The 227,739-nt window shown below is 63.0% G+C and carries 203 protein-coding genes and 8 tRNA genes (2 of these 211 cut by a window edge); 126 read left to right on the forward strand and 85 right to left on the reverse strand.

Annotated elements, in window-relative coordinates; all coding sequences use genetic code 11:
* A protein-coding gene (locus tag BMZ70_RS01535; protein ID WP_092269001.1) for a hypothetical protein crosses the window boundary here: on the forward strand, window positions 1–797 show its 3' portion. The gene continues 466 nt to the left of window position 1, outside the view; only the last 797 of its 1,263 coding nucleotides appear in the window; its start codon lies beyond the left edge, outside the window; its stop codon occupies window positions 795–797.
* An 11-nt stretch (window positions 798–808) separates the two neighbouring features.
* Window positions 809–1,411, forward strand: a complete 603-nt coding sequence (locus BMZ70_RS01540; RefSeq protein ID WP_092269003.1) for a YdeI/OmpD-associated family protein — start codon at window positions 809–811, stop codon at window positions 1,409–1,411.
* Between the two features lie 106 nt (window positions 1,412–1,517).
* Here BMZ70_RS01540 and BMZ70_RS01545 read toward each other — a convergent pair whose 3' ends face one another.
* The 6 genes from BMZ70_RS01545 to BMZ70_RS01570 form a co-directional block, all read right to left on the reverse strand.
* On the reverse strand, window positions 1,518–1,805 hold the full coding sequence (locus BMZ70_RS01545; protein ID WP_008447145.1) for a hypothetical protein: 288 nt from the start codon (window positions 1,803–1,805) through the stop codon (window positions 1,518–1,520).
* Between the two features lie 185 nt (window positions 1,806–1,990).
* Complete coding sequence (locus BMZ70_RS01550; RefSeq protein WP_092269005.1) at window positions 1,991–2,671, reverse strand: ABC transporter ATP-binding protein; 681 nt, start codon at window positions 2,669–2,671, stop codon at window positions 1,991–1,993.
* A 2-nt stretch (window positions 2,672–2,673) separates the two neighbouring features.
* The gene (gene phnE / locus BMZ70_RS01555; RefSeq protein ID WP_092269007.1) at window positions 2,674–3,465 is read right to left on the reverse strand and encodes a phosphonate ABC transporter, permease protein PhnE; all 792 of its coding nucleotides are present in this window, start codon (window positions 3,463–3,465) and stop codon (window positions 2,674–2,676) included.
* Window positions 3,462–4,331 (reverse strand): PhnE/PtxC family ABC transporter permease, encoded by an 870-nt coding sequence (locus tag BMZ70_RS01560; RefSeq protein ID WP_092269009.1) that lies wholly within the window; start codon window positions 4,329–4,331, stop codon window positions 3,462–3,464. Before BMZ70_RS01560 ends, phnE begins: the two co-directional genes overlap by 4 nt.
* A complete protein-coding gene (locus BMZ70_RS01565) occupies window positions 4,331–5,152 on the reverse strand; it encodes a phosphonate ABC transporter ATP-binding protein (RefSeq protein WP_092269011.1) in 822 nt (273 codons plus the stop codon). The genes BMZ70_RS01560 and BMZ70_RS01565 overlap by 1 nt, the downstream gene beginning before the upstream one ends.
* 18 nt (window positions 5,153–5,170) lie before the next feature.
* Complete coding sequence (locus BMZ70_RS01570; protein ID WP_092269013.1) at window positions 5,171–6,031, reverse strand: putative selenate ABC transporter substrate-binding protein; 861 nt, start codon at window positions 6,029–6,031, stop codon at window positions 5,171–5,173.
* 84 nt (window positions 6,032–6,115) lie between these two features.
* Here BMZ70_RS01570 and egtD point away from each other — a divergent pair, with 84 nt between their 5' ends.
* Together egtD and egtB are read left to right on the forward strand one after the other, a co-directional pair.
* A complete protein-coding gene (gene egtD, locus BMZ70_RS01575; protein ID WP_092269015.1) occupies window positions 6,116–7,057 on the forward strand; it encodes an L-histidine N(alpha)-methyltransferase in 942 nt (313 codons plus the stop codon).
* Window positions 7,057–8,241, forward strand: a complete 1,185-nt coding sequence (gene egtB, locus BMZ70_RS01580) for an ergothioneine biosynthesis protein EgtB (protein ID WP_092269017.1) — start codon at window positions 7,057–7,059, stop codon at window positions 8,239–8,241. The genes egtD and egtB overlap by 1 nt, the downstream gene beginning before the upstream one ends.
* A 6-nt stretch (window positions 8,242–8,247) precedes the next feature.
* On the opposite strand, the gene BMZ70_RS01585 is transcribed toward egtB, so the two are convergent.
* The 3 genes from BMZ70_RS01585 to selD form a co-directional block, all read right to left on the reverse strand.
* Window positions 8,248–9,795, reverse strand: coding sequence for a methyl-accepting chemotaxis protein (locus BMZ70_RS01585; RefSeq protein ID WP_092269019.1), 1,548 nt, complete (start codon window positions 9,793–9,795; stop codon window positions 8,248–8,250).
* A gap of 132 nt (window positions 9,796–9,927) precedes the next feature.
* Window positions 9,928–11,622 carry a 2-isopropylmalate synthase gene (gene leuA / locus BMZ70_RS01590; protein WP_092269021.1) on the reverse strand — a complete coding sequence of 565 codons (1,695 nt, stop codon included), beginning with the start codon at window positions 11,620–11,622 and terminating at the stop codon, window positions 9,928–9,930.
* A gap of 346 nt (window positions 11,623–11,968) precedes the next feature.
* On the reverse strand, window positions 11,969–13,015 hold the full coding sequence (gene selD / locus BMZ70_RS01595) for a selenide, water dikinase SelD (RefSeq protein ID WP_092269023.1): 1,047 nt from the start codon (window positions 13,013–13,015) through the stop codon (window positions 11,969–11,971).
* Window positions 13,016–13,046: 31 nt separating this feature from the next.
* On the opposite strand from selD, the gene senA reads away from it, so the two are divergent.
* From senA to BMZ70_RS01645, 10 genes are all read left to right on the forward strand, one after another.
* On the forward strand, window positions 13,047–14,249 hold the full coding sequence (senA, locus tag BMZ70_RS01600) for a selenoneine synthase SenA (protein WP_229205248.1): 1,203 nt from the start codon (window positions 13,047–13,049) through the stop codon (window positions 14,247–14,249).
* 62 nt (window positions 14,250–14,311) lie between these two features.
* Window positions 14,312–15,598: a Xaa-Pro dipeptidase gene (locus tag BMZ70_RS01605; protein ID WP_092269025.1), complete on the forward strand. Its 1,287-nt coding sequence runs from the start codon at window positions 14,312–14,314 to the stop codon at window positions 15,596–15,598.
* A gap of 208 nt (window positions 15,599–15,806) precedes the next feature.
* Window positions 15,807–16,955: a hypothetical protein gene (locus BMZ70_RS01610; RefSeq protein WP_229205249.1), complete on the forward strand. Its 1,149-nt coding sequence runs from the start codon at window positions 15,807–15,809 to the stop codon at window positions 16,953–16,955.
* 69 nt (window positions 16,956–17,024) lie between these two features.
* The gene (locus BMZ70_RS01615; protein WP_092269029.1) at window positions 17,025–18,845 is read left to right on the forward strand and encodes a DUF885 domain-containing protein; all 1,821 of its coding nucleotides are present in this window, start codon (window positions 17,025–17,027) and stop codon (window positions 18,843–18,845) included.
* Window positions 18,842–20,128 carry a glycosyltransferase gene (locus BMZ70_RS01620; RefSeq protein ID WP_130300944.1) on the forward strand — a complete coding sequence of 429 codons (1,287 nt, stop codon included), beginning with the start codon at window positions 18,842–18,844 and terminating at the stop codon, window positions 20,126–20,128. Before BMZ70_RS01615 ends, BMZ70_RS01620 begins: the two co-directional genes overlap by 4 nt.
* 1 nt (window position 20,129) lies before the next feature.
* Window positions 20,130–20,483 carry a tetratricopeptide repeat protein gene (locus BMZ70_RS01625; RefSeq protein ID WP_229205250.1) on the forward strand — a complete coding sequence of 118 codons (354 nt, stop codon included), beginning with the start codon at window positions 20,130–20,132 and terminating at the stop codon, window positions 20,481–20,483.
* 48 nt (window positions 20,484–20,531) lie between these two features.
* The gene (locus tag BMZ70_RS01630; protein ID WP_092269033.1) at window positions 20,532–21,347 is read left to right on the forward strand and encodes a DUF6624 domain-containing protein; all 816 of its coding nucleotides are present in this window, start codon (window positions 20,532–20,534) and stop codon (window positions 21,345–21,347) included.
* 49 nt (window positions 21,348–21,396) lie between these two features.
* Window positions 21,397–21,729: a YnfA family protein gene (locus BMZ70_RS01635; RefSeq protein WP_092269035.1), complete on the forward strand. Its 333-nt coding sequence runs from the start codon at window positions 21,397–21,399 to the stop codon at window positions 21,727–21,729.
* Window positions 21,730–21,751: 22 nt separating this feature from the next.
* Window positions 21,752–22,705, forward strand: a complete 954-nt coding sequence (locus tag BMZ70_RS01640) for an SRPBCC family protein (RefSeq protein ID WP_130300942.1) — start codon at window positions 21,752–21,754, stop codon at window positions 22,703–22,705.
* An 80-nt stretch (window positions 22,706–22,785) separates the two neighbouring features.
* Window positions 22,786–23,724 carry a nucleoside hydrolase gene (locus BMZ70_RS01645; protein WP_092269039.1) on the forward strand — a complete coding sequence of 313 codons (939 nt, stop codon included), beginning with the start codon at window positions 22,786–22,788 and terminating at the stop codon, window positions 23,722–23,724.
* On the opposite strand, the gene BMZ70_RS01650 is transcribed toward BMZ70_RS01645, so the two are convergent.
* The 5 genes from BMZ70_RS01650 to BMZ70_RS01670 all read right to left on the reverse strand — a co-directional run bounded on the left by BMZ70_RS01650 (window position 23,725) and on the right by BMZ70_RS01670 (window position 29,206).
* The gene (locus BMZ70_RS01650; protein WP_092269041.1) at window positions 23,725–24,957 is read right to left on the reverse strand and encodes a malic enzyme-like NAD(P)-binding protein; all 1,233 of its coding nucleotides are present in this window, start codon (window positions 24,955–24,957) and stop codon (window positions 23,725–23,727) included.
* A 76-nt stretch (window positions 24,958–25,033) separates the two neighbouring features.
* Window positions 25,034–26,329, reverse strand: coding sequence for a Glu/Leu/Phe/Val family dehydrogenase (locus BMZ70_RS01655; RefSeq protein ID WP_092269043.1), 1,296 nt, complete (start codon window positions 26,327–26,329; stop codon window positions 25,034–25,036).
* Between the two features lie 130 nt (window positions 26,330–26,459).
* Window positions 26,460–27,422: a LysR substrate-binding domain-containing protein gene (locus tag BMZ70_RS01660; RefSeq protein WP_092269045.1), complete on the reverse strand. Its 963-nt coding sequence runs from the start codon at window positions 27,420–27,422 to the stop codon at window positions 26,460–26,462.
* 12 nt (window positions 27,423–27,434) lie between these two features.
* Complete coding sequence (locus BMZ70_RS01665; RefSeq protein WP_092269047.1) at window positions 27,435–28,754, reverse strand: MFS transporter; 1,320 nt, start codon at window positions 28,752–28,754, stop codon at window positions 27,435–27,437.
* Entirely contained in the window at window positions 28,751–29,206 is a 456-nt protein-coding gene (locus tag BMZ70_RS01670; RefSeq protein ID WP_175500748.1) for a MarR family winged helix-turn-helix transcriptional regulator, read from the reverse strand. The genes BMZ70_RS01665 and BMZ70_RS01670 overlap by 4 nt, the downstream gene beginning before the upstream one ends.
* Before the next feature lie 161 nt (window positions 29,207–29,367).
* Between BMZ70_RS01670 and BMZ70_RS01675 the strand changes: the two genes are divergently transcribed.
* Together BMZ70_RS01675 and BMZ70_RS01680 are read left to right on the forward strand one after the other, a co-directional pair.
* On the forward strand, window positions 29,368–30,573 hold the full coding sequence (locus tag BMZ70_RS01675; protein WP_092269049.1) for a cation:proton antiporter: 1,206 nt from the start codon (window positions 29,368–29,370) through the stop codon (window positions 30,571–30,573).
* 21 nt (window positions 30,574–30,594) lie between these two features.
* A complete protein-coding gene (locus tag BMZ70_RS01680; protein WP_092269051.1) occupies window positions 30,595–30,843 on the forward strand; it encodes a DUF3297 family protein in 249 nt (82 codons plus the stop codon).
* A gap of 48 nt (window positions 30,844–30,891) precedes the next feature.
* Here BMZ70_RS01680 and BMZ70_RS27845 read toward each other — a convergent pair whose 3' ends face one another.
* The 4 genes from BMZ70_RS27845 to BMZ70_RS01695 all read right to left on the reverse strand — a co-directional run bounded on the left by BMZ70_RS27845 (window position 30,892) and on the right by BMZ70_RS01695 (window position 33,373).
* Entirely contained in the window at window positions 30,892–31,083 is a 192-nt protein-coding gene (locus BMZ70_RS27845) for a hypothetical protein (protein WP_130300940.1), read from the reverse strand.
* A 129-nt stretch (window positions 31,084–31,212) separates the two neighbouring features.
* A complete protein-coding gene (locus BMZ70_RS01685) occupies window positions 31,213–32,454 on the reverse strand; it encodes an MFS transporter (protein ID WP_092269053.1) in 1,242 nt (413 codons plus the stop codon).
* 3 nt (window positions 32,455–32,457) lie between these two features.
* Window positions 32,458–32,796, reverse strand: a complete 339-nt coding sequence (locus BMZ70_RS01690; protein WP_373922454.1) for a hypothetical protein — start codon at window positions 32,794–32,796, stop codon at window positions 32,458–32,460.
* 16 nt (window positions 32,797–32,812) lie between these two features.
* Window positions 32,813–33,373 carry an RNA polymerase sigma factor gene (locus BMZ70_RS01695; protein WP_092269059.1) on the reverse strand — a complete coding sequence of 187 codons (561 nt, stop codon included), beginning with the start codon at window positions 33,371–33,373 and terminating at the stop codon, window positions 32,813–32,815.
* 186 nt (window positions 33,374–33,559) lie between these two features.
* Here BMZ70_RS01695 and BMZ70_RS01700 point away from each other — a divergent pair, with 186 nt between their 5' ends.
* A complete protein-coding gene (locus BMZ70_RS01700) occupies window positions 33,560–34,603 on the forward strand; it encodes a DUF5694 domain-containing protein (RefSeq protein WP_092269062.1) in 1,044 nt (347 codons plus the stop codon).
* Window positions 34,604–34,747: 144 nt separating this feature from the next.
* Complete coding sequence (locus BMZ70_RS01705; RefSeq protein ID WP_229205251.1) at window positions 34,748–35,161, forward strand: hypothetical protein; 414 nt, start codon at window positions 34,748–34,750, stop codon at window positions 35,159–35,161.
* A gap of 47 nt (window positions 35,162–35,208) precedes the next feature.
* Here the strand turns inward: BMZ70_RS01705 and aqpZ are convergent, their stop codons facing one another.
* Window positions 35,209–35,904 carry an aquaporin Z gene (gene aqpZ, locus BMZ70_RS01710; RefSeq protein WP_373922455.1) on the reverse strand — a complete coding sequence of 232 codons (696 nt, stop codon included), beginning with the start codon at window positions 35,902–35,904 and terminating at the stop codon, window positions 35,209–35,211.
* 102 nt (window positions 35,905–36,006) lie between these two features.
* Here aqpZ and BMZ70_RS01715 point away from each other — a divergent pair, with 102 nt between their 5' ends.
* Window positions 36,007–36,816 carry a DUF4019 domain-containing protein gene (locus tag BMZ70_RS01715; protein ID WP_092269070.1) on the forward strand — a complete coding sequence of 270 codons (810 nt, stop codon included), beginning with the start codon at window positions 36,007–36,009 and terminating at the stop codon, window positions 36,814–36,816.
* Between the two features lie 142 nt (window positions 36,817–36,958).
* On the opposite strand, the gene BMZ70_RS01720 is transcribed toward BMZ70_RS01715, so the two are convergent.
* The 5 genes from BMZ70_RS01720 to BMZ70_RS01740 form a co-directional block, all read right to left on the reverse strand.
* On the reverse strand, window positions 36,959–38,380 hold the full coding sequence (locus tag BMZ70_RS01720) for a DEAD/DEAH box helicase (RefSeq protein WP_092269073.1): 1,422 nt from the start codon (window positions 38,378–38,380) through the stop codon (window positions 36,959–36,961).
* Window positions 38,381–38,701: 321 nt separating this feature from the next.
* A complete protein-coding gene (locus BMZ70_RS01725; protein WP_165403541.1) occupies window positions 38,702–39,223 on the reverse strand; it encodes a cyclic nucleotide-binding domain-containing protein in 522 nt (173 codons plus the stop codon).
* Window positions 39,224–39,349: 126 nt separating this feature from the next.
* Window positions 39,350–40,414 carry a hypothetical protein gene (locus tag BMZ70_RS01730; RefSeq protein ID WP_092269079.1) on the reverse strand — a complete coding sequence of 355 codons (1,065 nt, stop codon included), beginning with the start codon at window positions 40,412–40,414 and terminating at the stop codon, window positions 39,350–39,352.
* An 88-nt stretch (window positions 40,415–40,502) separates the two neighbouring features.
* The gene (fabI, locus tag BMZ70_RS01735) at window positions 40,503–41,294 is read right to left on the reverse strand and encodes an enoyl-ACP reductase FabI (RefSeq protein ID WP_092269082.1); all 792 of its coding nucleotides are present in this window, start codon (window positions 41,292–41,294) and stop codon (window positions 40,503–40,505) included.
* Window positions 41,295–41,416: 122 nt separating this feature from the next.
* Window positions 41,417–42,781 carry a transglycosylase SLT domain-containing protein gene (locus tag BMZ70_RS01740; RefSeq protein ID WP_092269086.1) on the reverse strand — a complete coding sequence of 455 codons (1,365 nt, stop codon included), beginning with the start codon at window positions 42,779–42,781 and terminating at the stop codon, window positions 41,417–41,419.
* A gap of 200 nt (window positions 42,782–42,981) precedes the next feature.
* On the opposite strand from BMZ70_RS01740, the gene BMZ70_RS01745 reads away from it, so the two are divergent.
* Window positions 42,982–43,536: a DUF1415 domain-containing protein gene (locus BMZ70_RS01745; protein ID WP_092269089.1), complete on the forward strand. Its 555-nt coding sequence runs from the start codon at window positions 42,982–42,984 to the stop codon at window positions 43,534–43,536.
* Window positions 43,533–43,721: a DUF1289 domain-containing protein gene (locus BMZ70_RS01750; RefSeq protein WP_092269092.1), complete on the forward strand. Its 189-nt coding sequence runs from the start codon at window positions 43,533–43,535 to the stop codon at window positions 43,719–43,721. The genes BMZ70_RS01745 and BMZ70_RS01750 overlap by 4 nt, the downstream gene beginning before the upstream one ends.
* 76 nt (window positions 43,722–43,797) lie before the next feature.
* On the opposite strand, the gene BMZ70_RS01755 is transcribed toward BMZ70_RS01750, so the two are convergent.
* A complete protein-coding gene (locus BMZ70_RS01755; RefSeq protein ID WP_092269095.1) occupies window positions 43,798–44,307 on the reverse strand; it encodes a DUF1993 domain-containing protein in 510 nt (169 codons plus the stop codon).
* A 156-nt stretch (window positions 44,308–44,463) separates the two neighbouring features.
* Between BMZ70_RS01755 and BMZ70_RS01760 the strand changes: the two genes are divergently transcribed.
* The 3 genes from BMZ70_RS01760 to BMZ70_RS01770 are packed head-to-tail and all read left to right on the forward strand — an operon-like array spanning window position 44,464 to window position 50,729.
* Complete coding sequence (locus tag BMZ70_RS01760; protein WP_092269098.1) at window positions 44,464–47,589, forward strand: bifunctional diguanylate cyclase/phosphodiesterase; 3,126 nt, start codon at window positions 44,464–44,466, stop codon at window positions 47,587–47,589.
* 23 nt (window positions 47,590–47,612) lie between these two features.
* A complete protein-coding gene (locus BMZ70_RS01765) occupies window positions 47,613–49,886 on the forward strand; it encodes a xanthine dehydrogenase family protein molybdopterin-binding subunit (RefSeq protein WP_092269100.1) in 2,274 nt (757 codons plus the stop codon).
* A gap of 9 nt (window positions 49,887–49,895) precedes the next feature.
* The gene (locus BMZ70_RS01770; RefSeq protein ID WP_092269103.1) at window positions 49,896–50,729 is read left to right on the forward strand and encodes a substrate-binding periplasmic protein; all 834 of its coding nucleotides are present in this window, start codon (window positions 49,896–49,898) and stop codon (window positions 50,727–50,729) included.
* A 6-nt stretch (window positions 50,730–50,735) separates the two neighbouring features.
* Here the strand turns inward: BMZ70_RS01770 and BMZ70_RS01775 are convergent, their stop codons facing one another.
* Entirely contained in the window at window positions 50,736–51,161 is a 426-nt protein-coding gene (locus BMZ70_RS01775; RefSeq protein ID WP_092269106.1) for a thioredoxin family protein, read from the reverse strand.
* A gap of 82 nt (window positions 51,162–51,243) precedes the next feature.
* Here BMZ70_RS01775 and tsaB point away from each other — a divergent pair, with 82 nt between their 5' ends.
* The 4 genes from tsaB to BMZ70_RS01795 are packed head-to-tail and all read left to right on the forward strand — an operon-like array spanning window position 51,244 to window position 54,281.
* Window positions 51,244–51,936, forward strand: coding sequence for a tRNA (adenosine(37)-N6)-threonylcarbamoyltransferase complex dimerization subunit type 1 TsaB (gene tsaB, locus BMZ70_RS01780; protein ID WP_092269109.1), 693 nt, complete (start codon window positions 51,244–51,246; stop codon window positions 51,934–51,936).
* Window positions 51,936–52,406 carry a ribosomal protein S18-alanine N-acetyltransferase gene (gene rimI / locus BMZ70_RS01785; protein WP_092277417.1) on the forward strand — a complete coding sequence of 157 codons (471 nt, stop codon included), beginning with the start codon at window positions 51,936–51,938 and terminating at the stop codon, window positions 52,404–52,406. The genes tsaB and rimI overlap by 1 nt, the downstream gene beginning before the upstream one ends.
* 47 nt (window positions 52,407–52,453) lie before the next feature.
* Complete coding sequence (locus BMZ70_RS01790; RefSeq protein WP_229205252.1) at window positions 52,454–53,353, forward strand: uracil-DNA glycosylase; 900 nt, start codon at window positions 52,454–52,456, stop codon at window positions 53,351–53,353.
* The gene (locus BMZ70_RS01795; protein WP_092269114.1) at window positions 53,346–54,281 is read left to right on the forward strand and encodes a DUF1853 family protein; all 936 of its coding nucleotides are present in this window, start codon (window positions 53,346–53,348) and stop codon (window positions 54,279–54,281) included. The genes BMZ70_RS01790 and BMZ70_RS01795 overlap by 8 nt, the downstream gene beginning before the upstream one ends.
* On the opposite strand, the gene lplT is transcribed toward BMZ70_RS01795, so the two are convergent.
* Window positions 54,278–55,540, reverse strand: a complete 1,263-nt coding sequence (lplT, locus tag BMZ70_RS01800; protein WP_092269117.1) for a lysophospholipid transporter LplT — start codon at window positions 55,538–55,540, stop codon at window positions 54,278–54,280. The genes BMZ70_RS01795 and lplT overlap by 4 nt on opposite strands.
* A gap of 131 nt (window positions 55,541–55,671) precedes the next feature.
* Between lplT and alr the strand changes: the two genes are divergently transcribed.
* From alr to BMZ70_RS01815, 3 genes are all read left to right on the forward strand, one after another.
* A complete protein-coding gene (gene alr / locus BMZ70_RS01805; RefSeq protein ID WP_092269121.1) occupies window positions 55,672–56,766 on the forward strand; it encodes an alanine racemase in 1,095 nt (364 codons plus the stop codon).
* Between the two features lie 4 nt (window positions 56,767–56,770).
* On the forward strand, window positions 56,771–58,147 hold the full coding sequence (radA, locus tag BMZ70_RS01810; protein ID WP_092269124.1) for a DNA repair protein RadA: 1,377 nt from the start codon (window positions 56,771–56,773) through the stop codon (window positions 58,145–58,147).
* Between the two features lie 63 nt (window positions 58,148–58,210).
* Window positions 58,211–58,531 (forward strand): PilZ domain-containing protein, encoded by a 321-nt coding sequence (locus tag BMZ70_RS01815; RefSeq protein ID WP_229205253.1) that lies wholly within the window; start codon window positions 58,211–58,213, stop codon window positions 58,529–58,531.
* Here BMZ70_RS01815 and BMZ70_RS01820 read toward each other — a convergent pair.
* Window positions 58,512–59,675: a citrate synthase family protein gene (locus tag BMZ70_RS01820; protein ID WP_092269130.1), complete on the reverse strand. Its 1,164-nt coding sequence runs from the start codon at window positions 59,673–59,675 to the stop codon at window positions 58,512–58,514. The genes BMZ70_RS01815 and BMZ70_RS01820 overlap by 20 nt on opposite strands.
* A gap of 93 nt (window positions 59,676–59,768) precedes the next feature.
* On the opposite strand from BMZ70_RS01820, the gene BMZ70_RS01825 reads away from it, so the two are divergent.
* The 4 genes from BMZ70_RS01825 (at window position 59,769) to BMZ70_RS01840 (ending at window position 64,322) form a co-directional block, all read left to right on the forward strand.
* Entirely contained in the window at window positions 59,769–61,163 is a 1,395-nt protein-coding gene (locus BMZ70_RS01825) for a CoA transferase (protein WP_092269132.1), read from the forward strand.
* Between the two features lie 18 nt (window positions 61,164–61,181).
* Window positions 61,182–61,670, forward strand: coding sequence for a hypothetical protein (locus BMZ70_RS01830; protein WP_092269135.1), 489 nt, complete (start codon window positions 61,182–61,184; stop codon window positions 61,668–61,670).
* Between the two features lie 83 nt (window positions 61,671–61,753).
* A complete protein-coding gene (fliD, locus tag BMZ70_RS01835) occupies window positions 61,754–63,133 on the forward strand; it encodes a flagellar filament capping protein FliD (protein WP_092269138.1) in 1,380 nt (459 codons plus the stop codon).
* 82 nt (window positions 63,134–63,215) lie between these two features.
* Window positions 63,216–64,322, forward strand: a complete 1,107-nt coding sequence (locus BMZ70_RS01840; protein WP_092269141.1) for a polyamine ABC transporter substrate-binding protein — start codon at window positions 63,216–63,218, stop codon at window positions 64,320–64,322.
* Window positions 64,323–64,576: 254 nt separating this feature from the next.
* On the opposite strand, the gene sixA is transcribed toward BMZ70_RS01840, so the two are convergent.
* Window positions 64,577–65,044: a phosphohistidine phosphatase SixA gene (sixA, locus tag BMZ70_RS01845; RefSeq protein ID WP_092269144.1), complete on the reverse strand. Its 468-nt coding sequence runs from the start codon at window positions 65,042–65,044 to the stop codon at window positions 64,577–64,579.
* Window positions 65,045–65,046: 2 nt separating this feature from the next.
* Complete coding sequence (gene ppk1, locus BMZ70_RS01850; RefSeq protein ID WP_092269146.1) at window positions 65,047–67,143, reverse strand: polyphosphate kinase 1; 2,097 nt, start codon at window positions 67,141–67,143, stop codon at window positions 65,047–65,049.
* Between the two features lie 238 nt (window positions 67,144–67,381).
* On the opposite strand from ppk1, the gene pstS reads away from it, so the two are divergent.
* The 7 genes from pstS to phoR all read left to right on the forward strand — a co-directional run bounded on the left by pstS (window position 67,382) and on the right by phoR (window position 74,049).
* A complete protein-coding gene (gene pstS / locus BMZ70_RS01855; RefSeq protein ID WP_092269149.1) occupies window positions 67,382–68,428 on the forward strand; it encodes a phosphate ABC transporter substrate-binding protein PstS in 1,047 nt (348 codons plus the stop codon).
* 194 nt (window positions 68,429–68,622) lie between these two features.
* Window positions 68,623–69,576 (forward strand): phosphate ABC transporter permease subunit PstC, encoded by a 954-nt coding sequence (gene pstC / locus BMZ70_RS01860; protein WP_373922509.1) that lies wholly within the window; start codon window positions 68,623–68,625, stop codon window positions 69,574–69,576.
* Complete coding sequence (gene pstA / locus BMZ70_RS01865; protein ID WP_092269155.1) at window positions 69,576–70,448, forward strand: phosphate ABC transporter permease PstA; 873 nt, start codon at window positions 69,576–69,578, stop codon at window positions 70,446–70,448. Before pstC ends, pstA begins: the two co-directional genes overlap by 1 nt.
* 22 nt (window positions 70,449–70,470) lie before the next feature.
* Window positions 70,471–71,274 (forward strand): phosphate ABC transporter ATP-binding protein PstB, encoded by an 804-nt coding sequence (gene pstB / locus BMZ70_RS01870; RefSeq protein WP_229205254.1) that lies wholly within the window; start codon window positions 70,471–70,473, stop codon window positions 71,272–71,274.
* A gap of 36 nt (window positions 71,275–71,310) precedes the next feature.
* Complete coding sequence (gene phoU, locus BMZ70_RS01875) at window positions 71,311–72,024, forward strand: phosphate signaling complex protein PhoU (RefSeq protein ID WP_092269158.1); 714 nt, start codon at window positions 71,311–71,313, stop codon at window positions 72,022–72,024.
* A gap of 11 nt (window positions 72,025–72,035) precedes the next feature.
* The gene (gene phoB, locus BMZ70_RS01880; RefSeq protein WP_092269161.1) at window positions 72,036–72,728 is read left to right on the forward strand and encodes a phosphate regulon transcriptional regulator PhoB; all 693 of its coding nucleotides are present in this window, start codon (window positions 72,036–72,038) and stop codon (window positions 72,726–72,728) included.
* Window positions 72,729–72,735: 7 nt separating this feature from the next.
* Window positions 72,736–74,049: a phosphate regulon sensor histidine kinase PhoR gene (phoR, locus tag BMZ70_RS01885; protein ID WP_092269164.1), complete on the forward strand. Its 1,314-nt coding sequence runs from the start codon at window positions 72,736–72,738 to the stop codon at window positions 74,047–74,049.
* Here phoR and BMZ70_RS01890 read toward each other — a convergent pair.
* From BMZ70_RS01890 to BMZ70_RS01915, 6 genes are all read right to left on the reverse strand, one after another.
* Window positions 74,046–74,711 (reverse strand): flagellar brake protein, encoded by a 666-nt coding sequence (locus tag BMZ70_RS01890; protein ID WP_229205255.1) that lies wholly within the window; start codon window positions 74,709–74,711, stop codon window positions 74,046–74,048. The genes phoR and BMZ70_RS01890 overlap by 4 nt on opposite strands.
* Window positions 74,712–75,002: 291 nt before the next feature.
* Window positions 75,003–75,275: an acylphosphatase gene (locus BMZ70_RS01895; protein WP_092277423.1), complete on the reverse strand. Its 273-nt coding sequence runs from the start codon at window positions 75,273–75,275 to the stop codon at window positions 75,003–75,005.
* Between the two features lie 307 nt (window positions 75,276–75,582).
* Window positions 75,583–76,782, reverse strand: a complete 1,200-nt coding sequence (gene aroQ / locus BMZ70_RS29070; protein ID WP_092269169.1) for a gamma subclass chorismate mutase AroQ — start codon at window positions 76,780–76,782, stop codon at window positions 75,583–75,585.
* Entirely contained in the window at window positions 76,779–78,668 is a 1,890-nt protein-coding gene (locus tag BMZ70_RS01905) for an AI-2E family transporter (RefSeq protein ID WP_229205256.1), read from the reverse strand. Before BMZ70_RS01905 ends, aroQ begins: the two co-directional genes overlap by 4 nt.
* Window positions 78,661–79,539 carry a CPBP family intramembrane glutamic endopeptidase gene (locus tag BMZ70_RS01910; protein WP_092269175.1) on the reverse strand — a complete coding sequence of 293 codons (879 nt, stop codon included), beginning with the start codon at window positions 79,537–79,539 and terminating at the stop codon, window positions 78,661–78,663. The genes BMZ70_RS01905 and BMZ70_RS01910 overlap by 8 nt, the downstream gene beginning before the upstream one ends.
* Window positions 79,540–79,581: 42 nt before the next feature.
* On the reverse strand, window positions 79,582–80,367 hold the full coding sequence (locus BMZ70_RS01915) for a MipA/OmpV family protein (RefSeq protein ID WP_092269178.1): 786 nt from the start codon (window positions 80,365–80,367) through the stop codon (window positions 79,582–79,584).
* Window positions 80,368–80,488: 121 nt separating this feature from the next.
* Here BMZ70_RS01915 and BMZ70_RS01920 point away from each other — a divergent pair, with 121 nt between their 5' ends.
* On the forward strand, window positions 80,489–81,151 hold the full coding sequence (locus BMZ70_RS01920; RefSeq protein ID WP_092269181.1) for a glutathione S-transferase family protein: 663 nt from the start codon (window positions 80,489–80,491) through the stop codon (window positions 81,149–81,151).
* Here BMZ70_RS01920 and BMZ70_RS01925 read toward each other — a convergent pair.
* Together BMZ70_RS01925 and BMZ70_RS01930 are read right to left on the reverse strand one after the other, a co-directional pair.
* Window positions 81,148–81,639 (reverse strand): phasin family protein, encoded by a 492-nt coding sequence (locus tag BMZ70_RS01925; protein ID WP_092269184.1) that lies wholly within the window; start codon window positions 81,637–81,639, stop codon window positions 81,148–81,150. The genes BMZ70_RS01920 and BMZ70_RS01925 overlap by 4 nt on opposite strands.
* A gap of 135 nt (window positions 81,640–81,774) precedes the next feature.
* Entirely contained in the window at window positions 81,775–83,085 is a 1,311-nt protein-coding gene (locus BMZ70_RS01930; RefSeq protein ID WP_092269187.1) for a M24 family metallopeptidase, read from the reverse strand.
* A 78-nt stretch (window positions 83,086–83,163) separates the two neighbouring features.
* Here BMZ70_RS01930 and BMZ70_RS01935 point away from each other — a divergent pair, with 78 nt between their 5' ends.
* From BMZ70_RS01935 to infA, 5 genes are all read left to right on the forward strand, one after another.
* Window positions 83,164–83,952, forward strand: a complete 789-nt coding sequence (locus BMZ70_RS01935) for an alpha/beta fold hydrolase (protein ID WP_130300938.1) — start codon at window positions 83,164–83,166, stop codon at window positions 83,950–83,952.
* 14 nt (window positions 83,953–83,966) lie between these two features.
* Window positions 83,967–84,437, forward strand: a complete 471-nt coding sequence (locus BMZ70_RS01940; RefSeq protein WP_130300936.1) for a hypothetical protein — start codon at window positions 83,967–83,969, stop codon at window positions 84,435–84,437.
* 91 nt (window positions 84,438–84,528) lie between these two features.
* Complete coding sequence (locus tag BMZ70_RS01945) at window positions 84,529–85,602, forward strand: serine hydrolase domain-containing protein (RefSeq protein ID WP_092269193.1); 1,074 nt, start codon at window positions 84,529–84,531, stop codon at window positions 85,600–85,602.
* Between the two features lie 195 nt (window positions 85,603–85,797).
* On the forward strand, window positions 85,798–86,016 hold the full coding sequence (locus BMZ70_RS01950) for a cold-shock protein (protein WP_092269196.1): 219 nt from the start codon (window positions 85,798–85,800) through the stop codon (window positions 86,014–86,016).
* A 2-nt stretch (window positions 86,017–86,018) separates the two neighbouring features.
* On the forward strand, window positions 86,019–86,282 hold the full coding sequence (infA, locus tag BMZ70_RS01955; RefSeq protein WP_092269199.1) for a translation initiation factor IF-1: 264 nt from the start codon (window positions 86,019–86,021) through the stop codon (window positions 86,280–86,282).
* Between the two features lie 25 nt (window positions 86,283–86,307).
* Here the strand turns inward: infA and BMZ70_RS01960 are convergent, their stop codons facing one another.
* The 6 genes from BMZ70_RS01960 to BMZ70_RS01985 are packed head-to-tail and all read right to left on the reverse strand — an operon-like array spanning window position 86,308 to window position 93,406.
* On the reverse strand, window positions 86,308–88,080 hold the full coding sequence (locus tag BMZ70_RS01960) for an MFS transporter (protein WP_229205257.1): 1,773 nt from the start codon (window positions 88,078–88,080) through the stop codon (window positions 86,308–86,310).
* Window positions 88,081–88,091: 11 nt separating this feature from the next.
* Window positions 88,092–89,189, reverse strand: a complete 1,098-nt coding sequence (nagA, locus tag BMZ70_RS01965; RefSeq protein ID WP_092269202.1) for an N-acetylglucosamine-6-phosphate deacetylase — start codon at window positions 89,187–89,189, stop codon at window positions 88,092–88,094.
* A gap of 4 nt (window positions 89,190–89,193) precedes the next feature.
* Window positions 89,194–89,961: a DeoR family transcriptional regulator gene (locus tag BMZ70_RS01970; RefSeq protein ID WP_092269205.1), complete on the reverse strand. Its 768-nt coding sequence runs from the start codon at window positions 89,959–89,961 to the stop codon at window positions 89,194–89,196.
* A gap of 34 nt (window positions 89,962–89,995) precedes the next feature.
* On the reverse strand, window positions 89,996–91,339 hold the full coding sequence (locus BMZ70_RS01975; RefSeq protein WP_207231531.1) for a D-tagatose-bisphosphate aldolase, class II, non-catalytic subunit: 1,344 nt from the start codon (window positions 91,337–91,339) through the stop codon (window positions 89,996–89,998).
* A 2-nt stretch (window positions 91,340–91,341) separates the two neighbouring features.
* On the reverse strand, window positions 91,342–92,283 hold the full coding sequence (locus BMZ70_RS01980) for an ROK family protein (RefSeq protein ID WP_092269208.1): 942 nt from the start codon (window positions 92,281–92,283) through the stop codon (window positions 91,342–91,344).
* Entirely contained in the window at window positions 92,270–93,406 is a 1,137-nt protein-coding gene (locus tag BMZ70_RS01985) for an SIS domain-containing protein (protein ID WP_092269211.1), read from the reverse strand. The genes BMZ70_RS01980 and BMZ70_RS01985 overlap by 14 nt, the downstream gene beginning before the upstream one ends.
* A 274-nt stretch (window positions 93,407–93,680) precedes the next feature.
* Between BMZ70_RS01985 and BMZ70_RS01990 the strand changes: the two genes are divergently transcribed.
* The 11 genes from BMZ70_RS01990 to BMZ70_RS02035 all read left to right on the forward strand — a co-directional run bounded on the left by BMZ70_RS01990 (window position 93,681) and on the right by BMZ70_RS02035 (window position 109,269).
* Complete coding sequence (locus tag BMZ70_RS01990) at window positions 93,681–96,977, forward strand: TIM-barrel domain-containing protein (RefSeq protein WP_092269214.1); 3,297 nt, start codon at window positions 93,681–93,683, stop codon at window positions 96,975–96,977.
* A 103-nt stretch (window positions 96,978–97,080) separates the two neighbouring features.
* Entirely contained in the window at window positions 97,081–100,026 is a 2,946-nt protein-coding gene (locus tag BMZ70_RS01995; protein ID WP_229205258.1) for a TonB-dependent receptor plug domain-containing protein, read from the forward strand.
* A 14-nt stretch (window positions 100,027–100,040) separates the two neighbouring features.
* On the forward strand, window positions 100,041–101,402 hold the full coding sequence (locus tag BMZ70_RS02000) for a Gfo/Idh/MocA family protein (protein WP_092269220.1): 1,362 nt from the start codon (window positions 100,041–100,043) through the stop codon (window positions 101,400–101,402).
* A gap of 67 nt (window positions 101,403–101,469) precedes the next feature.
* A complete protein-coding gene (locus BMZ70_RS02005; protein WP_092269223.1) occupies window positions 101,470–102,390 on the forward strand; it encodes a patatin-like phospholipase family protein in 921 nt (306 codons plus the stop codon).
* Between the two features lie 10 nt (window positions 102,391–102,400).
* Window positions 102,401–102,811 (forward strand): GlcG/HbpS family heme-binding protein, encoded by a 411-nt coding sequence (locus BMZ70_RS02010; protein WP_092269226.1) that lies wholly within the window; start codon window positions 102,401–102,403, stop codon window positions 102,809–102,811.
* Between the two features lie 128 nt (window positions 102,812–102,939).
* The gene (locus BMZ70_RS27850) at window positions 102,940–103,245 is read left to right on the forward strand and encodes a hypothetical protein (RefSeq protein ID WP_130300934.1); all 306 of its coding nucleotides are present in this window, start codon (window positions 102,940–102,942) and stop codon (window positions 103,243–103,245) included.
* The gene (locus BMZ70_RS02015) at window positions 103,229–103,636 is read left to right on the forward strand and encodes a toxin-antitoxin system HicB family antitoxin (protein ID WP_092269229.1); all 408 of its coding nucleotides are present in this window, start codon (window positions 103,229–103,231) and stop codon (window positions 103,634–103,636) included. The genes BMZ70_RS27850 and BMZ70_RS02015 overlap by 17 nt, the downstream gene beginning before the upstream one ends.
* A 193-nt stretch (window positions 103,637–103,829) precedes the next feature.
* Window positions 103,830–104,993, forward strand: coding sequence for a glutamine-hydrolyzing carbamoyl-phosphate synthase small subunit (gene carA, locus BMZ70_RS02020; protein ID WP_092269231.1), 1,164 nt, complete (start codon window positions 103,830–103,832; stop codon window positions 104,991–104,993).
* Window positions 104,994–108,212: a carbamoyl-phosphate synthase large subunit gene (gene carB, locus BMZ70_RS02025; RefSeq protein ID WP_092269235.1), complete on the forward strand. Its 3,219-nt coding sequence runs from the start codon at window positions 104,994–104,996 to the stop codon at window positions 108,210–108,212.
* 101 nt (window positions 108,213–108,313) lie between these two features.
* Window positions 108,314–108,790 (forward strand): transcription elongation factor GreA, encoded by a 477-nt coding sequence (gene greA, locus BMZ70_RS02030; RefSeq protein WP_092269238.1) that lies wholly within the window; start codon window positions 108,314–108,316, stop codon window positions 108,788–108,790.
* Window positions 108,790–109,269 carry a DUF4149 domain-containing protein gene (locus BMZ70_RS02035; RefSeq protein WP_092269240.1) on the forward strand — a complete coding sequence of 160 codons (480 nt, stop codon included), beginning with the start codon at window positions 108,790–108,792 and terminating at the stop codon, window positions 109,267–109,269. The genes greA and BMZ70_RS02035 overlap by 1 nt, the downstream gene beginning before the upstream one ends.
* Window positions 109,270–109,332: 63 nt before the next feature.
* On the opposite strand, the gene BMZ70_RS02040 is transcribed toward BMZ70_RS02035, so the two are convergent.
* On the reverse strand, window positions 109,333–109,797 hold the full coding sequence (locus BMZ70_RS02040; protein ID WP_092269244.1) for a YhbY family RNA-binding protein: 465 nt from the start codon (window positions 109,795–109,797) through the stop codon (window positions 109,333–109,335).
* A 44-nt stretch (window positions 109,798–109,841) separates the two neighbouring features.
* Between BMZ70_RS02040 and BMZ70_RS02045 the strand changes: the two genes are divergently transcribed.
* The 9 genes from BMZ70_RS02045 (at window position 109,842) to BMZ70_RS02085 (ending at window position 118,260) form a co-directional block, all read left to right on the forward strand.
* Complete coding sequence (locus BMZ70_RS02045) at window positions 109,842–110,537, forward strand: RlmE family RNA methyltransferase (RefSeq protein ID WP_092269247.1); 696 nt, start codon at window positions 109,842–109,844, stop codon at window positions 110,535–110,537.
* 196 nt (window positions 110,538–110,733) lie between these two features.
* Window positions 110,734–112,617 (forward strand): ATP-dependent zinc metalloprotease FtsH, encoded by a 1,884-nt coding sequence (ftsH, locus tag BMZ70_RS02050; protein WP_092269250.1) that lies wholly within the window; start codon window positions 110,734–110,736, stop codon window positions 112,615–112,617.
* A gap of 66 nt (window positions 112,618–112,683) precedes the next feature.
* Entirely contained in the window at window positions 112,684–113,523 is an 840-nt protein-coding gene (gene folP, locus BMZ70_RS02055) for a dihydropteroate synthase (protein WP_092269253.1), read from the forward strand.
* A gap of 23 nt (window positions 113,524–113,546) precedes the next feature.
* Complete coding sequence (gene glmM, locus BMZ70_RS02060) at window positions 113,547–114,896, forward strand: phosphoglucosamine mutase (RefSeq protein WP_092269256.1); 1,350 nt, start codon at window positions 113,547–113,549, stop codon at window positions 114,894–114,896.
* 73 nt (window positions 114,897–114,969) lie between these two features.
* Window positions 114,970–115,046, forward strand: a tRNA-Pro gene (locus BMZ70_RS02065).
* Between the two features lie 71 nt (window positions 115,047–115,117).
* Window positions 115,118–115,194, forward strand: a tRNA-Arg gene (locus BMZ70_RS02070).
* Window positions 115,195–115,282: 88 nt separating this feature from the next.
* Window positions 115,283–117,358, forward strand: a complete 2,076-nt coding sequence (locus tag BMZ70_RS02075) for a putative bifunctional diguanylate cyclase/phosphodiesterase (protein WP_092269260.1) — start codon at window positions 115,283–115,285, stop codon at window positions 117,356–117,358.
* A gap of 63 nt (window positions 117,359–117,421) precedes the next feature.
* Window positions 117,422–117,847, forward strand: coding sequence for a YeeE/YedE family protein (locus BMZ70_RS02080; protein ID WP_092269263.1), 426 nt, complete (start codon window positions 117,422–117,424; stop codon window positions 117,845–117,847).
* On the forward strand, window positions 117,844–118,260 hold the full coding sequence (locus BMZ70_RS02085) for a DUF6691 family protein (protein WP_092269266.1): 417 nt from the start codon (window positions 117,844–117,846) through the stop codon (window positions 118,258–118,260). The genes BMZ70_RS02080 and BMZ70_RS02085 overlap by 4 nt, the downstream gene beginning before the upstream one ends.
* A gap of 101 nt (window positions 118,261–118,361) precedes the next feature.
* Here BMZ70_RS02085 and BMZ70_RS02090 read toward each other — a convergent pair whose 3' ends face one another.
* Window positions 118,362–119,261, reverse strand: coding sequence for a LysR family transcriptional regulator (locus BMZ70_RS02090; RefSeq protein WP_092269268.1), 900 nt, complete (start codon window positions 119,259–119,261; stop codon window positions 118,362–118,364).
* 98 nt (window positions 119,262–119,359) lie between these two features.
* Here BMZ70_RS02090 and BMZ70_RS02095 point away from each other — a divergent pair, with 98 nt between their 5' ends.
* Both BMZ70_RS02095 and BMZ70_RS02100 read left to right on the forward strand, forming a co-directional pair.
* Window positions 119,360–120,199, forward strand: a complete 840-nt coding sequence (locus tag BMZ70_RS02095; protein WP_092269271.1) for a type 1 glutamine amidotransferase domain-containing protein — start codon at window positions 119,360–119,362, stop codon at window positions 120,197–120,199.
* Between the two features lie 56 nt (window positions 120,200–120,255).
* Complete coding sequence (locus tag BMZ70_RS02100; protein WP_092269274.1) at window positions 120,256–120,879, forward strand: flavin reductase family protein; 624 nt, start codon at window positions 120,256–120,258, stop codon at window positions 120,877–120,879.
* A 3-nt stretch (window positions 120,880–120,882) separates the two neighbouring features.
* On the opposite strand, the gene BMZ70_RS02105 is transcribed toward BMZ70_RS02100, so the two are convergent.
* Complete coding sequence (locus BMZ70_RS02105) at window positions 120,883–121,959, reverse strand: type II asparaginase (RefSeq protein WP_092269277.1); 1,077 nt, start codon at window positions 121,957–121,959, stop codon at window positions 120,883–120,885.
* 114 nt (window positions 121,960–122,073) lie between these two features.
* Here BMZ70_RS02105 and BMZ70_RS02110 point away from each other — a divergent pair, with 114 nt between their 5' ends.
* Together BMZ70_RS02110 and BMZ70_RS29160 are read left to right on the forward strand one after the other, a co-directional pair.
* On the forward strand, window positions 122,074–122,403 hold the full coding sequence (locus BMZ70_RS02110) for a hypothetical protein (RefSeq protein ID WP_092269280.1): 330 nt from the start codon (window positions 122,074–122,076) through the stop codon (window positions 122,401–122,403).
* A 46-nt stretch (window positions 122,404–122,449) separates the two neighbouring features.
* Window positions 122,450–124,144: an FAD-dependent oxidoreductase gene (locus BMZ70_RS29160; RefSeq protein ID WP_092269282.1), complete on the forward strand. Its 1,695-nt coding sequence runs from the start codon at window positions 122,450–122,452 to the stop codon at window positions 124,142–124,144.
* Here BMZ70_RS29160 and BMZ70_RS02120 read toward each other — a convergent pair.
* From BMZ70_RS02120 to BMZ70_RS02135, 4 genes are read right to left on the reverse strand one after another with little or no spacing between them, the layout of a single operon-like run.
* A complete protein-coding gene (locus BMZ70_RS02120; RefSeq protein ID WP_229205259.1) occupies window positions 124,141–125,247 on the reverse strand; it encodes a patatin-like phospholipase family protein in 1,107 nt (368 codons plus the stop codon). The two genes, BMZ70_RS29160 and BMZ70_RS02120, sit on opposite strands and share 4 nt — an antisense overlap.
* A gap of 19 nt (window positions 125,248–125,266) precedes the next feature.
* A complete protein-coding gene (locus BMZ70_RS02125; RefSeq protein ID WP_092269285.1) occupies window positions 125,267–127,375 on the reverse strand; it encodes a TonB-dependent receptor plug domain-containing protein in 2,109 nt (702 codons plus the stop codon).
* 2 nt (window positions 127,376–127,377) lie between these two features.
* Entirely contained in the window at window positions 127,378–129,033 is a 1,656-nt protein-coding gene (locus BMZ70_RS02130; protein ID WP_092269288.1) for a M23/M56 family metallopeptidase, read from the reverse strand.
* Complete coding sequence (locus BMZ70_RS02135; RefSeq protein WP_092269291.1) at window positions 129,030–129,407, reverse strand: BlaI/MecI/CopY family transcriptional regulator; 378 nt, start codon at window positions 129,405–129,407, stop codon at window positions 129,030–129,032. The genes BMZ70_RS02130 and BMZ70_RS02135 overlap by 4 nt, the downstream gene beginning before the upstream one ends.
* 239 nt (window positions 129,408–129,646) lie before the next feature.
* On the opposite strand from BMZ70_RS02135, the gene BMZ70_RS02140 reads away from it, so the two are divergent.
* The 8 genes from BMZ70_RS02140 (at window position 129,647) to BMZ70_RS02175 (ending at window position 136,209) form a co-directional block, all read left to right on the forward strand.
* Window positions 129,647–130,264 (forward strand): PAQR family membrane homeostasis protein TrhA, encoded by a 618-nt coding sequence (locus tag BMZ70_RS02140; RefSeq protein ID WP_092269293.1) that lies wholly within the window; start codon window positions 129,647–129,649, stop codon window positions 130,262–130,264.
* A gap of 13 nt (window positions 130,265–130,277) precedes the next feature.
* On the forward strand, window positions 130,278–131,159 hold the full coding sequence (locus BMZ70_RS02145) for a LysR family transcriptional regulator (RefSeq protein WP_092269295.1): 882 nt from the start codon (window positions 130,278–130,280) through the stop codon (window positions 131,157–131,159).
* A gap of 129 nt (window positions 131,160–131,288) precedes the next feature.
* A complete protein-coding gene (locus BMZ70_RS02150; protein ID WP_092269298.1) occupies window positions 131,289–131,666 on the forward strand; it encodes a LiaF transmembrane domain-containing protein in 378 nt (125 codons plus the stop codon).
* Window positions 131,663–132,379, forward strand: coding sequence for a LiaI-LiaF-like domain-containing protein (locus BMZ70_RS02155; protein WP_165403540.1), 717 nt, complete (start codon window positions 131,663–131,665; stop codon window positions 132,377–132,379). The genes BMZ70_RS02150 and BMZ70_RS02155 overlap by 4 nt, the downstream gene beginning before the upstream one ends.
* Window positions 132,379–133,458, forward strand: a complete 1,080-nt coding sequence (locus tag BMZ70_RS02160; RefSeq protein WP_092269303.1) for a sensor histidine kinase — start codon at window positions 132,379–132,381, stop codon at window positions 133,456–133,458. The genes BMZ70_RS02155 and BMZ70_RS02160 overlap by 1 nt, the downstream gene beginning before the upstream one ends.
* A gap of 3 nt (window positions 133,459–133,461) precedes the next feature.
* Entirely contained in the window at window positions 133,462–134,193 is a 732-nt protein-coding gene (locus tag BMZ70_RS02165) for a LytR/AlgR family response regulator transcription factor (protein ID WP_092269305.1), read from the forward strand.
* A complete protein-coding gene (locus BMZ70_RS02170; protein WP_092269308.1) occupies window positions 134,193–134,993 on the forward strand; it encodes a helix-turn-helix domain-containing protein in 801 nt (266 codons plus the stop codon). The genes BMZ70_RS02165 and BMZ70_RS02170 overlap by 1 nt, the downstream gene beginning before the upstream one ends.
* A gap of 10 nt (window positions 134,994–135,003) precedes the next feature.
* Window positions 135,004–136,209 (forward strand): FAD-dependent monooxygenase, encoded by a 1,206-nt coding sequence (locus BMZ70_RS02175; RefSeq protein ID WP_092269310.1) that lies wholly within the window; start codon window positions 135,004–135,006, stop codon window positions 136,207–136,209.
* On the opposite strand, the gene BMZ70_RS02180 is transcribed toward BMZ70_RS02175, so the two are convergent.
* The 7 genes from BMZ70_RS02180 to BMZ70_RS02210 all read right to left on the reverse strand — a co-directional run bounded on the left by BMZ70_RS02180 (window position 136,206) and on the right by BMZ70_RS02210 (window position 144,988).
* Window positions 136,206–138,497, reverse strand: coding sequence for an ATP-dependent DNA helicase (locus tag BMZ70_RS02180; protein ID WP_092277435.1), 2,292 nt, complete (start codon window positions 138,495–138,497; stop codon window positions 136,206–136,208). The two genes, BMZ70_RS02175 and BMZ70_RS02180, sit on opposite strands and share 4 nt — an antisense overlap.
* Complete coding sequence (locus tag BMZ70_RS02185; RefSeq protein WP_092269313.1) at window positions 138,494–140,134, reverse strand: VRR-NUC domain-containing protein; 1,641 nt, start codon at window positions 140,132–140,134, stop codon at window positions 138,494–138,496. The genes BMZ70_RS02180 and BMZ70_RS02185 overlap by 4 nt, the downstream gene beginning before the upstream one ends.
* Before the next feature lie 69 nt (window positions 140,135–140,203).
* Complete coding sequence (locus tag BMZ70_RS02190; RefSeq protein WP_092269316.1) at window positions 140,204–140,767, reverse strand: phasin family protein; 564 nt, start codon at window positions 140,765–140,767, stop codon at window positions 140,204–140,206.
* A 70-nt stretch (window positions 140,768–140,837) separates the two neighbouring features.
* Window positions 140,838–141,047, reverse strand: coding sequence for a hypothetical protein (locus tag BMZ70_RS02195; RefSeq protein WP_207231530.1), 210 nt, complete (start codon window positions 141,045–141,047; stop codon window positions 140,838–140,840).
* Window positions 141,048–141,050: 3 nt separating this feature from the next.
* Window positions 141,051–142,208, reverse strand: coding sequence for a GGDEF domain-containing protein (locus tag BMZ70_RS02200; protein ID WP_165403539.1), 1,158 nt, complete (start codon window positions 142,206–142,208; stop codon window positions 141,051–141,053).
* A gap of 95 nt (window positions 142,209–142,303) precedes the next feature.
* The gene (locus tag BMZ70_RS02205; protein WP_092269319.1) at window positions 142,304–144,508 is read right to left on the reverse strand and encodes an ATP-binding protein; all 2,205 of its coding nucleotides are present in this window, start codon (window positions 144,506–144,508) and stop codon (window positions 142,304–142,306) included.
* A gap of 69 nt (window positions 144,509–144,577) precedes the next feature.
* Window positions 144,578–144,988 carry a winged helix-turn-helix transcriptional regulator gene (locus tag BMZ70_RS02210; protein WP_092269322.1) on the reverse strand — a complete coding sequence of 137 codons (411 nt, stop codon included), beginning with the start codon at window positions 144,986–144,988 and terminating at the stop codon, window positions 144,578–144,580.
* A gap of 94 nt (window positions 144,989–145,082) precedes the next feature.
* On the opposite strand from BMZ70_RS02210, the gene BMZ70_RS02215 reads away from it, so the two are divergent.
* On the forward strand, window positions 145,083–145,931 hold the full coding sequence (locus BMZ70_RS02215; protein WP_092269325.1) for an NmrA family NAD(P)-binding protein: 849 nt from the start codon (window positions 145,083–145,085) through the stop codon (window positions 145,929–145,931).
* Window positions 145,932–145,986: 55 nt separating this feature from the next.
* Here the strand turns inward: BMZ70_RS02215 and BMZ70_RS02220 are convergent.
* From BMZ70_RS02220 to BMZ70_RS02240, 5 genes are all read right to left on the reverse strand, one after another.
* Window positions 145,987–146,071 (reverse strand) — tRNA-Leu (locus BMZ70_RS02220).
* A 28-nt stretch (window positions 146,072–146,099) separates the two neighbouring features.
* Window positions 146,100–146,184: transfer RNA gene (locus tag BMZ70_RS02225), tRNA-Leu, on the reverse strand.
* Window positions 146,185–147,230: 1,046 nt separating this feature from the next.
* Window positions 147,231–147,554, reverse strand: a complete 324-nt coding sequence (locus tag BMZ70_RS02235) for a hypothetical protein (RefSeq protein ID WP_092269329.1) — start codon at window positions 147,552–147,554, stop codon at window positions 147,231–147,233.
* 155 nt (window positions 147,555–147,709) lie between these two features.
* Window positions 147,710–147,907, reverse strand: a complete 198-nt coding sequence (locus tag BMZ70_RS27855; RefSeq protein ID WP_130300932.1) for a hypothetical protein — start codon at window positions 147,905–147,907, stop codon at window positions 147,710–147,712.
* 275 nt (window positions 147,908–148,182) lie between these two features.
* Window positions 148,183–148,267: transfer RNA gene (locus tag BMZ70_RS02240), tRNA-Leu, on the reverse strand.
* A gap of 148 nt (window positions 148,268–148,415) precedes the next feature.
* On the opposite strand from BMZ70_RS02240, the gene BMZ70_RS02245 reads away from it, so the two are divergent.
* Window positions 148,416–150,011, forward strand: coding sequence for an ATP-binding protein (locus BMZ70_RS02245; protein WP_092269332.1), 1,596 nt, complete (start codon window positions 148,416–148,418; stop codon window positions 150,009–150,011).
* 45 nt (window positions 150,012–150,056) lie between these two features.
* On the opposite strand, the gene BMZ70_RS02250 is transcribed toward BMZ70_RS02245, so the two are convergent.
* Window positions 150,057–150,141, reverse strand: a tRNA-Leu gene (locus BMZ70_RS02250).
* A gap of 288 nt (window positions 150,142–150,429) precedes the next feature.
* On the opposite strand from BMZ70_RS02250, the gene rnr reads away from it, so the two are divergent.
* The 4 genes from rnr to BMZ70_RS02270 all read left to right on the forward strand — a co-directional run bounded on the left by rnr (window position 150,430) and on the right by BMZ70_RS02270 (window position 155,190).
* Window positions 150,430–152,901, forward strand: a complete 2,472-nt coding sequence (gene rnr, locus BMZ70_RS02255; protein WP_092269335.1) for a ribonuclease R — start codon at window positions 150,430–150,432, stop codon at window positions 152,899–152,901.
* On the forward strand, window positions 152,902–153,648 hold the full coding sequence (rlmB, locus tag BMZ70_RS02260; protein WP_092269338.1) for a 23S rRNA (guanosine(2251)-2'-O)-methyltransferase RlmB: 747 nt from the start codon (window positions 152,902–152,904) through the stop codon (window positions 153,646–153,648).
* Window positions 153,649–153,775: 127 nt separating this feature from the next.
* Entirely contained in the window at window positions 153,776–154,510 is a 735-nt protein-coding gene (gene cysE, locus BMZ70_RS02265; protein WP_092269341.1) for a serine O-acetyltransferase, read from the forward strand.
* Window positions 154,511–154,521: 11 nt separating this feature from the next.
* Window positions 154,522–155,190 carry a YceH family protein gene (locus tag BMZ70_RS02270; protein ID WP_092269344.1) on the forward strand — a complete coding sequence of 223 codons (669 nt, stop codon included), beginning with the start codon at window positions 154,522–154,524 and terminating at the stop codon, window positions 155,188–155,190.
* On the opposite strand, the gene BMZ70_RS02275 is transcribed toward BMZ70_RS02270, so the two are convergent.
* The 4 genes from BMZ70_RS02275 to BMZ70_RS02290 form a co-directional block, all read right to left on the reverse strand.
* A complete protein-coding gene (locus BMZ70_RS02275) occupies window positions 155,191–156,138 on the reverse strand; it encodes a hypothetical protein (protein WP_092269347.1) in 948 nt (315 codons plus the stop codon).
* Window positions 156,135–156,992 carry an ABC transporter ATP-binding protein gene (locus tag BMZ70_RS02280; protein WP_092269349.1) on the reverse strand — a complete coding sequence of 286 codons (858 nt, stop codon included), beginning with the start codon at window positions 156,990–156,992 and terminating at the stop codon, window positions 156,135–156,137. Before BMZ70_RS02280 ends, BMZ70_RS02275 begins: the two co-directional genes overlap by 4 nt.
* Complete coding sequence (locus BMZ70_RS02285) at window positions 156,989–157,345, reverse strand: GntR family transcriptional regulator (protein ID WP_092269352.1); 357 nt, start codon at window positions 157,343–157,345, stop codon at window positions 156,989–156,991. The genes BMZ70_RS02280 and BMZ70_RS02285 overlap by 4 nt, the downstream gene beginning before the upstream one ends.
* Window positions 157,346–157,423: 78 nt before the next feature.
* Complete coding sequence (locus tag BMZ70_RS02290; protein WP_092269355.1) at window positions 157,424–158,137, reverse strand: DUF72 domain-containing protein; 714 nt, start codon at window positions 158,135–158,137, stop codon at window positions 157,424–157,426.
* A gap of 37 nt (window positions 158,138–158,174) precedes the next feature.
* On the opposite strand from BMZ70_RS02290, the gene BMZ70_RS02295 reads away from it, so the two are divergent.
* The 3 genes from BMZ70_RS02295 (at window position 158,175) to BMZ70_RS02305 (ending at window position 160,249) form a co-directional block, all read left to right on the forward strand.
* Window positions 158,175–158,720 carry a DUF1439 domain-containing protein gene (locus BMZ70_RS02295; RefSeq protein ID WP_092269357.1) on the forward strand — a complete coding sequence of 182 codons (546 nt, stop codon included), beginning with the start codon at window positions 158,175–158,177 and terminating at the stop codon, window positions 158,718–158,720.
* Between the two features lie 213 nt (window positions 158,721–158,933).
* Complete coding sequence (locus tag BMZ70_RS02300) at window positions 158,934–159,443, forward strand: DUF6622 family protein (protein WP_165403538.1); 510 nt, start codon at window positions 158,934–158,936, stop codon at window positions 159,441–159,443.
* Between the two features lie 53 nt (window positions 159,444–159,496).
* Entirely contained in the window at window positions 159,497–160,249 is a 753-nt protein-coding gene (locus tag BMZ70_RS02305; RefSeq protein ID WP_092269360.1) for a tetratricopeptide repeat protein, read from the forward strand.
* Between the two features lie 2 nt (window positions 160,250–160,251).
* Here BMZ70_RS02305 and BMZ70_RS02310 read toward each other — a convergent pair whose 3' ends face one another.
* Genes BMZ70_RS02310 through BMZ70_RS02325 form a run of 4 tightly spaced genes read right to left on the reverse strand, consistent with a single transcriptional unit; the run spans window position 160,252 to window position 162,900 of the window.
* A complete protein-coding gene (locus BMZ70_RS02310; RefSeq protein ID WP_229205260.1) occupies window positions 160,252–161,019 on the reverse strand; it encodes a transporter substrate-binding domain-containing protein in 768 nt (255 codons plus the stop codon).
* Entirely contained in the window at window positions 161,016–161,771 is a 756-nt protein-coding gene (locus BMZ70_RS02315) for a UDP-2,3-diacylglucosamine diphosphatase (RefSeq protein ID WP_092269363.1), read from the reverse strand. Before BMZ70_RS02315 ends, BMZ70_RS02310 begins: the two co-directional genes overlap by 4 nt.
* A 3-nt stretch (window positions 161,772–161,774) precedes the next feature.
* Entirely contained in the window at window positions 161,775–162,269 is a 495-nt protein-coding gene (locus BMZ70_RS02320; RefSeq protein WP_092269366.1) for a peptidylprolyl isomerase, read from the reverse strand.
* 43 nt (window positions 162,270–162,312) lie between these two features.
* The gene (locus tag BMZ70_RS02325) at window positions 162,313–162,900 is read right to left on the reverse strand and encodes a peptidylprolyl isomerase (RefSeq protein WP_092269368.1); all 588 of its coding nucleotides are present in this window, start codon (window positions 162,898–162,900) and stop codon (window positions 162,313–162,315) included.
* Between the two features lie 213 nt (window positions 162,901–163,113).
* On the opposite strand from BMZ70_RS02325, the gene cysS reads away from it, so the two are divergent.
* From cysS to BMZ70_RS02375, 10 genes are all read left to right on the forward strand, one after another.
* Window positions 163,114–164,502: a cysteine--tRNA ligase gene (gene cysS, locus BMZ70_RS02330; protein WP_092269371.1), complete on the forward strand. Its 1,389-nt coding sequence runs from the start codon at window positions 163,114–163,116 to the stop codon at window positions 164,500–164,502.
* 1 nt (window position 164,503) lies between these two features.
* Window positions 164,504–165,151 carry a DNA-3-methyladenine glycosylase family protein gene (locus BMZ70_RS02335; RefSeq protein ID WP_092269374.1) on the forward strand — a complete coding sequence of 216 codons (648 nt, stop codon included), beginning with the start codon at window positions 164,504–164,506 and terminating at the stop codon, window positions 165,149–165,151.
* Between the two features lie 93 nt (window positions 165,152–165,244).
* Entirely contained in the window at window positions 165,245–166,219 is a 975-nt protein-coding gene (locus BMZ70_RS02340; protein ID WP_092269377.1) for an acetyl-CoA carboxylase carboxyltransferase subunit alpha, read from the forward strand.
* A gap of 129 nt (window positions 166,220–166,348) precedes the next feature.
* On the forward strand, window positions 166,349–167,734 hold the full coding sequence (tilS, locus tag BMZ70_RS02345) for a tRNA lysidine(34) synthetase TilS (protein ID WP_092269380.1): 1,386 nt from the start codon (window positions 166,349–166,351) through the stop codon (window positions 167,732–167,734).
* 143 nt (window positions 167,735–167,877) lie between these two features.
* Entirely contained in the window at window positions 167,878–169,125 is a 1,248-nt protein-coding gene (locus BMZ70_RS02350) for an aspartate kinase (RefSeq protein WP_092269383.1), read from the forward strand.
* A gap of 102 nt (window positions 169,126–169,227) precedes the next feature.
* Window positions 169,228–169,320, forward strand: a tRNA-Ser gene (locus BMZ70_RS02355).
* A 150-nt stretch (window positions 169,321–169,470) separates the two neighbouring features.
* A tRNA-Ser gene (locus tag BMZ70_RS02360) sits at window positions 169,471–169,563 on the forward strand.
* 97 nt (window positions 169,564–169,660) lie between these two features.
* Window positions 169,661–171,052: a branched-chain amino acid transporter BcaP gene (locus BMZ70_RS02365; protein WP_092269386.1), complete on the forward strand. Its 1,392-nt coding sequence runs from the start codon at window positions 169,661–169,663 to the stop codon at window positions 171,050–171,052.
* 20 nt (window positions 171,053–171,072) lie between these two features.
* Window positions 171,073–172,545 carry a carboxylesterase/lipase family protein gene (locus tag BMZ70_RS02370; RefSeq protein ID WP_092269389.1) on the forward strand — a complete coding sequence of 491 codons (1,473 nt, stop codon included), beginning with the start codon at window positions 171,073–171,075 and terminating at the stop codon, window positions 172,543–172,545.
* An 84-nt stretch (window positions 172,546–172,629) separates the two neighbouring features.
* Complete coding sequence (locus tag BMZ70_RS02375; RefSeq protein WP_130300930.1) at window positions 172,630–173,862, forward strand: TetR/AcrR family transcriptional regulator; 1,233 nt, start codon at window positions 172,630–172,632, stop codon at window positions 173,860–173,862.
* Here the strand turns inward: BMZ70_RS02375 and BMZ70_RS02380 are convergent.
* The 3 genes from BMZ70_RS02380 to BMZ70_RS02390 form a co-directional block, all read right to left on the reverse strand.
* Window positions 173,850–174,485, reverse strand: coding sequence for a hypothetical protein (locus BMZ70_RS02380; protein ID WP_092269395.1), 636 nt, complete (start codon window positions 174,483–174,485; stop codon window positions 173,850–173,852). The genes BMZ70_RS02375 and BMZ70_RS02380 overlap by 13 nt on opposite strands.
* Window positions 174,486–174,493: 8 nt before the next feature.
* Window positions 174,494–175,441: a 5'/3'-nucleotidase SurE gene (locus tag BMZ70_RS02385; protein WP_092269398.1), complete on the reverse strand. Its 948-nt coding sequence runs from the start codon at window positions 175,439–175,441 to the stop codon at window positions 174,494–174,496.
* A gap of 120 nt (window positions 175,442–175,561) precedes the next feature.
* On the reverse strand, window positions 175,562–176,530 hold the full coding sequence (locus BMZ70_RS02390; RefSeq protein ID WP_092269401.1) for a glycoside hydrolase family 43 protein: 969 nt from the start codon (window positions 176,528–176,530) through the stop codon (window positions 175,562–175,564).
* A 172-nt stretch (window positions 176,531–176,702) separates the two neighbouring features.
* Between BMZ70_RS02390 and BMZ70_RS02395 the strand changes: the two genes are divergently transcribed.
* From BMZ70_RS02395 to BMZ70_RS02415, 5 genes are all read left to right on the forward strand, one after another.
* Window positions 176,703–178,064, forward strand: coding sequence for an MBL fold metallo-hydrolase RNA specificity domain-containing protein (locus BMZ70_RS02395; protein WP_092269405.1), 1,362 nt, complete (start codon window positions 176,703–176,705; stop codon window positions 178,062–178,064).
* Complete coding sequence (locus BMZ70_RS02400; protein ID WP_092269408.1) at window positions 178,064–179,575, forward strand: thymidine phosphorylase family protein; 1,512 nt, start codon at window positions 178,064–178,066, stop codon at window positions 179,573–179,575. The genes BMZ70_RS02395 and BMZ70_RS02400 overlap by 1 nt, the downstream gene beginning before the upstream one ends.
* Window positions 179,572–180,453 (forward strand): ribose-phosphate diphosphokinase, encoded by an 882-nt coding sequence (locus BMZ70_RS02405; protein WP_092269410.1) that lies wholly within the window; start codon window positions 179,572–179,574, stop codon window positions 180,451–180,453. Before BMZ70_RS02400 ends, BMZ70_RS02405 begins: the two co-directional genes overlap by 4 nt.
* A 3-nt stretch (window positions 180,454–180,456) precedes the next feature.
* Window positions 180,457–182,895, forward strand: coding sequence for a cation-translocating P-type ATPase (locus BMZ70_RS02410; protein WP_092269413.1), 2,439 nt, complete (start codon window positions 180,457–180,459; stop codon window positions 182,893–182,895).
* Between the two features lie 145 nt (window positions 182,896–183,040).
* Window positions 183,041–183,697 (forward strand): SagB/ThcOx family dehydrogenase, encoded by a 657-nt coding sequence (locus BMZ70_RS02415; protein ID WP_092269416.1) that lies wholly within the window; start codon window positions 183,041–183,043, stop codon window positions 183,695–183,697.
* Between the two features lie 6 nt (window positions 183,698–183,703).
* Here the strand turns inward: BMZ70_RS02415 and BMZ70_RS02420 are convergent, their stop codons facing one another.
* Entirely contained in the window at window positions 183,704–184,546 is an 843-nt protein-coding gene (locus BMZ70_RS02420) for a universal stress protein (protein ID WP_092269419.1), read from the reverse strand.
* A gap of 178 nt (window positions 184,547–184,724) precedes the next feature.
* On the opposite strand from BMZ70_RS02420, the gene BMZ70_RS02425 reads away from it, so the two are divergent.
* Complete coding sequence (locus BMZ70_RS02425) at window positions 184,725–185,561, forward strand: universal stress protein (protein ID WP_092269422.1); 837 nt, start codon at window positions 184,725–184,727, stop codon at window positions 185,559–185,561.
* Here BMZ70_RS02425 and BMZ70_RS02430 read toward each other — a convergent pair.
* Together BMZ70_RS02430 and BMZ70_RS02435 are read right to left on the reverse strand one after the other, a co-directional pair.
* On the reverse strand, window positions 185,558–186,859 hold the full coding sequence (locus tag BMZ70_RS02430; RefSeq protein ID WP_092269425.1) for a sugar MFS transporter: 1,302 nt from the start codon (window positions 186,857–186,859) through the stop codon (window positions 185,558–185,560). The genes BMZ70_RS02425 and BMZ70_RS02430 overlap by 4 nt on opposite strands.
* Before the next feature lie 99 nt (window positions 186,860–186,958).
* Window positions 186,959–187,861, reverse strand: a complete 903-nt coding sequence (locus BMZ70_RS02435) for a LysR family transcriptional regulator (protein ID WP_092269428.1) — start codon at window positions 187,859–187,861, stop codon at window positions 186,959–186,961.
* A 113-nt stretch (window positions 187,862–187,974) separates the two neighbouring features.
* Here BMZ70_RS02435 and BMZ70_RS02440 point away from each other — a divergent pair, with 113 nt between their 5' ends.
* The 4 genes from BMZ70_RS02440 to BMZ70_RS02455 all read left to right on the forward strand — a co-directional run bounded on the left by BMZ70_RS02440 (window position 187,975) and on the right by BMZ70_RS02455 (window position 190,823).
* Window positions 187,975–188,709, forward strand: coding sequence for an SDR family NAD(P)-dependent oxidoreductase (locus tag BMZ70_RS02440; protein WP_092269431.1), 735 nt, complete (start codon window positions 187,975–187,977; stop codon window positions 188,707–188,709).
* Between the two features lie 23 nt (window positions 188,710–188,732).
* Window positions 188,733–188,945, forward strand: a complete 213-nt coding sequence (locus tag BMZ70_RS02445) for a 2-hydroxymuconate tautomerase family protein (protein ID WP_092269434.1) — start codon at window positions 188,733–188,735, stop codon at window positions 188,943–188,945.
* The gene (locus BMZ70_RS02450; protein WP_092269437.1) at window positions 188,942–189,577 is read left to right on the forward strand and encodes a DsbA family protein; all 636 of its coding nucleotides are present in this window, start codon (window positions 188,942–188,944) and stop codon (window positions 189,575–189,577) included. The genes BMZ70_RS02445 and BMZ70_RS02450 overlap by 4 nt, the downstream gene beginning before the upstream one ends.
* A 115-nt stretch (window positions 189,578–189,692) precedes the next feature.
* Entirely contained in the window at window positions 189,693–190,823 is a 1,131-nt protein-coding gene (locus BMZ70_RS02455; RefSeq protein ID WP_165403537.1) for a sensor histidine kinase, read from the forward strand.
* On the opposite strand, the gene BMZ70_RS02460 is transcribed toward BMZ70_RS02455, so the two are convergent.
* Both BMZ70_RS02460 and BMZ70_RS02465 read right to left on the reverse strand, forming a co-directional pair.
* On the reverse strand, window positions 190,820–191,041 hold the full coding sequence (locus BMZ70_RS02460; RefSeq protein WP_092269443.1) for a 2-hydroxymuconate tautomerase family protein: 222 nt from the start codon (window positions 191,039–191,041) through the stop codon (window positions 190,820–190,822). The genes BMZ70_RS02455 and BMZ70_RS02460 overlap by 4 nt on opposite strands.
* Complete coding sequence (locus BMZ70_RS02465; protein WP_092269446.1) at window positions 191,029–192,414, reverse strand: MFS transporter; 1,386 nt, start codon at window positions 192,412–192,414, stop codon at window positions 191,029–191,031. The genes BMZ70_RS02460 and BMZ70_RS02465 overlap by 13 nt, the downstream gene beginning before the upstream one ends.
* Window positions 192,415–192,513: 99 nt before the next feature.
* On the opposite strand from BMZ70_RS02465, the gene BMZ70_RS02470 reads away from it, so the two are divergent.
* Complete coding sequence (locus BMZ70_RS02470) at window positions 192,514–193,386, forward strand: LysR family transcriptional regulator (RefSeq protein ID WP_092269449.1); 873 nt, start codon at window positions 192,514–192,516, stop codon at window positions 193,384–193,386.
* A 145-nt stretch (window positions 193,387–193,531) separates the two neighbouring features.
* Here the strand turns inward: BMZ70_RS02470 and BMZ70_RS28255 are convergent, their stop codons facing one another.
* Window positions 193,532–193,768, reverse strand: coding sequence for a hypothetical protein (locus BMZ70_RS28255; protein ID WP_092269452.1), 237 nt, complete (start codon window positions 193,766–193,768; stop codon window positions 193,532–193,534).
* Between the two features lie 151 nt (window positions 193,769–193,919).
* Here BMZ70_RS28255 and BMZ70_RS02480 point away from each other — a divergent pair, with 151 nt between their 5' ends.
* Complete coding sequence (locus BMZ70_RS02480) at window positions 193,920–194,900, forward strand: ribonuclease T2 family protein (protein WP_092269454.1); 981 nt, start codon at window positions 193,920–193,922, stop codon at window positions 194,898–194,900.
* Window positions 194,901–194,903: 3 nt separating this feature from the next.
* On the opposite strand, the gene BMZ70_RS02485 is transcribed toward BMZ70_RS02480, so the two are convergent.
* Window positions 194,904–195,647, reverse strand: coding sequence for an SDR family oxidoreductase (locus BMZ70_RS02485; RefSeq protein ID WP_092269457.1), 744 nt, complete (start codon window positions 195,645–195,647; stop codon window positions 194,904–194,906).
* Window positions 195,648–195,756: 109 nt separating this feature from the next.
* Between BMZ70_RS02485 and BMZ70_RS02490 the strand changes: the two genes are divergently transcribed.
* From BMZ70_RS02490 to BMZ70_RS02520, 7 genes are all read left to right on the forward strand, one after another.
* A complete protein-coding gene (locus BMZ70_RS02490; protein ID WP_092269460.1) occupies window positions 195,757–196,686 on the forward strand; it encodes a LysR family transcriptional regulator in 930 nt (309 codons plus the stop codon).
* Between the two features lie 85 nt (window positions 196,687–196,771).
* Window positions 196,772–197,776, forward strand: coding sequence for an SGNH/GDSL hydrolase family protein (locus tag BMZ70_RS02495; protein ID WP_229205261.1), 1,005 nt, complete (start codon window positions 196,772–196,774; stop codon window positions 197,774–197,776).
* 98 nt (window positions 197,777–197,874) lie between these two features.
* Window positions 197,875–200,247, forward strand: coding sequence for a glycoside hydrolase family 127 protein (locus BMZ70_RS02500; RefSeq protein ID WP_165403536.1), 2,373 nt, complete (start codon window positions 197,875–197,877; stop codon window positions 200,245–200,247).
* 129 nt (window positions 200,248–200,376) lie between these two features.
* Window positions 200,377–201,648, forward strand: coding sequence for a dicarboxylate/amino acid:cation symporter (locus BMZ70_RS02505; RefSeq protein ID WP_092269466.1), 1,272 nt, complete (start codon window positions 200,377–200,379; stop codon window positions 201,646–201,648).
* 17 nt (window positions 201,649–201,665) lie between these two features.
* Window positions 201,666–202,661, forward strand: coding sequence for a porin (locus BMZ70_RS02510; RefSeq protein ID WP_092269468.1), 996 nt, complete (start codon window positions 201,666–201,668; stop codon window positions 202,659–202,661).
* 34 nt (window positions 202,662–202,695) lie between these two features.
* Entirely contained in the window at window positions 202,696–204,507 is a 1,812-nt protein-coding gene (locus tag BMZ70_RS02515) for a sensor histidine kinase (protein WP_092269471.1), read from the forward strand.
* Window positions 204,504–205,838, forward strand: a complete 1,335-nt coding sequence (locus tag BMZ70_RS02520) for a sigma-54-dependent transcriptional regulator (RefSeq protein WP_092269474.1) — start codon at window positions 204,504–204,506, stop codon at window positions 205,836–205,838. The genes BMZ70_RS02515 and BMZ70_RS02520 overlap by 4 nt, the downstream gene beginning before the upstream one ends.
* On the opposite strand, the gene BMZ70_RS02525 is transcribed toward BMZ70_RS02520, so the two are convergent.
* Together BMZ70_RS02525 and BMZ70_RS02530 are read right to left on the reverse strand one after the other, a co-directional pair.
* Window positions 205,835–207,811, reverse strand: a complete 1,977-nt coding sequence (locus BMZ70_RS02525) for an AsmA family protein (protein ID WP_092269477.1) — start codon at window positions 207,809–207,811, stop codon at window positions 205,835–205,837. The genes BMZ70_RS02520 and BMZ70_RS02525 overlap by 4 nt on opposite strands.
* Before the next feature lie 57 nt (window positions 207,812–207,868).
* Entirely contained in the window at window positions 207,869–212,356 is a 4,488-nt protein-coding gene (locus BMZ70_RS02530; protein ID WP_092269479.1) for a DEAD/DEAH box helicase, read from the reverse strand.
* A gap of 83 nt (window positions 212,357–212,439) precedes the next feature.
* Here BMZ70_RS02530 and BMZ70_RS02535 point away from each other — a divergent pair, with 83 nt between their 5' ends.
* From BMZ70_RS02535 to BMZ70_RS02550, 4 genes are all read left to right on the forward strand, one after another.
* Window positions 212,440–215,784: an ATP-binding protein gene (locus BMZ70_RS02535; protein WP_092269482.1), complete on the forward strand. Its 3,345-nt coding sequence runs from the start codon at window positions 212,440–212,442 to the stop codon at window positions 215,782–215,784.
* A 94-nt stretch (window positions 215,785–215,878) separates the two neighbouring features.
* Window positions 215,879–218,617: a bifunctional diguanylate cyclase/phosphodiesterase gene (locus BMZ70_RS02540; RefSeq protein ID WP_092269485.1), complete on the forward strand. Its 2,739-nt coding sequence runs from the start codon at window positions 215,879–215,881 to the stop codon at window positions 218,615–218,617.
* Window positions 218,618–218,628: 11 nt separating this feature from the next.
* A complete protein-coding gene (locus BMZ70_RS02545) occupies window positions 218,629–220,920 on the forward strand; it encodes an FdhF/YdeP family oxidoreductase (RefSeq protein WP_092269487.1) in 2,292 nt (763 codons plus the stop codon).
* Window positions 220,917–221,837, forward strand: coding sequence for a bestrophin family protein (locus BMZ70_RS02550; protein ID WP_092269489.1), 921 nt, complete (start codon window positions 220,917–220,919; stop codon window positions 221,835–221,837). Before BMZ70_RS02545 ends, BMZ70_RS02550 begins: the two co-directional genes overlap by 4 nt.
* On the opposite strand, the gene BMZ70_RS02555 is transcribed toward BMZ70_RS02550, so the two are convergent.
* A complete protein-coding gene (locus tag BMZ70_RS02555; RefSeq protein WP_092269492.1) occupies window positions 221,832–223,256 on the reverse strand; it encodes an aminotransferase-like domain-containing protein in 1,425 nt (474 codons plus the stop codon). The genes BMZ70_RS02550 and BMZ70_RS02555 overlap by 6 nt on opposite strands.
* 156 nt (window positions 223,257–223,412) lie before the next feature.
* Between BMZ70_RS02555 and BMZ70_RS02560 the strand changes: the two genes are divergently transcribed.
* From BMZ70_RS02560 to BMZ70_RS02575, 4 genes are all read left to right on the forward strand, one after another.
* Window positions 223,413–224,822, forward strand: coding sequence for a sensor histidine kinase (locus tag BMZ70_RS02560; RefSeq protein WP_207231529.1), 1,410 nt, complete (start codon window positions 223,413–223,415; stop codon window positions 224,820–224,822).
* Entirely contained in the window at window positions 224,809–225,432 is a 624-nt protein-coding gene (locus BMZ70_RS02565) for a response regulator transcription factor (protein WP_092269498.1), read from the forward strand. The genes BMZ70_RS02560 and BMZ70_RS02565 overlap by 14 nt, the downstream gene beginning before the upstream one ends.
* 98 nt (window positions 225,433–225,530) lie before the next feature.
* On the forward strand, window positions 225,531–225,932 hold the full coding sequence (locus BMZ70_RS02570) for a response regulator transcription factor (RefSeq protein WP_092269501.1): 402 nt from the start codon (window positions 225,531–225,533) through the stop codon (window positions 225,930–225,932).
* A 4-nt stretch (window positions 225,933–225,936) separates the two neighbouring features.
* A protein-coding gene (locus BMZ70_RS02575; protein WP_092269504.1) for a putative bifunctional diguanylate cyclase/phosphodiesterase crosses the window boundary here: on the forward strand, window positions 225,937–227,739 show its 5' portion. Its footprint extends 126 nt past the window's final position; 1,803 of the gene's 1,929 nt are visible here — the first part of the coding sequence; it begins with the start codon at window positions 225,937–225,939; the stop codon falls past the right edge of the window.

The following is a 227,739-nucleotide window of genomic DNA, read 5'->3' on the forward strand; positions in this document are numbered from 1 at the left end:
CGGACGATGCCGCGCAGTTCGCGCGCTTCATGCGCTATGCGCAGGGCGGACACCCGCAACTGCTGGACAAGCTGGCCAAGGGCGGCGTGATTCCCGGTCATCTGAGTTTCGTCCTCAGCGGCGACCGCACTTTGCGGCTCGATATCAGCGCCGTGCGTACGGTGGAACCGCAAGCCTATGACCTGAAGGATTACAAGCGCGAGATGAGCGGCAGCGGGCTTGACGCCCTGTTTGACCGCATCGCCGCCATGACGCCGGCGCAGCTGACGGCCTTCCGTGCGCAGTATCCGTGCGATAGCGGCTCCGATTTCAGCGAGCCGCACGCGCTGGATACCATGCTGGGCAAGATGGAATGCACGCTCGTCACCGGCAAGCCTATGTCGCTGACGGAGGAGCAGAAGGAGGCGGTGAAGGCCTCGCCAACGGTGGGGCTGCTGTTCGCCGCCATCAATCCCAAAAATAGCAGCGACGCTGAAAACGCCGTAAAAACGCTGGTGGCGCTGCGCACGCAGGCGCCGCGCAAGGCTTATATGCTCGAGGTGTTCGAGGCCAATCACCGCGCTCGCCTGAAGCAGGTGAAGGTGGCCAGGGATCTGTTCACGGATGTGCTGCAAGCGAATCCAGTGTTGGCTGGAGCCTACAAGGATCTGGGCGACTTGCTGCTGATGCAGTACGATAGCCCGCGTGCCTGGCGTAGCTGGGACACGGGCCGCCGCCTGACGCCTGGACTTCCGAACTTTGAAGCCGTCAACAAGTTCGAGGCGAGCATGGTGGCACAGCATCCAGAATACTTCTAACGAGACGAGACATGCCCACCATCGATCCGCGCGTCGACGCCTACATCGCCAAGTCTGCCGATTTCGCGCAGCCTGTTCTCGAACATTTGCGCGCGGTGGTGCATGCCGCTTGTCCCGAAGTCGAAGAGACCATGAAGTGGAGCTTCCCGCATTTTATGTACAAGGGCATGATGTGCAGCATGGCTTCGTTCAAGGCCCACTGTGCGCTCAATTTCTGGAAGGCGGAGTTGCTGATGGCCGTCGATGAGGTCAATCGCGAGGCGATGGGGCACTTCGGCCGCATCGCCAGTGTCAAGGACCTGCCCACGAAAAAGGTGCTGACGGCTTATATCAAGCAAGCCATGAAGCTCAACGAGGACGGCGTTTCCGCGCCGGCGCGCGCCAAACCGGCCACGCCACGGCCGCTGGATATTCCCGATGATCTGAACGCCGCACTGGATGCCGCGCCGGCCGCGCGTAAGCACTTTAATTCCTTCACGCCGAGCAAACAGCGCGACTACGCCGATTGGCTGAACGAAGCCAAAACCGAAGCCACGCGCACGCGCAGGCGCGAGCAAGCCGTCGAATGGATCGCTGAGGGGAAGTCGAGGAATTGGAAATACGAGAAATGCTAGAAACGTATTAGCGGGATCAGCGGGGTTTGGGCTGGTCGCTAATTGACGCTAAAGGGCGCCGGATACCGCATGCCGGCGCCTGGCATGGCACGATAAGCTAAGCCGATCAATGCATAGACGCGGTGGACAGATCTTTCAGCTCGCGAATGCTGATATCTGATTTTTCATGCATACGCAGCAGGATCGTGGCACCGACAGCGAGCTTCCGGTGACGGATCTTGCTAATGATCGGAGGTTGAACTTCCAACACCCGACACAACTCTGCATCGTTCTTCAAGTTCATCTTTTCGATCAAAGTATCAAGAAGCTTGTTTGGGACAAAACTGGATGGCTCCAGTGCCCGCGCACGATTCATGGCTTCGATCAGCTCCAGCTTCTTTTGCCGTACGTTCATGGTTTGCTCCTCCTTTGCTCTAAACGTTTTAAAAAAAAGTACGTTTCCCGGCAAGGCTAGCGCCCACAGTTCTTTCTGGTCTGAATGTGGTACGCGACTCAACATTCTTGATAACCATGCAAGTTAATTTCAATAATACTACGGCTAAAAAAAAAGTGCAGGGTTTAACAAATAAATTATGTTGGTTATTGCGCAAACGGGTTGACGATTGTTGTTTCTTTTAGCCCGTCTTTGGATAAATGTAGGATTTTGTCTGTCTTTTTAGCAGCAAGTTGCGAATGTGTCACCATGATCGCGCACGCGCCGGTGGCTTTGATCTCACGTTGCAACAGGGTCAGGATGGCGTCGGCGGTGTCCGGGTCGAGGTTGCCCGTTGGTTCATCGGCGAGCACCAGGGCCGGGCGGTGCACCAGCGCGCGGGCGATGGCCACGCGCTGCAGTTGTCCGCCGGAGAGTTGGTGGGGGAAGTCGTGCTGGCGCCCGCCCAGGCCGACCGCGTCCAGCATTTCCGCCGCGCGCGCGATGGGCAGGCCGTTCAGCAGCAGCGGCAGGGCGACGTTTTGCAGCAGGGTCAGATGCGGCAGCACGTGGAAGGCCTGAAAAATAAAGCCCATGCGTGCGCGCCGCAGCCGGGTGGCGGCATCGTCGTCGAGGCCGGACATGGGGATGCCGTCGACGATGATGGGCGCGTCGCCCGGCACGGCGTCCGGCGTATCGAGGCCGGCGATGAGGTTGAGCAGCGTCGATTTGCCGACGCCCGAATCGCCCATGATGGCGACGAATTCGCCGGCCTTGAAGTTCCATGTGAGGCGGTCCAGTACCGGACGGCCGTTGTAGGATTTGGAGAGCTGGCGAAGTTCGAGCATGGTTATCGGGTGAGGACGCGGCGCAGGGTAAAGCTGACACCATCCACCAGCGCCACCAGCAACAGCATGGCGAGGATGACGGTGGCGGCCAGCGGCATCTGGAACAGTGACAGGTGGTACTTGAGCATTTGTCCAAGGCCGCCCGCGCCGACCACGCCGAGGATGGTGGCGGCGCGGATGTTGTTCTCCCAGCGGTACAGGGTGTAGGACATCATCTGCGGCAGCGTTTGCGGCAGGGTGGCGTAGAAGAAGGCGGCGGTGGCGCTGGCGCCGTTGGTGCGCAGGCTTTGCTCGGGCAGCGGCGCGGCGTTTTCCAGCGAGTCGGCGAACAGGCGTCCCAGCACGCCAGCGGTGTGCGCGGCCAGTGCCAGCGTGCCGCCCAGCGGGCCAAGGCCGGCCGCGATCAGCATCACGGAAGCCCACACCAGTTCCGGGATCGAGCGCAGCACGTTGAGCACCGCGCGCATGGCGGCACGCGGCGCGGCGCCGAAGCGGCCCGACGCCGGCAGCGAGAAGGCGAGGCCGAAGACCACCGCCAGCAGGGTGCCGAGGCCGGACATGGCCAGTGTTTCCAGCGTGGCCCAGAAGGTTTTGGTGAGGAAGGGCAGGCTGGTTTCCGGCGGCGCAAAGCCGGACAGCAGTTCCAGCGTGCTGCGCACCGCATCGGCGGTAAAGAATTCGCGCCACTTGAGCGGCAATGTGGCGAAGCTGGCGATGACCAGCACGGCCAGCAGCGCCATCAGCACGATGATGGTCCAGTCGCGGCGCGGCGGCGTGGGCATGGAGTGATTCATCCCAGCCTCCGGCGCAGCACTTTGGAGAACTGGTCGGCCAGCGCCACCAGTGCCACGAACACCAGCAGCATGGCGGCGACTTCCGCGCCGTTGAGGCCTTTCAGCGATTCATCCATGCGCTGGCCAAGGCCGCCCGCGCCGACAAAGCCCATCACCACCGAGCCGCGTATCGCGCATTCCCAGCGGTAGACGGTGTAGGACATCAGCTCCGATGCGGCTTCCGGCAGGGTGCCGTACAACAGCGCCTGCAAGCGCCCGGCGCCGTTGGCCAGCAGCGTGTCGCTGGCGTGGGCGTTGGCGGATTCAAGGATTTCGGCGTAGACCTTGCCCAGCATGCCGCAGTAGGTGAGGGCGATGGCCAGCACGCCGGCGGTCGGACCGAGGCCGATGATGCGCACGAACAGCAGCGCCCACACCAGTTCCGGCACGGAGCGCAGCAGCACCAGCAGCCAGCGCACCACTTGCCGCACGAGACGCGCGGCAAGGCGCATGCGGCCGGTGCCCAGCATGGAGATCGACAGCTGTTCGTTGATGATCAGCGTAGCGGGAATGGCGCCCAGCAGCGCGAGCGCCAGGCCGGAGGTGGCGATGGCGACGGTGTTCCAGGTTTCGCGCACCAGCATGTCGAGGAACTCGGCGCTGTGCGCGGGCACCAGGAAGTCGGCCAGGAAGCGGCCGGTGGCGGACAGGCTTTGCTCATCGAGCAGGATCCACGGCTTGAATTCGGTGATGACCAGCGTAGGCCACAGCACCACCAGCGCTGCCAGGATGGCGAGCAGGCGACCACGCAGGGCGGGATCGCGGAAGTCCGCGCCGCCGGCTGCATCGGCAGCGCGTGCGCTTCGGCTTTCGGGAGAGGCGGCCATTACAGGCAGGCGCCTACGCCTGGCTTGACAGCCATCGCGTCGTCGGGCTGTGGCGGCGTTTCGTCGGCCGGGCGTTCGCCTTGATACAGCGCGGCGATCATCTGCGGCGTGACCTGCTCGCGCGGCAGGTCGAATGCGATGCGCCCATCACGCAGGGCGACGATGCGCGGGAAGTGGCTCAGGGCCAGCTCCACCTGGTGCAGGCTGCAAATCAGGGTAGCGTTGCGCGCCTTGGCTTCTTCGCGCAGCGTAGTCAAAGTGAGTTCGGACAGTACCGGATCGAGCGCGGACAAGGGCTCGTCCACCAGCAGCGCCTTGGCCGGCGACAGCAGCAAACGCGCCAGGCCGCAGCGCTGGCGTTCACCGCCGGACAGGCGGTCGACGCGCGAATATAATTTGTCGCCGAGATTGAAGCGCGACAGCGCCTGCCACGCCGCTTCCGGATCGTCAGGCTTGAACAGCGAGGCCAGCGCGCGCCACGCGCTCCATTGCGGCAGGCGCGCGGCCAGCACCGCCGTCACCACGCGCTGGCGCGGCGGCAGCGGCGGCGTTTGCGGCGCCAGGAACAACTGCGCGCGCAAGCGGTGACGCGCCGCTTCGCCCAGCGCCCACGGATCCGCGCCGAAGGCGAGGAAGCTGCCTTCGGACGGCTGGTGGGATAGGGACAGCGTCGCCAGCAAGGTGGTCTTGCCGGCGCCGGAAGGGCCGATCAGGGCAATTTGCTCGCCCGGTTCGATGGTCAGGTTAATCGCTTGCAGCGCGGACGACGACCGCGCGCCGAGGTGGCGCACGGTGAGGTTTTGCAGTTGGTAAGTCGGCATTACGGTAGTGTGACAGCGTTACTTCAGCAGGCCGGCGTTCTTGGCTGCCGCTTCGATGTTCTTGTAGTTGTCAGCCTTGGTCGGGATGAACTTGACGGTGCGCTGCAGGTCCATGATGGCCTTGTCTTCCGGCTTGTTGATGTCCAGCGCGAGGAAGGCGTCGGTCAGCTTTTTCTTCAGGTCCGCATTCATGTCGGTGCGCACCGACCAGTTGTAGTCGTAGTAGCCTGGGGTGGTGTAGAACACGCGCACCACGGCCGGATCGACCTTCTTGGCTTCCACCAGTTTTTCCCACACCGAGATATTCAGCGCGCCGGCATCGACCTTGCCGCCTGCAACGGCGGCCACGGTGGCGTCATGCGCGCCGGAGAAGGCGACGCGTTTCAGATCGGTGTCCGGATTGATTTTCGATTGCAGCAGGAAGAAGCGCGGCATCAGGTGGCCCGAGGTCGAGCTCTCCGAGCCGAAGCTCAGGGTACGGCCCTTGAGGTCATTCAGGCTGTTGATGTCCTTGTGTGTGGTAACGAACACCGAGCGGAATTTTTCATCTTCGGTACGTTGCACCAGTGGTGTAATCTGGCCTTTGCTGCGGTCGTTGGCTTGCACGAAGGTGAAGCCGCCGAACCAGACCATGTCGACTTTCTTGTTGATCAATGCTTCGACCGAGGCGGCGTAGTCGGTCACCGGGGTGAACTCGACTTTCATGCCGATCTTCTTCTCAAGGTACTCGCCCAGCGGCTTGAACTTGCGTTGCAGTTCGGTCGGCGCTTCGTCCGGAATGGCTGAGACACGGAATACGCGATCGGCCGATTGTGCGTGGGACCAGGAAGCGGCCAGCAGCAGGCCGGCGGCGAAGATGGACTTGAGGGAGATTTTCATTAGGATCGTCCTTATGTGGGGCGCTGCGAAAAAGGATATTCGGCTATGATAACAAAAATACCCCCGATAAAGGCAGCGCATCCCATGCATATGTCCCACGGCAGTACGGCGGTCATCGCCGAAATCAGCGCTGGCCTGCTGGCTCCTGCCGCGCACATTTCGCCTAAATTCCTCTACGATGGCCTGGGTTCCAAGCTGTTCGAGGCCATCTGCGAACTCCCCGAGTATTATCCGACCCGTACCGAGGCGGCGATTTTCGCCGCGCACGGCGCCGAGATCGCGCGCGTGGTGGGCGACGGCGCGACGCTGATCGATCTTGGCGCGGGCAATTGCGCCAAGGCCGGTTCGCTGTTCCCGTTGCTGCATCCGGCGCAGTATGTGCCGGTCGATATCTCGCGCGAATTCCTGCTGGGCGCCGTGGCGCAGTTGCAGCAGCGCTTCCCGCACATCGAGATGACGGCGCTGGGGCTGGATTTTTCCAGCGGCTTCACGCTGCCCGATAGCGTGCGCAAGGCGCACCGGGTGTTCTTCTATCCGGGCTCCTCGATCGGCAATTTCACGCCGGAGCAGGCGGTGAGCTTCCTGCGCGGCCTGCGCGCCAATCGCGGCAGCGACGGCGGCCTGCTGATCGGCGTGGACCTGGTCAAGGATCATGAAGTGCTGGATGCTGCCTACGACGATCCGCTCGGCGTAACGGCGGCATTCAATCTGAACCTGCTGCGCCATGTGAACCATCTGGCCGGCGCTGATTTCGACGTGGCGCAGTGGAAGCACATTGCGTATTTCGACTTTGAGCGCAGCCGCATCGAGATGCACGTGGAGGCGCGTTGCGCGCTCACGGTGCACTGGAATGGCGGCGAGCGCCGTTTCGAACGCGGCGAGCGTATTCACACGGAAAACAGCTACAAGTACACGCGCCAGTCCTTTGCCACCTTGCTGGAACGGGCCGGCTTTGCCACCACGCGCACATGGACCGATGACGACCAGTGGTTCGCCGTCATCCATGCCCGCGCCATTCCGGATTGATGATGAATCAACTGCACGCCTGCTACACGGCGGTGCGAAAGCACACGCTGGCGCTGACCGAGCCACTGTCCGACGAAGACTGCGGCGCGCAGTCGATGCCGGACGCCAGCCCGATTAAATGGCATCTTGCGCATACCACTTGGTTCTTCGAGACCTTCATCCTCGAACGTATGGAGCATGGCTTCAAGCCATTCCATCCGGCGTTCCGCATCCTGTTCAACTCCTATTACAACGGCATCGGCGAAAAGCATCCGCGTGCGCAGCGCGGCTTGCTGACGCGGCCTGCGATGGTCGAGGTGCGTGCTTACCGCGCCGACGTTGATGCACGCATCGGGCGCCTGCTGGCGAGCGAGCTGCCTGCCGCGCAGCGCAACGAGCTGGCGACGCTGCTCACGCTGGGCATGCAGCACGAACAGCAGCATCAGGAGTTGATGCTGACCGACGTGAAGCACCTGCTGGCGCAAAGCCTGTTGCGGCCTGCGTATCTGGAGGCGCCGTTGCCGCCCGCCGCCGCTGCTGCGCCGCTGGAATGGCTGCGCTGCGAAGGCGGTGTGATTGAGATCGGCCACGACGGCGAGGGCTTCTGCTTCGATAACGAACTGCCGCGCCACAAGCAATACGTGGCGCCGTTTGCACTGGCCTCGCGGCTGGTGACGAATGGCGAATACCTGGCCTTCATCGAGGCCGGCGGCTACGCCAATGCGGCCCTGTGGCTGGCCGAGGGCTGGGACTGGATACGCACGAACGGCTTGCAAGCGCCGATCTACTGGTTCCGGGACGAGCAGGGCGCGTGGCAGGAATTCACGCTGCATGGCGCGCAGCCGTTGGACCTGAACCGGCCGCTGACGCACATCTCGCTGTATGAGGCGGATGCTTATGCCCATTGGGCCGGCGCCCGTTTGCCGACCGAGGCGGAGTGGGAGTGTGCGGCGACTTCGTCATCGTCATCGGCGCAAATGTTCGGCCACTGCTGGCAGTGGACCAGCAGCAGCTATTCGCCGTATCCCGGCTTCGCGGCGGCCGAGGGCGCGCTGGGCGAGTACAACGGCAAGTTCATGCTCAACCAGTACGTGCTGCGCGGCTCCTCGAGCGCCACGCCGGAAGGCCACGCGCGCGCCAGCTACCGCAACTTCTTCCCGGCCGGCGCGCGCTGGCAGTTCACCGGCATCCGCCTGGCGCGATAGCTTTCGTCAGGCCGAAAGGCGGAACTGGCTCACCACCTGGTTCAGTTCCCCAGCCTGGTCCTGCATCGCGGCAGCAGCGGCGGCGGCTTGCTCCACCAGCGCCGCATTCTGCTGCGTCACGTGATCCATCTGGCTGATGGCGATATTGATTTGCTCGATCCCGCTGGTCTGCTCGTGATTGGCCTGCGTGATCTCGCCGACAATCTCGGTCACGCGGCGCACGCTCTCCTGCACCTCGTTCATGGTGCTGCCGGCCAGGTCGACCAGCTGCGCGCCGGCGGCCACCTTGCCGACCGAATCATCGATCAGCGCCTTGATCTCTTTGGCGGCGCTGGCCGAACGCTGCGCCAGCGTACGCACTTCCGTCGCCACCACCGCAAAGCCGCGCCCCTGTTCCCCGGCGCGCGCCGCTTCCACCGCCGCATTCAGCGCCAGGATATTGGTCTGGAACGCGATGCCGTCAATGACGGTGATGATGTCGACAATCTTGCGCGACGAATCGTTGATCGCATTCATGGTATCCACCACCTGCGCCACCACCGCGCCGCCGCGCTGCGCCACTGCCGTTGCGGACTGCGCCAGCTCGTTGGCCTGATGCGCATTGGCCGCGTTCTGCTTGACGGTGCTGGTCAATTCCTCCATCGACGCCGCCGTCTCTTCCAGCGAACTGGCTTGCTGCTCGGTGCGCGACGACAAATCCATATTCCCGCTGGCGATTTCGGCCGACGCCGTATTGATCGCGCCAGTGCCGCTGCGCACCCGGCCGACGATGTGGGCCAGGCTGGCGTTCATCTGTCCCAGCGCCTCCAGCAGCTGTCCCATCTCGTCGCGCTGTTTGCTGCTGACATTGCGCGTCAGGTCGCCGGCAGCGACGGCGCGCGCCATTTGCAGCGCGGTCCCGATAGGATCGGTGATCGAACGCGTAACGCGCCATGCAAACGCCAGCCCGATGGCCAGCGCCACCACGCCCAGCCACGCCATCATCTGCCGCGCCATCGCGATATCGTGCTTGACCAGTTCCCCGTTCTGCGTGACGGCGGCCTTCTGCATTTCGTTCAGTTCACGCACGCTGTCCTGCAGGCGCGTGAGCTTGGGCAGCATGTCGCTGCGCAGCTGGGAGAGGGCGGCATCGCGCTGACCGTCCGCCAGCATCTTGCCGACTTGCGTGAACGAACCCACGTAGGCCTTGCGCTGGTCGCGGATGCGGGCCAGCAGGGCCTTGCCGTTATCGTTGACCAGCAGCTTGTCCAGCGTTTCGAGCGCGGTAGTGATGGTCTTCTTGTTGACCTCCATCTCGGCGCGGATTTGCTGCGTGCGTTCCGGCGTGTCGGCGACGAACAGTTCCAGCGTCAGCGCCGAATTCGCGCGCGTGGTGGTGCTGACCGTGGCTGCTGCTTCGGCCTTGATCCAGTCTTCATCGATGATGGTGCGATTCAGGGCGCTGATGCTGCCCAGCCGCTGCAAGCCGGTCCCGATCAGGACCGCCATCAGCAACAGCACGGCGCCGAAGGCGAGGCCCAGGCGGGCGCCGATTTTGAGGTTGGAGAAGTTCATGCACCGGCTCCTCGTTGGCTAACGAAAAACCAGTATAGGTTGAATGGTGCAGTGCGGAAAAGAAGAATGTAGACGGTGTTGCGCGGACGGGACGCGCGGCGTGCGCGTCCCGTCCGTACTGGTGCGCGGCTATTAAGCTGCTACTTTGCCTTCAGCTTGCGCTGCTTCCTGGCGGGCCAGCTGGCGGTTGACGGCGCTCAGCACGGCCTTGAAGGAGGCGGTCAGGATGTTGCTGTCGGTGGCCGCGCCGAACAGGGTCGGGCCGTTGGCCAGGCGCAGTTCAACGTAGCACGCCGCCTTGGCGTTGGCGCCCGAGCCGATCGAGTGCTCGTGGTAGTCCATCAGTTTGATGTCCAGGCCCAGCGCGTCGACGAAGGCGTCGATCGGGCCATTGCCGCCGCCTTGCAGCGCCAATGGCGTACCGCGATGAATCATGGCGATATCGATCTGCACCGGCTCGTCGCTGCTGGTGTCTTCCACCATCTTGTGCGACTGGTAGGCGTACGGCGCGTTCTGCTCGAAGTATTCTTTGCTGAAGATCTCGTAGATGCCTTCTGCGGTGACTTCGAGGCCGGTCTGGTCGGCCACTTGCTGCACCGCGCGGCTGAACTCAATCTGCAGGCGGCGCGGCAGCACCAGGCCGTAGTCCTGTTCGAGCAGGTAGGCCATGCCGCCTTTGCCGGACTGGCTGTTCACGCGGATCACGGCGTCGTAGCTGCGGCCCAGATCCTGCGGGTCGATCGGCAGGTAAGGGATTTCCCAGATCGCGCCAGGCTGCTGCTTGGCGAAGCCTTTCTTGATCGCGTCCTGGTGCGAACCGGAGAAGGCGGTGAATACCAGATCACCCACGTACGGGTGGCGCGGGTGCACTGGCAGCTGGTTGCATTCCTCAACCACCTTGCGCACTTCGTCGATGTCCGAGAAGTCCAGGCCTGGGTGCACGCCCTGGGTGTACAGGTTCAGTGCCAGCGTTACCAGGTCGACGTTGCCGGTGCGTTCGCCGTTGCCGAACAAGCAGCCTTCAACGCGGTCGGCGCCGGCCATCACGGCCAGTTCGGCCGAAGCGACGGCGGTGCCGCGATCGTTGTGCGGGTGGACCGAGATAATCAGCGAATCGCGGCGGGTCAGCTTGCGCGACATCCATTCGATCTGGTCGGCGTAGACGTTAGGCGTGCTGCATTCCACGGTGGACGGCAGGTTGATGATCATCTTCTTGGACGGAGTCGGCTCGAAGATGGCGATCACGGCGTCGCAGATATGCTTGGAGAAGTCCAGCTCCGTGGTGGAGAAGGATTCCGGGGTGTACTCGTAGCCCCAGTCGGTGTCCGGGTGCTGCTTGGTCAATTCCTTCACCAGTTTGGCACCGGTGGTGGCGATGTTGGTGATCTCTTCGCGCGACATGCCGAACACCACTTTGCGGAATACCGGCGCCACCGAGTTATACAGGTGGACGATGGCGCGCTTGGCGCCAACGCACGATTCCACGGTGCGGCGGATCAGTTCTTCGCGCGACTGGGTCAGCACGATGATGGTGACGTCGTCCGGGATGCGGTTTTCTTCCACCAGCTTGCGCACGAAATCGAAGTCGGTCTGCGAAGCCGAAGGGAAGCCCACTTCGATCTCCTTCAGGCCGATCTTGATCAGCAGGTCGAACATGCGCAGTTTTTTCTCGATGCTCATCGGCTCGATCAGCGCCTGGTTACCGTCGCGCAGGTCTGTGCTCATCCAGATAGGCGGCTTGGCGATGACGGCGTTCGGCCAGGTACGGTCGGTGAGTTGGACGGCTGGGAAGGCGCGGTATTTGCTCGCTGGGTTCTGCAACATCATGGTAGTGCTCCTGAATTCTGTATATGGGGTGTGCTAAACGATGTGGCGAAAGGCTGCGGCGCGGCCACGGGACACTAGGCGCGGCAACCGATCGGTAGTTTTAGCAGGTGCGAAAAAGCTGGGAGCATCGGTACAACTTTCCTGATTTTTTGGGGCAGGTGCGGCTTATGGCCGGCACGAGGGGTACAACAGAGGCGCGGATTAAACGCGCGCTAGTAGACGCGCTGCTAGCGATAGGGCGCTGGCAGGCGATAGCAGGAAAGCGGATAGGTGCAGATGCGAGATCATTCCTAGAATGTAAGCGATCCCCGCCGCAGCCGTCAAGCGAAATTGGCGGGGTTGTCGTTTAGGCTACATTGACGCGCGCCGCGCCGGCGGCCACGCGGCCGATGACGGCGGCTTCGCCGAAGCCCTGGCTGCGGAACAGGGCGAGCACTTCTTCCACCGCGCCGGCGTCGCAGGAGACCAGCAGGCCGCCCGAGGTTTGCGGGTCGGTCAGCAGCGAGTGCTGGGCCGGCGTGATGGATGCCGCCAACTGCACGTCTTTGCCGTAGGCTTCCCAGTTGCGACCCGAGGCGCCGGTGAAATAGCCGTCGTGCGCCAGCTGTTCCACGCCGGGCAGCAGCGGGATCTGCTTCATGTCCAGATGCGCTTCCAGCTTGGCGCCGCGCGCCAGTTCCAGCAGGTGGCCCAGCAGGCCGAAGCCGGTGACGTCGGTCAGCGCGTGTACGCCGGCCAGCTCGGACAGCGCCTTGCCCGGCTTATTCAGCTTGGTGGTGTTGGCGATCATGGCGGCGTAGCCGGCGTCATCGAGTGCGCCTTTTTTCAGCGCCGCCGACAGCACGCCCACGCCCAGCGGCTTACCGAGTACCAGCACGTCGCCGGCTTTCGCATCGGCGTTGCGCTTTACCTTCGATGGATGGATCAAGCCCATCACCACCAGCCCGTAGATCGGCTCCACCGAATCGATGGTGTGGCCGCCCGCAATCGGAATGCCCGCTTCGGCGCAAATCGATTCGCCGCCCTTGATGATCTGGCCGATGGTTTCAATCGGCAGTTTGTTGATCGGCATGCCGACCAGTGCCAGCGCCATGATCGGCGTGCCGCCCATCGCGTACACGTCGGAGATGGCGTTGGTGGCGGCGATGCGGCCGAAGTCGTACGGATCGTCGACGATGGGCATGAAGAAATCGGTGGTGGCGATCAGCGCCTGCTCGTCATTGAGCTTGTACACGGCGGCATCGTCCGAGGTCTCGATCCCGACCAGCAGTTCCTTCGGCACCGGGAAGCCGCTGGAGTTTTTCAGGATTTCGGACAGCACGCCGGGCGCGATTTTGCAGCCGCAGCCGCCGCCGTGGGAGAAAGAGGTCAGTTTGATAGCTTCAGTGCTCATGATGGGATTCCTGTTGTATTACAATCGGCGCATGACTTCCAGCTCTTCTTCCTTCAGGAACGCCACGTCGCAGCAGCTGGCCGAAGCCCTGCAGCATGCACGGGATTATACGCTGTCGCTGTTCGACTGTTTTGCCGCCGCCGGCATGGACGCGGCGGCGCGGGTACCGCAACTGCGCACCATCAATCCGCCGTTGTGGGAGCTGGGTCGCATTGCCTGGTTCGCCGAGTGGTACATCCTGCGCGAGGCCGCATCCAGCCATCCCGCCGACGCCAACGGCAACTGCCTGCTGACCAAGGGCGACGACTGGTTCGACGCCGAGCGCGTGCCGCATCGTGCGCGCTGGACGCTGGACCTGCCCAGCCCCGGCGGCGTCAAGACCTACTGCCACGAAGTGCTGGACCGCGTGCTGGACAAGCTCTCGCGCGAAGCCAACACCGACGAGGCCTTGTATCCATACCGGTTGGCGCTGGCGCATGAGGACATGCTGGGCGAAGCGCTGCTGCACACCTTGCAGGTGCTGGGATTGCCCGCGCCGGTGCCGGAGGAGAGCGAAGGGCGGCTGCTGTTCGCGCCATCCGAAATCGGCTTCCCCGGCGGCACGCTGCAACTGGGCTGCAAGACCGGCGCCGGCTTCACCTTCGATAACGAGCGCGCCGCGCACAGCTTCCATGTGGCGCCGTTCCGCATGGATAGCACACTGGTTAGCAACGCCCAGTATGCAGATTTCGTCACCGATGGCGGCTACGACAACCGCCAGTTCTGGAGCCAGGCCGGCGCTGATTGGCTGATGCGCCAGGAGCGCTCGGCGCCGCGCTACTGGCAGCGCGACGGCGGGCAGTGGCGCACCATGCGCTTCGGAAGACTGTCGACGCTGTCCGGTGCCCAGCCGGTGCGGCACGTGAACCTTTACGAGGCGCAGGCTTATTGCGCCTGGGCCGGCCGCCGCCTGCCGACTGAGAGCGAGTGGGAGTATGCCGCGCTTTCGGGCCATCCCGCATTCCGCTGGGGCCAGCTATGGGAATGGACCGCGTCTTCCTTCGAGCCATACCCGGAGTTTGAGGCGGACCGCTACCGCGAATATTCGGCGCCGTGGTTCCATGCGCACCAGGTGCTGCGCGGTGCTTCATTCGCTACGCCGTCGCGTTTTGGCTCTGCCAAATTCCGCCATCTTCAACTACCTGAACGCGACGACCTCTTTGCAGGTTTCCGCACTTGCGCCTGGCCCGGATAGTTTCGCTTTTGGCGGGTGCTCTGCTATGCTTTTTGTTTTCGATGAAAACAAGGGCGCCCTCCATGAAATTGAAGCACCTCCTGATGTCCGCCGCGATCCTGGGCGCGGTTGCGCAGACCAACGCCGCCGATCAAGTCACCGTGATCCGCGCTGGCAAGCTGGTTGATGTTGTTGCCGGCACCGTGTTGAAAGACCAGTCCATCGTTATCACCGGCGAGCGCATTAGCGCCGTCGGTCCGAGTGCTTCGACCGCCGTGCCGGCCGGCGCCAAAGTGATCGACCTGTCGACGCAAACCGTGCTGCCAGGCCTGATCGACATGCACACGCACCTGACCGCCGACGCCTACCTGGGCGGCTACAACGCGCTGGGCGTGTCCGACGTGCGCGCCGCACTTTACGGTGTACTCGCTGCACGCAAGACGCTGGAAGCCGGCTTCACCACCGTGCGCGACGTCGGGTCCAGCGGTACTGGCTTTGGCGACGTCGCGCTGCGCGACGCCATCAACGACGGCGATTTCATCGGTCCGCGCATGCGCTCGGCCGGCCATCTGATCGGCATGAAGGGCGGCCACTGCGACGACAACCTGCTGCCGCCTGACGCCAACTATGTCGCTCGCGGCGTGGCGGACGGTCCGTGGGCCGCCCGCGCCAAGGTGCGCGAGATGGCCAAGTATGGCGCCGACGTGATCAAGATCTGCGCCTCGGGCGGCGTGCTGTCCAAGGGCGATGCGGCAGGCGCACAAGAGTACACGCTGGAAGAGATGCAGGCCATCATCGGCGAAGCGCATAAGCTGGGCCGCAAGGTCGCGGCGCACGCGCACGGCGCCAGCGCAATCAGGGATGCCATCCTGGCCGGCGTCGACTCCATCGAGCACGCGAGCCTGATTGACGATGAAGGTATCAAGCTGGCCAAGGAGCGCGGCACCTATCTGGTGATGGACATCTACGATGATGACTTCATCCTGCAGGAAGGCGCGAAGGCCGGCATCCTGCCGGAATCGCTGGAGAAGGAGCGCGAAGTCGGCCAGCTGCAACGCGATAACTTCCGCAAGGCGTTCGGCAAGGGCGTGAAGATGGCCTACGGCACCGACGCCGGCGTTTATCCACACGGCGACAATGCCAAGCAGTTCTACTATATGGTCAAATACGGCATGACCTCGATGCAGGCCATTCAGTCCGCGACCATCCATGCTGCCGACCTGCTGGGCTGGAAAGACCGAGTGGGTTCGATCAGCATCGGCAAGTTCGCCGACATCATTGCCGTCCAGGGCAACCCGGCCGATGACGCCACCCAGTTGACCAACGTCTCGTTCGTGATGAAGGGCGGCGCGGTCATTCGCCAGCAGTAATGGTCTGAGCGGTCATCACGCTGGCTCGTGAGGCCATGCGGGCAGGGTAGGGAGAAGTTGTTTTTCTTTTTATACTGTTTGGATGCGTGCTTTACTTCTCTCTGTCTTTTTGGTGCTGAGCGCTTGCGGTGGTGGTTCCGGTTCCTCCTCCTCCGGGAATACCACCGCAGGTAGTTCATCCAGCGGCTCCACCGCTCCCACCACCGCCATGACTATTAGCGATCCCCTTACCGTCGGTTCGCTGGCGGGGATGACCGGCGCGCTGGTGGTCGGCGATCATATCGTGGTCCGCTCGCGCTCCGATTCGTTCGTTACCGTCAACAGCCGGCCTAAATATGCGGGCACGCGACTGAGCGTGCTGGATAAGCAGGGCAAGCTGGTTTCCACCACCGACTATGGCTTCACGCTGGCCGAAGGCTATACCGGCGAATGGCTGATGCTGCCGTCGCCCGATGGTTTCGTCATGGTGCAAGCCAGTACCGGCACCAGATTGCTGCACTTTGATGCGCAGGCCAGGCTGCTGGGCAGCTCCACCGATCTCTATCCCCCCGTCGCGGCGACTTCCACCACCGAATACGCGGCTGCCGAAAACGGCGGCGCGGTCGATGGCAACGGCTTCTGGCTGGCCACTACGTTCTCGCTGCTGCCGGTCACGGACAAGACGCAGTATGTGCTCAAGCTGTGCAAGTTCGATTTCAACGGCAGGCAGTTGACGCCACCCTTCACGATTTCCACCTCGGCCCTGCATCCGCGCGTGGCGGCGTCTAACGGCACGGTGCTCGCCGGCTGGATGGAAGGCGGCGGCGCCACGCTGGCCATGTGGGCCAAGGGTGCTGGCGCGCCAACCATCCGCTCGATCAATACCGGCGGTTCGCAGCCATATCCGGTGGCGCTGAACAGCAGCGGCAAGATGGCGGTGCTATGGAACGGCAAAGCCACAACCACCAGCAGCGGCGGCGTGATGGGCGTAGCGGTCGACAGCAACGGCGCGGCCGTGCTGGCCACCGGCCGCACCGACCTGACGCAAGAAAGCTTGTCTTCCAACTGGAACGGCAATCCGCGCGCCACCGAGATCGACGCGCATGTGTTCAGCGGCGGCCTGACCATCGCCGGCAGCGTGGTTGGCGCATTCCGTGCCGGTGACCCGGTGGGCGATGTGCTGGTGCTGGCCGATTACGGTGTCAGTTCGGGGCCGCTGTCGTCGCAGGCCCAAAGCGTGGACCGTTTCACCTTGCCTGGCCGCGCCTTGCTGGGCACCTCGCCGGTGTTTCGTCAGATGCTGTTTGCCGACCATGCGGTGCTGCTGGTCGGCGACGACGAGCGCCTGCGCGCCTTCAACATCACCCGTACTCCTTAAACTGCTTGCATCCAGCACGTTACTCATTTCATAATTGAAAAATAATTATGATGATGGGGAAGGTGCCGTATGAAGCGTGTGTTCAAATGGCTGGCGATTGCGCTGGCTTCCGTGGTGCTGGTGATTGCGGCCCTGGTCGTGCATACCATTTATTTCAAGCCGCTGAACCTGAACTGGTTCTACACGCGTGTGTTTGCGGCCTTCGCCATCGACAGTCCCGAGATGTTGTCGTCGATGCGCATCCTGCCCGGCTGGGCGGACTTCTACAGCGCCAAGCTGGATGACGCCTCGCCGGCACACGAGAAGAAGGCGCTTGATCTGGTGAAGAACAGCCTCGCCACGCTCAAGCAGTACGACCGCGAAAAGCTCGACCGCGAAGGCCAGCTGTCTTACGACGCATTGGCGTACTTCCTGCAGATACAGGCGGATGGCGAGCCGTATCAGCATCACGACTTCCCGGTGAACCAGATGCAGGGCGTGCAAAGCGCGCTGCCGGACTTCATGGTGCAGGTGCATCAGGTGACGAACAAGGGCGAGGCTGAGAACTACATCGCGCGTCTGAAACTATTCCCGGTGAAGTTTACGCAGCTGACGGAGGCCTTGGGGCAGCGTGAGTTGCACGGCGTCGTTCCGCCGCGCTTCACGGTGGAGAAGGTGCTCAAGCAGATGAATGGCATGATCTCCGGCGCTCCGGAGCAGCACCCGCTGTACGTCACCTTCAAGGAAAAGCTGGATAAGGTTCCGGCTGCGGAGATGGATGCGGAAACCCGTACACGCCTGCTGGCCGGAGTTGCGGCAGCGGTGAAGGATCAGGTGTATCCGGCCTATCGCGGCTTGATCAGCTACTTCACGGCGCTGGCGCCGAAGGCCAAGGAGAACAACGGCGCCTGGAGCCTGCCGAACGGCGATGCCTACTATGCTTGGGCGGTGCGCATGCACACCACTTCCAACATGACGCCGCAGGAGGTGCATGAACTGGGACTGGCCGAAGTGGCGCGCGTCAGCGCGGAAATGGAGATCATCCTCAAATCGCAAGGCCTCAGCGATGGCAGCATCGGTGTGCGCGTGCAGCAGTTGGCGCGTTCGCCGGAGCAGCAGTATGCGAACACGCCGGAAGGCAAGAAGGCTATGCTGGCGCAGTATCAGGCCATCCTCGATGAGGTGAATCAGGGGCTGGGCAGCGCGTTCGACCTGCGTCCCAAGCTGGGTGTGAAAGTGGAGCAGGTGCCGCCGTCGTCGGAGGCAACCGCGCCGGGCGCCTACTACATGATGGGCGCGTTCGACGGTTCGCGCCCGGGCGTGTTCTACGCGAACATGCGCAATCCGGGCGACACGCCGAAATTCGCCATGCGCACGCTGGCTTATCACGAGGGCATACCGGGCCACCACTTCCAGATCGCGATTGCGCAGGAAATGCAGGACGTGCCATTCTTCCGCCGCGTGCTGCCGTTTACCGCCTATCAGGAAGGCTGGGCGCTGTATGCGGAGCGGCTGGCGTTCGAGATGGGATTCCAGAAGACGCCTCTCGATAATCTGGGCCGCCTGCGCGACGAGATGATGCGCGCCACACGGCTGGTGGTCGATTCCGGCATCCACTACAAGCACTGGACGCGCGAGCAGTCCATCAGCTACATGATGGACAACACTGGCATGTCGGAAGGCGATGTGACGGCAGAGGTGGAGCGCTACTTCGTCAATCCGGGACAGGCCCTGGCGTACAAGGTTGGCATGCTGAAGATACTGGCTTTGCGCGAGCATGCGAAGCAGGAGCTGGGCGACAAGTTCGACTTGAAGCAGTTCCATAACGAAGTGCTGTCGCATGGCGCCTTGCCACTGTCCGTATTGGAGCGCGTGATTAACGACTGGATCGCGCAGCGCAAGCAGGCATGAAAATAGGGCTGCAAACGTGGGGAAGTCATGGCGATATCCGGCCGTTTCTGGCGCTGGCGGAAGGCTTGCAACTGGCCGGACATGAGGTCACGCTGCTGATTACCTGCGTCGACAGCGATGCGTATGCCGGCGTGACGTCTGCCGCCGGCGTGCGGATTCGCGTGCTGGTTTCGCCCGTGATAACGCCGGGGCAGGGCGCGGAGATCGGCTGGGCCATCGTCAATGCACGCGATCCTTTGAAGCAGATGAAGTTGATCCTGCAGCGCTGCTTTGGGCCGGTGGAGGATGCGATGTTTGCAGCGGCGCGCGAGTTGGCGGCGCAGTCGGATCTGCTGGTGGGGCACTACTTCATGCATCCATTGCAGATCGCGGCGGAGCATGCGAGCAAGCCGTATGTGAGCGTGTTGCTGTCGCATGCGGCGATACCGAGTGCGTACAGTCATCCATTGGGCTGGCCGCGCATGTTCAATGGTTTTCTTTGGTGGCTGACGCGTACCCTGCTGCATCGGGTGCTCAGTCCCTACGTCAACCGCTTGCGAACGCAGTTGGGCATGTCACCAGCGAAAGACGTAGTGAGCGAATTGTGGCTGTCGTCCTATCTGACGCTGGTGGCAGTGAGCCCGCAGATATGCGAGCGCCAGCCGGATTGGCCGGAAGCCTTGCAGGTATGCGGCTTCCTCGACATGCCTAACATGCCGCTGGAGGGTGAAATGAGCGGCGCCCTGTCATCCTTCCTCGCGGCAGGCGAGGCGCCTGTCTACATGACGTTGGGGAGCTGGATGCCGCCCGACGTCGCCGATCAAACCGAAACGTTGCGCATGCTGACAGAAGCGGCGCGGCAAGCAGGCTGCCGCGCAGTGATACAGGCGTCGCGCTGGGAGGAGTGCGGATTCCGCTCCGATGAGCAGATCATTTACGTATCCGCCTCGCCGCATCACTTGATCTTCCCACGCTGCGCAGCGGTCGTGCATCATGGCGGCGCGGGCACCACGCAATCGGCGACGCTGGCGGGCAAGCCCTCCATCGTTATCGCCCACATCAGCGAGCAGGAACACTGGGCCAACGAACTGCGCCGCATTGGCGTCGCCGGCAAACTGACCACGCGCCGCAACGTCACCGCCAAACAGCTGGCCGCGAGCGTCAAGGCGCTGCGGCCCGAGATGCAGTTAAAAGCCGCTAGCGTCGCTCGCGCGATGGCGGTGGAGAATGGTGTCGCCCATGCCGTCGCATTAATCAACGCCCGCGCTGCTCGCGATCCCAATTATTCTTATCAGGATGTATGACATGACGTTTAAGTCTATTGCACGTAATTCTTTGGTGACCTCTATTCTGGCCCTGTGCACGCCAGTGTTTGCCGCTGAGCCCACTATCCACGAGGTGTATGTTGCTGCGGAGGCTGGCAGATACGACGAAGCGCAGTCCATGATGGATCAAGTGTTGTTGGCGCATCCGAATAGCGCCACTGCTCACTTTGTAGAAGCTGAACTTCTGGCCAAGCAAGGAAAATTCGCTGCGGCTCGGCTGTCGCTTGCTACGGCCGAGCAACTCTCGCCGGGACTGCCCAAAGTCAAGCCTGACGCAGTCCGCAAATTGAAGTCCCTTTTGGCTTCGGGCACCGCTGTTGAATCTGGGCGCTAACTGGCTTTGATAAGGCGGCCGGGAGCTGCATTTTATGTGAGGACGCATATGATTTTTCGACGGCAGTTTTTTCTTTTAGCCGCACTGGCTTGCAGTGTTCAACGGGCCTATGCAGATGATGGGCTTACGCAAACTACCATCTCTTTTTATGCGAATGGCAAGGCTGTCGGTGGAATCATTTTTGCGATCGGTGCAAAAACTGAGGCGGCGGCAAAAGCCAATCAGATTGATCAGGATGCTCAAGGTATTCATCTGGTAGGTAACGTCCAGGCCAGTTTGACGCCTCAAAGTCTGCAGTCGTTCATCCTGTTAGGTGACGATGTGCGGGTCATCAAGACACCCATTACTCCCGATCGTGCCAAGGCAGTGCGTGACCTTGAGGCAATGAGCGGTCCTGACCAGTTGTATCGCGGACGTGCCGCCAGCGCAAATGTCACGTCGGATGAGTGGGCGCAGCAGTCCGCAATCGACACGGCGAACATGAAACGATTAGCCGAGATCATTGATGCCTACGGATGGCCGGGCTTGCATTTTGCTGGCATGGCCTCTCAAACTGCGTTTTTGGTTTTGCAACATGCGGACAAGGATAGTCAGTTGAAATACCTCCCCTTGCTACGTGATGCGGTGAAGCGTGCCGATGCACTTGGTTCAGATCTCGCGTTACTTGAGGATCGAGTCCGTATCAGCGACGGCCGAGCCCAACTCTATGGCACGCAACTCATTGGCGAGCCGCTACGATTTGCGCCAATCGAAGATGAGCAGCATGTCGATGAGCGCCGTCGGAGTATAGGATTGCCGCCGCTGGCCGAATATGCGAAGTTGTTTGGAGTGACGTACCGTGCGACGGAGAGCAATCCCAACTGAGCATTGAAAGGCTACGATGTCCGGTCGGGAAAATACTCGCCTGAAAATAATGACGAACTTCTTCAAGATTGCTGTGCTGTTCTTTGTGACGGCGTTGGCAGAAATAGTTGGCTGCTATCTGCCTTGGCTGGTGCTTAGGCAGGGCAAGTCAGCTTGGCTGTTGCTGCCTGCGGCGTTGTCCTTGGCCTTGTTTGCCTGGCTCCTGACTTTACATCCAACCGCCGCCGGTCGCACCTATGCGGCGTACGGCGGCGCTTACATCTGCGTTGCGTTGCTCTGGCTTCGCTTTGTCGACGGCGTTTCACTGACTCGCTTCGACATCATCGGTGCCTTGCTGGCGCTGGTAGGCATGGCGGTTATCGCTCTACAACCGGTGAAATAAGGCGCCAGGAGTGCATCATCAGATGTTTAAGTTCTCATCCAAAGTAGTTGCAGGTGTGCTGGTTGGTGCGGTGTATGGATTGGCCATTCGCCTTGGATTCGCCAGCAAGGATGTTCATCCTTTTATCAGCACGATTTCTTCTGCCTTCCTGTTTGTCTGTCCTTTTAGCGTCGGTGCGATTGCGGTGCTATGGGGCGCGGAGAGGAATGTGCGGGTCAGTGTTGGCCGTCAGGTCGGCTTGGCAACTTCCGCGATGGGGTTGTTCTTGCTCGCGATGTTCGTCACCTTTCTGGAAGGCCTGATTTGCATCGTGCTGGTGGTGCCGGTCTTTATGTGCGCCTCGATTTCGGGCGGCTTGATTGGCGGCTTGATTCATAATAATGACCGGGTTGACCGCTCAACCTTGCCAGCTTTGGCCTTGCTGCCGTTATTGTTTGGGCCGATTGAGAGCCTGCTGCCAGAACAGCGCAGCACTCAGACCGTGCAAAATACGATTCATATCGATGCGGCGCCCGAAGTCGTGTTTGATAATTTGGCGGAAGTGCGCAATATTCGTCCGAATGAACTGGGATTCTCTTTTGTTCATTTGATCGGTTTGCCGAAGCCAGTCGAGGCGCAGATGAACGGCAACGTGCGTACCAGCCGCTGGGAGAAAAATGTCTGGTTCCAGGAGGTGATCACGGAGTCGGACAAACCGCACGCCTTGCGCTATCGGTTTGTCGTTCCCAAGGGCGCTATTCCCCGCGAAGCGCTTGATGAACATGTCGAGATCAATGGCGAATACTTCGAGCTGATCGACGGCGGCTACACGCTGGAACGGAGCAAGGATGGCGGCACGGACCTGAGCCTGACGACAAGCTTCATCAACAAGTCGCGCTTGCAGGCATATGGAAACGTGTGGGGGAAACTGGTGCTGAAGGATTTCCATCGTTCGATTCTCGGGCTGATGAAGTCACGTTCAGAACGTAAAGCCTGATAGCAGGTATCGCGAAATAGGTGAATTTGGCGGTGGGGCAGGTCGATACAATGGGGCGATTATGGTGACCCGGAGTAGAGATGAAACGACGTGCCTTCCTGACGGCTGCCGCTGCGGTTCCCACTGCTGCTTTTGCCGGGCCGCTGGCCGCGATTGCGCAGCGGCCTTCGGTGCGGGTGATTATCGATAACGATTTTGCCGGCGATCCGGATGGGTTGGTCGCGCTCGCGCATCAGCTGCTGTCACCCAAGGCGCGTACGGTGCTGGTTACCGGTTCGGCGCTGGATGCGAATCTCGCTCGGATGGCCGGTGTTGATACGGCGCGGACGGCGGCCGCCGGATGCCGTCTGACGCAGGATTTGATTGGGCGTCTGGAGGTGGCGAATCCGCCGCCGGTCATTGCTGGCGCCGAGGGCTTTGCAGGCGGGGAGTCGGCTGCGGCGCGCGCTATCGTCGCCGAAGCGCTGCGCGATGATGCTTTGCCTTTGATCGTGACTTGCGGCGGGCCGCTGACAAATATCGCTGCGGCGCTGCGTCTCAATCCACTGATCGCTGACAAAATCAAGTTGGTGTGGATAGGTGGCGGGGATGGTGGCCATGAATACAACCTGTCTACCGATCTCGCTGCGGCGCGCCATGTGCTGGAAGAGTCCAGGGTGCCAGTGTGGCAGATTCCGGAATCCGAATACAAGCGCTTCCAGATTTCGGTTGCGTCGCTGACCAGTGAGTTCCGCACGATTTCACCAGTGGCGCAATGGCTGTACGAGCAGTATCAGCATCTTCCGCCATTCGTGCAGCTGGGCGGCTCGCTGACATTTGGCGATAGCCCGATGGTGTCGCTGACCGCGTTCGGCATGGAGCTATGCCCCACAACGAAGCGTCGTGTGCGGCGCATCCTTGATGATTCACGCTACGGCGACGAGATCGCCGCGCGTGAAATTCATGTGTGCCACTCGATGGATGTGGCACTCAACTTTGCCGATTTCTTTGCGCTGCTGCGCCTTCATCGGCAAGGTTGATTACAGCAGCGATTCGGCCAGATCCTTCAGGTCGTCGGCGTATTCCAGTTCCGCCAGCTGCTTGCGGGCGACACCGCTGCGCCATGCTGCCGCTGCGATCTTCGGCGTGACGCCGCTCAGCAGGCGAGGGTCGAGCAGGCCCGGAACGATGTAGTCCTTGCTGAAGCGGGCATCGCTACGCGCCATGTCGGCCAGGGCGACTACGCAAGCACGCTTCATCTCTTGATTGATCGTGGTCGCACCCGAGTCCAGCGCGGCGCGGAACAGGTAAGGGAAGCACAGGGCATTGTTGATCTGGTTCGGATAGTCCGAACGGCCGGTGGCGATGATCGCGTCCGGCGCCACTTCGCGCACCAGTTCCGGACGCAGTTCCGGTTCCGGATTCGCCAGCGTGAACACGATAGGTTGCGCCTTCATGCGCTGCACGTCCAGCGGCGACAGTACGCCCGGACCCGATACGCCGAGGAACACGTCCGCACCTTCCATCACATCCGACAGCGTTACGGCGCTGGTGTCCTGCGCCCACGCAGCTTTTTCGCCATCGAGCTGGCGCGCGGTGGTCAGCACGCCTTTGCTGTCGCAGACGAAGATGTTTTTGCGTTGTGCGCCCAGATCCACCAGCAGTTCGAGGCAGGCGATGGCCGCAGCGCCGGCGCCGGAGCAGACGATTTTTACAGTGGCGATATCGCGGCCGGTCATTTCAATCGCGTTCAGCATGCCCGCGCCGACCACAATAGCGGTGCCGTGCTGGTCGTCGTGGAACACCGGAATCGACAAGCGTTCGCGCAGCTTGCGCTCGATGTAGAAACACTCCGGCGCCTTGATGTCTTCGAGGTTGATACCGCCGAAGGTCGGATGCAGGGCGGCGATGATGTCCACCAGTTTATCCGGATCGCTCTCGTCGATTTCGATGTCAAACGCGTCGATGCCGGCGAATTTTTTGAACAGCACGACTTTACCTTCCATCACCGGCTTGCCTGCCAGCGCGCCGATGTTGCCCAGTCCGAGCACTGCGCTGCCATTGGTGATGACGCCCACCAGGTTGCCCTTGGCGGTGTATTCGTAGGCCTTGGCGGGATCGCGCTTGATCTCTACGCACGGCGCCGCGACGCCTGGCGAATAGGCCAGCGCCAGGTCTTCCTGCGTGCTCACGCTCTTGGTGATTTCGATGGCGATCTTGCCCGCGCTGCCTGCGCGGTGATAAGCCAGTGCTTTTTGTTCGATAGTGCTCATGTGATGTTCCTTACAATGCGAAAAACGCCCGCACGGCGTAAACCGTGCAGGCGCAAACTGCTGGGGATTCAGTGAATCATGGGTACAGGCCGCGCACTTCGCGCGCTTGCAGCACACGGGTGCAAGCGAGGATGAAGGTGGCGGTACGCAGGGTGACTTTCTTATCCTGCGCAACAACCCATACTGCATTGAACGCATCTTGCATGATGCGAGTTAAGCGAGCATTAATTTCGTCTTCGCTCCAGAAGAAGCTGGAGAAATCCTGTACCCATTCGAAGTACGACACGGTGACGCCGCCGGCGTTGGCCAGTACGTCCGGCACGATCAGCACATCCTTGTCGGTCAGGATGTCGTCCGCTTCCGGCGTGGTCGGACCGTTGGCGCCTTCCAGGATGATCTTGGTGCGGATGCGCGGTGCGTTGGCTGCGGTGATCTGCTGTTCCAATGCGGCCGGGATCAGGATGTCCGATTCCACGTCCCAGAATGCATCGCGGTCGAGGATCGCTTCGGCGCCAGGGAAGCCTGCAACACCGCCGGTTTCCGCTACGTGCTGGTGCAGACGGGCGATATCCAGGCCGCCCTGATGCACCACGGTTGCGGTGTGATCCTGCACGGCGATGACTTTCGAACCCGCTTCAGCGAACATGGTTGCGGCCACGCCGCCCACGTTGCCAAAGCCCTGCACGGCGACACGTGCACCGGTAATCGCGACACCGCGCTTGGCGGCGGCTTCGCGGCCTACCACGAACACGCCACGGCCGGTCGCTTCGCGGCGGCCCAGCGAGCCGCCCAGCGAGATTGGCTTGCCGGTCACCACGCCGGTCGACAGGTTACCTTCGATCATGGCGTAGGAGTCCATCATCCATGCCATCACTTGTTCGTTGGTGTTGACGTCCGGTGCCGGGATGTCTTTGTTAGGGCCGATAATCAGGCTGATTTCGCTGGTGTAGCGGCGGGTCAGGCGCTGCAGTTCACCACGCGACAGGGTCTTTGGATCGACACGGATGCCGCCTTTGGCGCCGCCGTATGGCACGTTGACTGCTGCGTTTTTCACGGTCATCCATGCCGACAGTGCCATCACTTCGGACAGGGTCACGTCCTGGTGGAAGCGCACGCCGCCTTTGCCTGGACCACGCGACATATTGTGCTGCACGCGATAGCCTTCGTAGTGGGCGATGCTGCCGTCATCGCGCTCGATCGGCACGTCAACGGTCAGGATGCGCTTCGGGCGCTTGAGGGTTTCGACCCAGCGCGACAGGCTGCCGAGGTGCGGGGTAACGCGGTCGATCTGCTGCAGGTAGACGCCCCAAGGACCGAGGTCGTCGGCGTTGAGGTAGGAAGGCAGTGCGTGTTGTGCTGGTACAGTGGTCATGCTCAAGGCTCCCGTGAATTCGTTGAATGAACGCTGCTCATGGCAGCGATCAAGTGGAACGAATCATAGGCTTGGAGCGTTTAGAGCGGCCAATGCTGTATGCGCATTCGGCTATGCAAAAAATGCATAGTTATCTCTCCGATACCGGAATGCGGCGTTTTTTCGCGCCGTGATTTTGCTGCGTTTCGAGGAATTCCCACAGGCGTTCGACGATGGGTTTTCCGCGCCGGTGCGTCGATGGACGCTCGCGGTACAAGCGGATTTCCATCTCGATTTCCCAGTCCGAGGTATCGCCGTCAGCGCGTGCCAGCTGCTTTTGTTTCAGCTCGCGCGTGACGGCGGATTCGGGCAGGAAGGCGATGCCGCGTCCTTCCAGCGCCATCATCTTCAGGCCTTCGGCCATGTCGGTTTCGTAATGCGGCTCGAGATGCAATGGCGTTTTCGCATCGTTCAGAAGCAGCTCCACCATGCGCCCGAGATAGGCGTTGTTGGTGTAGGAGAGGAAGGGCAGCGGTGCGCGTTTGGTGCCGGGCAGTTTAAATTCCGGCACCTTGTTTTTATCGCAGCGTGCATATGCGCGCAGCGATTCGTGGCCCAGCACCAGCATGTCGTAGCGGCCCGGATCCAGCTGCACCGGCTGGCGCGGATGGTGATAGCACAGCAGCAGGTCGCAACCGCCTTCGACCAGTTGCAGCACGGCGTCGTGGACATTGAGCGCCATCAGGCGGCTGCGGATCGGCGCGAAATCTTCTTCGAGTTTGGTGAGCCACTTCGGCACGAAGGTGAGCGACAACGTATGCGGCACCGCGAGGTCGATGCTGGTCTGCGCGGCGGCGCGCTTGGAGCGCAGCATTTCGCGCGCGCCGTTGATCTTCGATAGCATCTCCAGTGCCTGCTCGTAGAACACAATGCCCGCCGGCGTTAGCCGCGTTGGATACGAGGTGCGGTCGATCAAGTCCGTACCGAGCCAGTTTTCCAGCGACTGGATGCGGCGCGAAAAGGCAGGCTGCGTCACGTGGCGCAGCGCCGCCGAACGGCTGAAGTTATTGGTCTCCACCAGCGAGATAAAGTCTTCCAGCCATTTGGTTTCCATGCGATGTCCTTGCTATGCGTTGATGGTGATGCGGCGGATTGGCGTCAGCACATACGCCGCCGCAGCAAACAGCACCAGTATGATGCCACCACCGACAAACATTTGCGACAGCGAGATGTACGTCAGTATCCATCCCGCGCCTGCTGCCGACAACGGCGCCAGTCCCATGAAGATGAACATGAAGATGCTCATGGCGCGGCCCATCATCTGCGGCGGGATGCGGCGCTGGATCCACGTGAACACGTTGATCTGCATGTAGCCACCCAACAGGCCGAGCGCCAGCATCAGCAGGCATGCTTGCCACGCCGTGTGCACAAAGCCCAGCGGCGCCACCAGCACGCCGGCGATGGCGTCGATCAGCAGCAGCATGGCGCCGAATTCGGCGAAGCGCAAACGTGTTCCGAACTTGGCCGCCACGCCCATGCCGAGCAGCGTGCCGGCGCCGTGTGCGCCCATCAAGATGCCGAGCGTGGAGGCGCCGTGCAGGTCGCGCGCCAGCACCGGAATCGCCACTTGCATGGCGCCGCCGATGACCAGCGATACGATGCCCCAGTAGATGAAGCACAGGCGCATCGGCACGTCATGCCACACCATGCGCAAGCCTTCGCCGACGGCGCGCAGCACCGACTGGCCATCGGCCGCAGCCGGCGCGTTCAGCGGCCGCACTTTGGTCAGCGTCCACGCGGAGAACAGGTAGCTGAAGCAGTCGAAGCCGAAGGCGATAGCGAGACCGTGTGCCTCGGCCACCACGCCATCGCCATTACCGCTGCCGGCGCTGCCGCTCATCGCCAGCAGACCTGCGGCCATCAGCGGCCCGAGTAGCATGGACAGCTGGCGGATGCCCATCAACACGCCATTCGCCGCCTGCAGGTGTTCGGCCGGAATGGCGAGCGGCATGATGGAGGTCGCCGACGGCATGCCGAAAGCTTGCGCCAGGCCGAGGCCGAGGGCCAGCGCGTAGATCAGTTGCAGCGCCAGTTGCGGCGTCAGCGCCACCGTCAGCGACAGCGAATCACCCAGCGCCACCGTCGGCGTTGCGTTCAGGTTTAGCACCAGCAGCGCGAGCAGGCCAAGCAGCGCGGCATTGGCGTACTTGCTGAGCATGAGCACGCACTTGGGCGAGTAGCGGTCCACCAGCGCGCCGCCGATCAGGATGAACACTGCGCGCGGCACGCTCATCAGCGCAATCACCAGGCCCAGCGCCAGCGTGTCGCCGGTCAGCTTAAGCACCAGCCAGGGCAGGGCGACCATCGTCAGCTGGTCGCCAAGCGCGGAGACGATGCCGCCGCGCGTGAGCCATTTAAAGTTGGCGTCTTGCTTGAGCTCGTTCATGAGTTGGCGGCGTGCATGCCGGCGATCAGGCCGAGTGCGTTGCTCAAATCGTCGAGCAGCGCGGGCGGGCAGCTGCGCAGCAAGTCCTTGCTGATCTGCTCGGCGACAGTGATGGCGTTGCCGACCATCTCGCGGCCAGCGTCGGTGAGGGCGGCATAGGCCACGCGGGCGTCGCGCGGATCTTGCTGGCGTTCGACCAGGCCGATTTTTTCCAGCGGCAGCAGGCTGCGAGTGACGCCGGATGCGGTCAGGGCCAGCCGTTCAGCCAGATCGACGCGGCGCAGGCGGCCGCCCGGCGCGCGGTTCAGGTAGTGCAGCAGCATGAAGTCGTTGAAGCTGATGCCGTGGTAGCCGCCCAGGACCTGGTCCAGGCGGCGCACCAGCGTCGCTTGCGCGCGCGCCAGGCGCAGCGTGAATTCCAGGCTGGCGCTGATGGGAGTCTCTTGGTCCATGATTTTCCTTCGTTGATAAGTGCTTGAATAGTACTTGAGTAATCAACTAATTGGAATGGAATTTTCTTATTGTTAGTTTTTTGCCACATCGCTCACAGCGGCTGTCAGGTGTGATATCGTTTCCATCTTAATATTACATAATTACATAACAGGGGATAAAAATGCATATGGGGACCACCGAGATCTTCCTGATCGCGATGACCATTATTTTCAGCGTGCCTTACCTGATCTGGCGGCTGGGCGGCACCGATTACTACGCGCCGCTGGTGGTGGTACAGATTATCGCCGGCATCCTGCTGGGGCCGGGCATCATGGGCCGCGCTTATCCTGAGTACTATTCCTTCGTGTTCAATCCGCAAGTGGTGCAATCGCTGAACGGCATCGCCTGGTGGGCGGTGATGATTTTCGTGATGATCGCCGGCGTTGAGCTGGACTTGAAAAAAGCCTGGACCCACCGTCGCGAGAGCAGTATCACGGCCGGCCTGGCGCTCGGTACGCCGTTGGTGTTCGGCTGCATCGCCGCCATCGGCCTGGTCGGCTACGCCGGCTGGATGGGCCCGAAGGCGCATGACTGGCAATTCGTGCTCGGCGTGGGCATGTCGTGCGCCGTGACCGCGTTGCCGATCCTGATCCTGCTAATGGAGAAACTGGAAATCCTGCGCCAGCCGATCGGCCAGCGCATCCTGCGCTACGCCAGCCTGGACGATATCGCCATCTGGGGCGTGTTGGCGGTGATCCTGCTGGACTGGGACCGCGTCGGCCGCCAGGCCGGCTTCCTGGTGGTGTTTGCCATCGTCACCAAGCTGTTCCGCATGATGATGGTGCGGATTGAAGAGCGCGACCGCTGGTACGTCTCCTTCATCTGGCTGGCGGTGTGCGCGCTGGCGGCCGACTGGGCCGGCCTGCACTTCATGGTCGGCGCCTTCCTGGCCGGCGCGGTGATGGATGCCGAGTGGTTCAACCAGGAGAAAATGGACTTCCTGCGCGCCAACATCCTGATGGCGGTGATGCCGGTCTTCTTCCTCAGCACCGGCCTGCGCACCAACTGGGCGATGGGCGGTTCGGCGGTGTTCCTGGTGGCCGGCGTGCTGCTGGTGGCGTCGGTGGCGGGCAAGCTGGCCGGCATCCATGTGGCCGGCAAGATCCTCAAGTGGGAGCAGGGCGAGGCGTCGATCATCGGCTGGCTGTTGCAGACCAAGGCGCTGATCATGATCATTTTCGCCAATATCCTGCTCGACAAGCAGATCATCACCAGCGAGACCTTCACCGCGCTGCTGCTGATGGCCATCGGCAGCACCATGCTGACCGTGCCGATGGTGGCGCCGAAGTTGCAACGGGTGGCGCAGCTGATCTTCAAAACCAGCTGAGCGAACTGATATAATGGCGGGATGAACGATACTACTCAACTCCCACCACTGCCGGATCGTCTGTCGATCGATCCGCGCAGCAAATTCCACGTTGCCGCCGTGTTCGAACACGATGTAGGCATCAAGTTCAACGGCAAAGAGCGCAGCGATGTGGATGAATACTGCATCAGCGAAGGCTGGATCAAGGTCCCGGCCGGCAAGGCACTGGATCGCTTCGGCAATCCGATGCTGATCAAGCTGAAAGGCACGGTAGAAGCCTTCTACCGCTAATCGTTAGTTTGCGCTCAAGTAGAAAAGCCACCTTCAAGGTGGCTTTTTTTATTGCTTGCCGGCGTCGCCGCGCAGCTTATCCAGCATTTGCAGCGTGGACGGGTTCAGGTTCATGATCCCGTGGTAGGCACAGTATTCACAAAACGCTTCTTCCGGCGACATGGCTGCGATACTGCTGTCGGAATGACCCCGGCGGCGCAGGGCGCGCAGACAGGCGGCATCCATATTTCTGGAGTTCATGCACTTTCTCCCTTTTGAATCGAATAAGGTTGGTGGTGGAGTACGGCTTGCATGAACATTATAGTTCGAAAATAATTCCGTGTGGCAACTAAATTGGCTTTTCTTAATTAGTGGAAACAATTTGATACGTCATGCCGGACGTGGCGCGGCGGCGGCCACCGGCAGGCCACGATGCAGGCGCCACAGCAGGAAGGCCGCCGTCAGCGAAGTGCCCACCACCACGTAGCCGACCTGATCGAAATGCTGCAGGTGGCCGTTGGCATCCTGCGTGACGATGTGGCCGGCCGCCAGCGACGCCAGGCCGCCAGCCATCTGCTGGATCGAGGCGCTGATGGCGTTGTAGGAGCCGCGCTGGTTCAGGCTCGGCACCGTCGAGGAAATCGCCTGGAACGGAATCATGCGCGAGAAGATGCCGACGAACATCACCGAATTCACCACCACCAGCAGCCACAGCGGGATAGGGCCGAGGTGGGTGTAAATCAGCACCATCGCGATCGACAGCGCGGTGCCGAACAGGAACACCGGGAACTTGCCGACGGCATCGGCCGCGCGGCCGATCAGCGGGCCGATGAAGATGGTGCACAAGCCGGTGACCAGGTAGACGGTCGGCAGGTGCTGCAAATCGATGCCCATGTTGTTGACGATGTAGGCGCTGCTGAACGGCATCAGCATGAAGCCGCCGGTGGTCAGCAGGGCAGTCACGCAGAAGGCCAGCAGGTAGCGCTTTTCCGTCACCGTGTGGTACAGGTGCATGAAAGCGCTGTGCTCTTGCGGCTGCTTGAGGTGGGCGTCGACCGGCTGCAGCTTCCACGCCACCAGCAGGCCGCCGGCCAGGCCGAAGGCGGCCATCGCCAGGAACGGCACGTGCCAGTTCCACTGGTTCGACAGGTAGATGCCGGCCGGGATGCCCAGCACCTGGCTGGCGGCAAACGCGGTCTGGATCAGGCCCATGACGCGGCCGCGCATTTGCGGCGGGAACAGGTCGCTTGAAATGGCCAGCACGATGGAGCCGATCACGCCGCCGAACAGGCCGGTGAACACGCGCGCGGCCAGCAGGCTTTCAAAGCTCTGCGCCAGGCCGCACCAGACGGTGCCGACAATGAAGCCGGTGTAGAAAAACAGCAGCAGCTTCTTGCGGTCGTAGCGGTCGGCAAAGCCGGCGGTCAGCAGGCCGGAGGCGCCGGCGCTGAAGGCGTAGGCCGACACCACCAGGCCGAACTGGGCCGTTGTAATCTTCAGGTCCGGCATGATCAGCGCGCCCAGCGGCGACATGATCATGAAGTCGAGGATGACGGCGAACTGCAGGAAGGCCAGCATGGCCACCACGGTTTTCTGATAGCCGCTGAACGGCGGCGCGGGCGTTTTTTGCATGCCTTATTCTTTCGTTTCGGTTGGTGCGGGGCGGCAGAAATTGGCGCGGTTCTTGAAGAACGCCTGGCGCTCTTCGGGCGTCATGGCTTGCCAGCGCTGCCAGTGCTCGCGCTTTTCGTGCCAGTCGCGGTGATGGCCGCGGAAGCCGCCAAACAGGATGCGGCAGAGTAGCAGCAAACCGAGGGCTTGCCAATAATTCACGGCATGGGCGCCGGGAAAGATTTCCGGGATCAAGCAGTTCCACAGAGCCATGACGATGGCGCCGAGCACGCCGGCGCAGGCGAGGATGAAGATGCCCTTCATCAGCTTGAATTTCTTGTAGCTCATATCGTGGTGACGCATTTTTCAGGTACTCCTTTCATTCGTCGTACAGGGCTTGCAGGCGCTGGCGCAGGAACAACACGGCGTAGCGCTTGCGGCCCAATAAAGTATTGATCGAGACGCCGGTTTGTTCGGCCATCTCCTTGAAACTGACGCCGTCCAGCTCGTGGGCGATGAAGACTTCGCGCTGGTTGGCGGGGAGGTCTTCCAGCGCGCGCTGGAGTTCTTCCAGCAGCATGGCGCGGGTGTAGGCGGCCTCGGGGCCGGCGTCGGGCGAGGGCAGCATCAGGTCGAGACGGTAGTCGTCGTCCTCGTCGTTGTTTGGGGCGAGGTCTTCCAGTGCCACTTCCTTCTTCTTGCGGAAGCGGTCGATGATGCGGTTGCGGGCGACACGGAACAGCCAGGCGCTGGCCTGCTCGATGGGATCGGGCAGGCGGTAAGCCTGGGTGAACTCGTAGAACACGTCCTGCAGGATATCGTCGGCGTCGGTCTGGTCGGCCACCCGGCGCCGGATGAAATTCCACAAGCGCGACCGCTCCCGCAGCACCGTCGCGGTGATGTCCTGATCTTGCTCAGATGTTGTTATTGGTGCAGTCATAGACTGGAAGACGATGCTCGGCCGGGAATATTGTGCTGTCCTGATAAAGGAGTAATTATGCCAATGCCAAACTGTTAAACCTACGGTTTTTACGTTCTGAGGCGTTGAATTGGCAGTCTGTCTAAAACTGGCTTGGGACTGCGATTGGCTTTCTTACACTGGAGACTTTCAGTGTAAGGAGGCGAGATGGGTAAATGGGGGCTGGTTCTCGGTTTGGTGCTGCCGCTGGCGGCACAGGCGCAGGGGAGTCTGGCGGGGCTGGACCGGGACATGGCGGGAGCCCGGTCGCAGGTGCTGGTGCTTGGCACGGTGCACTTGAGCCAGCTGCCGAAGTCGTTTAATCCTGCTGCGCTGGATGGCGTGCTCACGCGACTGGAGGCGTTCAGGCCGGATGTTATCACCATCGAGTCGCTGCCGGGCGAAGAGTGCGATCTCGCTGCGCGCCAGCCGGCGAAGTATGGTGCGGATTACTGCGAGCCGACCGATGAGGCCAAGGCGGCCACCGGATTGGATCTCACCGCTGCCATCGCGGAAGTGCACAAAACGCTCAAGGCCTGGCCGGCGCAGCCATCACCAGCACAGCGGCGCCATCTGGCTGCGCTGTTCCTGGCTGCGAATGAGCGGGCTTCGGCTTATGTGCAGTGGTTGCAGTTGCCGGAGTCCGAGCGCCGCGCCAGCGATGGGCTGAACAGCGCTTTGGTAAACAAGCTCAATCAGCTCGCCAGCAATAACAACGAGGATTACCAGATTGCCGCTCGCCTCGCAGCGCGCCTCGGTTTGCAGCGCGTGCATGCCGTCGATAATCACACCGGCGACAACCTGGAGCTGGCTGACGTGAAGGCGTTTGGCGCATCGATCGAGGCGGCATGGAAGGCGGGCGGCGCCGCACTGCAAGCGCAAGACAAACGCTACGACGAGATGGCGCTGGCGGCCGACCTGCTGCCGCTGTACCGTCAAATGAACCAGCCGGCCGACCTGCTGGTCCGCGCCGACGGCAACGTGCGCGCTGCCCTGCGTGGCAAATCGGCCGAAGGCTATCCGCAAATGTGGGTGGCCGGCTGGGAAATCCGCAATCTGCGCATGGTCGCCAACATCCGCGAAACCTTCCGCGAGCGCCCCGGTGCCCGCGTGCTGTCGATTGTTGGCGTCACCCATAAACCGTGGTTCGACGCCTGGCTCGGCCAGTTGCAAGGTGTGGAGATCGTGGACGTTGCGGCGGTGCTGAAGTAAGTCTGCTTGTGCTAGCTGCTTAACAGAGTGAAGCTGCGATAGCTCGTAAAGTGAAGTCTTCAGGTTCACTCACCGGAGACGACGATGACCGCTCGCAGCTTGCTTTCTTCCGCTCTGATTGGCGCTGTGGCAAGCGCGCGATCAATGACCCCGATGGCCACGCTCGCGATGGCGCGCATGGCCGACCGTGAGACCAGCGGGAAGCTGGTCCTGTTGGACAAGCCGCTATTTAAAGCTGGCGCGTTGGCAATGGGCGCCGGCGAACTGGTCGGCGATAAGATGAAGACCGCGCCTGACCGCACCGTCTTCCTTGGCCTGCTGGCGCGGGTGATGAGTGCGGGCATTGCCGGCGCCGCGCTGGCGCCACAGGGCAGAGAACCGGCCGGCGCGGCAGTCGCGGTGGCTACCGCCGTGCCGCTGGCCTACCTCACGCTGGCTGGCCGCAAGCGCGCGATGGCCAGCATCGGCCAGACCCGCAGTGGCCTGATCGAAGACGCACTGATCGTCGCCGCCGGCGCCGCTATCGTGGCACTGTCAACGCGGGCCGGGCGCGATTAATGCCTTTCAGGCAGGCGCCATCGATTTCACGAATGTTCTTGTACGCCTCAGTCGTCCGCCAGCAGGGCGTTGTAGATCAGCGCGCCGAGGATGGCGCCGGCGATCGGTGCTACCCAGAACAGCCACAGGTCACCCAGTGCGCCGGTTTGGGCGAACAGGGCAGGGCCGGTGCTGCGGGCTGGATTGACGGAGGTGTTGGAGACAGGGATGGAAACCAGGTGGATCAAGGTCAGGCACAGGCCGATCGACAAGCCGCCGAAGCCGCCTGCCGCGCGCTTGGCGGTCGAGCCCAGGATCACCAGCAGGAAGACCGCCGTCAGGACTACCTCGCACACCAGCACCGAAAGCAGGCTGTAGCCGCCCGGCGAGTTGGCGCCATAGCCGTTCGACGCAAATCCGCCGACGCCGCTGAAGCCAGCCTTGCCGGAAACGATCAGGTACAGCACGCCGGCAGCGGCAATCGCGCCCAGCACCTGCGCAATGATGTAGCCGGGCAGCTCGCTGGCGCTGAAGCGCTTGCCGATTACCAGCCCGACCGACACGGCGGGATTGAAGTGGCCGCCGGAAACCGGACCGAAAGCATAAGCCCCGGTCACCACGGTCAAACCGAACGCGAGAGACACACCCAACAGTCCGATGCCCAAGCCGGGAAACGCCGCCGCCAGCACCGCGCTGCCGCAGCCGCCCAGGGTCAGCCAGAACGTACCGAGAAACTCCGCCGACCATTTTTTCGTATTGCTCATCACTGCCGCCTTCTAAAAGTTTATTGAGGCATTCAGGATAGCATTAAATGTTGGCAAAAAGAGCATGCTGAAGTAAAGTCAAAACTTATCAAGTTGATAGGGATGATGATGCGGACTTTGTTTCTGGCAGTCCTGGTGTTCCCCGCTGCGGTACTTGCGCAGGATGAACGAGATGTTGGCTATCCCACGGTTGCTGCTGCGCTGGAGGCGCTCAAGTCGCGCAGCGACGTCTCTATTTCCGTGCGGGGCGGCTGGACCATTGTTGATGACCGGGGCGCCTCGACGCTGTGGTCATTCACCCCGCCTGATCACGCCGCATACCCCGCAGTGGTGCGACGGCAATTGGTGGAGGATAAAGGCAGCATCAGCATGAAGATGACCGCGCTCTGCCAAGCCGGTAAAACGGCCTGCGACAAGTTAATGGAGGATTTTCAAGCGTTGAACGCGCGCATGGCACAGAGCATCGCGCCTAAATGGCAGCCTGGTGGCGACCAAAAGGAACGTGTCGAGGCACAGAGCCGCAAGTACTTTTCTTTGAAGCAGGGCGGGCAATATCAGGAGGCGTATGCGATGCTGACCCCGGCTCAGCAACAGCAGATACCGTTTGCGCGCTGGAGTTTCCTGGCGCAGGACTTTAATGCGCGAGCGGGACAGCTAGTCAGCCTCGACATCAAACAAATCACTTGGTATCACAACCCACCGCAGGCCGCTCCCGGTACGTATGCGGCAGTCGACTTCTCCGGTGCTTATGCCAATACCAGTCTTTATTGCGGCTACATCGTACTGAATGAGCAGGCTGATGGCGCATTTCTCATCGTGCGCGAAGAGCAAAACGTGATCGACAATGAAACCGCCAGTAAGCTCAAGCCCGGCGAGCTGGACGCATTGCGGACGCAGTTCAAATGCAAGTGAATCTGGCCAAGCCGGCATCGCGGCAGCGAGGATCGAGCAGGCTAAAACAGGTAGTTACGCCCCATCGTTGTGCACCCAATCGGTGAAAAAAAAGCCACCAGATTGCGCTGGTGGCTTTTGATGTACAAGCTAACGGGCCGGATTAACGGTCGCCGTAGCTGCGACGTGGACGGTCGCTGTTGTACGGGTTGTTGGCTTTGAAGCCAGGGCCTTTGTAGCCTTCGCTCGAGCCGGTCACGCCGTCACGGCGTGGCGCGCCGCTTGGCTTGCTGAACGAACGCTGGCCTGGCTTGGCGCCGCCACGGTTGTCGCCCGGCTTCCAGCCGCCTGGACGCGAGGTGCGTGGCGCGGAACCGGTTTTCTTCGGCTCGTAGCCCTCAACCACATTCACCGGAATCAGCTGCTTGGTGAAGCGCTCGATGCGTTTCACGTGCATGCCTTCAGCGTGGTTCACCAGCGAGATTGCCTGACCGTTGCGGCCAGCGCGGCCGGTACGGCCGATGCGGTGCACGTAGTCTTCCGGGAACTTCGGCAGGTCGTAGTTGAACACGTGGGTGATGGTCGGCACGTCGATACCGCGGGCGGCAACGTCGGTGGCGATCAGGATCTTGACCTGGCCGCGGCGCAGGCTGTCCAGGGTGCGGTTACGCGCGCCCTGGTGCATGTCGCCGTGCAGCGCGGCAGCCGAGAAACCGGCGATGTTCAGGCGGTCGGCGATGGTGTCGGCGTCACGCTTGGTGGCGGTGAACACCACAGCCTGGTCCAGCGACTCGTCGCGCAGCAGGTGGTCCAGCAGGCGGTTCTTGTGCGACAGGTCGTCGACGAAGTGCACGCGCTGGGTGATGTTTTCATGCTTGTTGGCCGCGCTCATGATCTGGATGATCTGTGGCTCTTTGGTGATGCGGCGCGCCATGTTGCCGACCACGCCATCCAGCGTGGCCGAGAACAGCATGGTTTGACGGGTCGACGGGGTCGCTTCGACGATTTTCTCGATGTCGTCGATGAAGCCCATGTCCAGCATGCGGTCGGCTTCGTCCAGCACCAGGATTTCCAGTTGCGAGAAGTCGATCTTGCCCGATTCCATGTGGTCGATCAGGCGGCCAGGGGTGGCCACCAGGATTTCAGGATTCTTGGCCAGCAGTTGCATCTGTTTTGGATATGGCATACCGCCCAGGATCGACACGGCCTTGATGCGGCGCAGGTTGACGCTGTATTTGTCGGTATTGGTGGTGACTTGCAGCGCCAGTTCGCGGGTCGGGGTCAGCACCAGCATTTTCGGCTGGGCGGCTTTGAAACGCGGACGCTCGTTGCGGGCACGGGCGGCTTGCGCTTCCTGGTTAGGGGTTTTGCCGGCAGGGGCCGGCTCGATAGCGGCCAGACGGTGCAGCGACGGCAGCATGAAGGCTGCAGTCTTGCCGGAACCGGTCTGGGAGGATACCAACAAGTCCTTGCCTGCGATCGCCGCAGGGACTGCCTGCTGCTGAACTGGGGTCGGCGCGGTGTAGCCGGCGTCGGTCAGGGCTTTAATAATGGACGTGTTGAGACCTAGTGCTTCAAATGTCATGCTTTTCTTTCGTAAAAATCAGCGTATCCGCTACAAACGGAACGCGAAATAGCAACGCCTACCAAAAACGAAATGACTCAATCAAAATCGAAAGAAATTTCGGCACAAAAGCTTTGCGCCGGGACGGTGTCTCAAGTGACGACACCAGGGGCGGGAGGGCTTTATCAGGGCATCCAGATGATGCGCTGTGAGGCTTGCGTAGCTGCGTATATCTAACTGGCTGAATAATTGATGGCTTCTTGCTACCAATTAATATGCGGAATTCAGCACAAGGCAAGCATTATGCCCTAGTTTCGCCATCTTGTATAGGCCGCATGAGTGTTAGCTGGCCAGGCGCTTCAGCAGGCGCTCGAAGCGCATGCTGGCGAGATGGGCTTTTTCCAGCTGCGCCTCGCTGATGTCCTCGGCGTGCGGCGCGGCAGCTTGGTCGCCTTGGCCGAACAGGCTGGTGGTGTGGCGGATGCGGGCCGACATGAACACCGCCAGCGCGCGGTAGAAGCGGGCGGCGAACGGGGCGTCGGCCTGGAGCTTGTCGCGCAGGCGGGCGTGCGAGACCCGCAGCGCCGAAGCGCCCGCGTTGGCCTGCACCGAGGCGGTGGTGCGGGCTGGGTCGACCAGCGACATTTCACCGATGACTTCGCCGCTGTGGAGTTCCGCGACCAGGTCGCCATTGCGGGCCAGTACGGCAAACGTTCCGTCCAGCACGAAGTAGATGCTGTCCACCGTGCCGCCGCACGGGATCAGCTCGGCGCCGACCGGGTAGCGCAGGCGGTCGCCCGAATTGGCGAGCCATTCCACATCCTCGTCCAGCAATTCGCTGAGGATGAACAATACCTTCCGCATGCGCGCCGGAGCGGGCGAAATCATTCTATTCACTTGCAACCCTAGTATGAAAATTGTTCTAATATCAAAAATTATAATATTTTTTAACAATCTTGGACAACAAAATTCCGGCCAGGATGGTTGTGGCTATTTCGAGAGCAGCTCGTTGATGCGCTGGGTGCCCAGCTCAGACAGGAAGGGTCGCATTTTCTGATACGGCACCACGGCCGGTGCAATGCATCGGTGGAATTCGGTGGCTGCCAGCGGCGTGAAGGCCATGCCTTGCGGCGTCGGCGCGATGTGGTCGTCGAGCAGGGTAAAGGTCACGTTGGCGGCGCACGATGGATCCTTGTGCCGATAGGCTTGCCACAACAGCTGCGACAGGGTGCCGCGATACGTGGCAGGCTCGGTCTTCACCTCGTCCTGGCTGGCTATGACGATTTCAGGATCTGCCAGCCAGGTGGTGACCAACTCCTGCTCGCCCGTATTCAGGTTAAACATCGTGGCCGGCTTTTGCACGTTTGCGCGAAAATCATCGTCGCACGCCGCTTGCCAGTGACGCGACAGCGCGGCGATACTCTTGCCCAGGAATAGGAGCTCGTCCTCGTATCGGCCTGTCGCCTGCGGCTGGGCTTCTTGCCTGAACCAGGCTTGGCTGGCGCAGTCCTGCGCGCCCATGACGCTGGAGACCAGGTCATCGCGCAGCCTGCGGTTGATGTCGTTGATAATCTCCGTCTGCCCGCCAAGGCGGACGCTGCGCCGGTTGGGCATGCCTTTTATGCTGATGCGCTCATAGCGCTGGCGGCCTTGCGCGCCGCTGCCGTCGACCTGGATGGCGTATTCCCGGTCACCCGCATAGTAATAGCCTTTTCCGCTGGGCTCGGCATCCAGTTGTGCGACTTTGCCGTCGTTACTTTCCCACATGCCGCGCAAATAGCCTTCGGTACCGCACCAGAAGGTGACGTGGCCGAGTGTTTTGTTTGCCGCGCTTACTGCCTGCCAGCGGTTGCTGTCGCCCGGATCGGGCACGATGTAGTTGTCTTCCTGGCTGCGCCCGAGGTGGTAGCGGCCTGCGAGCTGCGCCGACGCCCCCAGCCAATTACCGAACTCCAGGGTGATCGCCGCGCCGCCGACCTCGCCGTGCCAGACGGTTGGCAGGCAATCAGCTTGTGCCTGGGCGGCGGGCGCCAGTGCGGCGAGGCAGCAGCTCAATAACAAGCAGGGCGGGCGAATCGGCATGGTTTACTCCAAAAAAAACGCCCTGTAAGAAGGGCGTTTGGTGCGGGGGGGGGAGGCAGGATTACGTGTAGTCTTCCGCGTTCAGGCCCATCACGTGCGAGAAGCCGCCGTCGACGTAGGTGATTTCACCGGTGATGCCCGACGCCAGGTCGGACAGCAGGAAGGCGGCGGTGTTGCCGACTTCTTCGATGGTGACGTTGCGGCGCAGCGGCGCGTGCGACGAGGCGAAGCCCAGCAGTTTGCCGAAGTCCTTGATGCCCGAAGCGGCCAGGGTTTTGATCGGGCCGGCCGAGATGCCGTTGGAACGGATGCCCAGCTTACCCAGGTTTTCCGCCAGGTAGCGTACCGACGCTTCCAGCGAGGCTTTCGCCAGGCCCATCGTGTTGTAGTAAGGGATGGCACGGACGGCACCCAGATAGGACAGGGTCAGCACCGACGAACCTTCTTTCAGCAGCGGCAGCGCGGCCTTGGCCATTGCCGGGAAGCTGTAGGCCGAGATGTCGTGGGCAATGCGGAAGTTCTCGCGGGTCAGGCCGTCCAGGAATTCGCCGGCGATGGCTTCGCGCGGCGCAAAGCCGATCGCGTGCACCAGACCGTCCAGGCGGTCCCAGCTCTTGCCGAGGTCGGCGAACAGGGCGTTGATTTGTTCGTCGCTGCTGACGTCGCAGTCGAACACCAGGTTGCTGCCGAATTCAGTGGCGAATTCAGTGATGCGGTCCTTGAAGCGTTCGCCAACGTAGGTGAAGGCCAGTTCGGCGCCTTCGCGTTTGCACGCCTGGGCAATGCCGTAGGCGATGGAACGGTTCGACAGCAAACCAGTGATGAGGATTTTTTTACCTTGCAAGAACGCCATAGGGACTCCGATTGCAACTGCGCGCCCCAGCCGGCTCAGGGGAGCAGGCTGGCGACGTCAGCGGGGTTGTGTTTTTTTAAGACCGAGATTGTAGGGCGAGACCGCCGCAACTGCAACCTTTGTCAGTGATTGGTCTTGCGATGTGACTTGGATCTGGCCGCCTCGCGCGGCACGCGCGCTTTGACCAGCGAGACCTTGGCTTGCTTGTAGCCTTTGGCCGTGGCCTTGCCGCTGTTGCTGCGCTCGGCTTCATATTCCACGGTGGCGGTGTTGGCCACATCTGCGGTGATGTCGCGGCTGACCGAGGTGGAAATCTTCGGCACCAGGATGGTGGAACCGGCTTTCAGCACCGACTTCTGCGGAATGTTGTTGGCTTGGCGAATCACTTCAGGCGAAGTGTGGAAGCGCGAGGCCAGCGAGCCGATGCTTTCACGCGCGCTGGTGATCTTGTGCGTGGTCCAGCTCGACAGCTCCTTGGTCCATTGCGCCAGGTTCAGGTGGTACTTCTCGGCGTTTTCCTTCGGCAGCAGGATCTTGGTCTGGTCGTCGCCAGTGATGACCGGGCGCTTGAACTGCGGGTTCAGGGCCTTGAATTCATCCACCGACAGCTCGGCCAGGTGGGCCGCCACGGTCAGGTCGATGTCGCTGGTCTTGTCGATGGCGGTGAAGTAAGGCTTGTTGTCGATGACCGGCAGGTTCAGGCCGAACTGCTGCGGGTTGGCGACGATGTTTTTCACCGCTTGCAGCTTGGGCACGTAATTGCGGGTTTCGGCCGGCATGATGTCGGCCAGGCTTTCAAAGTCGGTCGGCTTGCCGGCGGCCTGGTTGCGCTTGATGGCTTTCTGCACCGAGCCTTCGCCCCAGTTGTAGGCGGCCAGGGCCAGTTGCCAGTCGCCGAACATATCGTACAGGCGCTGCAGATAGGTCAGGGCGGCGTCGGTCGAGGCCAGTACGCCACGGCGCTCGTCCTTGAAGGCATCTTGCTTCAGGTTGAAGTCGCGGCCGGTGCCCGGCACGAACTGCCACATGCCGGCGGCATTGGCGCTCGACACGGCGGTCGGGTTGAAGGCCGATTCGATGAACGGCAGCAGCGCCAGTTCGGTCGGCATGCCGCGCTTTTCCAGTTCCGACACCACGTGGAACAGATACAGCGAAGCGCGCGCGGTGGTGCGGGCGATGTAGTCCGGACGGGTGGCGTACCAATTGACGTGCTTGGCGACCAGTTCGTTGTTCACATCGGGAATGGCGTAGCCGCTGCGGATGCGGCCCCAGACGTCTTTTTCACGGAAAGCCTCTTCGTCGACCGCTTTGGCCGGCTTGATGGTTTTCAGGGAGGTGACATCAGGGATGGGGGATTTCGGCAGGGGGGACAGCGCGGTGGTGACCGTCGGCAGGCCCGGCGCCTCATCGTGCGCCTGGGCCAGCACCGGCGCGAGTAGCGCTACCAGTGCCGCCATGAGTGCAGATTTTGGAATTCGTGCTTGCATAGTTTTCCATTGTTGGCGACGAGAAACATCGCGTGGACTATGAATTAAACGTGGAGTGTACGAAGGTCATCCGGTCGAGTCAAGAAATATGTCACCCTTATGACTAATTCTTATAAGCAAGAATTCACTGTAAATAAGGCCGAGATCGCAGCAAATTTGCGTACAATCCTGTTTTTGAGTGGTTACCGAGGAAGAGCAATATGAGTAGTCCCATCGATCGCGACGTGGTCATCGCCGACACCGTTCACTGGATGGAAAAGGCCGTCATAGGCCTGAACCTGTGCCCGTTCGCCAAGGCGGTGCACGTGAAGCAGCAGGTGCGTTACGTGGTCAGCGAGGCGGAAACGCCGGAGGAATTGCTGGAAAAGCTGATGGAAGAGCTGCAGCATCTGGCCGACGCCGATCCGGAAAAAATCGACACCACGCTGCTGATCCACCCGAACGTGCTGACCGATTTCTTCGATTACAACGAATTCCTCGATGTGGCCGACGCTGCTTTGGAAGACCTGGGCTTGGACGGTTTCCTGCAAGTGGCCAGTTTCCACCCGCAGTACCAGTTCGCCGATACCGATGCCAACGACATCGGCAACTACACCAACCGCTCGCCGTACCCGACCCTGCACCTGCTGCGCGAAGACAGCATCGACCGCGCGGTCGAGGCTTTCCCGGATGCGTCTGATATTTTCGATAAGAATATTGAGAAGCTGGAGCAGCTGGGCCACGCAGGTTGGGACAAGCTCATGGAGAAGCCATGAGCGACGCGCCTATCCGTCCCGACACGCCGTGCGTGGCGGTATGCTCGACCACTTTTGATGAAATCTGCCGCGGCTGCGGCCGCACGGTGGTCGAGGTGGCGCACTGGGTTGCCATGACGACCGAACAAAAGGAAGTCGTCTGGCAGCGCATCCTGGCGCAGGGCTACCCGCGCCGAAATACCTAGCGTCGCCCCGGCGCAGGCCGGGGCCCAAGCTGAGCATGCGTTCTATTGGGTCCCGGCCTACGCCGGGACGACATGCTTAGTACGAACCGATAAAGTCCTTCTTGCCGATTTCCAGGCCGTTGTGGCGCAGGATGTCGTAGGCGGTGGTGGCGTGGAAGTAGAAGTGCGGCAGCGCGTAGTGGAACAGATAAGTCTGGCCCACGAAGTGCTTGGTCTTCTCGCCGCTGCCGGTGGTGATGGCGCGGCCTTCGCTGCCTTCGATCTGCGCCTGCGGCACGCTGTTGATGTAGTCCAGCGTCTTGACGATGCGCGCCTTCAGATCGGCAAACGTGATTTCCTTGTCTTCATACGATGGCACTTCCTGGCCGCCCAGGCGTGCGGCCGCGCCTTTGGCGAAGTCGCAGGCGATCTGGATCTGGCGGGTGAACGGCAGCATGTCCGGGAACAGGCGGTAGTTCAGCAGGGCAGCCGGGTCGATTTTCTTGTCGGCGGCGTGGGCTTCGGCCTTGTCCAGGATGGCGTGCAGACTGTTCAGGATCTGCTTGAACACAGGAATGGAGGCGGAGTACATGGAGAAGGTGGTCATGGCGAATTCCTATGTGTAAAAATGAGTCGCGATCATAGCGCGCCTTCGGGATTTTTGCTGGTAATGTCACTTTTTGCCTATGTTTCCGTGCATAATTCCTACCAAGTAACAATTCCGGTCCCATGATGCCAATTTATTACGCCGCTGCGCCGCTGCATGACTAGCACTTTATATAAGCGAATGCGCGCCCGCCTGAGCGCCTTGTACGGACTTTCCATTTATGGCGCGCTGCTGGTAGTGGTGTTTGGCGGCCTGGTGATCCCGGCCATCATCGGCAGCTATCTGCTGATCGGCGTGCACGAACAGAAATCGGCCCGCTATGCGCTCGACGAAGCGCTGGCCCGCAACGCCGACATCCTGGCGCTGGGCATGCAGGAATCCCTGTGGAATATGAATGCCGAATCGGCCCACTCGCTGGTCGAATCGGTGATGCGCGACCGCTCGGTGCTGCAGGTGCAGGTGGTCGGCCAGGCCGACACGCAGTTCATGCACGTGCGCTCGCCGCGCGTCACCACGGGTAACGTTTATCGTGCCGAGCGCGAAATCCTGGTGCGTGGTGAACGCATCGGCCGCATCATGGTCGAAATGGACGATGCGCGCAGCCAGCAGGAGCTGCGTGAAAAGCAGCTGTCGTATGTGTTCGTGCTGGCGGCGCAGCTGACGGTGTCGCTGCTGCTGATCGTGCTGTTCCTGAATTCGCGCCTGATTAAACCGCTGCGCAAGCTGATGCGCTTCTCCGACCGCCTGTCGCACGGCGATTTTGAAACCCGCCTCGATGTCACCGGCTCCGATGAACTGGGCCGCCTGGCGCAGCAGCTGGAACAGATGCGGGTGGCGATCAAGCGCCTGTTCGAGGATATCGGCCAGCGCGAGGAGCGCTTCCGCACCATCGTCACGCAGGTGCCGGGCGCGGTGTTCCGCTTCCGCCCGGACGGCAAGATCGACTTCGTATCGGACGCCATTGAGGATATCTCGGGCTATTCGGCCTCGCAGTTCATGCGCAGCACCACCCACTCGTGGACCAATCTGATTGCGCCGGAAGACCGCAAGCGGCAGCGCCGCGTGATCGCCCAGGCGATTCAGGATGGCCAGTCGTACGAAGTCGAATACCGCATCGTCGACGCCAAGGGTGTCGAGCACTGGGTGCAGGAGAACGGCCAGCCGCAGCCGCCGGAGCCCGATGGCGACCGCGAAGCGCCGTGGGTGGACGGCATCATCACCGACATCAGCCAGCGCAAGCACAATGAGATGCGCATCGAAGCGCTGCTGGCCGAGCAAAGCGCGATCCTCGACAACGTGATGTTCGGCGTGATGTTCGTGCGCCATCGGACCATCGTGTCGGTCAATCGCCGCTGCGAGGAACTGTTCGGCTACGAGCCGGGCGCCATGAGCGGCGCCTCGACTTCGATGATGTTCCTGAACGCCTTCGACTATGAATCGTCGGGCGCGCGCCAGTATCCGTCGCTGTCGCAGGGAGACTACTTCAGCGAAGAGCGCCAGTACCGCCGCAAGGACGGCAGCCTGTTCTGGTGCATGGTCAGCGGCTATGCGCTGGATCACAACCGCGCCAACGAAGGCAGCATCTGGGTATTCGCCGATATCACCGCGCGCAAGGAAGCGGAAGAAAAACTGCGCCTGTCGGCTACCGTCATCGAGCACATTGCCGACGGCGTGGTGGTGCTGGACGCGCAAGGCATTATCGTTGCCGTCAATCCGGCCTTCACCCTGATCACCGGCTACACCGAGGCGGAAGCCATCGGCAAGGACCGCACGCTGACCCGCTCCGGCCGTCATGACGCGGCCTTCTACGACGAGATGTGGCAGGAGCAGTTGAGCAAAGGCTTCTGGCGCGGCGAGCTGTGGAACTTGCGCAAGAACGGCGAACTGTATCTGGAATTCCTGACCGTGAGCGCGGTGCGTGATCCGCAGGGCGTGGCCACGCATTACGTCGGTGTGTTCAGCGACATCACCAAGGCCAAGGAGTCGCAGGAAAAGCTGGACCACCTGGCGCACCACGACCCGCTGACGCAGCTGCCGAACCGTCTGCTGTTCCACGACCGCCTGCAGCACGCCTTGCAGCGCGCCTCGCGCGTGGGCGAGCAATTGGCGCTGCTGTTCATCGACCTTGACCGCTTCAAGAACGTCAACGACACGCTGGGCCACCACATCGGCGACGAATTGCTCAAGCAAGTGGCCAAGGCCTTGCAGGATCGCCTGCGCGAAGGCGACACGCTGGCGCGCCTGGGCGGCGACGAATTCATCGTCCTGCTGGAAAATATCGAGAACCAGTACGGCGCCAGCCAGGTCGCGGAAAAACTGGTGCAGATGTTTGAGGAGCCGTTCATGGTGGCCGGCCACGAATTGTTCGTGACCTGCAGCGTTGGCATCAGCCTGTTCCCGGATGACGCCGCCGATCTGAATATGCTGATCCGGAATGCCGACGTGGCCATGTACCAGGCCAAGGCGCGCGGCCGCAATGGCTTCAGCTTCTACGCGCCGTCGATGACCGGCGAGGGCGTCGAGCGCCTGCGCCTCGAGACCTTCCTGCGCCGCTCGATCGAGAAGGAAGAGATCTTCCTCAACTATCAGCCGCAGGTCGAAATCGACACCGGCCGCCTGATCGGCGTGGAAGCGCTGGTGCGCTGGAATCATCCGGAGCTGGGTCTGATTCCGCCGATCCGCTTCATCCCGCTGGCCGAGGACACGGGTTTCATCAACCAGCTGGGCAAGTGGGTGCTGCACGAAGCCTGCCGCCAGATGGTGCGCTGGCAGGAAGCTGGCCTGAATGTGCCGAAGATCGCGGTCAACCTCTCGGCCAAACAATTTGAGCGCGGCTCGATCGTCAACATGGTGGCGGACATCCTGCGCGAAACCGGGCTGGAGCCGCAACGCCTGCAATTGGAAGTGACCGAGTCTGTGATTATGAACACTGGCGATGCGATGGTGTTCATCAACGACCTGCACTCGATCGGCGTGGCGCTGGCGATCGACGATTTCGGCACCGGCTACTCGTCGCTGGCCTACCTGAAGCAGTTGCCGGTGCAGACGCTGAAGATCGACCGCTCCTTCATCAAGGACATCTCGACCGACGTCAATGATGAAGCGATCGCGATTGCGATTATCCAGCTGGGCAAGAGCATGAATTTGTCGGTGATTGCGGAAGGCGTGGAGACCGAGGAACAGGCCGCGTTCCTGCTGCGCCACGGTTGCAACCTGGCGCAGGGCTACTTCTATAGCCGTCCGCTGGCCGCTGATGATATGCTGACACGCTGGCAAAAATAACAATCTATAAGCAGGAGACGTGCATGCAGGGAGCGAAAAAACCATCGCGCCGCCGCTTCATTCTGGGCGGCCTCGCAGTGACGGGTGCATTGGTGGTCGGCTGGGGCGTCACCCCGCCGCGCCAGCGCCTGAACGGATCACATCCATTGCCATTGAGCGGCGACGGCGTCGCGCTGAACGGCTGGGTGGGCATCAACCCGGACGGCACTGTCAGCGTGGCCGTGCCGCGCAGCGAGATGGGGCAGGGCGTGCACACCGCCTTGCCGATGCTGGTGGCGGAAGAGATGGACGTGCCGTTGTCGGCCGTGCGCGTGGTGCAGGCGCCCATCGATAAAATCTTCGGCAATATCGCCATGCTCAAGGACGGCCTGCCGTTCCATCCGGACGATACCGGCCGCTTGAAATCCACGGTCAGCTGGGTGGTGGGCAAGGTTGCGCGTGAACTGGGATTGATCATCACCGGCGGCTCGTCCAGCGTGAAGGATGCGTGGGAGCCGATGCGCGAAGCCGGCGCCACCGCGCGCGCCATGCTGGTCGCCGCAGCGGCAGCGGAGTGGAATGCCAGCACCGGCGTTTTGCGCACCGAGGACGGCCACGTGCTCCATCCCGATGGCCGCAAGCTGGCCTACGCCGCGCTGGCGCAAAAGGCCGTCAACGCCAAGCCGGGCGAGGTGTACCTCAAGCCGCCGCAGGCATTCAAATTGATCGGCCGTCCGCAGCCGCGCCGCGACACGCCGTCCAAGGTCAATGGCACGGCCATCTTCGGCATCGACGCGCGTCCGCCGGGCATGCTGTACGCGGCGGTGCGCATGTCGCCGGTCATCGGCGGCAAGGTTGCCAGCGTCGACAGCGCCACCGCCCTGAAAATGCCGGGCGTGCTGAAAGTGGTCGATTACGCAGGCGCCCTGCCGGAGAAAACCGGCGCCGGCGCGGGTGTGGCGGTGATCGCCAAAAGCTACTGGCAGGCCAAGCAGGCCGCGCTGGCGCTGGACATCAAATGGAACGACGGCCCGCTGGCCGGCCTGTCCAGCGCCGCCATCTACGCTGAATTCGCGGCCAGGCTGGATAAGGAAGACGGCTACGCCTACTACAAGGCGGGCGACATGGATGCGGTGGAAGGCAAGGCCGCCGGCGTCGCCAAAACCGTGACGGCCGAATATCGCGCGCCGTATCTCGCGCATGCGGCGATGGAGCCGGTCAATTGCACGGCGCAGGTCAAGGACGGCCAGGTGCACCTGTGGGCGCCGACCCAGTCGCCGGGCTTCGCGGTGGAGGTGGCGGCCAAGGTGGCTGGTGTATCGGCCGACAAGGTGGTGCTGACAGTGACCATGCTGGGCGGCGGCTTTGGCCGCAGGCTGGATGTGGACATGGTCGCGCAGGCGGTGGCCATCGCCAAGCAGGCCGACGGCTATCCGGTACAACTGATCTGGAGCCGCGAAGACGACACCACGCACGACGTGTATCGCCCGGCATCGCTGGCGCGCTTCAGCGCCACGCTGGATGCCAAGGGCAATGTGCTGGGCTACGATAACAAGTCGGCCAGCGGCGCGATCTCGCACCAGTTCTTCCAGCGGAATCTCGGCCTGCCGCCGGGCGGCCCGGACAAGACCACGGCCGAAGGCGAGTTCGATATGCAGTACCACTTCGCCAACCAGCGCATCCGCCACGTGATCGTCGACAGCCCGGTGCCGCTCGGTTACTGGCGTTCGGTGGGCCACTCGCACAATGCGTTCTTCAAGGAGAGCTTCATCGACGAGCTGGCGCATGCGGCGGGCAAGGACAGCGTGGCGTTCCGGCGCGAGCTGCTGGCGCAGCATCCGCGCCATCTGGCGGTGCTGGATGCGGCGGTGGCCAAGGCGGGCGCCGCGCCGGCCGGCCGCGCGCATGGGGTGGCACTGCACCAGTCGTTCGGCACCATCGTGGCGCAGGTGGCGGAGGTGTCGGTGGAGGGCACGGAGATCCGCGTGCACCGCGTGGTGTGCGCGGTCGATTGCGGGCTGGCGGTCAATCCCAACACGATCGCGCAGCAGGCCGAGTCGGGCGTGGTGTTTGGCTTGTCGGCGGCGCTGTTTGGCGCGGTCACCATCAAGGACGGCAAGGTTGAACAATCCAATTTCCATGACTATCCCGTGGTGCGTCTGAACCAGGCCCCCGAGGTGGAGACCATCATCCTGCCGAGTGCCGCGCATCCGGAAGGGATGGGCGAACCGGCCACGCCGCCGATCGCGCCGGCCGTGGCCAATGCGGTCTTCAAGCTGACCGGCAAGCGCCTGCGCAGCCTTCCGCTAACCCTGTGAGGATGTGATATGAACGCCGCCCGCCGCTGGTCGATCGCATGTTTGCTGGCGCTGGGCTGCTGCGCGGCGTCGGCGGCGCCACTGGCGCCGGGGCAGGAGATCAAAGTGTGCGGGCAGATGGCGGAGTGGCCGCCGTACCTGTATTTCAAGCGCGAGAACGGCCAGCGCAGCGAGGAACTGGTCGGCTATACCATCGACTATCTGCAACGCAGCCTGGCGCAGCACGGGTTGCGCTACAAGTTCGACCCGCTTCCCTGGAAGCGCTGCGTGGAGCTGGTCAATCGCGGCCTGTACGACATGCTGACCGATGCATCCTACAATCCGGCGCGCGAGCGCTCGTACCTGATCACCAAGCCTTACTATGCGCTGCAGCTGGTGTATTTCTACGACAAGGCGCGGCCGAAGCCCGACATCCGCACCTCGGCGGATTTGAAGAAGTACCGCATGTGCACCATCAACGGCTACAACTACGCGCCGTTCGGGCTGCGGCAGGAGGAAATCTACGCCAGCTCGCAGAACATCGAGCAATCCTTCCAGAAGCTCAAGCATGACCGCTGCGACGCGGTGCCGGAACGGCTGGAGGCCATCCTGGGCTACAAGGCGCTGGGTGTGGTGGATTACGAGCAGCTGGGCTTGGGCGTGGAGCATTTGCCGGATTTGCCGCCGGCGACCTTCCACATGATGGTCAGCCGCAAAGTAGCGTACGGACCGGAACTGCTGGCGGTGCTCAACGAGGGCATCGACAAGATCAATCACAGCCCGGCCGCCGCCGAAATCGCGGTCAAGCACGGCATGCCGGGCGTGAACCTGCTGCCGACGCAGATCCGCCGCAAGCCGCGTTAAATCGCGTCAGATGGCATCCCTCAGCAGGGCGCGCAGGTTGCAGTCGCGCTGCCACTGGGCGCGCTCTTCGTTGTTGATGATCAGTTCCTGCAGGTCTTCGTCGCTTTGCGCGGCGGTCGATTGCACCAGCCGGTGGGCGATGCCGGCATCCGGCAGCATGGTGCCGAAGAAGGCCACCAGCTCGTGGTGCTGGATCAGCAGGGTGGGGAAGTTTTCCACGTCCAGGTCGCCGACGATGTCGGCGTGGTCTTCGATGTCGATCCAGACGAAGAATTTGTCCGGATGGCGCTCGGCCACTTCGTCGAAGGCGGCGCGGTAGCTGGCGCAGGTGCCGCACCACGCCGCGCACAGGCAGGCGACGATCCAGCGCTCGCCGGCGATGGCGGCGGCGACTTCTTCGCGGTTTTCGGAGTTGAGGGTCAGGCTAGCCATAACGGGGTCAGCAAACACTAAAGGCGTATTCTACCTCCCCGCGCGGGGTCGCGCCTGCCGGCGGGTCGGGGTAAAATACGGGATGCCTAACATTATTGCCATTGAAACTTCGTCCGAAACCGCCTCCTGCGCTCTGCTGCGGGGCGATGCCGTCATCAGCCGCGTCTCGAACGGCGTGCGTACCCATTCCCAGTCGATTTTGCCGATGATCCAGGAATTGCTGGCCGAAGCCGGCATCAGCCTGCAGGAGTGCGACGCCATCGCCTACGGCTCCGGCCCTGGCTCCTTCACCGGCGTGCGCACCGCATGCGGCGTGGCGCAGGGGCTGGCGTTCGGCGGCAAGCTGCCGGCGGTGCCGGTGGTGACCTTGGACGCGATGGCGCTGGCCTGTCACCAGCAGCACGGCGCCGCCGACGTACTGGTGGTGCTGGATGCGCGCATGGGCGAGGTCTATTGGGCGCAATATCGGTTTGAAAACGGCCAGCCGGTGGCGGTGCTGCCGCCGGTGCTGTCGGCGCCGGGCGAGGTGCAGCCGCAAGGTACGCCGGTCGCTTGCGGCAATGGCTTGTCGGCCTATGCCGAGGCTTTCCCGGCCGGCGGTTACGCCGAGGTGATGCCGCATGCGGAGCAGATCGCGCAACTGGCGGCGGTGGCGTTTGCGGCTGGCCGCACGGTGGCGGCGGCCGATGCCCAGCCGCTGTACCTGCGCAACAAGGTCGCCTACACGCAGGCCGAGCGCCGCGAGATGGCCGCCAGCAAGGAAGCCGGCGCATGATGGCGGCGGTGTGGGATCTGGCGCGGCTCAATTACGAGCCGATGCAAAAAACGGATCTGGACGATGTGTATGCGCTGGAGCAGAGCGTGTATCCGCATCCGTGGAGCATGGCCAATTTCGAAGATTCGCTGAACAGCAATTACGAGGCCTGGGTGCTGCGTGATCGCGATGGCGATTTGCTCGGCTACTTCCTGTTGATGGCGGTGGTGGACGAGGCGCATTTGCTGAATGTGGCGGTGTCGGCGGAGAAGCAGGGGCAGGGCTTGGGCAGGTTCCTGCTGAATCAAGCCGTGGCCTGTTCGCGCGGGCTGGGCATGGAGTCGGTGCTGCTGGAAGTGCGGCCATCGAATACGCGGGCGCTGGCAATTTATGAGCGCTATGGATTTAAACAGATCGGCCGTCGCAAGGGCTACTACCCGGCGGCGGATGGGCAACGCGAGGACGCAATTGTGATGCGGTTCGGCATATGAGTCAGTCGGCACGAAGCACGGTATTCCTGCAGGAGATGGGGATAGGCGTGCAATGGAAATTGCGCAATGGCGAAGTGGCGGATGATGGTTTCGCAGCGGCCGTGCAAGCGCTGGCCGATAGCGAGCCAGCCGAAGCGCTGCCGCCAGCCACCGCGCCGACCCCGGTTCAGCCGGCGCCGGTCCAGCCAGCGCCGGTCGCCGTCGAGCGTCCTGCTGCTGCGCCTGCAGCTCCGCCGCCTCTCGCGCCTGCCGCCGCACCACCGCGTCCGGCGCCGGCTCCGCGCGCGGCTGCGGCCGAGGACGTCGCCGCGCCTGAAGACGAATCAACCGCGTGGTTCGACGAAGCTCCGGCTCCGCCCCGCGCCGCGCCGGTCAGCGAGGAAGCGATCGCCGCGATGGACTGGGACGCCCTCAATTCCGCCATCGCCAGCTGCACCCGCTGCACGCTGTGCGACTCGCGCCGCAACGCCGTCATCGGCCGTGGCGCCGAAAAGGCCAACTGGATCGCCATCAGCGCCGCGCCGTCGCGCCTGGATGAAAAAGACGCGCAAGCTGTCTCGGGCGACGCCGGCCAACTGCTGCACAACATGATGAAAGCCATCGAGCTCAAGCCAGAGACCGACGTCTACATCACCAACCTGGTCAAATGCCGCCCATCGACGCCGGATGGCGCCGAGCGCAACCCAAGCGTCGAGGAAGTCATCGCCTGCCGTCCGTTCCTGGACCGCGAACTGGCGCTGACCGGCGCACGCATGGCCATGACCTTCGGCCAGTTCGCCGCCAAGGGCCTAATGATGGGCCCGGTCGCACGCGGCAAGGTGATGCACTACGGTGCGCAGCAACTGCCCGTGGTCGCCACCTACCATCCAGACGACCTGCTGCGCAAACCGGAAGACAAAGCCAAAGCCTGGGTCGACCTCTGCCTGGCGAAAGCCAGTCATGCCTGAGCAGCCGCCGGGCGGCTATCAAGCGCTGTTTGAAAGCCGCTGGCCGCACCTCTGCAATCCGCACGTGCGCGCGCTGGCCTGGCTGCTGGACGCGCCCGACCTGCTCGATCCCGCCTCGCCGCATTGGGAAAACCGCATCGCCTCACTGGGACCGGTCAGCGCGGCCACCGCCGGCTGGCTGGCCGCGCTGGAGCAAAACCCCGCGCCATTGCTGGCCGCCCTCGGCAACAAGCACTACTCGCGCCTCGGCCTGTACGCTGAAAAGCTGATGGCTTTCTACTTCAGCGAACAAGGCCAGCTGCACGCCCACGGCCTGCAAGTGCGCGCCGACCGCACCGACACCATCGGCGAATTCGACTTCCTGCTCAACGAAGGTGATCACCTCATCCACATCGAATTCGCCACCAAGTTCTACCTGCTCGACGCCAACAGCACCAGTGCCGATTTCAACGGCCTGATCGGCCCCAACCTGGCCGATTCGCTGGGTGCCAAGATGCGCAAGATCTTCGAAAAGCAGCTGTCACTGGCCAGCCATCCCGCCGCGCAAGCCCTGCTGCCGCTGCCGGTTGCGCGCGCACAGGCGCTGGTCAAAGGCTGGCTGTTTTACCCGGACGGCGTGATGCCCATGCAAGGCATCACCCAGCAGCACTGCCACGGATTCTGGATGACGCAAACCCAGGCGCAAGACCTGCCGCAACAGCAGTACGCCATCATGCCGCGCCTGCAATGGCTGGCGCCGCTGAAAACGCGAGACAGCATCGATCAGCCGCAATTGCTGGCCGCATTGCAAGACGCCGCCGCGCCCATCATGGTCGCGGCATTGAGAAAAGTAGGGGATTGGCTGGTGGAGGAGCGCCGGGGATTCGTGGTCCCCGACGACTGGCGCGCGCAAGCCGCGCGGCGCCGTGAGGAAGGCGTATTGCCTTAGTGCTTGGCCTCGCCAATTAGCGCGACGGAATCGAACTCGCGCTGATTGGCCTGATGACGGCGCATGATGTAGAGCATGGTGCCGGCCAGGAACAGGCCGAACAGCAGAATGATGATGTCCAGGTTCAAGTGCGCGCGCAGCATCAGCGAATACATCGCCAGCATGGTCAGGATCGACAGGTTTTCATTGAAGTTCTGCACCGCAATCGAATGACCTGCGCTCATCAGCACGTGGCCACGGTGCTGCAGCAGCGCGTTCATTGGCACCAGGAAGAAGCCGCCCAATAAGCCGACCAGAATCAGCAGCGGGTAGGCGATCTTGACCGAATTCACCATCGTCATGCACATGACAATAACGCCCATTGCGATGCCGACCGGGATCACGCTCAGCGACTTGCGCAGCGAAACAAAGCGCGCCGAAATCACTGCGCCGGCCGCCACGCCGATTGCCACCACGCCCACCAGGCTGGTCGACTGCTCATAGGTGAGATGCAGGGTGCGGTTGGCCCATTCGAGCACGATGAATTGGAGGGTCTGCGCCGCGCCCCAGAACAGGGTGGTCACGCCCAGCGAAATCTGGCCCAGCTTGTCTTTCCACAGCATGCTGAAGCAGTTGGAAAAGTCGCTGATCAGCTTGATCGGATTGCGTTCCTGATGGCCGTACACGCAACCGGTGTCCGGAATCCGCGTATTGAACAGCGCCGCCAGCATATAGATGCCGACCACCACGCACAGCGCGGCCTGGGTTGGCGTTTCGATGCCGGTATCGATTACCGGCATGTCAAAGCCCAGCAGGAAGGACGACACGCGGCCGCCGACCAGGGCGCCGCCCATCACGGTACCGAAGATAATCGACAGCACGGTCAGCCCTTCCACCCAGCCATTGGCCGCCACCAGCTTTTCGGCCGGCAGCAATTCGGTGAGGATGCCGTACTTGGCCGGCGAGTACACAGCCGCGCCGAAACCGACGATGGCGTAAGCCAGCAGAGGGTGCACGTGGGCGAAAATCAGCAGGCAGCCGCCAACCTTGATCAGGTTGGAGATGAACATAACCTTGCCTTTGGGCATCGAATCAGCGAAAGCGCCGACAAATGCCGCCAACAGCACGTAAAAGAGGGTAAATGAAAGCTTGAGGAGGGGCGTGATCCACCCCGGCGATTTCATGTTGACCAGCAGGTCGATCGCAACAAACAGCAGCGCATTGTCCGCGAGGGACGAAAAGAACTGCGCTGCCATGATGGTATAGAAACCACGATTCATTCTGGGATAGCCTGAAAACTTATCTGGCTTGCTTTATACCATGCTTTGTTCGTATCCCCAAGAATTGAGCAGTGCGTCCGGCCGCGCTCTTGGTAGAATGGCAGCTTCGTTTACCACGCTGAAAATGTCGTATGCCAAGGCCTATCCTCGCAACAATTCATATTGATTCCATGAAGCATAACTTGGCGCTGGCCAAGTCGAAATCACCGGGCGCCAAGGCTTGGGGCGTGCTGAAAGCGAATGGATACGGTCATGGACTGGAACGCGCGATGCGCGGTTTTGCCGAAGCCGATGGGTTGGCGCTGATCGAAGTCGACAACGCCGTCAAGCTGCGCGAACTGGGGTGGAAGAAGCCGATTTTATTATTGGAGGGTTTCTTCGGTCCGGCCGATTTACACACGATGGCCGGCTACGACCTGCAAGCGGCGGTGCATTGCAATGAACAGCTGGCCTGGCTGGAAGCGGTGGCGCCGCAACTGAGCGCGCGCGGCATTCGCTTCGACCTGCATCTCAAGATGAACACCGGCATGAACCGCCTCGGCTTCGTGCCGGAGGCCTACGCTGCCGCCCATGCGCGCCTGAGTGCGATTTCCTGCGTCGGCAGCATCACGCTGATGACGCACTTTGCCAACGCCGACGATATCGACCATCCGCTGCTGCCGATTACCGAGCAGATCCGCCGCTTCGAGCTGGGCGCGGCTGGCCTGCCGGGCGCGCGCAGCCTGTCGAATTCGGCCGGGGTGCTGCTGCATCACGACCATTTGCAGAATGACTGGGTGCGTCCCGGCATCATGCTGTACGGCGGCACGCCGGGCGGCGGCACCGCTGAGGCGTTCGGCCTGCAGCCGGCCATGACCCTCAGCAGCGAGCTCATCGGCGTACAGGATATCGCGGCCGGCGAGGTGGTCGGCTACGGCAGCCGCTTCCAGGCCACCGGCCCGATGCGCATCGGCGTGGTGGCGTGCGGCTATGCGGACGGCTATCCGCGCGTCGCCCCGCTGGGCACGCCGGTGCTGGTCGATGGCGTGCGCACCCGCTTGGTTGGCCGCGTGTCGATGGACATGCTGACCGTGGACCTGACCGACCTGCCGCAGGCGCACATCGGCAGCAAGGTGGTGCTGTGGGGGCAGGGCTTGCCGATCGACGAGGTGGCGGAAGCGGCCGGCACCATCGGCTATGAGCTGATGTGTGCGTTGACGCAGCGCGTGCCTGTGGTCGAGGTCTGAACGCATGGCCAAGGCAAAAACCAACTACACCTGCAGCGAATGCGGCGGCACCTCCACCAAGTGGACCGGCCAGTGCTCGTCCTGCCAGCAGTGGAACACGATGGTGGAAACCGTGATCGAGGCGGGCGGCAATAACCGCTACTCGCAGCCGGCCCATATGTCGCTGGCGCAGACCGCGCCGGTGCTGTCGCTCACTGATATCGACGCCATCGACGTGCCGCGCTTCGGCACCGGCATCGAGGAGTTCGACCGCGTGCTGGGCGGCGGTTTGGTTTCCGGCGGCGTGGTGCTGATCGGCGGTGATCCGGGTATCGGCAAGTCGACCTTGTTGCTGCAGGCGCTGGCCAATGTGTCGCACATGAAGAAGGTGCTGTACGTGTCCGGCGAGGAGTCGGGCGCGCAGATCGCCTTGCGCGCCAAGCGCCTGGCCATCGATGCCCGCGATCTGAAATTGCAGGCCGAAATCCAGCTCGAGAAAATCCTCGGCACGCTGGCCGATCTCAAGCCGGAAGTGGCGGTGATCGACTCGATCCAGACCCTGTATTCGGATGCCCTGAGTTCGGCGCCCGGCTCGGTGGCGCAGGTGCGCGAGTGCGCGGCGCAGCTGACCCGCTGCGCCAAGCAGACCGGCGTCACCATCATCCTGGTTGGCCACGTGACCAAGGAAGGCGCGCTGGCCGGCCCGCGCGTGCTCGAGCACATCGTCGATACCGTGCTGTATTTTGAAGGTGACAACCATTCCAGCTTCCGTCTGGTGCGGGCGATCAAGAACCGTTTCGGCGCGGTCAACGAGCTGGGCGTGTTTGCCATGACCGAGAAGGGCTTGAAGGGCGTGTCGAATCCGTCGGCGCTGTTCCTGTCGCAGCACGATAACCAGGTGCCCGGTTCCTGCGTGATGGTGACGCAGGAGGGTACGCGGCCGTTGCTGGTGGAAATCCAGGCGCTGGTCGACACCAGCCACCAGCCGAATGCGCGCCGCCTGTCGGTTGGCCTCGAGCAAAACCGGCTGGCGATGCTGCTGGCGGTGCTGCACCGCCACGCCGGCATCGCGGCCTTCGATCAGGACGTGTTCATCAACGCTGTGGGCGGGGTCAAGATTACCGAGCCGGCCGCCGACCTTGCGGTGTTGCTTGCGATTAACTCATCGATGCGCAGCAAGCCGCTGCCGCGTGGTTTCGTGGTGTTTGGCGAGGTGGGCCTGGCGGGCGAGATCCGGCCGGCGCCGCGCGGGCAGGAGCGTTTGCGCGAGGCGGCCAAGCTGGGCTTCTCGATTGCCATGATCCCGACTGCCAACGCTCCCAAGCAACCGATCGAGGGCATGACCATCATCGGTGTTGATCGAATCGATGATGCCTTCAATAAGCTGCGCGAAATCCAATAACGATGTATTGTTATGTGTTGTAATCGTTAATAGTGCATTTTGCGTAACTAAGAGGGCAAGAAAGTGTTAGTCGATCAAAGGTCAGGCGCGCGCAAGATCGTGCGTTCCAAAGCAGTCGTGGTCATGGATGGCATGTCGCCCAAGATGGGGCGCACGCTGGATATCAGCGCGACCGGGGTGTCGCTCACCTTCGACAACAAGCTGGCGACGGGGGAGGTCGGCATGGTGTCGTTCGAGCTGTTCGTCGAGGGCAAGGCGCAAATCGTGAGCTGCCAGTCGCGGGTGAACTACTGCATCTTCAGCGGCGACCACTTCAAGATCGGCTTCCAGTTCATGAATCCGGACCTGGCCACGATGGCCACCATCAATAAATTCCTGCGCTGATGATTTCGGCCGGCCCGGTGTAGCGGGCGCGCGGCCGGATCAGGCGGCTGGCTTGCACCTGCTCCAGCGCATGGGCCAGCCAGCCGACGCAGCGTCCCACCGCAAACAAGACAAACGGCGCCTCTTCCGGCAGGCTGCAGTGCGCGGTCAGCAAGGACAGGGCGTAGTCGATATTGGGCAGTTCGCCGGCTTGCTGTTCGGCGGCGACGGCCAGAGCTTCATATGGTTGAATTTTCGGTAGCCGGCGCAGCAGCGCCTTGGCGCGCGGATCGCCTTCGCTGTAAAGCGGATGGCCGAAGGCGGGCAACGGCCGGCCGCTCGCCAGCCAGCCGCGCACGGCGTCGTCGGCGCTGCTGGCCTGCGCTTGCGTGATGAGCTGGGCGAACTCCCTGGCCGCGCCGCCGTGCAGGGGGCCGGTCAGCGTGGTGAAGCCGGCCAGCACGCCCGCCGCCAGCGAAGCGCCGGTGGAGATGGCGACGCGCGTGGCGAAGGTGGAGGCGTTCAGTTCATTGTCCGCCATCAACACGAGGGCGCGGCGGATCAGGTCTTCGTGCCGCTCCGCGCGCCAGTGACGGGCCAGGCGGCGGCTGATGGATGCCGGGACGCTGCCGCCGGTCATGGCATCGACCAGCGCGGCCAGCACGCCAGCGGCCTCGGCACGCAAGTCCACCGGCGCGCGGCCCAGCGACGGCTCATCAACCGCACTGCGGCGGGCGAGCGCGAGCAGACCGGCGGCTAGTGCGCCGTCAGTCCTTGCGTCGGCTTGCCGGGCCGCACGCGGCACCGCGCTTACGGCCGCATCGCATTCCCACAGCAGGGCGGCGATATCCTCGAGGCTGGCGGAGTCGGCCAGCCTGGCGGCGTCGTGGCCGCGGTAGAGCAGCTTGCCATTGGCGGCGGTGGAAATGGCGGAGGGCAGCACCGGATCGCCATACTGCATCGCCTCGCTGGAGACGATGTCCACCTTGCGCCGCCCGTTCGCCCGGCGCGCCATGCGCAGCACATCGTCGCGATGGTACAGGCTGCGGCGCGGATCATCGCCATCTGGCTTGGCGCGGATCTTCCCCCGGCTGACGTTGGCGTACAGCGTTTGCGGGCGCACGTTCAGCACATCCAGAGCTTCGGCAGCGGTCATCCAGACCATATTCACTTCCTATGTTGATACATCAACTCAAGATTGACGCTCACAGACCGTCGGTCCTAAGCTGCGAGCAAGGATAACTTATCGGGAGCTGCCATGTCTCATCCTCTGCTGAACGCCGTTTGCTCTGCGCTGAACCTGCCCGGTGTGGAGGTGGACTTCACAGGCGAAGGCGAACTGCCGTCATATTTCGCCGTCACTGATCTGGCAGCCGCCTCGGTCGGCGCGGCGGCGCTGGCGGTGCGGCAGCTGATGGTGGCGCAGGGCAGCGCAGCGTCGCGCGTGCAGGTCGATCGCCGGCTGGCGTCGATGTGGTTCAGCTGGTCGTTCCACCCGGTCGGCTGGGAGCGTCCGCCGCTGTGGGACGCCATCGCCGGCGACTACGCCACTGCGGACGGCTGGATACGCCTGCACACCAACGCCCCGCACCATCGCGACGCCGTTCTGGCAGCGCTCGGTTGCGTGCCAGAGCGCTCGGTGGTGGCGCGCGCCGTGGCAGCATGGCGCGGGCTGGAGTTGGAGGAGGCCGTGCTGGCGCAAGGTGGCTGCGCGGCCGTCATGCGTTCGATGGAAGAATGGCGCGCCCATCCGCAAGGCCGAAGCGTCGCCAGCGAACCCTTGATCGCCCTTGCCGATACCGGCCGCGCCAGCCAGCGCGAATGGGCCTGGAGCAGCCAGCGCCCGCTGGCCGGCCTCAGGGTGCTGGACCTGACGCGCGTCTTGGCCGGCCCGGTGGCGACGCGCTTCCTGGCCGGCTACGGCGCCGACGTCCTGCGCATCGATCCGCCTTGCTGGAACGAGCCCGGTGTCATCCCTGAAGTCACGCTTGGCAAGCGCTGCGCGCGCCTCGACCTGAGGCGTCCGGAGGATCGCGCCGTGTTCGAAAAGCTGCTGGCGCAGGCTGACGTGCTGGTGCACGGCTACCGTCCCGCCGCGCTGGAACGGCTGGGCTACGGCGAATCCATGCGGCGCCAGCTCAATCCAGCGCTGATTGACGTCGCTTTGAACGCTTACGGCTGGAACGGCCCGCAGGCTGGCCGGCGCGGCTTCGACAGCCTGGTGCAGATGAGCAGCGGCATTGCCCATTATGGCATGCGGCAGCAGGGCGCCGGCCAACCGGTCCCGCTGCCGGTGCAAGCGCTGGACCACGCCACCGGCTACCTGATGGCCGCCGCCGTGGTGCGTGCCCTGAGCAGCCGCCTGACCGAGGGGCGCGCCATGCAAGCCCGTCTCTCATTGGCCCGCACCGCCAAACTGCTGACCGACGCGCCACCGCCGTCCGTCAACACGCCATTCGCCCCCACGCGAGACGACGACTTCTCGCCGCAACTGGAACAAACCGAATGGGGGCCGGCACGCCGATACCGTCCGCCAGCCATCATCGACGGCGCGCCGATGCAGTGGGACTTGCCCGCTTCCAGCCTCGGCGGCGCTAAAGTAAACTGGTTGCTTTGCAATTCTGATAAGGCTGTGCTAACTTCGGGCGATTAATCTCAACCTTCACGAACCATGCGCTTTTTAACTATCCTGCTACCGCTGATTCTCGCGAGCAGCTCCGCCTGCGCGCAATACACGCTCAAGCAGGAGCAGGCATCCGTTGGCACCAATCTCAAGCGCGACATCGTGACCGGCGGCAGGGTGCCGTTCGACAAGCGCTATGCCGAGCTGACGCCCGAGCAGCAAGCGATCGTCAAGTCCCAGTATGAGGCGATGGGGCCGACCGACGAGCCGCCATATCCGGCAGACGGTCTCGGCCCGGTCTACAAATTGTTTTCGCTGGTGCAGGAACGCACGCACGCGACTGGCTATTACAGCATCGCGATCGAGATCGACAGCCAGGGCAAGCCGACGGCGGTATCGTTCCTGAAGGCGGAAGATGAGGACGTGGCCAAGCTGCTGGCGCAGGCAGCCCTGATCCAGAAGTACAAGCCGGCGCTGTGCAACGGCACCCCATGCGCCATGCAGGTCCCATACCGCATCGCCTTCAACTCGCATTAAGGACTGCAAATCCAGCGTTATTCCGCGCTTTGGTGCAAGTGTTCATGTTGCATACTATGTAACCACCAAGGCGGAATGAAATCATGGCTACTTCCAGTATCAGCTCGACCAGCGGCTCGACCAGCACGCAGGTCTCAACCGACGTCTACAACCGCGTCGAACAAGCGATGGCGTCGCAATCCAACGCCGCCGCCAAACTCAATACCACGATTGCCAAGGACCAGACCAAGCTGTCGGCGCTGGGCCAGCTGCAAAGCGCGCTGGCCAGTTTCCAGTCGATCGCGGCCGGCCTGGTCGGCAACGGCCTGAACACCAGTGCGGCCAGCTCGGTCAAGACGGTGCTGACCGCCACCTCGACCGGTTCGGCCAAGGCCGGTACCTATGCGCTCGACATCAAGCAGTTGGCGCAGGGCCAGTTCCTGACCAGCGACGATTTCGCGTCTTCCAGCGGCAAGATCGGCGCCGGCGCCACCACCACGGTCAAGATCGACTTTGGCACGGCCGGCGGCGGGAAGGGCTTCGTCAATGCCGCCGTTGCCAGCAAGAGCATCACCATCGATTCCAGCAACAACACGCTGGACGGCATCGCCGCCGCCTTCAAGGCCGCCGGCGTGGACGTCAGCGTGGTCAAGGGCGATGACGGCCAGTATTCGCTGTCGATCGCCGGCCCGGACGGCGCGGCCAGCAGCATGCGCATCAGCGTCAGCGGCGACGCCGCGCTGAAGAACCTGCTGGCCTACGATCCGGACGGCACCCAAAAGCTCAAGCAGACCAGCCCTGCGCTGGACGCCATCCTCACCGTCGACGGCAAGGAAATCAAGAGCGCCAGCAATACGGTCAAGGACAGCGCCATCGCCGGCGCCACGCTGAATCTGGTTGCGGCCGGCAAGAGCGATGTCACCATCACGCAGGACAGCAGCCAGATCGGCGCCAACCTGAAATCCTTCGTCAGCGCCTACAACGACCTCAACGCCAAGCTGCTCAAGCTGCAAAAGGGCGACCTCAAGTCCGACACCGCGCTGAACCAGGCCATCAGCCAGATGAATTTGCTGCTGAAGACCGGCGGCGGCAGCGTCTCCATCACGGCGCTGGCCTCTGCCGGCGTCAGCCAGGACAAGGACGGCAACCTGGTGCTGGACGACGCCAAGCTGCAAGCCGCGCTGAAGACCGATTCCTCCAAGGTTGCCAAGCTGTTCACCAACGACGGCCGCGGCATTGCCGACCTGCTATCGGCCAAGGCCGGCGCGCTGACCTCCACCAACAGCGTGCTGACCAAGGAAACCAGCCTGACCACCAGCGAACTGGCCAGCCTGGCCAGCAAGAAAACCGCCATGACCAAGGCCATGACGGCCCAGGCCAACGCGCTGGCCGCCCTGTACACCGCCCAGGCCCAAACCGGCGCCGGCAGCGCGCTCACCGGCGGCGGCAGCGGCACCGGAACCTTGTTCGATATGCTAGGTTGATATTTCTAACGAATTCCTTGCATCCGGGCGGTGGATGCCCGATCATCACGGCTTATGTGATGAATCCCATTTCGGAGGTGTTATGGCAGGGAAGTTCGTTGGTGCGGTGCTGGCTGCTGGCTTGCTGGCGGGCGCGGTGCAGGTGGCCGGTGCGCAAGAGGAAAAAGTTCTCAATATTTACAACTGGTCGGACTACATCGCCGACGACACGGTGAAGAATTTTGAGAAGGAAACCGGCATCAAGGTCCGCTATGACCTGTTTGATAACAACGAAATCCTGAACTCCAAGCTGGTGGCCGGTAAGTCCGGCTACGACATCGTGGTGCCGACCGCCCAGTGGGCGCGCCTGCAAATCGATGGCAAGCTGCTGCGCAAGCTGGACAAGTCCAAGCTCTCCAACCTGAAGAACCTCGATCCGGAAATCCAGGCCAAGCTGGCCAGCATCGACCCGGGCAACGAATACCTGGTCGACTGGCTGTGGGGCTACACCACGGTCGGCATCAATGTGAACAAGGTCAAGGCCGCGCTGGGCGGCATGCCGATGCCGGACAACGCCTGGGAGCTGATCTTCAATCCGAAGTACGCTTCCAAGCTGAAATCGTGCGGCGTGTCCTTCCTCGATTCGCCGTCGGAAGTGTTGCCGGCCGCGCTGCTGTATGCCGGCAAGCCAGCCTACTCGAAGTCCGCCGCCGACTATGCCGAAGCGGGCAAGGTGCTGCAAGCCATCCGCCCATACGTGACGCTGTTCAGCTCTTCGGGCTACATCAATGACATGGCCAACGGCGCGGTGTGCGTGGCGCTGGGCTGGTCGGGCGACATCAACATCGCGCGCCAGCGCGCGATCGACGCCAAGAACGGCAATGTGATTGAAGTGCTGGTGCCGAAGACCTCGGCCGCGCTGGTGTTCGACACGATGGCGATTCCCGCCGATGCGCCGCACCCGAACAACGCCCACCTGTGGATCAACTACATCATGCGTCCGGAAGTGCATGCCAGCCTGACCAACAAGGTGTTCTACGCCAATCCGAACGCGGCCAGCGTCAAGCACGTGCGCAAGGATATCGCTAACAACAAGACGGTGTTCCTGTCGGACGAAGACAAGAAGCGCATGGCGGCGCCGGAAGCGGTGCCGGCGGATATTCGCCGCAATATCACGCGCATCTACACGAAATTCAAAACTGGGGTGTAAACGTTGAACGGCGCGAGAGGCGATGTCCTTGTAAGGGCACGCCGCTGGCGCCGTAGGCTTCGATGAAGCTGTATGCTATTCGTGATAGCGGTCGATCAGTTTGTGTTTGCTGCCTCGCATTTCCTGCACCAGTTCATACACTACCAGTGCAATCATGCCGCCGAACATACCCATTGTGAGCAAGGTGAACATCATGATGGCCTCCCTCATAGTTGATGCAATTAAACTTTAGCAGATGCTATTGGCTTTGCAAGCTATTTAACAACAAGGTCGGCGGCCATCACCGCTTTTAGATACACACTGTGCGGATCGCCCGGTTCGCGCTGCGCAAACCACCACGCGCTGGCTTTGCGGATATCCCACTCCAGATCGTCGCCTGTCATCAGCATCGAGGCCACCTGGCCCAGCGTTGGTTGATGGCCCACCACCAGCACCGAGTCCTTGTTGCCCGGCCAGTTGACGGCCTTGAGGATGTCGGCCGGATCGGCGCCCGGCGCCAGGTCGGTATGGATCTTGAATTTACGGCCCAGCGCTTCCACCGTCTGCAGGGTGCGCACGGCAGGGCTGGACAGGATGCGGCAGCTGTCGGCCAGCTGCGAGTTGAGCCATTGGCCCATGCGCCGCGCCTGCTTCTGGCCTTTGGCGGTCAGCGCCCGTTCCAGATCCGTCATACCGGGCCCGGCGTCTTCAGCCTCGGCGTGGCGCCATAAAATCAGATCCATGCTTACTCTCCCAGGTGGGCGTTAGGTGTGCCTAGCGTTTCCATCAGGTGCTGCTGGGCGCTGAAGGCGGCTTGCTTGCCGCGCGCCTTGCGGCGCTGGTAGTGGCCGTCCGCTTCCAACTCCCAGGCGTTCTGGTTGTCCTTCAAGTACGGATTCAGGCCTTCGGCCAGCACCCGCCGTTTCAGCGCCTTGTCCAGGATCGGGAAGGCGACTTCGATGCGGCGGAACAGATTGCGGCTCATCCAGTCGGCACTGGCGAGATAGGTGTCGTGCGCCAGGTCGTTGCGGAAGTAGTAGATGCGGCTGTGTTCAAGGAAGCGGCCAATCACCGAGCGGACCTTGATGTTTTCCGACAGCCCCGGCACGCCCGGCTTGAGGGTGCAGGCGCCGCGCACGATCAGGTCGATCTTGACGCCGTCCTTCGATGCCGCGTACAGCGCGCGTATCACCGATTCGTCCACCAGCGCGTTGATTTTAACAATAATCCGGGCCGGCCGCCCGGCGCGCGCGATGCGTGCTTCGTTGCGGATAGCCTTGATGATTTCGTTCTGCAGCGCGAACGGCGCCAGCCACAAGTGAGTGAGGCGGTGCGGCTTGGTCAGCGAAGTCAGGTGGATGAACACCTCGTTCACTTCCTGGGCGATGCCGGGGTGGCAGGTCAGCAGGCCGAAGTCGGTGTAGAACTTGGTGGTGGTCGGATGGTAGTTGCCGGTGCCGAGGTGGGCGTAGTAGCGCAGCTTGTTGTCTTCGCGGCGGATCACCAGCGCGACCTTGGCGTGGGTCTTCAGGCCCACCACGCCGTACACCACTTGCGCGCCGGCCTGTTCCAGCTTGTCGGCCCAGTTGATGTTGGCCTCTTCGTCGAAGCGCGCCTTCAGCTCCACGATGACGGTCACTTCCTTGCCGGCCCTGGCGGCAGCGATCAGCGATTCCATCAGGTCCGAGTTCATGCCGGTGCGGTAGATCGTCTGCTTGATGGCCACCACATTCGGGTCGTGCGCGGCGCTGCGGATGAAGTCGATCACGGTCTGGAACGACTGGTAAGGGTGGTGCAGCAGGATATCGTTTTCACGCAAGGCCGCGAAAATATCCGGGCTGCCCGGTTTCTGCGCGAAGCCGGGGAAGAAGGGCGGGAAGCGCAGCGCCGGGTTGTGGACGTGATCCATGATCTCGTTCAAACGCACCAGGTTCACCGGGCCGTTGACCGCATACAGCCGGCTCTGGTGCAGGCCGAACTGGTCGAGCAGGAATTGCGACAATTCAGGCGGGCAGTTCTTCGCTACTTCCAACCGCACCGAGGCGCCGAACTGGCGGCCGACCAGCTCGCCTTTCAAGGCCTGGCGCAGGTTCTTCACTTCATCCTCATCGACCCACAGGTCGCTGTCGCGCGTGACGCGGAACTGCGAATAGCCGATCACTTCGCGGCCGGCGAACAGGTCGGAAATATGCGCATGGATTACCGAGGTGAGCAGGCAGAACGAAATGCCGCCATTCTTCGACAGATGGTCCGGCAGGCGGATCACGCGCGGCAGCACGCGCGGCGCTTTCACAATCGCGATGCCGGTGCCGCGCCCGAACGCATCCTTGCCGCCCAGCTGGACGATAAAGTTCAGGCTCTTGTTCACCACTTGCGGGAACGGGTGGGCGGGGTCGAGGCCGATCGGCGTCAGCAGCGGCCGCACTTCGGTGTCGAAGTATCCCTTGACCCAGGCGCGCTGCGCATCGTTGCGCTCGTTGTGGCGCACGAGGTGGATGCCGTTGGCCGCCATCTCGGGCAGGATTTCGGTATTCAGCAGTTCATATTGATGCGCCACCAGCGCGTGGCATTCATTGCTGATGCGCGACAGGGTGGCCACCAGGGCAGGGTGGGTGGACAGCGAACCGTCCGCCGCGCCGGCCGCCAGCAGGCTGGCCACGCGCACTTCAAAAAACTCGTCGAGGTTGCTGCTGGCGATGCACAGGTAACGCAGGCGCTCCAATAAAGGAATGCGCTTGTCCTCGGCTTGCGCCAGCACCCGGCGGTTGAACATCAGTTGCGACAGCTCCCGGTCCAGAAAGGCCGAGTTCTTGTTTACTTCCGCATGGAGGTCAGGCTTCATGTCTTTTTGTTCACTTTGCTAGTCATTCCATTCTAGCGTCTTTTCGCAAGAATGATTGCAACAGTGTAAAGACCAATTATGACAAGTCCGTGACAAACCATGTCATAAATGGGTGCCGATTATGACAAACGCATGTCATATACATAGGAGAGGCGAATATTTTGGCTATGTCATAAAGCTGTCATATTCGCCCGCTAGACTGCGCAGCATCCTAACCTGTCATAACAAAGGACTTGAAATGCGACTGAAACAATTGATCTCTTCCCTGGTGGTTGGCGCAGCAGCTGTAATGGCTTTCTCGCCGGCCGCTCACGCCGCCGATATGACCGGCGCCGGCGCGACCTTCCCATACCCAATCTACGCCAAGTGGGCCGAGTCGTACAAAGCCGCTACCGGCAACGGCCTGAACTACCAGTCCGTCGGTTCGGGCGCTGGCATCAAGCAGATCAAAGCCAAGACCGTGGACTTCGGCGCATCGGACATGCCACTGGCAGCCGCTGACCTGGACGCCGAAGGCCTGATGCAGTTCCCAGCCATCATGGGTGGCGTTGTGACCGTAGTGAACCTGGACGGCGTGACCCCAGGCCAGCTGAAACTGACCGGCCCGGTAGTTGCCGACATCTACCTGGGCAAGATCACCAAGTGGAATGACCAGGCCATCGCCGTGCTGAACCCAGGCGTGAAGCTGCCAGCCGACGACATCACCGTAGTGCACCGTGCCGACGGTTCGGGCACCTCGTTCCTGTTCACCGACTTCCTGTCGAAAACCAGCCCAGAATTCAAAACCAAGATCGGCGCTTCGACCGCTGTGAAGTGGGTCGTGGGCGTGGGCGGCAAGGGCAACGAAGGCGTCGCCGCCAACGTCCAGCGTATCAAGGGTTCGATCGGCTACGTCGAGTGGGCCTACGCTAAAAAGAACAAAATGTCGCACACCCAGCTGAAAAACAAGGACGGCAACTTCCTGCAGCCTGACGACGAGTTCTTCAAAGCCGCCGCCGCTTCGGCCGAGTGGACCAAGACCCCAGGCTTCGGCGTGGTGCTGACCGACCAGGCTGGCAAGAACTCGTGGCCGATCACCGGCGTGTCCTTCATCCTGATGCACAAAGCACAGGCTGACGCCAACAAAGGCAAGGAAGTCGTGAAGTTCTTCGACTGGGCCTTCAAGAACGGCGGCGCCGCTGCTACCGAACTGGACTACGTTCCACTGCCGGCATCGGTTGTGAAGCTGGTACAGGATTCGTGGAAAGCTAACCTGAAAGACGCTTCGGGCAAAGCCATCTACTAATCCGGACCACCCTTCGCCGCCTTCAGTCGGGCGGCGAGGGGGTTAGCCTGCGGGGCCCAACCGGGATCCGCAGGCTAGCTTCCTTCCACCGAGATAACAATATGAGCGCAGATATCACTTCCACGCCACTACCTAAACCGGAGCCGGCCATGCACATCAGCACCGCTCAGGCGACTGCCGCAGAGCAGGCTGCCATGCACAACATGCTCCGCGTCATGCGCAACCAGCGCATCCAGGACTTCTTCTTCCACAAGACCACCATGCTGTTCGCGCTGTCGGTGCTGGCGGTGCTGCTGGGGATTATCATCTCGCTGATGGTCGGCGCCTGGCCGGCCTTCAAGGAGTTTGGCCCGGCCTTCATCACCACCGTCGAGTGGGATCCGGTCAACGACCAGTACGGCGCCATGATCGCCATCGTCGGCACCCTGGCCACCTCCGGCATCGCGCTGCTGATCGCCTTCCCGGTGTCGTTCGGCATCGCCCTGTTCCTGACCGAGATCTGTCCGGCCAGCCTGCGCCGTCCGCTGGGCACGGCGGTGGAACTGCTGGCAGGTATTCCATCGATCATCTACGGCATGTGGGGCCTGTTCGTGTTCGCGCCGCTGTTCGGCGACTACGTGCAGCCGTTCCTGAAACACACCATCGGCCAGCTGCCGCTGATCGGCCAGTTCTTCAGCGGTCCGACGATGGGTATCGGCATCCTGACCGCCGCCTTGATCCTGGCGGTGATGATCATCCCGTTCATCTCCTCGGTGATGCGCGACGTGTTCGAGATCGTCCCGGCTGTGCTGAAGGAATCGGCCTACGGCCTGGGGTGCACCCGCTGGGAAGTGGTGCGCAAGATCGTGCTGCCTTACACCAAGACCGGCGTGGTCGGCGGCGTGATGCTGGGCCTGGGCCGCGCGCTGGGCGAAACGATGGCCGTGACCTTCGTGATCGGCAACGCCAACAAGCTGTCGTTCTCGCTGTTCGCTGCCGGTAACTCGATCGCCTCGACGCTGGCCAATGAATTTGCCGAATCGGATACCGTGCTGCACACCTCGTCGCTGTTCGCACTGGCGCTGATTCTGTTCGTGATCACCTTTATCGTTCTGTCCGCCGCCAAGCTGATGCTGGCTGGCATGTCTCGCAAGGAAGGCGTCAAATAATGAGCGCAACTCTGGAAAAAGCCGCGATGAATCCGGTGTACTGCAAGCGTCTGCTGATGCACCGCATCGGCATCGCGCTGTCGGTGGCCGCCATGTCGGTCGGCCTGCTGGTGCTGGCGTGGATCCTGATCACCCTGCTGGTCAAAGGCTTCGGCGCACTGAGCATCAATATGTTCACCCAAACCACGCCGGCGCCGGGCAGTGAAGGTGGTGGCCTGATCAACGCCATCGTCGGCAGCCTGATGATTGTGGGCCTGTCGACCCTGATCTCGACCCCGATCGGCATCCTGGCCGGCATCTACCTGGCCGAGTACGGCGAAGAAAACAAGATCGCCAGCATCACCCGCTTCGTGACCGACATCATGCTGTCGGCGCCATCGATCGTGATCGGTATGTTCGTGTGGGCCTTGTACGTGGCCACCACCAAGCACTACTCCGGTTACGCCGGCTCCATCGCGCTGGCGCTGATCGCGGTGCCGGTGGTGGTGCGCACTACCGACAATATGCTGCGCCTGGTGCCGAACAGCCTGCTGGAAGCCGCCTTCGCGCTGGGCGCGCCGCGCTGGAAAGTCGCGATGATGGTGCGCCTGCGCGCTGTTAAAGCCGGCGTCATCACCGGCGTGCTGCTGGCCGTGGCCCGCGTCTCCGGCGAGACCGCGCCGCTGCTGTTCACCGCCCTGAACAACCAGTTCTTCAGCGCCGACATGAACGCGCCGATGGCCAACCTGCCGGTCGTGATCTACGGCTTCGCCATGAGCCCTTACGACAACTGGCGCGACCTCGCGTGGGGCGGCGCACTGCTGGTGACCTTCAGCGTGCTGGCCTTGAACATCATCTCGCGCACCGTGTTTGCCCAAAAAGCCCCGAATTAATTAGATAAAGCGAATCCATACAATGAATACGCAACTGAGCCAAGAAAACGTCATCGCCATGAACCAAGGCAAGCGCAAGACCATCGAAATTTCGGGCCTGAACTTCTTCTACGGTAAAACCCAGAGCCTGCACAACGTCAGCCTGGACATCCACGAAAAACAAGTGACCGCCTTCATCGGCCCGTCGGGCTGCGGCAAGTCGACCCTGCTGCGCACCTTGAACCGCATGTACGACCTGTACCCAGGCCAGCGCGCCGAAGGTTCGATCATGTACCGCGGCCGTAACATCCTCGAAGGCGGCCAGGATCTGAACATGCTGCGTGCCAAAGTCGGCATGGTGTTCCAGAAGCCGACCCCGTTCCCGATGTCGATCTACGACAACATCGCGTTCGGCGTGCGCCTGTACGAAGACCTGTCAAAAGGCGAGATGGACGAGCGCGTGGAATGGGCGCTGAAGAAAGCCGCGCTGTGGACCGAAGTCAAGGACAAGCTGGGCAAGAGCGGCCTGTCGCTGTCGGGCGGCCAGCAACAGCGCCTGTGCATCGCGCGCGGCGTGGCGGTGAAACCGGACGTGCTGCTGCTGGATGAGCCGACCTCGGCGCTGGATCCGATCTCGACCTCGAAAGTGGAAGAGCTGATCTCCGAGCTGAAGCAGGACTACACCATCGCCATCGTGACCCACAACATGCAGCAGGCCGCCCGTTGCTCGGACTACACCGCCTACATGTACCTGGGTGAGCTGGTGGAATTCGGCGAGACCGACCAGATCTTCATGAATCCAGCCCGCAAGGAAACCCAGGATTACATCACCGGCCGTTTCGGCTGATCCATCTTATAATAGTATCTACAATTGGAGTGCAGCATGATCGGTGAACATTCATCCAAACAGTACGACAACGAACTGGAAGCCATCCGCAGCAAAGTGCTGCTGATGGGCGGCATCGTCGAGACCCAATTCCTCGACGCCATGACCTGCTTCCGCATCGGTAACGCCGAGCGCGCCGACCGCGTGATGCGCGAGGACGACACCGTCAACCAGCTGGAAGTGCAACTGGACGACCAGTGCAGCCACCTGATCGTGCGCCGCCAGCCGGCCGCCAACGACCTGCGCACCATCATGGCCACCATCAAGGTGATTACCGACCTGGAGCGCATCGGCGACGAAGCCACCAAGATCGCCCGCACGGCCAAGCAGTTGCACGCGCGCGGCGCGGTGACCGTCAACCACTACGAGATGGTGCGCGGCATCGCCAACAACACCAGCGACATGCTGCACGACGCGCTGGACGCCTTCGCCCGCAACGACGGCAAGCAGGCGCTGCAGCTGATCGCGCAAGACGCCGTGATCGACCACGAATTCCGTTCGATCATGCGCAATCTGATTACTTTCATGATGGAAGATCCGCGTACCATCTCGGCCGCGCTGGACACCCTGTGGGTGGCCAAGGCCATCGAGCGCATTGGCGACCACGCCAAGAACATTGCGGAATACGTCATCTACGTGGTGGAAGGCAAGGACATCCGCCACACCAAGACCGTGCCGCTGCCTGAAGACGAGCCTGAGCAAGCTAAGTAACGTAAAAATAAATGGCATCTGATAAAACCACCGTATTGATTGTTGAAGACGAGCCGGCGATTGTCGAGCTGGTGACGTTTTCCCTGCGCGAAGCAGGCTGGAACTGCTGCAACGTGCAAAGCGCGGGCGAGGCCTGGGACTTCATCCAGACCAAGACCCCGCAACTGATTTTGCTGGACTGGATGCTGCCGGATTCGACCGGCATCCGCCTGCTGTCGCGCATCCGCTCGGATCGTCAGTTCAACGACATCCCGGTCATCATGCTGACCGCCAAGAGCATGGAAGAGGACAAGCTGGCCGGCCTCAACACCGGCGCCGACGACTACGTCACCAAGCCGTTCTCGCCACGCGAACTGCTGGCCCGCGCCAAAGCCCTGTTACGCCGCAAGGCGCCGGAGCACGCGCAGGAAACCATGCGCGCGGCCAACATCATGCTGGACCCGGTCAGCTGCACCGTGTCGATGAACGAGCAAAAGATCGACATCGGCCACGCCGAGTACAAGCTGCTGAAGTTTTTGCTGGCGCATCCGGAACGCGTGTTCTCGCGCAGCCAGTTGCTGGACAAAGTGTGGGGCGATCACGTGGTGATCGAAGAGCGTACCGTCGACGTGCATGTGCTGCGTCTGCGCAAAGCCTTGAAAGAGGCCGAGCACTTGATCAAAACCGTGCGTAGTGTAGGCTACATGCTGTCGGAAAAAACCTGAGTTTCACATGAATCCAAAACTGGTGTTCTGGGTGCCGGCCGCGCTGCGCACCGCCGTGATCCTGGCGGCGTGCGCGCTGGGCGGCTGGATGTTCGGCTGGGTCAATGGACTGATCCTGGCGTTGATCGCCATGCTGGCGCTGGTATTCACGCAGCTGTCCTACCTCTACCAGCTCAGCAACTGGATGGACGACCCGCAAAGCGCCAAGCTGCCTGACGGCTGGGGCGAGTGGACCAACATCTTCTCGCGCCTGTACCGCATGCGTCGCGAGGACGAGAAAAACCAGACTGAACTGACCGAATGGCTGGCGCGCTTCCGCCAGGCCATGCACCTGCTGCCCGATGGCGTGGCCATCATGGACGACGTGCTGTTCCTTGAATGGTGCAACCCGGCGGCCGAGAAGCACCTGGGCCTGAGCAACGAGCGGGACAAGGGCATGCGCGTGACCAACCTGGTGCGCAATCCCGACTTCATGGATTACATCATCCTCGGCCGCTACGAGCAGCCGCTGACCATCAGCTTCCGCGAGCGCAAGCTGATCGTGCACATCATCCCGTTTGAAAACCGCCGCCAGATCCTGGTGACGCACGATGCGACCGAAACCGAGCGCATCGAGGAAATGCGGCGCGACTTCATCGCCAACGCCTCGCACGAACTGCGCACGCCGCTGACCGTGATCGTCGGCTTCCTGGAAATCGCCGCGCAGGAAGGGCTGGATGCGGCCACCCGCGCCGCCCACCTGAAGCTGATGACCGAACAGGGCCACCGCATGCAACACCTGATCGAGGACATGCTGACCCTGTCGCGTCTGGAATCGGTGGACTACCCGATGCGGCCCGATCCGGTGGACGTGGGCAAGCTGATGGACCAGCTGCTGCGCGAAGCGCGCGCGCTGTCCTCGGGCAAGCACGAGATCACGATGGAAGTGCGCGGCCCGGATGTGCTGGGTTCGTACGAAGAACTGCACAGCGCCTTCGGCAACCTGGCCTCGAACGCGGTGCGCTACACCCCGGCGGGCGGCAAGATCCACTTGGTGTGGAAGGAATACGAGGGCGGCGCCAAGTTCATGGTGGAAGACACCGGCATCGGCATCAGCCCGGAACACATCTCGCGCCTGACCGAGCGTTTCTACCGGGTCGACAAGAGCCGTTCGCGCGAAACGCAGGGTACCGGGCTGGGATTGGCGATCGTCAAGCACGTGCTGCTGCGCCACGGCAGCACCCTGCAGATCAAATCGGAAGCCGGGAAGGGCAGTACCTTCATCGTCTGCGTACCTAAAACCGCCGTCGTGGCGCAACAGCCGGAGCTGGCGCTCAACTAAGGATTGGCGATCTGGTGCAGCACGTTCTGGATTTTGCTGGTCGCTTCCGGCGTCAACTTGGTGAACATGCAGCCCAGATGGAGCTGCTCACCGGCCAGGAATGAGCGGAAGGCGCGGGTATAGCGGATTTCCATTTCGGCGACTTCGATCGTGATCTCGCCCATTTCCAGCACCACGTCATGCAGCTTGCGGCCCTTGATCAAGCCCTTGGCACGGGCCTTCGAGCAGTGCATGCCGAGTCCGCCTAGGGAAATATCGTAGACCGGCAACTCGTGGAAGTTGGTTTCGCTCACGGCAAACTCGGCCGTGCAGGTGATGCCCAGCGGCGTTTCCAGCCGCTCGGTGCCGCGCCGGTTCAGCACCGTGCAGGTTTCCGGGAACACCATCGGGATGTGCAGTGGCTGGCCGGGAAGCGGGTTCCAGTCCTCCTTGGACAAGCGGAATTGCAGCTTGGCCGAGCGCAGGGTGGTAACAAAGGTGATCTTACCGGAGGGCAGGGCGGAGCCCTCGTTCAACTCCATCACAAAATGCGGCTGTTCGGGATCGACCGACAGGATGCGGCCGAAAATCGGCTCGCGGCTGCCGGGCGCGTACATCGAAATGGCGTCGCCGTGCTCGGCCAGCAGGGTGAACGCATCGCCAATCTCGTCCTCGGTAGTCATTTCAAACGAGTTGTCTGGCTGCGCCGTGAACGGCGCTATCGCGTCTTGTGGCCGCGGTGGTCCTTTTCGGACCAGAAGGGCATGGGGCTCATGGAGCGTCATAATATAGTGTGTCTCAGACGTTGTTTGGGTCCTGTTATGACTTCATCATAGGCCGAGTTTTTCCAAATGGCAACCAATTTTAGATGACGGGAAATCCCCACTGTCAAGCATGAGTTATGCTTACAACACACGGTGTTGCCAGGAAAGCACAATGACGTTTATTGGGCGTGTATGTCCAGGACGAGAGTGCTATAGCGTTGACAGAATCTTAAACACCTTCTCGGACGAGGGCGCGGCTTCCTCGGTAACAACATGGTCCACGCGGGAAGCGGGCGGCCCTTTGCGAGCCCAATCGATGATGCCTTCCACTGCAGCGGCATCGCCATCCACCTCCGCCTCCACCGACCCATCACGCCGATTGCGCACCCAGCCGCGCAAACCGAGCGCCACAGCTTGCCGTTCAAACGAAGCGCGGTAGCCCACGCCTTGCACCAATCCTGTAATCAGCAACCGTTTAGCCATGACAATCTCCAAAGCGTAGTTTCCCCCTGCCGACAGGGATATTGCTAAAGTATTGCTGGCCCTGGCAGTCGCAATCGGTGGCGCGCAAGCGCATGACGCAAACGCATTGCCCAGGAACGAGGCAAATAGGCTCAAATCCAGCGGCTTAAATTCAGGGTCAGCTCTGTCATTTGGACAGTCACGAAGAATATTTGAGAAATATCAAAGCATTCGTCAAGATCCGCTGTGGAGTGCATCCCGCAGAATACATTGATATTTCTCAAATAGAGTGCATGCGTGTCCAAATGACAGAGCTGACCCTGAATTGCTAGAACGGCGCTAGTGCTTGTGCGGCGGCGGTGGCGCTGAGGGCCGCGGCTTCTAGCGGACGCATGTTGTTTGCTGCGCTCTTCAAGACCGCCTGGTTGTCGGCCAAGGCGCGCAGGAGTTGGGTCGTGATGCGGTCCAGCTCCGGACGGATGGTCTTGGCCAGGTCGGGCGCGTCGCTGAAGTGGCCGGCTTGTTCGCGGCGCCATTGCGCGTACAGTTCGCGCTGGATGGTTTTGGAGGCTTCGATCTGCGCTTTGAAGACGGCTTCGACCCACGCATCCTCCAAGCCCAGCGCGCGGCCTTGCTGCACCGCTGCGGCGATGACTTGCGCTTCGCGCGGCAGGTCTTCGATCGGCGCTTGCACATTCCACTTGGCGCGGGCGACGGCAGGCGCCAGCAGCAGGCGCTGGTCGATGGCTTGCCGCAGCGGTTCCAGGTTCCACGCAAATGCCAGCCAGCGCTCGAGTTGCTTGCGCACGCTGCCGTTCGCAAGACGCTGTCCCAGCCATTGGTCGACGTAGGCTTTGAAGGCGTCGTCGCGCGGCAGCAGGATGGCTTTCTCTGCGCTGTCGAATGGCCGTTCTGGATGCACCGCGCATAGCTGCGGATGCAGGCGCTGCTGCAGCCGCGTTTCGATGGCGTCGGTGATCATCAGGTCGGCCGCGCCGGCGACGATCTGGCCGAAGATGCTGACGTTGTCCGGATACACGGTCAACTGCGCTTGCGGCGCGTAGCTGCGGGCGAAACGCTCGTTGGTGCCGCCGGGATTGACGATCAGGCGCACGCCCGGCTGGTTGATTTGTTCCAGCGTCTGGAAGCGCGCCTCGTTGCCGCAGCGCGTGATCGGGGTCTTGCCGTCGCGCAGGTAGCTGACCGAGAAGTAGGCCTGCTTCTGCCGCTCCGCCGTCACCGATACGCCACTCAGCGCGATATCGAATTGGCCGGCGTTGAAGTCGCTCATCAGCGTCGGCCAGCTGGTCGGCACGATGACCAGCTTCACGCCCATCGCCTGCGCCAGTTCGCCCGCCAGTTCCACATCCAGGCCGATGAACTCGGCACCGGTCCGATAGCTGAACGGTTTGTAATCACCTGTGCTGCCCACCCGCAGCACGCCGCGCGCGTGGATGTCGTCGAGCCTGGTCTGGGCCGAAGCGGGCAGCGCCGCCAGCAGGGCGCCGAGCAAGATCAGCAGCTTCATAAGGTGGTGCGGCCTTTCATCGCCTTTTGCAGGCTGTGCAGGGCGTCGTCATAGGAGCGCGAGACGTGGTCGGCGGCCGGGAAGACGCAGGTCTTCAGGTCCGCATTTTCAAACGGACTAGGCAGCAACAGGGCGAACTGTTTGCAGTGCGGCAGGTCGTGCTTCATGCGTGCCAAGGCTTGCGTCATCAGCGCGCAATCCTGCAGTGGATTCACGCTGACCAGGCAGACCACCGACACCAGCTCGGGCGAGGCTTCCGGCGGCGTTGGCTTGTCGAGGTCTTCGTAGCTCATGCTGCGCGCGTCGATTTTTTGCTCGCGCAGGATGCGCACCAGAATCTCGGTCGCCAGCTCGGCGGAACCGGTGCCCAAGCCGATGCTCAGCACCACGCTACCTGCGGGCACGTCGAACGAGCCTTGCCACTCGCCGGTATCGGAGATGCGCCGCTCGCGCAGCTGGCGCCCAATGCCGCCACCGGCCAGCACGCTGCTGCGCTTGCGTTTCTTCCACCACTTCGGATTGCCGCTTAGCGCTTCAATCACGGAGATGACGGAGGAGGTGACTTTTTCCTCTTCATCCGGCGTGATGGTGCTGTCCTTCAGGTCGAAATGCGCGAGGTGCAGCGCCGGCAGCAGCACGCCGTCGCAATATTCGGCCAGCGATTTGTGCTGCATGTAGCGCTTGGCGCTGGTGATGATTTCATGCGCGTCACCCGATAGCGCGCGCTGGTAGAAATTCTGCGGCATGGTCAGCGCCGGCAGTTCGCCGAACATAATCTCGAGCACCTTCAAAGCACGGATATAGCGGCCGGCCACCACCAGGCACAATGTCAGCGGCGTCGACAGCACCAGGCCCACCGGTCCCCAGATCCAGCTCCAGAAAATCGCCGACACCACCACCGACAGCGGCGACATGCCCGTGGTATGCCCATACAGCTTTGGCTCGATAGTTTGCGCGACGATGATCTCGACGGCGAGGAACAAGCCTAGCGTCATCAAGGCCAGCGACCAGCCCGGATCCACGGCCGCCGCCAGCAAGGTGGCGCACAGGGCCGCCATCCACACGCCGACGTAGGGGATGAAACGCAGCACGGCGGTCATAGTGCCCCACAGCAGCGCCTGGCCGAGGCCCAGCAAGCCCAGGCCCAGCCACACCGCCAGCCCGGTCGCCATGTTCACCAGGAACTGCGAGATGAAGAAGCGCGACAACCGCTCGCCGGCGTCGTTGACGGCGATGGTGGTGGCGCGCAAATCGCCGCCGCCAGCCAGCCGGATGAAGCGGTCGCGCAGTGATTCATGTTCCAGCAGCACGAAGATCAGCACCACAAACACGATGCCCGCCGTTTCCAGCGGCGGCCACACGGACGCGACGATCTTGGCCAGCAGCTGGAATGGCTTCAGCGCCGGCTCGTGGATTTCCACCAGTACCGGCGTCTTCACGCTGCCGTCGCTGAGCTGCACCGGCTGCGCGCCGCTGCCGCCGACGCTGTCCGAGGTGAAGTGTTCGATCAATTGCCCGGCCGGTCCGCCCAGGCTGCCGATGGTGCCGCGCGTCAGTTCATCCAGCGTTTCAATCTTGGCGGCGATGGTGTCCTGGTACTTGGGCAGGCTCGCGCCCATCACGCCGACTTGCTGCACGATCACCGCGCCGATGGCCAGCAGCGTCACGGTCACCACCAGCACGCCGGTGCAGACCGAGGTCGTCTGCCCGAGGCCGAGGTGGCGCAGGGCCCGCACGAACGGCGCAATCAGGAAGCTGAGGATGAAGGCCAGCGTGATGGGGATCAGCACGTCGCGGCCGAAGTAGAGCAGGGCGAGCACCGTGGCGGTGCCGACGAGGCCGGCGACGGCGCTCGGCAGAGTGCGGGAAGTAAGCGAGTCAGACACCGTGTAACCTGGCCGGATAAGTAAAACCAATAAAATGCACCGCGTTCAGCGCGATGTGTACCAAGATGGCGGCCTCGATGCGTTGCGTGCGCTGGTAAGCCCAGGCGTAGCCGAGACCGGCAATGGCAGCGAGTATGCCATATTGCACGCCGCCGCCGAGGTGCGCCGCGCCGAACAGCAGTGCCGACACGGCCACCGCCAGCCACGGCCCCCAGCTGAAGCGGGCCAGCGCGCACGCCAGCCGCGCCTGCACGAAGCCACGGAAGAATGCTTCCTCCGCCACCACGGTAAACAGCAGGTTGACACTGATGAACAGCAGCGCATGCTGCGGCAGTTTGGCATCGATGCCGACCACATCCAATGCCAGCGCAATGCCCAGCGTGGCCGCGACTGTCAGCACCAGCACCGGCAAGGTTCGGCGCAGCACATCGCGCAGTTCAGCCCACGACGTCACGCGGCGGCACAGCAGAGCCAGCAGCACCAGCCCGACCGCGCCCTTGTCGAAATTGGCGTACAGCGTGAATGGCGCGGCGCCGTCCGACAGCACCACGCGGTCCAGCAGCAGTGGATTGCGAAAGCCCGGCAGCTTGTGCATGGCCAGCGCCAACGCCAGCACGCCGGCCAGCACGCCATAGGCGCCGCGCAGCCAGCCGCGCGGCGCGTGGCCGCAGCCATAGGCCGCGCCGCCCAGCACCACCAGCGCGCTGATGGCCACCGGATCGAGCACGCCGCCGACCAATCCCCAAGCCATCGCCATCACGAACAACAGCAGCCACAGCGGTACGGCGCGGCGGCCTATCGGCAGCGGCCGCATCCAGACGGAGCACAGGGCGAAAGCCAGGAAGAGGAAGGCGGGGAGTTGGAGTGTCATTGATTCAACGATGAGTTTTCGTCAATGATACTCCAAGGCAGCTTAAAACTTGTAGATCAGCGCAGTCATGACCATTGGCGTGGTCTTGCGCTTGGTGAGCGGGCTGTCGGCCGCGTCCGAGGTCAGGCGGTTGATGCCCAGGCCGCTGTGCACCGACCACTTCGCATCGAGCACGTGGTTCCAGTTGATGCCGGCCGTGACGTTCTCGAAGCCGGCCTTGGCGGTGTAGGTGCGGTAGCCGGAGTAGAGGGCTTGCCGGGCCGTCACGCCGTAGTAGGTTTGCATGTGCTTGTTGTCGCCGTAGGTTGCGGACATGCCGAAGCCAATTTGGTCGCTGCTGTCGCTGTACAGCGGCGTGTTGGCGCTGATGGCGTAGGTGTTGCCGTACTCGCGATGGTTGATGTTCTGCCTGGTGGTGAAGTCCAGACCGACCGAGCCGAGCTGGTAACCCACGCTCAGTACTGCCTGCGCCGAACCGTCAATCTTGCCCATGCCCTTCAGCGCATCCGAGCCGGAGAAGTAATTCCTCTTGTGGTCCTCGCGCCCGCCGCCGTAGCCCAGTGCTGCGCTCAGTTTGAAATCGCCAACCGTGGTTTCGTAGCCGATGCCTCGCTGGGTGCTGAGGAATACGCCGCTGGCGTAAGTGCGCTCAAGGAAAGGCAGCGGCAGCACGCGGCTCTTGTCGGCGCCCGCATATTCCGGCACGTAGGCCAGGCCGATGCCGGCGCTGAAGCTGTCGCCGGATGGCGCCGGTTTGGCGTCTTCGGCAAAGCTCTTGCCGCTGAAGGCGCAAATCGATAGCAGGGCAAACGAGATGAGGTGGCGCATGATGGACTCCCTTGGTGTGGTTTTAGACGGGCGCAAGTGTCCCAGCTATTACCGGCCGCCGCCATCGCTGCCGCTGAAGTATCATGTGCTGAAATCTTTGGTATCGCTTTATGGAGCCGCCATGTCACTGACCCTGTACTACCATCCGCTGGCCTCGTTCTGTCACAAGGTGTTGATTGCGCTGTATGAGAGCGGCATCGACTTCGACAAGCGCGTCATCAACCTCGGCGAGGAAGCCGATCGGGCCGAATTGGAAGCGATCTGGCCGCTGTGCAAATTCCCGGTGCTGCGCGACCACGCCAAGCGGCGCGATGTGCCGGAAACTTCCATCATCATTGAATACCTGGACCGCCACTATCCGGGCGCGCAGCCGATGATTCCGGCCGACTGGGATGCGGCGCTGGACGTGCGCCTGTGGGACCGCTTCTTCGATAACTACGTGCAGGAGCCGGTGACCACCATCGTCATGGCGCACCTGACCGGCCTCAGCTGCGACCAGACCAAGGAGCGCACCAAGCTCAAGACGGCGTACAAGATGATCGAAAAGCGCATGAGCACGCGCAGATGGATGTGCGGCGAGGCCTTCAGCCTGGCCGATTGCGCGGCGGCGCCGGCGCTGTTCTACGCCGCCACGCTGTTGCCGTTCCCCGAGGAGTACCAGCACTTGCAGGGATACTTTGAACGGCTGGTCAGCCGGCCCTCGGTCAAGCAGGTGCTGGATGAGGCCAAGCCGTTTTTCTCGCTGTATCCGTTCGCCAGCGATATCCCGGACCGCTTCCTTTAATTCTTGTTGCCTTCCGGCGCGTTTTGCATGGAGGCCGGCGCCTGGAAGGCCTGGTTCTGCTGGGCGATGGCGGCAAAGCGGCTGGCTTCATCGATCAGATGCTTGTTGGCGGCCTGGCGTCCGGCGTCGGCCAGTTCGCTGGCGGTGCGCGTGGTCTGCGGCACATGCTCCTGCGCGATCTGGCTGATGTCGGCCTGGAAATCGGTAACCACCTGCGCCACCCGCTGGTGGTAGGCCTGCAGTTTCTGCAGCGTCTCGCCGGCCTGTAGCGGCGCATTCTCGACGCGGCGTTCGTCCGGTGCCGTCAGCAAGAGGTAGCGCACCGCAGCCGTGGTGTCGTCCAGCGCCTCGCGGCTGAACTGCACATTCACTTCGGCCAGCTTGCGCAGCGAACCCAGCACGGCTTGGCTCAGGTCGGTGTAGTAGTCGATACGGGCTGACGCGTGGTTTTGGGCGGCCGGGGATAGCGTTTCTACAAACGAGTTCATGAGCTTACTCCTGTTGAGGTGAGGGGCCAAAAAGAGAGGGGGAGTGGACGCTTTGGCCTGGCGTCCGCTCCCCCTATCATCGCAAATGTCGCCCGCTTTGGGCACTCCAAAGCCTGCTGGAACTATTTGTTTTCCTTATTCAACGGATGGCGACGTCCGTGGCAGGAGGAAGATCGATTTCTGCCGGCCGTTGATGTAACGGACGCCACTTTCATCAAAATAGGCATCCTCTTCCAGCATGATGCGTACCGGCTCTTTCCAGCCCGGAATGACGGTGGCGGCGTTCAGTTCGATCGAATAGGCGGTCTTGTAGCGCAGCACATCGTCGCCGCTGCCCGGCACGCCGCCCTGCATGTCCCACATGCCGATGGCCGGACCGGCGGCGTGGCCGTGGTAGCCGATCGGGTGGGTGTAGATGGTGGCGGCGATGCCTTCTGCTTTGGCCTGCTGCAGCGAGGCGGCCAGCACCTGATTGCCGCTACGGCCCAGCTTGAAGTTGCCGGTCAAAATATCCTGCAGGCGGTTGGCGGTGGCGAAGGCCTTGGTCAGCTCGGCCGGTGCGGCGGTTTCGCCCGGCTTCAGCACGTAGGCGTGTTCCTGGATGTCGGTGTTGAGGCGCAGGTAGGTGATGCCGATATCGACGTGCAGCAGGTCGCCCGGCACGATCACCTCGGCGTTGGCCAGGCCCTTGCCGGCGCGCTGGATCTCCACCGATGGATGGAACCAGGTGTCGTAGCCAAGGTCGCGGATCTTCTGGCGGAACCACCACACCACATCGTCGGTGGTGGTGATGCCGGGCGTGATCACGCGCTCGGAGAAGCCTTCTTCGATGATCTTGTGGGTGGCGTTCACCAGTTGCGGGTAGATCTGCATCTCGCGTTCGGTGCGGCTTTCCAGCCAGCGCACGGCCAGCGGTTCGGCCGAGACCACGCGCTTTTTCAGCTCGGCCGGCAGGGCGGCCAGCAGCTCGGTATATTCGGTGTGGTCGATGCCGTCGGCGTGGTTGAAGTGGGTCGAGGTGTTGACCGCGATCTTGGCTGGATTGCGCTGCTTGATGATGTCCACCAGCGCGGCCCACTGGTCCGGGAACTTCTTCATGTCCCACGCGGCGGCGATGCTCTTGCCGACGTTGTAGCGCGCCACAGCCAGGCGTTCCACCTTGCCGGTCCTGGCGTCGCGGTAGAACACCAGCATGGTGCGGCGGCGCGCGTGCAGCCATTCGGCCGGCAGCATGGTCTTGACCACCGGGTCTTCATTGTATTCGCGTGTGACCAGCACCCACATGTCGATGCCGGTCTGCTCCATCGCGGACGGCAGCAGGTTGTCGAAGCGGTCGACCAGCAATTCGTTGACGACCGTGGCCTGGTCGCGCACCGACAGCACTTGTGCTTGAGCTGGTGCGCCTGCGGCCAGGAGCAGGGAGAGGGCAAAGAGGAATTTTTTCATCCGATGATCTTGAGGCCGGATTTTGGCAATGTCAATCAACAATGTTTACAATGGCCGGACATACGCAAAGGAGAGAACATGGCAGCACCTTCGGTTTTTTATCTGCACGGCGGTCCGGCGCTCGGCCCGGTATTTGAGCGCGCCCGTTATCCGGACGCCGGCCATGTCCACTGGTGGCACCAGCCGCTGGCCAAACCGTGCGCCGCGCGGCCGTATCAGGATCTGCTGGACGCCACGCTGGCTGAGTTCCGCCGCGTGGCCGCCGAAGCGGGCCAGCCGCTGACCGTGATGGCCAGTTCCTTCGGCGGCCATCTGGCGGTGCACCTGGCGCGTCAGGCGCCGGAGCTGGTCAAGGATATTGTGCTGCTGGCGCCGACCTACAATCCGGAAGACGCCGCACTGCGCCTGGCGCGCCGCGCCTTCCGCGTGCACACCGACCATCCGAACGCGGCCAAGCTGGCCGTCGCGCTGGCCATGTACGAGGACGATCCGGGCCGTCCGCGCTTCTGGGACGTGTTCGGCGCACTGTCGCTGCTGCCGGATGTGACGGAGCTGTATTTCGGCCCGAACGGCGGTCCGGAAGCGGCGCGTTCGTTCGCTGAATTGATTCAGCAGCCGGGCGCCTTCGACGGCCCGACCTCGGTGGCGACCTCGGACGATTTCTCGGCGCAGGACCACACGCCGGCGCAAAGCCCGTTCACCGGCCCTGTCTCGGTACTGTTCGGCGCCTATGACCCGATGATCGACGCCGACAAAGACCGCGCCGTGTGGGAACAGATCTTCCCGCAGGCCGCCTTCTTTAAAGTGGAGACGGGCCACTTCCCGCTGTTGGAGCTGACGCTGGAGCAATGCCTGGCTCCGGCCTGAGGCGCGATAGCACGATGCCACGAATTATTAGGCTCGCTCACAGAATCAAAGAGATCATCAGTAAATTAACTGAGAAAAACTATCCGCAGGTCGATTTAAATGATGAAAAAATAATCCGGGAGCAGCGCGACAACATTAAAAGATTTCAGGTGTTGTGGCGGCGAGTGATGGTCGGGGTGGTTGGATCATTTGCGGTGTTCTTCATCGGCGTGAAACTGGTTCCGCCTGACCAAGCTCGTTGGCTTGTTCTGATGCTGTTTATGTTCATGATTCCAACGGTTTTTTTTGTGATCATGTACAAGTGTCCCAATTGCAAGGCGGTGCCCACTGGAACGGCCGTGAGCATCGGGCTGCGCGGGATTTCTTACAGCAAAGGCGTTCACCCGTTCCCCAAGCGTTGTGATTGCTGTGGTTTTTATTTATCTGAGCGAGCTCTGAAAAAAGACCTGAGGACATCCCAGCCAGATGCAGAACAAATTACCTAAATTTGCTTTAGCAACATTAGGGCAGTGCGTCCCTTCACAGCAGGAACAGTGCTTGTCGCTCAACTCATTGCGTAAGCGGAGAGGGTAAATCATGACGCTACGTGTTCTTGCCGCAGTATTGTGCTGGTATGCACTGAATGCTGGCGCTGGCAGTATCGAAGACGCCAACGTTCTGGCGAAGCAGTCGATTCAACAAATCATGCAGGAGCAGCGCATCCCTGGGCTGCAAATCGCGGTGGTCAAGGACGGCCGGGTCGTGCTCTCTGAGAGCTACGGCCTGGCCAACGTTGAGAACAAGGTGCCCGCCACGGGTACCGTGCGCTTCCCGCTCAATTCCGCCACCAAGACGTTCACTGGTGTCGCCATGATGCAGTTGGCGGAAGCGGGGTTGGTCGATCTCGACGCGCCGCTGTCCCGTTACCTGGACGACTTGCCACCGGCTTGGCGCGGGATACTTGTCCGCCAATTGCTGGGGCATACCTCCGGCCTGCCCGACATCGTGGACCAGCAAGGTTCTATCGAGGGCGGCAGCGAAGCAGCTGCATGGCGCGGCGCGAAATCGCGGCAAGTCGCGGCGCCGGCCGGCGAAGTGTTCTCCTACAACCAGACCAACTATGCCTTGCTGGCGCAGATCATCAGCAAGCAGAGCAAGCTGCCGTACGAGCGCTACGTCGCCGAGCATCAATTCGCCGTGGTCGGCATGCCGTTGGCGACCTTTGGCGACAGCTATGATCTGGTGCCCAACGCCGCCACCATCTATGCCTACAGTCAGCGTGGCACTTCGGCGCCTGACGATAACAACCGCCTATCCCACTGGTTTTATGACGTCCCCTACGGCTTATGGTCGGGCGCCGGCATTCAGACCACTGCGGACGAAGTGGCTCGCTGGTTGATCGCCCTATCGAAAGGCCAGATGATCAGCCAAGCCAGCCTGCAGCGCATGTGGACGCCGGAAAAGCTCAACAGCGGCGCCGATGGCCCGTGGGGCGCGGGCTGGCCGGTACTGCAAACCAAACCGGAGCGGCAAGTCGCAGGCATAGGCGGCGCTCGCGCGGCCTTCATCGTCTACCCGGAGCAGCGGCTGGCAGTGATCGTACTGACCAACCTCGCGGGAGCCAATCCACAACGCTTCATTCCGCGCATCGCGGAGTTCTACAAGCCATAGGTATTGCGGTGTTATACAGCCGCATAATTGATTAGTAGGAGATTCCAGGAATTTCCTTTACACTGACCGCCCAACTTCGGTACTTTGTCACCGTCTTGTTTCTTTCTGTCCTGGCCTGCCGGCCATTCCTGTCCGATCCTCGACCATTGGCTCTACTTGAGAGTGGGTTCGTTCGTCTACAGTAAGGAGCAATACATGCATACATATACCGGAACTATCCATTGGTTCAGCAGATTGAAAGGCATCGGCCAGATCAGGCCGGATGCCGGTGGCTATGACGTCCTGGCCGATATCGGCGACTTCGCATTACACCAGCCCCCGGGCAGTCTCGAAAAAAATCTGGTCACGTATGAGTTCACACCGTCGGCGTCCGGCGGTCGTGCGACCAATATCCACGTAACGGCAAGGGGTTAAACATGGCAAAAGAAGAGCTCATCGAAATGCCGGGCCTGGTCAATGAAGTCCTGCCGGACAGCCGCTTCCGCGTCCAACTCGAAAATGGCCATTGCCTGATCGCCTATTCCGCCGGCCGCATGAAAAAGAATTTTATCCGCATCCTCGCCGGTGACCGCGTGACACTCGAAATGTCGGCCTATGACCTGAGCAAGGGCCGCATCACCTTCCGCCACATCGATTCCCCCAAACAGCCCGGTACCCGCAGTACCTACCGGCGCCGCTGACGCAGCGCCTTCCGGTCGTCATGCCTCAGCGGGCGAAGCGGGCTTCGATTTCTTCCAGCGTCTTGCCCTTGGTTTCGGGCAGCAGGAAGGTCGCGGTCAGGAAGTAGAGCAGCGTCGCGCCGGCCCACCACAGGAACATGGTCGCATAGCCGTACTGCCCCACAGTAGGCAGGAAGGTGGCGGCGATCATGGTCGATACGAACTGGTTGATCAGCAGCGCGATGCTCATGCCGTTGGAGCGGATGCGGGTCGGCATCAGTTCGGACAGCGCCAGCCACACGCACACGCCGGGACCAACCGCGAAGCTGGCCACGAACAAGCACATGGCCAGCGCTACCCACCATCCATGCGACGACGGCGGCACGGCGGCGATGTCGGCGCGCTCGATGCGCAGCGGTGCGTTCAGGCCTTCTGCCGGATCGGCGAAGGGATTCAGGTGCAGTTTGCGGAAGAAGACGCCGATCACGCTGTCCGGCTGCACCGTGTCTTCGCGGCTCACATTTAACAGCGGCAGGGCGGCGTCGTCGCTGCGGCGGGTTTGGACGTTGGTGAAGGGGCCGTAGGAGTAGGCCACGGTCAGCTGCTGCGGCGCCGCGCCGGCGTTGATGCCCAGCGTTTGCAAGGTGGTGGCGTCGAGGCGCAGCGATACGCTGTCGGTCTGGATGCGGGCTTGCAGTTGCGCGCGCACGTCGCGCTGTTCTCCTTCCACACTGCGGAACAGCAGGCCGGCCGAGACCAGGGCGGTGACGATGCCGGCGGTGCCCAGCATCAGCAGGAATTTGCGACCCTTGCGGTCGACCAGCACCACTGCCACGATGGTCATCAAGGCGTTCAGCACTTTCAGCGCGACGTCGGCGGTGTTGGCGGTGGCGCCGGGCAGGCCGGCCTGGTTCAGGATGTTGACCACGTAGGCCAGCACGGAGTTGATGCCGGTGGCCTGGTTCAGGGCCAGGATCAGGCAGGCCAGCAGGAAGGGCAGCACGTAGCGGCGGCTCAGGAGCGGATCGGTGGCGCGCTGCGCGGACGGATTGCCGGCAGCAGGAGCCAGTGCTTGCTGGATGTCGCGCAGCTCGGCCTCCGCTTCCTCGGCGGGGCGGGTGCGCAGCAGGGCGGTGCGGGCTTCTTCGATGCGGCCACGCTGCGCCAGCCAGCGCGGCGACTCGGCCAGCAGCAGCGCGCCGACGGTGAATACGAGGCCCGGCGTCAGGCACCACCAGAAGATGCTGCGCCATGCGTGATCCTTGGCAGCAAACACTGCGGCGGTGCGCTCCGTTTCCGCCAGGTGCTGGGCGGCGGCGGTGGCTGCTTCCACGGAATTCGCCTGCATCAGGCCTATCACCGCAGCGGCGACCAAACCGATGGTCAGCAACAGCTGGAACAAGGCCGCGCCGCGTCCACGCTGACGCGCATGCAGGCACTCGGCCAGGTACAGCGGCACCACCACGCCGATCAGGCCACCGCTGACGCCTTGCAGCAAGCGGCCCAGCAGCAGCGGCAGGTAGCCATCGGCCAGCGCGATCAGGGGAATACTGAGCGTGAACAGCACGCCGGACAAGACCATCGCCCAGCGGCGGCCGATCCAGTCGGCCAGCGCGCCCGCAAATAAAGAAGACAGCACGGAGCCAAGCAGCACGGCGGCCACGATAAAACTCAGCTGCTGCGCACTTAGTCGCCACGCCACCGACGCTGTCGATTCCAGATAAGGCAAAGCACCCGCGATAATGCCAACGTCGATTCCGTAAAGTAGTCCACCCATCCCTGCAATGAACAATAAAAACATCATGGCGCGTGCTTGCATCGAGTCTCCGGCTAGTTGGTGGTTAGATCGATGGCTTCACCTTCCACGAAGACGGCCACCGGTTGTAATTCTGCGTTGAGTACCACAATGTCGGCCCAGGCGCCCGGCGTGAGGCGGCCACGTTCGGTTTCGCCCAGATAGTCCGCAGGGTAGAGCGACAAACGATTCGATGCATCGGCCAGCTCCAGCCCAAGCTCGATGAAATTGCGCAGCGCCTGATCCATCGTCAGCACGCTGCCGGCCAGCGATCCGGTGGCCAGCCGCACGCAGCCCAGGCATTTGTAGACGCGCTGGCTGCCGAGGCCATATTCGCCGTCCGGCATGCCGGTGGCGGAGGTGGCGTCGGTGACGCCGTACAGGCGTGGAATCGCGCGCAGCGCGGCGCGGATTGCGCCCGGCTCCACGTGCTGCAAGTCCGGGATGATCTCCGCGTATTCCGCATGCGCCAGCGCCGCGCCGACGATGCCAGGCTTGTAGTGGTTCAGTCCCGTCATGCCGTTGTACAGGTGCGTGAAGCCGGCGGCGCCAGCCTCCAGCGCGGCCACGCCGTCTTCATAGGTGCCGTTGCTATGGCCGATCTGCACACGGATGCCGAGTTCATTCAGTTGCGGAATCAGCGCAAGATGGCCGTCGACTTCGGTGGCGATGGTCATGGCGCGCACCGGCGCTAGTTCGTGATAGCTGCGCACCAAGTCCATGCTGCCGACCGCAATCGCATCCGCCGGCTGCGCGCCGAGGCGGTGAATGCTGAGGAACGGGCCTTCCAGATGCACGCCCAACATGCGCGCGGCGCCGGTCGGACGCTCGGCAATCACCGGCGCCAGTCCGCGCAGGGCGCGGCGGATCGAGTTGTCGGTGGCGGTCATGGTGGTGCCCAGCATGGCGGTGGTGCCGTGCTTCGCATGGGCGCGTGCCACGGTGGCGCCGGCGTCGCCGCCTTGCATGATGTCCACTCCCGCCGCGCCGTGCACGTGCAGGTCGACGAAGCCGGGCAGGATGGTCAGGGTGCTGTCCGCGTTGTTGTCTTCGCGGATGTGCAGGATGCGCTGGTCGAATCTGATGCTGCCGTTGATCCAGCCATCCGGGGTGAGAATACGTCCACTCAGCACAGCGTCACTCCGCGATCAAGACTTCGATGCCGGCTTCCAGCAGGCCGTCGCGGTATTCCGGGCTGATGCCGGCGTCGGTCACCACCGTATGCACGCGGTCCAGCTGCACGATGCGGTGCAGGCTCACGCGGCCGAATTTGGAGGCGTCGGTCAGCACGATGATTTTCTTGGCGCGTTCCACCATCTTGTGATTCAGGCTGGCCTCCGCCTCGTGGTGGGTCGTCACGCCGAACTGCAGATCGAAACCATCGACACCGAGGAACAGCTTGTCGAAGCTGTAGGCCTGCAAACAGGCTTCGGCCTGCGTGCCCTGGATCGACAGCGACTGCTTGCGCAGCAGGCCGCCGGTCAGGATCAGGTCCACGCCCGGCGCGTCGGCCAGCTCCCAGGCGATATTCAGGCCATTGGTCATCACGGTGACGCCTTGCGCCTCGCGCAGATGGCGCGCCAGCGAAATGGTGGTGGTGCCGGAGTCAATGATGATGTTATCGCCCGGCTGCACCATGCGCGCTGCATACGCGCCGATGCGCGATTTCTGCTCGTGGTTGATGGCGTCCTTTTGCGGCACCGTGTGTTCGGTCGGCGGCGTGCGCGCCAGCGTGGCGCCGCCGTGGCTGCGCGTGGCCAAGCCTTGCGATTCCAGCGCACTGAGGTCGCTGCGGATGGTCACCGCGGATACGCCCAACTGCTCGACCAGCTCGTTGACCTGCACCGAACCGTGTTGGGTGAGCGCCTGCAAAATCGAGGCGCGGCGTTGACTGGTATGTCGCATAGAGCTGTGCTGTTAATTTATCAAATACGGCAGCTTAACAGATTGCGGCAGCGGCGCTAGTCTGCTCGCTGCTGTCTGTTGCGGCGTTGCGGTTGCAGGCGCGCGCGTACTGCGCCAGCAGGCGGCCGATTTTATGTTCGAGCAGCGCGTTGGCCTTGGCGGCCAGCTGGCCTTGCAGTACTTCCAGGTACTGTTCCGGCAGGTGTTGGCTCAGCAGCGACAGCGGAATTTCCAGCGCATCCAGATTGGCGACCAGCTTTTCGACCGCTGCCACCACCGGCGCTTCGCCCCAGTAGTAGCGGCAACGGTCGCTCAGGCCATAGCGGCGCAGCAGGCGCTGCTCGGCGCTGCTGCCGGGATAGTGCTTGGCCCAGTGCTTGGGCTGCGCCAGCATGGTTTCATCCAGCACCTGCATCAGGCGCGAGACCTGGCCGGCCGGCACCAGTTCTTCTTCGATCTGGCACAGCGCCATCAAGGCTTCGCGCAGGGCGAAGGTGGCGGCCGGGCCGACCTTGAGGATGGCGAAATGGTCGCGGACCATCTGGTGCAGCGCCGTTTCGCGCTGGTAGTCGGTGGAGTGGGCCTCGAACACGATGCCCGGCTGGCCGGCCACGAAGGCCGACAGCGCCGCTGCCTGCGTCGCGTCGTAGTGCTGGATATGGGTGTGATCGAAGTCCACGCCCGGCTGTATCACCATCGCGATCACGCGGCGCCAGGCGGCGTGCAGGTTCTGGTCCATGAAGGCCTTGCGATGCACGTCCAGCGTGCGTTGGGCTGCTGACGGCGCGGTGACGGCGCCGGCTTGCGCCAGATTGGCTTCGCCGCCAGGAATCGGCACTTCGGTGCCGATCACGTACACCGGCGGCGGCAGGCCTGCCTGTTCGGCGGCGCGTTCGGCGACGATGCACAGGCGCGCCGAACGCGCGGCGATCACTTCATCGCTCAGGTATTGCGGATCGTCGGCGCAGCGCATCGAGCAATCGAGGTGGATCTTGTGGAAGCCGGCTGCCGCGTAGGCTGCGATCAGCGTTTCGGCATGCTGCATGGCGGTGGTTGCGTCCAGCCCTTGCCACGCATTCGGGCCGAGGTGGTCGCCGCCCAGCACCAGGCGCTCAAGCGGGAAGCCTTGTTCACGTGCCATTGTGTGCACGTAGTCGACAAACTGCGGCGGCGTCATGCCGGTGTAGCCGCCGAACTGGTCGACCTGATTCGAGGTCGCTTCGACCAGCAGCACGGTGTCGTAAGTGGCGGCGACGCGCATTGCGGCGCGCAGCACGCTCGGATGGCTGCAGCACACGCTGTACAAGCCGACGGCTTCGCCACGGCGATGCGCTGCAATGATTTGCTGGACGGGGGACAGGGAGTCGGTGGTGTTCATGGTTAGCTTAATTGTTGACGAACGAGGAGGGCGGCGCCGCGTGCACCGCCTGCATCTCCAAACGCAGGTGGCAGCACCGGCGGCGTGCGCACGCCAGGGAACAGGTGGCGGTTCATCGCCGCCGGGAGTTTTTCGTACAGGTGCGCCAGTTGCGACAAGCCGCCGCCCAGCACAATCGCGTGCGGATCGAGCGTCAGCACCAGCGTGGCCAGCGCATGGCCCAGCAGGTCGAGGTGCACGTCCAGCGTTTGTTGCGCGGTGGCCGAGCCGCCTTGCGCGCGCGCCACGATGGCCAGCGGCGTTTCGTCGCCGCCGCCGAAGTGGCGGTACATCTGCTGCATGCCGGGACCGGAGACGTAGCGCTCAAGGCAGCCGCGCCGCCCGCAAGGGCAGTCGATCAGCGGCAGGCCGTGCGGCGCCAGCAGTGATGCGGCCAGCGGCCAGTGGCCCCATTCGCCGGCGACGCCGTTCGAACCGCGCATCAGGCGGCCGTTGACGCAGAAGCCGCCGCCCGCACCGGTGCCGATGATGGCGCCGAACATGGTGGCCATGCCATCGGCCGCGCCGCCCTGCGCTTCGGACAGCGCAAAGCACTGGCAGTCGTTGCCGACGGCGAGTGGGCGTTGCAGGGCTTGTTCCAGCGATTGAACGACCAGGCGGCCGTTCAGCGCCGGCACATTGGAGCTGATCTGGCGGCCGGTCACGCTGTCGATCACGCCCGGCAGGCCGATGCCGACCGGCGCGCGCAGGCCCAGCGCGTCGTCGGCGCGGCCGATCAGACCTTGTATCGCGGCGATGAAGGCGGCGAAGTCGGTGCCCGGCGTGGCGATGCGTTCGCGGTGGACCTCGCGCAGTTGCTGGTCCTCTTCGGCAAACGCCACCAGCTCGATCTTGGTGCCGCCGATGTCGATGCCGTGGTAGCCGAAGTTTTTAGAATTCGTCATGGCGGTAAATGGTGACGCCTTGCACCACGCGGTTCACGATGCCGCCGGTGAATGGATTATCGGGACGCAGTTGCAACTGCGCCGATTGATGCAGCGCGTACTGCTGCGCCATCAGCAGCCACAAAGGCGCCAGCCATGCGTCGGGCCACGACGGCGTGTCGATGCCGAAGTCGCCGCCGGCGCCTACGGTCAGCACATGGCTGGCTACCTGGTCGCGGCGCAGTTCCGCCAGCAGGTCTTGCTCGTAGCGGCGCGACAGCGGATCGGCGCTGCGGAACAGCAGCACCAGCGTGTCCTTGTTCACGGCGGCTTTCGGGCCGTGGCGGAAACCGAGGGCGCTGTTCGCCATCGTCATGACCGCCCCTGCGGTCAGCTCCATGATTTTCAGCGCTGCTTCCTTGGCCAGCGCTTCCAGCGGGCCGCTGCCCAGATAGATCACGCGCGATACCGGTTGTGCCGCCAGTTGCGCCACCGGTGCAGACCACTGCTCGGCCGCTTGCTCGCCGATGCCGGCCAGCTGGTTCAGGCGCTCCGGCTGGAAATCCGGATCCAGCGCGCTCAATGCGGCCAGCAGCATGCAGGTGAAGCTGCTGGTCATGGCGAAGCCGCGATCGCAGCTGGCCGCCGGCATCATCAGGTTGAAGGTGTCGCTATCGCCTTCGCTTTGCTTTGCCAGTGCGCCGTCCGCGTTGCAGGTGATGTTGAGGAAGCGTGCGTTCGGCACCAGGTCGCGCACCAGCTGCACGGCGGCGGTGCTTTCAGGGCTGTTGCCGCTGCGGGCGAAAGACACCAGCAGCGTCGGCGCGCCGGTTTCCAGATACAGGGCAGGGTGGGTCAACAGGCTGGTGGTCGAAATGGCGCGCACCTGGCACGGCCACGCCGCGTTGATTTCATCCGCGATGATTTCGCCCACGTAGGCCGAGCTGCCGGCGCCGGTCAGGATTACACGTTGATGCGGGTTGCGCAGGCTGTCGCCGAGGAAGGCGGCGATGCGGCTCTGTTCTGCGCTCAAATGCGCCGCCAGTTCACGCCACAGGGCTGGCTGGTGGGCGATTTCTTCGGCCGTATCGAGGCCGCCGATGGTGCGCCATTCGTCGGTCGTACGCTGGAATAAGGTAGTCATCGAAAGATTTTCTCTGGTGAAGGTCAGGGAAAGAGTAAGGTTTAATTTTCGAAATGTCAAATACGAAAGTAAAAAGAAAGATTGTTCGCGACCTGTTTCAGCCCTTCTGTGACTCTTTTGCTACGAAAACGAAAGTTTGTTGTTCGTGCGTTCATCGATACGAAAGATTTTAATCAAATTTTTGAAGATTCCTCTTTCTTTTTGTTGACCGGCTTTGTTTTTATTTTTAGAGTAAATGCATCCCAACGGATTTTCTTTCGAAAATAAGCAAACTATGAAACAAATCTCCGCCATCGTTGCCTTGCTCGCCAGTGGCCCTTTGTTGGCCGCCCCGATCGGCAACCTGCGTACCGTGACCGCCGCTGCCGGCCAGCAGTGGGACCTGGTGACGGATACCGGCGCCCATGTACAGGTTAGCCTTCCGCGTGCCGATGTGCTGCATATTTGGGCCGGTCCCCAATCCGGCTTGACCGGCGCTGGCGACAAGGCCGCTCCCATCGTGGTCGCCACGCCGGCGGCCTCGGTGGAGCACAGCGTCAGCGAGCAGGCCGACCATATCGTGATCCGCACGCCGGCACTGAGCCTGCGCATCGACCGCAAGCCGCTGCGTTTCACGCTGTTCCGCGCCGGTGATGCGCAGCCGCTGTGGCGCGAGGTGCAGCCGCTGGAGCTGGGCGACAAGCAAAGCGTGCAGACGCTGTCCAGCGACAAGGCGGAGCGCTTCTTCGGCGGCGGCCAACAGAACGGCCGTTATGAATTCAAGGGCAAGCAGCTGCAGGTATCGTACTCCGGCGGCTGGGAAGAGGGCGATCGTCCAAGTCCCGCGCCGTTCCTCATGAGCTCTCGCGGCTGGGGCATGCTGCGCAATACGTGGTCCGATGGCAGCTACGATTTGCGCCAGCAGGACCAGATCTCGCTTGAACATGACGAGGCGCGTTTTGAGGCCTACTACTTTGTCGGCAAGGACGTGCGCGATGTGCTGGCGCGTTACACCGAGTGGACCGGCCGCGCGCGCATGCTGCCACGCTGGGCGCTGGAATACGGTGACGCCGATTGCTACAACGACGGCGACAACGTCAAGAAACCGGGCACGGTGCCGAAGGGCTGGACCGATGGGCCGACCGGCAAGACGCCGGACGTGATCGAGACGGTGGCGCGCAAGTATCGCGAACACGATATGCCGGGCGGCTGGATTCTGCCGAACGATGGTTATGGCTGCGGTTATTCGTCGCTGCCGGAAACGGTGCAGGGCCTTGCCCAATATGGCTTCCGCACCGGCCTGTGGACCGAGAACGGCGTCGAGAAAATGGCATGGGAAGTCGGCACCGCCGGCACCCGCGTGCAAAAGCTGGACGTGGCGTGGACCGGCAAGGGCTATCAATTTTCGCTGGATGCCAACAAGTCGGCCTACGACGGCATCCTGAATAATTCCGATGGACGTCCATTCATCTGGACCGTGATGGGCTGGGCGGGGACCCAGCGTTACGCTGTCACCTGGACTGGCGACCAGAGCGCCAGCTGGGACTATATTCGCTGGCATGTGCCGACCTTGATCGGTTCCGGCTTGTCCGGCCAGGCCTATGCGACCGGTGACGTGGATGCGATTTTCGGCGGTAGCCCGGAAACCTACACGCGCGATTTGCAGTGGAAGAGTTTTACGCCGGTGTTGATGGGCATGTCCGGCTGGGCGGCGGCGGAGCGCAAGCATCCGTGGTGGTTTGCCGAGCCTTATGTCAGCATCAACCGCCGTTACCTGAAGCTGAAGATGCGCCTCACGCCGTACATGTACACGCTGATGCGCGAGGCGGAGCAGAGCGGCGCGCCGCTGGTGCGCGGTTTGATGTGGGACCATCCGCAAGACCCGGCAGCCAACACAGAAGCGTATAAGTACCAGTACTTGCTGGGCCGCGATTTGCTGGTGGCGCCGGTGTATCGCAGTCAGGCGGTGAGCCAGGGCTGGCGTCGCGCCATCCACTTGCCGCAGGGCCGCTGGTTCGATTACTGGGATGGCCGCCAGGCCACGGCGGACAAGGAGGGGCGCGATATCGACCTCGCTGTCACACTGGACAAGCTGCCGGTGTTCGTGCGCGCCGGTGCTATCCTGCCGATGTATCCGGAGATGCTGTACGACGGCCAGAAACCGAAGGATGTGCTGACGCTGGACCTGTATCCAGACGGCGCTTCCGAGTTCACGCTGTATGAAGATGACGGCAATACGCGCCGCTATCAGGACGGTGCCTACAGCCAGCAGGTGATTCGCATGAACGCGGACACCGATGGTGTGCGGGTCGATGTCGCGCCGGTGATTGGCAGCTACGACGGCCAGCTGGCGCAGCGCGCCTACGCTTTGCGTATGCTGACCCGTCAACGGCCGGTGTCTGTGAGCGTCGCCGCCACTACGTCGAGCGCCTTGCTGTCTCCGCTGGCCGACCGCGCTGCGTTCGATGCGGCGACCGAGGGCTGGTACTTCGATGCCGAGGAGCGCAAAGGCACGCTGCATGTGAAGACCGCTAGCCGCGACATTCGCCAGCCGCTGCGCTTCACGGTGCAGGCACGGGCGGCGCTGGTCGCCGACGACGCCTTCGCAGCCGCTCCGGCGCTGGGCCGCGCCATTCCTGCCGACGCCATGATGGTGATGAACCGCCCAGCCGAAGAAAACGGCAGCCCGCTGGAAAACGCCTTCGACAACAACCCGACCACCTGGTTCCGCACCGCGCGCAGCCCGGCGGTGCAAGGCGGTCCGCACGAGTGGGTGATTGGCTTCACCGAGCGCCGCCTGGTCGACGCCATCGAGCTCGCGCCGCGCAACGACCAGCACTGGCAGCACGGCCAGATCCGCGACTATGAAATCTACATGGGCGACAACAGCGGCGACTGGGGCGCACCGATCAAACGCGGCCAGCTGAAACTGTCGAAGGACATGCAGACCATCAGCTTCCCGCCGACCGTCGGCCGCCTGCTGCGCTTCCGCGTCCTCAGCACGCAGAATCCGGAAGGCGACGGCGCGGCCAGCACAGATCCAATGGTCACCGCAGCCAACGTGCCAACAGCCCGCGCCTTCAACGCCTCCGTTGCCAGCGAAGTTGCGCCGATCACGCTGTCCGAATTCCACGTGCTGGCGGTGCAGCAGAAGGAAGGCCCGGAACTGCAGCAGTTCCTGTCCGACCTGCCGCTGCCGAAGACGGTCAGCCGCGACAAGCCTGCCGGCGCCAGGGAGATGCGCATGAACGGCCTGTGGTTCCGCAAAGGACTCGGCGTCGGCGCATCCAGCCGCATCGACCTGCAACTGGCCGGCAGCTGGAACCTGCTGCGCGCCGATCTGGGTATCGATGACAGCTGCCGCAACGCTGGTGGCCTGCAGTTCCAGGTCTGGAGCGGCGAGCGCCTGCTGTACGACAGCGGCCTGATTACCGCTCCGGCCGTGGTCAAACCGGAGATCGATGTGCGGGGCCTGAGTCAAATCAGCCTGCGCACGCTGGGCGCGCGTGGCAGCAAACCGCAGCAAGTCTGCGGCAACTGGGCCAACGCGGTCTTGCTTGGCACGGAGGGAAGCACGGTCACGCCGCGCTAATCCAAACACAGTTTTCATACGAAAGAGCCCCTCTTCGGACCGGGGAGGGGTTGTTGCAGCCTCACGATAACAAACCATAGACAACAGGGAGAGAACCATGCACATGAAAAAACTGGTAGCCGCGATGGTGGCGGCGGGTCTGGCCTCGGCAGCATTCGCCGCCGAGGAGCAGGATGACAAGATGGTGCGAGTCGAGGTGACCGGCTCCAGCCTGAAACGCATCAACGCGGAAACGGCGTCGCCGGTACAGGTGATCGACGCCAAGGAGATCGAGAACATGGGCGCGCGCACGCTGCTGCAAGTGCTGGACAACCTGCCGGCCGCACGCCCTGCGCAGCAGGACTTCCGCTCCATGTTCACCGGCTCCGACGGCGCCTCGCAAGCCAACCTGCGCGGCCTTGGCGCGCAAGGCACGCTGGTGCTGCTGAATGGCCGCCGCCTGTCGTTCTACGGCGCGCCGGCCGGCTTCCAGACCATGTTCGTGAATATCGACTCGATTCCGGCAGCGGCCATCGAGCGCATGGAAATTCTGACCGACGGCGCGTCGGCGGTGTATGGTTCGGACGCAGTGGCAGGCGTCATCAATGTGATTACCAAGAAGAGCTACCAAGGGCTGGAAGCACGTGGTAATGTCGATACCTCGCCAAGCGTGAAATCCTACGGCGAACGCCAGGGCAGCTTAATCTACGGCCTTGGTGACCTTAACAGCGACGGCTACAATGTCTACGGCTCGGTCAACGTCTACCAGCGCGACCGCATTTCGAGCGCGGACACCTACCTGAAACGTCCTGGCGCCTTTTACGACGCCAACCCATCGTTCGTGCCGGGCTTCCGCGTCGGTGTCGGCAGCGAGCCGGGCGTGCTGAATCCTGGCACTTTCTTTGTATTCGACAAGGCCAATAACAACGCCAGAACCCAGCGCGCGGTCAGCGGCTGCACCACCAAAATCACCGAAGCTTCCGGCACGCGCTGCGTGTGGAACTCGTTGCCGTACGCACTGGATACCGGGCCAAGTTCGGACCGCGTCACCGGCTATCTGAACGGCCGCATGAAACTGGGCGGTGACCTGGAGGCGTTTGCGGAAACCGCGTACACCCACATCAAGCTGCGTGGCGAGAATGGTCCGCGCAGCTTCAACAGCGGCAGCACCAACAACTGGTTCGCGCGAAACACCGGCACCAACCTGAATACCTTCGCGATCCCTTACCTCGGCCCGGACAACGTCTACCTGAAAGGCAAACTGGATGCCGACATGGCCGCCAAGATGGGCGGCGCGGCGGGCCTGAACTACCTTCTGCAAGACGCCACCGGCCACTTCGGCCAGACCAATATCGACAACAGCTACCGCGCGCTGGCCGGCCTGCGCGGCAGCTTTGGCAACGGCTGGGACTTTGAAACGGCCCTCAGCGTCGCCGGTAGTCATTCGACGCTGTACCAGACCATCAACATTAACACCAAGGGCTTTGAAAAAGCTTTTGGCCCGTTCACCAAGGACCCTGTCACCGGCCGCACCTACATCGCCGACAATCCGGCCTACAAGTTCGGCGAGATCAGCGAGTCCAACGCCGCGCTGCTGCGCGAGGCCTATCCAACCTTCGACATTCAATCCTGGACCAAGCTGATTACGTGGGATGGCAAAGTGGAAGGCACACTGTTCAAGCTGGGCGAGCGCGAAGTGCGCGCCGCCTTTGGCGCCAGCTTGATGCGCGAGAGCTTCTATACGCCTGGTAACGCGGATGCGGCCAACGGCCTGATTACGCAGCAGGGCGGTTCGTGGTTCGACGGCCAGCGTAATATCTCCGCCGTGTTCAGCGAAGTGGTGGTGCCGGTCACCGACACCCTGGAACTGAACGCCGCAGCGCGTCTCGACAAATACCCGAACTTCGCCGCCAACCTGGCGCCGAAACTGGGCGTGCAATGGCGCGCGCGTCCCGAGCTGATGGTACGCGGCACCTACTCGGAAGGCTTCCGCGCACCTAACTTGGCGGAATCGGGCAGCGGCGGCGTGTTCGCGCAGGTGGGCGGCATCCGCGACACCGTGCGCTGCGACGAGACCAACGCGATGGCCAAGCTGTTGATGAAGTCCGTCACGCCGGCCGAAGCGGAACTGGGTAAGAATCTGTTGAATTCCAACTGCTCGACCACGGTCGGCGGCCTGACGCCGCCTAACCCGAACCTGCGCCCGGAGAAGGCGAAGATCTCGACCGCCGGTATCGTGCTGCAACCGGCCAAGGACGTCAGCGTGTCGGTCGACTACTGGTTCGTCTATCGTCGCAACGAGATCGTGCGCCAGGACTTCAACGAGCTGTTCACCCAACTGGTCGACAAATACGGCCCAACCCTGGCCGGCACCAGCGCGGCGATCCGCAATCCGATCAACGATGCGGACCGCGGCAACATGGCGGCGGTGGCGGCGATGTGCAAGAACCCGGCCAATGCGGCTGCGTGTTCCGGCACGCTGCCGACCTACTCGGTCGGTAATATCGGCGGCTTGATTAACTCGTACTCGAACCGTGGCCGCACCCTGATCGACGGCGTCGATATCGATGCGCGCACCCGCTTTTCGCTGGGGAATATGGGCAAGCTGAACACCGGCGTATCGGCCACCATCCGCCGCCGCGAAACCTACAACAGCGAAGACGGCACCGGCTTCTCCGGTAACTACGTGGGTTACTACGATTCGCCACGCATCCGCGCCACCTTCAATGCCGACTGGTCGTATGAAAAATTCGTCACCAGCGTGTTCGTGAACTACACCGGCAAGACCAAGTGGGCCGTCGCTCCGTGGGACACCGACAACGCGCCTGGCACCTGCATGGCTGCCGGCGTGGAGATGCCGAAGAACCAGTGCGACGGCGCGCCGTCGTACACCACGGTCAACCTGGGCCTGAGCTGGAAGCCGATCAAGAACCTTGATTTGGGCCTGAACATCAAGAATGTGCTGAACAAGCAGCCTTACTTCGACCCTAATGGGTGGGAAGGCTACAATCACAGCCAGAATCTGTTCGGACGCCAGTTTGCCTTCTCGGCCAGTTACAAATTCTTTTAACAAAGGTAGAACTGATGGACAAGCAATTCAATCGACGTGACTTCCTGGCCACCGGCGCGGCATTGGCCGGCAGCTTGATGCTGCCGAAGGCCTTCGCCGCGACGCGCCAGCGCGTACGCATCGGCATGATCGGCACCGGCATGCGCGGCCAGGTGCTGCTGCAGGAACTGCTGCGCCGCGATGATGTCGAAGTGGCGGCGCTGTGCGATATCGAACCTATCATGCTGGGCAAGGCGCTCAAGCAGGTGGAGAAATTCAACAAGCCGAAGCCGAAGACCTACGGCGAGGAGCGCGACCCGCAAGCCTACAAACGCATGCTGGATGCGGGCGGCCTTGATGGTGTGATCATCGCCACACCGTGGGAATGGCACGCCCCGATGGCCATCGCCGCCATGCAGGCCAAGATCCCGGTCGGCTGCGAGGTGGTGGCCGGCGTCACGCTGCAAGACCACTGGGATGTGCTGAACACCCAGCTGAAAACCAAGACGCCGTACATGCTGCTGGAGAACGTGTGCTTCCGCCGCGACGTGATGGCGGTGCTGCAGATGGTGCGCGCCGGCGTGTTCGGTGAGCTGGTGCACCTGCAAGGCGGCTACCAGCACGACCTGCGCGCGGTGAAGTTCAACAACGGCGATCCGGCCAAGCCATACGGCAGCGGCCTGGAATACGGCGCCAAGGGCTGGTCGGAAGCGCGCTGGCGCACCGAGCACTCGGTGCAGCGCAACGGCGAGCTGTATCCGAGCCACGGCATCGGCCCGTGCGCGATGTACACCAACATCAATCGCGGCAACCGCTTCACCCGCATCAATGCGTTCGCCACCAAGGCGCGCGGCCTGCATGACTACATCATCAAGCAGGGTGGCAAGGATCATCCTAGCGCCAAGACCACCTTCAAGCTGGGCGACGTGGTGACCACCACGCTGGCATGCGAGAACGGCGAGACCATCATCTTGCAACACGATACCTCGCTGCCGCGTCCTTACTCGCTGGGCTTCCGCGTGCAGGGCACCGACGGGCTGTGGATGGACGTGAACAATTCCATCCATATCGAAGGCAAGAGCAAGCCGCATCAGTGGGACGACTTCCAGCAGTGGCAGGACAAGTATGAGCATCCGCTGTGGAAGAAGTATGGCAAGCAGGCGGAAGGCGCGGGCCACGGCGGCATGGACTTCTTCGTGATCCATGCGTTTATCGAAGCGCTGAAGGCGGAGGCGCCGATGCCGATCGATATCTACGATGCGGTGACGTGGAGCGCCATCACGCCGCTGTCCGAGCAGTCGATTGCGCAAAACTTCCAGACCCTGGACTTCCCGGACTTCACGGCCGGCCAGTGGAAGACGCGCAAGCCGATCTTTGCGTTTGATGATCGCTATTAATCTGCACTAATAATAGCGGCGGCAAGGCGGTGTACAATCTGGGCGCTTAAATTCCACTCTTGCGCCCATGCTTTCACGCCGCCTTGTCTTAATCGCCTTGTCCGCAGCCGCCATCGCCGGCTGCAAAACCGCTCCCGTTGTGGAGACGCCTGTCGTAGTGCCGCCCCCGGTAGCGGCGCCTGAACCACTGCCTCCCAAGAAAATCAAGATCGGCCTGGCCCTCGGCGGCGGCGCCGCGCGCGGCTTTGCGCACATCGGCGTGATCAAGGCGCTGGAAGCGCAGGGCATCTACCCGGACGTGGTGGTTGGCACCAGCGCGGGCAGCGTGGTGGGCGCGCTGTACGCGGCCGGCAACACCGGCTTCCAGCTGCAGAAAATGGCGATGGAGATGGATGAGGCGCAGATTTCCGACTGGGCCTTGCCGCTGTTCCGCAAGAGCACCGGCGTGCTGAAAGGCGAAGCGCTGCAAGCGTACATTAATAAGCTGGTCAACAACCAGCCGATGGAGAAGCTGAAGATTCCATTCGGCGCGGTGGCGGCGGACCTCAAGGATGGCAAACCTATCCTGTTCCAGCGCGGGAACACCGGCATGGCGGTGCGCGCTTCGTCGGCGGTGCCGGGCGTGTTCCAGCCTGTGACGATCAATGGCCATTCCTACGTCGACGGCGGCTTGGTGGCGCCGGTGCCGGTGCGCTTCGCGCGCGACATGGGCGCGGACTTTGTCATTGCGGTCAATATCTCCACGCAGGCCGACGTGCAAGCCACCGTCAGCTCGCTGGACGTCATCATGCAGACCTTCTCCATCATGGGGCAGCGCATCAATGAATATGAGCTGCGCGATGCCGACATCGTCATCACGCCGCCGCTGGGCAAGATGGCCAGCAATGATTTCAATGGCCGCAACCAGGCCGTGCTGGCGGGCGAGCAGGCCGCCGCGCAGGTGATGGCGCAGATCAAACAGAAACTCGAAGCTAAACGTCGACAATAAGGAAGTAGCCATGCAAACCAAACCATACCTGTCGCTCGCCGACGTCAAAAAGATCGCCGCCGCCGCCGAAGCGGAAGCCGTGGCCAATAACTGGCCGGTGGTCATCGCCATCGTCGATGACGGCGGCCATCTGCTGTGGCTGCAGCGTCAGGACGGCGCCAGCCCGCTGTCCTCGCACATCGCCCCCGCCAAGGCACGCGTGTCGGCGCTGGGCCGCCGCGAGTCCAAGCTTTATGAAGACATGATCAACAGCGGCCGCACCGCATTCCTGACCGCGCCGGCCCCGGTGGCCGACGGCATGCTGGAAGGCGGCGTACCGATCATCGTGGACGGCCACACCATCGGCGCCGTGGGCGTATCGGGCGTGAAATCGACCGAAGATGCACAAATTGCAAAAGCCGGCATCGCCGCGCTGAACTAAATTCACCGCTAGCTGTCTCAGAATGCCGTCTGGATCAAATTCAGGCGGCATTTTTTATTGGAGAATCGTCGCAGCATGCGAACCGCATGCCTATAATGTGATATCGCCAGCGATATCGCTGCGATGCTATGACTCCCAAGCACCTAGCCAAGATCAAGAGGATTTTGCAGGAAATGCAGCGCTCGCCACAAGGGCGGCAGGCGCTTGAGTTCGAGGGGCTGGCCCGTGCGCTGGGGCGCGAGCGCGAAAGTCGCGGCAAGGAGCCAACTTGGTTGCGAGGGGCGAATCCGAGGTTGGCGCGGCCACTGAGTATTCCTGTGCATAGCGCCAGTGTAAAAGCAGGAACCGCGCGCTCTGTCATCAGGGCATTGCTCGATGATGTAGCGGAATGGGAACGTTATTTAGACGGAGGCGGAGATGGCGGCAAAAAATGAGGGCAAGATCAAGGCTATTTTGGCGCGCCCGTACGTGCGCCGACTGCTCCCTGATGAGCAGTTGGGGGGCTACACCGCTTATATACATGAGTTTCCAGGATGCGTGGCAGAGGGAGATACTGCAGATGAGGCGATAGCCAATCTTGATAAGGCTGCTGCTGCTTGGCTTGCGGCGTCAATTTCGCTCGGGCAGGCGATTGCGGAGCCTGTTCAGCCGTTCGATCATAGCGGCCGCATCGCGTTGCGCATCCCGCGCAGCCTGCATGGTGACGTGGCCGAGTTGGCGCAATTGCAAGGCTGTAGTGTCAATCAGTTGCTGACGGTGGCGATTTCGGAATACGTTGGCAAGCTGGGCTTGCCGCAGGTCGGGGCACATCTTGCGAGCAAATAAACTGCCTTCACCGCCTTGTCATATAGGGCAGATTTGGTTATAATTCAAAGGTTTAGCCAAATCATATCTCTACCGTAGCGACTACCACTCATCCATCATCAATCTGACCGACTCCCCCGTGGTGCGCAAGCTCCTGGGTCGCTTGACGGTCGTCTGACGTGGCGCAGCTACGGTAACTTAACAGGAGTTGCCCTTGCCGCCATTTTTTTCTGGCCCCGCCGTTCCAGCCATCCTGGCCCTCGCTGACGGAACCATTTTCAAAGGTTTTTCGATCGGCGCCGCCGGCCATACGACCGGTGAAGTGGTCTTCAACACTTCCATGACCGGCTATCAGGAGATCCTCACCGATCCTTCCTACAGCCGCCAGATCGTCACCCTGACGTATCCCCACATCGGCAACTACGGTATCAATACCGAAGACGTCGAATCCACCAAAGTGCACGCTGCCGGTCTAATCATCCGTGACCTGCCGCTGATCGCTTCGAACTTCCGCTCCTCGCAATCGCTGGCGGACTACCTGAAGGCCGAGAACATCGTCGCCATCGCCGGTATCGACACCCGTAAGCTGACCCGTATCCTGCGCGAGAAGGGTGCTCAATCGGGCGCCATCGTCACCGGCACTCAAGGTAACGAACCGTCGGTTACCCAGGCGCTGGACCTGGCCCGCTCGTTCCCCGGCCTGTCGGGCATGGACCTGGCCAAGGTGGTCACCGTTAAAGAGAAGTACGAGTTCACCGAGACCGAATGGGCGCTGGGCGAAGGCTACGGCAAGCTGGCCGACGCCAAATTCCACGTCGTCGCCTACGACTTCGGCGTGAAAAAGAACATCCTGCGCATGCTGACTTCGCGCGGTTGCAAAGTGACCGTCGTTCCTGCGCAAACCACCGCTGAAGAAGTGCTGGCCCTGAACCCGGACGGCGTGTTCCTGTCGAACGGTCCTGGCGACCCGCAGCCTTGCGATTACGCGATCGCCGCCGCCAAGGTGTTCATGGCGAAGAAGATCCCGCTGTTCGGTATCTGCCTCGGCCACCAGATCATGGGCCTGGCCTCCGGCGCCACCACCCTGAAAATGAAATTCGGCCACCACGGCGCCAACCACCCGGTGCAGGACCTGGACAGCAAGAAGGTGATGATCACGTCGCAGAACCACGGTTTCGCGGTCGATCCGAACACGCTGCCGGCCAACTGCCGCGTGACCCACGTGTCGCTGTTCGACGGTTCGCTGCAGGGCTTCGCCCGCACCGACACGCCGGCCTTCTGCTTCCAGGGCCACCCTGAAGCATCGCCTGGCCCGACTGACGTCGCTTACCTGTTTGACCGCTTCATCGGCCTGATGGAAGCAACGGAGAAAAAATAAATGCCAAAACGTTCTGATATTAAAAGCATTCTGATTATTGGTGCTGGCCCGATCATCATCGGCCAGGCCTGCGAATTCGACTATTCCGGCGCACAGGCTTGCAAGGCGCTGCGCGAAGAGGGCTACAAAGTCATTCTGGTCAATAGCAACCCTGCGACCATCATGACCGACCCGGAAATGGCCGACGTTACCTACATCGAGCCGATCACCTGGCAAGTCGTAGAAAAAATCATCGCCAAGGAAAAACCGGACGCGATCCTGCCGACGATGGGCGGCCAGACCGCGCTGAACTGCGCGCTGGACCTGCACCGCAACGGCGTGCTGGATAAGTACAAGGTTGAACTGATCGGCGCCACCCCGGAAGCCATCGACAAGGCCGAAGACCGCGCCAAGTTCAAGGACGCGATGACCAAGATCGGCCTGGGTTCGGCACGTTCCGGCGTGGCGCACTCGATGGAAGAATCGTGGGCGGTGCAGAAGGAAGTCGGCTTCCCGACCATCATCCGTCCGTCGTTCACGATGGGCGGCAGCGGCGGCGGTATCGCTTACAACGAAGAAGAATTCGAAGCGATCTGCAAACGCGGCCTGGAAGCTTCGCCTACCAACGAGCTGCTGATCGAAGAATCGCTGCTGGGCTGGAAAGAGTACGAGATGGAAGTGGTGCGCGACAAGGCGGACAACTGCATCATCATCTGCTCGATCGAAAACCTGGACCCGATGGGCGTGCACACCGGCGACTCGATCACCGTGGCGCCAGCACAGACCCTGACCGACAAGGAATACCAGATCATGCGTAACGCCTCGCTGGCGGTACTGCGTGAAATCGGCGTGGACACCGGCGGTTCCAACGTGCAGTTCTCGATCAACCCGAAAGACGGCCGCATGATCGTCATCGAGATGAACCCGCGCGTATCGCGTTCGTCGGCACTGGCATCGAAAGCCACTGGCTTCCCGATCGCCAAAGTGGCCGCCAAGCTGGCAGTGGGCTTCACGCTGGACGAGCTGCGCAACGAGATCACCGGCGGCGCGACCCCGGCCTCGTTCGAGCCTTCGATCGACTACGTCGTGACCAAGGTGCCGCGCTTCACCTTCGAGAAGTTCCCGACCGCCGATCACCACCTGACCACCCAGATGAAATCCGTTGGTGAAGTGATGGCGATCGGTCGCACCTTCCAGGAATCGTTCCAGAAAGCCCTGCGCGGTCTGGAAGTGGGCGTGGATGGCCTGAACGAAAAAACCAAAGACCGCGAGAAGATCGAAGAAGAACTGGGTGCGCCTGGTCCTGAGCGTATCTGGTACGTGGGCGATGCGTTCGCTCAAGGCTTCACGATGGAAGAAGTGCACAACCTGACCAAGATCGATCCGTGGTTCCTGATCCAGATTAAAGAGATCGTGGACCTGGAACTGTGGATGGACACCCAGAAGCTGGAACAGCTGGACAAGACCACGCTGTACAAGCTGAAACAGAAGGGCTTCTCGGACCGCCGCCTGGCCTTCCTGCTGCAAACCACGCCGGCAGAAGTGCGCAAGTACCGTCACTCGCTGAACATCCGTCCGGTGTACAAGCGCGTGGACACCTGCGCTGCGGAATTCGCGACCAACACCGCGTACATGTACTCGACCTACGATGAAGAGTGCGAGTCCAACCCGACCGACAAGAAGAAGATCATGGTGCTGGGCGGGGGGCCTAACCGAATCGGCCAGGGTATCGAATTCGACTACTGCTGTGTGCACGCCGCGCTGGCCATGCGCGAAGACGGCTACGAGACCATCATGGTCAACTGCAATCCAGAGACCGTGTCGACCGACTACGATACCTCGGATCGCCTGTACTTCGAATCGCTGACGCTGGAAGACGTGCTGGAAATCGTCGACCTGGAAAAACCAGTCGGCGTGATCGTGCAGTACGGCGGCCAGACCCCGTTGAAACTGGCGCTGGACCTGGAGGCCAATGGCGTACCTATCGTCGGCACCTCGCCGGACATGATCGACGCCGCCGAAGACCGCGAGCGTTTCCAGAAGCTGCTGCAAGACCTCAACCTGCGCCAACCGCCTAACCGCACCGCGCGCACCGAAGAAGAAGCGCTGAAGCTGGCGCAGGAAATCGGCTACCCGCTGGTGGTGCGTCCGTCCTACGTGCTGGGCGGCCGTGCGATGGAAATCGTCCACGAGCAGCGTGACCTCGAGCGCTACATGCGCGAAGCGGTCAAGGTATCGAACGATTCGCCAGTGCTGCTGGACCGCTTCCTGAACGACGCCATTGAGTGCGACGTCGACTGCATCTCGGACGGCGAAACCACCTTCATCGGCGGCGTGATGGAGCACATCGAACAAGCTGGCGTCCACTCGGGCGACTCGGCCTGCTCGCTGCCTCCGTACTCGCTGGCGCAAGAGACCATCGATGAACTGAAGCGCCAGACCTCGCTGATGGCCAAGGGCCTGAACGTGGTCGGCCTGATGAACGTGCAGTTCGCGATCCAGAAGCAGGACGGCCAGGATGTGGTCTACGTGCTGGAAGTGAACCCGCGCGCATCGCGTACCGTGCCTTACGTGTCGAAAGCGACCGGCCTGCAGCTGGCCAAGATCGCCGCGCGTTGCATGGTCGGCCAGAAGCTGGCGGATCAAGGTATCACCAAGGAAGTGGTGCCGCCTTACTTCAGCGTCAAGGAAGCCGTGTTCCCGTTCGTGAAATTCCCTGGCGTGGACACCATCCTCGGCCCAGAGATGAAATCGACCGGTGAAGTGATGGGCGTTGGTAAAACCTTCGGCGAAGCCTTCGTGAAATCGCAGCTGGGCGCTGGCGTCAAGCTGCCGAAATCGGGCAAGGTATTCCTGTCGGTGAAATCGTCGGACAAGCCACGCGCCGTGAAAGTGGCGCGCGATCTGGTCGACATGGGCTTCACCCTGGCAGCGACCAAGGGCACCGCAGCGGTGATTTCGGCGGCTGGCATTCCAGTCACCGCAGTCAACAAAGTGGTGGAAGGCCGTCCGCACGTGGTCGACATGATCAAGAACCACGAAATCGTCCTGGTCATCAACACGGTGGAAGAGAAGCGCAACGCCATCATCGACTCGCGTGCCATCCGCACCTCGTCGCTGGCATCGCGCGTGACCACGTACACCACCATCGCCGGCGCTGAAGCGGCAGTGGAAGGCATCCGTCATCTCGACGAATTGCAAGTGTACGATTTACAAGGGCTGCATAAAACCTTACACTAAGCCCTAATAGGTTTAGGTAGTACCCGGACCACAGAGCTCGCGCAGGCAGTTAGGCGCGGCCTCTGTGGTTTTCCATTGTAAAAACAGAGTAAATAAATAACATGACTTCAGTTCCACTGACCAAATTCGGCGCCGAGCTCCTGAAAGAAGAGCTGCACCAGTTGAAGACCAAAGAACGCCGTATCGTGATCGACGCGATTGCCGAAGCACGCTCGCATGGCGACCTGTCCGAAAACGCCGAGTACGATGCCGCCAAGGAGCGCCAGGCGTTCGTGGAAGGCCGCATCGCGGAACTGGAAGGTAAGCTGAGCGCCGCGCAGATCATCGATCCGGCTACGCTGGACGCCGAAGGCCGCGTGGTGTTTGCATCGACTGTAGATCTGGAAGACCTGGAGTCGGGCGCGAAAGTGACCTACCAGATCGTCGGCATCGACGAAGCGGACCTGAAACTGAGCAAAGTATCGGTGACCTCGCCGATCGCCCGCGCGCTGATCGGCAAGTCGGCCGGCGACGTGGTGGAAGTGCAGGCCCCATCGGGCCCGCGCGAGTACGAAATCCTGGAAGTGCGTTACGTCTGATGCTGCTCGCCCGTACACGTTTGCTGGTCGCGACCCTGTGGGCCGGCAGTTTGTGGGCGGTGGGCTATCTGGCTGCGCCGACCCTGTTTGCCACGCTGAGTGACCGCGTGCTGGCCGGCACCATTGCCGCCAGCCTGTTCACCAATCAAGCCTGGCTGTCGATCATCTGTGCGCTGGTGATGCTGGTGCTGCTGTGGGCGACCCAGACCAGCACCGGCGGCATCTTTGCCGGCCCGGCGGCCAATATGGCGTACAAGGCGCGCCGTACGCTGCTGATTATCGTGCTGGCGATGCTGGGCTGTACGCTGGTATCGCATTTCGGCCTGCAGCCGATGATGGCGTCGCTGCGTGCCGCAGCGGGGCCGGGCGGTGTGATGGAAGGCGCCGCGCGCAATGAATTCGGCATCCTGCATGGCATTTCGAGTGCCATCTACCTGGTGCAAAGCCTGCTGGCCGCCTGGCTGGTAGTGAAGCAGTAATGTCGTCATCCCGGCGCAGGCCGGGATCCAGGATTGGATTCCGGCCTGCGCCGGAATGACGTCTTAACCGAGTACAGTCTTTTTGGTCGACTTCTGGCGTGCCTTGGCGCGCTTGATGTTGCCGCCCTGGGTTACACGTTCATTCCCCTTCAGCAGGACCTTGGTGACCGACGGACGCTTGGTGCCGCTGGCGCTGGCCTTGACGATGGTGACTTCACGCATGCCTTTGCCGGAGCTGGCGCGGGCTTTTTCGGTTTCCACTTTCGGACGGTACAGCACCAGCAGCTTGCCGATGTGCTGCACCGGCGCCGCTTTCAGCTGCTCGCAGATAGTTTCGTACATCGCGATGCGCGCTTCGCGGTCATCGCCGAATACACGCACCTTGATCAGGCCGTGCGAATCCAGGCCCAGCGAGATCTCTTTGATAACGTTGGCAGTCAGGCCATCGGCGCCGATCAGGACGATAGGTTTCAGGCCGTGGGCTTCGGCGCGCAGGGCACTGCGCTCAACGGGGGTAAGTTTGATCATAAAATTTCTTTTTGTAGGTTCCTTAAAGGCAGTATTCTACGCGAATGGCTAAGAACAAAATAAACAAAAACTGGATTCACGACCATATTAACGATCCTTACGTGAAATTGGCCCAGAAAGAGGGCTATCGCGCCCGTGCGGCTTTCAAGCTGAAAGAGATCGATGAGGACGAGAAGCTCATCAAGCCCGGCCAGGTCATCGTCGACCTCGGTTGCACGCCGGGCAGCTGGGGCCAGTACGCGCGCCGCAAGCTGGCGGGCAAGGAGGGCGGCGGCATCAACGGCACCCTGATCGGCCTCGATATGCTGCCGATGGAACCGATCGCTGATTTTCACTTTATCCAGGGCGATTTCCGCGAAGCTGATGTATTGCAGCAGCTGGAATCTGTGGTGCAGGGTGCGAGAGTTGATCTTGTGTTATCGGATATGGCGCCCAACCTGTCCGGCATCCATGATGCCGACGCCGCCCGCATGGAGCACCTGATCGACCTGGCGATCGAATTTTCCCAGGCGCACCTGAAGCCGGAAGGCTCGCTGCTGGTCAAGTGTTTTAAAGACATGGGTTTCAATGACATTGTGCTGAAATTCCGCGCCGAATTTAAAACCGTGATCCAGAAGAAGCCCAAAGCCAGCCGTGACAAGTCGTCCGAGATCTTCCTGCTCGGCCGTGGCCTGAAAAACCCGACCGAAGGCGGCATGGCTTCGGCCCAACCGCTGGATTCCGAGGGCTGGCACCCTTGATATTTGCTGAATTACCCGCAAATTAAGCTCCGGAGAAGCAGTTTTATCTTGAATAGAATGTGTTTTTGCTCAAATAATAAGCTTTTCAGCCAGTTTTAAGCTGGCGCACGGCAGGGTTCTGGCACCTCCTGCCTATTGCGGGTAAAATCGAATTTCAGCCAGGTTTATCGATGCGGCTCGCATCCAAGGAGTTTTCGTGAATAACATGTTTTCCAAATCAGCCATCTGGGTAGTTGTGGTGCTGCTCCTGCTTATGCTGTACAAGCAGTTCGACAGCCACGGCGTCACCGGTGGCGCCAAATCCATCGCTTATTCCGACTTGCTGGATGACGTGAAAGCCAAGCGCATCAAGGATGTCGTGATTGAAGGCGGCAACATTACCGCCACCCGTAGCGACGACACCAAAGTCCGCACCACCGCGACGCTGCTCGATCGCGGCCTGATCGGCGACCTGCGCGACAACGGCATTCATTTCGACGTGAAACCGCCGGAGGAACCATCGTTCCTGTCGCAGGTGTTCGTGTCGTGGTTCCCGATGCTGCTGCTGATCGGCGTGTGGATCTTCTTCATGCGGCAGATGCAGGGCGGCGGCAAGGGCGGCGCGTTCTCCTTCGGCAAGTCGAAGGCGCGCATGATGGATGAAACCAACAACACCGTCACCCTGTCCGACGTGGCAGGCTGCGACGAAGCCAAGGAAGAAGTGGGCGAGATCGTCGACTTCCTGAAAGACCCGAGCAAGTTCCAGAAACTGGGCGGCCGCATTCCACGCGGCGTGCTGATGGTCGGTCCTCCGGGCACCGGTAAAACCCTGCTGGCACGCGCCATCGCCGGTGAAGCCAAGGTGCCGTTCTTCTCGATTTCCGGTTCGGACTTCGTTGAGATGTTCGTCGGTGTGGGTGCGTCCCGTGTCCGCGACATGTTCGAGAACGCCAAGAAGCATTCGCCTTGCATCATCTTCATCGACGAGATCGACGCGGTTGGCCGTCATCGTGGCGCCGGCATGGGCGGCGGTAACGACGAGCGCGAACAGACGCTGAACCAGCTGCTGGTGGAAATGGACGGCTTTGAAGCGCAGTCCGGCGTGATTGTGATCGCCGCCACCAACCGTGCCGACGTGCTGGATAAGGCGCTGCTGCGTCCGGGCCGTTTCGACCGTCAAGTGAACGTGGGCCTGCCGGACATCCGTGGCCGCGAACAGATCCTGAACGTGCACATGCGCAAAGTGCCGATCGGCACCGACGTGAAAGCCGACGTGCTGGCTCGCGGCACCCCGGGCTTCTCCGGCGCCGACCTGGCCAACCTGGTCAACGAAGCTGCGCTGTTTGCGGCCCGCCGCTCCAAGCGCCTGGTCGACATGGCCGACTTCGAAGATGCCAAGGACAAGATCTACATGGGCCCTGAGCGCAAGTCGATGGTTATCCGCGAGGAAGAACGTCGCAACACCGCTTACCACGAGTCCGGCCACGCCGTGGTTGCCAAGCTGCTGCCGAAGGCTGACCCGGTGCACAAGGTCACCATCATGCCGCGCGGCTGGGCACTGGGCCTGACCTGGCAGCTGCCGGAGCACGACAATATCTCGGGCTACAAGGACAAGATGCTGGAAGAGATTTCCATCCTGTTCGGCGGCCGTATCGCGGAAGAAGTGTTTGTCGGCCAGATGTCGACCGGCGCCTCGAATGACTTCTCGCGCGCCACCAAGCTGGCTCGCTCGATGGTCACCAAGTTCGGTATGTCGGACGAACTGGGCGTGATGGTCTACGAAGATTCGCAGAACGACGGTTTCCTGGGCGGTTCCAACAAGACCATCTCGGAAGCGACCCAGCAAAAGGTCGACGCGGAAATCCGCAAGATCCTGGACACGCAATACGCGCTGGCCCGCAAGCTGCTGGAAGAAAACCGCGACAAGGTCGAAGTCATGACCAAGGCGCTGCTGGAATGGGAAACCATCGACGCAGACCAGATCAACGACATCATGGCCGGCCTGGAGCCGCGTCCGCCGAAAGCCGGCGTGTCGATCCGCAAACAGCCTCCGGGCGATGGCGGCAGCGGCGTTTCGCCTAGCGTGACTGCACCGGCGTAATCTGGCGCAAGGCATCAACAACTAAGGGTGAGGAGCGATCCTCGCCCTTTTTCATTTCAGTTTCACATGCAATCAACCTTACAGTTTGGCCGTTTTAACTACCCGTGGCGGGGGCAGGGCGTGCGCGCCCGCGTGATGGGCATCCTCAACGTGACGCCCGATTCCTTCTCCGACGGCGGCAATTACCAGTCGCTGGAATTTGCCATCTCGCATGCCGAGGAAATGATCGAGGCCGGCGTCGACATCATCGACGTGGGCGGCGAATCGACCCGTCCCGGCTCGCCGCCGGTGTCGCTCGAAGACGAGCTGCAGCGCGTGATGCCGGTGCTGTACGCGGTGCGCGACATGGGGCCGGCCATTTCGGTCGACACCTACAAGCCGCAGGTGATGCGCGAAGCCATCATCGCCGGCGTCGACATGATCAACGACATCAACGGCTTCCGCGCCCCGGGCGCCATCGAAGCGGTGCGCGACAGCGACTGCGCGCTATGCATCATGCACATGCAAAGCGATCCGCAGCACATGCAGCTGGCGCCGTCCTACACCGACGTGGTGGCCGAGGTCAGCGCCTTCCTGCGCGAGCGGGTGGCAGCGCTGCTGGCCGGCGGCATTGATCCACGTCGACTTTGCATCGATCCCGGCTTTGGCTTTGGCAAGACTGTGGAGCATAATTATGCCTTGCTGAAAGCCACTTCACGCCTGATCGACGAGCTGAACCTGCCGCTGCTGGCTGGCCTGTCGCGCAAGTCGATGGTGGGCGCGGTGACCGGCAAGCCGGTGGAACAGCGCATGGCGGGCAGCGTCGGCGGCGCACTGGCGGCCGTGGCGCAAGGCGCGCTGATCGTGCGGGTGCACGACGTGGCCGAAACCGTCGACGCCCTCAAGGTCTGGCACGCAGCACAATAACAATTTATAAAGAGCACACAACTATGGCACGTAAATATTTTGGCACCGATGGTATCCGTGGCCTGGTCGGCGAAGCGCCGATCACGCCTGACTTCGTGATGCGCCTCGGCTATGCAGCCGGCAAGGTGCTGGCAAGCAAACGCAGCGGTACTGGACGTCCTACCGTCCTGATCGGCAAAGACACCCGCATCTCGGGCTACATGCTGGAAGCGGCGCTGGAAGCCGGCTTTTCGGCCGCCGGCGTCGACGTGATGCTGGCCGGCCCGATGCCGACCCCGGCCATCGCCTACCTGACGCGCGCGCTGCGCCTGTCGGCCGGCGTGGTGATCTCGGCCTCGCACAACCCGTTCCAGGATAACGGCATCAAATTCTTCTCGGCGCAAGGCGCCAAGCTGCCGGACGCGGTCGAACTGGACATCGAAGCCGCGCTGGACGAGCCGATGAACTGCGTGCCGTCGGAAAAACTGGGCCGCGCCAAGCGCCTGGACGACGCCCAGGGCCGCTACATCGAATTCTGCAAGAGCACCTTCCCGAACGAACTGGACCTGCGCGGCCTGAAAGTGGTGGTCGACTGCGCCCACGGCGCGGCCTACAACATCGCGCCGCACGTATTCCATGAACTGGGCGCGGAAGTGATCGCCATCGGCAATAAGCCGGACGGCTTCAACATCAACCTTGAGCACGGCGCCACCGCGCCGAAAGCGATGGCCGCCGCCGTGCTGGCGCATGGCGCCGATCTCGGCATCGCGCTCGACGGCGACGCCGACCGCCTGATCATGTGCGACCACAATGGCCGGCTGTATAACGGCGACGAGCTGCTCTACCTGATGGTGATGGATCGCCTGGCCACCGGCCCGGTGGCGGGCGCGGTCGGCACCCTGATGACCAATATGGCGGTGGAAGTGGCGCTGAAACAGAAGGGCATTGGCTTTGCGCGTGCCAAAGTGGGCGACCGCTACGTGCTGGAAGTGATGCAGGAAAACGGCTGGATCCTCGGCGGCGAAGGCTCGGGCCACTTGCTGGCGCTGGACAAGCACACCACCGGCGATGGCATCATCTCGGCGCTGCAAGTGCTGTCGGCGCTGAAGCGTGCCGGCAAGTCACTGGAGGAATGCTGTGGCGACCTGAAAATCTTCCCGCAAACCCTGATCAACGTGCGCGTGGCGGCCGGTTTCGACTGGACCAGGAACGCGGCGATGGTGGCGGAAAAAGCCAAGGTCGAGGCCGAGCTGGGCGACAGCGGCCGGGTGCTGATCCGCGCCTCGGGCACCGAGCCGCTGATCCGCGTGATGGTCGAAGCGCGCAACGCCGAGGACGCGCAATCGATGGCGCGCCGCATCGCCGACAAGGTGGAGAGCCAGCTGGCTGCTTAAAATTTCATCAATGAAATTTAAATCGGGTGCTTTGATTGACGTCTGAGGCGAGTGAGGCTAAAATACTGTTCATCGGAGTGTAGCGCAGCCCGGTAGCGCATCTGGTTTGGGACCAGAGGGTCCAAGGTTCGAATCCTTGTACTCCGACCAAAAATATAGAACGGGTTGTCTGAAAAGACAGCCCGTTTTTCATTTCAGCCGCAGATTCCTGCGGCTTCTTTCTGCCCATAGCTCAGTTGGATAGAGCATCAGCCTTCTAAGCTGAGGGTCGCTGGTTCGAACCCAGCTGGGCAGGCCAGACATCTCCTTAAAATTGATCTAGATCAATCTTTTTTTCGACCCATGTCAGTACTCTGTTCGAAACACATTTTCGAAGAGGTACTCTGATGAACGGAGACTGCGCCAGTTTTTCCTGCACGGTGCTGGATGCTTTGCCGGAGCAGATTGCCGTGCTGGATGGGGATGGCTTCATCGTTGCCGTCAATGATGCATGGCGCCAGTGCGGGATGGAGCATGTGCGCGCCGGGACCGGCGTGGGAGCGAACTATCTCGAAGTGTGCCGCCGGGCGGACGGCGCAGGCGCCGAACACGCGGCCCAGGCGGCGGCGGGGATCACTGCGGTGCTGACTGGTTCCCGCAAGCAATTTCAGATGGAATATCCCTGCCATACGTCCAGCCGCAAGCGCTGGTTCAGTATGACGGTGTCGCCGCTGGCACATGGCCGACGCGGCGTGGTGGTGGTGCATGTGGAAATTACCGAACGCCACGAGGCTGAATCCCGTCTGCGCATCGCCGCCACCGCCTTCGAATCCTCGGAGGGCATGATGGTGACCGATAGCCGGGGCATGATACTTAAGGTGAACCAGGCTTTTACCCGCATCACCGGCTATCCGCCGGAGGAGACGATCGGCCGTACCCCGGCCATGCTCCGCTCCGGCCGCCATGATCCGGCGTTTTACAAGGCCATGTGGCAAATCATCAGCCGTGACGACAGCTGGGAAGGCGAGATCTGGAACCGTCGCAAGAACGGCGAGATCTATCCCGAGCACCTGAGCATCGCCGCCGTGCGCGATGAACAGGGCGAAATCACTCACTATGTCGGTGCTTTAACCGACATTACCCTGAGTAAGGCCGCTAACGACGAGATCCGCAACCTGGCATTCTACGACCCGCTGACGCGCCTGCCCAACCGCCGCATGCTGCTGGAACGCTTACGGCAGGTGTTGGCCGCCAGCAACCTGCATGACAACTACGGCGCGCTGGTGTTTATCGACCTCGACAATTTCAAGACGCTTAATGACACGCTGGGCCATAACGTCGGCGATTTGCTGCTACAACAGGTCGGCGCCCGTTTGCAGGCGTGCATACGGCAGGGCGATACGGTGGCGCGCTTAGGCGGCGATGAGTTCGTGGTCTTGCTGGAGCGCATGAGCAACGACCCGCTTGAAGCGGCGGCCCAGACCGAAACGCTGGGCGCCAAGATTCTTGAGGAGTTGAACCGGCCTTACCTGCTGGGTGTCCATCCCTGCCACAGCACGCCCAGCCTGGGCGCAACACTGTTTCACCAAGGAAAACCATCGCACCCGGACGAGCTGCTGATGCAGGCGGATATTGCAATGTATCAAGCCAAGCAGGCTGGCCGGAATGGCATGCGTTTCTTCGACCAGCAAATGCAGGATGCTATTAACGCTCATGTCCGTATGGAAGAAGCGTTACGCAAGGCGGTTGAGTTGCGCCAGTTCGAGCTTTATTACCAGGTGCAGGTGGACCAGCATGGTTATCCGAGTGGCGCTGAAGCTTTAATTCGCTGGATACAATCGGATGGCAATTGCATTTCGCCGGCCAACTTTATTCCGCTGGCCGAAGAGTCAGGGTTGATACTGCAAATCGGCGATTGGTTATTGGAGACTGCTTGTGCTCAATTGCGGCGTTGGCAGTCCCGTCCGGCGACGGCACATTTGGTGCTGGCGATTAATATTAGCGCCGCACAGCTGCATCAGTCAGACTTTTGCGAGCGGGTGCAACAGCAAATACGAAACTTCGGAATCGATCCCGGAAAGCTCAAGCTTGAATTAACCGAAGGCATATTGCTGAAAAATATAGAGGAGACCATCTCAAAAATGCAGCTGCTTAAACAATTTGGGTTGAAATTCTCGCTCGATGATTTTGGCACTGGTTATTCGTCCTTACAGTATCTAAAACGGTTGCCGTTAAGCCAGCTAAAAATAGATCAATCATTTGTACGGGATCTGGTTTCCAATAACAATGGCCAGGCGATTGTCTCGACGATTATTGCAATGGCGCACAGCCTGCAATTGGACGTGATTGCCGAAGGCGTAGAAACGCACGAGCAGCGCAGCTTGCTGGGTAAACTGGGCTGCCATCGCTATCAGGGCTATTTGTATGGCAAGCCGCTGCCAGCCTCACAATTCCAGCAGATCCTGGAGCTTTGCGATGCCTGAGCGCGCCAAAAATTGGCTTGTTAAAGCCCATTTCTGGCATACTCTTCGTTCAAGGAGGCTTGAATGACTATCGATTGGAACGTTTTCACTCCCGCCGCATCGCTGGCCGGAGGACTGCTGATCGGCTTGGCTGCGGCATTGTTCGTTATTTTCAATGGCCGTATTGCCGGCATCAGCGGGATTATTGGCGGGCTGATTAAACCGCAGCGTGGCGATATCGGCTGGCGAGTGGCATTTGTCGCCGGGCTGATTATTGCGCCGTTAATTTATGCTTTATTTCTTAAGCTGCCGGAAGTGCAGGTGGAAGCTGATACGCCTACGCTGATTATTGCTGGTTTGATTGTCGGCCTTGGCACTCGTTATGGTTCCGGTTGCACCAGCGGCCACGGCGTATGCGGAATATCGCGCTTATCGCCACGCTCGTTGGTTGCTACCGCCGTATTTATGGCGGCCGGATTTGCCACCGTATTTTTGGTGCGCCACTTATGATCTTCATTTCTTTTTTTGCCGGACTGGTTTTCGGTATTGGCTTGATTATTTCCGGCATGGCGAATCCCGCCAAGGTGTTAGGTTTTCTTGATTTGGCCGGTAATTGGGATCCGTCGCTGATGCTTGTGATGTGCGGCGCCATCGCCGTTGGATTCTTTGCGTTCTTTTGGGCGAAGTCGCGTAAAACCACATTACTGGGTGCGGAAATGAAATTACCTGCCGCCAGCCAAATAGATCGCCGCCTGATAATAGGCTCGGCGATGTTTGGCGTCGGCTGGGGTATTGCCGGATTCTGCCCCGGTCCGGCGCTGGTCGGCCTCGGCATCGGTTTGCCGAAGGCTCTCATCTTTGTCACTGCCATGCTGGCCGGTATGGCTTTGTTTGAGCTGATCGAACGTCGTCGCGGTGGATAACTCTTGCTGCGAAAAAAATGCGCAGTGACAATTTCTCCTTTGGGATCAAGGGCTTGGGATTCCGACCTGAGCCTTGTTAACAGCCTTATCCACAGAATTTGTTAACAACCGGCCGGGAGGCTGTCGATCAAGGCGCGGCTGGCGGCCGACATGCGGCGGTGCGGTGGATAAATCAGCGAAAACGGCCTGCTGCGGCCGCGCAGATCGGGCAGCACTTCCACCAGTTGCCCGCTGCGCAACCGTTCTTCCGCCACGAAGTGGTAGGTCTGGCAGATGCCCAGTCCTTGCTGCGCCAGCGATACCACGCCCAGCACGTCATCCGTCACCAGCATGCGCGCCGGCGCCAGCCAGTCCAGATCCTGGTCGTCCACCTTTAGCAGCCACGGCGCTTGCCGGCCGGTGCTCGGCATGATGAAGGGCAGGCAGGCGTGCTGCGCGAGTTCGTCCAGGTTGCCTGGCGCGCCGGCCCGTTGCAGGTAATCCGGCGAGGCGACCAGGCAAACCGGCTCGTCGCCCAGCCGCTTGGCCGCCAGGCCGCTGTCGGCCAGTTCGCCCAGCCGGATCGCCATGTCGTAGCCCTCGTCCACAAGATCGACGTTGCGGTTGTTGATACTGAGTTCAATCACGACTTGTGGATGCCGCTCCATGAATGGCCGCAGCAGGGCAGGGAGCCGGTAGTGGCCGTATGTGGTCGGCACGCTGATGCGCACCTTGCCGGATAGCGCGCCGCCTTGGCCTTGTATCGCCCGTTCCGCATCGGCGATTAGCCCGAAGGCACTGCGCGCCTGTTCCAGATACAGGTTGCCAGCCTCGGTGATGCTCAGGCGGCGCGTGGTCCGGCGCAGCAATTGCACGCCGAGCCGCGCTTCCAGCCGCGCCACCGCCCGGCTCAGCACCGACGGCGTGGTGCCCAGCGTCACCGCCGCCGCGCTGATGGTGCCTTTGTCGACGATGGTAACGAAGGCCTCCACATCGGCCATGTGATCGAATTGGCGTGCCATTCATGCCTTTCAAGAACAAATGATTTGGTGAGGAGTATATTTAAACACGGCTGAGGCATGAATACACTACTCCCATCGCAAACAAAAGGAGTAGCCGAATGACTTTCCGCAAAACCATCGCTGCCGCCGCCATTGGCATGGCAGCACTGAGCGCCAATGCCGCCAACATACTGGTCGTCCTGTCCGATGAGTCCCAGCTGGCGTTGCGCGATAACCGCACTTTCGACACCGGTTTCTACGCCAACGAGCTGATGCAGCCGGTCAAAAAGCTGCTCGACGCCGGCCATACCGTCACGTTCGCCACCCCGTTCGGCAAGGCACCGACCGTGGACCGCAGCTCGGTCGACAAAATGTACTTCGGCAATGACGACGCCAGCATGCAGCAGCACCTGGCCCTGTTGGACAAGTTACAGGTCACTTCGGTGACGAATTCGCCGGTCGTCAGCCTGGCCCGCGTGGAGCAGGGCGGTTACGACCGCTACGACGCGGTCTACATCCCCGGCGGCCACGCGCCGATGCAGGATCTGCTGCACAGCGCGCCGCTGGGCCGCCTGCTGGCCAACTTCCACCAGCGAGGCAAGCCGACCGCGCTGGTCTGCCACGGCCCGATCGCGCTGCTGTCGACGCTGGCGCAGCCGCAAGCCTTCACCAAACCGCTGGAAACCGGCGCCAAGGCCGGCAAGGCGCCGGCCTGGATTTACGCGGGCTACCAGATGACCGTCATCAGCAATAGCGAGGAAGAGGCCGCCAAGCCGATGCTGAACGGCGGCACCATGAAGTTCACGCCGCAGACCGCGCTGGAACGCGCCGGCGGCGTCTACAGCAGCGCCGCCAACTGGCAGCCGAAGGTGGTGCAAGACCGCGAGCTGATCACCGGCCAGAACCCGGCATCGGCCAACGCCGTGGCCGACGCGCTGCTGGCGCGCCTCAAGCGCTAAGCGCCGCAAGGATGGCGGCCCCGCGCCGCCATCCAGCCGCTGTGCGACAATGCGGCATGAACGAACCATACTTCTATGAACCGGCCCAAGGGCACGGTCTGCCGCATGATCCCTTCAACGCCATCGTCGGCCCGCGCCCGATTGGTTGGATCTCCACCCGCGCCGCCGACGGCACGCTGAACCTCGCGCCTTACAGCTTCTTCAACGCCTTTAATTACACGCCGCCGCTAATCGGCTTTGCCAGCCTGGGCCGCAAGGACACGCTGCGCAATATCGAGGAAACCGGTGAATTCGTCTGGAACCTGGCCACCCGCCCGCTGGCCGAGGCCATGAACGCCAGCTGCGCCGCCGCGCCACCGGAGGTGGACGAATTCCAGCTGGCCGGTCTGGATACCGCGCCGTCACGCATTGTCGCCGTGCCGCGCGTGGCGGCCAGCCCGGTGTCGTTCGAATGCAAGTGCAGCCAGATCATCCGCCTGCAGGGCGCGTCCGGGGTGGAAACCAATAGCTGGCTGATCCTGGGGGAGGTGGTGGGTGTGCACATCGCGCGCAGCGCGCTGCGGGATGGCATATACGACACGGCCGGCGCGCACCCCATCTTGCGTGGCGGCGGTCCGGCCGATTACTTCGAGATCACGCCGGATAACCTGTTCCGCATGACGCGGCCAAGTTACCCGTAACGATCAGTAGGTGTAGAACATGCGCTGGATCTGCTTGCTATCGCTGGTCCTGGTCAGCGCCAGCATCAGCAGGATGCGCGCTTTTTGCGGATTCAGCGTGTCGGACGCCACGAAATCCAGCTCGTCGTCGTTGGCTTCGCCATTGCGCGCCACGATGCCTTGGCCGACGCGGCTGGAACGCACGATCAGCACGCCTTGCTTGCGCGCCGCCACCAGGCCAGTCTTGACCGACGAGGCCAGGCTGCCGTCGCCGACACCGGCGTGGATGATGCCCTTGGCGCCGGCGCCGACCAGCGCGTTCAGCGCCACCGGGCTGACATTGGCGTAGCCGTAGACGATGTCCACTTGCGGCAGCGCGTCCAGCTTGCTGATATCGAACTCGGTGTCGGCCGTGTTCTTGCGCGCCGGCAGGTGGTAGAAGTAAGGCTTGTTACCCTGGATGTAGCCCAGCATGCCCAGTTCCGGGGTCTTGAAGCTGTCCGGGGTAGAGGTGTTGGTCTTGGTGACATCGCGGGCGGCGTGGATTTGGTCGTTCATCGCCACCAGCACGCCCTTGCCGACGGCTTCCTGGCTGGCCGCCAGCAGCACGGCGTTGTACAGGTTGATCGGGCCATCGGCCGACAGCGCGGTGCCCGGACGCATGGCGCCCACCAGCACCACCGGTTTCTTGCTCTTCACGGTCAGGTCGAGGAAGTAGGCGGTTTCTTCCAGGGTATCAGTGCCGTGGGTGATGACGATGCCGTCCACGTCCGGCTGCGCCAGCAGCGTATTGACGCGCTTGGCCAGTTTCAGCCAATGCTCGTTGCTCATGTTCTCGCTGGCGATCTGGAAGACTTGCTCGCCCTTGACGTCAGCCACCTTGGCCAGCTCCGGCACGGCCGCGATCAGGCGGTCGACGCCGACGGTGGCGGCGGTGTAGCCGACCGTGGTGGTGCTGGTGGCGCCGCTGCCGGCGATGGTGCCGCCGGTGGCCAGGATGGTCACGTGCGCCAGCTTTTCGGCTGCCCCGGCATAGGAGCTGAGCAGCACTGCGCAGGCCAGCAAGGCTTGGCGCCAGCGGTTAGAATTATTAAAAAACATGAAGTCTCCTGATAAAATTACAAAGTTTGCCAGTTTAGCAAGGCCACCGCGTGTCAACAATGCAGGGCCTTGCCGCGTTAATACAGGGTTGTGGGAATAATAAAGAGAAACTATATGAGATTGGCTATCACGATCGCATTATTGCTGGCGCTGGCCGCTTGCGGCAAGACCGCCGAGCAAAAACAACGCGAAGAAGCAGCTACGCTCACCAGCATGGGTGAAAAATACGTCAGGGAGAAGGTGCTGGAGCCGGCCCAGGCGCAATTTCGCAACCAGTTCATCGGCAAGGGCGGGGCGCCGTGCGGCGAGGTCAACGCCAAGGATGCGTTTGGCGGCTACATCGGCTTCCAGCGCTACATCTCAGTGGCGCGCGACCTGACCCTGCTGGCGCAGGACGTGGCCCCGGCCGAATTCGAGGCGCAGTGGCAGCAGCTCTGCCGATAAAGCGGGGAAGCGCTATCATGTCCGTACTTCATTGCGAGGATATGGCATGGAACAGAAATCCGGGACCGGCAACGTCGCCGCTCCTCACTTGGCATCATCCGACGTCGGCAACCGCCGGCACCAGATTTTCCCCACCCTGAGCGAAGACCAGTTCGACATCCTGCTGCGCTACGGCGAGCGGCGCCACTTTGCCGCCGGTGAGGTGTTGTTCCGCCAGGGCGAGCGCCACATCGCCACCTTTGTGATTATCTCCGGCGCGATCGAGATCGAGCGTGGCTCGGCGCTCGGCGCAACCGTGATCGGCACCCACGGCCCCGGCATGTTCACCGGCGAGATGGGCGCGATGGCCGGCCGCGCCGCCGTCGCCACCGCGCGTGTGGTGGCCGACAGTGAGCTGATCGTCATCAGCGAAGATTCGCTGCGCACGCTGGTGATTTCGGAGGCGGAGCTGAGCGAAACCATCATGCGCGCCTTCATCCTGCGGCGCGTGGTGTACATGTCCGACCAGACCGGCGGCGTGGTGGTGTTTGGCCAGCGCGATTCGCAGGAAACCCTGATCCTGCGCCATTTCCTCAACCGTAACGGCCAGCCGGCCGCCTATTTCGACACTGATACCGACAGCGAGGCGCAGGCGCTGATGTCGCGCTTCGGCGTGCAGCCGCAGGACATCCCGGCGGTGGTCACCATCAGCGGCGAAGTGCTGCGCCGTCCGACGCTGCGCCAGGTGGCCGACGGCATCGGCATCAGCCCGGACGGCATTGATGGCCGCCTGTTCGATGTGGTGGTGGTCGGCGCCGGTCCGGCCGGTCTGGCGGCCGCCGTATATGCGGCATCGGAAGGCTTGACGGTGGCGGTGCTGGACGCGAAAGCGCCCGGCGGCCAGGCCGGCGCCAGCTCCAAGATCGAAAACTATTTCGGCTTCCCGACCGGCGTGTCGGGCCAGGCGCTGGCGGGTCGTGGGTTGTCGCAGGCGCGCAAGTTCGGCGCCGAGGTGGCGGTGCCGGTCAAGGTCAGCGCCGTCAATTGCGAAAGTCCCGAATACGACATCCAACTCGATAGCGGCGAAAAGCTGCGCGCGCGTTCCATCGTTATCGCCAGTGGCGCGCGTTATCGCAAGCCGAACTTGCCGGGACTGGAGCGCTTTGAAGGGCGCGGCGTGTACTACAGCGCGTCCTTCATGGAAGCGAACTTCTGCGCCAATGAGGAAGTGGTGATCGTCGGCGGCGGCAATTCGGCCGGGCAGGCGGCGGTGTTTTTGTCGCAGCACGCCAAGCATGTACACATCGTGGTGCGTTCGAGCGGACTGGCGGCCAGCATGTCGCGCTATCTGATCCAACGTATCGAAGCGTCGCCCAGGATCACGCTGCACACGCACAAGCAGATCGTCGAATTACGCGGCGGCGACCGGCTTGAAAGCATCTGCTGGCAAAGCGCGGGCGGCGAAGCGCGTGAGGCACCTGCGCGTCACCTGTTCCTGTTCCTCGGTGCGGAGCCGAGTACTGCGTGGCTCGGCGATTGCGTCGCGCTCGACGACAAGAACTTCGTGCTGACCGGGCCGGATGTGCCTTCGGAGCGCTGGCCGCTGGAACGGCCACGCCACTTCCTCGAAACCAGCCGGCCGCGCATCTTCGCGGTGGGCGATGTGCGCAGCGGTTCCGTCAAGCGGGTGGCGGCGGCGGTGGGCGAAGGCTCGGCGGCAGTGGCGTCGCTGCATCAGGCGCTGGCGTCGGACCTGCTTTAAGGCTCGATACTGCCCAGCGGTTTGCTGTGCTTATTGGCGCGGCGAATCGGCGGATGCTGGCGCGGCGGCCGTGCCAGCGCTTCCTGAGCGCGCTGGTAGCCGTACTCCCATTGATCGTTCATGTGCTGGACGAAGATCTCGTAACTCGGTGGCATGCGCAGTTCGATGCGGTTGCGCAGCCAGTCCAGCTTTTGCTGCATCTGCTGTTTTTCCAGCACTACCGATACGTCCGACGAATCGATGCGCATGTCGGCCAGGTGTGAGTTGGCATAGCGCAGGCGTGCGTTGCCGTCCACGCCCAGCACCGCGCGCCAGGCCGGAATCGAGAACACCTGGTCGAACGCTTCCTTGAATTCCATGATGACCTCCGTGCCGAGCGCGCGCGCGATTTCGACCGGGAACAGATCCAGCACGCCGCCGATATATTCGTCGCCGCGATGTTGGGCGCAGCGGAAGTAGATCATGTCGGAGATGGAGATGCGGGCGGCGTCGGTGACGGCCACGCTGCTGTCGGTCAGCAGTTGTGGCGCGACGGCGTGCTCGCCCCAGCGCGGATCGCTGAGCGGCGAATCCATGCCTTGCAGCGCAGCGGCGGCGCGCTCGTTGCAGAACACAGTCTCCGCATACAGCTTGCGCTGGCCGCGCGGCTGGCCGACATCCGCTTCATTGAATAACAGCTTGCCGCCGATGATGGCAACGTCCACTTCCGGCGTGCCGGTGGCGGACGGGAAGGGCAGCTGCGGCGGAATCTCAAACAGGTAATCGGTGAACAGGTCGGGGATCACCGGCGCGCTGGCGCTGTTCATCTTGCGCTTGGCCGCGCCGAACAGGGTGCCAAGCAGCACGGCGTTATCGGTCGAGCGCAGGCTGCACCAGAATTCATACATGCCACGGGATGACAGCCATGCGCGCTGTTCCTCGGGGTCGGGCAGGTTGTGAATGATAGCGGCGGCAATGGCGCCGCCGCAGCTGGCCAGCAGCACATCGGGCGCCTTGCCGGCCTGCCGCAGCGCGGCATACATGCCGATGTAGATCCCGAAGCGGAATCCGCCACCACCCATCACCATGCAGCGTTTATACGGTTTATACGATTCTTGCGTCATAGGACGCAACCATATCACATTACAGTTGCTGCTCCAGCATGAGTCGCAGCGTGGCCTTGGTGGGCTCCAGGCGGATGCGTTGCATAGTGCCGGCGCTGTCGGTGTAACGGTAGGTTTCGCTGGCTTGCTGGCGCAGCAGGTTGGCGCCCGATATGCGCAGCTGCGTTTTCGCGTTCATTTTCCACACCGCGTACAGGTCCAGTTCACGTTTTGCGCTGGCGCTGGTCAGCACTTCCACAGACTGGCGCGATGGACCGGCGGCCTGGTAATTCAGGCTGCCGCCGACGGTGAGCTGCTGCCAGCGGTAGTCGAAGCCGATGTTGGCGGTGGCCGGTGTTTGCGCTTCCAGCCGGTTGTCCGGTCCGGGCACGTTGTCCACCCGCGACCAGTTGCGCGACAGGTTGGCGCGCAGGTCGAGCGCCTTGGTCAGCGGCAGCTTGGCTTCCAGCTCCACGCCGTGCGCACGCGCATTGCCGTCGTTGAACGGCGCTTCCACCCACACGCCATCCTGCTGGAACAGGCGCGATTGCGTCACGTCGCGGATGCGGCGCAGGTAGGTGCTGACGCTGAGCAGCGCGCCGCCGCCGAGGTAGTGTTCATAGGCCGCATCCATGCCCCACGCCAGTTCCGGCCGCAAGTGCGGATTGCCCTGTTCATCGGGATTGGTCTGGTTATTGTTGTTGTCGTTGGTGTAGCGGCGCGGCACCAGCTTGACCAGCGGCGGCGCTTTGTAGGTGCGGTTGACTGCCAGCCGCAGCACGTCCTTGTTCGCCAGTTGGTAGCGCGATTGCAGCGAAGGGCTCCATACTGAGGACTGGCTATTCAGCGCATCCGGCGCATTGGTGGCGTTGGCGCGGCTGGCGGTGTTGAGCCGTTCGTGGCGCAGCCCGAGGTAGAGCGAGGACTGCTTGGTCACTTGCCACTCGTCCTGCGCGAACAGGGCGAGGCGGTTGACGGTGGCGCTGTAGTCGGCGTTGTTGGCGCTTGTTTGCTGGTTGCTGGCATCGAACAGGGTTTCGTTGCGGTCTTCGCTGCGCACGGCATGGGTGGCGTCCCAGCCCACCGCAATCGCGTGCTGCTCGCTCACCGGGTGGCGATAGGTGCCGGTGCTGGTGACGGTGTTTTCCACCGGCCCTGAGTCGACGTGGTGGCGGCCCAGCGGCTTGCCGTCGGCATCGCGGCCGTGGAAGTCGAAGGTGCCGGTGCGGCGATTGGTGGCGGCGCCGAGTTTTGTTTCAAGCTTGGCGCCATCGGCCAGCAGGTGCGTCCATTGCAGGTCGCTGCGCAGCATGATGAAGTTGGCGATGAAGTTGGCGTCGTTGTGCGGATAGTCGCTGTGCTCTCCGATCAGCGCGGTTTCGTCGGCGCGGGCCAGGTTGTCCACGCGGCGCAGGTAGGCGAAGCTTTGCCAGCTCAGGGTATCGCCGTCGGCCAGTTTCCAGTTCAGGCGCGGCGTCAGCGTGAGGGCGTCGGTGCGGCCGGATTCGGTCTGCGGTGTGCGGCGCAGCAGCGTGAGGGCGCCGTTGGCGTCGCGCTGTTCCTGCCAGTCGGTGAAAGGTTTTTCATTGCGCTTGCGCGTCAGCGTGGCGGCGAGGCTGTAGGAATAAGCATCGCTTTGGTCCGACAGCTGCGCGCTCAGTGCGGGCGTGTTGACGCCGCCCTGGCGCGCAACGCTGGCGGTGACGGAGCGTTGGCTGCGTGCCGAAGCTTTTTTCAGGATGATGTTGATCGCGCCGGCCACCGCCTGATTGCTCATCTCGGCCGTGGCGCTGCGCAGGATTTCGATGCGTTCGATGGTTTCCGGTGCGATGGCGTCGAGCGAAAAGCCGTTGGCCACCGGCTCGCCGTTGAGCAGGATTTGCGTATAGCCGTTGCCCAGGCCGCGCATCTGGATGGCGTTGCCCTTGATGCTGACGCCCGGCAGGCGCTTGAGCACATCGGCCAGCGCCTGGTCGCCTTGGCGCACGATGTCGGCGTGCTGGATGACGATGCTGGTGGTGGTCTCGCGCTGGCGCTGGTCGGCGCGCGCGCCGGTGATTTGCACTTGTTGCGGCTCTGGCGTTTCCGTAGCGTAGGCGCAAGCGGAGACCGCCAGCAGCAGGCTGCTGGTGATGCGGTGTGATGACATGGTTATCCTTTTTGCAGGCGGCGGATGCGGAGTGCGCGCGGCGTGGCGTAGGCGTCCAGATTGGTGAACATGGCTGCGGGGTCGATCAGGCGGCCGTTTTCGCGGACTTCGAGGTGTAGATGCGGGCCGGTGGCAAAGCCGGTTGCGCCGGACGCGCCGATGTGCTGCCCGGCTTGCACGTGCTGTCCGGGCGCCACGTTGACGCTGGACAGGTGGGCGTACAGCGATTGACGGCCGCCGTGGTCGATGATCACGGTGGTGCCGTAGCGGCCATTGTTCTCGGCGATCGGACCGGCGGCGATGATGGTGCCGCTGGCCGCTGCGTGTACCGGCGTGCCGGTCTTGGCGGCGAAGTCGATGCCCTTGTGCGGCGTCGGCAGCACGCTGCGCATCACGCCGAAGAAGCTGGTGACGCGGATGTTGTCGACCGGCGCGCGCCATGCCTCAGGCGTGGAAGCCGCCGCTGCCTGCGCTGCGGGCGTCGCCGTTGATGCTGGCGCTGCCGTCACCAAAGGCGTTGCTGTTGCCGCCGCAGCCATCGCTGCGGACGTCGCCGCCTCAGGCATGGCGGCTGGGCGCTCGAGCTGGCCGCTGGCTGCGACGCTGTATGCCAGCGCGGGTTGCAGCATTGCGCCCAGCGCCAGCACGGAGGCCAGCGCGGCGGCGATCAGCCATGCGGTGGTGGCGCCCAGCGCGGGCAGGCCGTCTTGCTGCATATGGCGGATGCGCGTGCTGATCGCCGTGCCGTGGAAGGCAGCGGCGCCGGTTGGCGCGATGGCGCTCCATTGCCGCAAGAGGGCGGCGGCGTATTGCTTGCGTTCCTGCTGCGGGCGGCCAGTGAGGACGTGCTGGTCGCATTGCAGTTCCAATGCCCATTCCATTTGTCTTGCCATCCAGCGCAGCGCGGGATTGAACCAGAAAAGCGTTTGCAAGGCGGCGGCGATGGCGAGGCACAGCGGATCGCGGGCGCGCCAGTGGTGCAGTTCGTGGGCGACGATCATTTGCTGCTGTTCGACGCTTAGCGTGTCGAAATGCGCTGGCAGCAGCAGGCGCGGACGGCGCACGCCGACCAGCATCGGCGAAATCGCGGCGCTGGTCCGCAGCACGGTCAGGCCGCGCTGGGCGATCTCGCGCAATTGTGCGATGGTGAAGGCGCCGTGATCTTGCAGCTCTTGTGGCGACAAGCGGTCGGCGCCGGCCAGCAGGCCGCGCCACAAGCGCCGTGCGCGCAGCTGTTTGCGGACGGCCCACGCCAGGCCTGCAGCGTAAATGACCAGCCAAAGCGCAGCCAATGAAGGCAGGACTTGCGCTGTGTTTAGCATAGTCGCTGCGTCAGTCGCCTCCTCAGTTGTCGCGATACCGGTCGTCGCAGCGGTGTTGCCGGTGGCGCTCGGGCGGGCGGCAGGCGGCGGCGCGGTCGGCGCGGCGGCGAGCGTGATCTGCGGTGTGACGTTTATCTCCGCGCTGCGCGGCAGGAAGGGCAGGGTAATGGCGAGGGCCACGACGCATTGCGCGGCAAGCCAGATGCCACGGCGCGTCCGCAGCGCGGGAAGCCATCGTGCTGCGCCGTCCAGCATCAGCCAGACCAGCAAGCCCACCGCCACGCAGCCGGCGCACGCCAGCAGCCACTGGGCCGCAAACAATTCCGCCGCCATCATGCCTCGTCCTTCGGCCAGTCTTGCAGCATTTGCTCCAGCTGCGCCAGTTCCTGCTGGTCGACCAGCTTGCTGCCGGTGAACATGGCCACTGGCAGCGGGGCGTCGAGCTCCATCACACGGCGGCCGAAATCATGCGCAAACGCCGCCAGCGTGCCGACTTTTTCCAGCCGCGCACTGTAGACATTCACCCCATGCACCACCTGCAAGCCCACCATCTGCTTGTCCAGCATCCGATCCAGCGTCTTGCGTGTCGACGAAAACGACCAATCCAGCTCCGCGCCGGCGGCATCATGAATCTCGCGCGCGCTCAGCGGCTGCTGCTTCCACAGCGCTTTCAACAAGGTCAGCTCCGTGACCGAAGGAATCTGCGACATAAACCACCCTTTCTGCGACAAGTTGGATCATTGTGCGACATTTGTCGCATACCCGTCAAGCAACATATATCAATTTGTAACATTGCTTCAAATAAATTCAAATTATGCTACGATGAATTTTTTGACAATTGGCAAGAAAGCATGCAGTCGCAAACCCGGCGGCACGTACTGGCAAGGCGCTATACAATGCCGGTGGCCGCAGCTATCCCAGCCGCAGCCACCACTGCATTGGACAATCTATGTATTACGGAGAGCGCTTCAACAGCATCACGCACACCGTCGGCGCGGCGCTGGCTGCCATAGGCGGCACGCTGCTGATCGTCCAGGCCGCCCGCAGCGGCGACGCCTGGAAAATCGTCAGCTGCAGCATCTACGCCGCGACGCTGCTGGCCCTGTACCTGACCTCCACGCTGTATCACAGCCTGCGGGGACGCGCCAAAGACGTGTTGCGGAAGCTCGACTACTGCGCCATCTACCTGCTGATTGCCGGCAGCTACACGCCGTTCACGCTGGTCAGCCTGCGCGGACCGTGGGGCTGGACCTTGTTCGGGGTGGTGTGGGGACTGGCGGTGATCGGCATCGTGCAGGAGCTCTTGTTTGCCAAGGGCGCGCGGGTGCTGTCCTTGCTGATTTACGTGGCGATGGGCTGGGTCGGCGTGACCGGCGCCAGCCCGTTGATCGACGCGCTGGGCTGGAACGGCTTTATGTGGCTGGCGGTGGGCGGCCTGGTGTACACACTGGGCATCGCCTTCTTCGTCACCGACCACAAATGGCGTTACGGCCACGGCGTCTGGCATTTGTTTGTACTGGGCGGCAGCGCATGCCATTTCGGCGCGGTGCTGCTGTACGTGGCGTAAGGATGGAACACCGGTGGACATCAACTCGGACGATTTAAAGACCTTCATCACCGTCATCGATAGCGGCACGCTGAGCGCCGCTTCGGTGCACCTCGGGCAGACCACGTCCGGCGTCAGCCGCGCGCTGTCGCGGCTGGAGGACAAGCTGGCCACCTCGCTGCTGACGCGCACCACGCGCCGCATGGAGCTGACCGAAGAGGGCCACGTGTTCCTCGAAAAGGCGCGCGCCATCCTGAACGCGATGGAGGAGGCGGAGGAAACCATCCGTATCCGCCGCCAGAAGCCATCCGGCCGCCTGTGCGTGGACGCCGCCTCGCCGTTCATGCTGCATTGCGTGGTGCCGCACATGGCCGAGTTCCGCGCCATGTACCCGGACATCCGCCTCGAATTGAGCAGCAATGACCAGATCGCGGACCTGATCGAGCATCGCACCGATATCGCCATCCGCATCGGCGCCCTGACCGACTCCACCCTGCACGCACGGGCTCTGAGTTCCAGTCCGCTGCACATCCTGGCCAGCCCGGAATACCTGAAGCAGCACGGCACGCCGCAAACGCCGGAAGACCTGGTGCAGCACTCGCTGCTCGGCTTCGTGCAGTATGAGCTGGGCAACCAGTGGCCGCTGCGTCATGCGGCCGGCAACAGCTTGCCGATTACGCCGTCGCTCTCGGCGTCCAGCGGCGAGACCTTGCGCCAGCTGGCGCTGGCCGGGCAGGGCATCGTCTGCCTGGCGGACTTCATGACGCGCGCCGACATCGAAGCCGGCCGTCTGGTGAAGCTGCTGGAAGCCGATAACACCGGCTACCGCCAGCAGATCCACGCGGTCTACTACCGCAACACCCAGCTGGCGCAGCGCATCAGCTGCTTCCTCGAATTCCTGCAGCAAAAGCTCTGAGTCTGGGCGCTGCCCGGTGAACGGCGCCTTTCGCCGTTCACCGGTCCTTTTCCGCCGTTCGCCGAATAGCGGTTTCCCTGCCCGACGTTCCCCGGTATCGTTACATCCATACCGACTTGGGGGACCAACATGAACGTAGAAACCGCATACCGCTGGCGCAAGCAGTTTGTCTGGGGCCTGGCGCTGATCGCCGCCGGCACCGTGATTCTGCTGGCGCAGCTGGACGTACTGGACATCGACTTCAATCTGGCGCATTTCTGGCGCTGGTGGCCTTGGCTGGTGGTCATCAGCGGCGTCACCAAGATTATTCCGCCCACCACCTCGCGCCACTTCACCGAAGGCTGGTGGGAGATCTTCTTCGCCGGCTGGTGGTACGTCTCGTTCAATCACATCTGGGACCTGGGCTTCGGCCAGACCTGGCCGGCGCTGCTGATCGCCTGGGGCGTGGGCATGCTGCTGCGTCCTTTGCTGGACAATATCTTCACCTCGACCAAGGAGCAAGCATGAGAACCCGCCGCGAACGTAATCCTGCCACGCAGATGGTCATCGGGCTGGTCGTCATCGGCTTCGGCATGTTGTTCCTGCTCGATAACCTGGGCTGGCTCGACCTCGACCTGACCGTGCATATCCTGCCGACCGTGCTGATTGCCGCCGGCATCCTGAAAGTGCTGCAGACCCGCACCCAGTCCGGCATCATCACCGGTGGCGCGTTGATTGCAGTGGGCAGCGTGGTGATGCTGAAGGAAATGGGCCTGATCTATATCGGCTGGAATACCCTGTGGCCGCTGCTGCTGATCGGCGCTGGTGTGGCGGTAGTGTTCAAGTCGAACGCCAACCGTAAGCAATCGGAGCAGGCGGCGTTCGATCCGTTGGCCAAGGCGGAGAGTGAATCGCTGCTCAACTACACCGCCATCATGGGCGGCTTCAAGCAGCGCATCACCACGCAGGATTTTCGGGGCGGCGAAATCACCGCCATCATGGGCGGCTGCGACCTTGACCTGCGCCAGTCCTCGACCGTCGGCGACGCGGTGCTGAATGTGTTCGTCATGTGCGGCGGCATCACCATCAAGGTGCCGATCGACTGGACCGTGGTGTTTGACGGCATGCCGATCATGGGCGGCTTCGAGGAGAAGACCGTGCCACCGACCGGCGCCGGCTCCGGCAAGCGGCTAATCGTGCGCGGCTACATCATCATGGGCGGCATGGAAGTGCGTAACTGATGCAGGAGATTTCCGCCACCCGTCGAGGAACAGTCATCTACCTGCTGGTCTGGCTGTTTCTCGGTTGCGCTTTGGGCGGCGTGATCTCGCTGTCGAGCGAGACGCCGCTGGCCAACGCCTTGCTGTTCGCGATACCGGTCAACCTGTGGTACGCCTTCGCGGCCGGCTATTCGGCCTACTACCTGTGCCGCGCCTATCCGCTGGGCACGCGCGGCGCCGGGCCGATTGCGCTGGTGCTGACGCTGGCCGCTGTGGTGCTGGGCTTTTTATGGCTGATCATCGGTAACCTGTGGAACAGTGTGTGCCGCCTGCTGGACGTGGAATGGAGTGGCATCGTCATCACGCCGCAGCTGTCGATATTGATCGTGGTGCTGGGTGTGCTGCTGTATGGCTTTGCGGTGGCGCTGCACTATCTGGTGATTGAGTTCGTGCGCGCCAAGAGCGCCGAGCAGCGCGAACTGGAATCGCTGCTGATGGCGCAGGAGGCCGAGCTGCGCATGCTGCGCACGCAGATCGATCCGCACTTCCTGTTCAATAGCCTGAATTCGATCAGCGCGCTGACCTCGCAGGATCCGAAAGCGGCGCGGCGCATGACGCTGGAACTGGCCAGCTTCTTCCGCCAGAGCCTGGGCATGGAGGCGCACAAGAAGGTGACGCTGGGCGAGGAGATGGTGCTGATCCGGCACTTCCTCGCCATTGAGCAGGTGCGCTTCGGCGAGCGTTTGCAGGTGCAGGAAGAGATTGGCGAGGACGCGGCGGTGTGCCTGGTGCCGCCGATGATTATCCAGCCGCTGGTGGAAAACGCGGTCAAGCACGGCATCTGCAATTTGCCGGAAGGCGGTACGATACGCATTACTGCGCGGCGGGCCGGCTCGATGCTGCACATCGGCGTGCACAACCCGGTGGACGAGGATATGGCCTCCATCCGCAGCGAAGGCCACGGCATCGGCCTGACCAACGTGCGCCAGCGTTTATCCGGTGCTTACAAACACGAAGCCGGCATCCAATGGGGCCGGCACGAGAACAGCTTTGGCGTGGATATTACGATGCCCGCGCAAACGAGCGAACAAGGGGATTGAGGTATGCGTATCATCATCGTTGACGATGAAATGCTGGCGCGCGGCGTGGTGCGCGAATACTTGTCCGAGCATGCGGACGTGGAAATCGTGGCCGAATGCGCCAACGGTTTCGAGGCGGTCAAGGCGATTACCGAGCTGTCGCCGGACCTGGTGTTTTTGGATATTCAGATGCCCAAGCTGGATGGCTTTGAGGTGGCTGAACTGGCCGGCGGCAAGACGCGCTACATCTTCGCCACGGCGTTCGACCAGTATGCGATCAAGGCTTTTGAATTCCACGCGCTCGATTATTTGCTCAAGCCTTTCAGTCAGCAGCGTTTTGATCAGGCGCTGGCGCATGCGCGCGCCAATCTTGGCGCTGGCGGCGAGGTGGTTGAGAAGATGGTGCGCGAGGCCACTGGCCGCAACAAGCCGCTGGGCCGCGTGCTGATACGCGACGGAGCCAGGGTCCACGTCATCACCGCCGACAAGATCGAGCATGTGGAGGCGCAGGATGATTATGTGCAGATCCGCTCGGAAGGAAAATCCTACCTGAAGAATCAGCGCATGTCGGAGCTGGAGGAGCAGTTGGATGGCGAGCAGTTCCTGCGTATTCATCGCTCCTACATCGTCAACATTGCCTTCGTAGACCGCATCGAGCAGGCCACCAAGGATAGTCATGTCGCGGTGCTGAAGGATGGCAGCCGCGTGCCGGTCAGCCGCAGCGGCTATCAGAAAATACGTGCGGTCATCCAGTAATGCTGCACGAGGAATATCCGCCGCCGGAGGAACTGCGGGAGGCCATCAAGTGCTTCTGGCATAACCGCTGGGATTTCGGCGAGCAGCCCGGCAGCTTCGAGGTGATGCCGGACGGGTATGCGGAAATCATCTTCAGCTTCGGCAGCGTGATGCGCGATGGCGCTGCGCTGCCATCGCCGTTTTTGATGGGATTATTGAACCAGCCGGTGGTGTTCAATGCAGCGGGGCGGCTGGAGATTATTGGTGTTCGCTGTTATCCGTGGACCGTGTTTGATTTGCTTGGCCTTGCGCCGGTGAATGGTGTGCACACGCTTGAGCATCTGATCGCGCAGTTGCAGCTTTCGCTGGCGCGGTATGTGCAGGCTGGTGATATCGATGCGGCATTGGGCGTGCTGCGGCGCTACTTCCAGCCGAAGCAAGCTGACAGTATGCTGGCCAAGGCCGGCGAGGCGATGCGCAGCGCGGGCGGCGCCATGCCGGTGAGCGAGGTTGCTGCGGCGGCGCATGCCACGGTGCGCACGCTGGAACGCAAGTTCAAGCAATCGTCCGGGCATACGGTGAAAGACGTGTCTGGCCTGATGCGCTTCGAGCAGGCGCGTAACCGCTTGTGGCATGCGCCGCAAACGAATCTGGCTGCGCTGGCGCAGGAGCTGGGCTATACCGACCAGTCGCACCTTAGCCGGGAGTTCAAGCGCTACAGCGGCGTTGCGCCATCGGCCTTTGCGCGCAAGGCCAAAGCGCAGGCGGAGAGCGAGGGTTTTGTCGCGTTTGTACAAGCCCCGGCGGGAGCAAAGCCCTAGACTGCGGGGCATGAACACATCACATCAAGTCATTATTGCAGGCGCCGGACCGGTCGGCCTGTTGCTCGCTTGCGAGCTGGCGCTGGCCAAATGCACCGTCCTCATTCTGGAGAAAGCGGCCGATCCGCATTCGCCCTTGAAGCAGCTGCCGTTCGGCATACGCGGTCTGTCTGCATCGTCGATCGAAGCGCTGCACCGGCGCGGGCTGCTGGATGAAATGGAAGTGCCCAAGCGCTTGCAGAATCCTTTCACCGGCAAGCGCAGCAAACAGGCTGGCCACTTTGCCGGTATTCCGTTCGAGCATGACAATATCGATACCTCCGGCTGGCCGCAAGGTTTGCCATACAGCCTGTTGTCCGAAATGGCGGAGCTGGAGGACGTGCTGACACGCCGTGCGCTGTCGCTCGGCGTCGAGATCCGGCGCGGCGCTGGCATCAGCGGCTTGGCGCAGGATGACGACGGCGTGAGCGTGAAGGTGAGCGTGCATGCGGTGGCGGGGCAGGAGCCGGAGCGGGAGCAGGGCATGCGCGCCGCTTGGCTGGTCGGCTGTGACGGCGCGCGCAGCGTGGTGCGCAAGCAGGGCGGCTTCGAGTTCGCCGGCACCGAGCCGGAATTTACCGGCTACTCGGCCAAGGTGGATCTGGCCAGTGCGGCGCAGCTGGCGCCTGGCCGCGTGGTGACGGAGCGCGGCATGTACTTCCAATCGCAACCGGGCTACCTGAATTTGCAGGACTTCGACGGCGGCGCCTTCCACCAGAGTGGCGAGCAGGTCACGCGGGAGCATTTGCAGGCGGTCCTGCGCCGCATCTCAGGCATCGACGTTACCATCGACGCGCTGCACATTGCCACCACCTGGACCGACCGTGCGCGGCAAGCTACCCACTACCGCAACGGCCGCATTCTTCTCGCCGGCGACGCTGCGCACATCCACGCGCCGCTGGGCGGGCAAGGCCTGAACCTCGGTATCGGCGACGCCATGAACCTCGGCTGGAAACTGGCGGCCACCATCCACGGCACGGCAGCGGATGGCCTGCTGGACAGCTACCACGCCGAGCGCCATCCTGTCGGCGAGCGCGTGCTGGATTGGTCGCGCGCGCAAGTGGCCGTCATGCGGCCCACGCCGGAAGGCCGCGCCCTGAACGCGATCTTCCGCGATCTGATGAACACCCGCGACGGCGCAACTTATTTCGCCGGCCGCGTGTGGGGCCTGATCTAGGCTTCGATGCGCCACCAGCTTGGCAATAGTTCCCGTATCTCCGGCCGCGCGAAGCGGTCGTCGATCAGGTAGACCGTGCCCTTGTCGGATTGCGTGCGAATCACGCGGCCCGCCGCCTGCACCACTTTCTGCATGCCGGGATAGGTGTAGGTGTAGTCGTAACCGGCGCCGAAGATGGCCTCCATGCGCTGGCGTATCTGCTCGTTGACCGGATTGATTTGTGGGAGGCCCAGCGTGGCGACGAAGGCCCCGATCAGGCGCGCGCCCGGCAAGTCCACGCCTTCGCCGAACGAACCGCCCAGTACAGCGAAGCCGATGCCTTCACTGTCCGGCGTAAAGCGGTCGAGGAACTGCGCGCGCTCCGCTTCGTCCATGCGGCGTGACTGCCGCCACACCGGCACCTCCGGATGCAGCTCGCTGAACTGGCTGGCCGCTTTCTCCATGTAATCGAAACTGCTGAAGAAGGCGAGGTAGTTGCCGCGCTGCCGTGCGTACTGCTTGCCCATCAGGTCCGCGATAGGCTTCAGCGATTGCTGGCGGTGCTGGTAGCGGGTCGAGATGTGCTTGGCCACCTGCACCGACAACTGCTCGGCCACGAACGGCGATTCCACGTCCACCCACGCCGTGGTGTCGGGCATGCCGAGCATGTCGCCGAAGTAGTTCCACGGGCTGAGGGTGGCCGAGAACAGCGCTGTGGTATGCGTGCTTTCAAAGCGCGGCTTCAGGTACGGGGCCGGCACGATGTTGCGTATGCAGAGCACCGAGTTGCTGTTGCTGGCGCGCGCGCCCGGCGCTTTCTCGATATCGAACAGCGCGTGCTCGCCAAAGCTTTCCGCCAGCCGCGCGAACATCAACGCGTTGAAGTAGAAGCTTTGCAGGTCCGGCTCCACGTAGGCGGGATGGTCGGCCATGTAATCGGAGATGGCGGTCGATGCGGTCTGCAACGCGCCCATGAATTTTTCCGGCAGCTCGGCGTAGGACTGGTATTCGGCCGTCTGGTCTTTCTCCAGCTGGTTCCATTGCTTGTGCACGCGCTCCAGCGGCTTTTTCAATTCCTCCGGGACGATCTTGCGCAGCAGGCGCAGGCTGTCGTGCTCCATGTCGGCCGAATACATCTTCCTCGCGCGCGACACCATATTGTGCGCTTCGTCCACCAGCAGGTTAACCTTCCAGTCGTTCAGTTGCGTGAGGCTGTGCAGCATGGCGCTGATGTCGAAGTAGTAGTTGTAGTCGCCGATGACGATGTCGCACCAGCGCGCCATCTCGCTGCTCAGGTAGTACGGGCAAACGTCGTGGGCGAGGGCGATGGCTTTCAGCGTGTCGCGATCCAGCGCTGGCGGTGCACTGCCATTCGGCGACGGCGCCATGATCGCCAGCGCTGACTCGCGCGCCGCAGGCAGGCGGTCGTAAAAGCCTTTGGCCAGCGGACAGGAATCGCCGTGGCAGGCCTTGTCCGGATTGACGCAAGCGGTGCTCTTGGCTGCCAGCTCCAGCGTGCGCAGTGGCAGCAGCGGTGCGCCTTCGCGGATCAGGTCCACCGCATCAAGCGCCATTTGACGGCCCGAGGTTTTCGCCGCGAGAAAGAAGATTTTGTCGACGCCATGTTCAGCGCTGGCCTTCAGCATCGGGAACAGGCTGCCGACGGTTTTGCCAATCCCGGTCGGCGCTTGCGCCAGCAGGCACACCTTGCGGTTGCTGGCGCGGTACATGGCTTCCGCCAGCTGGCGCTGGCCCGGACGGAAGTCGCCGTAAGGGAAGCGCATGGCCTTCAGTTGCAGGTCGCGTTCCGCGCGGTGCGCCATTTCCTGCTGTGCCCATTGCAGGAACAGGGTGCACTGCTGCTCGAAGTATGCTTGCAGGCCGGCTGCCGTATGGTCTTCGTGCAGCACGGTTTCCTTCTGGCTGCCGATGTCGAAGTAGACCAGCGCCAGGCGGATCTTTTCCAGTCCCCGGTCCTGGCATAGCAGGTGGCCGTAGATCTTCACCTGCGCCCAGTGCAGCGCGCGCTGGTTGTCCGGCATCTTCTTCAAGTCGCCGCGATAGGTCTTGATTTCTTCGAGGCGGTTGGCGCGCGTGTCGTAGCCGTCGGCGCGGCCGCGCACGTGCAGTGGGCCGAAGTCGCCGGAGAGCGAGATCTCGGTCTGGTAGTCGTCATCGCGGCGCGAGGTCACAACGCCGTGGCCGGCGATGCCTTCTTGCGCGGTGGGCGAGGGCGTGAAGCGCAGATCGAGGTCGCCGGTTTTGGCGGTGAACTCGCACAGGGCACGCACTGCGACAACGTACGTCATGCTGCCCACTGCAAATAGCACACCGAGATCGGCATCTGGTGTTCGGCGCAGTATTCGATCCAGCGCAGCTGGTTGTCCTGCAGGCGATCGCCGGGGCCTTTGACTTCGATCATGTTGTAGCGGCGCTCGGCCGGCCAGAACTGGATCAGGTCGGGGAAGCCGCTGCGGTTGGATTTGATGTCCAGCAGGATGCGCTCGAAGGCGCGCTTCAGGTGCAGCGGCGGAATGCAGTCCAGCGCCAGTTCCAGCAAGTCGGCATCAATCGCCTCCCAGTACAGGAAGGGCGACTGGATGCCGTATTTGGCCGCGTAGTTGGCGCGGATAGTGGCGCGATACTGGTCGCGATCCAGCTGCGACAGCGCGTCCTCAAACTGCTGCGCACGGCGGCGCTGGAAATCGGCGCTGTGCAAATCGGCTGGGCCGCGATGATACGGATGGAAGAACGCGCCCGGAATTGGCGAGAACACCGCGTCCCAGCACAACAGGCCAAACAGGGAATTCATCAGCGCGTTCTCGACGTAGAACACTGGTGCATCGTCGCTGTGCAGATGATCGCGCACTACGAATTCGACATAGTAGTCTTCCTGCGGCGACGGCAGTTGCAGGTCGATGCGCTCGGCCTGCGCCAGCGCCACCGGCGGCGGCTTGGCGTGACCGAGCTTGCGCGCCAGGCGTGGCGCCATGCGCAGCAACTGCTGGCGTTCGGCCTCGCTCTCCGGCGCGTGCATGGCGGTTTGCAGCAAGTCGAAGGCCTCGCGCGGCTGCTCATTTTTTTCCAGCACGCGGATGGCGCGTGCGCGGGCGCCTGGGTAGTCGCAATCGGCATACAGCGCGTACGCCGCCGGCCAGTCGGCCTGCTTTTCCACGTGCTGGGCGATGGCGAAAACCAGCTTGTTGCGGCGGCTGCGCAGCCATTCGTTATCCGGCGCGCAGGGCGGCAGGTCGGCGATGACGGCGGCCGGTTCCTCGCCTTCGGCAAAGCGTTCGTGGCACCGGCGCAGGGCCAGGAAGTCGTCGATGTCGCGGCGGCTGCGGAAGCCGCGTGCGGCCGGCGAGAACTCGACCTTCTCGTACTGGTAGATGCCGAGGTCGGACAGCACAAAGTCGGTCCAGTCCTGATGGTAGTTGCCGAAGAAGATGAGGCGCAGGCGGTCGCACAGTTCCTGCGTCAGGTTGCGGTAGACGTGGTCGCCCGCATTGGCGTACCAGGCGGAGAAGCGGTGTTCGGCATCGTATTCCTCGCGCAGCGCTTCCAGCTGTTCTGCCTTGCGCAGATGTTTAACATGCGTCGCCAGCTTGAAGACTTTGGCGATTTCCGGCTTTTGCAGCAGGCTGAACAATTCGTCCAGCCCCAGTGGCGGATCTTCCTCGATGAGGCCGAGCTCGGCCAACGGGCGTGCCGCTTCATGCGTGCTGCCGATTTCGGCGTAGACCAATTTACTGGCGCGGAACACGGTGCCCTTGCGCATCACCATGCGCACGAACAGCGCGCGCGAAGCTTGCGGCAGGGTAGGGAAGATGGTGAGGAAGTGGCGTTCCTCGGCGGTGAGCAGATCGTCGTAGCGTTCGCTTATCCACGCCAGTACCTGGTGAAAATTCTCCAGATAATAGAACGGATTTTCAAGAACTTTGATCATTGCAGCGGGGACGAACGGCGATTAACTGTATTTATGTACAGTGTATCGCGTTCGCCGCCGCCGGTACAGTTATTTCTTGGCTTTGGATGGTTTGGCTGGCGCGGCCTGGCCGACCAGCGCGTTGGCCTTGGCGATTTCCGCCTCCACCGCCTGCACGGCCTGCTTGGTGGCCTTGGTCACTTGCTCATAGCCGGCAAAGGCGTTGTCGATCGCGGTCTTGACGATCTGCACCGCGTTTTCCGAACCGGGACGCACGTTCTTGGTCACATCGTGGATCAGCGCGCTCAGGTTGTTCTTGGCTTCGGTCACATGGGCGTCGGCGGCACGGGTGAATTCTTCGCGGATCTCGGCAATGATGTCGCCCAGCTGCTGGTTGTACGCGGCGGCGCCGGCCACGCCCGGCGGGATCTTGTCGGCGGCCAGTTTGATGGCGGCCTTGGGATCGGCAGCCTGGCTCAGTTCCTTGCCGGTGGCAAGGCCGTCTTCCAGTTGGGATTTGGCGGTCGACAGGTTGAGGGCGATGACTTGTTCCACGCCCTGCACGGTCTTGCTGGTCAGGGTATTGAACGTTTCAAGCTGGAATTCAAACAGCGCTTTGGTGACGTTGGCAAATTGCTCGGGATTCGTGAACATACAGTCTCCTCATGGTGAAGGTGGATGCAGCGTGCAGCGATTCGCTTTTTCTAACGTGTGTGCGATTTTATTATCTAACAACAATTAACTTCTCGCAACGGGCATCGCGGAACGGGCCATAGGCCTTTTCCCAGCCGGGGCCGAGTTGCGTTTGCGAGCAGAACAGCTGCCCATCGATCTTGCTGCGCCACTTCCACCACGGCGCCGGCTCGGCATTGAGCCCGCCGCACAGGACTGCCAGTGCCAGCATCAGGACAGCGTTTGCTTTGATATTGTTCATGCCTTAAACCAGTTGTTTGGCGCAGACGCGATTGCGGCCGCTGTTTTTCGCAGCGTACAGCAATTCGTCGGCGGCGGCGATCATATTGACGTGTGCTTCGTGGGTGGAGGTGGCGAAGTCGACGCTGGCGACGCCGAAACTGGCGGTGACGTGGATCTGCCGGCCTTCATGCTCGACCGCCGTCTCGGCCAGCGTCTGGCGCAGCCGTTCGGCCAGCAGCTCGCCGCCGGCCAGGTCGGTTTCCGGCAGGATCAGCAGGAATTCCTCGCCGCCGTAGCGCACCACGCTGTCGATGCTGTCGCGCGTCATCGATTGCAGCAGGGCGGCGAAGCGTTGCAGCACGGCGTCGCCGCCGTAGTGGCCGTAGCTGTCGTTGATTGCCTTGAAGTGATCGAGGTCGCTCATGATGACGGTCAGGCTCAGCCGATAGCGCTGGGCCCGCGAGATTTCCGTTTCCAGCAGCTGTTCGTGCAGGTGGCGCCGGTTGTAGCAGCCGGTCAGCGGATCGCGCACCGACAGATTCTTCAGCACCATTTGCGCGCTGTACTCCTCGCGCCACAGGATCTGGTAGCGCCGCGCCGCCACGTAGCCGAACAGGTTGGTCAGGGCCAGCAGCGCCGCCATCGTCGCCAGTTCCAGCGTGTGCAGGTCGCCCAGCCACCACGCCAGCAGCACGAAGCCGACGGTGGCCGTCGCCGCGATCCCGGCCGCGTACAGCAGCCGGTTCGGGATGTAGATGTACAGCACGATGATGACGATGGACATGGAAATCGCGTGCAGCGAAAACTCGGTCGGCCGCAGCGCCGCGATCAGCAGGAAGCCGGCCGCGCCCGCCACCTCGACGATGCTGGCCGCCACCCGCGTCAAGGGGATCGAGTCCGGCCGCCGCTTGAGCAGCGCCAGGCAGGCAGCCACGATGGCGGCCACCGATAGGCGCGCGGCCATCAGCAGGCAGGTCTTGAGCGAATAGCCCACCCAGATCAGGTCGGTCGCGGCAAAGCACAGGTAGAACAGGGCGCAGAACAAAAACGTCACGCGCAGTTGTCCCTGCGTCATGGCCAGGTGGTGACGCAGGAAGTCGTTCTCGGTCGTGGCGTCGCAGAACTCGCAGCGCAACGGCGCTACTTTGATCGTCCTGGACGGAACGGGATTAGGTGGCATACCGCGATCTCCGCTGGCGGCCGGCTGCTTGCCGGTCTGATAGCGGCCATTATACGACTGCAACAATTGCGGGATGGAAAAAATATGCGGGGATGCTAGAGCGGCGCCACCCGTGGCAGGCGCAACATGAAGCTGGTGCCTTGGCCGGGCGTGCTGGCGGCCTCGATGCGTCCGCCCAGCACGCCGGTCACGATGTTGTGTGTGATATACAAACCGAGGCCGGACCCGCCAGCGCCGAGGCGGGTGGTGAAAAAGGGATCGTAAATGCGCGGCAAGTGTTCGGGCGCGATGCCGGCGCCGGTGTCGCTCAGGGTGAGGGCGATTTCGCCGTTGCCGCTGTCGTGGGCCGACAGGGTGATGCTGCCGCGCCCGTGGTTGCGCTGGCCAAAGCCATGCACCAGACTATTCTCGATCAGGTGGTGCAGCGCCTGCGTCAGCGGGCCGGGGTAGCTGTCCATTTCCAGCCAGTGATCGACATCCTCGATCAGCTCCAGCCCGCGCTGGGCGACCTCGGCCTGCACCGACTGCATCAGCGCGGCCACCACGTCGCCCAGCACGAAACGGCTGCGCTGGCTGCTGCCGCTGTCGACCGCGATGCGCTTGAAACCGGCCACCAGCGCGGCGGCGCGGTTGAGGTTGCGCAGCACCACTTCGTCGGCGGCGCTGGCCTCGTCCAGGTAGGCTTGCAGCACCGAGCGGCGCAGGCCGCTTTCGAGGTCGTGGCGTAGCGCGGCGGTGCGTTCGCTCATGCTGCTGGCCATTGTCAGGCTGTTGCCGATCGGCGTGTTCAGTTCGTGCGCGACGCCGGCCACCAGCGCGCCCAGCGCGGCCAGCTTGTCGCGCCGCACCAGCTCTTCCTGCGTCAGGCTGAGGTTGTCCAGCGCGGTGCTCAGTTCTTCGTTGGCGTGCTCGGCGTCCTCCTTGGCGTGCTGCAGCTCGGCGGTGCGGGCCGCCACCAGTTCTTCCAGATGTTCGCGGTGGCGCTGCAGTTCTTCTTCGCGCCGGGTGCGGCCAATGGCGATGCCGGCCAGATAAGTCGCGGTCTGGATCAGGCGGCGGTCCTCCGCGTCCGGCGCGCGCTCCTCGCGGTAGTACATGGCGAACGAGCCCAGCACCGTGTCCTGGTCGAGCAGGATGGGCATCGACCAGCAGGCGCGCAGGCCGTAATGGACGGCGGCGTTGCGGTAGGGCGCCCACAGCGGATCGTTGAGGATGTCGCTGACGATCACGGTCTCCTTGCGGTACATGGCGGTGCCGCAGGAGCCGGCCGCAGGGCCGATCGGCAGGCCGTTGAGGGCGTTCATGTAATCGGGCGGCATGCTGGGGCCGGCGGCGCTTTGCACCGTCACGCCGTCTTGATTAAGCAGCATCACGGTGCAGTGGCCACCGTCCAGCTGGCCTTCGATCAGGCGCACCAGCCGGTCCAGCGTTTCCGGCAGCGGCGCGCCGCGCGCGATCATTTCCAGCAGCGCGTTCTTGCCGTCGCGCAGTTCGGCCGCCAGCTTGCGCGCCGTCACGTCGACGATGCGCACATGCATCAGCCGGTGTTCCTGCGTGGTCAGCGGCACCATGCGCAACTCGCAGGTGAGGGCGCGGCCCGAGCTGTGGCGCATCTCCAGCTCGAACAGTTGCGCCTCGCCCGACATCGCCTGCTCGAGGTCGGTGGCGAACACCTCGGCGCTGGACTGGCCGCCAGGCTGCGTTGGCGCGCACAGCGACAGCAAGTCGGTCTGCAGCAGTTCGGTCTCGGTCATGCCGAACAGCTGGCGCGTGCGGCGGTTGACATCAAGGATGCGGTTGCTGCCGCGCTGCATCAGCAGGATAGCGTCCGGCGAGCCAGCCAGCATGGTGTGGTAATTGACTTCCAGCGTGGCCATCGTCGGCATATTGGCCAGCACCGGCGCCGGCGAAATGGCGTGCAGATAGAGCAGGATTTTTTCCGCCATATCGTCGATGGGTAAGCTCATCGGCAGGTAGGCGGCGGCGCCGGCCTCGTCGGCGCGGACGCGTTCTTCGTCGCTGGAATGGGTGGACAGCAGGAACACCGGCAGCGGTCGCCCGCACGCTTGCTGCAGGCGCGCGCACAGCTCCAGGCTGGCGCTGCCGGCCAGCGCCACGTCCAGCAGCACCAGTGCGACACTGCCGTGGCGGGCGTAGGCCAGCGCTTCGTCGCCGCGCGTGACGGCGTGGACATCAAAATGGTGGCGGGACAGCATGCGGCGCAAGGCGGCAGCGTCGTAGCCGGCGCTGGCGACTATCAGGATGGTGTGCGGCTGGTCGACAGAGAACGGCGGCATCATGTCCGGCTGGTTCGGCTCCGCAAGGCGGCGTGGAGCCAGTGTATTACAAGAACGTCGTATTCGGTCAGTTTATGCGGCCTTCCGTGTGTAGGCCTGCTGCGCCTCGTGGATCAGCGGGAAATTCTCTTCGATCCAATCGACCAGCACTTCCAGCCTTTGGGCGGCTTCGCGCCCGAGCGGCGTCAGGCTGTATTCGACATGGGGCGGCACCACCTGATGGGCGACGCGCAGCACCAGGCCGTCGTGGGCGAGGGCGTCCAGCGTCTGCGCCAGCATCTTCTCGCTGACGCCCCCAACTGCGCGGCGTAGCTCGCTGAAGCGGTGGGTGCGTTCCAGTAGCATCACCAGCACCAGCACGCCCCAGCGGCTGGTGATGTGGCCGAGCACGGCGCGGGAAGGGCAGTCGGCCGCCATCACTTGGGCGCGCTGGGGATCTTGCTGCATGGCCTGGATGGTTTTGCGCAGGGATTTGCTGGTCATGAAAAACTCCTTGGTACTTACCAAAATGTACGTACTTACATTTCGTAAGTATAGCCTATATGATGGCTCCATCAACTTTTAAACGGAGGATTCCATGATTGTCGTAACCGCAGCAACCGGCCAACTGGGCCGTCTGGTGATTGCCAACCTGCTCAAAACCACCCCTGCAGCGCAAATCGTCGCCGCCGTGCGCGACCCGGCCAAGGCGGCCGACCTGGCCGCGCAAGGCGTGCAAGTGCGCCGCGCCGACTACAACGATCCGGTCTCGCTGGACGCGGCCTTTGCCGGCGCCGGCAAAGTGCTGCTGATCTCGTCGAACGACCTGGGCAACCGCGTGGCACAGCACCGTAACGTCATCGACGCGGCGGCCCGCGCCAAAGTCAGCCTGCTGGCCTACACCAGCGTGCTGCACGCCGACGGTTCGACGCTGGGCCTGGCTGGCGAGCACCGCGAGACCGAAGCGGCGGTGCGCGCCTCGGGCGTGCCGTACACCTTCTTGCGCAATGGCTGGTATGTGGAGAATCACACCGGCAGCCTGGGCGGCGCGGTGGCACATGGCGCGCTGGCCGGCGCAGCGGGCGAGGGCCGTATTTCGGCAGCGGCGCGTGCGGATTATGCGGAAGCGGCGGCGGTGGTGCTGGCCAAGGCTGGCGCGGTGGAGCAAGTGTATGAACTGGCGGGCGACAGCGGCTTTACGCTGGCCGAACTGGCGGCGGAAGTGTCGCGCCAGACTGGCAAAACCATCCCGTTCCACAACCTGCCGCAACAAGAGTATCGCGACCTGCTGGTGAACGTCGGCCTGCCAGCGCCACTGGCCGACCTGATCGCCGACTCGGACGCCCAAGCCGCGAAGGGCGCACTGTTCGACGACAGCCGCACCCTGAGCAAGCTGATCGGCCGCCCGACCATCGCGCTGGCGGATGCGGTGAAAGCGGCGCTGTAATGAAAAAAGCCTCCATCGACGCATAACGCTGATGGAGGCTTTTTTGCGGAATTCTTGGTGCCCACGGAGGGACTCGAACCCCCACACCTTGCGGCACATGGACCTGAACCATGCGCGTCTACCAATTCCGCCACGTGGGCATTTGTAACATCAACAGTCATCAGCGCTTGGTGCCCACGAAGGGACTCGAACCCCTACACCTTGCGGCACATGGACCTGAACCATGCGCGTCTACCAATTCCGCCACGTGGGCGCTGATACTGTCTCGTTACTTTCTGCTGCGTTGTTCTGCAACAGAAGGCACGCATCTTAAAGGTCGATCGGCAAACCGTCAATAGCAAATTGCTGCTTTTGTGAAATTATTTCCGTTGCATCAATTGGAGACTGTCGGGCAGCTTGCGATTGCTGTTCTTGCAGCTGATAGGGCGGGAGGCTGTATATTCTCAATTCTTACCTTCCTCGTTCACTTCGACGAACTTATTGAGTAGTACAGCCGGAAGTCCGTGAGGGCGGTGATAGGCATTAATTTGAATGCCGATCTTTTTGGCTCGTCGCTCTACAACGAGTGTGCATCCATCGTGCGGAGAGCCGCGTAGATATACGCTATCGCCCTCGTGCAACATGATGAGTCGATGACTTGCCGCTAAGTCAATGCCTTCCTTGTTTTCGGCTCCTTTCCGTTGGATATCGACTGCCCCGACGTCTTCACCTATGTGGACACGAATCCCGTCTTCCATGCGCACAGCTTTATCAGCCCAGAAGGGGTGAATGGGTTCAGCCGAACAAGTTCCGAGGCCTGTCAGGATCAAAGCGCTTAGTAATATTCGCATTGTTGAATTTTTTTGTATTGGTTTGCTTATGGGCGAAACTGACCACTGGGCGACTATCTCCTGTCGCAATCTCAGCGAAGCCAGAGTCTTTCGCGGCTCCGATACACGCGCTAGCTCTCAGGAAGTCTACGTCCGAATGCGATCGCATTTTCTTGTCGTAGCAAGTCCGTATACCTCCACGTTTTGCGGTCATTTTTCACTGTCTCATCTCTACAAGCTGGAGGGTGGGTGGGGCGATTGGTCATAAGTGACGTCACTCTATCATCAGAATTGATGGCACTGTCTGCTTTAGCTGTTCGACCAGTTCAGCATCCATGTACCTATAGTCATCAGGAATATCTAGCACGTGAATCGACTTAAAATCCAACACTCGCGTGTACTCTGCTTTTAACCGTGACTTATGCTTCTCTTCCATGACCAGGATTACATCAGCCCACCGAATATCATCTTCTGAAACGTGGTAGCCACCTCACTCAAAAGGCCCTTGAGAAAAGACAATTTCTCCTGCCCGGTATTCCCTCACCCACACGTCGCGTAGTTCCTCACCACGCCCCTGGAGGCCAAAGGCAGCGTCAGGTTGTAATCTTGCCGCCGTATGAAAGATGCCATCAATCATCCCCCCGTATAAGGCGAACATAGCCTGATGATCAGTCAAGAGTTTTTCCACATCCTTCAGCACATCATGATGAATGCCATGCTCATCCAGGTAAGCGGTCAACTCCGTTTTTAATAATTCGAAGTCAAGTTCAACCTCATCCAGATACTGCAGATTTACCCAACTGTAAAAGCTCATTACTTCTCCATGCATACGTTGATTAAAAGATGGGATGGCTGTTGCCTAAAGAGCCCACTTAGGGGGGGGGGCGGCAGTTCCGGCAATGCATCATTTGTCGGGCGCCCGTATCTTTGCCTTCGCATAGAGAAATTTGCTCCCAGCGGATTGGAGTCCTATTTGACGGACGAAGATGCCGTCGGCGTGACGACGCTTTGCATGCCATTGCTAAATCCGGTAGCGAACTCGCTCCAGTTGCCCGAGGCTAGCCAGAAGAAAGCGGCGACTGTTAGCCATGCACGATTGTTTTTCTTGTGGCCGAGGATCAGCAACGCCGCGCCGGCAACGAATAATAATAAAGTGGTGATTGACATTACTTCCCCCCCCCCGGTGAATTCGTGGTGCCCGGAGCTACAATTGTTGCCCTCGGAAAACTATAGGATATCAGCTCGGCAAGATCGAAATCTCTCACATTCCCACTTTGCGGTGGCATGCCTTACCTATTTGTAATCTTGTTCGGTTGGGAGGGTGCTACGATGGGTTGGTATTACCCTGATATTGATTTTTTGGCCGCGCATTGTCGCGGCCTTTTTTTTGAGGTGGGCGGAAAACAAAAAAGCCTCCCGAAGGAGGCTTTTTGCGGAATTCTTGGTGCCCACGGAGGGACTCGAACCCCCACACCTTGCGGCACATGGACCTGAACCATGCGCGTCTACCAATTCCGCCACGTGGGCATTTTCACTACGCTCTGTTGCATTGTTTGCGTCAGAGGCCAGCATTTTACGGGGACGACTTATTTTTCGCAAGTATTTTTCTACTTGCCTCTTGCGAAGACGTTTCGTAAGCCTAATACTGCCATTTCAACAATGCCGGAGACTGGAAATGGAAATGATCAGTAACTGGTTCAATAGTGAGGGCTTCATGCCCCACGGCCACTGTTTCCTGTGGATTCCGTCCATTCTGTGGACGAGTGTGATTTCCGATGCGCTGATCGCGCTGTCTTATCTGTCCATCCCCATCAGCCTGATTTACTTCATCCGCAAGCGGCGCGACATGCCGTTCGACTGGATGTTCATCGCCTTCGGTGTGTTCATCCTGGCCTGCGGCGCGACCCACGTGGCCGATATCTGGGTGGTGTGGCAGCCCGATTATGTATTGTCGGTGACGCTCAAGGCCATCACCGCCGCCGCTTCTGTGGTCACGGCGATCGCCATGCTTCGCCTGATTCCGATCGCGCTGCGCATTCCCAGTCCGGCGCAGCTGGCTGCAGTCAACGCCGAGCTGCAAAAGGCCAACGACGATTTGCGTGCGGCGATGGAGCGTGCCGAAGTGGCCAACCGCGCCAAGAGTGCGTTCCTCGCGTCGATGAGTCATGAGCTGCGCACGCCGCTCAACGCCATTCTCGGCTACACCCAAATCCTCAAGCGCGACAAGACGCTGACGTTACCGCAGCAAACCGGCATCAGCACTATTCAGCAGGGCGGGCAGCACTTGCTGGCGTTGATCAACGATGTGCTCGACCTGTCGCGCGTGGATGCGGGCAAGATGGAATTCCACCCCAAGCCAGTGCGCCTGGGCGAGCTGTTGACGGTGGTGGCGGACATCATGCGCGTGCGTGCCGAGCAAAAGCATCTGCACTTCGAGCTGCAATTGGCGGAGGGTTTGCCGCAAGCTGTCAGCCTGGATGAAACACGCATGCGCCAGGTCCTGCTGAACCTGCTTGGCAATGCGCTCAAGTTTACTGATCGCGGCAGCGTGCGCTTGTGTGTGACCCCGTTGCCGGCCGAGTTAGGGCAGGGGGCAAATGTGGTGCGGCTGCGTTTCGAGGTGATCGATGACGGCATCGGCATCGCGCACGATCAGCAGGAGGCGATCTTCCGTCCGTTCGAGCAAGTCGGCGATGCCTCGCGCCGCGCCGGCGGCACCGGCCTTGGGCTGGCGATCAGCCGTCAGCTGGTGCAGTTGATGGGCGGGCAGTTGCAGGTGGAAAGCGCCTTGGGCAAGGGTAGTCGCTTCTGGTTCGACGTGCCGCTGACGGTGGTGGCCGCGCCCGGCGTCAAGGTCGGCGGTGAGAGTATCGCTTCCGGTTACGTTGGTCCGCGCAAGACGATTCTGGTAGTGGATGACGTGGCGACCAACCGCGCCTTGCTGCGCGATTTGCTGGGCTCGCTGGGCTTCCGCACGCTGGAGGCGGAAAACGGCATGTCGGCGCTGATGCAAACGCAGGCACTGCAGCCGGACATGGTGCTGCTCGATATGGTCATGCCCGGCATGGATGGAATAGAAACCACGCGCCGCCTGCGCGCCGATGCACGCACGGCCGATACGCCGGTGCTGATTATTTCAGCCAGTTCCACGCCGGAAGAGGAGGAGCGTTCGCTGGAGGTGGGTGCCAATGCCTTCCTGGCCAAGCCGGTCAATGAACACGACCTGCTGCGCGAGATAGGTGCGCATTTGAAGCTGGAATGGACGGAGTAGAAAACAAAAAAGCCTCCCGAGGGAGGCTTTTTTTGCGGAATTCTGTGGTGCCCACGGAGGGACTCGAACCCCCACACCTTGCGGCACATGGACCTGAACCATGCGCGTCTACCAATTCCGCCACGTGGGCACTGATGCTTCTTAACAACTCTGCTATTATATCGACCGGGAGAGCTTTGCGCCAGATGAACTTTTACATTCCTTACTGCACATCAACCCTGTCTAGCAGTTCTCGCCGCTTGCGCTGCGAGAGACCAGAATTATAGAGGATTCCCCGGCGAAGTCAAAGGCCTCCTGAAAAATTTTTTACCGATCCCTGGCGCGAAGCGTGAAATGGTCAAGCTTGGCGTTTCCAAGTACACTACGCCTGTCGCCGTATCCCATATATATGCCAACACTGAAAAAATAAGAAAAACTTTTGAACCAATCTACACACACCATTCCCAGCCGGGAGGAAATTCTCGGCATCTTCCGCAGCGCCAAAGGCCCACTGGACCTGCGCGCCCTGTCGAAATCGCTGAAGGTCGGCACCGACGCCCAGGCTATCCTGTCGCGCCGCCTGAACGCCATGCAGCGCGACGGCCAGATCATCATTGACGACAGCGGCCACTATTCGCTGGCCACGCAGACCGGCTTCATCGCCGGCCGCGTCAGCAGCCATCGCGATGGCTTCGGCTTTGTGATCCCGGATGAGCCGGGCGAAGACCTGTTCCTGCCTGAGAAGGAAATGCAGAAAGTATTGCATGGCGACCGAGTGCTGGCGAAGATCGTCGGCGTGGACCGCCGTGGCCGCTCCGAAGGCACGATCGTGGAAGTCACGCAGCGCGCCAACACCCACATCATCGGTCGCTTGCTGAACCAGAACGGCGCCTGGATCGTGGCGCCGGAAGACCAGCGTATTTCGCAAGACGTGCTGGTGGAAGGCTCGGTCGGCAAGGCCAAGTCTGGCCAGATCGTCAGCGTGGAATTGACCGAACAGCCGATGCGCTTCAAGCAACCGGTCGGCAAGATCGTTGAAGTGCTGGGTTCGCTGGACGATCCCGGCATGGAAATCGAAATCGCCGTGCGCAAGTTCGGCGTGCCGCACATCTTCTCGGACGCTGCGCTGCGCCAGGCCAACAAGCTGCCGGACCACGTGAGCGAAAGCGACTGGGGCGACCGCGTCGACCTGCGCGACGTGCCGATGGTCACCATCGACGGCGAAGACGCGCGCGACTTCGACGATGCGGTCTACTGCGAGCCGATCAAGATCGGCCGCAGCAAGGGCTACCGCCTGATCGTCGCGATTGCCGACGTCAGCCACTACGTCAAGCCGAACGACGCGCTCGACGCCGACGCGCTGCAGCGCAGTACCTCGGTCTATTTCCCGCGCCGCGTGATTCCAATGCTGCCGGAGAAGCTGTCCAACGGCCTGTGCTCGCTGAACCCGGCGGTCGACCGTTTGACGCTGGTGTGCGACGCCGTCGTCACCGCCAAGGGCGAGATCACGGCCTACCAGTTCTACCCGGCGGTGATCCACTCGGCAGCGCGCCTGACCTACACCGAAGTGGCCGACATCCTCGGCAACACCAAGGGACCGGAGGCCAAGCGCCGCGCCGGCCTGGTGCCGCACCTGACCAATCTGTACGACGTGTTCCAGGCGCTGCTGAAAGCGCGCGCCGAGCGTGGCGCCATCGATTTCGAAACCACCGAAACCTATATCGTCTGCAACCCGAACGGCAAGATCGAAAAGATCATTCCGCGCACCCGCAACGATGCGCACCGCCTGATCGAGGAATGCATGCTGACCGCTAACGTGTGCGCGGCCGATTTGCTGATCCGTCACAAGCACCCTGGCACCTACCGCATCCACGCCACGCCGACCGCTGAAAAGCTCAAGCAAGTGCGTACCTTCCTCAAGCAAGTAAACCTGGTACTGAACGGCGGCGACAAGCCTGCCGCAGCCGACTATGCCGCGTTGATGAGGCAGATCAAGGAACGTCCGGACGCATCGCTGCTGCAAACCATGCTGCTGCGCTCGATGCAGCAGGCGGTGTACTCGCCCGATAACATCGGCCACTTCGGCCTGGCGTATGAGGCTTATGCCCACTTCACCAGCCCGATCCGCCGCTATCCGGACTTGCTGACGCACCGCGCCATCAAGGCCATCCTGCTGGGCAAGAAGTACGAGCCCAAGATCGCCAGCAACAGCGTGCTGAACACCAACGTCTCGAACGCCACCCGCAAGCAGCAAGCCAAGGACAAGGCCGAAGGCAAAGAGAAGAAAGCCGCCGACATGACCGTGTGGGATGCGCTCGGCGTGCACTGCTCGGCCAACGAGCGCCGCGCCGACGAAGCCTCGCGCGATGTCGAGAACTGGCTCAAGTGCTACTTCATGCAGGACAAGCTGGGCGAGGAATACACCGGCATCATCACCGGCGTGGCCACCTTCGGCATCTTCGTGCAGCTGGACCAGTTGTTCGTCGAGGGCATGGTGCACATCACCGATCTGGGTCAGGATTACTTCCAGTACGACGATGCCCGCCACGAATTGAAGGGCGAACGCTCCGGCAAGACCTTCCAGCTGACCGATCGCGTCAGCGTGCAGGTGGTGCGCGTCGATCTGGAGTCGCGCAAGATCGACCTGCGCCTGGCCGGTGCCGACGCGGTGCCGCCGCGCGAAGGCCGCGCCGACGCGCCGTCGAAAGACCGCAAGACCAACATCAAGCCTGGCCCGGCGATCCCGGCCGCCAAGCCTGGTAAGCCGGCCCGCAGGCCAGCCGCTGCCGCCGCGCCGAAAAAGCCGGCCGCAGCCAAGCCGAAAGCGGCCGCAAGCAAGCCCAAGGCTGCACCCGCAGCCAAACCTCGGGCAGTCAAAAAAGCTGCCCCAAAAAGTAAGAAGAAGCGATAAATGAGCAAGAACAAAATGATTTTCGGTTTCCACGCGGTGACTTCGCGCCTGCGTCACGAAGCCGCCTCGGTGGAAGAAATTTTCGTCGACGCCACGCGCGACGACCGCCGTATGAAGGACCTGATCGCCAACGCGAAAGCGGCTGGCGTGCGCGTGATGCCGGTCGATTCGGCCCGCCTCGACAAGATCGTCGGCACCCGCCGCCACCAGGGCGTGATCGCGTTTGCCTCGCAGCTGGCGCTGGCGCGCAATCTGGATGAACTGCTGGATGCGATCGAAGGCCCGCCGCTGCTGCTGGTGTTGGACGGCATCACCGACCCGCACAATCTGGGCGCCTGCCTGCGCGTGGCCGACGGCGTTGGTGCACACGCGGTGATCGTGCCGAAGGACCGCGCGGTGGGCCTGAACGCCACCGCCGCCAAAGTGGCGTCGGGCGCGGCAGAGACCGTGCCTTACATCACCGTGACCAATCTGGCGCGCACCCTGCGCGAGCTGAAGGATCGCGGCATCTGGCTGATCGGTACTTCCGACGATGGCGACAAAGGTTTGTACGAAGCCGACTTCACCGGTCCGACCGCGCTGGTCATGGGCTCGGAAGGCGAGGGCATGCGCCGCCTGACGCGCGAGACCTGTGACATGCTGGTCAGCATTCCGATGTTCGGCTCGGTAGAGAGTTTGAACGTGTCGGTTGCATCGGGCGTCTGTCTGTACGAAGCGCGCCGCCAGCGTATCGCCAAGGACGTTTAAGCGACACGCACTCACCGGCGGCCACCTTCGAGGGCCGCTGGTTCTCCCCTCCGAAGTTGGCCGCTGTTCAGCAATTCCCAACCGGATACGCTACCATGAAAGCACCGGTTGTCATCCTGGATAAGCCATGTTTCATCGTCTGCGCCAAGACATCAACAGCATCATCGAACGTGATCCCGCCGCCCGCAATGCGTGGGAGGTCCTGACCTGCTATCCCGGCCTGCAAGCCCTCGTCATGCACCGCTGGGCCAGCTGGTGCTGGCTGCACAAAATGAAGTGGCTGGGCCGCTTCATCTCTTATCTTGCCCGCATCATTACCGGAATTGAAATCCACCCTGGCGCCACCATCGGCCATCGGGTGTTCATCGACCACGGCTTTGGCGTGGTGATCGGCGAGACCGCCGAAGTGGGCGACGATTGCACCATCTATCAGGGCGTGACGCTGGGCGGCACCTCGCTGCACACCGGCGCCAAGCGCCACCCGACGCTGGGGCGCGGCGTGATCGTCGGCGCCGGCGCCAAGGTGCTGGGCGGTTTCACCGTAGGTGAATATGCCAAGGTCGGCTCCAACGCCGTGCTGCTGCGGCCGGTGCCGCCGGGCGCGACGGCGGTCGGCAATCCGGCGCATATCGTGCAGAAGGAAGCCAATGCTGTGCCGAATCCGTTTGCCGCCTACGGCGTGACGCCGAACGGCGACGACCCGCTATCGAAGGCACTGCGCGGCCTGATCGAGAACGCGGTCAGGCAGGAAGCGCAGATCGAACGGCTGGTGGCCACCATGAAGGCGGCGGGGCTGGAGTGTCAGAGCGTGCCCGAGTGTGATAAATTGAATTCCGACCAATTGAACAAGCTTGTCGAATAAGGAAGCAGCGTATGGAAGAAGGCGCAGAAGTACTGGACCCGTTTGAAATCCGCGTACTGGCCGTGCTGGCCGAAAAAGAGGCGCTGACGCCGGATAATTATCCGATGTCGCTGAACGCGCTGGTGAACGGCTGCAACCAGCTGTCGAGCCGGGATCCGGTGATGGCGCTGTCGGAGGAGACGGTGGCCGATGTGCTGCAGCGTCTCATGCAGCGCAAGTACGTCAACGGCATCACACAGGCCGGCGCGCGCGTGACCAAGTACGAGCACCGCATGCGCATCAAGTGGTCGCTGGAGCAGGACAAGCTGGCGGTGCTGACCATCCTGATGCTGCGCGGCCTGCAAACGGCCGGCGAAATCCGTACCCGCAGCGGCCGCCTGCACGACTTCAAATCGGTGGGTGATGTGGAGTTGGCGCTGCAATTCCTGATCGATAAATATCCGCCACTGGTGTCGCGCCTGGCACTGGCGCCGGGCACCAAGGAACCGCGCTACGGTCAGCTGCTGGGCGGGGAAGAAGCGCTGGCGCGCGAAGAAACAGCGGCCAGCCTCGGTGGATCGGTGAGCGGCGGCGGGCAGGGCACCCGCATCGGCGCGCTGGAGCAGGAAGTCCAGCAACTGCGGCAGCAAGTGGAAGAGCTCACCGCGCAGTTTGCCGAATTCCGCAAGCAGTTCGAGTAATTACACCTCTTCGCGGCGGCGGCGCATGAACACGGCGACGGCAATCATCGCCACGCCGGCTGCGGCGCCGATCCACACACTGGCGCCGCCCAGCGTCGACCACGAAGCGTCGAAGATGGCGTCCGGCAGGGTGATCCGGTGCTCCTTGTTGGCAACCGCGATGGTCTCCGCGCTGGATCCCAGCCACGAGCCCGGCACCACGCCCAGCAGGATGCGGGCGGTGATGTTCTGGCTGAACCAGGCGGCATCGAAGCCGAAGTGCAGGATTTTCTCCGCCCACAACAGCAGCAGCGAAGTAATCAGCGGCGTGCCTACGGCCCACAGGAACACCTTGGAGCGCGCCATGCTCGACACCATCAGCAGCCAGCCCACAGTCGGCAAGGCCCACAGCACATACACCGGCAGCAAGCCAACCAGACGCAGCGGTGCCAGATAGAATTCCGGCTGCATCAGTATCACGCCAAACAGGTTGGTGCCGTGCGTCAGCAGCGCCATGCAGGTGGCCAGCAGCATCACCAGTCCCAGCACGATGGTGATGCCGATGGTAATCAGCGGCGCCACCACCACCGCCAGCAGCAGTTTTGACATGACGGTCGTGAAGTCCGACACCGGCAGCGACTTCCAGAACAGCAGGCTGCGGTCGCGGCGCTCGTCGTGCAGGGCGCCGAGGCAGTAGAAAAATACCAGCAAGCTGAGCACCATCAGCACTGGCGTGCCGGTGGCGACGTAGGCTTGCGCCAGCGTTTCGGCGATGCGGGTGCGCGCTGCACCTTCGATGGTGATGCTGCCGATGTTTTGGCCACCAATGCTCAAGCCGCTGATTTTGCCGAGGAACAGGCTGGATAGCACCAGCAGGGCAACGGCGCAGGCGATCACCACCGGCGTCCAGAACAGCATGCCCTTGTTTTCCCACATCTCGCGCTTGATCAGCCATTTCATGGTTTTCATGCGTAGCTCCCTTTCATGGTGGCGACGAACAGATCGGCCACGCTCGGCGTGCGCAGTTCGCCAAAATTCGACAGCTGCTGGCGGTGTACGCCATCAAACAGCATCACGGCCTTGCCGAACACGGTGCGCTGGCTCAGCGGCTGCAGCGCGTTGGCGGCGGCCACGAACTGCGGCTCCACCATCACCTCGGTAAAGCGCTCGCCCACTTCATCCATCGAGGCGGCCAGCGAAATCTTGCCGTTCTCGATGAACATCAGGTCGGTGAGGATGTGCTCGACTTCCTCGATCTGGTGGGTGGTGATGAGGATGGTTTTGTTCTCGTCGAAGTAGTCTTCCAGCAGGTTCTGGTAGAACTGCTTGCGGTACAGGATGTCGAGGCCGAGGGTGGGCTCGTCCAGCACCAGCAGCTTGGCGTCGATGGCCATCACCAGCGCCAGGTGCAGCTGCACCACCATGCCCTTGGACATGGCTTTGACCTTCATGTCCGGCGTCAGCTTGGTGTTGGCGATGTACTTCTCGGCCTTGGCGCGGTCGAAGCGCGGGTGCACGCCTTCGACGAAATCGATGGCGTCCTTGACCTTGAGCCAGCGCGGCAGGATGGCGACGTCGGCGATGAAGCAGACCTCGTTCATCAGGGCCTCGCGCTGGGTACGCGGATCCATGCCCAGCACCGACAGCTCGCCGTCGAACTGGGTCAGGCCGAGGATGGCCTTGAGGGTGGTGGTCTTGCCGGAGCCGTTGGGGCCGATCAGGCCGACGATGCGGCCGGCCTCGACCGTGAAGCTGGCGCCGTCGAGCGCGGTCTGCTTGCCGTAGCGCTTGCCGAGATTGGTGGCGGTGATGAGGGCGCTCATGCTGGCGCTCCCGGCGCCGCTTTCAGCAGCGCTTCCAGATCCAGGCCAAGGCGGCGGATGCGTTCCAGCATGGTGGGCCAGTCTTCGCGCAGGAAGCGCTCGCGTTCGGATGCCAGCAGTTTGTCGCGGGCGCCATCAGTCACATACATACCTAAACCCCTCCGTTTTTCGACCAGCGTTTCGTCGACCAGCTCCTGATAGGCGCGCGACACCGTGATCGGGTTGAGTTGATAATCGGCGGCGATTTGCCGTACCGAGGGCAGGGCATCGCCCGGTTGGAGCAGCCCGTCGAGCATCATGCCGACGACCTTGTCCTTCAGTTGCCGATAAATCGGCGCATTGTCATTCCACATACATAGGTACCCCTTACGTGTGTTGATGAAGTGGTGTTGTAGTGAACTATAACACTAGGAATCAAAAAGACAAGCGATTTAGGTTGGCTGTTGTATTTTTTGCAGTGTCAGCGCGTTGAGCAGTGCGGCGCCGGAGGCGGTGTTGTCGAAGATGCACCAGCCGTCGCGGTGAGCCAGCCATTCGGCCACGCTGTGCAGGTAGGCGTCGTCGTAGGCGGAATAGTAGATGCGGGGACTGCCGTGCAGGCGGATGTAGGCCTGGTCGGTGGTGGCGACGTACGGCCCCGGCTGGCCGGCCGGCGGATCGGCGATCACGCGGGTGACTTGGTGCGCGTGCAGCAGGGCGGTGGCCTCGCCGCCGAACCAGCTGCCGTGGCGTGCTTCACAGGCCAGCATGCAGTTGAAGCGGTCGTGCAGTTGCTGGAAGATGCGCTCGGCGGCAGCTGCATCGAGCCGCAGGCTGGGCGGCAATTGGACCAGTACGCAGCCCAGCTTGTCGCCCAGTGTATTTGCTTCGGCGGCAAAGCGGTCAAGCAGGGCGCCTGCATCCTGCAGACGCTGTTCGTGGGTGATGCTGCGTGGCAGCTTGACCGAGAAGCGGAAACCGTCCGGCACGCTGGCGGCCCAGCGCGCATAAGTCTGCGGCTGGTGCGGGCGATAGAACGACGAGTTGATCTCAACCGCATTCAAGACGGCGGCATAACGTTCCAGATGGCTGCCGGCGCCTTCGAAAAAGGGCGCTGCCTCGCGGCTGATGCTCCAACCGGCGCAGCCCAATCGCGTTGCAGTCATATAATGCGCCTGTTCCGTATTTTAGAAGGATGGTGCTATGAATCTTAAACGTTATGGCGTATTCGCCGCTGCACTGTTGCTGGCGGCCTGCGCCGGCTTGATCGGCCCGCGCGAGGTGGAGCTGCGGCAAGAAAAGCTGCAAACCAGCCTGGAGCGCAAATTCCCCATGCACCAGCGGGCGCTGGGCGTGTTTGAGGTGGAACTGAGCCATCCACGGCTCGACATCCTGGCGGACAGCGACCGCGTGGCGCTGAACTTCGACCTGGCCGTGACGCCGTTGCTGGGACGCCAGTCGTGGCATGGCAGCATGCTGGTGTCGGGCCGCTTGCGGGTGGATAGCGCGCGCAACGCCATCTACATCGCCGATGCGCATGTAGACCGTGTCAATGTCGACAACCTGGACGAGGGCAAGCAGAACCAGCTGGCCAGCGTAGCCAACCTGCTCAGCGACAAAGTGATCCGCGACGTGCCGGTGCACACCTTCCGCCCGGAAGAACTGCGCTACGCCGGCGTTCAGTTCGTACTGACCGGCATCGACACCCGCCCCGGCGCCCTGGTCGCCAAACTGCAGCCCGCCCAATAAATTCAGGGTCAGCTCTGTCATTCGGACAAATAATTTGCGTATTGATATTTCTCAAATATCGTGCGTGCGTGTCCAAATGACAGAGCTGACCCCGAATTTCGCGCTGGCTGGACGCATTTCGCGCCGGGCTGGCGCATTTCGTCGCATTGCGCCGCGCCGCGCGGCCGCAGCGGGCATCATGGCTCCATCGAAACTTACTTACCGGAGCCAACCATGATCTCGCAAATTCTCTCGCATACTCCTGTCTACGTCTGGGCCTTGCTGGCCTTCTTGCTGTATCGCGGCTACCTGGCCTCGCAAGACCGTGAGCTGTCGCTGCTGAAGCTGGCCATCATTCCTGGTGTGATGCTGGTGCTGGCGCTGACCAGCATTAACCCGCACGGCGCGCTCGGTGAAGCGGTCTGGGCCGCCTGGGCGGCGGGTGTGGCGGTCGCCGTGGCGCTGGTCTGGACGTTGAGCAAGGGCGAGATCGCCGTCAACCGCGCCGCCGGCACGGTGCTCCAGCGCGGCAGCTGGGCGCCGCTGATGCTGATGGTTGCCATCTTTGTCACCAAGTACACGGTCGGCGTGCTGACCGCCATCCGCCCTGATCTGATGCACGCTGTGCCGGCTTCGCTGGGTGTGACCGTGTTGTATGGCCTGTTCAACGGTGTGTTCATCGGCCGCCTGGCCCGCTACGCCGCCGCTTATCTGCGCCAACCCTTAAGCGTTGCCGCCTTGTGATGACCGGCCGGAGCTTCTACAATCGGGGTTCCTTTTGATTGTAGAGGCAGGAAATGGAGATTTTTGGTGTTGGATTGCATGTGCTGGTGGCGATTTTCTTCGCCATCCACGCAATCCGTAGTGGTCAGCAGTTGTACTGGGTGGTGATTCTGTTCCTGTTCCCAGGTCTCGGCAGCATTGTGTATTTCTTCGCGATTTACCTGCCGAATTCGAAGATCCAGCACGGCGCCCGCAAGGCAGTCACGGTCGCCGCCAAGACGCTGGATCCGGGCCGCGAACTGCGCGAAGCGCGCGATGCCTATGAGTTCACGCCGACCGCGCAAAACCAGATGCGCCTCGCCAGCGCCTTGCTGGCCGCCGGTAACGCGGAAGAGGCCGCATCAACCTACGAGGCTTGCCTGCAAGGCCCGTTCTCGGGCGATCTGGATATCCGCTACGGTGCAGCGCAGGCCACGCTGGCGTGCGGGCGTGCCGCAGCTGCGGTGTCGCACCTGCAAACCATCCGCAGCAGCGACGATAAATTCCGTCCCGAGCAAGTCTCCCTGCTGCTGGCGCAAGCGCTGGCCGCCGCCGGCCGCCAGGACGAGGCGCGCGCCGAGTTTGAATCTGCGCTGAGCCGCCACAACAGCTTCGCGGTGCAAGCGGAGTTCGCCATCTGGGCGGCTGGCGTGGGCGATGCGGACAAGGCCAATCAGCTGGACGCCGACTTGCAGCGCACGATGGAGCGCTGGGCGCGCCATACGCGCGACCTTAACCAGCAACTGGTACGCCGTCTGAACACGGCGATGGCGCAGGTCAGGCGTTAAGCTTATTTGATGGGTTTGCTGTGGCCGGGGTTGTTGATGCCGCCGGTCGCGGCGATGGCCTGGTTGATTTTGTTCATGGTCTCTTGCGGCACGTCGCGGCTGCAGACGACGTGGCGCTTGATCCCGCCCGGCATGTCCGGCAAGTCGTAGCGCACCAGCGACTGGCCGGCCTTTTCCTTATCGCGGAAAAACTCCCAATCCTCGCGGTCGACAAACATATACGATGCGCGGCTCACGCTGAGCATGCGCATCATCTGCGTGGTCTCCACCGTGCGGCTCATGATTTTGTTCTTGCTGGCGCGGATCATCGGATCCAGCACCGGCCCGTAAGATACGCCTTCAATCACGCCCAGCGTCAGTGTGGTATCGGCCAGCAGCGCCGCCAGGGTGGCGTGCGCTTTCACGCGTTCGACCATGCCGGGCGCGATCAGGATGGTATGCGGCAGGTCTTCGTGGAAGGGCTGGCTGTATTGCGCCACCGCCTCGCGTTCAGGCAGGCGGTACCAGCTGATCGAGCAATAATTGGTGGCGCCGTGCTGGAAGTTGGCCCAGATGCGTTTCTGCGGTTCGTTGGTGAAGCGTGCCGGCAGGCCGGCGGCGGCAAACACTTGCTGTGCACGCGCCAGCAGGAAGCCTTTGGCGAGGCCGTTTTCAGTGTAGTGATAAGGCGGCTTGTCGCGCCACGCCACCGTGATCGGCGTCGGCGCAGACCATGCGGCATCGCCCATCAAGGCGGCGCACAGGCCGGCAATGAGGGCGCGTGGGTTCACGATGCAATCACCGCCCCGGTCAGGTCGTGGCGCGTGATCGCGCCTTGCTCGTCGATGGCGATCCAGCCGCCGCGCGGCGGCGTCGCGTCCGGCTCCCAGTCTGGCAGCACGTAGCGGCGCTTGTCGCCGTCGATGTGGTGCAGGGCAGGGCGGTGCGTATGGCCGTGGATCATGACCTCGGCGCCGGTCTCGGCAAACACGTCGAGGATGGCCTCGGGCGTCACGTCCATGATCTCGTAGGATTTGCCGCTTTGTTCCTTGCGGCTGTCGGCACGCAGGCCGGCTACGATGGCCTTGCGCTGCGCCAGCGGCATGGCGGTGAATTGCGCTTGCCACGCAGGCTGCCGCACCATTGCGCGGAATTCCATGTATTTGGTGTCCCGCGTGCACTGGGCGTCGCCGTGCAGCACCACCACTTTGTGGCCGCCGATCTCGGCCACCCAGGTCTCGGGCAGCAGGATGACGTTGGCCTCTTCGGCGAAGCGGGCGCCGACCAGGAAATCGCGGTTGCCGGCGATCCAGTACACCGCCACGCCGGCCTCGCTGACGGCGCGCAGCGCCGCCACGATGTGCGCGTGGAAGGGATCGGCGATGTCGTCATCGCCGGCCCAGTACTCGAACAGGTCGCCGAGCAGATACAGTTGCTGCGCGTGCCGCGCATGCTGCTCCAGGAAGTCGAAGAACGCCTTGCTGGTCGCAGGATGCGCAGGCTGCAAATGCAGATCGGAGATGAACAGCGCGCAGACAGCCATATATTAAGCAGCCAGTTCGATGCTTTCGATGACGACGTCTTCCGCTGGCACGTCGGCGAACATGCCGGCGCGGGTGGTTTTGACTTTCTTGATGGCGTCAACCACGTCGGTGCCTTCAACTACTTTGCCGAACACGGCGTAGCCCCAGCCGTCCTGGCCTGGGTAGTCCAGGAAGGAGTTGTTTTTCACGTTGATGAAGAACTGTGCCGATGCCGAGTGCGGGGCCGAGGTACGGGCCATTGCCAGGGTGTAGGTGTCGTTTTTCAGGCCGTTCTTGGCTTCGTTTTCCACGGTGGTGTCGGCTGGCTTTTGTTTCATGCCTGGCTCGAAACCGCCGCCCTGGATCATGAAACCGTCGATCACGCGGTGGAAGATGGTGTTGTTGTAGTGGCCGGCTTCCATGTAGGCCAGGAAGTTGGCAACGGTTTTCGGCGCTTTTTCCGCGTCCAGTTCTGCGGTCATGGTGCCGAGGTTGGTCTTGATGATTACTTTGGTCATTTTGTTATCCTGAGTGATTAAAGATTACGGCAAGGCCGCTATTTTACTGTTTCGGCTGGATCGGTGTCTTCAAAATCGTGGCGGACTTGACGACGATAGGAATCACCGGGATGTTCTGGAAGATGCCTTTGTCGTCCACCAGCACGCCTTTGATCTTGTCGACCGTCTCGAAGCCCTTGATGACTTTGCCGAACACGGTGTAGCCGCCCGAGCCGTCCGGACCCGGATAATCGAGCGGGCCGTTGTCTTCGACGTTGATGAACCATTGCGAGGTGGCCGAGTTCGGATCACCCATGCGTGCCATCGCCAGCGAATATTTCACGTTGCTGAGGCCGTTGTTGGACTCGATCGGCACCGGTTTGTTGACCGGCTTGCCTTTGAGTTTTTCATCGTAGCCGCCGCCCTGGATCATGAAGCCATCGATCACGCGGTGGAAAATCGTGCCTTTATAGAAACCGGACTTCACATAGTTGATGAAGTTATCGACCGACTTCGGCGCTTTTTCGCGGTTCAGCTCGAGCACGATATCGCCCATCGTGGTCTTGAGTTCAACCTGGGTTGGTGCGGGCGCGGCCAGCACAGCGGCGGAGAGCGTGAGGCCGGCGAGGGCGGTCATCAGTTTTTGGTACATCGGTCACCTTTGCTTAGTGTTGAATAGGCAAAATCCCGTTACAGATGAAGCCTATGCTGTTTTTATCAATGCTATACTTGTTCCATTCTACCCCTTAGAAGGTAGAAACAAGAACATTCCCAAGGTTCCCTCAGGCACACGATGATGACTGGTGCGCGCAGCCCGCACCGGGTCATCGTATTGCCTGTGGACCCAGCAAAACGCAAGAGTCCGATGAGCAATTTAAAGATTTACAACACGCTGGCGCGTGACAAGCAGGTATTCGTTCCTATTGAACCGGGCAAAGTCCGCATGTATGTCTGCGGCATGACCATTTACGATTACTGCCACATCGGCCACGCCCGCATGATGATGGCGTTCGACGTCATGTACCGCTGGCTGCTGGCCTCCGGCTACGACGTGACCTACGCCCGCAACATCACGGACATCGACGACAAGATTATCAAGCGCGCGGTCGAGAACGGCGAGACCATCTCGCAGCTGACCACCCGCTTCACCCGGTACATGGACGAAGACACCACTGCGCTCGGCATCCTGCCGCCAACGCTGGTGCCGCGCGCCACCGAGTACGTGCCGCAAATGCTGGCGCTGATCGAGAAGCTGGAAGCCAAAGAACTGGCCTATCAAGGCGAAGACGGCGACGTCAACTTTGCCGTGCGCAATTTCGAAGGCTACGGCAAGCTGTCCGGCAAGTCGCTGGACGACCTGCGCGCCGGCGAGCGCGTCGACGTCAACACCGGCAAGCGCGATCCGCTGGACTTCGTGCTGTGGAAGGCCTCGAAAGAATCCGAGCCAGAAGAAGTGAAGTGGGATTCCAAGTGGGGCAAGGGCCGTCCGGGCTGGCACATCGAGTGCTCGGCCATGTCGTGCGAGCTGCTGGGCGAGCACTTCGACATTCACGGCGGCGGCGCCGACTTGCAGTTCCCGCACCACGAAAACGAGATCGCGCAGTCGGAAGGCGCATCGGGTCACCCGATGGTCAACTACTGGGTGCACAACGGCTTTGTGCGCGTGGATAACGAGAAGATGTCCAAATCGCTGGGCAACTTCTTCACCATCCGCGACGTGCTGAAGAAGTACGACGCCGAAGTGGTGCGCTTCTTCATCCTGCGCGCCCATTACCGCAGCCCGCTGAACTATTCGGACGCCCACCTCGACGACGCACGCGGCGCGCTGACCCGCCTGTACACCGCGCTGGACGGCGTGGAAGGCGACGGCCAGCCGCTGGACTGGAAAGAAGAGCACGCAGCCCGCTTCGCCGAAGCGATGGACGACGACTTCAACACACCGCTGGCCGTGGCCGCGCTGTTCGACCTGGTCACCGAGTTGAACAAGTCGAAATCGCCGGTGCTGGCGCGCCAGCTGAAAGGCCTGGCGGCTGTGATCGGCCTGCTGGACCGCACGCCTCAGCAATTCCTGCAAGCGTCGGTCGGTGGCGAAGGTGGCGACGATGCCGCCATCACCGAGGCCATCGCGCGCCGTGCCGAAGCCAAGAAAGCCCGCAACTTCGCCGAATCCGACAAGATCCGCGCCGACCTGCTGGCCCAGGGCATCATCCTCGAAGACAAGCCTGACGGCACCACCAACTGGCGCCGCGCATAACATGGTCATCGCCAAGGATACTGATGCCGTAGGCGGCGTGCCGCCATACTGGGAGGAGGCCAAGCTTGAGCTCATGAAGCGCGACCGCATCATGAACAAGCTGATCCCCCAGTTTGGCGACCTGCACCTGCGCGGCCATCACGATCCGTTTACCACCTTGGCGCGTTCCATCGTCGGCCAGCAGGTGACCGCCAAGGTTGCCGACGTGGCCTGGAAAAAGCTGCTGGACATCAGCCCGAAATGCACCCCGGCGCAAATCATCAAGGCCGGCCCCGAGCAACTGGCGGCCTGCGGCCTGTCCAAGCGCAAGACCGAGTACATCCTCGACCTGGCCGACCACTTCAAGAACAAGCGCGTCCACACGGCCCAGTGGGACCAGATGGACGACGAGGCGGTGATCGCCGAATTGACGCAGATCCGCGGCATCGGCCGCTGGACAGCCGAGATGTTTTTGATATTTAATCTGCTCCGGCCGAACGTTTTACCGCTGGACGACCCCGGTTTAATCCAGGGCATCAGCCAGAATTATTTCTCCGGCGAACCGGTCTCCCGCAGCGATGCGCGCGAGGTTTCTGCCAATTGGGAGCCTTACCGCACGGTCGCCACTTGGTATTTATGGCGTAGTCTGGACCCGGTTGCTGTAGAATAGATACTCTAATCGCTGTGCGAGGACTTTTTGTGCCTGTCACGAACGGGCAACTGAAACACCTGAGCCGCAGCTGAGAATAAACACGGAGGTACAATGACCAAAACGACTTTCCTCAATTTTGAGCAACCAATTGCTGAACTCGACGGCAAAATCGAAGAACTGCGCTTCGTACAAGATGATTCAGCTGTCGACATCTCTGAGGAGATCGACCGTCTGGCGAAGAAAAGCCAGCAACTGACCAAAGACATCTACGCCAAGCTGACGCCGTGGCAGGTATCGCAAATCGCGCGTCACCCACAACGTCCATACACGATGGACTACGTGAACGAAATCTTCACCGACTTCCACGAACTGCACGGCGACCGCACCTATGCGGACGACCAGTCGATCGTCGGCGGCCTGGCGCGCTTCAACGGCCAGGCATGTATGGTCATCGGTCACCAGAAGGGCCGTGACACCAAAGAACGCGCCATGCGCAACTTCGGCATGCCGAAGCCGGAAGGCTACCGCAAGGCCATGCGCCTGATGAAGCTGGCTGAAAAGTTCGGCATTCCGGTGTTCACCTTTGTCGATACGCCGGGCGCGTTCCCAGGTATCGATGCGGAAGAGCGCGGCCAGTCGGAAGCGATCGGCCACAACCTGTATGTGATGGCGGAACTGAAAGTGCCGCTGATCGCCACCATCATCGGTGAAGGCGGCTCCGGCGGCGCACTGGCGATTGCCGTGGCTGACCAGGTGCTGATGCTGCAATATGCGACCTACTCGGTGATCTCGCCGGAAGGCTGCGCCTCGATTCTGTGGAAGACCTCGGAACGCGCGGCCGATGCGGCTGAAGCGCTGGGCCTGACCGCACACCGCCTGAAAGCCATCGGCCTGATCGACAAGATCATCACCGAACCGCTGGGTGGCGCGCACCGCGATCCGAAGCAAATGGCGACCATGCTGAAACGCGCGCTGGCCGACTCGCTGCGCCAGTTCCACGGCATGAAAACCAAAGACCTGCTGGAAGCCCGTCACGAAAAGCTGATGAGCTACGGTAAGTTCAAGGAAACCACGCCGCAGGAATAAAAAAATTGGGCACCGGCCTTCGCCGGTGCGACGGCCTCACCGCCGTCGTCCCGGCGCAGGCCGGGATTCAATCAAACCACCGGGAGCCCGCCTCAGCGACGCTCCCGGTTTGCATTTCGGAGCCATACATTGAAGCAGCAAAAGCCCACACTTACGTCCACGTTTGAACAAGCCGTCACGGCCGCCCGCGACGATGCGCGGCGCATCGCCGTCGCCCTCAGCGGCGGCCTGGACTCGTCGGCCCTGCTGCACCTGGCCCACGCCTACGCGCAGCGCCACGAGCTGACCCTGTGCGCCTTCCACATCCACCACGGCCTCAGCCCCAATGCCGACGCCTGGCTGGCCCACTGCGAGCGTGAATGCGCCGCCCTCAACGTCTCGTTCGAAGCTCGCCGCATCGAACTGGAGGACACCAAAAAGTCCGGCACCGAAGCGGCCGCCCGCAAAGCCCGCTACGCCGCCCTCGGCGCCCTGTGCGCAGAGCACAACGTGCAACTGCTGCTGACCGCCCATCACCTCGACGACCAGGCCGAAACGGTCCTGCTGCAACTGCTGCGCGGCTCCGGTCCTGCCGGCCTGTCCGGCATGGATGCCGCCAACACCGCCGCCAGCCTGCTGCAAAACCAAAATCTGGTCATGGCCCGCCCGCTGCTGCAAGCCTCGCGCAAGCAGCTGGAAAGCTACGTGGCCCAGCACCACATCAGCCACATCCACGACGAATCCAACGACGACCCGCGCTACGCCCGCAACGCGCTGCGCCACACCGTGATGCCGGCGCTGGAGCAGCATTTCCCCGGCTTCCAGGAGCGTTTCGCCCGCAGCGCCCAGCACGCCCAGTCAGCCACCCGCCTGCTGACCGAGCTGGCCGAACAAGACCTCGCCGCCACGCTGGACGGCGACCAGCTCGACATCGGCAAGCTGCGCACCCTGAGCCAGGACCGCGCCTATAACCTGCTGCGCCACTGGTTCGCCACGCGCGGCTACAGCATGCCGAGCACCGCCTGGCTGGCCGAAATGCTGACCCAGCTGCTGGAAGCCAAATACGACGCCCAACTGCTGGTCACCCATCCCGACTGCCACGTGCGTCGCTACCGCGACCGCCTGCACCTGACGCCGAAGCTGGCCGAACTCGAAGGCACGCGCGAAGACCAGTTCGACGACAAGCCCGGCACCGGCTTCGTCTGGAACGGCGAAACCGAGCTGGCGTTCCCGGCCTACGGCGGCGTGCTGTACTTCGATCCGGCGGAAGAGGGCTTCGACCCCGACTGGCTGCGCGGTCAACAACTGGTGATCGAATTCCGCCGTGGCGGTGAAAAACTCAAGCTGGCGCCGAACCGCCCGACGCGCCCGGTCAAATACCACTACCAGGCGCTGAACATCCCGGCCTGGGAGCGCGGCCGCCTGCCGGTGGTGAAGAGCGCCAAGGACTTGCTGTTCGCCGCCGGTATCGGCATGGACTGCCTGCACGTGGCTGCGGGGGCAGGGCGGCTGCGCCTGCGCTGGCAAGCTGTATAGACATTGGGGTCTATCTGCCGAATTTTGTATGTAGATATGTCTATTCGGTATGACTTTATGAGTTTTTCGACTTGTTATTTTGCATTGCGACATGTAGAGTTAAGGGTTCCATTTACCTTTATTTGAGCGGAAAACTCACTGTTATGGCTTTAATCGTGCACAAATATGGCGGTACGTCGATGGGTTCGACGGACCGTATCAAGAACGTCGCGCGGCGTGTCGCCAAGTGGCATGACGCCGGGCACCGCATTGTGGTCGTGCCTTCGGCAATGTCGGGCGAGACCAACCGCCTGATCGCCCTGGCCAAAGAAGTTCAAGCCCAGCCAGATCCACGCGAACTGGACATGATCGCCGCGACCGGCGAGCAAGTGTCGGTCGGCCTGCTGTCGATGGCGCTGCAAGCGATCGGCAAGAAGGCCGTGGGCTACGCTGGCTGGCAAGTCGCGATTAAAACCGATTCCGCTTATACCAAAGCCCGTATCCAGTCGATCGACAACGACAAGGTCAACCGCGACCTCGACGACGGCAAAATCGTCATCATCACCGGCTTCCAGGGCGTGGATGACGAAGACAACATCACCACGCTGGGCCGTGGCGGTTCGGATACCTCGGCCGTGGCGATTGCCGCCGCGATGAAGGCCGACGAATGCCTGATCTTCACCGACGTTGACGGCGTGTACACGACCGACCCGCGCGTGGTGTCGGAAGCGCGCCGCCTGAAAGCCATCACCTTTGAAGAAATGCTGGAACTGGCGTCGCTGGGCTCGAAAGTGCTGCAGACCCGTTCGGTTGAGTTCGCCGGTAACTACCGCGTGCCGACCCGCGTCCTGTCGTCGCTGACCGACCCGATGCTGGACATCGAAGAAGAAGCCAACTCCGGCACCCTGATCTCGTTTGAGGAAGATACACACATGGAACAAGCAGTCATCTCCGGTATCGCGTTCAACCGCGATGAAGCCAAAATCACCGTGCTGGGCGTGCCAGACCGTCCAGGCGTGGCCTACCACATCCTGGGCCCGGTGGCCGATGCCAACATCGAAGTCGACATGATCATCCAGAACCAGTCGGTGGATGGCAAGACCGACTTCACCTTCACCGTGCCGCGCAACGACTACCAGCGCGCGCTGGACGTGCTGAACGGCTCGAAAGAATCGCTGGGCGCCGCCAGCGTCACCGGCGACGCCAAAGTGTCGAAGATCTCGGTGGTGGGCGTGGGCATGCGCTCGCACGTGGGTGTGGCCTCGAAGATGTTCCGCACCTTGTCGGAAGAGGGCATCAACATCATGATGATCTCGACCTCGGAAATCAAAATTTCCGTGCTGATCGACGAGAAATACATGGAACTGGCCGTGCGCGCGCTGCACAAAGCGTTCGAACTGGAAAAGGCGTAAATTTTTCCTAAAAAAACCGCCATGTTGCCTTGACCAAACGGGTCACGGTCTATACTATGGCGGTCGTCTGCTTCACGGCGGACATAGTTGAGAAATCGACTAGGAGACGTGGCCGAGTGGCCGAAGGCACTTCCCTGCTAAGGAAGCATACGGGCAAAACCTGTATCGTGGGTTCGAATCCCACCGTCTCCGCCAGAACAAAACAAAAAGCCTCCTTCGGGAGGCTTTTTGTTTTGCTCCGCCGGAAACAGCGGGATTCGAACCTTGACCAAACCAGCACCGATCTATACTATGACGGACGTCGGTTCAGTACTTACCGAAACGACATAGTTGAGCAATCGACTAGGAGACGTGGCCGAGTGGCCGAAGGCACTTCCCTGCTAAGGAAGCATACGGGCAAAACCTGTATCGTGGGTTCGAATCCCACCGTCTCCGCCAGAACAAAAGAAACAGGCTCCCTCGTGGAGCCTGTTTCTTTATGCGGACCGGGTTCACGAGACCTGTACAAGACAAGCGAGTAACGGAGGAGATAGCAGTGAGTATTTTCAGAACGAAGGATTTCGATGCCATGCGCACTGCCAGCGCCACTGGCGGCCTGAAAAAGGTGCTGGGCCCGGTCGACCTGGTGTTGATGGGCATCGGCGCCATTGTCGGCACCGGCATTTTCGTGCTGACCGGCAGCGGCGCCACCACGGCCGGCCCGGCGCTGGCGCTGTCGTTCGTGGTGGCGGCCTTCGCCTGTGGCTTCGCGGCGCTGTGCTACGCCGAATTCGCGTCCATCCTGCCGGTCGCCGGCGGTATTTACACTTACAGCTACGCCATCCTCGGCGAACTGGTGGCGTGGATGATCGGCTGGGACTTGATTCTTGAATACGGCCTGGTGACCTCCGCCGTGTCGGTCGGCTGGTCCGGCTACTTCCAGTCGCTGCTGGGCGGCTTCGGCTTGCAGATCCCGGTCGCGCTGTCGGCCGCGCCGGGCGCGATTCCGGGCGTGACCACCTTCTTCAACCTGCCGGCCTTCCTGATCATGATGGTGCTGACCATCATGCTGTCGCTGGGCGTGCGCGAGTCGGCCCGCATCAATAACATCATGGTGGTGGTGAAGATCAGCGTGGTGCTGCTGTTTATCTTCGTTGGCGCGCGCCACGTGGCGCCGGCCAACTGGCATCCGTTCATGCCGTATGGCGTGAACGGCGTGATGAGCGCCGCCGCACTGGTGTTCTTCGCCTTCATCGGTTTCGATGCGGTGACCACGGCGGCGGAAGAGGTGAAAAATCCCAAGCGTGACCTGCCGATCGGCATCATCGGCTCGCTGGCCGTGTGCACCGTGCTGTACGTGATCGTCACCGTCATCATGACCGGCATCGTGCCGTTCACCCAGTTCAAGGGCATCGACCATCCGGTCTCGCTGGCGCTGCAATTCGCCGGTGAAAACTGGTTCGCCGGCTTCGTCGACCTCGGTGCGATTCTCGGCATGAGCACCGTGATCCTGGTGATGGCGTTCGGCCAGAGCCGCGTGCTGTACGCCATGTCGCGCGACGGCCTGCTGCCGAAAAAACTGTCGGCGCTGAACGGCGCCGGCACGCCGATCGTGGCGACCTGGCTGGTCGGCATCGTGTTCGGCCTGCTGGGCGCGCTGGTGCCGCTGCAGGTGCTGGGCGAACTGGCCAACATCGGCACGCTGGCGGCGTTCTGCCTGGTGTCGCTGGCGGTGATCGTGCTGCGCAAGCAGCGTCCCGACCTGCCGCGCGCGTTCCGCTGCCCTGGCGTGCCGGTGATCCCGGTGCTGGCCATCCTGTTCTGCGGCGCCCTGATGATCTTCCTCAGCGCCGTGACCTGGATCGCTTTCACTGTCTGGCTACTGATCGGCCTGATGGTATATTTCACCTACGCCCGCCATCATTCGGTATTGAACCAGCAGGGCTGACCTACAACCAAGGAGACTCCATGACGCTGTCGCGTGCCATCGCACTGTTCACACTGTGTATCGCCGGCCTGGCTGCGCAAGCCGCGCCGACCAGTCCAGTCAAGATTGAAGGTGGCACGATCATCGGCACGCATGGGGCGGCGGTGGACACGTATTTCGGCATTCCGTATGCCGCGCCGCCGGTGGGGCCGCTGCGCTGGCGCGCGCCGCAGCCGGTGGTGGCGTGGCAGGGCGTCCGGGAGGCGAGCCGTTTTTCCGCCGCCTGCGCGCAGACCGCCGTGTGGATCACCGATCCGAAAAGCGAAGACTGCCTGTACCTGAACGTGTGGGCCCCGGCCAAGGCGGACCAGCTGCCGGTGCTGGTCTGGATACATGGCGGCGGCTACTACGGCGGCACCGGCGCACAGCCTGGCTTCGACGGCGCCAACCTCGCCAAACGCGGCGCCATCGTGGTGACCATCAACTACCGCTTGGGCATCTTCGGCTTCTTCGCCCATCCCGAATTGAAAGACGAGTCGGGCAACCAGGGTTTGCGCGACCAGATCGCCGCGCTGCAATGGGTGCAGAAAAATATCGCGGCCTTTGGCGGCGACGCCAGCCGCGTCACCATCTTCGGCGAATCGGCGGGCGCTATTTCGGTCGGCATCCTGACCGCGTCGCCGATGGCGAAAGGGCTGTTCCATCGCGCCATCGCGCAAAGCGGCAATGCCGGCTGGCCGATGGAGGCGCGCGAAAGCGCGCCGTATCAGCAACAGCAGGTCGAAGCCACCGGTGTAGCGCTGGCCAAAACCGTGGGCGCCAACAACCTCGCCGAACTGCGCGCCATGAGCGTGGAGACCTTGCACAAGCAGCCGTGGAGCGCGCGCGTCAGTGTCGATGGCCGCGTGCTGCGCGACGACCAGACCAGCCTGTATCGCAATCACCGGCAGAACGATGTGCCTTTGCTGATGGGCTGGAACGCGGAAGAGGGCAGGGATCTGGCGCCTGAAATATTGAACACCAGCGAGTTCACCGCCGCGCGCCACCGTGAGCTGGCGGGCAAGCTGCTGGGCCATGCGCCATCCGGCGCCTTGCTGGCCGCCTATCCCGCGAACAGCGACGCCCAGGCGCGCGCGTCAATGGACCGCCTGACCTCGGACTGGTGGGGCTGGCGCATGGCTTACTGGGCCGGGCTGCAAGCACAGCATGGCCGCTCCAAGGCTTATCTTTACTATTTCACCCATCGCCCGGCGGCGCCGGTCACGCCGTGCGGCTACGGTTGCGGCGCCGGCCACGGCGCGGAAATCCGCTACGTGTTCGACAACCTCGACCAGGACCAGCGTCCCTGGAGCGCGGCCGATCGCCGCATCGCCGCGCAACTGGCTGACGCCTGGGTGCATTTCGCCGCCACCGGCAGCCTGCCGGACTGGCCGGCCTACGACGGCTCGGCCAAGTCCATCGTCCGCATCGGCGAACCGCAAGACCCGTTGCCGGATTTCTCGCTGTTCCCGTGATCCGCGTGGGATGCCTGAATTGGCCGCCCGGCCGGCACCGTCGTGTACAATCGGCGCTCGATATTCTCTCCGCACGAGTCGCCATTGCCAGAATTAGCCGCCAGGAAGTCCCCTAAGGCCCCGCAGGCCGAGGCCTTGCTGGCCGCCGCTTGCGGCATCGTCGGCAAGGCCGGGCTGGGCGGGCTGGGTTTGCGGCCGCTGGCCGAAGCGCTGGACGTTTCCGTCACCGTGCTCACCAGCCGCTACGGCTTGCGTGCCGATGTGCTGGCCGCCATCTGCGATGCGGCGTGCGAGCACGACCAGCGCGACATGCAGCGCTGGCGCGATGTGCTCGACGGACTGGGGCCGCTATCGTCCGCCATCGCCGCCGAGCTGGCGGAATCCATGCTGGACGAACTGGCCACGCAGCAGCGCGCCATGTCGCTGCTGTATCTTGAACTGCTGCACGCCTGCACCTGGAACGCCGCATTGCAGCCGGCCTTCGCCGCATGGGCCGCGCAACGGCGCGCTTTCTGGAATGAATTTGCCACCCGCGCCGGCTTGCCTGCGGCCTTGCTGGATGGCGGCTGGTGGTATGGTTATATCGTGGCCGAGCTGGCCTACAGCATCGCGCTCGGCCCGCTGACCGCCTACCGCATGTTGCGCCGGCTGTGCTTGCGGCGCCTGTTTGCCGGCGGCCTGGCCACGCGCGGCGATGCCAGCGACGGCGCGCTGTTTGGCGCGCTGCTGGCACAACTTCAGGTCGATGGAAACGGCGATGCGCCCACCGGCCGCGAGCCGGAATGGGTCGCCCCGGCCGCCCGTGCGTGCGGCCGGCGGCTGGCGGCGCAGGGCGTGCAGGGCCTGACGCATCGCGCCATCGCGGCCGAGGTCGGCATTCCGCACACCACCTTGAGCTACCGCTATCCGGCCCAGCGCGATTTGGTCATCGCCGGACTGGAATCGATCGTGGCCCACATCCGCTTTGCCGTCGATGCCGACAGCCTGACTGAACTTCAGCGCCTGCGCGTGGAGGGCGACGGCAAGCAGCTCGACCTGGCGCGCGCCAATTTTGCCGTGGCGCTGGCCGCCAGCAATATGCCGGAACTGGCGGCCTGCACGGCCGACATGCGCAGCCGGCGCGGCAACAACCTGGTGAAAGTGTTCATGAAATATCTGCCGCAGGCGCGCGGCATCGATGCGCTGTGCGCGCAGGTGATCTCGATGGGCTTGACGGGATTGAGCAACACCGAGCCGGCCGGCGAAGCGTCCGAGCAAACGGTGGCCGCTGCCTTTGCGGCAGCGGCGCAGTGGCTACAGCAGAATCACTCGGCGTAGGCCCACAGGTCGAGCGGCGTGCTGCCGCTGTAGGTCAGCAGGCGGAATGCGGCCGGTGCGTAGTCGCTGTCGACCACCAGATAGCCATCCGACTGGGCCGGCAGGTCGCCGCACGAGGACGCGCTCAGCGTGGCCTTCAGCGTGTTCGGCAGCGACGAGGCCGCCAGCTTGCCGGACAGCTTGCAGCTGGTGCTGCCCGCCACGATCTCACCATTGGCGTTGACGCTGAACGCCGCCGCCGCGCCGCTCGACAGGCGCACCGTGTAGCTGCGCGCCACGGCCGTGAAGTTGAGCGTGGCCGACTGTAACGAACTGCTGTTCAACAACTCCAGCGACGTGTCCTGCGTGGCGGCCGGCGTCATCTGCCAGCTGCCGCCGGCGTCGCGGCGGTACAGGGCGGTGGCTTGCTGGGCGCTGTTGTTCAGCACCAGCAGGCGGCTGCCATCGGCGGCCGAATAGTAGCGGCCGGCGGTCGGATTGGCGCTGTCGCCCGCGCTGACGGCGTACATGCCGGCTGCCAGATCGCTGACTTTCACGGTTGGCTTGGCCGGTTCGTTGCTGCTGCCGCAAGCGCTCAGCAGCAGGGCGGCCGCAGCGGCTGCCAGGGTAAGGTGTCGGTTCATGGCGCGGCTCACTGGGCAAACAGATCACGCAGGCGCAGGCGCAGCCATTGCTGGCCGGCCGGACGGTGCTCGTAGCCGACCTGCATGGCGCTGACCGCGATCTTGGTCTTGTAGACCACGGCTTCATCTTCAGCCTGGTCGGCGGTGGCTGCCGGCGGCAGCGAGCCGCTCAGGCCCCACGGCGCGGCGCTGCTGAACTTCAGTGCGTAGGTGTCATAGGTGCCGATGCGCGAGAACGACCATGCACTGCCACTGGTCACGCCGTTCGGGAAGTTGACATTGAGCGCGGTGCCGGTCGGCAGCAGGGCGGAGCTGCCGGCCTTGGCTTGCAGTGCGGCGATCAGCTTGACGGTCAGCTGCGCCACGGTTCTGGAGCCGGCGGCGGCCAGGCCGCTGTTGTCGACGGTATCGGTGCCGGCGCTCAGCGCGATGGCCGGGATGCCGCGGCCAGCGGCGAACTGGGCGTTGCCGATGGTGCCGGAGTTGATCACCACCTTGCCGACGTTCTGGCCTTCGTTCGGGCCGGACAGCACCAGGTCGGGTGCCTTGCCCCAGCGCGCGGTGGCCAGTACGTCGAGGCCGTACATGGTGGCCATCACCGGCGTGCCGTGCACGTAGTTGTAGTCGCCGTTGGTGTAGCCGCTTTTGGTGAACGGGCCGACCGCCGGCGCGCCGGTCGGCGCGGCGCCGTTGTGGCAGCCGCCTTCGGCTTCGACCTGGGTCTTGTCGTTGTCCGGAATGATGAGCGTGGTGCTGTACATCACGATGGCGGCGCTGCGGCCGCTCTGGCCGGTGCACGGCACGGACACGATCACCGAATGGCCGGCGGCCTTCAGCTCTTCGTACAGGGCCTTGATGTTGCTGGTCAGGCCGTCGTCATTGGCGAGGACGATATTCAGGGCAAAAGCAGGGCTGGCGCACAAGGCGAGCGCGACGCTCATGGCTAAACGTTTCATGGGTTTGCTTGCTCTCTCAACGTGGAAAACCGTGAGGATAAGAAAACTTTATGACGGCGTTATGACATGTGTGCGGTTTGCTTTGCCTTGTGTGCCGTTTAAAAAATACAGTTGTACGATTTAGTCCTTGGCTGGTTCGCCGAAATCCGGCGTGCCATCGCTGCGCCATTGGATGGCTTGCGCGCGCGTGTGGCGGTTGGGATCGTGCAGCGGATCGCCTTTGATATCGCGGTAGTTGCGCGCGTGATAGACCAGCACGTCGGTCTTGCCGTCGGGCGTGGTGGTGAAGGAGTTGTGACCGGGGCCGTACTGGCCGTTTTGCTCGCTGCTGCGGAACACCGGCTGCGGTGACTTCTTCCACGCGGCCGGATCGAGCAGGTTGGCGCCGGCGTCGGCGGTCAGCATGCCGAGTGCGTAGTTGGCGTCGGTGGCGCTGGCCGAGTAGGTGAGGAACACGCGGCCGTTTTTCACCAGCACGGCGGGCGCCTCGTTGACGTTGAAGCCGACTTTTTCCCAGGCGTATTCAGGCTTGCTCAGTTGGACCGCCGGCCCGCTGATGGACAACGGGCTATCCATGCGGGCCATGTAGATGGCGGTCAAGTGCTGGGACGAATCGGCCGGGCGCTGGGTCCACACCAGATAGCGCTGGGCGCCGATGGCGAAGGTGGTGGCGTCGAGCGCGAACGATTCCCAGCCGGTGTTGATCTGGCCGCGTTCAGTCCACTGGCCTTCGAGCGGATTGGCGGACGGATTTTCCAGCACATACAGGCGGATATCGAACGGCGCATCGGCGCGGCCGGCGGTGAAGTAGAGATACCATTTGCCGTCGATGAAATGCATTTCCGGCGCCCAGATATTGCGGCTCATGACGCCGCTGGCATGGCGGCGCCAGACCACCTTGGGCTCGGCCTTGGCGAGGTCGTTGAGATCCTTCACGCGCCGCAGTTCGATGCGGTCGTACTCGGGCACGGTGGCGGTGAAGTAGTAATAGCCATCGCTATGCAAGGCCACCTGCGGATCGGCGCGCTGCAACAGCAGCGGATTGTGAAAGGCCAGCGCCGCAGCAGCGGCAAGCGCAACAAGTTCCATCGACAGTCTCCTTGGCTATTTTTGCACACCATCATCCAATGAAACGGTGGCCGCATCCAATCACTTTTTTGCACTGAACGATTTCTTTTTAGAAATTTGATCTGGATCAAGGACAGCAGCACCGTGCGGCGCTTAGCATGGCTGGAACGATCTGGATAAGGCGGGAGCAGTCATGCACATACGATTCCTGGGCGCCACCGGCACCGTCACCGGCTCCAAATACCTGCTGACGTCCGGCGGGGCCACCATGCTGCTCGACTGCGGACTGTTCCAGGGCTACAAGCAGCTACGCTTGCGCAACTGGGATGCGCTGCCGGTCGCGCCGGCCGAAATCGATGCCGTGGTGCTGACCCACGCCCACCTCGACCACAGCGGCTATCTGCCGCTGCTGGTAAAGAACGGTTTTCGCGGCAAGGTGCTGTGCAGCGAAGCCACCTACGACCTGTGCAAAATCCTGCTGCCCGACAGCGGCCGCCTGCTGGAAGAGGAGGCCATCCACGCCAACCGCCAGGGCAGTTCGCGCCATGCGCCGGCCCAGCCGCTGTACACCGAGGCCGATGCCGTGCGCGCGCTGGGCCACTTTTCGCCGGTGCCATTTGGCAAGCCGTTCGAGATTGCCGACAAGCTGAGCGGCACGCTGGCGCTGGGCGGCCACATCCTCGGCGCCGCCATCGTGACCATCAGCGACGGCCAGCGCAGCGTGGTCTTTTCGGGCGATCTTGGGCGGCTGCATGACGCCATCATGGTCGAGCCCAGCGCCATCGCCCACTGCGACTACCTGGTGCTGGAATCGACTTATGGCGACCGCCGGCACGACCCGGCCGATCCCTTGATCCTGCTCGGCCAGACCATCCGCAAGACCGCCGCGCGCGGCGGCGTCACGGTGATTCCGGCGTTTGCGGTGGGGCGGGCACAGTCGCTGCTGTATGCGATCCACCAGCTCAAGCAGCAGGGCATGCTGCCGGCCGCGCTGCCGGTCTATCTGAACAGCCCGATGGCCACCGACGCCACCGCGCTGTACCAGAAACACCGCAAGCTGCACCGCCTCGACCATCAGCAATGCGAGGCGATGTGCCGCACCGCCCATATCGTCAACAGCGTGGAGGAGTCGATCGCGCTCAACCAGCGCCAGGTGCCGATGGTGATTATTGCCGCCAGCGGCATGGCCACCGGCGGGCGGGTTCTGCACCACCTGAAAGCGTTTGGCGGCGATGCGCGCAACACCATTCTGTTTGCCGGCTTCCAGGCCGGCGGCACGCGCGGCGCGGCCATGCTGGGCGGGGCCACGGAAATCAAGATCTACGGCGAGTACGTGCCGCTGCGCGCCAGCGTGTACCAGATCGATAACCTGTCGGCCCATGCCGACGCCGACGAAATCCTGCAGTGGCTCGGGCATTTCAAACAGCCGCCGCGGCGCACCTTTATCACCCACGGCGAACCTGCTGCAGCCGACGCGCTGCGCCACCGCATCGAGGAAACCCTGCACTGGCATTGCCGGGTGCCGGACTATCTCGAACAGCTGGAGTTGCGCTGATGACCGCGCCGATCGGCGGCCTGCGGCTGCGCCGGTTGGGCATCGACACCTACCAGGAGCCGGTGGCCTACCTGCGCGCCGATTGCCCGGTGTGCAAGTCCGAAGGCTTCGAGGCGCGCTCGCGGATCGAGGTGTGGCGCGGCGAGCAGCACATCATCGCCACCCTCAACGTGGTGCACGACGACCTGATCGGGCAGTGCCAGTTGGGACTGTCTGAAGCCGCTTGGCGCGCGCTGGGCGGCGCCGATGGCGAGGCGCTGCAGGTGGCGCATGCGCAGCCGGTGCAATCGTTGTCGGCGGTGCGGGCCAAGATCTACGGCCGGCCGCTGGGCGCCGAGGCCGCTAGCGCCATCGTCCGCGATGTGGTGGACGGGCGCTACTCGGACATTGAAATGGCGGCGCTGATCACCGCCTGCTCGGGCGACCGCATGGATGTGGCCGAAACCATCGCGCTGACGCGGGCGATGGTGGCGGTGGGACAGCGCCTGCACTGGGAGCGCGCGCAGGTGCTCGACAAGCATTGCGTCGGCGGCCTGCCGGGCAACCGCACCACGCTGCTGGTGGTGCCGATCGTGGCCGCCTGCGGCCTGGTGATCCCCAAGACCTCGTCGCGCGCGATCACCTCGCCGGCCGGCACCGCCGATGCGATGGAAACCCTGGCCCCGGTGGCGCTGGACCTGCCCGCCATGCGCCGCGTGGTCGAGCAGGAGGGCGGTTGCGTGGTGTGGGGCGGCGCGGTGTCGCTTAGTCCGGCCGATGACTTGCTGATCCGCGTCGAACGGCCGCTGGGGCTGGACAGCGACGGCCTGATGGTGGCCTCGGTAATGTCGAAGAAAGCGGCGGCCAGCGCCACCCACGTGCTGATCGACATGCCGGTCGGGCGCACCGCCAAGGTGCGTTCGCGGCAGGCGGCGCAGCAGCTGGCCGAGCGCTTTTACCGGGTCGGCCACGCGCTGGGAATCGCGGTGGAAGTGCAGTCCAGCGATGGCGAGCAGCCGGTCGGACGCGGCATCGGCCCGGCGCTCGAGGCACGCGATGTACTGGCCATTCTGCACAACCAGGCCGACGCGCCGGCCGACCTGCGCCAGCGTGCGCTGCAGCTGGCGGCGCGCTTGTTGGAGCTGGGCGGCAAGGCCGCGCCCGGCGAGGGCATGGCGCTGGCGGCGAGCGTGCTGGACAGCGGACAGGCGTGGACCAAGATGCAGGCCATCTGCGCGGCGCAGGGCGGCTTGCGCCAGCCGCCGCGCGCGCCTTACACGCAGGTGGTGACGGCGCTGCACGCCGGCCGCCTGGTGGCGATCGACAACCGGCGGCTGGCGCGGCTGGCCAAGCTGGCCGGCGCCCCCAAGGCGCCTGCCGCCGGGCTGGAACTGCACACCGCGCTGGGCAGCCGCCTGCAGCCCGGCCAGCCGCTGCTGACGCTGCATGCCGAGTCGCCGGGTGAGCTGGCTTACGCGGCGGACTACGCGGCGGCGCAAGACACCATGTTCGTCATCCAGGAGGCGGGATGAGCTCGCTATTGATGGCGCTGCCGGGCGCCGCCGGGTTGGCCGGGCAGCTGGGCGCCAGCCTGGGCGCCGAAGTGGGCACGCTGGAGTTGCATCGCTTTCCGGACGGCGAAACCTGCCCCCGACTGTCGCCGTCACCGGCCGGCCGCGATGTGGTGCTGCTGGCGCCGCTGGCCCAGCCCGACGAGCGTTTGCTGGCGCTGTACCTGAGCGCCTCGGTGGCGCGCGAGCTGGGCGCGCGCAGCGTCGGGCTGGTGGCCCCGTACCTGCCCTATATGCGGCAGGACGCCGTGTTTGCGGCCGGGCAGGGCGTGACTTCGCGCCACATTGCACGCCTGCTGTCGGGCTGCTGCGACTGGCTGGTGACGGTCGATCCGCACCTGCACCGCTACCATGATTTGTCCGAGCTGTACGAGATTCCCACCCGGGTGGTGCCGGCCGCGCCGGCGATTGCCGCGTGGATTGCCGCCCACGTTGCGCGGCCGATGCTGATCGGGCCGGATGCGGAAAGCGCGCAGTGGGTGGCGCAGGTGGCGGCGGGCGCCGGCTGTCCCTACACCGTGCTGAGCAAAGTGCGCAGCGGCGACCGCGAGGTGGCGGTCAGCGCCGCCGACGCCGCCACGCTGCACGGCTACACGCCGGTGCTGGTGGACGACATTATCTCGACCGCCCGCACCATGATCGCCGCCGTGCGGCAACTGCAAGCGGCCGGGCTGCCGCCGCCGGTGTGCATCGGCGTGCATGCGCTGTTTGCCGGCGACGCCCATGCGGCGCTGCGGGCGGCCGGCCCGGCCCGCATCGTCACCTGCGACACCGTGCCGCACGAGAGCAACGGCATCGGGCTGGCGGCGGCGCTGGCCGCCGCTGTGCGCGCCCGCTAGACGATGGACGGCGCGCGTACCCGCTGGCTGGCCATCGTCGCGCGCACCGTGTGCGAACCGATGACCGGTTTGCTGCTGCTGGCCTGCGGCATTTATCTGGCGCTGGGCGAATTGCATGAGGGCTTGCTGCTGGCCTTCATGGTCTGCATGACGGTCGGCCTGACGTTGCAACAACAACTCAAGTCGGACCGCGCCCTGCAGGCGCTGCGCGAGCTGAGCAGCCCGCAGGTGCTGGTGTGGCGCGATGGCCGGGCGGTGCGCATCGACAGCCGCGCGCTGCGGGTCGGCGATTTGCTGATGGTGGCGGAAGGCGAGCGCATCGCTGCGGATGCGGTGCTGGAGCGCAGCCAGAACCTGCGGGTGGACGAATCGCTGCTGACCGGCGAATCGGCGCCGGTGGCCAAGGCGCCGGCCGGTGTGGACTTGCCGCCGGCGGCGCCCGGCGGCGACGGCTTGCCGTATTTGTGGTCCGGCACGCTGGTGGTGGAGGGCGAAGGCCTGGCCCGGGTGACGGCCACCGGCGGCGATACCGAACTGGGCAAGGTGGGCCGCAGCCTGGCCGAGCTGGAGCCGGGCGATACGCCGCTGCAGCGCGGCATCGCCGGCACGGTGCGGCTGCTGGCGGTGGTCGCACTCGCCACCAGCGTGCTGGTGACGCTGCTGCACGGGTTGGCGCACGGGGCCTGGCTGGCGGCACTGCTGTCCGGGATTGCCGTGTCGATGGCGCTGCTGCCGGAAGAACTGCCGGTGATCATGACGGTATTCCCGGTGATCGGCGCCTGGCGCCTGGCGCGTGGCCAGGTGCTGACGCGCCGGCTGGCGGCACTGGAAGCGCTGGGCTGCATTTCCGTGTTGTGCGTCGACAAGACCGGCACCCTGACCTGCAACCGGATGCAGGTCGCCGAGTTGCATGCCGATGGCGCGGCGCTGCGGCTGGACGCGCAGCCCGGTGCGCTGGCGGCACCGTTTGCGCAGCTGGTGCGGATGGCGTCGCTGGCCAGCAAGCGGCGCGCCTACGATCCGATGGAGATGGCGTTCCACCAGCTGGCCGGCGGCGCGCCCGATGCCGAGCCGGTGCGCGAGTACCCGCTGTCGGCTGAATTGCGCGCCATGTCGCAAGTGTGGCCGGTATCCCCGGCAAACGCCGGCGCCGCCATGACGGTGGCCGCCAAGGGCGCGCCGGAAGCCATCGCCGGCCTGTGCCGGATGAGCGCCGCCGAGCGCGCAAGCATGGCGCAGGCGATGGAGGCGATGGCAACGCGCGGGCTGCGGGTGCTGGCGGTGGCGCAGGCCCGCCATGCCGGCGGCGTGCTGCCGGCCACGCAGGATGGCTTCGATTTCCAGTACCTCGGCCTGGTCGGGCTGTCCGATCCCTTGCGCCCCGAGGTCGGGTCTGCGGTGCAGGCGTGCGCCGGCGCCGGCGTGCGGGTGCTGATGATCACCGGCGACTACCCGGCCACGGCGCGCAGCATCGCCGCACAGGCCGGCATCCCGACGGATGCCGTCCTGTGCGGTGACGAGCTCGATCAGCTGGATGCGGCGGCGCTGCGGCGCCGGCTGGCTGTCGCCAGCATCTGCGCGCGCATCCGGCCGACGCAAAAGCTGCGCATCGTGCAAGCGCTGCAAGCCGGCGGCGCCGTGGTCGGCATGACCGGCGACGGCGTCAACGATGCACCGGCGCTGAAGGCGGCCGACGTCGGCATCGCGATGGGCGGACGCGGCAGCGAGGTGGCGCGCGAGGCGGCGGCGCTGGTGCTGCTGGACGATAACTTCGCCTCCATCGTCAACGGCATCCGGCTCGGGCGCCGCATCTTTGGCAATATGCGCCACGCCATGAGCTACGTGCTGGCCATGCATGTGCCGATTGCCGGCATGGCGCTGCTGCCGGTGCTGCTGGACTGGCCGGGCTTGCTCTACCCGGTGCACATCGCGCTGCTGGAGCTGATCATCGATCCGGCCTGCGCGCTGGCGTTTGAAAACCAGGCTGCCGCGCCGGAGCAGATGCAGCGCCCGCCGCGCCGGCCCGAGGAACCGCTGCTGGAGCGGCGCACGGTGGCCGCTGCGCTGGTGCAGGGCGTGCTGGTGCTGCTGGTGGTGGCCGGCGCCTATGGCGCGGCGCTGGCGGCGTTGCCGGCGCCGGCCGCGCGGGCGGTGGGCTACGCGGTGCTGGTGCTGGCCAATGTTGGCCTGATCTTTTCCAACCTGGCCTACCGGCGCAGCCTGGTGCAGGCCGTCGGCGCGGCGAACCGCACATTCTGGCTGGTGGCCGCCGCCGCGCTGGCCCTGCTGGCGGTGGTGCTGTTCGTGCCGGGCGTGACCAGCGCATTCCAGGTCGCGCCCTTGTCCTGGGGACAGTTGCTGGTGGTTGCCGGCATCGGCCTGGGCAGCATGGCGCTGTCGGCGCTGGTGCGCCTTGCCGCCATCCGCCACGGTGCTAATTGAGGCAAATTTGATTTGGATCATGCACGGCACTGTGCCGGATCAATACCATTGATATACAAATCCAAGCGGATGCTGGCGTCACATCGAAACTGAGTCAACTCAGCGGCGTTGTTGCCTGCTCCGCTTCTACCAGGTGGGGAAAACCATGTCGATCGAAAATCTGAAACCCATGCAGCTGATCGCGCCGGAATTGCTGGCGCTCGATGCCGAGTTTTCTCCACTGAGCATGGGGCTGGCCAAGGTGCTGCTGCGGCGCCGCTCGACGCGCGAGTTCGGACCGGGAGAGTTGTCGCTGTATCGCCTGTCGCGCCTGCTATGGACGGCATTTGGCGTCAACCGCCCGGCGCAGGGCTTGCGCACGGCGCCGACGGCCGGCAACCTGCAGAACATTGACATCTATGCCGCGCTGCCCGGCGGCCTGTATCGCTACGACGCCGGCCAGCAGCAGCTGCAGCCGGTGCTGGCGCGCGACGTGCGGGCCGCCACCGGCGACCAGGATTACGTCGCCGATGCACCGCTGGATTTGATTTACGTGGCCACCTTCGACGGCGACCAGCACGGTCCGCGCCCCGAGCAGCAGTTCTACGCGGCGCTGGATACCGGCTTCATCAGCCAGAACGTGTACCTGTTCTGCGCCGCCGAAGGGCTGGCGACCGTGGTGCGCGGCTGGCTGGACCGGTCGGCGCTGGCCGCACTGATGGGACTGGCGCCGAACCAACTGGTGATTGCGGCGCAGTCGGTCGGTTTCCCGCGCGTGTGGCCGTATGCCGACGCCGATATTTTCCCGGCCAGTGACGATTAACCAGGTTTAGTGCGCGATCAGCACCGGCAGGTTCATGTCGGCCAGCACGGTGCGGGTGGCGCCGCCCAGCACGATTTCGCGGGCGCGGCGGTGGCCGTAGCCGCCCATCACCAGCAGATCGCAGTGCAGCTCGGCGGCCACGCACAGCAGCGCCGAGCCGGTATCGACCGTGGTGTGTTCGCGCATCACGTTGACCCGCACCCCATGCCGCGCCAGGTACAACGCCATGTCGACGCCCGGTTCCTGTGCCTCCCGGCCTTGTTGCGGATCGGGATTCAGGATCAGCAGGGTAACGGTATTGGCCAGTTTCAGCAGCGGCAGGGCGTCGCTGATGGCGCGCGTGGCCTGGCGGCTGCCATCCCAGGCCAGCAGCGGATGATGGAAGGGCGCCGAACAGTCTGCGCCGCTCCCGTACGGCACCAGCAACAGCGGGCGGCCGCTGTGCAGCAGCAGGTACTGCGGCAAGTCGCGGATCACGCCGGGCGCGTGGTAGTGCGGGTCGGTCTGGCCCAGTATCAGCAGGTCGTTGAACGGCGCATGTTGCATCAGGCCATCCTCGGCATCGTCTTCCAGCAGCAGCAAGGTCGGCGCCGAGCTGGCGCGGTCGCGAGCCAGCGCCGCCAGCGTGGCCAGGCTGGCTTGCGCCTGTTCGCGCCAGCGCTGCAATTCGGCCTCGATCAGCGGGCCGGGCGGCCCCATGTTTTCCAGTTCAGCGTAGCGCGACACGCCGGTGCAGGCCAGCCCGGTCAGGTGGGCGCGGCAGGCGTGCGCCAGGCGGATCGCCAGCTCCATCCGCGCCGCCGCGCTCGGGGACTGGTCCGCGTGAACCAGCATGGTTTGATAGGACATGATGTGCTCCTTGCATTTGCGAATAGGACTATTGCGCAGTGTATTGAGCGGGATCAGGAAAGTATTTGATATGGATCAAAGGCAGGCCACCTGGTCACGGCATAGCATGGCTTCAGTAGTATGTTTAATCCGATGAACCTTGAGCTTGGCCGCTGCGCGGTCCGGGCGGGAGTTGGCCATGTCTTATAAAACGCTTTTGGTGAATGCGGCGCCGTCCGGCCGCTCGCAGCAGGTAATCGCTTACGCCAGCCGGCTGGCTGCGGCCCAGCAGGCCCACCTGGTCGGGCTGGCCAGCACCGGCCTGAGCGAACTGGTGTATCAGTACAATGCAGCCGTCCCCGGCATGATGCTGTTGCCGGAAGATGTCAGCGCGCTGACCGGCAATGCCCAGCAGGCGCTCGACCGCTTCCAGGCCGTTGCCGGCGGCCTGGGCGTGAGTTCCATCGAACCGCGCCTGACCGATGACAACCTGCTGGAAAGCCTGGTGCTGCAGTCGCGCTACAGCGACCTGGTGGTGGTGGGGCAGGGCGAGTTCGGCGTCAATTATCCGTTCAGTGCGTTTTCGCCGCAGCAGCTGGTCCTGCACTGCCCGCGGCCGGTGGTCATCGTGCCGGCCGAGGGCGAGTTCAGGCACGTGGCCGAGCGGCCGCTGCTGGCATGGGATGGCGGCATGGCGGCCTGCCGCGCGATCGAGGCCGCGCTGCCGCTGCTGCGGGCGGCCAAACTGGTGACGCTGGCGGTGTTCAATCCGGATGAGGTGTACGGCGCGCACGGCCCGCAACCGGGCGCTGACATGGCGCACTTCCTGGCGCGGCATGGGGTGCGGGTGGAGGTGGTGGTACGCGAGGCCGGAGATGAGGTGGGCGAGGGCTTGCTGGCCCTGGCCCGGGAACGCGAAGCGGACTTGCTGGTGATGGGCTGCTACGGCCACACCCGCTTCCGCGAACTGCTGCTGGGCGGCGCCTCGCGCAGCGTGCTGCGCAAGATGCACCTGCCAGTGTTGATGGCGCGTTAAGCGTCGGCGAAGGCGTTGGTGGCTTTCGAGCCCCACACGGCGTAGAACAGCACGTACAGTTCGCACGCTGCGGTCAGCAGGAAGGACAGTTGCAGGCCGACGGTGTCGGCCAGCCAGCCTTGCACCACCACCAGCGCGCCGCCGGCGATCGCCATGATCAGCAGGCCGGCGCCTTCTTCGGTCAGCGGGCCCAGGCCCTTGATGCCCAGCGTGAAGATGGTCGGGAACATCACCGAATGGAACAGGCCGACCGAGATCAGCGCCCACATGGCCACGCTGCCGGTGCCCAGTGCCGCGATCATCATCACGATGAAGGCGCCGATGGCGCAGAAGGCCAGCACGCGCTCGGCGGTGGTCTTGTTCATGGCCCAGGCGCCGACGAAACGGCCGACCAGCATGCCACCCCACAGCAGGAACAGGTAGTGCGCGCCTTGCTCATGCGACAGGCCGCCGATTTCCGGCTGGCCGGTGAAGTTGATGAACAGGTTGGCCACGCCGATCTCGGCGATCAGGTAGATGAAGATGGCGGGAATGCCAAACACCAGGTTGCGGTGCTTCCACAGCGACAGCTTGGCGCGTTCGGTTTCCGACACGCGGCCGGTCGAGGCGTGGTGCATGGCCGGCATCTTGAAGCGGGCGATGACCAGCGCCAGGATGACCAGCACGGCGGCCACGATCAGATACGGCAGCTGCACCGCCTGGGCGTCGGCCAGTTTTTCGGCCTGGGTCAGCACGTGGCCGGCTTCGGCGGTGCCGGAGCTGGAACGGCCCAGGATCAGGTAGGCGCCGAACAGCGGGGCCAGCGTGGCGCCCAGCGAATTAAACGCCTGCACCAGGTTCAGGCGCGAGGAGGCGGTTTCCGGCGAGCCCAGCACGGCAACATAGGGATTGGCCGACACTTGCAGCAGCGTGATGCCGCAGGCGATCACGAACAGCGCCGCCAGCGTGACGCCGTAGGACGGCAGGCGCGCCGCCGGCACCATCAGCAGGGCGCCGACCGCCATCATGCACAGGCCGAACACCATCGATTTCTGGTAGCCGATGCGCTCGATCAGGCGCGCCGACGGAATCGAGGCGAAGAAGTAGGCGATGAACCAGACCGACTCGATCAGCGTGGTCTGGGTGTAGTTCAGGTCGAACACGCTGCGCAGGTGCGGCAGCAGCGTGTTGTTGATCACGGTGATGAAGCCCCAGGTGAAGAACAGGCTGGTCAGCAGCGACAGGACCGCGCGCGAACTGGTGGCGGAATGGGATGGCGACGGCACGGAGCCGGTCGCGCTAGGCATAGGAGCGGGCATGGGGCGTCTCTGGTAGTTTTCTTAACTCGGTATGCTAGCGCACGGCTCGCGCGATCTCCAATGCCAAAAATGCCGGGATCAATATCAATTGCGCATAGCTCAGCGGCCAACCAGAAAGTCGACAAAGGTGCGCACCCGCAGCGACAGATGGCGGGCATGCGGATACAGCAGGAAGAACGGGCGCGAGGCGCCGCCATGCTGCGGCAGCAATTCCACCAGCGCGCCGCTGGCCAGGTCCTGCTCGACGATGAAACGGTAGGTCTGCACCAGCCCGGCGCCGCTGCGCGCCAGCGTGACGATGCCCAGCACGTCTTCCGCACAACTGAGGCCGCCTTCGGTGGGGAGATCGACCTGTGTGCCATCCTGCATGAACAGCCAGGGGATGCGCTTGCCGGTGCTGGGCAGGTCGAATTGAATGCATTCGTGCCTGGCCAGGTCGGCCAGCGACTTGGGCTTGTCGGCGCGCTTCAGGTAGGCGGGGGAGGCGACCAGCACCAGTTCCGCATCTTCCAGCTTGCGGGCGATGAGGCTGGAGTCGGCCGGGGCGCGGCCACGGATCGCCAGGTCGTAGCCTTCGTCGGCGAAGTCGATGTTGCGGTTGCTGACGTGGATATCGATGGTCACGTCGGGATATTTGCGGCGGAACTCGCCCAGCCGTGGCAGCAGGCGGTAATGCGCGTACGGCGTCGGCGCGCTGATGCGCAGCGGGCCGGACGGCTGCACTTGCGCGCCGCTGACCTGGCGTTCCGCTTCGCTCAACTGCGACAGCGCCTGGCGGCACTGCTCGAAGTAGACGCGGCCGCCGTCGGTCAGGCGGATCTGGCGCGTGGTGCGCACGAACAGGCGCACGCCCAGCCGTTCCTCCAGCCGCGCGACCGAACGGCTGACGGCGGCCGGCGTCACCCCGGCTGCGGTGGCGGCGGCGGTAAAGCTGGACAGTTCGGCGGCCAGGCAGAACAGCTCGATGCTGCCGAGCAGCACATCGTCGAATAAGCGTTTCATGGCGATTTATTGATTACATGATGTATCAATTGTCTTGTGTTTCAGGCTGTTTATCAAGCGAGAAGTCACGAATATAGTGAACTCACTTCAACACAACCCTGAAAGGAAACATCATGAACAAGACTGTTATCGTGACTGGCGCATCGAGCGGCATCGGCTTTGCGGTTGCCGAGGCTTACCTGAAACGCGGCTACAACGTGGTCGGCAACGCCCGCACCATCGAACGCCTGAAAGTGGCGGCGGACAAGCTGGGCAACCCGTCCAACTTCCTGCTGGTGCCGGGCGATATCGCCAAGCCGGAAACGGCCAAGGTGTTGTTCGAACGTGCCGTGGCCGCATTCGGCAAGGTCGATATCCTGGTCAACAACGCCGGCATCTTCATTGCCAAGCCGGTCACCGACTACACCGAGCAGGACCTGGACGACCTGCTCAACACCAACCTGAAAGGCGTGTTCTACCCGTCGCAGCAGGCTGCCGCGCACATGGCCGCGAACAAATCGGGCCACATCGTCAACATCACCGCCGGCATTGCGATGCAACCGAATGCGAAAGTGCCGGCCCTGCTGCCAGTGCTGATCAAGGGTGGCCTGAACAACGCCACCCGCGCGCTGGCGATTGAACTGGCGTCGTCCAACGTCAAGGTGAATGCGGTGGCGCCCGGCATCATCGCCACCCCGATGCACAGCGAGGACGAGGCCACCCAGGCCTTCTTCCGCACGCTGGCGCCAACCGGCACCACCGGCGTCACCGACGACGTGGTCAATGCCGTGCTGTACCTGACCGAATCGAACTTCACCACCGGCACCATCCTGCCCGTCGACGGCGGCGGCAGCGCCGGTACCTGGTAAATCAACCTCCAAGGAGAGTCACCATGCCATACGTAAATATCCGCGTCACCAATGAAGGCGTGACGGCAGAGCAGAAGCAACAGCTGATCGAAGGTTCGACCGACCTGCTGCAACGCGTGTTGAACAAGGATCCCGCCACCACCTTCGTCATCATCGACGAGGTGGAGACCGATAACTGGGGTGTGAACCGCGAAAACATCACCTCGCGCCGCCGGCGCGAGAAGGCGGCAAAATGAAGTTGCTGTATGTGGGCGATCCCATGTGCTCGTGGTGCTATGGCTTCGGCAAGGAAATGACCGAGCTGATGGCCATGCACCCGGCGCTGGAGCTGGAAATCATCGTCGGCGGCGTGCGCGCCGGCGCTACCGACGTGCTCGACCGGGCGGGCAAGGAATTCCGCCTCGGGCACTGGGCGAGGGTGGAGGCGCAGAGCGGCCTGCCATTCAATCGTGAGGCCTTGATGGCGCGTGAGAACTTCGTCTACGACACCGAGCCGGTTTGCCGGGCTGTGGTGGCAGCGCGCAAGCTGGCGCCGCAGGCGGACCTGCTGGCGGTGTTCCGCGCTCTGCAACAGGCGTTTTATGTCGATGGGCTGGACACCACCAATGGCCGCGTGCTGGCCGGCGTGGTGGCGGCGCAACTGCAATTGGCTGCGGAAGACGTACTGCGTGTCTGGCAGGACAGCGACACCATTCTGCAAACCAAGGCCGATTTCGTTCGCGCCCGTGCGCTGGGCGTGCGCAGCTTCCCGGCATTGCTGCTCGATACCGGCAAGGGCGTGGCCGAGGTGAGTGGCGGCTACGCGCACGCGGCGCAGCTTCATCATCAATTGCAGGCTCTTCTGACCCGGCAAGGCCTCGCCGCGTAACACGATGGTCCCCCTGTGCGGCGCCAGCAACGGCGCCGCGCTGGCGTGCGACAATCCACCTCGGCACTTTGCTATGCTGCTCTTTTCTAAACCGAAAGGCACTGCGGAGTGCGACATGACACTTGCAACCGGGCACGAAGCCAGCGAAGGCGAGCTATCCGCTACCTCGCTGGCCGTACTAGCGATGCGCGACGAGGTGTTTGCCTTGTGGGAGGCGCGGTTGCGCGCCTCGGTGGAAGAGGCCAATGAAATCCCCGGGCCGCTGCTGGTCAATACCTTGCCGGTTTTTTACGACAATATCGCCGAGGCCTTGACGCCATCCTTTCCGCGCCGTCATGGCGCCAGTCATAGCACGTCCATGTCCGCCCACGGCGGCGAACGTGCGCGCATGACGCCGTTCCGGGCCGACCAGATCATCCTTGAATACCAGCTGTTTCGCGATGCTATCGCGACGGCCGCACGCCGCAACGGCTTGCAGTTTACGCCGGAGGAGTGGCAGGTCGTGGTGGAGTCGATTGACGTGGCCGTGCGCGATGCCGTCCGCGAATTCTCGCTGATACACGAGAGCATGCGCGAGCGCCTGGCGGCAACGCTGTCGCACGACATGAGCAATCCGCTATCGTTGATCGTCGCCGGTGCGCAACTGATTGCGATTGCGCCAGATATCGAGACGGCGCGCCACACCGCTTTGAAGATCCGCAATGGCGCCACCCGCCTCAGCGCAATGGTGGTGCAACTGGTCGACGCGCTGACCATTGAGCACACCATCAAACTGCCATTGAACTTGTCGCGCTTCGACATCAAGCAGCTGGTCGATAATGTGGCGCAGGAATTTAACCTGCTGGCGCCGAACCGCATCGAGGTCGAGGCGACATCGATCGTTGGCTACTGGTGCGAGCAGTCCCTGCGGCGGGTGTTGGAGAACCTGCTCACCAACGCCTTCAAGTATGGCGATGGCGGCCGCGTGTCGATCCGCGTGGAAGAGATACTGGGACGCATGATGATGAGCGTTCACAACACCGGCAAGCCGGTGCCCGATGACCAGCGCGAGCGGATCTTTGCGTATTTGCAGCGGGAGGGAAGTGCCAATTGCAAGGGCGTGGCAGGCTGGGGCATCGGCCTGCCGTTCGTGCGCGGCGTGGCGGAGGGACACGGTGGCAGCGCCGTGGTCGACAGCTCGGTCGCCACCGGCACCACCTTTATCATTGATATCCCGGTCGATTGCCGCCCCTATGTCAAGACTTAGGATTTGGCGGCCGCTTCCTTCGCGCGCTTGCGCAGGGTGGTGACGGCGGTGCCGGCTACGCCCCAATTGTCGGTCTCGACTTCATCGATGATGACGAAGGTGGTGGCCGGATTTTTGTTCAGCACTTTTTGCAGCAGGTCGGTCACGCCGGTGATCAATTCCTGCTTCTGCTCGGCAGTCGCGCCTTCATTGGTGATGCGGATATTTACGAATGGCATAGTTTTGCTCCTTGGTTAAAAATAGTCAGATAGGCCAGCAGTGCGCCGCCCAATAGTAACGCGGTCGAGACGGCCATTGCCGCTTCAATCCCGGCAAGGATAGCAGCCGTGGACGGTGTCGCCACCAAGGCCCCGTACACTGCCACCCCCATCGCGCCGCCAACCTGGCGCGCGGTGTTCAATACGGCCGAGGCGGTGCCGGCCTGATGCTTGTCGACCGAGGCCAGGATCGCGGTGGTCATGGCCGGCACCGCCAGCCCCATGCCGGCCGGGATCAAGGCCAGGCCCGGCAGCATGGCCCAGAAGCTGGCCGTCTCCGAAATCCCGCACAGGCCCAGCAGAGCATAGCCGCTGCCGCCGATCAGGCCGCCAATAATCATTGGCTTCCGCGAACCGACCCGCGCCTGCAGCCAGCCGCTGGTGATGTTGGCGAACAGGAAGGTGCCGGTCAGCGGCAGGAAGATCAGCCCGGCGTGCAGCACCGAAAAGCCGCGCACTTTTTGCAGGTAAAAACTCAGCACGAAGATCACGCCGTAGTAGGCAAAGTTGACGAACACCCCGAACAGCACGGCCGGTGCGAAGCCCGCCAGCTTGAACAGCTGCAGCGGCAGCATCGGCCCGGCGCTGTGCCGTTCGACGTGGATGAACCACGCGCCCGCCACCACCGCCACCAGCAGCGCTGCCAGCACGGCCGGATGCGCCAGGCCCAGCGCATGCACTTCAATCACGGCGCCGATAAAGGCGGTCAGCGCGATCACCGCCAGGATTTGCCCCGGCACGTCAAAGCTGCGCGCCGGGCCGCTGTGGCGCAGCGCCGGCACCACGCGCAAGGTCAGCCAGAAGCCCAGCACGCAAATCGGAATGTTGACCCAGAAGATGCTGCGCCAGCCGAAGGCGGACATCAGCAAGCCGCCCAGCACCGGCCCGGCCGCGATCGACACGCCGCCGGCCGCCGTCCACCAGGCGATGGCCTTGGCCAGCATGGCGCGGTCTTGCGCATACACGGCGTTGAGGATGGACAGCGAACTCGGCACCAGCAAGGCCGCGCCTATCCCTTGGGCGGCGCGCGCCACATTGAGCAGCAGCGCATCGGGCGCCACGGCGCAGGCCAGCGAGGCCAGCGTGAACAGGGTGAAGCCGCCGAGGAACACGCTGCGCGAACCGAAGCGGTCGCCCATCGCGCCGGCCGACAGCAGGAACACGGCAAAGCCCAGCGTGTAGGCGTCGACCACCCATTGCAGCTGGCTTACGCCCGCTTGCAGCTCGCGGCCGATCTCCGGCAGGGCGACGTTGACGATGGTCACGTCCAGCTGAACGATGATGAAGGCAAAGCTGCAAGCCAACAGAATTGCCAATGAGGGAGGGGATTTCATGATGCGGCTCCTTGATGGGATATTGGCACTATAGGCCGGATTGCGCATCATTAAAAATGAATTATACTGAACCAACAATTCTTTAATTGAGAACGAATCATGGAACTCTCATCCCTGCGTATCTTCAAGACCGTGGCCGAGGAGGGCGGCGTGACGCAAGCCGCCGCGCGCCTGAACCGGGTGCAATCCAACGTCTCCGCCCGCCTGACCCAGCTGGAAGAATCGCTGGGCGTGACCTTGTTCCACCGCTCCGGCCGCCGCATGCTGATCACGGAGGAGGGCGAACGCCTGCTGGCCTATACCGAACGCCTGCTGCAACTGGCCGACGAAGCCCAGGAAGCCATGCGCGGCGACCGCCAGCCGTCCGGCCCGCTGCGCATCGGCTCGATGGAAACCACGGCCGCCGCGCGCCTGCCGCAGGTGCTGGGGCAATTCCATCGCCAGTATCCGCAGGTCGACCTGCTGCTCGACACCGGCCCCACCGATTATCTGGTGCAGGCCGTGCTCAACCACAAAGTCGACCTAGCGCTGGTGGCCGCGCCGGTCGAGCGGCCGGAAATGATGCAACTGCCGATGTTTGATGAAGAATTGGTGCTGCTGACCGACAGCCTGCACGGCCCGGTCACCTCGCCGGCCGACGTGGCGCGGCGCACGCTGCTGGGCTTCCGCAGCGGCTGCTCCTACCGTCGGCGGCTTGAGCGCTGGTTTGCCGAGGGCGGTGTGTCGCCGGCGCGCATTGCGGAATTCGGTACTTACGAGGCCATCATCGGCTGTGTGGCGGCCGGCATGGGCGTGGCGATGATGCCGCTCGAGGTGATGAAGCAGCGCGAACTGGCCAAATCCGTGCGCATCCACACGCTGCCGCCGGACGTGGCGCAGGTGCAAACCATGATGATCTGGCGTCGCGACATCGCCCAGCACGCGGCGCGCGACGCCTTCGCGGCTAGCTTTGGCGCAACACTGGGTGGCTAGATTTATTGATAGTTAGGGATGGGTGTGGCGCAAGTGGATTGTACGATGCGCTGGCCGGCGCGCGGCAGATGATCTGCAAGCGTGCCGACGATGCGCTATACCGCGCCAAAGCCAGTGGCCGCAACCGGGTGGATGCGGCGCTGGCTTAGCGGTTGGTTGGTGGCGGTGGTTCGGTGGTGGCCGGCGGCGGCGTCTGGGTTGGCGCGTTCGGATTCGGCTGCTGCTCGGTCGCAGGCGGCGTGGCAGGCGGCGGCGTGGTGGCTGGCGCCGGCGTCACTTCTGGCACCGGCGGCGCCGGCTCTTTTTTCTGACAGCCGCTGACGACGACGACCGTGGCGATCAGGGCGCAAGCGAGCTTGCCGGCTAAATGGAATTGTTTCATGGTGGGGTCCTCCTATGGGATGGCGAGATTGTCATCGTAGCCACTCTTGAGATGGCGTGTGTCGGCGCGCTTGCAGTGCGTCTGTAGGACTACTGCCCGTGTGGCAGCTCCGGTAAAATGCCGAGGTTCATTTTAATTACCGGGGGAATTCATGCGTCGTTACCTTGCAGTCGCACTGTTGGCCATTGTCGCGCTGGAATGCAGCGCCAGTGAATCGGCCAGCGGCAGCTTCACCGCCACCAAAAGCTGCGAAGCATTTTCCTCGTTCGCCAAGCGCGCCAATCCGGGCGAGGTGAAAGTCACCGCCGGCACGGCCTACACCGTCCACGAAATCAACAAGACAGATTACGACTGGCTGCGCATCAACGTGCCGGGCGCGCAACCGTCGCTGCGCTGGGTGCAGCGCGAGTGCGGCACGCCGGCGCTGGAGGAGTCGTCGCGGCAGGCCAACCGTGCCGCCGATGCCGCCGGCCCGGTGTGCTCACTGCCGAACCAGCAGGACAGCTACGTGCTGGCCATCACCTGGCAGCCCGGTTTCTGCGAGCACGCCAAATACAACGGCAAGAAACCGGAATGCGACGCCATGAACAGCGGCGCGCTGGAAGCCAGGACCCTGAGCCTGCACGGCCTGTGGCCCAACAAGCAGGAATGCGGCGTCCAGTACGGCAGCTGCAGCGGCAAGCCGTTTGAGCTGAGCAAGGACACGATAGAAAAAATCTCACCGTGGATGCCGAACTTCTTCTACGAGCGCAGCTTCGGCGCTTACGAGTGGAACAAGCACGGCAAATGCCAGTCGCTGGCGCCGGATGATTACTTCATCAAGGCCGTGTCGGCAGTGCGTGTGGTGAATGAATCGGAAGTGGGCAAGATCGTGCTGGGGAATACCGGCAAGACCATCAAGGTGCATGACTTCTTCGACCGTGTGCAGAAGCGCTACGGCGACAAGGTGGCCAACACCATCCAGCTGGTCTGCGTGCAGCGCAAGTACCTGCAGGAGATTCGCGTGTCGCTGGCGCTGGACTTTGTCACCGACCGCGATCTGCCGCAGCTGGTGGCCAATGCGCGTCCTGCCCAGTCGCGCACCGCCGGCTGCGCCGATGAAATCTACATCGAAGCAGCCGGCAAGGAGTAAGGCTTACGCTGCGAAGCCGCCGTCGATCAGCAGGTCGGCGCCGGTGACGAAGCCCGCTTCAGGGCCGGCCAGATAGGACACCATCGCCGCGATTTCGTCGGCCTTGCCGTGGCGTTTCAGCGCCATCAGGCCGTGCAGACCGGTGGCGAAATCGCTGTCGGCCGGATTCATGTCGGTATCGACCGGGCCTGGCGCCACGTTGTTGACGGTGATGTTGCGGCTGCCGAAGTCGCGCGCCATGCCTTTCACCAGGCCGGTCAGGGCCGATTTGCTCATCGCGTAAGCCGCGCCGCCTTCGAACGGCATGCGCTGGGCGTTGGTGCTGCCGATGTTGATGATGCGGCCGCCGTCGGTCATATGCTTGGCCGCGGCCTGCGCCGCCACGAACACGGCGCGCACGTTGACGGCGATGGTTTTGTCGAAGTCTTCCAGCGAGAAGCTGTCCGTTGGGCCGAGCAGCAGTACGCCGGCGCTGTTGACCAGGATGTCGAGACGGCCGAAACGTTCTGCCACGCTGTCGATGGCTTTGGTCAGTGCGGCGGCGTCGCTGGCGTCGGCCTTGATGGCGACGGCTTCACCGCCGGCGGCCTTGATGTCCTCCACCAGCGCTTCGGCCGCGATGGCCGAGGCGGCGTAGCCGATGGCGACTTTGGCGCCTTCGCTGGCCAGGCGGCGGGCAGTGGCAGCGCCGATGCCGCGCGAACCACCGTTGATGAAAGCGACTTTACCGTTGAATTTGGTGCTCATGATGTTTTCCTTTCGGGTTGGTTGATGAACACAGTATGGTCTTCGCCGGCTTGTCTTTGTAGTCATGAATTTACGTGTACAGTTTCAACCTTTGGTATAAGATGAGGGCATGTTTACTGAACTCAGCAGCTATCTCGATGCATTCATCGCCTCTGCCGACGAGGGCAGCTTCTCGGCGGCCGCCCGCCGTCTGGGGCTGACGCCGGCGGCGGTGAGCAAAAGCGTCAACCGGCTGGAGCTGCGGCTCGGCGTGCGGCTGTTCCAGCGCAGCACCCGCAGCCTGTCGCTGACCACCGATGGCGAACGCCTGTACGGGCAGGTGCGACTGCCGTGGACCGAGATCGGCGACGCGCTCACGGACCTGAGCCAGGGCGCGGGCAAGCCGGCCGGCACGCTGAAGGTGTCGCTGGCCTACACCGTCGGGCGGCAGTATTTCGTGCCGCTGCTGGACGAGTTCTCGCGCCGCTATCCGGACGTGGTGCCGGACCTGTATTTCGACAATCGCCAGGTGGACATGGTGGCGGAAGGCTTCGACGTCGGCATCGGCGGCGGCATCGAGCTGACCGACGCGCTGATCGCGCGCGAGCTGGCGCGGGTCGATATCGTGCTGGCCGCAGCGCCGTCCTACCTGAAAGCGCATGCGGCGCCGGAAACGCCGCAGGATCTGGTGCGCCATCGCGGCCTGCTGCGCCGTTCATTGAGCACCGGCCGGCTGGTGCCGTGGACCCTCAAGCATCGCAGCGGCCAGGAAGTGGTGGCCAGCGTGCGCCCGGTGGCGGTGCTGGACGATCCGGAAGCCATCGCCCACGCCGCCGCCTCGGGCATGGGCATCTGCATGCTGCCTTTGCCGCACGCCTTGCCGCTGCTGGATAGCGGGGAACTGGTGCGGGTGCTGCCGGACTGGCATGCTGAAACGCGGCCGCTTTCGATATACTATTCAAGCCGAAAACTCGTGCCGGCCAAGGTGCGGGTATTTGTGGACTACATGGTGGAGCAATTCCGCGCCAGCGGCCACGCTGCGCGCTTCCGCCAACATTAACCCAGGAGATGAATCGATGAAGTTCAAAGCAGGACTGCTAGCGTTACTATTGTTTGTGCAATCAGGGCAAACGTTTTCAAGCGTAATGGTCGGCGCGGATGACGCGCAATTGCAGTACACCGGACGGATCGATTTTGCCGACCGCGCGAAACCGGTGTTGTCCTGGCCCGGCACCAGCATCGCCGCCAACTTCACCGGCAGCAGCCTGTCCGTCACGCTGGACGACCAGCGGGGCAAGAACTTCTTCAACGTCTTCATCGACGACAAGCCTCCCGTCATCATAGAAGCGGCGCAGGGCAGCAAGACCTATGCGGTTGCCAATGGCCTGCCTGCGGGCGCGCACCGCCTGCTGATCACCAAGCGCACCGAGGGCGAGGAGGGCGGCACCGTGTTCAAAGGGCTGGCGCTGGCCGACGGCGGAAAACTGCTGCCGCCGCCACCGCGCAAGTCGCGCCACATTGAATTTTTCGGCGACTCCATCACCAGTGGCATGGGCAACGAGGCGCCGGATAATGGGCCGGATAATCTGAAGAAGGACAAGAACAACTACATGTCCTACGCGTCGATTACGGCGCGCGCGCTGGATGCGGAGGCGCACATTACATCGCAGAGCGGCATCGGCGTGATGGTTAGCTGGTTCCCGTTCACCATGCCGGACTTCTACGATCAGCTGAGCGCCGTCGGTAATAACGACAGCAAATGGGACTTCAAGTCGTGGACACCGGACGTGGTGGTGATCAACCTGTTCCAGAACGACCGCTGGCTGATCGACCGCGAAAAGCGCCTGTCGCCGATGCCGGACGATGCGCAGCGCATCGCCGCCTACCGCACTTTCGTGCAGAAGATCCGCGCCCTGTACCCGCGCGCCTACATCGTCTGCGCGCTGGGCAGCATGGACGCGGTGCAGGAAGGCTCCAAATGGCCGGGCTATGTGCGCACGGCGGTGGACCAGATGCGCGACGGCGGCGACCAGCGCATCGACACTATCATCTTCCCGTGGAACGGCTTTGGCGGCCATCCGCGCGTGAAGCAGCACCAGACCAATGCGACGCTGCTGACGGACTTTATCCGCAAGAAGGTCGGCTGGTGATTATGCCGATTTCGTCACGCTTTTCGCGGTGCGGATGCAAGACGACGGAGGCCCGGTAGACGTACATTAGTGGTTAGCCATTAACCATAAGGGTATGTATGCATCGTCGACAGATACTGAAGGGCGCCGTTGGGCTGGGACTCGTCTCCGGCTGGAACGCGAAGGCAAGCGTTGCGGCCAGTGGCGTGCCGGGCACCGCCCGCGCCTTGCCGCTGTCGTCGGTGCGTTTGCTGCCTTCGATTTACGCCGACGCGCTGCAAGCCAACCAAGCCTACCTGCTGCGCCTGAGCGCCGACCGCTTCCTGCACAACTACCATAAATTCGCCGGCCTGCCGACCAAAGGCGCCATCTACGGCGGCTGGGAATCCGACACCATCGCCGGCGAAGCGCTGGGCCACTACCTGTCCGCGCTGTCGCTGATGTACGCGCAGACCGGTAACGCCGCGCTCAAACCGCGCATCGACTACATCGTGGCCGAACTGGCGCGCGTGCAGCAGGCGCAGGGTGACGGCTACGTGGCCGGCTTCATGCGCAAGCGCAAAGACGGCAAAGTGGTGGACGGCAAGGAGATCTTCCCCGAAATCATGCGCGGTGAAATCCGCTCGGCGGGCTTCGATTTAAACGGCTGCTGGGTGCCGCTGTATAACTGGCACAAGGTCTTCGCCGGCCTGTTCGACGCGCAGACTTATGCCGGCAACGATCAGGCGCTGCAAGTGGCGCTCGGCCTCGCAGGCTATATCGACAAAGTCTTCGCCGCGCTGAACGACGAGCAGGTGCAGCAAGTGCTGGGCTGCGAACATGGCGGCATCAACGAAAGCTTCGCCGAGCTGTATGCGCGCACGCAGGACAAGCGCTGGCTGGCATTGGCCCAGCGCCTGTACCACACCAAGGTACTGACGCCGCTGGCACAAGGCCGCGATGAACTGGCTACCCTGCACTCCAACACGCAGATCCCGAAACTGATTGGCCTCGCGCGTTTGCACGAACTGACCGGCCGCCAAAGCGACGCCGCTGCGGTGGACTTCTTCTGGAAGCGCGTCACAACGCACCACAGCTACGTCATCGGCGGCAACGGCGACCGCGAATACTTCTCCGCGCCGGACAGCATCGCCGCCCACATCACCGAGCAAACCTGCGAAGCCTGCTGCAGCTACAACATGCTGAAGATGACGCGCCACTTGTACAGCTGGGCGCCGGACGCTGCTTACTTCGACTACTACGAGCGCACGCACCTGAACCACATCCTCGCGCACCAGAATCCGCGCACCGGCATGTTCACGTACATGACGCCGTTGATGTCCGGCGTGGCGCGTGAATTTTCCAGCGAAGAGAACGATTTCTGGTGCTGCGTGTTGTCCGGCATGGAAAGCCACGCCAAGCACGGCGACTCGATCTACTGGGAGAACGGCGACACGCTGTTCGTCAATCTGTACATTCCGTCGAGCGTGGAGTGGAAGGCCGCTGCCGCGCGGCTGGAACTGAACACCGGCTATCCATACGAAGGCGATATCGACATCAAGGTGCGCCGCCTGGCCGGGCAGCGTTCCTACACGCTGGCGCTGCGTATTCCGGCATGGGCGTCGAAACACACGGTGCTGGTCAACGGCAAGCCGCACAACGCCAGCAAGGACAAGGGCTACGTGCTGATACGCCGGCGCTGGAAAGCTGGCGACACGGTGCGCCTGTCGCTGCCGCTGGACCTGCGTCTTGAAGCCGCCGCCGGCAACGACCACGTGGTGGCGCTGCTGCGCGGGCCGATGGTGCTTGCCGCCGATCTGGGCGCGGCCGACAAACCGTTCAACGGACTGGCGCCGGCGCTGGTGGGCGCCAACATCCTCGGCGCGTTCGCGGAAACGGACAAGCAAAAGGCCGTGTACCGCAGCGTGGGCACCGGCCGTCCGGGTGATATGAAATTCGCGCCGTTCTTCGCGCAGTATGAGCGGCGCGCGGCGGTGTACTTCAACACCTACACCGAGGCGGAATGGGCGGCGTCCGAAGTCGCGTTCCGCAAGGAAGAAGCGCGGCTCAAGGAACGGGCCGAGCGCTCGGTCGATGTGATGCACCTCGGCGAAATGCAGCCGGAGCGCGACCACGACCTGCAATCGGACATTTCCTATCCGGTGTCCTACCGTGGCCGCAACGGCCGCGATGCGCGCACCGGCGGCTACTTCAGCTTCCGCATGAAGTGCGCCAACGGGCCGCTGGTGCTGCAGGCCAGCTACTGGGGTGAGGAACGCAACCGCGATTTCTACATCAGCGTGGACGGCGAGCGCATCGCGCATGTGCAGCTCAATGGCCGCCAGCCGGGCGTATTCATCGACCAGGAGTATCCGATACCGGAGCGCCTCACCAGCGGCAAGGCCAGTGTGGTGGTGCGTTTCGATCCGGAGCCGGGCCATACGGCGGGGCCGGTGTTCGGCGTCCAACTTTTCATACAAGCCGCTGCGCCGGTGTCCAACATTTCGAGCTGATTATTTGCCTTAACGGCAACCTTCACAAAAAAACTCGTTTCCGATCAATGGCTTGCCGCGCCCGTGGGCGTTGGCACAGCCATTGCTATCCAAGCTCCCCAGTTATACATAAAAATACTGGAGGAGCCAATGAAAACGAAACGTCCACTCACGCTGTACATCCTGCTGGCGATGATCCTTGGTGTAGCAGTCGGCTACATCTGCCATGAGGTCATTCCCGACAAAAAACTCAGCGCCGATATCGCCGCACACATTTCCATCGTCACCGACGTATTCCTGCGCCTGATAAAAATGATTATCTCGCTGCTGGTGTTCTCCACGCTGGCGGTGGGCATCGCGCATATGGGCGACGGCAAGGCGGCGAGCCGCGTCGGCCTGAAGGCGATGGCGTGGTTCGTGGTCGCTTCGCTGCTGTCGCTGTCGCTGGGCATGGTGCTGTCCAACCTGATGCAGCTGGGCGCGAACCTTGGCTTGCCGCTGCCGCCGGTGGATGCCGCCACCGGACTGAAAACCTCGGCCTTCACGCTGAAAGACTTCATCGCCCACATGGTGCCGAAGTCGCCGATCGAGGCGATGGCGAATAACGAAATCCTGCAAGTGCTGGTGTTCGCCGTGTTCTTCGGCGGCGCGCTCGGCGCGCTGGGCGAATCCGCCGCGCAGCTGACCAAGGTGATCGATCAGCTGGCGCAGGCCATGCTGCGCATTACCGGCACCATCATGAACCTTGCGCCGCTGGCCGTGTTTGCGGCAATGGCGTCGGTCATCACCACCAATGGCCTGGGCATCCTCGGCACCTTCGCCAAATTCATGGGCGGCTTCTATTTCGGGCTGGTGTGCCTGTGGGCGCTGCTGATCCTGGGCGGCTTTGCCTTTATCGGCAAGCGCGTGTTCCGCCTGATCGCGTTGATCCGTGAGCCGTTCCTGCTGGCGTTTTCCACCGCCAGCTCCGAGGCCGCGTATCCCAAGCTGCTGCTGGCGCTGGACCAATTCGGCGTGCAGCGCAAAATCTCCAGCTTCGTCATGCCGATGGGGTATTCCTTCAACCTCGATGGCTCGATGATGTACTGCACCTTCGCCGTGCTGTTCATCACGCAGGCTTACGGTATCGAACTGACGCTGGGAACCCAGATCACCATGCTGCTGCTGTTGATGGTGACCTCGAAAGGTATCGCCGGCGTGCCGCGCGCGTCGCTGGTGGTCATCGCCGCCACGCTGAACCAGTTCCACATTCCGGAGGCGGGCCTGCTGCTGTTGATGGGCATCGACCAGTTCCTCGACATGGGCCGCTCGGCTACCAATGCGGTCGGCAACGCGGTCGCCACGGCGGTCGTCGCCAAGTGGGAAGGCGCGCTGGCCGAAGAAGCGCCGGCGCCCGTCGTTCCAGCCGTCCGCGCAGCATAAAAACGGGGAAATCGCTCATGCAGAAAAACGTCATGCGCACCCTGGCGCTGATCTTCGTTTCGGCGGCCGCACAGGCCCAGTCGTCGTTGAGCGTGTACGGCGTGGCCGACGCCGGCCTGGTGCTGGAGCGCGGCGGCGACGGCGGAGCGGTACAAAAAATCGGCAGCGGCGTCGCGTCCAGCTCCCGTCTAGGCTTCAAAGGCAAGGAAGACCTTGGCGGCGGAACGATGCTGACCTTTGTGCTGGAAAACGGCTATTCGATCGATACCGGCGCCACCAAGCAGAATGGCGCGCTGTTCGGCCGGCAGGCCTTGCTGTGCCTGAGCGGCGACGCCGGTACGCTCAGCATCGGCCGCCAGTACACGCCGTTCTACAAGACGCTCAACAACGTGGCCGACCCTTTCGCCACCGGCATGGCGGGGAATGCGCAAAACGTTTTCGACGGCACCACACGCATCGACAACGCGGTGGAGTACATCACGCCGCGCGTGGCTGGCTTCTCGGCCGATGTGCAGTACGGCATGGGAGAAACGCCGGGCGACAGCAGCAAGAACCGCTACCTCGGCGCCAGCGGCAGCTATGAGCAGGGCGCCTTGACCGTGGTGCTGGCGCACCAGCAGCACGACGACGCCACCGGCACGGCGCACAGCCGCAACACCATGCTGGTGGCGCGCTACCGTTTCGGCGCAGTCACCGGCCACGCGGCGCTGGCGCGCAACCGTGATCTGCTGGGCGCGCAAAGCCGCGATGTCCTGCTGGGCGTGGCCGCGCAGTTGAGCGGCACGGACAAGCTGCTGTTCTCCGTCATCGATCATCACGATGCGTCGGCGATGCGGCAGAATGCTTGGCAGGCTGCCATCGGCTACAGCCACGCGCTGTCGCGCCGCACAGATTTGTACGCGGCGTATGGCCATATCCGCAACAGCAACGGTGCGCAATTCCGCGTTGGCACGGCGGCGGACAGCGGTTCCGGCGCCACCGGGGTTAACCTGGGTGTACGTCATGTGTTTTAATACCAACTACAAATGAGAACACGCAGGGGAGACTATGGCAATATCGGACAGCGGGCCGCCAATTCGGCGGGCTCGCCGGCTGGCGCTGGGCGCGCTGCTGCTGGCGGTCGCGCTGGTGCTGGCCGGGCTGGCGGGACGCTGGGCTGGTGACGCGGCCACCGACAAGCTAAGGCTGGCCGGGGCGCAGCGGCTGGACGGTTATGCGGTCAGCCTGGAAAATCTGCTGTCCAAGTACGACTTCCTGCCCGGTACCCTGGAGCTGCACAAGGACGTCATCGCGCTGCTGGAACGTCCCCATGACGAAGAGCTGCGCGATGAGGTCAACGCCTACCTCGAGCAGCTCAATCGCCAGTCCGGCTCCACCACGATCTATATCGTCAATCTGGACGGCGTGACGCAGGCCGCCAGCAACTGGCGCTCGATTTACAGTTTTGTCGGCGACCACGTGGCCTTCCGCCCCTACGTGCGCGATGCCTTGCGCGGCATGCCCGGCGGTTTCTACGGCGTCGGCACGACCAACGGCGAGCCGGGATATTTTTTCGCGCATGGCATTTACCATAACGGCCGCATGCTGGGCGTGGCGACCGTCAAGGTCAATATCGAGCGGCTGGAACGCGGCTGGGAGCAGGGGGCCGGCAAGGTGCTGCTGACCGACTCCAACGGTGTCGTATTCCTCAGCTCGGTGCCGGCATGGAAGTACCGCACGCTGGCGCCGCTGTCACCGGAGGTGGCAAAGGAACTGCAGGCTTCACGCCAGTACTCGGGCCATGCGCTGGCGCCGCTGGGCATGCGCGAGCTGCGCCGGCTCGATGGCGATGCCGCCATTGTCACTCTGCCGGAAGACCAGCGCACACCGGTGTTGAGCCAGACGCACTCGCTGGCGCCGCGTCACTGGAAATTCGTGTATCTGTCCGACTTGAACAGCGTGCGCGCCAGTGCCCGCAACGTCTTCCTGTTTGCGCTGCTGGTGCAGGCGCTGTTGCTGCTGTTGGTGCTGTACCTGCGCCAGCGCACGCAGACGCGCGCGCAGCTGGAAGCGATGGTGGCCGAACGCACCGTCAGCCTGCGCGAGATGACGCAGCACCTGAGCGAGGAAAACAGTGTGCGCCGCGTGGCCGAGGAAAAGCTGCGCCGCGCGCAGAGCGAGCTGGTACAAGCGGGCAAGATGGCGGTACTGGGCCAGATGGCGGCCGGCATCACGCATGAACTGAACCAGCCGCTGACGGCCTTGCGCACCATGTCCGACAACGCGCGGGTGCTGATCGAGCGCGGACGGCTGGAGGAGGCCAGCGGCAACCTGGCCACCATTTCGCAGCTGGTGGCGCGCATGGGAACCCTGACCGGGCAGCTGCGCCAGTTCGCGCGCAAGGCCGATGCGAGTCTGGCGGCGGTGCCGCTGGAAGCGGCCATCCATGCGGCGCTGTTTTTGGTCGAGCGGCGCATCGAACAGGAACGCGTGACCTTCCGCTTGCAGGCCCGCGATGCCAATGTGCAGGCGCTGTGCGACACCAACCGCCTGGAACAGGTGCTGGTCAACCTGTTCACCAACGCGCTCGATGCGATGGAAGGAAGCGCCGTGCGCGAGCTGGTCGCCAGCGTCCGCAGCGCGCATGGACGGGCGCTGATTATCGTCGAGGATACCGGCCCGGGGCTGCCGGAGGACGTGCGCGCCCATTTGTTTGAACCGTTTTTCACCACTAAGCCGCAGGGCAAGGGACTGGGACTGGGGCTGGCCATCTCCGAGCAGATCATCCGCGAATTCGGCGGCGAACTGCGGGCGGAGGCCGCCGACACAGGCGCCCGGTTTATCATTGAATTGCCACTCGCGCAGCAAGGAACAACATGAAAGTATTATTGATCGAAGACGACGACGCGGTGCGCGCCGGCAGCGCGCAGGCGCTGGATCTGGCGGGCTTCGACGTGGAAGCCTATGCCGCCGCCGAACCGGCGCTGGCGCGCATCACGCCCGGTTTCGCCGGCGTGGTGGTGAGCGATGTGCGCCTGCCCGGCATGAGCGGGCTGGAATTCATGGCGGCGGCCAAGGCCATCGACGCGCAACTGCCGGTGGTGCTGGTGACGGGCCACGGCGATATCAGCATGGCGGTGGGCGCCATGCGCAACGGCGCCTACGATTTCATCGCCAAGCCGTATTCGTCCGAACAACTGGCCGAGGTGGTGCAGCGCGCGCAGGAGACGCGCCGCCTGATGTTGGAAGTGGCGGCGCTGCGGCACCGCATCGAGCATGGCGAGGGCATCGAAGCCACTTTGCTGGGCGATTCCGCGCCGATGCAGGCCTTGCGCCGGACCATCCTCGACCTGGCCGACGAGCCGGCCGATGTACTGATCTATGGCGAAACCGGCACCGGCAAGGAGATGGTGGCGCGCTGCCTGCACCAGTTCAGCCGCCGTCACAAGCGCCACTTTGTCGCGCTCAATTGCGGCGCGATTCCGGAGACGATTTTCGAGAGCGAAGTGTTTGGCCACGAATCCGGTTCCTTCACCGGCGCCAGCAAGCGCCAGATCGGCAAGATCGAACATGCCGAGGGCGGCTCGCTGTTCCTCGACGAGATCGAGAGCCTGCCGATGGCCTTGCAGGTCAAGATGCTGCGCGTGCTGCAGGAGCGCTACATCGAACGGCTGGGTTCCAACACACCGGTGCCGGTGGACGTGCGCGTGATTGCCGCGTCCAAGGTCGATCTCAAGGAATGGTCGGAGCAGCAGAAATTCCGCAGCGATTTGTACTACCGCCTGAATCTCATCATATTGAACCTGCCGCCGTTGCGGGAACGGCGTGAAGATATCCCGCTGCTGTTCGAGCATTTCCTGCTCGGCGCAGCAGCGCGCTACAAGCGCGAGGCGCCGCCGGTGCCGGGCGCCCTGATGCAATCGCTGATGGCGCACAACTGGCCGGGCAATGTGCGCGAGCTGCGCAACATCGCCGAGCGCTACGTGCTTGGGCTGTCGAGCGGTGCAGATGGCCTGCTGTCGGAGCGCAGCATGGCGCCGGTGCCACTGGCCGAGCAGGTGGGCGGATTCGAGCGCGCGGTGATCGAGCAGGAACTGCGCAAGGCCGGCGGCAGCGTCACCGCAGTCAGTCTGGCGCTGGGCGTGCCGAAGCAAACGCTGTATTACAAGCTGCAGAAGTACGGCTTGACCGCTGACGGCTACAAGCCTTAAGGCTTTTTCAGCGGCTGGGTCTTGGCCTGCGTGCGAGTCTGGTTGGCTTGCGCCAGCAGGGCCGGGCAGTCCACCGGATCGACCTTGCCTGGATTGACCAGCGGGATAATCGCCGCCACCGGATTGACGATGGTCGCCAGCGCCACGGCGGCGCCGGCCTTGAGCGCCAGCGGGCCTTTCTGCGGCCCCACGTCCGGATTGGTGAAAGTGCCCTTGGCGTACAGCGGCGTGCGCAGGGAGATGATGCGCACGCCCTTGGTTTGCGGGCGCACGTCGAAGTCCAGCGTTTCCTTCGCCATGTCGACATTGCCGCTGACGTTGATGACGGCTTCCTGCGTGTCGACCACGAAGCGGCGCGTTTGCGCTTTGCCGTGTTCCACCACGAAGTCACCGGCCAGGCAGTTCAACTGGATTTGCTTGTCGCCGAACAGTTTGACGAACACCAGGTTGGCGATGTTCAGGCCCGCCGCTTCGAGCACGAATTTGCTGACCGAGCCTTCGCTGACGGTGGCGCCCAACTCGCCGCTGGAGGTGGCCAGCATGGCGGAGACGGAATTGCCTTTGCCGGCCAGCGCCGCGTCGGCGCTCACTTCACCAACGCTGGCCTGCATCGATTCCAGTTTCGGAAACAGCTGGCGGATTTTCAGGTGGCGCGCGGCCATGCGAACTTGCGCGTCGATCTGTTTTTGACGGCCATCGAGTTTGATGTTGGAGGTGATGTCGCCGCCGGCCATGCCGAAGTTGAGCGGCGTCAGTGTCAGCACCTTGTCAGTCATGCGGATGTGGGTGTCGATGTCCTGTAGCGGAATGTCGTGGGTGCGGATCAGTTTTTTGCCGGAGAATTTGACGTCGGCGTCCAGCGCGTCCCACTTGGCGGTGTTGAACTGGTCCGCCGGCAGGGCTTTGCCAGCCTTGGTCTCCTTGGTGCCGATGGTGGGTCCAAGATCTTCCAGTCGCAGCTGGCGCGAGGTGATGGCGCCAGTCAGCAACGGGCGTGGCTTGCGCGGTGTGTAGGCCAGCGTGCCTTCCAGGTCGCTGCCGCCGACGGTACCGGTGAAGTTTTTGTAGGTCCAGTTCCATGCGGCGCCGGATTTTTTGCCGATTAGGCGGCCGGTGGTGGCGTAGGGTGGCGTTTCCGGCAGCAGCACGCCGGTCAGCGGATACAGGTCGGCCATGCTGGCGCCGGCCAGCGACAGCTTCAGGTCGAGGCCCGCCGGGGCGCGCGGATCGGTGACCAGGCCTTCGATGGCGATTTTGTTTTTGCCCAGATTGGCGCTGGCCTGCACCGGGAAGTTGGTGTGGGTGTCGCGCAGGGACAGCACTTTGCCGACCTTGCCGCCGCCGGTGACCGGGGCGTTGCGGTAGCTCCCGCTGAGGTCAAAGCGCAGGCCGTACTTCTGTGCATCCGCGCCGTCGTTGATGCCGCTGGCTTCGGCCCGCAGGTCCAGTTTGATGGTGTCGTCGAGGTAGCGCACTTTGCCTTCGCCCAGCGTCAAGCGCTGGATGTCGACCTCCCAGGTGGCCGGGCCGTTATCCTTGAAAGTCCAGCTGTTGCTGCCATCGGCGCGGCGCTCGGCATCTACATTGATTTTGTCGACGGCGAGGTCGGTGATGGCGACTTCCTTATGCAGCAGCGGCAACGGATGCAGCGCCACCACAATGCTGCCGACGTTGACGAGTTGCGGACTGCTGCTCCACGCCGGGTTGGCGACGCTGACGCCGGCGGCGCTGATGCGTGGACGCGGGACGTAGCGGCGCCAGCCCGCTTCGCTGGCATCGCCTTGTTCCCATTGCACGCGCAGGTCCCCATTGATGGCGAACGGACGGCCGATGCTGTCGGAGACGCGCTGGTTGATCCACGGGCGGGCGCGGTTCCAGTCGAAGGCGAGCACGAATATGACGAATGCCACCATCACCAGCAGCAGCGTGGCGAACAGGCCGAGTACGATCTTGAGTGGGCGTGATATCTTCATGCTCACCGATGCTACGCCGCGCGCGGCTGGCGTTATGTGCGGTATGCCACGGAAGGGTTAAACCGGGGGCTTGCCGACCAGCCAGGCATGCAGTGTTTCGCGGTCCTGGGTATCGGGCGGGTAGTGGAATTTGCCAGCCACCATCGTGGCGACGGGGACGCCGTCCCTGAATAGCAGGCGGTTGCCGGCCAGCGCGGGGACTTTGTCGCCTGCCAGAAGGGTGCCGCACAAGTTGAGCGGGTCGACGGCGGAGATGCAGACGTAGCTGCCGTCGTGCGGCCGGCGGCGCATCTCGCGCAGCAGCGGGATGGCTTCTGGTAGGGCGAATTGTTCGCCCGAGATGCCGGCGATGAAGCGGCCGCCACGAATCTCGCCGCGTGCTTCGAGGCGATGGTAGACCGGCAGCAGTTCGCGCCAGCTGGGCATCCACGCCGCTTCGCGCTCCAGCAGCCGCCAGCTCATCACACCATAACGGCGCAGCAGCGTCATGGCAATGTGCTCCAGCGTTTCAGGTTCGGTGCGCGCCTTGCGGCCAGCCGTCGCCGCCGTGCGCCCGGCCGCCGGCGCTGCGCTGCCGGCCAAAGCCGGGGCGAGGGCGGTTTCGACCGGACGGACGGTGATGCTGACGCCGTCCCCGCGCCGGACCAGCGCCCAGCGGCCGGCTTCTTCCATCGTCGGGCCGGCGCCACGGCGGCGACGCTTGTCGTTGCTCGCCCGCTTGTTGGCCGGGACCAGCATGGCGCGCAGGCCGGCGTAGCTGTCGGCGTTGACCAGTCCCGTGGCGACCAGTTCGCCGAGCGTGTTCTCCAGTTCCACCGGCAGCAGTCGGGCATCGTGCGACAGTTCGTCGAAGAACATGGCGCCGTCGCGGCGCAGTGTTTCCAGCACGCGGGCGGCGCGTGGCGAGACTTCCACTTCGGCCGCCACGGCGGGCAACGCGTGCCACAACGCCAGCTGGCGGCGCGGCAGCAGCACCAGCGGCGTACTGCGCACCGGGCCACCGGCCGCGCTGGCTGGCGCACCGACGCGTGTCCATACGATTTTCCCTGCGCGACAAAGGTCATCCAGCCACAGGGCGGAATAGTCGCGCAGGCGCAGGGCGAGCAGTTCGCTTTCCCATGCACCGGCGGCGGCCTCATAGCCTTCCAGCTGCGCCAGCACCTCGGGCAGGGCGTCGATGCCTTGCAACTGCGCGTCCGGCGCCAGATGCTGCCACTCGAACAAGAAGCGCATGAAGTCCTGCCGCTCGACTGGCTCGATTTCGCGTCGCAGGCTCTTGATGGTGTAGCGATGAATGCGGGCGAGCAGATGGCGTTCGCACCATTCCTCCGTTGTGGCGCCGGGCGTAAAGCGGCCGCGCATCACATAGCCCTCGCTCTCCAGCTGCGCCAGCGCGATGGCAACCGTGGACGGCGTCAACGCCAACGGTTCGGCAATCGCCGCCACCGTCTGCGGCCCGAAGCCACTTAAGCGCGCCCGCAAAATCTCCACCAGCGCCGCATCCCGCGTCCACTCCTCGCCGCGCCCGTCCGCCGCACCATCGCCCGCGCCGCCCGTCGCGGCCACCGCAGCGTCGCTCGCGCGCGCCATGCCGCCGCCTGTGACGCCCATCGTGACCACCGTACCGTCGCTCACGCCTGCCGCACCGCCGATCGCGCCGGGCCAGACGGCGAGTGCGCAGGGGCGGCGCTCGCGGGCCACCCACAGGTCGGCGCCGCCGTCCGCATCGCGCAGGCGCATGGCGCGGCCGGCGGCGGCCAAACCTTCTATCCATTCCTGCCAGCCGTCTTCCCGCACGACCTCCGCCGGCGTGATGACGGCCAGCGACATCAGCGCCTCATGCATCTCATCGCCGCTGCGAACAGCAGGCCACGCCTCCGCCGCCACCGCCGCAATCGCGCCCACATCCAGCGCGCCCATATCGTCCGTGGATGCCGGATCGGTCCAGCGCCGATTGATCACCGCCTGCGTGCGCCGCTCCTCCAACGGCGCATCATCCAGAAACGCATACGGCCGCGCATTCAAAATCTCCATCGCCAGCGGCGAGGGCGCAGGCAAATCGCGCGCCACCAAGCGCACCTCGCCAGCCTCCATCCGCCGCAACAGCGACAGCAGGCCCTCGCAATCCATCGCATCATGCAGACAATCATCCAGCGTCTGATCCACCAGCGGATGACTCGGCAGCTCACGCTCGCCGACTATATTCTCAAGACACGCCGCCTGATCCGGAAACACCGCCGCCAGCAAATCATCGCTCTTCATGCGCTGCAGCTGCGGCGCCACCTTGCGTCCACCCGTAAAGCGCGGCAGGGCCAGCGCCACCGTCGCATTCCAGCGCCACCGCACATTGAACAGCGGCGCATCCAGCAATGCCTGCACCAGCACATGCTCCGCCGTAGTCGAGCGCAAATAGCGCCACACCTCATCCAGCGGAAAACTATGACTGTCCGACAGCGACAGCACAATCGCATCCTCCGTCGCCGCCGCCTGCAATTCAAAATTGAACGTGCGGCAGAAGCGCTTGCGCAAGGCCAGCCCCCAGGCCCGGTTCACGCGGCTGCCGAACGGGGAGTGCACTACCAGCTGCATGCCGCCCGATTCATCGAAGAAGCGCTCCATCACCAGCGTATCGAGGGTTGGCAGCGCACCCAGCGCCGAGCGTGAACGCGCCAGATACTCGGCAATCTGCCGCGCCGCCGCATCCTGCAAGCCAAGATGCTCAACCAGCCAATCCACCGCAGACTCAATCGCCGCCTCGCCCTCGGCAGACGCCAGCAAACGATCAATCTCGCCGCGCAAGCGCGCCACGCCCAGCGACAACTCATCGCTGCGCCCTGGCGCCTCACCCAGCCAGAACGGAATATTCGGCGCCGCGCCGTGCGCATCCTCCACCCGCACCTTGCCCGCCTCCACACGCTGGATGCGATACGAGGTATTCCCAAGCTGGAAAACATCGCCCGCCAGGCTCTCCACCGCAAAGTCTTCATGCACCGTGCCGATATTGTGGCCCTGCGGCTCCAGCACCACCGTGTAATCGGCGTTGTCCGGAATGGTCCCGCCGGACATCACCGCTGTCATCTTGCCGCCGCGCCGTCCGCGCAGCGTGCCGCTCACCGTATCCCGATGCAGGTACGAACCGCGTACGCCCTGGCGGCTGGTGTAGCCGTCGGTCAGCATGTGCAGCACATCGTCATACCGCTTGCGTTCCAGCTGCGCATACGGCGACGCCTGCCGCAGCATGTGATACAAGCCATCCTCGCTCCACTCGCGGCACGCCACCTCGGCGACGATCTGCTGCGCCAGCACATCCAGCGGCGCTTGAGGAATGCGCAGTGCATCCAGTTCGTCGCGCCGCACGCAGTCCAGCAGCGCCGTGCACTCGATCAGGTCATCGCGCGAAGTAGGGAACAGCCGGCCCTTGGGCAAGCCACCCACCTGGTGGCCCGAGCGTCCCACCCGCTGCAGGAAGGCCGCGATACTGCGCGGAGAACCAATCTGGCACACCAGATCCACGTCGCCGATATCGATGCCCAGTTCCAGCGACGCGGTGGCGATCAGCACCCGCAATTCGCCGCGCTTGAGTCGCTGCTCCGCATCCAGCCGGTACTCCCTGGCCAGGCTGCCGTGGTGCGCCGCCACGTGCTCCTCGCCGAGACGATCCGCCAGATGGCGCGCCATGCGCTCGGCCATGCGCCGCGTGTTCACAAACACCAGCGTAGTGCGGTGCTGGACAGTCAACTCGGCCAGCCGGTCGTAGACGCGGTCCCACACATCGTTCGGCATCACCGCTTCCAGCGGCACCGGCGGCAGTTCCAGATTCAGGTCGCGCGCCCGCACGTGGCCCACATCGACCACCGCGCATGGCCTCCCGGTGCCGGCCAGGAACTGCGCCACCGCCGATATCGGCTTCTGCGTGGCCGACAATCCAATCCGCACCGGCGGCTGCGCGCACAAGGCGTCCAGCCGTTCAAGGCTCAGCGCCAGATGGCTGCCGCGCTTGCCGCCCGCCACCGCGTGAATCTCGTCGACAATCACCGTGCGCACGCTGGACAGCATGGTGCGCCCGCTGTCCGAACCAAGCAGCACATACAGCGATTCCGGCGTCGAGACGAGTATGTGTGGCGCGTGCTTGCGCATGGCGTTGCGTTCGGCCTGCGAGGTGTCGCCGGTGCGCACGGCGGCGCGGATGCCGTGTGGCGGCTGGCCGGTAACTTCCAGCTCGCGGCCTATGCCTTCCAGTGGCGCCAGCAGGTTGACGCGGATATCGTTGGACAGCGCCTTCAGCGGCGACACGTACAGCACCCGCGTCTCATCCGGCAGCGGCGCGCTGCGGCTTTCGCTCACCAGCGCATCGATGGCTGCCAAAAATGCGGTCAGGGTCTTGCCCGAGCCGGTCGGCGCCGCCACCAGCGTGGTCTGACTGGACTGGATCAGCGGCCAGGCGCGCCGCTGCGCCTCCGTCGCGCCGGGGAAGGCGGCATCGAACCACGCCGCCACGGCGGGATGGAAGCGATACAGGGCGGCGGGGTGCAGGGCGTCGTTCATGGGAGAGCCAAGTCAATCAAACACGGCGTTGTTTCTACGAATGATAAGCTTGGAAACATTTTAAATCATGAAGCAAGCGAGCCATGTCCACTTACACGCCGCATGATGTCCCCCGGTTTCTGACCGCGCCCGGTGAGATGGGCGCGCGCATCTGGGCGCATGACTGGGCCGGCACGCCGCTTGGGCCGATCGCTGCGTGGCCGCATAGCTTGAAAACCGTGATCAGCCTGATGCTCAATTCGCCGCAGCCGATGTGGATGGGCTGGGGCGAGCAGGTGACGTTTTTATACAACGACGCCTATATCAATGTCCTTAGCCTGGCCAAGCACCCGTGGGCGCTGGGCCGGCCAACCGCCGAGGTGTGGGCTGAGATCTGGGATTTTTGCGGCCCGCTGGTCGAGCGGGTGTTTACGCATGGCGAAGTCACCATGACCGATGGCGTGCGCCTGTTCCTGCGCCGCAGCGACTTCCTCGAAGAGTGCTTTTACGCGTTTTCCTATAGCCCGGTGCGCGACGAATCGGGTAATGTGGCCGGCCTGTTTTGCGCCAATCTCGATGTCACCAGCCGTTACCTGAACGCGCGCCGGCTGCACACGGTGTCGGATATGGGGACCAGGGCGCTGCAGGAAAAGACCGTGCAGCGCGCTTGTGCTATGGCGCTTGCCGCAATCGGCGAGAATCCCGACGACCTGCCGTTTGCGCAGCTGTACCTGGCCGGCGACGGTGATGCCGAACCGGCGCAACTACTGCAAGCCACCCACCCGGATATGGACGATGCGCGCGCCCTGTTTGCGGTGGACGCGGTGATCGCCGGCGCTGCGCCGCGTGTGGTGGCACTCGACAACGCCGCCATACGCGGGCTGCCGCTCGGCCTGGCGCAGCAGCCCTTGCAGCAGGCGCTGGTGCTGCCTTTGCCGGATTCTACGCCGGAGAGCGCGATCGGCGCGCTGGTGCTGGGCGTTAGCTCGGCGCGGCGGCTGGATGCAGACTATCGCAGCTTTCTCGAATTGGTCGCCACGCAGACTGCCAACGCCATCCGCCAGGCGCGCGCCGCCGAGGAGGAGCGCATGCGTGCCGATATGCTGGCCGAACTGGATCGCGCCAAGACCCAGTTCTTCAGCAATGTCAGTCACGAATTCCGCACTCCGCTGACACTGTTGCTGGGGCCCGTCAATGACACGCTGCAGGACGGCAGGGTGCCTTTGCCGCCGGTGCAGCGCGAGCGCCTGCTGCTGATACAGCGCAATGCGCTAAGGCTGCAAAAGCTGGTCAACACGCTGCTGGAGTTTTCGCGCGTGCAGGCCGGGCGCGCGCAGGCTTGCTTTGCCGCTGTCGATCTGGCGGGATTGACTGCGGGCCTGGCCAGCAGCTTCCGCTCGGCGATTGAAGGCGCGGGCATGCGGTTGGAAGTGGACTGTCCAGCGCTGGAGGCGCAGGTGTATGTCGACCCGGTGATGTGGGAAAAAATCGTGCTTAACCTGGTGTCGAATGCGTTCAAGTTCACTTTTGAAGGCGAGATTCAGGTGCGTCAGCGCATCGCCGAAGGGCAACTGCGGCTGGAAGTGGCCGATACCGGCACCGGTATTCCGGCCGACCAGTTGCCGCTGCTGTTTGACCGTTTTCATCGCGTCGAGGGTGCACGCGCGCGGACCCACGAAGGTTCCGGCATCGGCCTGGCGCTGGTGCATGACCTGGTGCTGCTGCATGGCGGCCGGATCGAGGTCGAGAGCGTGGTCGGACGCGGCACGGTATTCAGCGTGACGCTGCCGCTGGGATCCGCCCATCTGCCGCCGGCGCAGCTTGGCACACCGGCTTCGCCACTGGCATCCACCGTCGCAGCCTATGTCGCGGAAGTGGAAGGCTGGGCGCAGCCTGGCGGCGCGGCGCCTGAGGACGACGAAGTGGCAGCCGGCCCCGATGTGGCCACTGCGCCGCACGGCCGCCTGCTGATCGCCGACGACAACGCCGACATGCGCGGCTACCTGCAACGGCTGCTGCAGCCGCATTGGCAGGTGGAGGTCTGCACCAACGGCGTCGAAGCGCTGGCGGCGGTGGAGCGTCATCCGCCCGACCTGATCGTGTCTGATGTGATGATGCCGCGGCTCGACGGCTTTGGCTTGCTGGCGGCGTTGCGCGCCCAACCTGCCACGCGTGACATTCCGTTCATGCTGTTGTCGGCGCGCGCCGGCGAGGAAGCCCGTCTGGAAGGCTTGCGGGCCGGTGCCGACGAGTACCTGATCAAGCCGTTTTCCGGCCGCGAGCTGGCGGCGCGCATCGAGGTATTGCGCCTGCGCCAGCGCATGCGGATGGTGGAGTGTGCCGCCAGGCGCTCGGCGGAATCGGCCAACCGCGCCAAGGATGAATTCCTGGCCATGCTGGGCCACGAGTTGCGCAATCCGCTGGCGCCCATCGTCACTGCCTTGCAGTTGATGCGCCTGCGCGGCAGCGATGTGGTGATTAAGGAACGCGACATCATCGAGCGCCAGACCCGGCACCTCGTGGCGATGGTGGACGATCTGCTTGATGTATCGCGGGTGGCCGAAGGCAAGGTGCAGTTACAGCGCAAGCCGGTGGAAGTAGCGGAAGTGGTCATGCGCGCGATTGAAACCGCCAGCCCGCTGATCGAACAACGTCGCCATCAACTGGCGCTGGATGTGGCGCCGTCCGGCCTGGCCGTGCTGGCAGATCCGGTACGCCTTGCGCAGGTGCTATCCAACCTCCTGACCAACGCCGCCAAGTACACCGAGCCCGGAGGGCAGCTCGCCGTGCGGGCCTGGCGTGATGGTGAACAGGTGGTGGTGGAGGTGGAGGACAACGGCATCGGCATTGCGGCTGAGATGCTGGGTGTCGTCTTCGAACGCTTTACGCAGGAGCGACAGGCCTTGAGCCGTTCGCAGGGAGGGCTGGGGCTTGGACTGGCGATCGCGCGCAGCATGATGGAGCTGCATGGCGGCAGTGTCGAGGCCCATAGCGGCGGCATCGGCTGCGGCAGCACCTTCACAGTGCGCATGTCGTTGCTGCAGCAAGCCGCGCACCACGCGGCTGGCGTGACCCCGCTGCAGTACGACACTGTGCCAGGCGGTCTGGCGATCATGGTGGTCGACGACAACGAGGACGCGGCGCGCGCACTGGGCGAGGGGCTGGAACTGCTCGGACACAAGGTCAAGGTGGTGTTCAGCGCGCCGGAAGCATTGATGCTGGCGCCGCAGTTTTGTCCCGATGTGAGCGTGCTCGATATCGGCCTGCCGGGCATGGACGGCTATGAACTGGCGACGCGCTTGCGCGAATTGGATGGCGCCCAGTCCATGCGCCTGTTCGCCGTGACAGGCTATGGGCAAGACACCGACCGCCAGCAGGCCATGAACGCCGGTTTTGAACAGCACCTGACCAAACCGATTGACCTGACACGCCTCCTGGCCCTGCTGTAAGGAGCATAAACCTTAGTATGAGTTGGCATACGAAGGTGCAATTTCGCTTAACTCTTCTGGAAACTATATTGACGTATAGTCACCGGGAGGGTTTATGTTCATCCATAACTACAAGAAGCTCACAGCCGAATGGCTGATGCTGGGCTTTGTGCTGGTCCTCAGTGGTTTGCTGATCGTTTATTTCGTCTGGAATGAACGTGGGCTGATCATGACCTCCAACGTTGAGCGCATGCGTTTGCAAACGCTCATCATTGACGAAAACCTGAGTCACCAGCTGGAGGGAGTGCGCAGCGCCCTCGATAGCATGCGCGCCACGCTGCACGGCGCCAGCACTTGCGGCGCCGAGTGCCGCCGCACCCTGCTGCAATCGCTCAAGCGCGCCATGCCTGGCGTACGCGCTTTGCTGGTACTCGATCGCCAGGGCGACATCGTGCTGTCCGACGACGACCTGCGTGACCGCCGCCTCGATGACCATGACTACACCCGCCGCGTGGAGCGCATGCGCGATCCGGACACCTTGTACCTGTCGCAGCCCTACGAAAATACGCCGGGTGTTTTCAACATCAAGCTGTCGATGGCGGTGATCGGTGCCGACGGCGCCAACAACGGCGCGGTCAGCGCCATCCTCAATCCTGAATACTTCGACGCCGTGATGCGCTCGGCCCTATATGCGCCGGACATGAACAGCGCCATCACCGAAGACAGCGGCCGCCGCATCCTGTTCGTGCCGGCCGATCCGGCGGCCATGCGCAATCCCAGTGCGGCTGCGGATCCCTTCTTCGTGCGTCACCAGCGCAGCCGCCGCGCCGAGACGGTACTGGATGGTCCTGCCACCAGCGGCGAGCAGCGGCTGGTGGTCCAGCGCACCATGCTGCTGCGCGGGCTGGGACTGGACAAGACGCTGGTCGTGAGCCTGGGCCGCAACCAGGCCGTGATGGCGGCGGGTTGGCACAGCATGGCCTGGACTTGCGGCGTAGCGTGGCTGATGTTCGGACTGACGTCCAGCGGTGCGCTGCTGCTGGTGCAGCGTCGCCGCCAGGTGCTGGAAGACCTGGCCGAGGCGCGCGCCAATGAGCAGGCGGCAGCGGCGGAAAAAGTGGAACTGGCGCTCAATGGCGCCAATCTCGGCTTGTGGGAATGGCACATGGTGGACGACGTGCGCACCGTGGACGGCCGGGCCGCCGCCATGCTCGGTTACACGCGCGATGAATTGAATTCCGGCGCCATCGACTGGCGCACCTCGGTCAAGGCCGACGATATTCCCGCTATCGAGGCGGCGTTGGCGGCCCACCTGGCCGACAGCTCGCGTTCCTTCGAGGCCGAGTACCGCATGCGGCACCGCGCCGGCCACTGGATCTGGGTGCAGAGCCGGGGCAGGGTGGTGGAGCGCAGCGCCGACGGCAAGCCGTTGCGCATGCTGGGCACGCGCATGGACATCAGCGCCCGCAAGCTGGCGGAGGCAGAAATCGCCCATCTCGCGTTCTACGATGGCCTGACCAACCTGCCGAACCGCCGCCTGCTGCTGGACCGCCTGCATCACGCCATTGCCAAGACGTCGCGCGGCGGCAACCACGGCGCGGTGCTGTTTGTCGACCTGGATAACTTCAAATCGCTGAATGACACGATGGGCCATGACATGGGCGACCGCCTGCTGGAAATGGTGGCGTTCCGCCTCAACGAAGTCACGCGCGAGAGCGACACCGTGGCGCGCCTCGGCGGCGACGAATTCGTAATTCTGCTGGAAGACCTGGGCGAGGACCAGCCGCAAGCCATGAGCAACGCCGCCATCGTCGCCGGCAAGGTGCTCGAATCGCTAAGCCGTTGCTACACGCTGGACGCGCATGAATTGCGCAGCACCCCGAGCATCGGCGTGGTGTTGTTCGGCGCCGAACACCACACCATCAACGATCTGCTGCGGCAGGCCGACATGGCCATGTACGAGGCCAAGGCCGCCGGCCGAGCTACCTTCCGCTTCTTCGACCCGCACATGCAAGTGGCGCTGGATGCTTCCGCCATGTTGGAAGCGGACCTGCGCTTTGCCTTGCAGCGCGATGAGCTGCGCCTGTACTACCAGCCGGTGGTTGACCAGGTTGGCAATGTCACCGGCGTGGAAGCGCTGCTGCGCTGGCAGCATCCGCAGCGCGGGCTAATCCCACCGGGCGATTTCATTCCGCAGGCCGAGAAGTCCGGCCTGATCGTGGAGCTGGGCGACTGGGTGCTCGATGCGGCTTGCCGGCAGCTGGTGCAATGGTCCGGCGATGCCGGCCACGCCCACCTGAGCATGGCCGTCAACGTCAGCGCGCGCCAATTCCGCCAGCCGGCATTTGTCGAGCATGTGCTGGCGGTGCTGGACCGCACCGGCGCCGATCCGCGCCTGCTCAAGCTGGAGCTGACCGAGAGCATGCTGTTGACCGACATGGATGACGTGATCGCAAAGATGACAACTTTGAAAGCGCACGGCGTCGGCTTTGCGCTGGACGATTTCGGCACCGGGTATTCCTCGCTCAGCTATCTGAAGCTGCTGCCGATCGACCAGCTGAAAATCGACCGCTCGTTCGTGCACGACATGCTGCATACACGTCACGCGTCCAGCATTGTGCGCGCCGTCATCACGCTGGCCTACAGCATGGACCTGGCGGTGGTGGCGGAAGGCGTGGAAACGCGCGAGCAGTGGGAGGCGCTGGAAGCCTTTGGCTGCAACGCTTTCCAGGGATATTTGTTCGGCCGTGCCAAGCCGGTGGCGGAGCTGGCATTGGCTGTACTCCCCGCCGGCGATACAGACTGTACTCCTTGTCCGGACCAGCGCGCCGCTATGCTGGACATGTCGATATAAGGAGCACCAGTATGGCCATCAAACCTTATCACCACGCTGCCGCAGGCTGGGGCGCACTGAAATACGTGGCGATCAATCTGCTCAAGGAGCGGGTCAGCGGCATCAATTACAAGTCGCTGTTTGCGCAAAACCAGCCGGATGGCTTTGATTGTCCAGGTTGTGCATGGCCGGACCGCGAGCACGCGTCCACCTTCGAATTCTGCGAGAACGGCGTCAAGGCCGTGGCGGCGGAATCGACCAGCAAGCGCGTGACGCCTGAATTTTTCGCCGGGCATACGGTGGCGGAACTATTGCGCCAGTCGGACTACGAGCTTGAACAACATGGCCGCCTGACGCATCCGATGGCCTACGATCCGGCCAGCGACAAGTACCTGCCGATCGCATGGGATGACGCCTTCAAGCTGATCGCCGATGAACTCAATGCGCTGGACGATCCGAATGAGGCTGCGTTCTATACCTCGGGCCGCGCCAGCAACGAGGCGGCCTTCCTGTACCAGCTGTTCGTGCGCGCCTACGGCACCAACAACTTCCCGGACTGCTCGAACATGTGCCACGAAGCCACCAGCCGCGGCTTGCCGGGCACCGTCGGTATCGGCAAGGGCACGGTCACGCTGGACGACTTTGAGCACGCCGACACGCTGCTGATCTTCGGCCAGAACCCGGCCACCAATCACCCGCGCATGCTGGGTGAGCTGCGTGAATGCGCGCGGCGCGGCGCTACCATTGTCTCGATTAACCCGCTGCGCGAACGCGGCCTGGAACGCTTCACCAGCCCGCAGCATCCGGTGGAAATGCTGACGCTATCCAGCACGCCGATCAGCTCCATGTTCATCCAGCCGCGCCTTGGCGGCGACCTCGCGCTGATCAAGGGCATGGCCAAACGCCTGCTGGAGCTGGACGACAGGGCGGTGCTGATAGGCGCCCCACGCCTGCTGGACCTGGCGTTCATCACCGCCCACACCACCGGCTTCCAGGAATTCGCGCGCGACCTGCGGGCCGAGAAATGGGCGCTGCTGGTGGAGGAATCAGGCGTGCCGCGCTCGCAGATCGATCAACTGGCGGAGGTCTTCATCAAGGGTGAACGGGTGATCGCCACCTGGGGCATGGGCCTGACCCAGCATAAAAACTCGGTGCCGACGGTGCAGATGCTGTCCAACCTGATGATGATGCGCGGCCAGATCGGCAAGCGCGGCGCCGGTTTGTGCCCGGTGCGCGGCCACTCCAACGTGCAGGGCGACCGCACGATGGGCATCGAGGAGCAGCCGACGGCCGCATTCCTCAACCGCATGGAGCGTGTATTTGGCTTCGCCCAGCCGCGCCATCACGGTTATGACGTGGTGGGTACGATAGCCGCCATGATGGCAGGGAAGGTCAAGGTATTCGTCGGTCTTGGCGGGAACTTCGCGATGGCCACGCCGGATACGCCGCTGACCTTCAAGGCGCTGCAATCGTGTGCGCTGACGGTGCAAATCGCCACCAAGCTGAATCGCGGCCATCTGATCCACGGCCGCAAGGCGCTGATCCTGCCGACGCTGGGCCGCACCGAGATCGATGTGCAAAACGGCACGCCACAAGGCGTGACGGTGGAAGATTCCATGAGCATGGTGCACATCTCGTTCGGCTTGAACAAGCCTGCATCGCCGCAGCTGCTGTCGGAAATCGCCATCGTCTCGCGTATGGCCGAGGTTACGCTGGGCGAGCGCTATGGATTGAAGTGGAAGGCCTACCGCGACGACTACGCCAGCATTCGCGATGATATCGAAAAAGTGTTCGACGATTTTTACGACTATAACGCCCGCGTCGCCAAGCCGGGCGGCTTCCATCTAAGGGTGGCCTCGCGCGAGCGTGAATGGGTCACCGCCACTGGCAAGGCGCAGTTCGTGCCGCAGAAGATTGCGCTGGATACGCCGATCCGCCGCGCCAAGGCCAAGTACGGCCAGCGCTTGATGGTGATGATGACGACCCGCTCGCACGACCAGTACAACACCACCATCTACGCGATGGACGACCGTTATCGCGGCGTGTTCGGCATGCGCAGGGTAATCTTCATCAACCAGCTGGACATCGATATGCTGGGCATGAAGGCCGGCGATTGGGTCGACGTGGAAAGCGTATGGGAAGATGGCGTGGAGCGCCGTGCCGGCGGCTTCATGCTGGTCGCTTATGACATACCGCGCGGCTGCATCGGCGCCTACTACCCGGAGACCAATCCGCTGGTGCCGCTGAATAGCGTGGCGGATGGCGCAGGCACGCCGACTTCGAAGTCGATTCCCGTCCTGTTAACGGCAGCGGAAACATCATGATTATCCGTCCGCCGACCAGTTGGTTGCGGATGCTGTTCGTATGGGATGGCTCCGTACTGAAGACCATATTGCCGCAGCTGCTGCTGATCCTTGCGATCAGCGTGCTGGCGGTCGTCACCGGCGGTCATATCCTCGGCGCCAGGATCCCGCTGGACACGGTGCCGTTCCCGCTGGTCGGCGTCAGCCTGGCGATTTTCCTCGCGTTCCGCAACAACGCGGCTTACGCCCGCTACGTGGAGGCGCGCCAGATCTGGGGCCGCATCCTGATCGCCGCACGCGCCCTGACGTCGCAGGTCATCAACTATCTGCCGCAGGATGGCGACGGCTTTGAGCGCAAGGTATTCGTGCAGCGCCTGATCGCTTTCGTGTACGCGCTGACGCACCAGCTGCGCGGCACCGATCCATCAGCGGATCTTGCGCGTTACTTGTCGAAGGAAGAGGCCGAGGAAGTGGGCGGCATGCACTACATCCCGGTGGCGCTGCTGGATCGTATCCGCCTGATGCTGGCGCGCGCCGGCCGCAGGCGCGGCCAGGGCGAACCACTGCTGTGGATACTGGATGCGCAGGTCAGCGAGCTGGCGGCGTCGGTGGGCGGCTGCGAGCGCATCTCGAATACGCCGATTCCCTTCGCCTACGGCGTGCTGGTACACCGCACCGTTTACCTATACTGCTTCATGCTGCCGTTTGGACTGGTGGCCGATCTGGGCATGGCGACGCCGCTGGTATGCGTATTCGTCGCCTACACGCTGTTCGCGCTGGAAGCCATTGCGCAGGAAATCTCCGAACCGTTCGGCACCGATCCAAACTGCCTGGCGCTCAACGCCATGACGCGCAATATCGAACGCTCGCTGTTGGAGCAGTGCGGTGAAGAGATGCCGGAACAGCTGGAGCCATGCGAGCGCTATAACATCTCATGACGCCAGCTCACCGGCCAGCGAGCCCAGTGTACGCACGGCAGCTTCCACCTCGGCGGTCCACGGATAGCTGTAATTAAGACGGATGCAGTGCTGGAAGGCGTCGCCGGTGGCGAAGATATTCCCGGCGCCGACGCTGATGCCGCGCTCCTGCGCCCGCGCATACAGTTCCAGCGCGCGCACGCCATCCGGCAGATTCACCCATAGCAGGTAGCCGCCCACCGGCGTGGAGACGCTGGTCCCCGGCGGGAAGAAGCGCCGCACCGCCGCCGTCATGATGCTGGCCTGCTGCGCATACGCCTTGCGCACTTTGCGCAGGTGATAGTCATAGCCGTCGTTCTTGAGGTATTCGGCAATCGCCAGTTGCGGCAGGGCCGGCGTGTTGAGCGTGTTGAGGAACTTGAGCTTTTCCACCTGCGCCCTGTAGCGGCCTGGCAGCGCCCAGCCGATGCGGTTGGCGGGACTGAGCGTCTTGGAGAAGGAGTTGCAGTGCAGGACCAGACCGCGCGTGTCGTAGTTTTTCAGCGAGGTTGGATGGACATCGCCGTAGTACAGCTCGTGGTAGACGTCGTTCTCGATCACCGGCACGTCGTGCCGCGTCAGCATTTCCACCATCGCGCGCTTGCGCTCATCGCTCATCTGGAAGCCCAGCGGGTTCTGGAAATTGGGCATGACCATGCAGGCCGCCGCGCCTTGTTCAACGATGGCGCGCTCCAGCGCTTCGAGGTCGATGCCCTGTACCGGGTCGGTCGGGATCTCCACCGCGTGCATGCGCATGCGCTCAATCGCCTGCAGCAGCGCGTAATAGGTGGGCGACTCCACGGCGATTACGCTGCCCGGTGGCGCCACCGCTTGCAGGCAAAGATTGAGCGCCTCGGTGGCGCCGGTGGTGACGATGATTTCGCTGGCATCCACCGGAAGGCCGTTTTCAAGATGCCGGCGGGCGATCTGGCGGATCAGTTCCGGGTTCCCCGGCGGCAGGTCGGCGGTCATGCCCATCTGGCCGACGCGGCGCGACAGCGCGTTGGCGTACTGGTTCAGGCGCGCCCACGGGAACACGGCGGGATCGGGATACGGCGAACCCAGTGGCACGCTGCCCTGGTTGATCGAGCGCAGGGTCGTGAGCACGAATTCACTGGTGTCCAGCGTGTCGCCGCGCGCCATCTCGGCCGGGGCGATTGGTTCGTTGGCGGAGCTGCTGGCTTGTACGGTGGGTTTGCGGCGCACGAAGTAGCCGGATTGCGGACGGCTCTCGATCAGACCCTGGCTCTCGAGCAGCAGGAAGGCGCGGATCACGGTTGAAACACTGAGGTTGTGGTGCTGGCTGGTCTGGCGCACGGACGGGATCTTCTCACCCTCGCGGATCACGCCCTGGGCGATCTGGCTGGCGATATCGGCGGCCAGGGTTTCATACAATGTCACTTCGGCCTCCAGTTTTTGCGCTACCTCATACCAGAGTATAGGATGCAAGACAGGAAAACCACACTATAATTTAGTAGGTTGCCAATATAACCCATAAGGATAGGCATGTTTCGGGTACCCCGCACTCCCTGGATGTCTGCGCTGCTGATTATGCTCATGCTGTTGATCTTTGCGATCGACACTTTCTCGCCGCTCGACATGGCCATCGCCGTGATGTACGTGGTGGTGGTGCTGCTATCGGCCAGCATCTGGGGTCGGCGCGGGGTGCTGCAGGTGACTGCGGGTTGTATCGGCCTGACCGTGCTGTCCTACGTGCTGACGCACAGCGAGGCCTTTTCGGCGGCCGCCTCCGGCCGCCTGCTGGTCGGCCTGCTGGCGATCGTCGTGACTTGTGTGCTGGTGCTGCGCGGGCAGGCCGCCACCAACGAATTGCTGGCGCGCGAGGAAGCCCTGCGCCGCAGCGAGGCCTTCCTGGCTGGCACCCAGCGCATCAGCAAAACCGGCAGCTTCAGTTTCAAGACGCCCAGCGGCGAAATGCACTGGTCGGACGAAGCGGCCCGCATCTACGGCTATCCGCTGGATCTGCCACCGACGATGGAACGGGTGTTGGCCCACACTGCGCCGGAAGATCGCGGCATCGTGCAGGCGTCGATGGAGCAGTCGCTGCGCGGCGAGAGCGAGGTCGAAGTACGCCATCGCCTGCTGATGCCGGACGGTGAACTGAAATACGTGCACGTGCTGGCGCGTCCGCGCCACAACAAGGATGGCGAGCTGGAATACCTCGGCGCGTTGACCGACGTCACGGCAGCGGTGCTGGCGGAGCAGGCACTGCACCGTTCGCAGGTGCAGTTGGCGCACGCCACCCGCGTCACTATGCTGGGCGAGCTGGCTGCGTCCATCGCCCACGAAGTCAATCAGCCGCTGGCCGCCATCTCCACCAACGGCGAGGCCTGCCTGCGCTGGCTGAATCGCCCACAGCCGGAGCTGGACGAGGCCCGCAGCACCGTCACCAGCATCCTGGAATCGAGCGCGCGCGCCACCGGCGTGATCCGGCGCATACGCGCGCTGGCGCGCCGCAGCGAGCCGCAGCAGGCGGAATTGGATCTGAAGTCGGTGGTGGAGGAGAGCGTGGACCTGGTCCGGCGCGAACTGAATAACCACCATGTGGCCCTGATGCTCGGCCTGCCGGCCGGCTTGCCGCCGGTGCTGGGCGACCGCGTGCAGCTGCAGCAGGTGTTAATCAATCTGTTGATGAACGCGATACAGGCCATGTCGGCATGCCAGCCCGGGCAGGCCGTGTTGACAGTGCAGGCGCATCGCAATGCCGAGGGGGCGCTGCAGGTGAGCGTGAGCGATTCCGGCCCCGGCATCCCGCCGGCCGCAGCTCCGCGCCTGTTCGAGGCCTTCTACAGCACCAAGGAGGACGGCATGGGTATGGGCCTGCCGATCTGCCGCTCCATCATTGAAAACCACGGCGGCCGTATCTGGGCCAAGCCGGCCACGCCGGATAGCCCGGTGGCCGGCGCCACCATCTACTTCACGCTGCCCGTCCATGAACCAGATTGATTATTCCGACTCGCTGATCTACATCGTCGACGACGAGGCGCCGCTGCGCGACGCCATCTCCAGCCTTTTGCGCTCGGTCGGCATGCAGGTGGCCAGTTTCTCGTCGGTGGCGGCGTTCCTGGCCGAGCCGCGCAAGGAGTTGACCAGTTGCCTGCTGCTCGACGTGCGCATGCCGGGCGTGAGCGGCCTGGATTTCCAGGCCGAGTTGAATCGCGACGGCGTGGCATTGCCCATCATTTTCATGAGTGGGCACGGCGATATTCCGATGTCGGTGCGGGCCATGAAGGCCGGCGCGGTTGATTTTCTGGCAAAGCCGTTCCGCGACCAGGACCTGCTGGATGCGATCCACGTCGCGCTGGCGGCCGACCGCGAACGCCGCCAGCGCGACCAGGCCCGCCACGGCATCACCGCGCGCTACGCCACCCTGACTCCGCGCGAGCGCGAGATCATGGCGCTGGCCGCGCGTGGCCTGATGAACAAGCAAATCGCCGGCGAGGTGGGCACCAGCGAAATTACCGTCAAAATCCACCGTGGCAATGCCATGCGCAAGATGCAAGCCAAGACCTTCGCGGACCTGGTGCGCATGGCCGAAGCGCTTGGTTTAGCCTGACCTATACCCTCGTATAATTTTCACAAACTGTCCCTGGCTGTATTGTTCTCCCATGCGCTGGATGGCCGCGAGTCGCCGTCCGAACATGGGAGTAGCCAGTGTCTTATCCGGATCCACAATCTTTTAATATCGCCATCGTCGACGACGACGCCGCAGTGCGCGTCGGTTTGCGCAGCCTGCTGCGTTCCTACGGTCATGCGGTTGAAGTCTACGAACGCGCGGAGGCCCTGCTGGCGGCCGGCGCGCTCGATCAACACCAGATCATCATCACCGACCTGCAAATGCCGGGCATGAGCGGCATCGAGCTGCTGGAGCAGTTGCGCCGCGACGGCAATCCAGTGCCGGTGATCCTGATGACCGCATTCCCGGAAGCCGCCCTGCGCAAGCGCGCATTCCAGGGCGGCGCCACCTGCTTTCTGAGCAAGCCCTTTGAAGCGAACGAACTGCTGCTGTGCCTGAAAAACGCCAGCGGCAGCGACACCAATCACGCCGAGGAATAATCCCATGAATCACACCACCAGCAGTTCGCGCCGATTGATTTACATTTTGCTGCTGCTGGTGATTATCGCCAGCATCACGCTGTCGGTGTTCATGGAGCGCACCGCGCACAATATCCGCCGCAACGAGACGCCGCTACTGAACAACACCATTCCGCAGCTGCGCTACCTCGGCGACTTCGAAAGCGCCGTACTGCGTTACCAGTTGGCCTTTTCCAAACGCTTCACCGATTCGATTACGCCGGACCGCTTCCAGTTTTTGGAAAGCATGGGCCGCAGCGAAATCGACGCCGCTCTCGCGCAACTGCGCCCCAGCCTGGGCGATGGCCCGGAGCTGGGTGCACTGCGCGAAAGCTACCAGCGCATCATCGAGATGGCCCCAGAGTTTGAGCGCAATATCGGTGATAACCCGGCCGCTGCGCGCGCGATACTGATCAAGATGAACGAGGAAGTCAAGCGCCTGCGCCTGCGTATCGATGAAATGCAGCAGCGCGTCGAGGAAGCGATCCACGACAGCGGCAGCATGGCCAACCACGCCATCGGCTGGATCACCGGACTGGTACACGTGTTCGACGTGCTGGCCCTCGTCACCTGCTTGTTCATGATGTACCACGTTCGTGCCCGGGTGCGGGTGGAGGACGAATTGAGCCATCAGGCCAGCCATGATCCGCTCACCGGCCTTGCCCATCGCCGCAGCTTCGAGGCGCGCCTTGCCTCGCTGCCGGAGGTGCCGCACGTGGTGGTGCTGGGGACGATCGATCGTTTCTCGCGCATCGTCGGCGGCTTTGGCCATGCGTTTGGCGACCGCGTGATGATCGGACTGGCGCAACGCATACGCGGCGCGGCCGAACGCAGCGGCGGCGAGGTATTCCGTCTGGATGGCGCCAACTTCGCCATCCTGTACCGCATGGCGTGCGAGGACGTGGCGTTTGCCGAGGCCCTCGCTGGCCTGCGCGACGAAGTGTGCAGCCCTTACGATTGCGAGGGCCATGAAATCTTTACCACCTTGAGTCTCGGTGCGGTCAGCTTTCCGCTGCACGGCGAAACGCCCGGCACCTTGCTGCGCAATGCCGACGCCGCGCTGCAAGCGGCGCGCAAATCGGGCGGCGACAAGCTGGTGGTCTATTCGCAGCAGCTCAACGCCGAAGCGGGCGAGCGTCTGGACATGGAGTCGCTGCTGCGCCACGCGGTGGAGCGCAATGAGCTGGAGCTGCATTATCAACCGCAGCAGGCACTCGGCGACGGCGCCTTGATCGGCTTCGAGGCGCTGGTGCGCTGGCGCCGTCATGGCAAGCTGATTTCGCCGGCGGAGTTCATTCCACTGGCCGAGGAATCGGGCTTGATCGTCGCCATCGGTAACTGGGTGCTGGAAGAAGCTTGCCGCCAGATCAGCGTGTGGCAGGCGGAGACCGGCCAGCGCGTGGTGATCGCGGTGAATATCTCGCCGCGCCAGTTTGCCGCGCCGGGCTTCCTCGCACACCTGGAAGATTTGCTGGCGACTACTCATGTCGATCCGTCCTGCCTTGAACTGGAGATTACCGAAAGCGTGATGGTGGACGACGCCGAAAGCGCCATCGCCTTGCTGCAGCGCCTGCGCACGCTGGGCCTCAAGCTGGCGATCGACGATTTTGGCACTGGTTATTCCAGCCTGGCCTACCTGTCGCGCTTCCCGATTCATAAACTGAAAATCGACCAGTCTTTCGTCCGCAACATGCACGCGGTGAGCGAGCAGGGCGCCATCGTGCAGGCCACCATCGGCCTGGGGCACAGCCTGGGTCTGACCGTGATCGCCGAGGGCGTGGAGACCGAG

The organism is Duganella sp. CF402, assembly GCF_900109645.1.
Taxonomy (GTDB): Bacteria; Pseudomonadota; Gammaproteobacteria; order Burkholderiales; family Burkholderiaceae_D; genus Rugamonas.

Coding starts and splice junctions, on each gene's coding strand:
- BMZ70_RS01545 (WP_008447145.1), bottom strand. CDS start 1,805: ATGAACGTACGGCAAAAGAAGCTGGAGCTGATCGAAGCCATGAATCGT.
- BMZ70_RS02400 (WP_092269408.1), top strand. CDS start 178,064: ATGACCGCGCCGATCGGCGGCCTGCGGCTGCGCCGGTTGGGCATCGAC.
- BMZ70_RS01760 (WP_092269098.1), top strand. CDS start 44,464: ATGACTAGCACTTTATATAAGCGAATGCGCGCCCGCCTGAGCGCCTTG.
- BMZ70_RS01565 (WP_092269011.1), bottom strand. CDS start 5,152: ATGCCGACTTACCAACTGCAAAACCTCACCGTGCGCCACCTCGGCGCG.
- phnE (WP_092269007.1), bottom strand. CDS start 3,465: ATGAATCACTCCATGCCCACGCCGCCGCGCCGCGACTGGACCATCATC.
- BMZ70_RS01925 (WP_092269184.1), bottom strand. CDS start 81,639: ATGAACTCGTTTGTAGAAACGCTATCCCCGGCCGCCCAAAACCACGCG.
- pstC (WP_373922509.1), top strand. CDS start 68,623: ATGCACAACATGCTCCGCGTCATGCGCAACCAGCGCATCCAGGACTTC.
- BMZ70_RS02105 (WP_092269277.1), bottom strand. CDS start 121,959: ATGTTTTTTAATAATTCTAACCGCTGGCGCCAAGCCTTGCTGGCCTGC.
- phoB (WP_092269161.1), top strand. CDS start 72,036: ATGGCATCTGATAAAACCACCGTATTGATTGTTGAAGACGAGCCGGCG.
- BMZ70_RS02515 (WP_092269471.1), top strand. CDS start 202,696: ATGGCAATATCGGACAGCGGGCCGCCAATTCGGCGGGCTCGCCGGCTG.
- BMZ70_RS01960 (WP_229205257.1), bottom strand. CDS start 88,080: ATGCAAGCACGCGCCATGATGTTTTTATTGTTCATTGCAGGGATGGGT.
- BMZ70_RS02110 (WP_092269280.1), top strand. CDS start 122,074: ATGAGATTGGCTATCACGATCGCATTATTGCTGGCGCTGGCCGCTTGC.
- BMZ70_RS02420 (WP_092269419.1), bottom strand. CDS start 184,546: ATGTCCTATCAAACCATGCTGGTTCACGCGGACCAGTCCCCGAGCGCG.
- BMZ70_RS02405 (WP_092269410.1), top strand. CDS start 179,572: ATGAGCTCGCTATTGATGGCGCTGCCGGGCGCCGCCGGGTTGGCCGGG.
- BMZ70_RS02325 (WP_092269368.1), bottom strand. CDS start 162,900: ATGTACCAAAAACTGATGACCGCCCTCGCCGGCCTCACGCTCTCCGCC.
- BMZ70_RS02545 (WP_092269487.1), top strand. CDS start 218,629: ATGGCCATCAAACCTTATCACCACGCTGCCGCAGGCTGGGGCGCACTG.
- BMZ70_RS01985 (WP_092269211.1), bottom strand. CDS start 93,406: ATGACTACCTTATTCCAGCGTACGACCGACGAATGGCGCACCATCGGC.
- pstB (WP_229205254.1), top strand. CDS start 70,471: ATGAATACGCAACTGAGCCAAGAAAACGTCATCGCCATGAACCAAGGC.
- BMZ70_RS01970 (WP_092269205.1), bottom strand. CDS start 89,961: ATGCGACATACCAGTCAACGCCGCGCCTCGATTTTGCAGGCGCTCACC.
- BMZ70_RS02450 (WP_092269437.1), top strand. CDS start 188,942: ATGAAGTTGCTGTATGTGGGCGATCCCATGTGCTCGTGGTGCTATGGC.
- BMZ70_RS02210 (WP_092269322.1), bottom strand. CDS start 144,988: ATGACCAGCAAATCCCTGCGCAAAACCATCCAGGCCATGCAGCAAGAT.
- BMZ70_RS01560 (WP_092269009.1), bottom strand. CDS start 4,331: ATGGCCGCCTCTCCCGAAAGCCGAAGCGCACGCGCTGCCGATGCAGCC.
- lplT (WP_092269117.1), bottom strand. CDS start 55,540: ATGAATCGTGGTTTCTATACCATCATGGCAGCGCAGTTCTTTTCGTCC.
- cysE (WP_092269341.1), top strand. CDS start 153,776: ATGTTTCATCGTCTGCGCCAAGACATCAACAGCATCATCGAACGTGAT.
- BMZ70_RS01765 (WP_092269100.1), top strand. CDS start 47,613: ATGCAGGGAGCGAAAAAACCATCGCGCCGCCGCTTCATTCTGGGCGGC.
- egtD (WP_092269015.1), top strand. CDS start 6,116: ATGCATATGTCCCACGGCAGTACGGCGGTCATCGCCGAAATCAGCGCT.
- BMZ70_RS02385 (WP_092269398.1), bottom strand. CDS start 175,441: ATGAAACGTTTAGCCATGAGCGTCGCGCTCGCCTTGTGCGCCAGCCCT.
- BMZ70_RS01550 (WP_092269005.1), bottom strand. CDS start 2,671: ATGCTCGAACTTCGCCAGCTCTCCAAATCCTACAACGGCCGTCCGGTA.
- BMZ70_RS02160 (WP_092269303.1), top strand. CDS start 132,379: ATGCAGGAGATTTCCGCCACCCGTCGAGGAACAGTCATCTACCTGCTG.
- BMZ70_RS01915 (WP_092269178.1), bottom strand. CDS start 80,367: ATGCGCCACCTCATCTCGTTTGCCCTGCTATCGATTTGCGCCTTCAGC.
- BMZ70_RS01665 (WP_092269047.1), bottom strand. CDS start 28,754: ATGAACGAGCTCAAGCAAGACGCCAACTTTAAATGGCTCACGCGCGGC.
- BMZ70_RS01635 (WP_092269035.1), top strand. CDS start 21,397: ATGACGAACTTCTTCAAGATTGCTGTGCTGTTCTTTGTGACGGCGTTG.
- BMZ70_RS01745 (WP_092269089.1), top strand. CDS start 42,982: ATGAGTAGTCCCATCGATCGCGACGTGGTCATCGCCGACACCGTTCAC.
- fliD (WP_092269138.1), top strand. CDS start 61,754: ATGGCTACTTCCAGTATCAGCTCGACCAGCGGCTCGACCAGCACGCAG.
- BMZ70_RS01995 (WP_229205258.1), top strand. CDS start 97,081: ATGAAAAAACTGGTAGCCGCGATGGTGGCGGCGGGTCTGGCCTCGGCA.
- BMZ70_RS01640 (WP_130300942.1), top strand. CDS start 21,752: ATGTTTAAGTTCTCATCCAAAGTAGTTGCAGGTGTGCTGGTTGGTGCG.
- BMZ70_RS01675 (WP_092269049.1), top strand. CDS start 29,368: ATGCATATGGGGACCACCGAGATCTTCCTGATCGCGATGACCATTATT.
- BMZ70_RS02540 (WP_092269485.1), top strand. CDS start 215,879: ATGTTCATCCATAACTACAAGAAGCTCACAGCCGAATGGCTGATGCTG.
- BMZ70_RS02395 (WP_092269405.1), top strand. CDS start 176,703: ATGCACATACGATTCCTGGGCGCCACCGGCACCGTCACCGGCTCCAAA.
- sixA (WP_092269144.1), bottom strand. CDS start 65,044: ATGGATCTGATTTTATGGCGCCACGCCGAGGCTGAAGACGCCGGGCCC.
- BMZ70_RS02125 (WP_092269285.1), bottom strand. CDS start 127,375: ATGTCATCACACCGCATCACCAGCAGCCTGCTGCTGGCGGTCTCCGCT.
- BMZ70_RS02290 (WP_092269355.1), bottom strand. CDS start 158,137: ATGACTGCAACGCGATTGGGCTGCGCCGGTTGGAGCATCAGCCGCGAG.
- BMZ70_RS01615 (WP_092269029.1), top strand. CDS start 17,025: ATGAAGCGTGTGTTCAAATGGCTGGCGATTGCGCTGGCTTCCGTGGTG.
- BMZ70_RS02200 (WP_165403539.1), bottom strand. CDS start 142,208: ATGCCACCTAATCCCGTTCCGTCCAGGACGATCAAAGTAGCGCCGTTG.
- BMZ70_RS01650 (WP_092269041.1), bottom strand. CDS start 24,957: ATGAGCACTATCGAACAAAAAGCACTGGCTTATCACCGCGCAGGCAGC.
- BMZ70_RS02130 (WP_092269288.1), bottom strand. CDS start 129,033: ATGATGGCGGCGGAATTGTTTGCGGCCCAGTGGCTGCTGGCGTGCGCC.
- BMZ70_RS02135 (WP_092269291.1), bottom strand. CDS start 129,407: ATGTCGCAGATTCCTTCGGTCACGGAGCTGACCTTGTTGAAAGCGCTG.
- BMZ70_RS02080 (WP_092269263.1), top strand. CDS start 117,422: ATGACTATCGATTGGAACGTTTTCACTCCCGCCGCATCGCTGGCCGGA.
- BMZ70_RS01930 (WP_092269187.1), bottom strand. CDS start 83,085: ATGAAAAAATTCCTCTTTGCCCTCTCCCTGCTCCTGGCCGCAGGCGCA.
- BMZ70_RS01890 (WP_229205255.1), bottom strand. CDS start 74,711: ATGACTACCGAGGACGAGATTGGCGATGCGTTCACCCTGCTGGCCGAG.
- BMZ70_RS02140 (WP_092269293.1), top strand. CDS start 129,647: ATGTATTACGGAGAGCGCTTCAACAGCATCACGCACACCGTCGGCGCG.
- BMZ70_RS01920 (WP_092269181.1), top strand. CDS start 80,489: ATGTCACTGACCCTGTACTACCATCCGCTGGCCTCGTTCTGTCACAAG.
- BMZ70_RS02170 (WP_092269308.1), top strand. CDS start 134,193: ATGCTGCACGAGGAATATCCGCCGCCGGAGGAACTGCGGGAGGCCATC.
- BMZ70_RS01840 (WP_092269141.1), top strand. CDS start 63,216: ATGGCAGGGAAGTTCGTTGGTGCGGTGCTGGCTGCTGGCTTGCTGGCG.
- pstA (WP_092269155.1), top strand. CDS start 69,576: ATGAGCGCAACTCTGGAAAAAGCCGCGATGAATCCGGTGTACTGCAAG.
- BMZ70_RS01950 (WP_092269196.1), top strand. CDS start 85,798: ATGCATACATATACCGGAACTATCCATTGGTTCAGCAGATTGAAAGGC.
- BMZ70_RS02500 (WP_165403536.1), top strand. CDS start 197,875: ATGCATCGTCGACAGATACTGAAGGGCGCCGTTGGGCTGGGACTCGTC.
- BMZ70_RS01700 (WP_092269062.1), top strand. CDS start 33,560: ATGGGTAAATGGGGGCTGGTTCTCGGTTTGGTGCTGCCGCTGGCGGCA.
- senA (WP_229205248.1), top strand. CDS start 13,047: ATGACTTCCAGCTCTTCTTCCTTCAGGAACGCCACGTCGCAGCAGCTG.
- BMZ70_RS02175 (WP_092269310.1), top strand. CDS start 135,004: ATGAACACATCACATCAAGTCATTATTGCAGGCGCCGGACCGGTCGGC.
- greA (WP_092269238.1), top strand. CDS start 108,314: ATGACTTCAGTTCCACTGACCAAATTCGGCGCCGAGCTCCTGAAAGAA.
- BMZ70_RS02215 (WP_092269325.1), top strand. CDS start 145,083: ATGATTGTCGTAACCGCAGCAACCGGCCAACTGGGCCGTCTGGTGATT.
- BMZ70_RS01680 (WP_092269051.1), top strand. CDS start 30,595: ATGAACGATACTACTCAACTCCCACCACTGCCGGATCGTCTGTCGATC.
- BMZ70_RS02165 (WP_092269305.1), top strand. CDS start 133,462: ATGCGTATCATCATCGTTGACGATGAAATGCTGGCGCGCGGCGTGGTG.
- BMZ70_RS02005 (WP_092269223.1), top strand. CDS start 101,470: ATGCTTTCACGCCGCCTTGTCTTAATCGCCTTGTCCGCAGCCGCCATC.
- BMZ70_RS02480 (WP_092269454.1), top strand. CDS start 193,920: ATGCGTCGTTACCTTGCAGTCGCACTGTTGGCCATTGTCGCGCTGGAA.
- BMZ70_RS02550 (WP_092269489.1), top strand. CDS start 220,917: ATGATTATCCGTCCGCCGACCAGTTGGTTGCGGATGCTGTTCGTATGG.
- BMZ70_RS02085 (WP_092269266.1), top strand. CDS start 117,844: ATGATCTTCATTTCTTTTTTTGCCGGACTGGTTTTCGGTATTGGCTTG.
- BMZ70_RS02305 (WP_092269360.1), top strand. CDS start 159,497: ATGGAGATTTTTGGTGTTGGATTGCATGTGCTGGTGGCGATTTTCTTC.
- BMZ70_RS02010 (WP_092269226.1), top strand. CDS start 102,401: ATGCAAACCAAACCATACCTGTCGCTCGCCGACGTCAAAAAGATCGCC.
- BMZ70_RS28255 (WP_092269452.1), bottom strand. CDS start 193,768: ATGAAACAATTCCATTTAGCCGGCAAGCTCGCTTGCGCCCTGATCGCC.
- BMZ70_RS02285 (WP_092269352.1), bottom strand. CDS start 157,345: ATGTGGAATGACAATGCGCCGATTTATCGGCAACTGAAGGACAAGGTC.
- BMZ70_RS01705 (WP_229205251.1), top strand. CDS start 34,748: ATGACCCCGATGGCCACGCTCGCGATGGCGCGCATGGCCGACCGTGAG.
- BMZ70_RS02185 (WP_092269313.1), bottom strand. CDS start 140,134: ATGATCAAAGTTCTTGAAAATCCGTTCTATTATCTGGAGAATTTTCAC.
- fabI (WP_092269082.1), bottom strand. CDS start 41,294: ATGGCGTTCTTGCAAGGTAAAAAAATCCTCATCACTGGTTTGCTGTCG.
- cysS (WP_092269371.1), top strand. CDS start 163,114: ATGAGCAATTTAAAGATTTACAACACGCTGGCGCGTGACAAGCAGGTA.
- BMZ70_RS01695 (WP_092269059.1), bottom strand. CDS start 33,373: ATGACTGCACCAATAACAACATCTGAGCAAGATCAGGACATCACCGCG.
- BMZ70_RS02320 (WP_092269366.1), bottom strand. CDS start 162,269: ATGACCAAAGTAATCATCAAGACCAACCTCGGCACCATGACCGCAGAA.
- BMZ70_RS01645 (WP_092269039.1), top strand. CDS start 22,786: ATGAAACGACGTGCCTTCCTGACGGCTGCCGCTGCGGTTCCCACTGCT.
- BMZ70_RS01750 (WP_092269092.1), top strand. CDS start 43,533: ATGAGCGACGCGCCTATCCGTCCCGACACGCCGTGCGTGGCGGTATGC.
- phoR (WP_092269164.1), top strand. CDS start 72,736: ATGAATCCAAAACTGGTGTTCTGGGTGCCGGCCGCGCTGCGCACCGCC.
- BMZ70_RS02095 (WP_092269271.1), top strand. CDS start 119,360: ATGACTTTCCGCAAAACCATCGCTGCCGCCGCCATTGGCATGGCAGCA.
- BMZ70_RS02350 (WP_092269383.1), top strand. CDS start 167,878: ATGGCTTTAATCGTGCACAAATATGGCGGTACGTCGATGGGTTCGACG.
- BMZ70_RS02155 (WP_165403540.1), top strand. CDS start 131,663: ATGAGAACCCGCCGCGAACGTAATCCTGCCACGCAGATGGTCATCGGG.
- BMZ70_RS01770 (WP_092269103.1), top strand. CDS start 49,896: ATGAACGCCGCCCGCCGCTGGTCGATCGCATGTTTGCTGGCGCTGGGC.
- BMZ70_RS02000 (WP_092269220.1), top strand. CDS start 100,041: ATGGACAAGCAATTCAATCGACGTGACTTCCTGGCCACCGGCGCGGCA.
- BMZ70_RS02535 (WP_092269482.1), top strand. CDS start 212,440: ATGTCCACTTACACGCCGCATGATGTCCCCCGGTTTCTGACCGCGCCC.
- BMZ70_RS01895 (WP_092277423.1), bottom strand. CDS start 75,275: ATGGCTAAACGGTTGCTGATTACAGGATTGGTGCAAGGCGTGGGCTAC.
- BMZ70_RS01795 (WP_092269114.1), top strand. CDS start 53,346: ATGCCTGAGCAGCCGCCGGGCGGCTATCAAGCGCTGTTTGAAAGCCGC.
- rlmB (WP_092269338.1), top strand. CDS start 152,902: ATGAGCAAGAACAAAATGATTTTCGGTTTCCACGCGGTGACTTCGCGC.
- BMZ70_RS02525 (WP_092269477.1), bottom strand. CDS start 207,811: ATGAAGATATCACGCCCACTCAAGATCGTACTCGGCCTGTTCGCCACG.
- BMZ70_RS02520 (WP_092269474.1), top strand. CDS start 204,504: ATGAAAGTATTATTGATCGAAGACGACGACGCGGTGCGCGCCGGCAGC.
- BMZ70_RS01570 (WP_092269013.1), bottom strand. CDS start 6,031: ATGAAAATCTCCCTCAAGTCCATCTTCGCCGCCGGCCTGCTGCTGGCC.
- BMZ70_RS02390 (WP_092269401.1), bottom strand. CDS start 176,530: ATGGAACTTGTTGCGCTTGCCGCTGCTGCGGCGCTGGCCTTTCACAAT.
- BMZ70_RS01725 (WP_165403541.1), bottom strand. CDS start 39,223: ATGCGGAAGGTATTGTTCATCCTCAGCGAATTGCTGGACGAGGATGTG.
- BMZ70_RS02465 (WP_092269446.1), bottom strand. CDS start 192,414: ATGAAATCCCCTCCCTCATTGGCAATTCTGTTGGCTTGCAGCTTTGCC.
- BMZ70_RS02315 (WP_092269363.1), bottom strand. CDS start 161,771: ATGGCTGTCTGCGCGCTGTTCATCTCCGATCTGCATTTGCAGCCTGCG.
- BMZ70_RS01990 (WP_092269214.1), top strand. CDS start 93,681: ATGAAACAAATCTCCGCCATCGTTGCCTTGCTCGCCAGTGGCCCTTTG.
- alr (WP_092269121.1), top strand. CDS start 55,672: ATGCCAAGGCCTATCCTCGCAACAATTCATATTGATTCCATGAAGCAT.
- BMZ70_RS02275 (WP_092269347.1), bottom strand. CDS start 156,138: ATGAAAACCATGAAATGGCTGATCAAGCGCGAGATGTGGGAAAACAAG.
- BMZ70_RS02245 (WP_092269332.1), top strand. CDS start 148,416: ATGGAAATGATCAGTAACTGGTTCAATAGTGAGGGCTTCATGCCCCAC.
- BMZ70_RS02295 (WP_092269357.1), top strand. CDS start 158,175: ATGAATCTTAAACGTTATGGCGTATTCGCCGCTGCACTGTTGCTGGCG.
- BMZ70_RS02235 (WP_092269329.1), bottom strand. CDS start 147,554: ATGAGCTTTTACAGTTGGGTAAATCTGCAGTATCTGGATGAGGTTGAA.
- BMZ70_RS29160 (WP_092269282.1), top strand. CDS start 122,450: ATGGAACAGAAATCCGGGACCGGCAACGTCGCCGCTCCTCACTTGGCA.
- BMZ70_RS01610 (WP_229205249.1), top strand. CDS start 15,807: ATGACTATTAGCGATCCCCTTACCGTCGGTTCGCTGGCGGGGATGACC.
- egtB (WP_092269017.1), top strand. CDS start 7,057: ATGATGAATCAACTGCACGCCTGCTACACGGCGGTGCGAAAGCACACG.
- BMZ70_RS02075 (WP_092269260.1), top strand. CDS start 115,283: ATGAACGGAGACTGCGCCAGTTTTTCCTGCACGGTGCTGGATGCTTTG.
- BMZ70_RS01940 (WP_130300936.1), top strand. CDS start 83,967: ATGCCACGAATTATTAGGCTCGCTCACAGAATCAAAGAGATCATCAGT.
- BMZ70_RS01945 (WP_092269193.1), top strand. CDS start 84,529: ATGACGCTACGTGTTCTTGCCGCAGTATTGTGCTGGTATGCACTGAAT.
- carB (WP_092269235.1), top strand. CDS start 104,994: ATGCCAAAACGTTCTGATATTAAAAGCATTCTGATTATTGGTGCTGGC.
- BMZ70_RS01625 (WP_229205250.1), top strand. CDS start 20,130: ATGACGTTTAAGTCTATTGCACGTAATTCTTTGGTGACCTCTATTCTG.
- BMZ70_RS01620 (WP_130300944.1), top strand. CDS start 18,842: ATGAAAATAGGGCTGCAAACGTGGGGAAGTCATGGCGATATCCGGCCG.
- BMZ70_RS02505 (WP_092269466.1), top strand. CDS start 200,377: ATGAAAACGAAACGTCCACTCACGCTGTACATCCTGCTGGCGATGATC.
- BMZ70_RS02040 (WP_092269244.1), bottom strand. CDS start 109,797: ATGATCAAACTTACCCCCGTTGAGCGCAGTGCCCTGCGCGCCGAAGCC.
- BMZ70_RS02090 (WP_092269268.1), bottom strand. CDS start 119,261: ATGGCACGCCAATTCGATCACATGGCCGATGTGGAGGCCTTCGTTACC.
- BMZ70_RS02120 (WP_229205259.1), bottom strand. CDS start 125,247: ATGACGCAAGAATCGTATAAACCGTATAAACGCTGCATGGTGATGGGT.
- leuA (WP_092269021.1), bottom strand. CDS start 11,622: ATGATGTTGCAGAACCCAGCGAGCAAATACCGCGCCTTCCCAGCCGTC.
- aroQ (WP_092269169.1), bottom strand. CDS start 76,782: ATGAAGCTGCTGATCTTGCTCGGCGCCCTGCTGGCGGCGCTGCCCGCT.
- BMZ70_RS02485 (WP_092269457.1), bottom strand. CDS start 195,647: ATGAGCACCAAATTCAACGGTAAAGTCGCTTTCATCAACGGTGGTTCG.
- BMZ70_RS02410 (WP_092269413.1), top strand. CDS start 180,457: ATGGACGGCGCGCGTACCCGCTGGCTGGCCATCGTCGCGCGCACCGTG.
- BMZ70_RS01655 (WP_092269043.1), bottom strand. CDS start 26,329: ATGACCACTGTACCAGCACAACACGCACTGCCTTCCTACCTCAACGCC.
- BMZ70_RS02300 (WP_165403538.1), top strand. CDS start 158,934: ATGATCTCGCAAATTCTCTCGCATACTCCTGTCTACGTCTGGGCCTTG.
- BMZ70_RS02460 (WP_092269443.1), bottom strand. CDS start 191,041: ATGCCATTCGTAAATATCCGCATCACCAATGAAGGCGCGACTGCCGAG.
- ppk1 (WP_092269146.1), bottom strand. CDS start 67,143: ATGAAGCCTGACCTCCATGCGGAAGTAAACAAGAACTCGGCCTTTCTG.
- BMZ70_RS02530 (WP_092269479.1), bottom strand. CDS start 212,356: ATGAACGACGCCCTGCACCCCGCCGCCCTGTATCGCTTCCATCCCGCC.
- BMZ70_RS01660 (WP_092269045.1), bottom strand. CDS start 27,422: ATGGAAACCAAATGGCTGGAAGACTTTATCTCGCTGGTGGAGACCAAT.
- BMZ70_RS01825 (WP_092269132.1), top strand. CDS start 59,769: ATGTCTCATCCTCTGCTGAACGCCGTTTGCTCTGCGCTGAACCTGCCC.
- selD (WP_092269023.1), bottom strand. CDS start 13,015: ATGAGCACTGAAGCTATCAAACTGACCTCTTTCTCCCACGGCGGCGGC.
- aqpZ (WP_373922455.1), bottom strand. CDS start 35,904: ATGAGCAATACGAAAAAATGGTCGGCGGAGTTTCTCGGTACGTTCTGG.
- BMZ70_RS01830 (WP_092269135.1), top strand. CDS start 61,182: ATGCGCTTTTTAACTATCCTGCTACCGCTGATTCTCGCGAGCAGCTCC.
- tsaB (WP_092269109.1), top strand. CDS start 51,244: ATGCCTAACATTATTGCCATTGAAACTTCGTCCGAAACCGCCTCCTGC.
- BMZ70_RS02430 (WP_092269425.1), bottom strand. CDS start 186,859: ATGCCCGCTCCTATGCCTAGCGCGACCGGCTCCGTGCCGTCGCCATCC.
- BMZ70_RS01935 (WP_130300938.1), top strand. CDS start 83,164: ATGGCAGCACCTTCGGTTTTTTATCTGCACGGCGGTCCGGCGCTCGGC.
- BMZ70_RS27850 (WP_130300934.1), top strand. CDS start 102,940: ATGACTCCCAAGCACCTAGCCAAGATCAAGAGGATTTTGCAGGAAATG.
- BMZ70_RS02510 (WP_092269468.1), top strand. CDS start 201,666: ATGCAGAAAAACGTCATGCGCACCCTGGCGCTGATCTTCGTTTCGGCG.
- BMZ70_RS02435 (WP_092269428.1), bottom strand. CDS start 187,861: ATGAAACGCTTATTCGACGATGTGCTGCTCGGCAGCATCGAGCTGTTC.
- phoU (WP_092269158.1), top strand. CDS start 71,311: ATGATCGGTGAACATTCATCCAAACAGTACGACAACGAACTGGAAGCC.
- BMZ70_RS01975 (WP_207231531.1), bottom strand. CDS start 91,339: ATGAACACCACCGACTCCCTGTCCCCCGTCCAGCAAATCATTGCAGCG.
- BMZ70_RS02440 (WP_092269431.1), top strand. CDS start 187,975: ATGAACAAGACTGTTATCGTGACTGGCGCATCGAGCGGCATCGGCTTT.
- BMZ70_RS02270 (WP_092269344.1), top strand. CDS start 154,522: ATGGAAGAAGGCGCAGAAGTACTGGACCCGTTTGAAATCCGCGTACTG.
- glmM (WP_092269256.1), top strand. CDS start 113,547: ATGGCACGTAAATATTTTGGCACCGATGGTATCCGTGGCCTGGTCGGC.
- BMZ70_RS01720 (WP_092269073.1), bottom strand. CDS start 38,380: ATGACATTTGAAGCACTAGGTCTCAACACGTCCATTATTAAAGCCCTG.
- BMZ70_RS01585 (WP_092269019.1), bottom strand. CDS start 9,795: ATGAACTTCTCCAACCTCAAAATCGGCGCCCGCCTGGGCCTCGCCTTC.
- BMZ70_RS02380 (WP_092269395.1), bottom strand. CDS start 174,485: ATGAACCGACACCTTACCCTGGCAGCCGCTGCGGCCGCCCTGCTGCTG.
- BMZ70_RS02100 (WP_092269274.1), top strand. CDS start 120,256: ATGAACGAACCATACTTCTATGAACCGGCCCAAGGGCACGGTCTGCCG.
- BMZ70_RS01605 (WP_092269025.1), top strand. CDS start 14,312: ATGAAATTGAAGCACCTCCTGATGTCCGCCGCGATCCTGGGCGCGGTT.
- BMZ70_RS02205 (WP_092269319.1), bottom strand. CDS start 144,508: ATGATGCCGCCGTTCTCTGTCGACCAGCCGCACACCATCCTGATAGTC.
- BMZ70_RS01685 (WP_092269053.1), bottom strand. CDS start 32,454: ATGCAAAAAACGCCCGCGCCGCCGTTCAGCGGCTATCAGAAAACCGTG.
- pstS (WP_092269149.1), top strand. CDS start 67,382: ATGCGACTGAAACAATTGATCTCTTCCCTGGTGGTTGGCGCAGCAGCT.
- BMZ70_RS27855 (WP_130300932.1), bottom strand. CDS start 147,907: ATGTCAATCACCACTTTATTATTATTCGTTGCCGGCGCGGCGTTGCTG.
- BMZ70_RS01820 (WP_092269130.1), bottom strand. CDS start 59,675: ATGGTCTGGATGACCGCTGCCGAAGCTCTGGATGTGCTGAACGTGCGC.
- BMZ70_RS02335 (WP_092269374.1), top strand. CDS start 164,504: ATGGTCATCGCCAAGGATACTGATGCCGTAGGCGGCGTGCCGCCATAC.
- rimI (WP_092277417.1), top strand. CDS start 51,936: ATGGCGGCGGTGTGGGATCTGGCGCGGCTCAATTACGAGCCGATGCAA.
- BMZ70_RS02045 (WP_092269247.1), top strand. CDS start 109,842: ATGGCTAAGAACAAAATAAACAAAAACTGGATTCACGACCATATTAAC.
- BMZ70_RS02415 (WP_092269416.1), top strand. CDS start 183,041: ATGTCGATCGAAAATCTGAAACCCATGCAGCTGATCGCGCCGGAATTG.
- BMZ70_RS02425 (WP_092269422.1), top strand. CDS start 184,725: ATGTCTTATAAAACGCTTTTGGTGAATGCGGCGCCGTCCGGCCGCTCG.
- BMZ70_RS01540 (WP_092269003.1), top strand. CDS start 809: ATGCCCACCATCGATCCGCGCGTCGACGCCTACATCGCCAAGTCTGCC.
- infA (WP_092269199.1), top strand. CDS start 86,019: ATGGCAAAAGAAGAGCTCATCGAAATGCCGGGCCTGGTCAATGAAGTC.
- radA (WP_092269124.1), top strand. CDS start 56,771: ATGGCCAAGGCAAAAACCAACTACACCTGCAGCGAATGCGGCGGCACC.
- BMZ70_RS01980 (WP_092269208.1), bottom strand. CDS start 92,283: ATGACGAATTCTAAAAACTTCGGCTACCACGGCATCGACATCGGCGGC.
- BMZ70_RS01775 (WP_092269106.1), bottom strand. CDS start 51,161: ATGGCTAGCCTGACCCTCAACTCCGAAAACCGCGAAGAAGTCGCCGCC.
- BMZ70_RS01715 (WP_092269070.1), top strand. CDS start 36,007: ATGATGATGCGGACTTTGTTTCTGGCAGTCCTGGTGTTCCCCGCTGCG.
- BMZ70_RS02280 (WP_092269349.1), bottom strand. CDS start 156,992: ATGAGCGCCCTCATCACCGCCACCAATCTCGGCAAGCGCTACGGCAAG.
- BMZ70_RS02495 (WP_229205261.1), top strand. CDS start 196,772: ATGGTCGGCGCGGATGACGCGCAATTGCAGTACACCGGACGGATCGAT.
- BMZ70_RS01910 (WP_092269175.1), bottom strand. CDS start 79,539: ATGACACTCCAACTCCCCGCCTTCCTCTTCCTGGCTTTCGCCCTGTGC.
- BMZ70_RS02195 (WP_207231530.1), bottom strand. CDS start 141,047: ATGAACAATATCAAAGCAAACGCTGTCCTGATGCTGGCACTGGCAGTC.
- BMZ70_RS02565 (WP_092269498.1), top strand. CDS start 224,809: ATGAACCAGATTGATTATTCCGACTCGCTGATCTACATCGTCGACGAC.
- BMZ70_RS02180 (WP_092277435.1), bottom strand. CDS start 138,497: ATGACGTACGTTGTCGCAGTGCGTGCCCTGTGCGAGTTCACCGCCAAA.
- BMZ70_RS01670 (WP_175500748.1), bottom strand. CDS start 29,206: ATGGACCAAGAGACTCCCATCAGCGCCAGCCTGGAATTCACGCTGCGC.
- BMZ70_RS01740 (WP_092269086.1), bottom strand. CDS start 42,781: ATGCAAGCACGAATTCCAAAATCTGCACTCATGGCGGCACTGGTAGCG.
- BMZ70_RS01690 (WP_373922454.1), bottom strand. CDS start 32,796: ATGCGTCACCACGATATGAGCTACAAGAAATTCAAGCTGATGAAGGGC.
- BMZ70_RS02190 (WP_092269316.1), bottom strand. CDS start 140,767: ATGTTCACGAATCCCGAGCAATTTGCCAACGTCACCAAAGCGCTGTTT.
- BMZ70_RS02340 (WP_092269377.1), top strand. CDS start 165,245: ATGACCAAAACGACTTTCCTCAATTTTGAGCAACCAATTGCTGAACTC.
- BMZ70_RS02370 (WP_092269389.1), top strand. CDS start 171,073: ATGACGCTGTCGCGTGCCATCGCACTGTTCACACTGTGTATCGCCGGC.
- BMZ70_RS02445 (WP_092269434.1), top strand. CDS start 188,733: ATGCCATACGTAAATATCCGCGTCACCAATGAAGGCGTGACGGCAGAG.
- BMZ70_RS27845 (WP_130300940.1), bottom strand. CDS start 31,083: ATGAACTCCAGAAATATGGATGCCGCCTGTCTGCGCGCCCTGCGCCGC.
- BMZ70_RS01630 (WP_092269033.1), top strand. CDS start 20,532: ATGATTTTTCGACGGCAGTTTTTTCTTTTAGCCGCACTGGCTTGCAGT.
- BMZ70_RS02035 (WP_092269240.1), top strand. CDS start 108,790: ATGCTGCTCGCCCGTACACGTTTGCTGGTCGCGACCCTGTGGGCCGGC.
- folP (WP_092269253.1), top strand. CDS start 112,684: ATGCAATCAACCTTACAGTTTGGCCGTTTTAACTACCCGTGGCGGGGG.
- BMZ70_RS02490 (WP_092269460.1), top strand. CDS start 195,757: ATGTTTACTGAACTCAGCAGCTATCTCGATGCATTCATCGCCTCTGCC.
- BMZ70_RS01755 (WP_092269095.1), bottom strand. CDS start 44,307: ATGACCACCTTCTCCATGTACTCCGCCTCCATTCCTGTGTTCAAGCAG.
- BMZ70_RS02470 (WP_092269449.1), top strand. CDS start 192,514: ATGGAACTCTCATCCCTGCGTATCTTCAAGACCGTGGCCGAGGAGGGC.
- BMZ70_RS02560 (WP_207231529.1), top strand. CDS start 223,413: ATGCTGTTGATCTTTGCGATCGACACTTTCTCGCCGCTCGACATGGCC.
- BMZ70_RS02455 (WP_165403537.1), top strand. CDS start 189,693: ATGACACTTGCAACCGGGCACGAAGCCAGCGAAGGCGAGCTATCCGCT.
- BMZ70_RS02150 (WP_092269298.1), top strand. CDS start 131,289: ATGAACGTAGAAACCGCATACCGCTGGCGCAAGCAGTTTGTCTGGGGC.
- BMZ70_RS02015 (WP_092269229.1), top strand. CDS start 103,229: ATGGCGGCAAAAAATGAGGGCAAGATCAAGGCTATTTTGGCGCGCCCG.